The following is a 225,447-nucleotide window of genomic DNA, read 5'->3' as shown; positions in this document are numbered from 1 at the left end:
TTGCGGCTGGCGTCGTGCCCGGCCTTGTGCTTGCCGGCGGCCTGATGATCACCACCTACTTCATTGCCAAGAAGCGTGGCTACAAGCCGCTGCGCAAGGAGCGGGCGAGCCGTGCCGAAGCGATGAAGGCGCTGGTCGACGGTCTCTGGGCGCTGTCGATCCCGATCGTCATCTTCGCCGGAACTCGCTATGGGCTGTTCACCACCACGGAGGCTGGTGCAGTCGTCGTCGTCTACGTGCTGTTCGTGGCGGTCTTCGGTTACCGTGAGTTCACCATCCGCCAGATCCCGGAAGTGCTTGCCGAGTCGGTGCGCGATTCGGCCGTGGTCATGATCATGATCTGCGCGGCCGCGGCCTTCGGTTTCTATCTCGCCTGGGAACAGGTGCCGCAGGCGATGTCCGGCTGGCTGGGTGCAGCAACCGACAACCCGCTGTTGATGCTGTTGCTGATCAACGTGCTTCTGATCGTCATCGGTACGGCGATCGAGGGGTCGGCAGCGCTGATCATCCTCACGCCGATGCTGATCCCGATCATCGACGGCGTCGGTATCGATCGCGTGCATTTCGGCGTCGTCTTCATCACCAACCTGACCATTGCCGGCATTACGCCGCCGGTCGGTGGGCTGATGTACATCTCGTCGATGGTGCTGAAGGTTCCGATGATGGCCTATGCACGCGAAGTGCTGCCCTATCTCGCGATGATGATGGTGTTGTTGCTGATGCTCAGCATGTTCCCGCAGCTTTCGCTCTGGCTGCCGAACCTCGTTTACGGGACCACGGCTGTTCAATAGTCGATTGCCGGCCGCAATGAAGAACTGCGGCCGGCAACTGCTAGCATTTCACCCCGCCTGCGGCACCAGGTTTGCCGGTGCGCGCTGACCGATGGTCAGGACCAACAGTGCGGCGACGATGCACAGCAAGCCGGCGGCAATAAGCGCTGGCGTATAGGTCTCGAGCGACGTCCTGCTCGCGCCGGCGAGGAATGCAGCGCTCGCCGCGCCGAGCTGGTGTCCGGTAAACACCCAGCCGAAGACCAGCGCCGCCCGCTCTGCACCAAAGCGTTCCGCCGAAAGCTTCACGGTCGGCGGGACGGTCGCGACCCAGTCGAGGCCATAGAAGATGGCGAAGATCGACAGCGTGTAGATGTTGAAGCCGCTGAAGGGAAGGAACAGCAGCGACAGGCCGCGAAGGCCGTAGAACCAGAAGAGCAGCCAACGATTGTCATAGCGGTCGGAGAGCCAGCCGGAAAAGACCGTACCGACGAGGTCGAATACGCCGATCAGCGCCAGGAAACCGGCCGCACCGACGGCAGCGATGCCGACATCGCCGCAGATCGACACCCAATGCATCTGGATCAGGCCATTGGTACTGAAGCCACAGACGAAGAAGGTCGCAAACAGCACCCAGAACGTGTTTGAACGGGACGCTTCCTGCAGCGCCTTCAATGGCGAAAGCAACAGGGTGCGCAGATTATGCTTCTGTGCTGGAGCCGGCACGATCGCCCGGCCGCCATAGGGCGCCAAGCCGACGTCAGCAGGCCGATCCTGCATGAACAGGAGCACGAGGAGGAAGGCAAAGGACAGGACCGCGATGACGACGGTGAGGGCGGTGCGCCAGCCGATCGCCTCGGTGAGAGAGGCGAGGAGGGGCAGGAACACCAACTGCCCGGTGGCATTGCTGGCCGTCATCAGGCCGACAACGAGGCCGCGCCTTTTGTCGAACCAGCGCGTGGCGACGGTGGCGCCGAGCACTAGCGCGGTCATGCCCGTGCCGACGCCGAGAACGACACCCCAAAGCGCTACCATCTGCCACAACTGCGTCATGAAGAACGACGCAATGATGCCGGTAACGATGAGAACCAGCGCCGCGGAAACGACCTTCCTGACGCCGAAGTGGTTCATGAAGGCTGCCGCGAACGGCCCAAGCAGACCGAAGAGCACGAGGCGAATGGCGAGCGCAAACGATATCTCGGCAGTCGACCATCCGAACTCTGTTTCGAGTGGCTTGATCAGAACGCCCGCGGACCCCATTGCACCGGCGGTCGCCAGCATGACGAGGAATGTAACGGCCGCGACAGCCCAGCCATAATGGATGTCGCGTTTGGCGAGATACCGCGCAAGCACCGGTCCGAACATCGGCCATTTCCTTCCATCGATCGATTGTGTTGATTTGACTAGAGAGCCTGCAGCAAAGCTGTCAGTTGTGCAGATGCCTTGTCGCCGAGCTTGGCTTCGATTGCCGTCTGAACGCCGTCCCAGAGAGGAGCCCCGTCACGCAGGACCTGCCGCCCCTTGGCGGACAATTCGACAGCAGATTCCCTTTGATCCTGCCCGCTCACCATTACGACCAGCTCCATTTTTTCAAGGACCTTGACGTTCCGGCTGACCGTCGAACGGTCGAGTTCCGTGCGCTGGCCGAGATCCGTCAAAGAGATGGGCTCGGCCCGCTGGATATTTCGCAGCAGACTGAACTGCGCGAGATTGACGCCAATAGGCGCAAGCGCGTCGTCATAGAGCGACGTCACTCGTCTCGAGGCTTTGCGCAGGAGGATGCAATAACAATAGGACATATTGCGTGTATATACACGCAATATTCTGACGTCAAGCCCTGCGTGCGATGGCACGCCCAAGGGTGCGGCAACGGCCGGTCAATCAGACAATCACCCGATGAATCGTGACCGCCCTTTCAAGGATTGCGCAGCCCGACCGGCTGCGGCTAAGACCTCGTCTTGAAAAGAGCCCTTCGAGCGGGCAGGGCGAAGCCAACCCTTCACCAGAGACAATCAGCAAACACATTGGAGCCGGATCATGAGAACCGCCTTGCAACGGAAGATACTGGAAGTTTGCGATCGGAAGATCGCTGAAAAGGGACCCGGGGTGGGCCTCTCGTTCTATGCCTTCTTTGCCAACAGAAACGATGACCCGGAGCTTTTGATGGAGGCGGCCGAATGGTGGATCAGAACCCATCGGCTCGACCATTTCGAGAAAGCCGTCAAGATCCGCGCGATGGTCGCCGCTTTGGGCGAGCAGACGCCGATCCGATAAACGCAAACCGCGGGCGTTCTTTCGAGCACCCGCGGCTTAGCTGATTGTCACTGAAATGGATTGGCTGCCCTCTTGGGCAGCCTCCGGGCGTATCGCCTCGTCTTGATTGAGGTCGCTTTGCCGAGACTTACTCGGCCGGTATCGGTTCCCCGCGCGTCTTGACCAAGCTCCAGATCACGCCGCTTGCGATGATGGCAAAGGTGATGCCAAGCGACAGCGCCGCCGGGAATTTCTCCAGGCCCAGCAGATCGGCAACGAAGATCTTCGAGCCGATGAAGATCAGGACAACGGCCAGAGCCGGCTTCAGATAGCGGAAACGGTGGATCATCGCAGCCAGTGCGAAGTAGAGCGCCCGCAGGCCGAGAATGGCGAAGATGTTGGACGTATAAACCAGGAACGGGTCGGTGGTGATGGCGAAGATCGCCGGTACCGAATCGACGGCGAAGATAACGTCAGCCACCTCGATAAGCACGAGGGCCATGAACAGCGGCGTGATGAACCAGATCAGCTTGCCGCTCTTCGGATCAGCCTGCTTGACGAAGAAATGTTCGCCGTGATGGGTCTCCGTTACATTGAAACGGTTCCGCATGAAGCGCACCAACGCGTTGTTGGAGATGTCGGGCTCGGCTTCTTTCATGAACAGCATCTTCAAGCCGGTAACGACGAGGAAGGCAGCGAAGATGTAGAGTAGCCATGAGAATTCAGCGACAAGCGTCGCACCGACGCCGATCATGATGGCGCGCAGGACGATGACGCCGAGGATGCCCCAAAAAAGCACCCGATGCTGGTAGAGACGCGGGACGGCAAAGAATGAGAAAATGAGGGCGATGACGAACACGTTGTCGAGCGCGAGCGTCTTTTCGACGACGAAGCCGGTCATGTAGGCAAGGCCGGCGTCGGCGCCCAGATACCACCAGACCCAGCCGCCGAAAGCGAGGCCAAGCGAGATGTAGAGCGCCGAGAGCTTGATGCTCTCGCCAACCTCGATTTCCTTGTTTTCCTTGTGCAGCACGCCAAGGTCGAAGGACAGGATAGCGATGACCAGCGTGATGAAGCTGAGCCACATCCAGATTGGCTTACCCAGCCAAACGATAAACAAAAGGGAAGTATCCACGGAATAGAGCTCCGCCGGCGCAGATGTCGGATAAGGTCCGACATCGCAAGAGCGCCGGAAGCTCTCGCCAGAGGGGCCCGGACCAGCGGGTTGTCCGGTAGATGGGAGGGCGCTGGCCGGCCTTCAAGTGTCTGACACCGCTTTTTTGGTACACGCGTCGACGGCATCCTCCGACATCGCCAGTCACTCTGCCATCATCAACCACATCCAATTTTTGAGGCGTTTGACGCAGGTGCCATGGAGCGCATTCGCAAACGGCTCCCCTCACATTGGTTGCGGTATCCGGCGGCGATCCGAAGGCGCATTTTTCGACGGTGTCAAACCGATCAGCGGTTTAGAGGGGTGTTTTGCCGCAAGCCGTCCCGACGCGAACGGGCGCCACAGCAATCCTTGAATTTTATGCCGGAGCCGCAAGGGCAGGGATCATTGCTGCGGCGTTGCAATCGGCCGATCAATGGCAACATGACTGCGGATGGCAGCCATGCTGCGGCAAACGCCGCAAGTTTGGCGGAGGTTCCCGGCACGACGAGACGCCGCCCCGACTTGAACCCGCGCCAAGCGCGCTCGGCGACATAGTCGGCATCAAGCTTCGGCAGGACCTTGAAAAGCGGCACGCGATCGGCGCCGGATCGCTGCAGGAATTCGGTCGATACCGGACCGGGAGCAACGCATGTCACCGTGACGCCGGTACGGCGTAATTCCTGGTGAAGGGCCTCGGAAAAGGAGCGCACGTAGCTCTTGCTTGCGTAGTAAAGCGCCATGTTAGGGCCGGGCATGAAGCCGGCAATGGAGCCGAGGTTGAGGACGCCGCCGCGACCGCGCGCCACCATCCCCGGCAGGAAGTGAAGAGACAAGTCGGTAAGCGCGCGGATGTTGAGGTCGATGATCCCCAGCTGATCCTGGACGGGGAGTGTCGTTGCCGCCCCCCGCAAACCGTAGCCTGCACTGTTGACCAGGACGTCGCAGCAAAGGTTGTTTGCCGTGAGGAAATCCCCCAGGCGCGCCGCCGCATCGGCCGAGAACAGGTCGAGGTCCAGCACGAATGCTTCGCCGCCGGCCTCCCCAATCTCGCTCGCCACAGCGACCAGATCGTCGTGGGATCTCGCGACAAGTACGACGGGTGCTTTTTCTCGCGCGGCAACTTTGGCGATCGCCCGACCAATACCGCGCGAGGCTCCAATGACCACGACCGCCGGTCGCAATTCGGCCTGTACCATCATGTGGTCTTCCGCGACAGCAAGGGCGTGTGAACGGCTTCGTCTTGAGAAAGACCCAACACTTCCTGGGCAACATCACCGTTCAGGATCGCTTCGAAGCGCTCCAGCGCGCGCGCGACATTGGCACCATCCATGACCCTGTGATCGTAGTGGATGCGTACGGTGACCGTGCCGTCCGCGGCGATGGGGCCGTAATTGAAGAGGGTGGTGAGGGGGGTCAGGGGATTGAGCGATTCCGCCCCGAGGCCCGAATAGACCGACAGTTGGAAGGTGCCGAAGTAGTGGGCGCGCCGCGCGCCGAGATTGAGTCCCAGCCACATGAGCAGCCAACGGATTGGGCCCGGCATGCGGGCAATCTTCAGCGCGCGCCGAAACTCCTTTATCTCCGCCACCGGGCGCGACCGCGCCGCATCGATCAGGGCGGCCAGTTCAGGGATCGGGAGGCGCTCCGGAGACTTGATCTTGCTGAGCAGGACCACCCGCTCGCCGTCATGCTCGCGTTCATGCGCAATGGACGCTACGCTTTCCGGGTATTCATAAAGCTGAGGTCGGGGGAGCTTGACGTATGCACGCCGGAACTCCGGCGTCTCCCGACAAAGAAGCGCGTATCCCTTCAAGAACAGCGCGGTCCAAGACGGCCTGCTGGTCTGGGCGATTCTCGCCCTTTGCAGCGGGTCGAGGTTCATTTGCCGCTGAACGGTAACGCGCGGCACCCCGATCGAAAACCGCATCAGGTCGCAGACAAGGCGCCGTGGCACCGAAAGCTTGATGGCTCGGCCTCGCATCATGTCACCTTTAGTAGAGATACGGCACGATTCGCTTGGTCCGCTGCATGTAGTCACGGTACTGCGGCCCGAAAATCTCCAGCATCATACGCTCTTCCTTGTCCACCCTTAGAAAAAAAAGCACCGCGAACCCGAGCAAGCCCGCCAGCCCTGCCACCCAATTGGAAAGCAGAAAGGCCTGACCGAGACCCATCAGCATGAAGGACGTATACATCGGGTGGCGAACAAAGGCGTAAGGTCCGCCGGAGATCAGCTCGTGCTTGTCACGAATCTCCAACGTGATCGACCAGTTCCGACCGAGCTCCTTATGTGTCCGGCGAAAAACCCACAGGGCAAAGAAAAAAATGACTGCGCCTAGCACGATGGCCCACGGACGGGCCGAATAGTCGGCGGCCCCCGGCATTCCGGTGGCAACGTAGAAAGCTGGGATGATCGCCAGGCCAAGGAGGCCGGACGCAAGCCCGAACATGTCAACCGGCGAGCGGCGGGTGCTGACGACCTGCACGCGCTTGGCCCGGCGTTCGAACGGCACACGAATAAAGTACCAGGTAATGATGCCGACTACCCACACGATTTTGCCCAGAGCGGCGATCGATATGATCACTTCAAGTCACCGAAGCCTTTCTGCGATATACGATCGATTGGGCGCGAAACGCCGGACCGATCGCCTTTAGCCCGCGTTCATCTGCCGGAGTTTTGTAACGAACTGCTGCGGCCTTAGCCAGATGCTGGGCGTCTGATATCCCATGGAACGCGCGATGTCCGAGACGAATGCATTGCAGTTGTAAACCGACGCCTGCCAGAGGCGCGATTTGGCTTTAAGCTGCCTGATGTAGGCAACGGTCTTGTTGTATTCCGCTTCGGTCAGCATGACGCGCCAGCTTGCTGACCTGTATGCCTCCTCAAGATCACCGTCGCTGGCACCGGTTTCGGCCGGTACGGGCAAAAAGTGACCGAGGACATAGGGGGTTGCGCTGGTACTGGCCGGTGCAAGACCCGCGACTTCGGGATCAATCATCGCACCCGCCTGATCCGTGCGCCCGAAAATCACATAGGTATGGCCGTAGCTTAGGGCGTAACGGGATCTAAATTCGATAAAGTAACCGGCTTCCCGCACTACGCCTGCGCTCACGGCAGGTGCGCCACTGGTACTCGAGACAAAACGCGGTTCGGGTTTTTTATCAGTTGATTCGCAGGCAGCCGTCGCAAACGCGAGCATTGCCACGAGTGTTAGTCGGCCAATCATATGCGGCATCACTGTGGAATATCTCCTGAACTCCGATGAGCACAGCCCGGCAGACATTGCAGCCTTACGGCCGGCCCGACCGGTTGGGATGACGTGGGGAGGGCACTTGCCCTCCCCACCCATCAGAAGTTCAAGTTATTTATAGACCGGTGCCGGTTCGGCCGACTCGACCGGCGGCGGGGCTTTACCCTTGCCTTTGCCGATAGTATCGCAGCCACTCAGGCTTACGACGGAAAGCAAGGTAACGATCATGATTAGATTTCTGCTCATCAAGAAGTCCTCTCCTCTATGCGGAATGGGAATCAAAGGCAACGCTTATATTAATAGGGCGTTCTTCGCTCTCGCCTAGTGCAAAAAGAACACAATTTGCGTCGGCGAGCATAAAAGCTTGATCAGATGACCAGAACCTTGGCCCCAACGGGAGTTCGGTTGTACAGATCGACGATATCCTCATTGGTCAAGCGGACGCATCCGCTCGATACTGCCTGGCCTATCGTCCAGGGCTCGTTTGTTCCATGCAGCCGGAACATGGTATCCTGCCCACCGCGATAGAGATAAAGCGCGGCTGCACCAAGTGGATTATGGTTCCCACCGCTGACGCCTCCGGCATATTGCCGTAAATGCGGCTTGCGCTCCATCATGCTTTCGGTCGGGGTCCAGGACGGCCATTCGGCCTTGCGCCCGATTGACGCCGGGCCCTTGAGCGTGCGTCCATCTTCGCCGACAGCGACGCCGTAGCGGATGGCCCGGCCACCGCCTTCAACCAGGTATAGGTAGCGTTCCGTGGTGTCGACGACGATCGTCCCAGGGGGCTCACCTCCGTCATAAGCCACATCTCGACGCCGATAGCGGGAAGACGGGCCACCTCCGAAGGCAGAAAAGATGGGCTCGCCCAATCGTTGTGCCGTTGATGTGCATCCAGATGCCGTTAAAGCCAAACTGCCGAGCAGGATCGCCCGCCGGGTAACGCGGTTACTGTTCATATCCACCTACGAGTAATCGGTGAGCACTGTTTCGTCTTTAACACTCAAGCGTTCGTTGGCCAAGTCGCTATTCTTCGCTTTTCCGAGGAGAAAACTAGTAGTGTAGGAAGAGTAAAGACCATTGCACTTCGCGTTTCGCAGGTGCAGGCTGACAAAGCACGCCACAATTGATGAAACTGCTTGCAGCTTGCGTCCGTCCCTGGTCGATTGGGCTCTTGAATAAGGATACACAGAATGGAGCTTGGCTTCGCCGGCAAAGTCGCGCTTGTAACCGGCGCAGGGTCTGGGATAGGTGCCGCGGTTGCCCGCCAGCTTGGAGCAGAAAGGGCGAAAGTCGTCGTAGCGGATATCAATCCCGATGCGGCGCAGGCGGTCGCCAACGAGATCTGTTCCTCTGGCGGGACGGCCTTCCCCGTGGAGGTCGATGTCGCCAAAGCCGGCGACGTGGCGAAGCTGGTCGAAACCGTTGTCCAGACACACGGGGGGCTGCATCTGGCGGTCAACAATGCCGGAGTCGACGGCATTCGAAGGGCGACGGCTGATTACCCGGTAGACGAGTGGGAAAGGTTGATCAGCGTCAATCTCAACGGCGTGTTCTATTGCATGAAGTACGAGATCGCCGCCATGGCGGCGCAGGGTGGTGGATCCATCGTCAACATGTCGTCGATTCTGGGCTCCGTCGGCCTGCCGACCGCATCGGCATACACCGCAGCCAAGCACGGGGTTGTCGGCCTGACGAAGGTCGCCGCGATCGAGTATGCAAAAAGGGGCGTACGAATCAATGCGGTCGGGCCTGGCATGATCGAAACGCCACTGCTATCCGAGCAGTCCGAGTTGACAAGCAACCGACGCTTGGAGGCGCTTCAGCCCATGGGCCGACGCGGCACGCCGGACGAAGTTGCAGCTCTTGTGTGTTTTCTCCTGTCCGAACGAGCGAGCTTCATCTCCGGTAGCTACCATCTGGTGGATGGCGCCTACACCGCGCATTAGAACAGGCGCCTCGGCAACCCATCCCGCCTATACGCTGATCGGCGTTCCAACTGGTCGAACGACGATGGCCGCTAAAGCGCGTCGCGATTTCTCGGATTCGCTTGCTGCGCTCTAAGCTCTTGTTTTTGCGCATGTGGTCATCGCAAAACCGCTGTACGCTTTTGCGCGACATGCTCTAGCGCGGTGCAAGAGCCGCGCAAAGCGCTGCCGCAAGCATCAGACCGCCGGCGGCAACAGGGAGAGCAAAGAAGCTCGCCGCAGAATAGAGGTTGCCAAAGGCAAGTGTGCCGGCAAACAGGGCAAGATAGGTGACGCCACTGTTCAGTCCCATGATGGCGCCGCGCCGGGTGGGGCTGAGCGCCGTCAGCCGCATGATGAGCACATTGAGTCCGAGGTGGTTGGCAAGTCCCCAGAAGAAGACGACCGCCAGCATGGCTTTGTAGGAACCGCTGGCTGCTGCCATCGCAACGTAGACTGCGGCGACAACGAGAAAAATGAGCGGCAGTAATTTTCCGGCACCGAGGCGATCGATCAGACGGTCGAGGAAGGCGGCACTTCCAAAACCGACTCCATAGAAGGCCGCGATGAAGCCGTTGGCGCTGAGGGGCAGTTCCAAGGCGGCATGGAGATGATCGCCGATATAGGCATAGACGCCATAGAAGGCGGCCATGAAAGCGGCGCAGGCGGAAAGAAGTGGCACGGCCCCACGAACGCCGAGCGCCGTCAACGGCGACGAAGCCGCCGCTTGAGGCGCGTCCCCCCGGACGACAGCCATCCGCACCGCAGCACATACGATAAGGGCGGCCGCGGCGACGACAAGGAAGGTCACGCGCCAGCCGGCGAAATCGGCAATAGCCGCCGACAACGGTACACCTGCGACCATGCTCAGCGTCCAGCCCGTCAACACCAGGCCGATGGTCTCGCTCTCGCGTCCCGCCGGCGCGACAATGGCTGCCAGCGTGTAGATGGCCGGCAGCGCGATGCCGGCGGCAATCCCGACCAGCAATTGTGCTGTCACAAGGAAGGGGAGCGCCGGTGCGGCCGCGCTGGCGCCAAGCCCGATCGCAAGCAGAAGCAATGCGATCACAAGCATTCGGCTCGGGCCGTAGCGATCAATGAAACGTCCAAGGAAGATGGCGCTCGCCGCCGTACCGAGACCAAAAACCGCCGATGCCGTCATGACGGCCGGAGCGCCCACGTCAAGACTGCGTGCAACTTCTGGCGCAATCGGCCCCAGCGCCAGCGAGTTCGACCCGATGACGCCGATGCAGGTCGTTAACACGAAGGCAAACGGAGGGATGCGGGAGCGCTCGACAGATTTAGTGGAAATATGTTGATCTGCATTCGTCATGGAGCGATGATTGCAGAATGTCATTCTGCCACAAGAGGAAACATCAGAATGGACCAAAATACAGAAGAGGTTCGGCGCAAGCCTCGTCCCGAACGTGATCTGGATGCGATGGACCGAAAGCTATTAGGCGCCTTGGTCGAGGACGCGACCATGAGCTACGCCGAACTCGGGGACCGTGTCGGACTATCACCACCGGCCGCGCACGAGCGCGTAAAGCGCCTGAGGCGCTCTGGCGCAATTCGTCGCGTGGCGGCGCTCATCGATCCCGAGGCCGTTGGCAAGACCCTGCTTGCCTTTGTTCATGTCGACACCACCGGCTGGGGCAAGACCCCAGCATTGCTTGCTATTGAAGAACATCCCGAAGTAGAGGAGGTGCATTCGGTGGCGGGGGACACCTGCATGCTCCTCAAGGTGCGCACGGAGAGCACGCATGCGCTGGAAGGACTGCTGGCGCGCCTGTATGACACGCCTGGCGTCAAGGCGACCCGGAGCTATGTCGTTCTTTCGACCTATCTGGAGCGGCCGGTGCAGCCGGGCGTGACGAGCGAATGGCCGGCACTTGCCAAGAACGTCGAGTTTGGTACCGCTGCGTTCAACGACCATCGCGGACGCGGCAGATGACGCTATTCGACCTTGGCGTCCGCAAACGGTGCGCTTTGGACATTCGATATCCGTAGCGTACCGGCTCGCCAACAAAGGCGGCGGCCGACGATCGCATTGCAGTTAAGAGCCAGTCGCGCAGCAAGGTTTCCGCAGGGCGACAGGGCCGCGGTGGCGTTTTCGGCGCTCGGTGAAAGCCACAAAGCTGCCGTTCAATGGTCAGCAAATTGCCCTGTCGCTGCCCCACCTGGCCCTTTCGAGGGTTTCATTGTCCAGACCACGCCCCGCATTCATCCGGTTTGGGGGCGAATGAGCAAGGCGCTGTATTGCTGCCTGGCACGTTATAGAGGAATGGACATGATCAATCGTTACGCACTCATTGCATCGCTGACCGCCACACTCGTCAGTTTCACGGCCTTCAGTCCGGCGTCCGCCTTGGAAATGGCCCAGGCACAAGAGACGCAGCCGACCCAGGGTCAGGCCGGCAAGGGCACGGATGCCGCCATCAGCGATCAGAAGATCCAGGCATTTGCAGTCGCTTACCTTCAGGTCGACAAGGTCCGGCAGGCGTATTCCGCGAAGATAGAAGCAACAACGGACGCAGCGGCAAAGGAGAAGCTGCAGACTGAAGCCAGCAAGCAGATGGTGGAGGCTGTGGAATCCTCGTCCGCTATTTCGGTGGAGGAATACTCTTCTATCCTGACAGCCGCCCAAAACGACCCGGCTCTGGCCAAGAAGGTTCAGGAAAAAATTCAAACCACGCCCCCAGCCCAACAGTAAGCTGAGCGCGCCGGGCGTAAGATCGCGTGAGATTGCCGCTGCTGCGAACCGTCGAAATTCGGTCTTGCTGCCTATGGGCAAAAGATGTCAGTGCCCGCCGGTCGGCGGGGACTGCCGTCCGTCCATCCGGCAAGCGGCGATTGGCAAGGAACAGGTCGCCATGGCCCCAAGGCCACGGCAGCTCGATGTGATTGACCGCACGGAGAGCCCGGTCTCAATCCTGTTGTCTCAATCCAGTTCCTGCACGCCACCACCCGAGACGGTGACAATCTGACCATTGATCCAGCTTGCGGCTGGGAAACACAAGAACAAGGCGGCGTTTGCCATGTCCTGGGGTTCGCCCGGTCGGCGGATGGGCGTGTGCGCCGGCATCCTTTCCTCGATGTCATCATTCAGCATGGATCCAAGTGCATCCGTCCGCGTGGCGCCCGGTGCGATGCCGTTGACGCGGATGTTTTTGAAGCCGAGGTCGAAGGCGATATTGCGGATCAGGTGATTTGCGGCTGCCTTCGACGATCCGCAGGACGCCATGCGCTTGTTCTTGTCGTTACCCGCCATCGATGCGGAATGCATCGGGAAGTGGCCGCCCGCTGCGAAGGTGTCTTGTGCTGTCACCAGCTTTTTCCGCAATGCTAAGCTGGACCGTCTACAGCCTCACGTCCTTGTATAGGACCTGCCCAACCGGATTGTGTCTTACGAAGACTTAAGTCTTCCGCCCTGTGGTTGCAGGTCAGCCTTGCCCATGAAACTGGGAGATGTTCGCAGACGTTCCAGCAGACGAAGCGTGGCGGGGCTGAGATAACCGCCACGACGCGTGACCGTGTAAATTGGGTTTGCGACGATCAGGTCTGCAACCCCGACCGTGGCGAGTGAACCTGCGCGCCTTTCCTCATCGATCGCGCTTTCCGGCAGTAACGCAATGCCGAGGCCGGCCTCGACCAGGCGTTTCATCGCATTGAGGCTGTCTATGGCCGACCAGCGGATTTCGGCGACGCCGCGCGCCTGAAACTGGGCAAAGATGTTGTCGGCGAACGTTTCGCGCTGATCGTAAGAATTGCGGAAAGCGAACCAGGTCTCATGGCGCAGCTCAGTCAGAGATTTGATTTCCTTGCCCGCCAGGGGATGGTCGGCGTGACAGATGACGGCCATGGGTTCCGAGGCGACATGCTCGCAGATGAGATCCGGTGCGATGTCGAGGAGATAGCGCAGACCAATCGCCGCTTCACCCCGCCGAACCAGCTCGCTGACTTCGGCGCTGGTTGCGGTGCTGATCGCAAGTTCGATCCCGGGATGCTCGGCCGTGAAGTGTTTGAGAACCACGGTCAGGTTTGTGCCGGCGAGTGTGCCAACAGCGACGATCGCGACACGCCCCACGACGTTCGTTTGCATGGCTTTGATTGCACTCGAGGCATCGCCGAGCGCAGCAAGTACGCGCTCTGCATGTGGGAGCAGGGTGCGGCCCGCTTCGCTCAACACAATGCCACCGGCGGCACGCTCGAAAACCGGCACGCCTAGTTCTTCTTCGAGCAAAGCGATGCGCCGGCTTATGGCAGGCTGGGAGCGGCCGAGAATGTCAGCGGCGCGCGAGAACCCGTTGGCCTGGTGGATGGTCACGAATGTGAGCAGTGCTTCGCTGTCCATGGCCATGCATAAAGCTGATCGGTATCAGAAATACTATAACTTGGACAAATGCAAAGGCAAGGGACATTAAGGGACAAGGCGGCTCATTGGCCCGAACGCAGGAGTATTGCCATGAACACAATCATACTGTCCCCCGACGAACCCGCGCATGTTCGTGCTGCGCCATCTCATCGCGACCCTTCCGCCTATTATAGCCGTCTGGCACAAGAGCAGCATTTCTTTCATGACGAGGCAAATGGCTGGTGGGTGGCTGCGAGCGCGGCTGCAGTCAAGGAGGTTCTGACCAGTAGGATCTGCCTCACGCGCCCCTTGAGCGAACCGATCCCCGAGGCCTTGCTGGGTGGCGCGGCCGGCCAGATATTCGGGCGCTTGGTGCGTCTGCGCGATGACGACGCCGGTGACAAGTTGAGGCGGGCGGTCGCAAGCGCCTTGCGTGGCGTCGATCTCGGGCAGGTCGCTGTCGTTGCGCATCGGCGTGCCATGGAACTCGACAGTGACGCACAAGAGATGTTCAGCGTGGATAGAACGATGACGTTCATGTTTGCGTTGCCGGTGCAGGTCGTCGCGCAACTGCTTGGCATCCCCAAGGCCAGCTTCGGCGATGTGATGGCGTGGCTCGGCGATTATGGCGCCGCCGCTGCGGCCGCGGCAACCGGGATCCCCGCATTGACTGCAGAACTGCTCGCACGGGGCCACCACGGCGCCCAGGCGCTGTTCGAGCTCGTCATGAAGATCAGGCGTGACAGTCAACAGTGCGGTCCGTTGCTTCACGCCCTGGCAAACGAGGCAAGGCGCGTCGGGTGCGATGATGAAACTGATGTCGTCGTCAACGCCATCGGCTACCTGGTTCAGGGCTATGTGGCGATGGCGTCTCTGATCGGATCGACGCTCCTGGCGCTGGCGCGCCAACCGGCGCTGCGCACGCAGGTCGTCGCGGATCCGACATTGGTGCGACCGCTTATTCAGGAGGTTTTGCGGTGTGATCCCGTCACCAACAGCACTTTTCGCTTCATGGCGCGTGACGGGAAGATCGCAGGCCATATGGTGCGGCAGGGCGAGATGATCATCGTATTGCTGGCGGCGGCAAACCGGGACCCGGCGTTAAACCCGGATCCGGATCGTTTCGATATCACGCGGGCGGACAGAAAGTTTCTTGAGTTCGGTGCCGGCGTGCATGCCTGTCCCGCAGAGAAATTCGCACCGCTGCTCGTCGAGGTCGCTGTCGCTCATCTGCTCCGCCGCGGCTTGCCGTTCGAGCAACTCGAATCCTCGCTCACATACGCCGCTTCGGGGCACGTTCGCACACCCTTGTTCAAACGCTGAGTACGGAGTGGCGGTACCAACGAGGGCCGCTACTCCTGGGATGCTGTGGATGTCAGCTTAAGCCGTGAGATCGCGGCGCGGCCCGACCGTCGAACTGATGCCGGCCGGGGCGAAGCGCAATTCGATATCGGGGAGGCGTGACGTGTTTGCCGGCAGTTCGGGGCGTGTCTCGCCTGGTGCTGCCGGGTCCAGCAGATCATTCCTCACAAGGCACATTTCGATAACCAATGGATCGCCCTGATCGTCCGTGCCGCCAAAATTGTTCGGGTGTAGGAAAACGATCGAGAAATTCGACATTCCCTCCACAAACCTGCGGATTCGATCTTCGTGTATGTCGATATCGTGGAGTTCGATGACGACGCTGGTAAAGCGGTCCGAATATTTCACGATATCGTCCAGTATCCGGTACTCGGATCCCTCAATATCGATCTTGAGGAAAATATTGTCTTCGGAGAACTCCTTGAGCAGCCCCTTGACGCTAACTTCCCCCGGTTGATCATAGCCGATCCTGATGGGCTGGTGCTCGACGCCTGGCCGGCTGAAGAACCATCGATAATCCAGATATCGCGCCAGTCTGCCCCAGCGAAGCCGCAGAACCTGCTCGACATAATACCGCAGCCAGAACTTCCAAGTGACGGAATGGTCGAAGCAGACGATGCCAACGCCTGCGAACTGCCGAAATTCCTTCTCGAACTGCCAATCGTCGTTCAGTCCCATGCTGATCAAGCGCTTTGAGGCAAGCACGGCGCGCTTCGGAACGACATAACCGCCGTCGCGTGCGGATCCCAGCCGGATCAGGCCACCGGATTCAATCGGCTTCCATGGTGCAGGCAGCATGACAGCTCTCCCTTTTCAACCCAGGAGTGCTAACATCACCGGCTTTCGATCGCGTTAATTCCAGGCCCTTGACGGCCATGTATGGCCGCACCCTTGCTGCGGAATGAACCCGCCGGGTGTCGTGATCAGCGCTAATCGTCGGGCGCAAAGATGCCGTGACCGATCCCGACGGTCACGTTTTCAGAGGTAACGGTCAATGTGCCACGCAAAGCCGGTTTCTGACGGGTGAACCGGTAACTTCAGCAGCTATCTTCTGGGCCGCATCGCGCATCCTGACGGATGACACCACCCCATCCAGGTAGATGACACCGTGTTCGTGCGTTACCGAAATGTCGACGTCCGTCAACACGTCAGAGTAGGCGATGGCAGTCCTGACCGCCACGACCCCAGCAATGTCAATGGGTTGCAAAGAGAATTGTGGAGCGAACGTTAGGCCGAACATGGGCGCCCGTTCCGAACTTTGATCAAATATCTGTTCATCTCCCGTTCATGTTCGCGACTAACCGACCACATGTCGACCCCTCAAGTGAACACAATCCGGTCACGATATTTTTATCGAGGTCGCACGTCTCAGTCAGCGAGGCACAAGCAGTGAATTGCGCGGGACTTGCGCCCGGTCGGCGGCAATGGGCATTTTTCGGGTGCTTTTCGTTAATACTTTGACAACGATTGCGACCGCGAATGGCGCATCTTGTGTGCGGTCGAAACGCACTGCCTGATCCCTCCATGCCAAAGGAAACAAGATGAAATCCAGAGTTATTGCTGCTTGCGCTATCGTCCTTACCACCTGCGCTTCAGCGCAGGCGCAACCCGTAAAGCTCAACTCCTTCGGCGCCTGGGGCGTGTATTCCTACAAAAATGACGGGCGCGACACCTGCTACATTCTCTCGATCCCAACGACGATGAAACCTGATCACGTCGACCACGGCGACAACTTCTTCCTTGTCGCGCCGTCGCCGCGGCCGGCCACCGGATATGTGCCACAAGCCATCATGGGCTATGATCTCGAAGCCGGTTCCACCCTGACTGCCACGGTGGGCGACAAGGCTTTCACGCTGGCACCGCAGGGCAGGGCCGCATGGACGCGACGCGAGGCCCGTGATGCCGAGCTCGTAGCCGCCATGAAGGCGGGCGCCACAATGACGCTGAATGCGCGCTCACGCCGCGGCACGGAAACGACCTATTCGTTTTCACTGAAAGGCATGACGGCAGCCCTCAAAGGTGCTGCCCGCTGCACACGATGAGTCGAGCGTCAGATGGCCTCGCTGATCGCCCAGATGTGCTTTGCTGTCCTGGTTGGCGCCCGCGATCTGCGAAGTGGACCGAAAGAGCCTGGCGACGCCCGTCGCCAGGCTCGGGAACGTCGGGCGCGTCACCGGCCTGGCAATCCCGCGCTTCGTGTCGCTGAAGAGCAACGCGGCAAGGCTTCGGATAGGACCTTCCACGGACTATCCGATCATCTGGCATTATGTCACGCTTGGTTTGCCGCTCGAGGTTGTGGAAGAGTCCGGCAACTGGCGAATGGTTCGCGACGCGGACGGCGCTATTGGCTGGATGTCGGCAGCGCTGCTGTCCGGTCAACGGATGGCCACCGTCGGAACTGGCTGGATTCGAACGCAGCACTGAGAAGCGCGCCTGCAGCGACAGCCACGGAGCGCGCCAGCTTGCAAGGCGGCGTGCTCCTCAGGCTTGATCGTTGTGATGGGACCTGGTGCGAAGTGACGGTCAGGCGACACGGTCTCATTGGATATGTCAGGCAGGTGGATCTATGGGGCGTCTACCGCAATGAGGTCGTCGGCTAGCCGTCAGCGGTCCCTTGTCGATGTCGCACATCGCTCCGGAAAACCCTTTCAACCGGCGTCAAACCGAGCACGCGCATGCGCGCTCTTGCAGGGTGTTCGGGCGTCCACAGCACGTTGTTGAGTTGCTCAGGCGGACCATGATCGGAAAAAAATAGAATTTTCAATGGACATCCGGAACTCTGTGTCGTAATAAAGGCAATCCTTTGCGCCTCGGCCATCATTTGCCATTGTAGAAACGACAGTTTCTCCGCGCTCATCAACGCAGCATGTATTATTATAATAATGCTCATCTGACGATTGCCGAGGATTAACTTCGCCATATTCCGCGCGATGGAATTGGTGCCTAAAGAAATCGTTTCCTTGAGCTGTATTTGCTTGAGGAATGCTGAAGATCACAAACAAGGAGAGTGCGTCAGCTATTGAGCAGGCGGCAAGTTTCTATGGCTTTTACGACGGAACACGAGAACGGCACGTCCGAGAGTTCGACCAAGATAAGATTGAAGGACGTCTACAAGATTTTCGGGGAATACCCGGAAGACGCCCTGGAGCTCATTCGCTCCGGCAAGAGCAAGGCAGACATTCACCGAGCAACCGGTTGCTCCATTGGCGTCAACGACGCCAGCTTCGATATCAAGGCGGGTGAGATCTTCGTGATCATGGGCCTGTCCGGTTCCGGCAAATCCACGCTTCTGCGCCTGCTCAACCGGCTCATCGAGCCGACATCCGGTTCCATCGAGATCGACGGCCAAGACATCACGAAGATGTCGCGCAAGGCGCTGATCGAGCTCCGTCGCCGAGACATCAGTATGGTGTTCCAGTCCTTCGCGCTTCTCCCAAACCGCAATGTTCTAAACAACGCCGCCTTCGGGCTGGAAGTGGCAGGCGTCGGCGAAGCCGAGCGCAAGGCGAATGCCATGGTGGCGCTGAAAGCCGTCGGGCTTGACGGTTATAGCGAAAGCCGCACGGACGAACTCTCCGGCGGAATGAAGCAGCGCGTCGGCCTTGCCCGGGCATTGGCAAGCGAACCGTCGATCCTGCTCATGGACGAAGCCTTCTCGGCGCTTGATCCGCTCATCCGCACAGAAATGCAGGACGAACTGGTTCGGCTGCAGTCCGAACACAGCCGAACGATCGTCTTCGTCAGCCATGATCTCGACGAGGCGATGCGCATCGGTGACCGTATCTGCATCATGCAGAACGGAAACGTCGTCCAGGTCGGCACACCTGACGAAATCGTCGGCAATCCCGCCAACGACTATGTCCGGTCGTTCTTCCGCAACGTTGATGTCTCGCAAGTCTTCAAGGCCGGCGACGTCGCGCGAAAGACCCAGATCACCATCATAGAGCGTCAGGGTGTTTCCGCCGCTGCCGCGCTGGAGCAGATGAAGAGCCGCGACAGGGAGTTCGCGATCATCGTCGGCCGCGACATGAAATACCATGGCATGGTCAGCCAGGCGTCATTGATGGAGAAGATCCGCACCAGGGCGGAAGATCCATATCGCAAGGCTTTCCTTGCCGACGCAGCGCCGATCCTTGCCAGCGAACAGCTCTCGAGTGTCCTTGGGCAAGTGGCTGCAAGCGCATGGCCGGTTCCTGTTGTCGACGACCAAGACCGTTACATCGGCGCCATCAGCAAGTCGGCGCTGCTTGAGACGCTCGACCGCGCCAACTGAACCTCACCAGCCAATCGGATAAAATTATGAGCTTCGACATCGGAGACGGCATCGATTCGGCCGTCAATTACATTCTCGACAATTTTTCGCCCGCTCTCGACTTAATCGCCGCGTCGATCGGGTTCGTGACGAACGGATTGCAGAACGGTCTGCTCAACATTCCCATGCCGGTCGGTATAGCGATCTTCGCTCTTCTCGCCCTGTGGCGCGTCTCGTTCGGCTTTGCGGTCTTTGCCGGATTGTCGCTTTCGCTGGTCGGGCAAATGGGACTGTGGGCAGCGATGATGGAGACGTTGTCTCTTGTCATTGCTTCGACTGTCATCGCGATGATCATCGGCTTGCCGCTCGGCGTCGCCATGGCACGACGGGATTCCGTCGCCGCGGTCATCCGCCCGGGGCTCGATCTGATGCAGACGATGCCGGCCTTCGTCTACCTCATTCCGGCGGCCATGTTCTTTGGGCTCGGCGCGGTTCCCGGCACCATCGCGACCGTCATCTTTTCCATGCCGCCGGTCGTGCGCCTTACCAATCTCGGCATCCGGCAGGTGCATGTGGAGTTCGTCGAGGCAGGCAATGCCTTTGGCTGCACGCCGACCCAGCTTCTCCTCAAGGTCCAGCTACCCAACGCAATGCCGTCGATCATGGCGGGCATCAACCAGACGATCATGCTGTCGCTGTCGATGGTGGTCATCGCCTCGATGATCGGCGCGGGCGGCCTCGGCAACACGGTGCTGACGGGCATCCAGCGGCTCGATGTCGGCACCGGCTTCGAAGGCGGCCTGGCCGTGGTCATCCTCGCCGTCATTCTCGATCGCCTGACCCAAAGCCTTGGAAAGAAAGGCGCTTCCTGGCGCCTGCCGTTTGTGAAGTTCGCACAGCGCGAACCTGAGGCCAAGACTGCCTGAGCGCAGCGTCTTCATCGGCGGGCGTTCCGCCCGCTGTCATTCGAAATGCATAGGAAGGATTGGATATGTTCAAGACAATCGCCACCATCGGCCTTGCTGCCATGTTTATCGGCGGCCCTGCAGGCGTGAGCTTCGCGCAGGAAACAAAGCCGGTGAAAATCGGCTGGGCGGCGTGGTCGGACGCGGAATTCGTCACCAAGCTGGCGGCGAAGATCATCAAGGATGAACTCGGTCACGAGGTCGAGCTTGTCCAGACAGACGTCGCTCCGCTCTATCAAGGGGTCAGCCGTGGCGATCTCGATGCGATGATGATGGCATGGCTGCCGCAAACCCATGCCGATTACTACGGCAAGGTGAAGGACAAGGTCGAGACCCTCGGCACTGTCTATGAGGGCGCTAGGCTCGGCTGGGTCGTCCCGGCCTATATTCCCGAAAGCGAACTCAACTCGATCGAGGATCTGCAGAAGCCCGAGATCAAGGAAAAGCTTGCCTCGACGGTTCAGGGCATCGATCCGGGCGCCGGCTTGACGCGTCTTTCGGAAAAGGCGCTCAAGGATTACGGCCTCGACGGCTACAAGCTTCAGATCTCCAGCGAAGCCGGGATGCTGACGGCGGTGGACCGCGCGATCAGGACCGAAAAGTGGTTCGTCGCTACGTCCTGGAGCCCCCATTGGATGTTCGGCAAATACGAGCTTCGCTACATCGCCGATCCGAAGGGCTCGCTCGGTGAGGCCGAACATGTCGATGTGCTGGCGCGCCAGGGCTTCAAGCAGGACAATCCTGATGTCGCCGCCTTCCTCTCCCGCATGAAACTGCCGATCGGCGATCTGGAGGCTGCGATGTTCCAGGCGCAGGAGACCTCCTACGAAGCCGCAGTCGAGAAATACATCGCTGATCACCCCGATCAGGTGAAGGCCTGGATCGGAGAGTAAGCCAGTCCACCCACGGGAGAAAAAGCCCGGCGCCGGTAAAACGCTGCCGGGCGACCGCTCTACATCAGAATGGAAAGGGATACCGATGAACTTCAACAATCATGAAAACACGTTCTGCACCCAGGATGACACGATCGGCGGACGTATGTCGCTTGCGCGCGATGCGCTTGACGTTTCGGCACAAAAGGCCGCCAGGATCCTCGGCGTCGAGACGAGCACGTGGTTCAACTGGGAAAACGATCGAGATGCCCCACGTGCCAATCGCCTGGCGATGATCGCCGGCGTCTTGAGCGTAAGCCTCTCGTGGCTGTTGACGGGACGGGGGCAGGGGCCGCGCTGAAAGCAAATTTAGCGCGCTCACTGGCACTGCACGGAGGAAATGCGGATCGTCGACATTCACCGCCGCTGCCAAGTTGCTGAAATCAGCAACAGATTATAGCTTCGCGACACAGTGAGCCGACATGGAGAGTGACGATGGAGCGGATTGGAATTACGGGAGACGTGGAGCTCTCGCGGATTGTTTACGGCATGTGGCGGCTGGCGGACGATCAGGACAGGTCGACAGCGCACATCCGCTCAAAGATCGACGCGTGTCTCGATCAGGGCGTGACCACACTGGATCATGCCGACATCTATGGCGGCTACATGGTCGAAGAACTCTTCGGCAATGCGTTGCGTGGCCGCGGACTCCGTCAGCGCATCGAGATCGTCACGAAATGCGGCATCGTCTACCCTGCCGGCAGGCACGGCGCCGCGAAGGTCAAGCATTACGACACAAGCGCCCGCCATATCACTGCCTCGGTCGACGAATCGCTCCGACTGATGGCCACGGACTACATCGATCTTCTTCTCATTCACCGGCCTGACCCGTTCATGGATCACGTCGAAACGGGTGCTGCGCTCGACGCGCTGGTCAAGGATGGAAAGGTACGATCGGTCGGCGTCTCGAATTTTCGCCCATGGGATCAAAGCCTTTTACAGTCGGCGATGAGTACAAGGCTCGCGACCAACCAGATTGAACTCAGTCTGTTGGCAACGGCGCCCTTCACCAACGGGGATATTGCTCACCTCCAGCAAATGTCGACCCCGGCGATGGCCTGGTCCCCGCTTGCAGGGGGCCGGTTGATAACGGAGAGTAACGGTGTGCTCGCCGAGAAGCTCGACCGTCTCGGTGCCGAGGCTGGCGTCGACCGGGCCGCCGTCGCGATTGCTTGGCTGCTTGCCCACCCAGCCCGAATTCTGCCTGTGCTTGGCACAAACAGCATCGATCGGATCCTCCGTTTTTCAGAGGCGCTTGCGGTTCGCATCGACAGGCAAACCTGGTTCGACCTCTACGCTGCGGCGACCGGAAATGACGTCCCATAGTCGCTCTGCACGCGACCGCACTGTTGAAGGATCGCAGTGATCACGGATCAATATCGAGCGCGGGATATCTGCGGAAAATGCCGCTTTCGTTGAACGCCAATCGACGCGGCGACGCCAGATAGGAAGCAATAGCGGGACCGTCCTTCACCCGGTCGTGAAGCCGTGCGAGACCCGGATATCGGATGTCGTGGTGCTTCATTGCCTTGGGGAAGGCATAGACCAGCCCTTCGATCATCTGGAACATCGACAGGTCAACATAGGTAAGGCTGTCGCCGACAAGATGGCCGCCTTGTACCGGGTTTTGCTTCAACACGCGCTCGAAATAACCAAGGAATTTCGGCAGGCGGTTCATGACGAACTCCGCCGCTCGCGCCTTTGCTTCTTCTTTCTGGTCTTCATAGTACTTGGAAGTCGCGATCGGGTGGTGCGTGTCGTGCACTTCGGCGACGAAATCAGTGATCGTCAATTGAAGTCCGTTGGCGAACCAGCGCGCGTCTTCGTCTCGCGGCGCAAGATCAAGCCGAGGGCCAAGATAGAGCAGGATGTTGGCAACATGGGAGACGAGCTGCCCGCCGTCTTTGAGAAAAGGAGGCGCGAAGGGAATATGCGCCTCCGACGAACTATCGATGAACTGCATCATCTCATCCGTCCCGCGGTCAGGCTCCCGCGTGACATCGACATAGTCGGCCCCGGCGTGCTCGAGTGTCAGCCGCACGAATTCTCCACGGCCCTGAATGCCATCCCAGTAGTAGAGTTCAAATGCCATGACATCCTCGCGGCGATTTGGGCCGACAACGTGCAGATCCGCTGTCAGGCCGACGTTGCGGCTGCCGCATCGGCCAACCCAAAACAATGGGCTCGCTGATGCGGCTGTGCGGGAACATTGAGCAGAAGTCTTCGCTTGTCCACCATCTTGTCGTCTGGGCAAACCTACCGTCTGGCAGTGTGGATGATCTCGCGGGCGATCGTTTCGGCCACGGCGTCGGTGGTCCGGCCCTCGTCCTCGGCGCGTTCGAAGATGCGGGTCAAGATCAAAGGGATCCGGTCGACGCGAACCATCACATCGTCGACGCTGTAGCGACCGCTGCCGATTTCGGCCGCGACATTGATAACACCGCCGGCGTTGATGACATAGTCGGGCGCATAGAGGATGCCTCTTTCCCTGAGGCGCTCACCGTCCGCAGCGGTCGCGAGCTGATTGTTTGCCGCTCCCGCAACGATCTTGGCTCGGAGCAACGGGATCGTCACGGCGGACAGAACGCCGCCCAACGCACAGGGCGCGAATATATCGACATCCGCTGCAATGATCGCCTGGCCCTCGACGACTGTCGCGCCAAGCTCTTGAGCAGCGCGTTCGGTGCGGGCTTGGTCGAGATCGGAAACCGTCAGCATGGCGCCTTCGGCGTGGAGCCTCTGGCAGAGCGCCCAACCGACAGACCCCAATCCCTGTACGGCAACGCGAATGCCTTTCAGGTTATCGCTACCGGTGCGATGGCGCAGTGCGGCCTTGAGGCCGAGGAACGTGCCCAAGGCGGTAAAGGGCGATGGGTTGCCACTGCCGCCCTTGGTGGTGCCGCTGACATTCGGCGTGCGCTCGGCAAGGAAATCCGCGTCAGCAAGCGTCATGCCGACATCTTCGGCCGTGATGTATTGGCCAACCAGCGCATTCAGCATCTCGGCATAGGCCGCGAGCATCGCCGGCGTTTTCTCTGTCTTCGGGTCGGCCATGATCACCGCCTTGCCGCCGCCCAGCGCCAGGCCGGCAATAGCGGACTTGAAGCTCATGCCGCGCGAGAGGCGCAGTGCATCGGTGACGCCGGCCTCGAAGCTGACATGCGGCCAGATGCGGGTTCCGCCCAAAGCCGGACCAAGGACCGTCGTGTGAACAGCCACGATTGCCTCAAGGCCGCGCTCGGAGTCGCGGCCCAGCCAAACCTGCTCGTGGGCGTCGAAGCCAGGCAAACCTGATGCCTCGCTGGTGATGTCGGTAATATCAAGCGTGGTTGCGGAAGCGATTTCCTGCCGCGGATTCAGCCCATTTCGCATTGCCATTCCTCCCTGTGACCTGGCACAGTGAAGGTTAAACATTCTCAGCGATCTTTGGTTTCGAAGTCACCACGCCACACGATGGCGCGTTGCGTGCGAGGAAATTTCCGCGCAACAAACGCAAAGCGCGTTCGTTGGCAGAAGGGGATGTGCACGCCTGTCAGCCGTACCGCCTCAATGCCAGTTGAACCGCCGCGCCGTGGATAAACGCGACGTGGCGGGACCACGTGCCCCCGGAGCTGGACGGCCGTATTTCGGCTGGTGGTTCTCCGCCGGGCGAGCACGCTCTCCCGGCGGGGAACCAGATAACGGCATGGCGAGGTTTCAGGCGCTCTTGCGCGTCACGAAGCGCGTTTCCAGATAGGCATCTATCGCTTCGGATCCGCCTTCGGTGCCATAGCCGGAATCCTTGATCCCCCCGAACGGGACTTCGGGCAGGGCAAGTCCGAGATGGTTGATCGAGATCATGCCGCTTTCGATTTCGGCAGCGATGCGATCCGACTGCTTCTGCGAGCCGGTGAAAGCGTAGGCGGCCAGCCCAAACGGCAGGCGGTTGGCTTCATCGATAGCTTCGTCCAGATCCGAGTATCGGTTGATGATCGCAACAGGGCCGAAGGGTTCGTCGTTCATGATGGCGGCCGAGCGCGGCACGTCTGCAAGCACCGTCGGTTCGAAGAAATAACCGCGATTGCCGATGCGGTGGCCGCCGGTCGTCAGGCGCCCACCCTGTTCGACGGCATCGACGATCAGCCTCTCGATTGCGGGAATGCGGCGCTCGTTGGCAAGCGGCCCCATGTCCGTTGCCGCATCGAGGCCATTGCCGACCTTGATTGCCTGCGAGGCGGCGGTGAAGCCGTCGATGAACCGATCGGCCACCCGTTCCTGCACGAGGAAACGCGTCGGCGACACGCAGACCTGACCGGCATTGCGGTATTTGCTGCCAGCCATTACGGCGACCGCCTCGTCGACGTCGGCATCCTCGGTGACGATCACCGGGGCATGCCCGCCAAGCTCCATCGTTGCCCGCTTCATGTGCAGGCCGGCAAGCGAAGCCAGCGACTTGCCAACCGGAGTCGAGCCTGTGAAGGACATCTTGCGGATCACCGGATGTGAAATCAGATACTGCGAGATCTGTGCGGGCACGCCGTAGATGAGGTTGACGACACCATCCGGCACCCCTGCATCCACAAAACACCGGATCAGCTCGGCCGGCGAAGCCGGTGTTTCCTCTGGCGCCTTGACGATGATCGAGCATCCGGTCGTAAGAGCCGCCGAAAGTTTGCGTACCACCTGGTTGATCGGGAAGTTCCAGGGTGTAAAAGCCGCCACCGGGCCGACCGGGACCTTCACCGTCATCTGGGTCACATTGGGCGCACGCGGCGGAATGATCTGCCCATAGGCCCGCCGGCCCTCCTCAGCGAACCAGTCGATGATGTCGGCAGCACTCAGGATCTCGCCCTTCGACTGGCCAAGCGGCTTGCCCTGTTCGCGGGTCATCAGCCAGGCGATGTCGTCGGCGCGCTGCCTCAACAGCGCTGCGGCGGCGCGCATGATTTTTCCCCGGTCGAAGGAGGACGTCCGGCGCCAGATCTCAAAGCCTTTCTGGGCCGCTACAAGTGCCTCGTCGAGATCGGCAACCTCGGCCCAGGCGACAGTTCCGATCGCCTCTTCGGTTGCAGGGTCGACAACCGGAATGCTCTTGCCTGATCGCGCCGGCCGCCATTTGCCGTCGATGTGAAGAAGGATATCCGGGTAGCTGGGCATGAAAGAACCTTTTCTGAGGGGGCTGGCTGGCGCGACTGTCTGTGGCGCGCGAAGAAGTCTAGGAAACGCGGGGAGACTGCCTGCAAGTGATGCTGAAGATCAAGGGGGCAGGGGCCTGATCATGGCCACATAGAACACGGCATCGCTCGCGCAATAGCCATGCGTTGCCTTTGACCTTCAGACAACTGATGCGGAAACCGGCAGGCGAAGTGTGGACCGGGGCCGACTTCGGTCATCAGCTTTCAGGTCGATACCAGCACGGGAGCCGCTTTGGTGCCCGGCTTCAGCATGCCGGTCAGCAGCAAGCTCACAGCCAGGAAGGGAACAAGCATCCCCAAACCGAAACGCATGTCGCTGTGCTCGGCAACAAGTCCGATCATTGGCGGTCCAATCAGAAAGCCGAGGAGTGCCACGAAAGACAGTATCGCCACGCTTGCGGGTGCCGGCCGGTCTTTTTGGTCGGCTGCCGCTGTGACAGCAAGCGGAAAACCGACCGATACACCGAAGCCCATGGCGGCAAAGCCGATCAGCGCCAACCAGGCAGCCGGGCTTATCGCCACCAAGAGCAGCCCCGCAACACTGGCGAGCCCGCATGTGCGAGCCACAGCGACAGGCCCGTAGGTGGCCTTGAGCCGGTCACCGCCGAACCGTCCCGCAGCGACCATGAAGGCGAAGATCGAATAGCCAAAACCGGCGCTGGCGCTGGCGAGCCCGAACACGTCTCGCAGGTAGACTGCCGACCAGTCCGCAACCGCGCCCTCGGTCATGGTGATGCCGAAGACAAAGAAGCAAATACCGAGCAAAGCTCGACTTGGTGGGCGGCGCCTGGTTTTGACGGTGTCCGCCTGCGTTGGCTCTGCAGCATGTAGGTCCGGCAACGCCTTGGCTGCCAGAAGGCTGATTGGCAACATAACCGCCGCCGCAATCAGCACGGCCCATTCAGGCGGCACGCCCGCTGCAGCAAAGCCAATGCCGACCAGACTGCCCGCCATGATCCCGAGGCTCCAGAAGCCGTGACATGTGCTCATGATCAACTTGCCAGAGCGCTTCTCGATGGCATCCGCCTCGACGTTGAGGCCCAGCTCCAATGTCGCCAACGCAACGCCCACGACTGCGAGTGTTACGAAAAGCAACTCGATGTTTGGCGCCCATGTCGGTAGCCACACCAGCCCGAGAAACACCACGAAGCCGTAGAGGATGGTGGCGCGGCCGCCGATCCGGGCGACGAAGCGGCCAGCGAAGGGCAGGGTTAGCAGGATGCCTGCCGGCATGCCGAGCAGGGCCAATGCCAATTCGGCCGGTCCGAGACCGAGCTTTTGTTGAATGTCGGGAATGCGTGGCAACCACGCGCCAAAGGCGATCGGCTGGAGGAAAAAGATCAGCATGATGAGCCGCTGACTGGTCATGCGCATTGCTCCTCGGCGTATTGTGCTGTCAACTTGTCCGCAGGCCACTTTCGTCAGAGATGGCTTCGCGTATTCCGGCCTGGCACTGAAAATCATTTTCACAATTTGTGTGACAAGGTCGCGAGACTGTCAACCGACCGACGCCAGGATTGACCGAAATTCCGCGTAACTGACGCGCTTTTTTTGATCGAAATATTAGTAAATACGCAGCTATGGGGCGAATCTTCTCGAAAATATCAAAGAAACGCCCAATTCTGAAGAAGCTCGTCTGACTGCAGCATACGTTGCGATGCTCCACCGCCTAAGATACGCCAGTGAAAAAAATGAACACAGAGTGCGGAGTTCCGGGCGCCTTCCCAATTGTAGGATCATCCGATCCTCCTCTCGGGCGCGCACAATGCGCAATTGTGCTTATGAAGGAAAGCCCGCAGTCGGTGCGGATCGGCCCAGGATTCGCATAAGCCATCGCTGGCGCGAGGTTATCAGCGTCCGAAGCTCTGGTACTTCTCCCTCGCAGCGCCCGCCGATTGCTCGGCCGTGATCGCTTCTTCGAAATAAGCCCGGCCGGACCATCCTGATCATAGGCCTGCAGGAGCCCTGTGGACCTGACTTCGACTGAGGTCGAGCAGTTCGGCAGCCTGGACAACGCTCAGGCGCTCGTCACGGATCTTCTGAATGACTTCGAGGCGGTGCAACTCTTTCTGCGACATGGTGATCAAACAGGACATGACGACTCCGACCGCTCATGGTCTCGACCAGGCTGAAGGTCGTCATCCTTGCTCCCAACGTTGGCTTTGACCAGTGCGTCGAGAGGCGAGACTGTCGCATCTCTAACTGGCCCAACTGTCGCATTACTAAATAGCCGTGGAGAATCTAATCCAAGTGCAACAATGACGTGTGAAGCGTAGAGGGTTAGCCACTTTCGCGCAAATGGGCCATGAAGACTTCGGCGGGCGTGCGGTAACCAAGGCACTTCCTCGGCAGTGAATTGAGATGGTGGGCGAGGGCGACCAGTTGCGGCTGGTTGACGGCAGACAGGTCCGTATCGCTCGGCACAAAGCGACGGATGCGCTTGTTGGTGTTCTCGACCGCGCCTTTCTGCCACGGTGAATTCGGATCGCAAAACCAGCTCCTGGCGCCGAGTCCATCTTCCAAAGCCTTGAAACCGCGAAACTCGGTACCACGGTCGAAGGTGAAGCTCTGCCGGGCAAAGGCGGGTAGCGGTGAGAAGGCATCGATGATCTTGTCGATGAGCGGACGAGAGTGACGGCTGCCATTCTTGATCATCACCGTGTAGCGGCTCTTGCGCTCGACCAGCGAGGTGACATTGGCTTCACCGAGGTCGCGCCGGAAGATCAGCAGATCACCCTCCCAGTGGCCGAACTGAGACCGATCGGCAATGAAATCAGGGCGTTGGCTGATCCTGCAGTCCAACGGGATCGAGCCGTCGCGGGGTTTGCGGGAGCGGCGCGGGCGGCGCTTGCGACGGCCTTCCGGCAGATGCTGATAGAGCTCCAGCGCCTGATCTTCCTTGCCATAGATGAAGCGATAGATCGTCTCGGTGCAGACGCGGACGGCGCTCACGCCATCGGCGAACAGGCGACCGGCGATCTGTTCCGGTGACCACAGCGCCTCCAGCTGCTCGATGACCAGTGCGCGCAATTGCGGGTGCCGCATCAGCTTCCTCAAACGCCGCCGCCGCTCTTTGCGGATGTCGTCGGCAACCGTTGGGAAGTAGCCGCTGTATTCGGGCAGTTCGCGATCGTGGAATGTATTGCGCCTGATCTCGCGATAGATGGTGGAACGGTGACGACCGAGTTGGCGCGCCATTTCATTGATCGGCACCTTGCGTTCGACAAAGTGATAGAGGCGGCGGCGATCCGCCAGATTCAGCTGCGAATAGCTTCGTGACATCCCAAAATCTCCAAGGGGAAACCATTGAAATCATTGGCATGTCGCACTTGAAAATAGAATGTACCCGGCTACATCAACTGTGGCAGCAAGGTTGAACTGTCCACGTTGGCGCAAAGTAGAAATGTCACTTTGGGCGGCGCGTCGTCAGCCATTTAGACATGCGACACTCGACATCTCCACTGGCGCTGAGGCAAGCCCCCGACCGGACCGGCTGGACCGGGTTGCAAGGGAAGGGAGGGGGCGGATGAGACGCTCCCCTTCGGCTTTAGCTTGGACAGTTGAAGCAGCCGGTCATTCCGCCGCATCGAGGTCAGAGAGCGCCTGTCGCCGCCGGGCAATGACCGCAGGATCGTTCATGAAATCCTTCCGACGTCCCGGGCCGCGCGCGCGTCGAACGTAGCCGTTCTTCTCGCTGTTCGTCTTCACGGCGGGCTTCGTCTGCTGCTCCTGACGTTCCTTGATGTAGGTCAGGAGTTCACCGAGCCGCTTGTTCTCGGTGATCGCCGCATGCGTCACCCGCTGGTCCTTGTCGAACACCCGGTAGGGTAGGGAATGCCCCTTCCAACGCACATCCAGCCTGCCGTCGGCAAGCGCGTAGGTCTCGACATAGCGACCGACCAGCCCGCGCGTCACCTCGTTCTCTTCCAGCATGATCCGCTGGCGCTCGAACGAAAACGTCAACTGGGCACCGACATAACGCTGCTCGCGTTTGCATAGCACGTCGCGCAGCCGATCCGGGGCAAGGTTCAGCGGCCGATGCAGATCATCAGATCTGGCAGGGGTAATGGCAAACTGGCGGTTATAGCGCTCCATGAACCGAGGCAGGAAAGCGTTGCCGTCGTCCATGCCGCAGACGCCCTCCAGGCGCAGATCCTTAATCAACCGGTCCTGTAGCGTCCGGTTCATCCGCTCGACGCGGCCCTTGGCCTGGCTCGAGTTTGCGCAAAGAATCTCGATGTTTAACTCGCAAAGTGCACGCCCGAACTGGGTCATGCCCTGGCCGCCCTTGGCATCCTTCTTCGCAACCCGGAACACCGAATGCTTGTCGGAATAGAAGGCGACTGGAGCACCATGCGCCTTCAGATAGAGTTCCAGCGCCTCGAAGTAGCTGAACGCACTTTCCGATCGTACAAACCGCAACTGCATCAGCTTGCCGGTCGCATCATCGATGAACACCAGTAATGAACATGGATCACCGCGATCTTCGAACATGGAGTAATCGCGGCGCGACCGTCTCTGGCTTTTTGGCTGGCGAGGGTGGTTGCCCCCGATAGGATGAAAAAACGGGCTCTCGATTGGAACCGGGCCCAAACATCGGATGGAGGCAACCATGAACCAATATATTGGGCTTGATGTTTCATTGAAAGACACCGCAATCTCGATCCGGGAAGACGGGAAGCGGATCTGGCGGGGGAAATGTCCTTCGGATCCCAATCTTCTCGCACAGATGATCCGCAAAAAAGCTCCGCGCGCCCAGCGCGTGGTATTCGAAACGGGACCGCTGTCGACGTGGTTCTATCACGCGCTGACGAGCGAGGGGTTGCCGGCGATCTGCATTGAAGCGCGACACGCGCAAAAGGTACTGAACGAGACGCTCAACAAAACTGATGCCAACGATGCGGATGGTTTAGCGCAACTCGCTGAAGCGGGCTTTTACAAAGCGGTTCGCGTCAAGTCGTTTGACGCTATGATGACCCGCACATTGGTGGCTGCCCGAGAACAACTCCTGAACATCTCGACACAACTTGGCAATCAAATCCGCGGCCTGATGAAGACCTTCGGTCTGATCATCCCGAAAACGAAGGGGCGAGTGTTTGATGGCGATGTGCGGAAGCTTTTGGATGGGAACAACGAGCTTGCGAAGATTATCTTGCCTCTTTTGGAGGCGTGGCACGATATCCGCAAGCGCGCAGCCGATCTTGGTCGCCAGTTGCTGATAGTGGCACGTGAGAGCGAAGCCACGAAGCTGTTGATGACAATCCCGGGCATCGGCGCAGTCACGGCGGTATCCTACGTTACGGCAATTGAAGACCCAGGAAACTTTCGAACGTCGCGGTCGGTTGGCGCCTGGCTTGGGTTGACAACCCGGCGCTACCAATCAGGCGAAGTCGATTGTGACGGCCATATCTCGCGAAGGGGTGACAATCGTTTACGTGGGCTGCTTTATGAAGCGGCGACAGCGCTGCTGACGAGAACCAGTGCCAGGACCGAGAGCAGTCTCAAGAGTTGGGGACTTAAGCTGCGGGAGCGACTTGGCTTCAAGCGGGCCGCTGTGGCCGTCGCCCGGGAACTCGCGGTCATCATGCACAGCATGCTCAAGACGGGAGAAGTGTTCAACGCATCGGCTGGCGCGACCATATAGGAGACGCTCAGCCTTCGTCCCTCAGCGCGCCATGTAACTTTGCGTGCTGAGCGTCCCTGCTGCGGACGTGGGCAGGATCATTCCGCTATCGCTGGCTGCAGCTCGTTGAGACTGCGTTTCGAACATTAGGAAGATCCCACCTGCGAAGACCATTGTGCGGCGACATTTGTCGACCGCGGAGACAACCCTGCTCCCAGCACTGGATAGCTCTGAAGGACATGGCCGGTGAGGGCAGTCCATTCAATCCGTTCCAGCCGTGTTGCCTCTCTCGCAAGCCGGCAAGGGAATTGCGTGCTCAAACCAGCTTGACGGATGGAGTGCGATTAGACAACCAGCGATGCTCGGAACCGTCGATCTGAACCAGCTCGCCGTAGGCCTCGCGCCGCAGCCGCGGCTGATGGAACGTCCGTCGCTGCTTGCGCGACAGCCACAGGCCGGCCTCCGACATCCATTGGCGCAAGGTCTCGCGCGACACCGTCAGACCATCACGCTCCGCAAGCTTCTCGGCCGCCAGCGTCGGACCAAAGTCCGCATAGCGCTCGCGCACGATCGCCATGGCGTAATCGCGTACGCCGTCGCAGATCCGGTTGTTCGATGGCCGGCCGATCGCCTGGTGCCGGATCGACGCCGCACCGCCAGCGCCGATCCGGTCCAACAGACGACGCACCTGGCGGGTACTCAAGCCAAGCACATGGGCCGCCGACACCAGCGTCATCCGCCCGGCAATCACTTTCGACAAGACCTCAATCCGCTGCAGGTCACGCTCGCTCATCGCAATCAATCCCATCCGCAATCTCCCAGGTCATCAAAACCCGGGGAGAGTGACATTCTTACTTTGCAGGATCAGGACACTTCAACTTTGCGGTGGAGAATCTAATCCAAGTGCAACAATGACGTGTGAAGCGTAGAGGGTTAGCCACTTTCGCGCAAATGGGCCATGAAGACTTCGGCGGGCGTGCGGTAACCAAGGCACTTCCTCGGCAGTGAATTGAGATGGTGGGCGAGGGCGACCAGTTGCGGCTGGTTGACGGCAGACAGGTCCGTATCGCTCGGCACAAAGCGACGGATGCGCTTGTTGGTGTTCTCGACCGCGCCTTTCTGCCACGGTGAATTCGGATCGCAAAACCAGCTCCTGGCGCCGAGTCCATCTTCCAAAGCCTTGAAACCGCGAAACTCGGTACCACGGTCGAAGGTGAAGCTCTGCCGGGCAAAGGCGGGTAGCGGTGAGAAGGCATCGATGATCTTGTCGATGAGCGGACGAGAGTGACGGCTGCCATTCTTGATCATCACCGTGTAGCGGCTCTTGCGCTCGACCAGCGAGGTGACATTGGCTTCACCGAGGTCGCGCCGGAAGATCAGCAGATCACCCTCCCAGTGGCCGAACTGAGACCGATCGGCAATGAAATCAGGGCGTTGGCTGATCCTGCAGTCCAACGGGATCGAGCCGTCGCGGGGTTTGCGGGAGCGGCGCGGGCGGCGCTTGCGACGGCCTTCCGGCAGATGCTGATAGAGCTCCAGCGCCTGATCTTCCTTGCCATAGATGAAGCGATAGATCGTCTCGGTGCAGACGCGGACGGCGCTCACGCCATCGGCGAACAGGCGACCGGCGATCTGTTCCGGTGACCACAGCGCCTCCAGCTGCTCGATGACCAGTGCGCGCAATTGCGGGTGCCGCATCAGCTTCCTCAAACGCCGCCGCCGCTCTTTGCGGATGTCGTCGGCAACCGTTGGGAAGTAGCCGCTGTATTCGGGCAGTTCGCGATCGTGGAATGTATTGCGCCTGATCTCGCGATAGATGGTGGAACGGTGACGACCGAGTTGGCGCGCCATTTCATTGATCGGCACCTTGCGTTCGACAAAGTGATAGAGGCGGCGGCGATCCGCCAGATTCAGCTGCGAATAGCTTCGTGACATCCCAAAATCTCCAAGGGGAAACCATTGAAATCATTGGCATGTCGCACTTGAAAATAGAATGTACCCGGCTACATCAACTGTCAAAGCTGAATAGGGCTGCGACATGCTCAGCCATTTAGAAATGCGACACTGGCTCCGCCGGTCAGCCCCCGATCCGACCGGCTGGGCCGGGTTGCAAGGAAGGAGCGGGGGCGGGTGATGACGCTCCCCTTCGGCTTTAGCTTTCTTAGTAGCAATTGTTTTGTCGCCGGTTGATACTCGCTCGCACCTGAATAGGGCGAGGTAGGGATCACAGCCGCACGATGCTTCCGGAAATCAAGCTGCATGGTGACGTCGATGTCGCCGCACTGTCCCCACTTCTTCGCGGTATGCTTCTTTCGGTTGCCTATGCTGACGGCGAGGGCGGCATAGGATTGACGGCGACCGGCGCCATGAACCGCAAGTTCGTGCATTGGGCCTGTGTGCACTTCCTCTGGCCAGGATTCACAGCCGAAGACCTCTACAGCATGAACAAAGTGCTCAATGAAAGCGACATGCCGCCGCTTTGGGTCGTGCGCGACATGACCCGTCATCTGAAGCTTCTTCGCCGGAAAAAAGATGTGCTGCTGCCAACCAGACGCGGCCGGGAGTTCCTGGTGAACCCGCAAGCCTTCTTCGATCTGGTCGCCACGGATTATCTCTATTCGTATGTCCATACCACCGAGCGGGAAGAGGAGGTCCGAGCGCGGTTACGCTGGTGGCGCATGTTCCTCAATCTTCTCAATATCAAGGCCAGGGAAGGGTGCACGCCAATAGACGTTGTGAAGATCCTCTATCCAGACTTGGCGCCCCTGTCGGACACCGAAATGACTATAGAAGCCTGGAAGTTGAAATCCGACCTCCAATATGGCGTCTTTCGACGCTTGTGCTGGCTCGGTGTGCTCTATGAGGCACGAGAGGGACTCACGCTCCTCCAGAATGGAGCCTTCCACAAGACGCCACTTTGGCCAGCTTGCCTGCAGTTGGAATCGGATACGCAGAGCGACATCGGCGTGCATTGACGCTCTTTATTCCGCCGCTGGCTGCCTCATCAACGCTTTCTCTCGTCGCGCAATCACCGCCGGATCGTTCATGAAATCCGTTCTCGGGCCGGGCTTGCGGCCGCGCTTCTGGTAGCCGTTGGCTGTGCTACCGTCTCGAATGCCAAACATATGATCCGTTTGGCCCGTTCGGCTCGGACCACTCTTGCTGCGCTGCTGTTGGCGTCCGGCCTGCATCTCGGCGACAATTGACAGCATGTCGTCCAGCCGCTTGTTGTCGACGACCTCGGCGCGATGCACCGAGCGCAACGTATCGAAGGTCCTGTAGGGCAGGGCAAAGCTCTCGTGCATGATCTCAAGCCGACCGTCCGGATAATCGCAGACAATCACCTTCTGGCCCGCCAATGGCCTGGAAATCTCGGTCGGATCGAGAATGAACAGCACCTTGTCGTAACGCAGCGTCAGGGATTGCGACAGCGTGCGCACTTCCTTGCGGCACATGGCACCCTCGAGGTTCTCATGGTCGGCCAGCGGCCGGTGCATGTCCTTTGGATTGCGTGGTTGCTTGCCGAAACGAAAGTTGAAATCCGCAATGAACTCAGGTGCATAGACATTGGCAGCTTCGATCGTATCGATGCCGCGAAGTCGCATCTCCTTGACCAGCCGATCCTGCAATGTCTGGTTGGCACGCTCCACCCGACCCTTGGCCTGCGGGGTGTTGGCACAGATGATGTCGATATTGAGTTCATAGAGCGCCCGTCCGAACTGCGTCAGGCCGCTTGTCCGGTCTTTCTTCGACCCATGGAGCGAGCGGAAAACGCCGTGCTTGTCGCTGTAGAAGGCCAGCGGCTTGCCCCATTGCTGCAGATAGGCCTTCGTCGCGTGCAGATAGTCGAATGTATTCTCCGATCCAGCAAAGCGAAGATGCAGAAGCTTGCCGGTGGCGTCATCAATATAGACGAGCAGGGCGCATTTGGGGCCGCGGTTCTCAAACCACCAGTGATGCGACCCATCGATCTGCACCAGTTCGCCAAAGCAGTCGCGCCGGCCGCGTGGCTGGAAAACCCGTTTCTTACGTTCCCGACGCGAGATCCAGATGCCGGCCTCTGTCATCCATTGCCGCAGCGTCTCCTTGGCAACAGAAATCCGGTGCAGCTCGATCAGCTTCTCGCGCGCCAGCGTCGGACCGAAATCCAGATAGCGTTCGCGGATCAGATCCAGCGCTGCATTGCGGAAATCCTCGCTGTGGCGCCGATTGCTCGGCCGTGATCGCTTCTTCGAAATAAGCCCGGCCGGACCATCCTGATCATAGGCCTGCAGGAGCCTGTGGACCTGACTTCGACTGAGGTCGAGCAGTTCGGCAGCCTGGACAACGCTCAGGCGCTCGTCACGGATCTTCTGAATGACTTCGAGGCGGTGCAACTCTTTCTGCGACATGGTGATCAAACAGGACATGACGACTCCGACCGCTCATGGTCTCGACCAGGCTGAAGGTCGTCATCCTTGCTCCCAACGTTGGCTTTGACCAGTGCGTGGAGAGGCGAGACTGTCGCATCTCTAACTGGCCCAACTGTCGCATTACTAAATAGCCGCTGGAGAATCTAATCCAAGTGCAACAATGACGTGTGAAGCGTAGAGGGTTAGCCACTTTCGCGCAAATGGGCCATGAAGACTTCGGCGGGCGTGCGGTAACCAAGGCACTTCCTCGGCAGTGAATTGAGATGGTGGGCGAGGGCGACCAGTTGCGGCTGGTTGACGGCAGACAGGTCCGTATCGCTCGGCACAAAGCGACGGATGCGCTTGTTGGTGTTCTCGACCGCGCCTTTCTGCCACGGTGAATTCGGATCGCAAAACCAGCTCCTGGCGCCGAGTCCATCTTCCAAAGCCTTGAAACCGCGAAACTCGGTACCACGGTCGAAGGTGAAGCTCTGCCGGGCAAAGGCGGGTAGCGGTGAGAAGGCATCGATGATCTTGTCGATGAGCGGACGAGAGTGACGGCTGCCATTCTTGATCATCACCGTGTAGCGGCTCTTGCGCTCGACCAGCGAGGTGACATTGGCTTCACCGAGGTCGCGCCGGAAGATCAGCAGATCACCCTCCCAGTGGCCGAACTGAGACCGATCGGCAATGAAATCAGGGCGTTGGCTGATCCTGCAGTCCAACGGGATCGAGCCGTCGCGGGGTTTGCGGGAGCGGCGCGGGCGGCGCTTGCGACGGCCTTCCGGCAGATGCTGATAGAGCTCCAGCGCCTGATCTTCCTTGCCATAGATGAAGCGATAGATCGTCTCGGTGCAGACGCGGACGGCGCTCACGCCATCGGCGAACAGGCGACCGGCGATCTGTTCCGGTGACCACAGCGCCTCCAGCTGCTCGATGACCAGTGCGCGCAATTGCGGGTGCCGCATCAGCTTCCTCAAACGCCGCCGCCGCTCTTTGCGGATGTCGTCGGCAACCGTTGGGAAGTAGCCGCTGTATTCGGGCAGTTCGCGATCGTGGAATGTATTGCGCCTGATCTCGCGATAGATGGTGGAACGGTGACGACCGAGTTGGCGCGCCATTTCATTGATCGGCACCTTGCGTTCGACAAAGTGATAGAGGCGGCGGCGATCCGCCAGATTCAGCTGCGAATAGCTTCGTGACATCCCAAAATCTCCAAGGGGAAACCATTGAAATCATTGGCATGTCGCACTTGAAAATAGAATGTACCCGCTACAATCAACGGATCGCATAAGGTATCTTATGGAACTTCGACGCGCCTTACTGCGGGTCGTTCAGAGTGACCCACTGAGCCAGCTTACGCGCCCCTCCATCTCAAGTATGGATTGGGACGCGCAATCTGTTCATAGCATTCTGTTGCCGTGGGAAAACGACTACTGTTGAAGCCCAGGGTAAGCCCAGACACCCGATACACGCATCAGATCCCGGTAGATTACCAACCGTTCGTCAGCGCCCACCTTTGCTGCCTCTTCCTGAGACGGTGCGTCCAGCGCATTCAGTGGCACGACAGTTGTCGGCAAATCACGTTGCGTCAGGGCATCTTCCATGACCGTACGAGCACGGCGCATATGGCTTGAGCTTGTCACCAAAATTACGGTATCGGCCTGGTGCCGCACCAGGAGATTGGCAGCGTTGACAACATTGCCGATCGTATCTTTTGATTTGTCCTCAATGATGATGCGATCACGGCTGATGCCCTTGTCGACCAGCCACTTAGACATGATGTCACCCTCGGTGACGCCGTTCTTCGGCACTCCGCCACTCACCATCACGAGCGCTGTGGGATTAGCTTCAGCAGCTTTCAATGTCACTTCGAGGCGGTCAAGCAGAGTTTGCTGGGCTGTGCCGTCGTCCGCCAACGCATATCCGAGCGCGACCACCATCACCTTGCCAGGCAGCGTCGGTACATCGAAGTTTGGCTTTTCTGCCATGATCTGCTCTGCGCGGATAAAACGCTTGCGATACACCTCTGCTTGTTCGCGATCGAGCCCTGCGAGAGCTTGATGAGCGAGCGCCACGTTGGTCTCATCGCCACGAATCCGAGCAATGGCCTCCAACCAGCTTTGGGCGTCAAAGGCCGTCGGATCTTTTTCGAGGATCCCCTGGAATGTCGTCTGCGCCTCGTCCAGTTTTTTCTGAATGATCTGGGTCGATGCGACGGCGTACTGAAAATCCAGTCGCTCAGGAGCTAACGTCGACGCCTCCTTGAAAGCCGCTTCCACGACATCGTATTTGCCGTGCAGGGTGATCCCCTTGAAGACCTCGGCTTCGGCTTTTTTGACGTCGCCGCCCGACCAGTAATATTGTATGCCCGTGTCGACCAACTGCTTGATGCGGTCGGTATTGGCCTGATCAAAGGCACTGACTGGAACGGCCGATATAAAGCAGGCCGTTGCTGCCAGGACGCCCAGAATGTAGCGTCTCGCCCCACCCTGCGCGCGTGTGGCAGCTGGTGCGACCTTGATCGGTCCCGTCATGACGGCAAAAATGGATCTCAGCTTCATTTAACTCTCCCAGTTTTCCGCTGACCGGCCGAGCCTACTGACGACCGGATCGAAATGTATTTTCCGTGATCACGACCGAACCGTTACATTCATAAGAGGTTCGGTCCATGTAGTAAGACCAAAAACTGACCACTTGTCCAGTCAACGGCCATGATTCCCAAATCACTGGCAGAAGAATCCAGCAATAGGAATTATAATACAATATGATAGGATATGTCTGGATAGACGAATTGGCGGTGTTGGATTGACGGCAATCGTTGATTGGTACTGTATTGGTATCTTCACCCAACAGCCGACCTTTCACCCTAGTCTCGCCGATCACGTAATCAACTCCGTGGCGGACTTGGCCGTGCACCCACAACCCTGGCCGCTTTTCAACTACGAGGCTTTCCAGATCCGAAGCGTAGCAGGCAGACAGTGGATCGCCGCTGAACTCCGGCGCGTTGGATGGAGGAGACGGGACGTGTAATGGATATCGTCGATGGCTCAATGCCGACCACAGACATGAAGAACGTTGGTTACGACCACATTCTGGAGAAGCCAGCCAATCTCAAGTTCTGTGATCAGGTTCGCTCCTAACCCAATCAGTTAGCCGCCCGGTCGATCGCGCAAATAATGTGGTCGGCCGGCAAGGTCTTTGCCGGCACTTTTGACGGCGTGCTGTGGCGGATTTTGCCCTCATGGGTCTCGGGCTATTCACGATTCTATGCGGCCTGTTCCAGTTCGCGCCGCCGCGTCGACCAGCTTACGTCGACCAAGGTATCGGAAGTGCCTCAATGAGGTATAGATTGGCGTTGCCGCGCTTTCTAATATTCCTGGGCGTGGCTTCCCCGCCAACGCGACATCGTACGCCTTCGCGACGAGGGCGGCGCCCGCTTGCCGCCAAGCGATCGGCGCCGCCCACTCTTCAAGGCAGATCTGCAATGTGACTGCAGCCAGAGTTCGCTACGATGGCTGTGAACCTGGCGCTGGGCGTGATCAGCGATGCTGCCGATAACTTAACGTCATCCTCCGGGGAAAGCGGGGTGGCGATGAACGCGGCCATTGGTGCATGCGAGCATATTGAGGCGCATGGATATACCGGGGTCTCCAGAGACGCTACAATCGCGTTTGGGTGCGGGGCGTCGAAAGAGCACAGAGAAGGCTATGCATAAGTTCACCGTCACTATCAACGAAGAGTTCGCGGCTGATACCGCCGAGGAGGCTGCCTTGCTTATGTATCAGGAGCTGACCAATCGGCCGCCGCCTCTGTCCTATTCGGTCACAGATGAGGCAAAGATCACCACTGGCCTCACGCTGGATCGGAAAAAGGCCGACGAGTTTGCCAGTGTCGATCACACCGCCGACCCCGGCAACTGGTGACGGACAGCTCGCCCAAAGGAGAGCAATCGGCGTCCTCATTGAACATTGAATGCGTATCGATCAATCGACGGTTCACGCAACGCTTGCGAATGCGATGAGTTGGAGCGCTTGACGACGCTATACCCTTGGATCGCTCATACCCTCTGAGTGTGGACGCCTTTCGAAGGCAATCGAAAGATGTGGAAACCGCTGTCGATCGCGTTGTCCTGTCAGGGTCAGGGTGAAATGTTTCGCATGGAGCGCTGAGGCATCTGAGTCGCATCGTCAAGCAAAGGTCCGAGACAGATTTATTGTCAGGCCACAAATCGACCCGGCCGCCTCCTCAACCCGCCGCCGCAAGCATCAGTAAAATATAGGAGGACTGCATATTGGCCGCAGCCACGTTTCACCCGAATGTCATGAGGCCCAACGGCATTTCCTCGCAGATTGCGGCAATTTCTATCTGCAGCCTATCTGCCTTGACCGCGATTTATTATGTCGCACCGGCGCCCAGTTTGCCTTGGAGCGACGCTTCCGTGGAACTCGCGCCTGATACCGACCCTTCAAAAGGCACGGTTGCCCCGAGCCCTCCAAAGTTCGAGATTGTGTTCAGCGACGGCGATCGCGGGCTGATGGTCTATGGCGGATATGTCTATGTCGTCCGACTCGGTGACAAGCTGCCTGATGGTCGCCGGGCGATAGGGTTCGAAAAGCGGGAAGGAAGTTGGTCCGCAATGACACTCTAGGACACGTTTCCGACGTCGCCTTTGTGGATGTTAATGGATTGTTAACGCTCACGGAAGGCGCACGGGCCCTGCCCTCCCCGGTGCCATTGCCTGTCATGGCGAACTGGCGCAACCCTTTCGTTAAGGACTTGTAAACCAGTGTTTTTGGGTGGTGCATGATGATGAACGAAACTTTTTACAATGGCGTGCCGGAGATCGAAACCGGCCCTGTTCCGTTAGAAAGCGCCCCGATTGGCGAACATGCCGTACAGGGCATCCCGCTTGTCATCGAGGTAGTCCTTGGCCGCAGCAGGCTGACTGTGGCCCAGCTTTCCAAGCTGCATCGGGATGATCACATAGATCTCGATACAAATTTTGGAGACCCGGTCGACCTCAAGGTCAATGGCACGGTCATTGGCCGAGGTGAGATCGTTTTCAACGAATCCAAGACCGCCATCGGCGTGAAGATCGTAGAGATTTCTCACGGCAGGCGCCGGTAATTGAAATCGCCCGGTTTCAGCCGTGAAACCAGCCATGCCACAAATGCAATATTCGGTTGTATTTCGAACAAGTATGGCAGGACTGGAACGAACGCCGAATGGGCAAGGGGTAGCAGTGTCAGCCTGTTGCCGTGGCCAGGGGCACGGCCTTGCCGAGGTCGTCGTCCATCAAACAGGACTCGAGACGTAACAAGAGCGCCGCGAGCTTTTCCCACGGCGTCTCGGTTGGCCACGTGTGGACGCCTGGTACCCGATCCTATCGAAGCGGCAAGGCCACCGGGCGGATTGGCGCCGCATCCGCGCCGCGGAATTTCAAGGACGCGCCGACAAATGCGAACTCATCTCGATGACCACGTGCTCGACGTCGTCTCCGAGGGCTTCGGCGTTTCCATCCGCGTGCGTGCGACGCTTACGGATTCATCTTTGATTGCCAGGCGGCTTGGTGAAGTCGAGCAATTCATCTGTGCAGCGCCTGCCTATATCTCGGCAAATGGCACCCCGACCGAGGTCAGCGATCTCAAGCATCATCATTGCCTCGCCTACCGGCTTGCCGACCAACCGGGGAACTGGGTGCTGGAAGGTCCCTATGGGACGACAAGCATCGAATTGCCCGCGCGTTTCATCGCGGACAATAGTCTGATGTTATGTCAGATGATCCAATCCGGCATCGGCATCGGTGCCTTGCCGTCCTTCATCGCCAAGCCGCCGCTTGATGGCGGCAAGCTCGTGCGGATTTTGCCGCAGCAAAAACTTGCCCGGCGCAGCATCTACGTGGTCTACCCGATCAACCGCCTTCTGCAGTCGAAAGTGAAGGTTTTTACCGAATTTCTAGCCGGCGAGCTACGGAAAGCCGGTTTCTAGGCCAGGCTTTTAGCTGACGGGCAAAGTGATCAGCATCGGCCCCTCACGACCTCCTACCATCGTCATCTCTAAAACCGGAGGCGATGGCGCGCGGTGCAGCCAGTGCCTCACACTGGCGATCACGCAATTTTGCAATGCCGGGCCTCGCCTCCGCCGCGCTTCGACCGATAATGAGCGGAAACGAACCGGAAATCCGCCGATGCGCAATGCGATACTCAGGGCCGCACAAACCCCGATCCTGCTGGCGTTCATATCCGTGAGCGCCTTTGCGACCGACGTGCCTCGGTCGGGCGATCCGGTCTTCGACCGCGTCATCACGTTGGTGAATTCGGAGTTTCACGACGAAAATGCGCTCGATCGCTTCAACGCAGCTGCAAAAAAAGAAATCGAAAGCGCGGTACCCGCGCTGTCCACGACGGGTTCCACAGCCCGCGTGGATGCGGCTATCGAAACGGCGCTGGCCAGCCTGCAAGCCTCCCACAATGGCCGTTTCAAATCGGACACGATTGCGTACTTCGAGTTGAGCGACATCTTCCGCTTCGCTATCCGTGATGACCTGCGACGGTTGTTTCCGCCCGATGGAGAAGTGAACTACGCCGGCATCGGCATGGTCACGCAGTTAATAGGCGATGCCCGGTTCGTGACTGATGTCTATGATGGTTCTCCGGCAGCAAAGGCGGGGATCGTCATGGGCGACGAGATCCTTGCCGTCGATGGTAAGCCCTATCGCGAGATCGCCTCCTTTCAAGGCAAGGTCGGGCAATCGGTTGACGTCCGTCTGCGCCGTAAGGCTGATGCGGCGCTGACAAGCATCAAGGTTGCGGTCGAACGGCTGCGCCCGCTCCCAACATTCGAAAAGGCGATCAAGGACAGCGTCGCAGTGAGCGAACGGGACGGGAGAAAGATCGGCTATGTGAGATTCTGGACGCTTTCGACGCGCGATGGGCTGGATATCGCGGCGCGCGAGCTTTCGACCGGTCGCCTGAGCAATGTCGACGGGTTGGTCGTCGACCTCCGCGGGCGTTGGGGCGGTGGCGCTGCGGACGCCGCCGAACTGTTCGTCGGCGACACGCCGTCGTTCCGATTGATCCCGCGGCGCGGAAAGGACACGCTGGCAAATGTTCGCTGGCGCGGGCCGGTGGTGGCGCTGGTCGATGAGGGCACGCGCAGCGGGCTCGAGCTTTTCGCCTACGCGCTGAAGATCAATGGCATTCCGCTTGTGGGCGAGCGAACCGCCGGCGCGCTGTTGGCTGGCCGCGCCTATACATTGCCCGACAACAGCCTCCTTGAAATTGCCGTTTCCGATGCGGTCATCGACGACAATGTTCGGCTGGAAGGAAACGGGGTCGCCCCGGACATTCGCGTCGCCCTGCCCGTCGCCTATGCCGCCGGCCGAGATCCGCAACGGGAAGCCGCAGTCACGGAGATGATTCGGCTTCTGGCCGACGGCACCTCGGACCGCATCGTCACGCCACGTCAACCGTCGCTGACGCGGTGACAACGAACGTCACGCCCTGGGGTTTGCGGGCCATTCAGGCAGCTGCGCTCGCCCGGACGATTTCCCGGCCAAGCCGGACGACCTCGTCGACGAGCAACTTCAAGTCCTGGCGTCTGGTGCGGTTATTGTTGATCGCGACCCTCAGACAGTGTTCTCCATGCACGGTCGTGTCTGAAAGCCCCGCCGTGTCCTCGTCTGCCCTTATCTTCGTGTTCCCGTGACAATCGTCGCAGTAGAACGTAACTCGACCTTGTTGCCGCGCATGGACCGACGCGCCAAATCAAGAACCTCATTTTTGATCGCCTCATGCGTCGCGGCGTCCGCCTGAGCCAGCCCCGCGACCACGGGCGCCGCTATTTCGGTCATGAAGGTCCAATACCGTTCGGGAGACTCGTGCACCATCACCGTTGAGATCTCCCGCTCATCGACATCTTGCAAACCTGCGTCGGCGAATGCCGCCGACATCATGCCCGCGGCTGCGCAACGAAACAGGCCGGGCGCGCCGGGCATCGGCGCGGGCAAAGTCACGTGCCGCGCGATCGTTGCCATTATTGTCGTCGCCCAGGGATTTTTTTCAGGCCCGCTCCAAACAGCAGCACAAACACGCGCGCCAGGTTTCGCGACACGACTGAATTGTCGCGCCGCCGCGCCGACATCCGGGAAAAACATGAACCCGAACCGGCATAGTACCGCGTCGAAGGATTTATCGGCAAAAGGCAGACTGCCGGCGTCGCATATCTCGGTCGTGAAATTGCTGAGACCGCGATGTCGGGCATTCTCGGCGGCCACCTGGAGCATGCGCTCGGACAGGTCTGTTACCGTCACTCGACCCTTCGGGACCAAAGCGGCGGCCGTTAACCCCGGTTCGCCGGTGCCAGCCGCGACATCGAGAACATGGTCACCATCCCTAAGCTTGGCCTGGTGGATCATTGCATCGCCGAACGGAGCGAGCCAGCCCAGAACCAGTTCGTCCCATTTCTGCCAGCCGGTTGAAAACCGGTCCCAGATATCCTTCTGCTGCTCACGGATGTGGTCGAGATTGTTGGACATGCACGTTCCTCCCGTGGATGCGCTCTCGTGTCTCATCGATCGGAACTATGAACCCTCTTTATATGGATACAATCAGTTTCATGCCTTTTGGGGCGCGTGCCGCACTGTCGTCCAGCCCCTTGTTGAATTGAGTTTTGCAGCCCGAATGCTGTTGCTTGGGCAACAGGGGCCACCCAAATTGCCTTCTGCTGATTTGGATAACGACAATCGGCGCTAGGGAGACCGGGCTCGGCAGGCTATATTTCCCCTGTGGAGATCGTGACGGAGAGATTCGCATCGATGCCGAACCCAACAAACGGCAAGAACAATGGTCGGGTAGAGGCCAACGACGAACAACCCCTTAGCGCCCAGTTACGGATGATGCATGCAGCCTTCATGGCTTCGCCGCTCCGAAACCGGATCATCTGGCTCGCCCTTGGTATCCTGACCGTCATCGTCACCACTGCCTTCGGTCAGATCATCCTCAATCGATGGTACAAGCCGTTCTACGACACGCTGGAAAGACGTGACCTCCCGGCCTTCCTGCACCAGCTCGTTGTCTTCGCCCAGATCGCCGGAGCTTTGCTCGTTTTCAATGTTCTGCAGACATGGCTCGGCCAGCTTGTTCGGCTGAAGCTCCGCGAAGGCCTGACACTCGATCTCATCCACGAATGGATGAAGCCGGCGCGCGCGTTCCGGCTGGCCAATGCCGGCGCCATCGGCATCAATCCAGACCAGCGCATACACGAGGATGCACGTCATCTGTCAGATCTCTCCGCTGGGCTGACGATTGGGCTGATCCAATCCGGCATCCTGCTGGCCGGCTTCATCGGCGTGCTCTGGTCGCTGTCGGACGGGTTCGTCTTTCACATCTCGGGCATGGCCATCAACATTCCTGGCTACATGGTCTGGGCTGCTATTCTCTACGCAGGCACTGCGTCATGGCTGAGCTGGCTCGTCGGGCGGCCATTGGTCAAGCTCAACGGCGAACACTACGCACGCGAGGCGTCGCTGCGCTTCTCGCTTATGCGCATCAACGAACACATCGAGGCGGTCTCGCTGTCATCGGGTGAGACGAACGAGAAACGCCGGTTGCAGGCGGATCTGGCGTCCGTTCTGGAGATCAGCCAGAGCCTCCTGCTCGCCGTCACGCGGCTGACCTGGGTGACGGCCGGTTATGGCTGGATCACCGTCGTCGCACCGATCGTCATCGCCTCGCCGGTCTATTTCGCCGGCGATCTCAGCTTCGGCGGCCTGATGATGGCCGTGGGCGCCTTCAACCAGGTGCACGCATCGCTGCGCTGGTTCGTCGACAACATCGGTGCCATTGCCGACTGGCGCGCGACATTGATGCGCGTCGCCGCGTTCCGCTCAGCCCTGCTCGTCGTCGACGACCGGCATGAAGGCGACAAGCGCATCGAGTTCGTTACGGCGGATGGACCGCAGATGATGTTCGATCATATCGAGATCGTCTCGGCTGCCGGCTGCATCAAGCTTTCGGAGCCCAATGTCACCATCAATCCTGGTGAACGCGTGCTTGTCACCGGTGCGGCGGAGGTGGAAAAAGCGCCCTTCTTCCGCGCCATTGCCGGTCTCTGGCCCTGGGGGCATGGCCGCATCTCGCTGCCGATCGATGATGGCCTCGCCTTCGTTCCCCGCTCGCCGTATTTTGCGCCGGGCACGCTGGAAGAGGTGCTTGCCTATCCGAAGACGCCAGACAGCTTCAAGAACGGCGAACTTAGCGGCGTGCTTTCCAAGGTCGGCCTTGGCCGCCTCGCCGATCGTCTCGACCAGGACATGCGCAAGAAGCTCAATCTGAGCGAAGTCGAGATGCGTCTTCTGGCGATCGCCCGCCTTGGCCTGCACAAACCGCGGTGGCTGATCATCGACGAGGCGCTGGATACACTGGAAGACGATGCCTATCGCAAGGTGATGACGTTCCTCGACCAGGAAATGGGCAAGGCGGCAATCGTCAACATCGGGCGCAGGGAACGCGCCAACGGCTTCTTCACCCGCGTGCTGGAACTCGAAAAGGACGCCGCCGGCGGTTCGTTGCGTCTGATCCGTCCGAAGAGCCTACGCCCCACCAATCCGCAGTTGGTGGATTGACAGCGCTCGCGTTGAAGGCGGGAGCGATTCCGGTAGGGGGCGAAATGACACCCTAAGCGCCATGGCAACGCTCACACGACGGGGGATATGGCCGGTTTCGCCACACAACAGTCGTTGGATAAGCATCTTGCAGACGGCAGAGTGCGACCCTTTGCTACCCCTCAGTCATACCGTCCTGAACGTCGGGATTTGCGACGAGCGGTCGATCACTCCAGCCAATGGGACACAGATGGGTCCGCGTATGTAGTCGGGCTGGCTGAGGCGACGGCTATTCTCGCCAATCGCGCCCACGGCCTTTTCTCATGGGGTCGGGATCTCCGTTGAAGCCCCCAAAAAAAACGTCGCAAAATCGCCAACCTGGTTGCGCGTCCACCTTAGATGCCTCCTGCAGTTTAGATGCTCCTTGAGATCAGTGCTTTTTTCCTCACAGGCTGGGCACTGGCACATCGGACGTTCGTCCTATATCTTTCATTCACCGGTTGCAGGCCACCGCGCCGGCGCCAATTGGAGCCATCCGAGCCGCGTTCGATTCCATAACCCGCAGGGACGATAAGTATGCCGACACGTGCCACACTGAAAGAACCGCGCGCTGAAGGGAGACGTAAAGACTCCCGGCTCGAAACATTGCTGTTCCGTCTGGAGGCTCAGCACATCTGCCTCGAATGGGCCTTCCGAGAAATAGCCGACCGTCCGGGCATTGTGTTCGAGATGGGGCTGGGTCACGGTCGTACCTACGACCACTTGCGCATCCATCTCCCGGAGCGCGAGATCTATGTTCTGGATCGCGAGATCGACTGTTTCGCCGACTGCACGCCGCCAGAGAACTATTTGCTGCTTGGCGACATCGAGGATACGCTTGGTGCCGCTGCCACCCGCTTTGACAGACAGGTCATCCTGGCGCATGCGGATATGGGTTCATATGTCAACGCGAACAATATTGCGACAAGCGCCAAACTGAGCCGATGCCTCCCGGCAGTCCTTGCGCCGCATGCCATCGTCCTGTCCGATTTGCCGCTCGAACTGGCGGGGACGCGTTCGCTACCGCTTCCGCCGGGCGCGCGCAAAGACAAGTATTTTCTCTACGTTAATGGGCCGTGGTGATCCGCTGGCGTGCCGCGCCGGCCGCAACGAGGACGAGAGTCAGGAGCGAGATCGCGCTTTTGTCCTCCTGACCGCCGAATATCCTTGGCCCGTGGGGCAAAAGCGTGGCCCTCACCGACCCAAGGCGGCACATTAAATTGCTAACGCATCCCATTGATTAAAAAGAAACAGCGCCTTCTCGGAAGGCGCTGTTTCGGTAGGACAATGTTGCCGCGGATCTTAGCGCGCGCGCAATTTCATGTGACGGTTGACGTCCTTGTAGAGCAGATAGCGGAACTTGCCGGGGCCGCCGGCGTAGCAGGCCTGCGGGCAGAATGCGCGAAGCCACATATAGTCGCCGGCTTCGACCTCGACCCAATCCTGGTTAAGCCGGTAGACGGCCTTGCCCTCAAGCACGTAGAGGCCATGCTCCATCACGTGGGTTTCGGCAAAGGGAATGATCGCGCCCGGCTCGAAGGTCACGATGGTCATGTGCATGTCGTGCCGCAGATCGGTCGGGTCGACGAAACGCGTCGTTGCCCACTTGCCTTCAGTGCCGGGCATGGCGGACGGTGTGATGTCAGCCTCGTTGGTGAAGAAGGCTTCGGGAGCAGGAAGGCCGTCGACGTATTCATAGGCCTTGCGGACCCAATGGAAGCGAACGGGAGATTCGCTTCTGTTATGCGCCGCCCAGTTGCTGGCCGGCGGAATGAAAGCAAAGCCGCCGGGCTGCATGCGGTGCTCATTGCCATCAAGCGTGACGGTCAGTTCACCCTCGACGACGAACAGCGCGCCCTCAGCGCCCTCATCGAGTTCCGGCCGGTCGCTGCCGCCGCCTGGAGCGATTTCCATGATGTACTGCGAAAATGTTTCAGCAAAACCGGACAAAGGTCGCGACAATATCCACAGGCGGGTTTTGTCCCAGAACGGTAGATAGCTGGTGACGATGTCCATCATCACGCCCTTCGGAATCACCGCATAGGCTTCGGTGAAGACCGCACGGTCGGTCAGGAGCTGCGTTTGTTCCGGAGCGCCGCCATGGGGCGCATAGTAATTACGACCAGTCATTTCCGTCCTTCAGTTCTCAAAACAGGCACTGCCTCCTCACAAGAGCGGTGCGGTTGGGTTATTGCCAATGGAATGTCAAAGCAGTGCTGCGCGCAGGTCGCGCGGCTGATCCTTCTCTTCGTCGAGATCCAGTTCCGCCTCGACGTGATGCAGATGTTCGGCCATCTCACGGATTGCCGTGTCCACATCCCTCGCCGCGATGCGGTCGACGACCGCCATATGCTCGTCCGGCCCGCAATTGTGCAGGTGTTTCGAACGGTACATGGCGGTGATCAGCGATGTGCGCGAAACCAGGTCGCGCAGGATGCCGAAAAGGAAGGCAGAGCCGGAGAGCTCCGCCAAAAGCAGGTGGAATCCGCCGGAAAGACGAACGATTGCAGAGAGATCGCCTGCCCTACCCGCAACCCGTTCCTCGTCGATATGGGAGCGCATACGCTCGATGTCTTCCACCGTCGCCCGCTCGCACAAGCGCTCGACCACCCGCTGCTCGATCGCCCTTCTCGTCACGAAGACGTCGCGCGCCTCATCCACCGACGGCTCGGATACGAAGGCGCCCCGGTTCGGCATGATCGTAACCAGCCCATCCCGTTCGAGCGCGGTCAGCGCCTGGCGGATACGGGCGCGACTGACGGAGAAAATCTCGGCAAGCTGCTCTTCCTTGAGGCGGGTGCCTGGGCGCAGGCGCCGCTCCGCAATGGCAAGCCAGATCTTCTCACAAATGATAGCCGTCGGCGCTCCGGCGGTCTCGTCCGCATTGTACATGAAATCTCCCATAGCCGTTCGCATACTCTCGTCGGCCAGCGTTCAAAGTCAATTCCACTCACTGCAGTTTGATATTGACTACAAAATTGTAGACAATATTGTGTACCGTAACTTGATATGCTGTGGCAACCACTTAAACGACGGCCATCGACCGGTGTGACAACCGACCGCGCTGACCTGAGAGCTCATTGATGGACTTTGACTTCACCGAACAGCCAAACAACTACATCACCTCCGATCGTCAGTTCGAGATGCGGACACCCGACATCGCGTCCTTTGCCGCCCTCAAAACGAAAATGAACTGATCCATGCGCATCCTTCTCGTCAACCCGAACTCCACTGCCTCGATGACCGAACAGGCGCACCGCAGCGCCGAGCGGGTTGCAGCCGCCCCGACGCTGGTCGAGTCCGTCAACCCGACCACAAGTCCCGCCAGCATCGAGGGCCATGCGGACGAAGCCATGGCGGTGCCGGCGATGCTTGCCGAAATCCGCGCCGGAGAGGCGCGCGGGTTCGATGCCTATGTCATTGCCTGCTTCGACGACCCCGGCCTTGGCGCTGCACGTGAGATCGCCCGCGGACCGGTCATCGGCATTTGCCAGGCCGCCATCCAAGTGGCGATGAATATCGCCTCGCGCTTCTCCATCATCACGACATTGCCGCGCTCTGTGCCGATCATCGAGGACCTGGTCGACGCCTATGGTGCGGGCCACCGCTGTCGCAAGGTGCGCTCTGTCGATATGCCGGTGCTGGCGCTGGAGGAAGACCTCGCCCACACGGAGGAAATGCTCGTACAGGAAATCCTGCGCGCCAAGCATGAGGATGGCGCTGAGGCGATCATTCTCGGCTGTGCCGGAATGTCGGAACTGTGCGACCGGCTTAAGCTTAGAACGGGCATGCCGGTGATCGACGGCGTGACCGCTGCAATCAAGCTCGCCGAAGCACTGGTTGGCGCGGGCTATACCACCTCCAAGGTGGGCGCCTATGACTATCCGCGGGTTAAGTCTGCGGCCGTCACCCGCCTTGTGGATACGGTAGCTTAACAAACAGCTGCAACTGACTGAAAACAAAAAGCTCCGGAGGCAACTACCTCCGGAGCTTTTTCATTCTGTGATGACGCTTGGGCTAGGCTGCCTGCGTCGGCTTTGCCATTGACGCGACAGCTTCCTCGACGCGGTGGCATGCCGCGCGGGAACCATCGGCAAAGCTTCTCATTGCCGGACGTTCGCTCTTGCAGCGGGCATCAGCCAGCGGACAACGCGGGTGAAAAGTGCAGCCCGACGGCGGATTGAGCGGGCTCGGCACTTCACTGGCCGTGATGCTGCGCTGGCGCTTCGGTTCGGCGATATCGGGGATCGTTTCCAGCAGCAGCCGCGTATAGGGATGGCGCGGATTGGCGAAAAGCGTTTCCGTGTCCGCCTCCTCGACGATGCGGCCGAGATACATCACTGCAATCCGGTCCGACATATGGCGGACGACGCTCATGTCGTGGCTGATGAAGAGATAGGTGAGCCCCATCTCATCCTGCAGTTTGCGCATCAGATTGAGGATCTGCGCCTGTACCGATACGTCGAGTGCCGAGGTTGGTTCGTCGCAGACAAGGAATTCCGGCTCACCGGCAAGCGCACGCGCAATCGAAATGCGCTGTCGCTGGCCGCCGGAAAACTCGTGCGGAAACTTCGAACCATCAGAAGGCGCAAGTCCGACGATGCGCAGCAATTCGCCGACGCGCTCCATCACCTCTGCTTCCGAATTGCGCAGCTTCAGCTCGCGCAGCGGCTCGGCGATGATGTTTTTCACCCGCCAGCGCGGATTGAGGCTGGCGAAAGGATCCTGAAAGATCATCTGGGCGGAAAGGGGCTCGCCGGAGCGACCCGGCGCAAAACGAACCTCACCCTCCGTGGCGCGATAGAGGCCGGTGACAAGCCGGGCGACGGTCGACTTGCCGCAGCCGGATTCTCCCACGAGACTAAGGCAGCCGCCCATCGGCACGGAAAAGCTGATGTCGTCCACCGCGCGCACGAACTGGCGCGGCTTGCGCTCCAGGACCCGGTTCAGCCAGGGGGCCGACACATCGAAATTGCACGTCAGATCATTGACGGTCAGGGCGTCACTCATAGAACTCCTCCTGCATTGAGCCAGCAAGCACTGACGCCCAGGCCGACCGGGGTCGGCTCCGGGCGATCTTCACGGCAACGCGGTCCTGCCTCGGGACAACGCGGATTGAAGGCGCATCCACGCGGGATGGCGTTCAGGCGTGGCATCGAGCCGTCGATCTGGTTCAGCCGCTCGACACGGCGCCCAAGTGCCGGGATCGAACCCATCAGCCCGCGCGTATAGGGATGGCGCGCATTGCGCAGCACTTCTTCCACGGGCCCGATCTCGACCAGACGACCGGCATACATCACAGCGACCCGATCGGCTGTCTCGGCAATCACGCCCATATCGTGCGTCACCAGCATCACGGATGTCCCGTGGTCGTCGCAGAGACGACGCAGCAGAGAGGTGATCTGCGCCTGGATCGAAACATCCAGCGCCGTCGTCGGTTCGTCGGCGATGATCAGCTTCGGCTCCGCCGCAAGCGCAAGCGCAATGACCACACGCTGCCGCATGCCGCCCGAGAACTGGTGCGGATAGTGATCGAAACGTGCCTCAGGTGCTGGAATACCCACTTCCTTCAGGAGGTGGATAGCCCGTTCCTTGGCACCCTGCTTCGACAGCTTCAGGTGAAGGCGGATCGTCTCGACCAGTTGCGCGCCGACGGTAAAGAGCGGGTTGAGCGATGTCAGCGGATCCTGGAAGATCGCGCCGATCTGTCGGCCGCGCACGCCCTGCATTTCCCTGTCGGAAAGCTGGTCGATGCGGCGACCCGAAAGCCAGACCTCACCGCCGGATATCCGTCCCGGCGGTTCGAGCAGACCCTGGACGGCAAGGCCGGTCATCGACTTGCCGGCGCCGGATTCGCCGACCACACCCAGGATCTCGCCCGGCCGTATGCTGAGCGAGACGTCGGACAATGCCGCCACGGTGCCGTGCCGTCCGGGAAACTCGACGCAAAGTCCGCGCACGTCGAGAACCGGCGAAGTTACGAGCTCACTCATGCCGCAGGTCCTCCAAGGGATAGCTGGGTGGGAAGATTTCGCTGACGGGTGGATGGGCCCAGCTGCGTTCGGGGTATTTGGCGATCAGCCCGTCAAACTGCTTTTGTGCCTGCCGGCGTGCCGCATCCATGTCGATGCCGGCGACCTTGCCTTCGTGCATGGAGAGACGGCCATCGACGAAGACTGTCTTGGTGACACGCCCCGAGCCACCGACAACCAGCGTCGTGATCGGGTCGATCGCCGGCGCCATGTGGTGATCCATCAGGTCGAAGACCGCGATGTCAGCCCGGGCGCCTGCTTCGAGCCGCCCGAGATCGCTGCGTCCCAGAGCTTTCGCACCGCCCAGCGTGGCGGCGTCGAAGAGATCGGCGCAGCTGACGGCTGCGGTGTCGCCCTCGACTACGCGGCAGGTGATGAGGCCGACCAGAAGGTTCATCAGCATGTCGGGCGGCGTCGTGTCCGTACCCATGGCGATGTTGATGCCGCGCTCCTTGACCGAGCGGAAGGAGTTGAGCGTGCTGCCGCCGCGTGCCGAGACCATTGGGCAATGGACGATGCTGACGCCGTTGTCGGCATAGAGCTTGAGATCGTTGGCCGTTGCCTGCGTGGCATGCGGGGCGATCAACCGCGAACTCAGGAAGCCGAGGCTCGCCATCCACTCCGGCGCCGTCTTGCCGTGAAGACGACGGACCGTATCGACCTCCATCGTGCCCTGTGCGGCGTGCAGCCGGATCGAGCAATCGAGATCGCGCGCGGCATCCGCCGTTCTCCTCAGCAGCGCCTCGGTGCAGGTCTCGACGCGATCAGGGGCCAGAAGTCCATGAACCAGACCGCCATGACGGCCATCATGCTCACGGATGAAACCGATGGCATCGTTGAGACCCTGAAGGCCCCTCGCCTCGTCGAAGACTGCATCGAGCTGTCCTGGCGCCTCCAGCACCATGCCGCCGGAGCGGTAGGCAGGGCTCAGATAGACGCGCAGGCCGAGATCGCCGGCGGCATCCGAGGCGGCTGCAAACTCCTCGACCGTTTCGCCCCACTCCCGATAGAACAGCGACGCGATCGGTGCCGCGGTGGTGATCCCGTTGAGCAGAAGCTGAGCGAAGGAGAAGCGTTTCTGGAACGCCAGTTCCTCCTGCGTATACATTTCATAAGGCCCGCGCTCGACGTAGGAGCGCGGCCAGACCCGGCCCTTGGCCCAGCCTGGCTGATGGTCGATGGAAAGGATCGTCGTGTCGAGATCCGAGAGGGCATCGAGATCGATCAGGCCGGGGCTGATCATCGCCGCGCCGAAATCCACCCTGCGTGCGACCTCGCCCTCGAAGTGCGGCCCGACATAAAGCAGGCTGCCGCCTTCGATAACCACTTCGCCGTTTGGGATGAGACGGTGACTGCCGTCGCGGTGGCCGAGAACCCATTGCGCCGTCAACAGTGTGCGGCCTTCGGCACGCGTGCCGAGTTTCAAATCCTTGAGGTCGATCATGGGATGGCTACCTCCGCGATACCGTTACGGGCAACGACACGGCCGCGCTTGACGACCAGCGGACGTGGTGCGACTTCGACGACTGCATGGGCAAGCGTTTCGCCGACGAGCAGGGTAAAATCGGCATTGCAGCCGACTTCCAGGCCGTAGCCGGCAATGTCCATGACGTCAGCGCCACCGGTGGAGCAGACATGAAGCGCATGCCCCAGGTCGACGTCGCGGCGCAGGCCGTTCTTCATGCCGAGGATGCGAACGCGGTCCATCATATCCGGCTGGCCCCACGGGCCCCAGGTGTCGCGAATGCCATCGCAACCGGCCGCAACCTTCACACCAGCCTCCTTGAGGCGCAGGATTGACGGTACCGTCGAGGACGGCGAGCCCGTCGTGACGATGCGCACGTCGAGGTCGGCGATCTGCTCGATCAGGCCGGCGACCCGCAGGTAATCCGGAGCGCCGAGCGCAAAGGCGTGGCTGATCGCAACCTTTCCCTGCATGCCGAGCGCACGAATGCGCTCGAACATCATCTCCATGCTGAAGGCGCCGAGTTCGCCGGCTTCATGCAGATGGATGTCGATCGGCTTGCCATGTTTTTCCGCAAGGCCGAAGACGACATCGAGATGTCCCTTCGGGTCACGGTCGATGCCACAAGGATCAATTCCACCAAGGACTTCCGCGCCATTGCTTAGAGCCTGGTCGAGAAGCTCGACCGTGCCCGGGCGCGTCACCAGGCCCGACTGCGGAAAGGCGACAATCTCGATGTCGATGATGCCGTCGAGCGCCTCGCGCGTTTCGATGATGCCTTCCATCAGGCGCAGGCCATGGGTTGTGTCGATATCGACATGGCTGCGGATATGGCTGGCGCCGTTCGCCGCCAGCAGGATCGCCTGGCGCATGGACTGGCGATGCGGATCGATGCCGATCTCAAGCCGCTTCTCGCGTTCGAAATCGATGCGTCCGCGTAACGTTGCGACCTTGGCGTTTTCATGCCAGGGCATGCCCCAGACCGACTTGTCGAGATGGGTATGGGCTTCGACCAGGCCGGGAATGGCGATGTGGCCACGGCCATCCTCGATCGCCAAGCCATCGGCCTGAAGGTTCTGGCCGATCGCTTCGATCTTGCCGTTGCGGATCAGGATATCCTTCGGCGCCCCGCCGTGGGGACGGACGTTACGGATCAAAAGGTTGGACATCATTCACCTCAGTTTCGGATTGAGTGCGTCGCGCAGCCAGTCACCAAGAAGGTTGACCGAGACGACAAGTAGGCAAAGCTGCAGCACCGGGAAGAGGACGACCCACCAGACACCGGAGAACAGGAACTGGTTGCCAAGTCGGATGAGCGTTCCGAGGCTGGGCTGGCTCGGCGGCATGCCGATGCCGAGGAAAGAGAGCGTCGCTTCCGTGAGGATCGCCATGCCGAAGTTCAGCGTGGCTGCAACCATGATCGGCGTCAGCGTGTTGGGCAGGATATGGTTGAGCATGATCCGCCGCGCCGGCGTCTTCAGGAGGCGGGCTGCCTGGACATATTCCTTTCCGCGCTCGACGATCGTCTGAGCGCGGACGGTTCGGGCATATTGAACCCAGGCGCTGAGCGTGATTGCCAGCACGAGAACAGCTGCCGATCCGACGTCGCGCAGCTCCGGCGGCAGCATCTGGCGGGCAACGGCACTAACGAGAATGGCGATCAGGATCGTCGGGATCGAGAGCAGAACATCGCCGATGCGCATCAGGATGTTGTCGACAACGCCGCCAAAATAGCCGGCGATGAGACCGAGGCTGAGGCCGACCGTCAGCGACAGGATCACCGAGCAGACCCCGATCAGGATCGAAATGCGAGAGCCGTAGAGAATAGCCGAAAGCATGTCGCGGCCCTGGGTGTCAGTGCCGAGAATGAAGGGCCATTGGCCATCAGCCTGCCAGATCGGCGGCAGCTCCGAGTTCCAGAGATCGAGCTGCGCCGGATCGAACGGGTTCTGCGGCGCGATCAACGGCGCGGCAAAAGCCGCGGCGATGAGCACGAGCAGGATCAGCGCGCCGGCGATTGCCGACGGACTGCGGGTGAAGGACCACCAGAGATCGCTCTGACGCCAGCGCGCGAGCCGGCCGATCTTGGCTGTCGAGGTTGTTTCCTGAGCCTGGTCAGTCATGGGGCGGCCTCAGCGTGTGGCATCGCGAAGACGGGGATCGATGACCGCATAGGCGATATCGACAAGCGTGTTCAGCGTGACGAAGATGAAGGAGACGATGCACAGGTAGCCTGCCATCACCGGGATATCGAGGAAGGTCACCGCCTGAATGAACAGCATGCCCATTCCCGGCCACTGGAACACGGTTTCGGTGATCAGTGCGAAGGCGATCAGCGAGCCGACGTTCATCGCCGTCATGGTGACAACAGGCATCAGACAGTTGCGAAGCGCATGGCGGAAATTGATGCGCCACCGCGGCACGCCGCGGGCACGGGCAAACTTCACGAAATCAGAACGCAGCACTTCCATCATCTCGGCGCGCACGAGCCGCATGACGAGCGTGATCTGGTAGAGGGCAAGCGCAAAGGACGGCAGAAGCAGGGACGCACGCCCGGATGCGGTCAAGAGGCCCGTGCTCCACCAGCCGATCTGGACGACGTCGCCGCGGCCGAAGGCCGGCACTACGCCGAGCGAAACGGCAAAGACAAGGATCAGCAGGATGCCAACGACAAAGCTCGGCAGGGAAACGCCGATAATGCTGACGAATTGCAAGCCTTCCGAATACCAGCGGCCTCGATGGATCGCCGTCAGCACGCCGAGCGGAATGCCGACCAGCAGCGACAGGACGGTGGCGACCAGAGCCAGTTCGATGGTCGCCGGGAAGCGTTCGGCGATCAGCGTCATCACGTCCTGACCGTTTCGGTAGCTGATGCCGAAATCGCCCTGGGCCGCGTTGACGACGAAGCGCACATACTGGGTCAGGAACGGATCGTTCAGCCCGAGCTTTTCGCGCAGTTCGAGCCGATCGGCTTGCGACATCTGTTCGTTGGCCATCAGTTCGACCGGGTCGCCGGCGAAACGAAAGATCATGAAGGCCATCAGCGCGACGGCGAGCATGACCATCACGGCATTAGCCAGCCGCTTGATCAGAAAGACAATCATTGGGTTTCCCGCTCAATGAGAAACCCCGACAGAGCAGGCTCTGCCGGGGCAATGTGGGGTCAATCGCCGATACGGGTCAGCCAGTGGCGCGGCTTGTTGTCGGCGCGGATGGTGACGTCGGTCACTTCCTTCGACATCGCCCATGCCATCGGCTGCTGATGCAAGGGGATCATGATGACCTGATCCTTGGCAAACTTCAGCGCTTCGGTCTCGATCGCCAATCGCTTGTCGCGATCCATTTCGACGGCGGCCTTCTTCACCATGGCGTCGAGTTCGGGATAGGACCAGCCGCCATAGTTGGCGACGCCGGCAGCACCTTCGCGGGTCGAAAGCACCTGGATCAGGATCGAGTAGGCATCGAGCGTCGGCTCGTTGGCCCAGCCGATCATAAAGGCATCGGACTTGCCGCCGGCGCGCTTCGGCGCCTGCACGGCGCGCGGACCAATGTCGAGCGTCGGCTTGAGCCCGACACGCGACAGCATCGACACGAGCGCACTGCAGACGTCTTCTTCGTTGACGCTTTCGTCGTTCATGCAGACAAGCGTGAACTCGGTGCCGACGGCGCCTGCTTCTTCCAGGAGCTTCTTAGACAGTTCCGGATCATAGGTGGTCGGCACATCCAGTTCGGCGCTGTAGCCCGGGATCTCAGGCGCAACCATGGTACCGGCCACATGCGACTTGCCGCGCATGACGCGCTTGAAGATCAGCTGACGGTCGATCGCATGATCGATCGCCTGGCGGACCTTGATGTCATTGAAGAAGTTTTCGCGGCCGTCGTTGAGCTTGTCCTTGCGGTTGAAGACCAGGTGGATCGTGCGCAGGTCGGAGCGCTCGACGACCTTGATGTTCGGATCGCTCTTCAGCCGGTCGAGATCCTGCACGGGCGCACCGTCGGTCAGGTCGATCTCGCCCGACAGGAGGGCCGCGACGCGAGTAGCAGCCGACGTGATCGGGGTGAATTCGATGCGGTCGAGATTGTGCTTCGGGGTATCCCACCAGCCGTTATTCTTGACGAGCACGGTCTTGCTGTCAGGCACGCGCGACTCAACGATGAACGGCCCGGTGCCGTTGGTGTGATAGGTGGTGTAACCCTCGACCTTGCCGCCGACATCGGTCGGCAATTCGGACTTGTTCTCGATCAGCCAGTCCTTGTCGAACATGAAGATGTTGGTCATGTCGTTCAGGAACAGCGGGCTTGGCGAATTTACCTCGATATCGACCGTGTAGTCGTCCACCTTCGTGGTGGAGACATAGGCCGGAATGTTGCCACGCAGCGGCGACGTCGGGTGGCTGACGCGAGCCATCGAGGCCATCACGTCGTCGGCGTTGAAATCCGCGCCGTTCTGGAACTTCACGCCCTTGCGCAGGTGGAAACGCCAAACCTTTTCGGAGACCAGCTCCCACTTGGTGGCGAGTGCCGGCTCAACGACGAAATCTGGCGTGTAGCGCGTCAGTCCCTCATAGACGTGATTGAGGAAGGCGAGGTTCGACGTGCTGCCGTAGGAATACGGGTCGAGCGAGAAGATATCCCGCGGGCTGCCCCAGCGCAGCGTTTCGGCCTGTGCCGTCGAGGCGAGAAAGGCGAATGCCAACCCCGCAAGGAGATGCTTTCTCAGTTTCATGTGGTTCCCTCTGTTTTTTCCCATTCGTCGCCGTGCCGTCTACCCGGTCGGTCCGCGATCCCTCGATCACTGGATGGCTGACAGCGCTAGATTTGAAGTTGTTGGCTCTAATGTCAACTATTTTGTCGACAATTATGTTGGCAAGAATTAGCGATCTCGGTTTTACGGGAGAAAACCGTGCGAAATCAGCGATTTCGAAGCGGCGGCTACTTGCAATCGTGACGCGATAAACCGGGCAACAGCCCGCTTTTCAAGGTGGATTGCTGTTGAGGGAGACACAATGAGCCGGCGGCAGCATGATCTTAGCAGGCCGCATGCAGGCAGAAATCTGCGGGTTCTTGCTGCTTCATTGCGTCCAGAACACCAAAACAGCCCGCCCCGTCGCAGTCGGATGACCGGATGGAACGGACTGCTTTTCGTTAGCAACGGCCGGCGGACCGCGAATCGACGGTTGGCTCAGCTCTCGCGGAAGGCTCGGCTGACCTGATCCATCAGCGGCTTGATGAAGTATGAAGCAACGCTTCGTTCCCCGGTGGTAATGAACGTCTCCACCGGCATGCCTGGCATCAGCGAGACATTGCCAAGCCGTTGGATCTCTGCCGGCGTGATCGCGATGCGCGCGACGTAGAAGCTCGCACCCGTCCGCTGGTCGACCGACACATCGGCGGACACCCGCTCGACGGCCCCGACAATTTCCGGCGTCGTCTTCTGGCTGAAGGCGGAGAAACGCAGGATCGCCTTCTGTCCGGAATAGATCTGGTCGATGTCCTGCGGCGCGACCTTGGCCTCCACGACGAGTTTGTCGATATCCGGCACGATCATCATGATCGGCTCGCCCGGAGCGACCACACCACCGACCGTATGGACGGCGAGCTGGTGCACGATGCCGTTCTGCGGCGCGACGATATCGACCCGCTTCAGCTGGTCTTCGGCCGCCACCTTGCGCTCGACATATTCGCCGATGCGGGCATCCATTTCGCGCAGGTCGGTTCCGACCTCCTCGGCCCATTGCTCGTCGACCTGAATGATCTGCAGCGATGTCTCGGCGATCTTCTCGTGCACGCCGGCGACGCCTGCCAGCAGCCTGCCCATCTCGCCATCGATGTCGGTTGCCTGGCGCTCGAGTGCGCTGAGGCGGCTCTTTTCCATCAGCCCCTTGTCATGCAGGAAGGTGTAGCGGCCAAGCTCCTCCTTGATCAAGATCCGCTCGCGGCTACTGGCGGTGCGCTCGGCATCCATGCCGCGGATCTCGTCGTTCAGCTGCTGCACACGCCGCTCCAGTTGCCGCTTCTTGCTCTCGCGCACATCCCTGCGGCTTTCGTAAAGGCGTTGCTCGGCATGCATCATTGCAGCCACATCAGGATCCTCGGCGCGCGACAGCAATGTCTCCGGGAAAACGACACGTTCCGTACGATCGCGTTCGCTCTCCAACCGCGCCTTGCGGGCGGCGAACTGGTCCAGGCTCTTGAGAATGATCGCCAGATTGGCCTTCGTCATCGTCGCGTCGATGCGCATGACGACATCCCCCGCCTTCACGTGATCGCCGTCGCGCACCATGAGTTCGCTGACGACGCCGCCAACGGGATGCTGCACCTTCTTCAGGCTGCTTTCGACAACCACGGATCCTTGAGCGATCACCGCCCCGACGATTTCCGTACCGATCGCCCAACCGCCGAAGAGCCCGACCAGCGTGGCAAATCCGAGCACACCGACGATCAGGTGGGTGCGGATCGAACGTCTGAGTGTCTGCCAATCATCCATGTTCATGCCTTTGCTGCTTCTGCTGATTGCACCACCTTGAGCGCACCCGGATTGGCGGTTGTCTGCCTTAGAACCTTCGAGAGAACTTCGTCCTTCGGGCCGAAAGCCTGCTGGCGGCCGGCGGCAAGCATCAGCACCTTGTCGACGGCAAGCAGCGCGCTCGGGCGGTGGGCAATGACGATGACGATGCCGCCGCGTTCACGGATCCCGAGGATCGCCGAGGTCAGAGCTTCCTCTCCTTCGGAATCGAGGTTTGAATTCGGCTCGTCGAGGATGACGACGAAGGGATCCCGGTAAAGGGCCCTTGCAAGCGCGATCCGTTGCTTCTGGCCGGCGGAAAGCGGGCGGCCATTTTCCCCGACTTCGGTGGAATAGCCCTCCGGCAGGCTGACGATCAGATCGTGAACCCTTGCTGCGCGGGCAGCGGCGATGATGTCGTCGGCCCCAGCAGCGGGATCGAAGGAGGCGATGTTCTCGGCGATGGTGCCGTCGAGCAGCTCGATCGATTGCGGCATGTAGCCGATATGGCGGGCAAGGGCTGCGGCCGGCCATTGGTCCGGCGTGGCACCATCAAGCCGGATCGCGCCGCGCGCCGGATGCCAGATGCCCACGAGCAGACGCGCAAGCGAGCTCTTGCCGGAGCCGCTCGCACCGATGACGCCGAGCCCTGTGCCAGCCTCCAGTGTGAAGGTGACATCCTGCAACACGGCCTCTGTCGTTTCAGGCGGAAGAGCGCTGACGCGTTCGACAGACAGTGCGCGGCTCGGTGCGGGCAGATCCATGCGATCAGGCGCATCGGGCAAAAGCGCCAGCGTTTTTTGCAGGCGTCGGCGGCTTTGGCGAGCACCGATGAAGCCCTTCCAGTTGGCGATCGCCAGATCGACCGGCGCCAGTGCCCGGGCGGACAGGATCGAGCCAGCGATGATAATGCCGGGCGTTGCCTGCTCGTTAATAACGAGCCAGGCGCCGACCGCAAGGATGCCGGACTGCAGCATCATGCGCAGCACCTTGCTCAACACGCCGAATCCCGAGGAAACATCGCTGGCGCGGCGCTGCTCACGCGTAAACGCGCGGTTCTCATCCTGCCAGCGGCGTCTCAGATGCGGGCCCATGCCCATCACCGAGATCACATCGGCATTGCGGCGGCCGCTCTCGGCCATGCGATTGCGCTTGGAAGAATGGCGCGCAGCCTCTTCGACCGGCCGCTGCGAAATGAGCTCCGTCAACAGGGTAATCGCCGCCAGAATGACAGCGCCTGCGAGTGCCGTGACACCCAGCCAGAAATGGAAGGCAAAGCAGATGGCGATATAGAACGGAAGCCAGGGGAGATCGAAGAGCGCGGTCGGCCCGCTGCCCGAGAGAAAGGCCCTGATGGTATCGAGATCGCGCAACGGCTGGGCGTAGCGACCGCTGATCGGCACCTGCAACTGCAGACCGACGATCGCATCGTAGATCCTTGGTGAAAGCGCCTGGTCGAGCCGATCGGCTATGCGCACCAATAATCGGCCACGCAGCGCGTCGAACAGGCCCTGAAACGCGTATAGCACGACAACGATGGCGAGAAGCGCAACAAGCGTCGGCAGGCTTCTGCTCGGAAGCACCCGGTCGTAGACCTCCATCATGAAGAGCGATCCGGTGAGGTAGAGCACGTTGACGACGGCACTCATCAGGCCAATGCCGACGAAGGCACTCGCACAGCCCGCAAACACACCCTTGAACTGGCTGGAATTTCTGTTGGAAGAACTGTCGCGCATGGTCCCTGATCCGTTGAGATCGCGGCGGTAGCAGGCAGGCATCACAAGGAAATGACATGCATGAAGTGGCTGAAGCCTACGCCGCGCGAAAAAGGGGCGCACCGAATAGTGCGCCCCTCGCTTTGGTTAGGCGAAGCGGAAGTCGTCGATGACGAAGTTTTCCGTTTTCACACCGTTGAAGGTGATGGACGACCCATCGTCGAACGCGATCTGTGCACCGGCGTCACCGTCGGTGAAGGCACCGGAGGACATGAGCGCCTGGTAGTCGGCGAACATGTCCTTCGAAAGCACGACCACGTCGTCGCCCTGTGCACCTGCCTGGAAGTCCAGGACCCCGTCGCGACCGTCGCCGGAGGCGAAGACGAAGGTGTCGGCACCCGCACCGCCGGTCAGCACGTCATTGCCCGTGCCGCCGTTCAGCGTGTCATTGCCGGTACCACCGTTGAGCTGGTCATTGCCGGCACTGCCGCTCAGCGCGTCATTGCCAGCGCCGCCCATAAGCACGTCGTTGCCAGCACCACCCTCGACCACATCGTTGCCGTCTCCGGCGACAACGCGGTCATTGCCTGCCCCGGCATCGACCATGTCGTTGCCATCGCCCGCCAGCACCGTGTCGTTGCCGTTGCCGGCCTCGATCATGTCCTTGCGGTCAGTGGCAACCAGCGTGTCGTTGCCGTCGGTGCCTTCGACGACGTTGTACTCGGTGTAGCCGTCGATCTTGATCGAGGCGGTGCCGGTCGATTCCCCACCCTGGGCGTCACGCACGGTGTAGGTGACGGTGACCATGGCGTTCTGCTCGTCTTCCAGAGCCATAAAGGCAGAAGACGGATCGGCGACGAGCTTGCCATCGACGATCGAGAAGGCTGTAGCAGCCTGAGCATTCGTCAGTGTCAGACCGGTCACCGCCGTGACCGCAAAACCGACGAGCGTCAGCCGGTCGCCTTCGATATCGGTATCGTTGGCAACGAGGTCGAAGGTGGCGGTCTCGTTCTCGGCAACGCCGCCGGTATCGGCAACAGCCACCGGTGCATCATTGACCGGCTTGATCGTCACACTGACGGTGCTCTCGCTGCTGCCACCCTTGCCGTCGGACACAACGACGATGAAGCTGTCCGATCCGTTGACATTGGCATTCAGATCGTAGGTCCAGGCGCCGGTTCTGCCATCGAGTGCGACGCTGCCATTGGCGGGCCCAGCGCCCGTCTTGACGGCATAGCTCAGCGTATCGCCATCGATATCGGTTGCCGTGATCGTGCCGCTGATCGACGTATCCTCGTTCGTCTCAATGGTCAGCGACGATGCAACAGGCGCGTCGTTGACCGGCTTGACGACGAAGGTGGCGCCGGCTTCGCTCGAGCCGCCGCGACCGTCGGAGATCTGATAGTGGAAGGAGGCTTCGCCATTGAAGTTGGCGGCGGGCGTGAAGCGAATGCCACCCTCCTCGACGGTGGCGGTACCACCGACGACCGAAGTGACGCCAGTTACCTTCAACTGATCGAGATCGGCATCGCTGTCGTTGGCGAGCAGGCTCGCAAACGGGATGACGAAGGATGGCGCATCCTCATCGATCGGGGCAAGCGTGTCGCTGGCGGCAACCGGACCACGGTTGACGAGGCTGTTGGCGATCGCCGCGCGGTTCATGACCGTGCCATCGGCGAAGGTAACGAGTTCGACACCGCCGCCTGCCAGTTGGCCGTTGAGGGTCAGTTTTTCGCCATTGGCGAATTCGACCTCGACGGCTTCACCGTATTTATGCAGGACGGCTTCGCCGCGGGCGATGTCGTGCAGGACGAGAACGTCGCTATCAGCAGATGCAGCGGCCGTTTCGACGATTTCGTCGGAGCCTTCGCCACGTCCGTAGACGTAAGTATCAGAACCGTCACCGCCGATCAGCGCGTCGTTGCCGGCACCACCTTCGATCAGGTCGTCGCCGAGACCGCCGGCAATAATGTCGGCACCCTCGCCGCCCATCAGCACATCGTTGCCCTTGCCGCCGACAAGCCCGTCACGTCCGGCACCACCCATCAGCGTATCGTCGCCGTCGCCGCCATCGACGCGATCGTCGCCGCCGTTGCCGATGAGGGTGTCGTTGCCACCAAGACCGTAAATCGTCTCGCCGGCTTCACCACCGACCAGCATGTTACGGGTATTGGTGCCGTTGATCACCTGGCCGCCTTCGAGGCCCGATTTCAGATCGACAACCGTCAGATCGTCGAAGGACAATCCGGCATTGCCCCAGGAATAGAGGCCGAAGGTACCAGCATCGAGACCACGGTCGCCGACCGGATAGGCAAAGAGTGCCTCGTCATTGAGGAAGGCGGTGGTCTTGTCGCCGACGACTTCGACGCGCAGCTTCATCGCCTGGCCCGGCTCATATTTGCCCGGAACCTGGGCAAGAATCTCCTCGACCCCGTTCTTCATGCGCACCAAGTTGAAGATGCTGCCAGCACCATTGCCAGGGCTGCGGTCGAGGATGCCATCGGCATCGAGCTCGAGCTTGTAGTAGTTCTTGTTGTCCTTGTAGCGGAACAGGAAGCCGAGGCCGTCCTTGTCAGGCGTCTGGATCGTCGCCTCGACCGCATAGTCGGTCCAGGCAAGTGCTGCCGGATCCTTGAACAAAGCATAAGTGCCGAGACGAAGGACGTTGACGCCGTCGCCAAGCGGGCTCCAGCCACGCTTCCACAGATCCGCGGCAGTTGCCCCGCTCCAAGTCAGTTCGCGGCTCGCAAGCCCCGTCGTCTGTGCCAGCTTTCCGTCGGCAAGCAGCCATTCGGAGGCCTTTCCATCAGGTCCGATGCCGCCAAGCTCGCCCTCATCGACGATGTTGAAGCGCGACAGGGACTGCGGCGACGAGAAGTCTTCGGCAACAAGGATCTTGGTGCGGTCGACAACGGTGATATCGACACGATCGGTCGAGACCGAACCGTCCACAGCCGTCACCTTGAGCAACAGTTTGTTGACGCCGGTGTCGAGATTGACGTTGGCGGTCTTGCCATTGGCAATGACGTTGCCGGCGAGGTCCGTCCAGACGTAGTCGAGCAACTGCTTCGGACCGAACGAGCCGGAGGCGTCAAGCTTGACGGAAGCCTTGCCGTCGCCGTCGATGTCGTAGGTTCGCTGGTCGATGCCGGCTTTTGCCGTCGTATCTGCCCTGGTGACAACGATGTCATCGAAGACCGACGCGCGCTGGCCACTGGAGTAGAGGCCGACGGTGCCGCCACTAAGCGGTGCATTGGCGTCCGTGACCGGTCCAGCAAAGACATTCTTGTCGCCGAGGAAGATGTTGATCGCGCCGCCGGTGACAGCCACGGTCAACGGGATTTCCATATTGTAGGGCGAACCTTCGTTCACCGATGCCAGGATGGTCTCGACGCCGTTGGCCACCTTGACCAGTTGGCGGCGATTGGTTTCGCCATCGAGCGTGAAGCGGTAGTGGTTGTTGGCGTCCTTGTAGTAGAAGAGAACGCCGATCGCGTCGTTGTCGAGCTGGGTCAACGACGCTTCGAAGACGTAGTCCGTCCAGGTAGACGAGCCCTCACCGACGAAGACCAGCTTGTTGCGGGCGGCATCGCTTTGGTCGAAGAGCGCGGCCTCAGGTGCTGCAAGGCCGGCTGCTCCGGTCGGACGCGAGAAGACCGTTCCCTTCAACAGGAAGTTTCCGGTATTGCCGTTGGCCGCACCGATATCGGTTGCCCAGCCGTTGGCATTGCCGTCGTTGAAGGTTTCGACCAACAGAGTGCGATCGCCACGGACAATTACGTCAACGGTGTCGCTGGTCTTGATGCCGTTGAAATCGGTGGTGGTCAGCGTCAGCTTGTGCTTGCCCAGCTCGAGCTCGGCCTTAGCGTCCTTGCCTTCAGCCACCACGTCGCCGTTCTCGTTGGTCCAGACCCAGCTCTTGACGCTTGCCGGCAGCAGCGACTTGGCACCGGAAAGCGCGACATTGGCGGACGAGGCACCCGCAGAAGCGTCAGCGATGATGTCGTCACCGGCTTCAGCCATGGCGCGTGCATTGCCGCCGCTGACGTCAATGTTCTCGAACACTTCCTGGTGGCCACGATAGTAGCCGGTCAGGCCGTCGCGATCGAGTTCCGGCTTGGTGCGGAAGCCGTCTAGGTAGTCGTCGAACCCGGTGAAGTAGGTCTCGGTGGAAATGCGGTTGTTGTCGGGATCGATGGTGATCAGGCGGATGGCGCCGTTGCCACCATTGTTGCCTTTCGCTTCGTTGCCGTTGCCGGTGATCTCGCGCGACACACCATTCTGGTAGTTGACCAGGAACTGGAAGACCGGCTCGCCGTACTGATTGTAGGTGATGTCGGTTTCAGCGCCATCGCCGAAGATGTGACCGGAGAAGGTCATGACGATGTTCGGATAGCGGGCGAGCAGTTCGCGCGAAACATATTCGCCGTCGTTGGCGCCGCGCTGGTCGGTGCGCATGCCGTAGTCGTAGCCTGCACCTTCGTCGTAGAGCGGCAGGGCCAGATTGTCCTGGCGGCCGGCATAGCTCGTCAGCGAGTGGGTGGCGAGCATGACGCGATAATCGGGATGGGCCTCGATGACGTCGCCTGCCCAACGGATCACGTCGTCGCGCGGACCGAACTCGAGCGAGATCGACAGCCACTTGGTGCCATCGGGGGCCGTGAACGTGCTGTAGGTGTTGCGGGCGCTCATCAGCTCCTGATCGTAGGCGCCGCCAAAGGTGCCCGGGCTGGTTTCTGCCTGCTTGTCCGGCGAGAAACGCTGGTCGAGATAGATCGACGAGTGGTCGGCAGCACTGCCGCCATTGGCCTGGTCATGGTTGCCCGGAAGCAGGGCGTAGGGGATCTTGCCGTCGAGCTTGCGAAGGGCAGCTTCGGCGATGTCCCACTGGCCGGACAGGTTGTTCTGGGTGATGTCGCCGACATGGGTCATGAAGACGATGTTGTGGCTCTGGCGATTGTCCAGCAGCCACTGCGTCATGTCGCCGAAGAAGTGCTTGATGCCATCGTTGGACGTGTAGTCCTGCGTATCCGGGAAGACGGCGATCGTATAGGCATTCGCACCGGCGACGCGGACGCGGAAATCATCGCTGACCGCATGGCCGGCGGCGTCGGTTGCCGTCACGCGGACGTCGGAGTGACCGAGCGCTGCGAAGTCCAGCACCAGCTTGTTGCCATTGGTGAGGACGGCATTCAGCACCTCGCCCTTGCTGTTCTGGACGGTGAAGGTCAGGTTTTCACCGGAGAAATGCTGCGACAGGTCGAGCGTCACATTGGCCGCGTCCGGCGTAACCATCATGTCCTTGATGGTAGTGGTCTTGACGACGGAGCCCGGGTTCGGCGTCGTGTCCTGGCCGACGGCCGGAATGCCGGCCGTTGCCGGCGTCGTTGTCGAAACGGTCGTGCCCTCGCCGCTCAAGGAACCCTGGCCGAAGGCCGGCGTGGTCGAGCCTTCACCGAAACGGAACTCGGTGCCGTTGGAAGACAGCGCATCCGTCTTCAGCGCATCAGGAACGATGCCCTCCGGCTTGGCATTGCCGAGCGCCGACAGTTCGGTACCGGTGAGAACCTTTTCGATGAAGAGGAAGTTGCTGAGATAGCCGGAAGACGTTTCGCCGTCTTCGTCGGCGAAGATCAGGAAGCCTTTGGCCTTGTCGATGGTGAAGCGGGCGGCAAGCGTGCCGGTCATCTTCTGTTCGGCGACGAACTCGCCGTTGATGTATTTCTTCATCGAGACGGCGCCGCTGGCGTCCTTGTCGATCGTCAGGCCAATTCGGTTCCAGGCATCGAGCTTGGCGGTGCCGCGATAGTCGCTGTTGATGCCGAGGCCGAAGCTCTCGCCGCCAACCTTGCCGAAGATATCGCCATCAGACGTGTTGGTGACATCCGTCTGCAGGAACGGGATCCAGCCGCTGGAGCCAGCCGACGGGAAGTAGGCGTCGTAGACCAGGCTGTAGGACGAAACATTGCCCGTGCCGCCGGGCGACACGAGAATGCCCTGTTGGGCCTGCACACGCGGGATATTCAGGAGCCAATCGGACGAAGATTGGATCGGAGTCGCTAGCGAATTGGGGGAGGAAGTCATGTCGGCTTTCTCTCTAAAGGTGAACGGGATCGGCTCTTGGCCGTGCGTCACCGTTAGCCGCCACCCTTACCGCGCAGATGACAGTTGCTTAACAAAACGTAAAACGGCCATAGCGTTTTCCGATGGCTGCCATCGGTTTCGCCCACCTCTTAGTGGACCGATCGGTGTGGTCACCGCCGGTGTCATGTGCCTGTCAGCTTTTGCGACAATGATACGCGCGCGGATCCAACAGGCCATGCCCGCAGGCAACAGAACCGGAAGCAATGTCGATCACTCAATTGAAAGCGTTTCACATCGTCGCCCAGTCCGGCGGCTTCTCCCAGGCTGCCCGCGACATGGCGATCAGCCAGTCCACATTGTCCCAGCATGTGCGGGACCTGGAGGCTTTATGCGGGCAGAACCTGCTAGATCGAAAGGCGCGCGGCGTCAGCCTCAGCGCCCATGGCGAGCGCCTGTTCGAAATCACCTCGCGCCTGTTCCAAGCAGAGAAGGAAGCCAACGCCTTCCTGCGTGGCGAGGCCGGCACAACTGGCGGTCATCTGCGTGTTGCCGCCGACGGCCCCATCCTGGCGCTACCGATCCTCTCGCGGTTGAAGATCGATCGACCAAAACTGACATTCTCCCTAGCCGTCGATAATTCCGCCCGTGTGATCGACCAGATCATCGACTATCGCGCCGATGTCGCAATCACCGCGCAGATCCCCGACGACCCGCGCCTCCATGGCGTCCGTTTTCTGAGCATGCGCCTCGGCCTCTGCGTGCCGGCATCCCATCCGTTGGCATCGCGCGACGGCGTCACCATGAAGGAACTCGAAGGTCTCTCCTTCGTCATGCGCGAGCGCGGCTCGCGCACCCGCGAGATCTTCGAGAAGAATCTCGCCGACCACTCCATCTCGATCCATCAGATCGTCGAGATTTCCTCGCGCGAGGGCGTGCGCGAGGCAATCGCCAATGGCGTCGGCTGTGGCGTCGTTGCCGATCTCGAATTCGGCCATGACATCAGGCTCTCGTTCGTGCCGATCGACGACGCGAGAGAGATCATCTACGAGTACGCGATCTGCCTGGCCGAGCGCCGTCATCTGCCGCTGATCCGCGGCTTCCTCGATGAGGCGAGCCGCCTGTTGCCCGAAGTGGGCGACACGTTCAAAACGCCATTGCCTCTGCAGAAAGCGACAACAAAAACAATAGTTTCTGCGTACTTCCTGACACAATAGATTATAGCTTTCGTTCGTTGACGTAACGGCAGCCTCAGAGCTTGGCCGTCGCGCCGAAGCCCGTGAGGAAAGACGTCAGATTGTCGGACAGCGCATCGCAGAGATAGCCGCCCTCCTGAACGATGGCCGTCGGCAAGCCCAAACCGGCGATCGCCGCGCCCATCCTTGCGAAGCCTGATGTCGAGACCGACAGGCCACCGAAGGGATCGCCCTCGAACGCATCGAGCCCGAGTGCCACCACAAGCGCGTCCGGCGCGTAGGCGCGGATCCGGCGGAAGGCGACGTCGAGGGCTGCGAGGAAATCGGCGTCGCCGGACTTGCGCTCGAGCGGCAGATTGAGGTTGTAGCCAAGGCCCGGCCCCTCGCCGCGTTCGTCCGCATGTCCCCAGAAGAAGGGGTAGAAGCGCACGGGATCCGCGTGGATCGAGACCGTCAGCACATCGGAGCGCTGATAGAAGATGCCCTGCGTGCCGTTGCCGTGATGCAGATCGATATCGAGGATCACCACGCGCGACGCGTTCGACAGAAAACGCTGCGCCGCAACGGCGGAGTTGTTGAGGAAGCAGAAGCCGCCAGCAACGTCTGCAAAGGCATGATGACCGGGTGGGCGGCAGAGCGCATAGGCGGCGCGATCCCCAGCCAGCACCGCATCTGCCGCATCGACCGCGCTCCAGGCGCTCCAGCGCACGCTCTCCCAGGTTTCGCCGGAGATCGGGCATGCGGTGTCTGCCATGTGATATCCGGCCTGCCCTACTGCGGAAGCCGGGTATCGGCCATCGCGGGCCAGCGGGTGAATGTTCGGTATCACCTCGTCCGAGGCTTCGGCGATGCGCTGCCAGCGCGCGTAGATATGCTCGAGAAAGTCGAGATATTCGGGCGTGTGCACGGCGGCAATCGGGGCGAGCCCGTGGTCGCGCGGCCGAACGACGGAGCATCCGGCATCACGGGCGCCGATCAGGAGCCTTTCAACCCGTTCGGGCTGCTCCGGGTTCGGCTGCGGCGCCCCGCTCGAAAGGAAAGCCTTCGGGTCGTGTCGCTTCTGTTCCTGTGCGTAGAAGGCTTTCATGCTCTCTCCCGTTCCTGCATCGTCAAGCTTTCAGTCCCTCGGTGAGTGCCACAAAGGCCTCGCCATAGGCGGCATGAGCGCGGTCTTTCGTCTGCCAGGTAATGCCGAGCCGCTGGTAAAGGCGCTGCGCCGGCTCGTTCTCCACATCGACTTCCAGCCGCAGGTAGTCCCCGCCCCGCGCCCTCGACCACGAGGCCACTTCGCGCAGCAGGCGCTCGCCGATACCGAGGCCGCGGAAGCGATCGCCGACATACAGATCCTGCACGAAGACGCCGGGCCGGCCGCGCCAGGTCGAGAAGATCGGAAAGAACAGGCAAAGGCCGGCAAATTCGCTATCCACCTCGGCAATCAGACTACCGAAGGCAGCAGCGGGACCGAAACCGAAGCGGCTGAAGTCCTCGACCGTGCAGGTGACCTTGCCGACCATATCGAGCCCGCGGCCCATCGCCTGGATCGCGCCGTGCATCGCCTCGGCGTCCTCAACCTCACCGGGGCGAATGCGGATATCTGCGGTCTTCCCGTGCGTCGTCGTCACTTCCGTCCCCTTTTCTGCCGATGAGCCTATTGGCATCGATGACGCGCCTGTTGCCGCGGCGTCAGAATGCCACCTGATCTCCGCCTTTGAGGCCGAGAAGATCACGTGCTTCCTTAGGGGTGGCAACCTCCAGCGACAAGGCGTCGAGAACGGCGCGGATGCGTAGAACCTGTTCGGCATTGCTGGTCGCAAGTTGCCCGCGGCCATTGTAAAGGCTGTCCTCCAGCCCCACCCGCACATTGCCGCCCATCGCAGCCGCCATAGTGATCATCGGCATCTGGTGCCGGCCGGCGGCCAGCACCGAGAACGAATAGTCGTCATCGAAAAGCTTGTCGGCGATGCGCTTCATATGCGTCAGGTTCTCCGGATCGGCGCCGATGCCGCCGAGAATGCCAAAGACGAACTGAATGAACAGATGACCGGAGACCAGACCGCGGTCGCGGAAATGCGCCAGCGAATAGAGATGGCCGACATCGTAGCATTCGAATTCGAACCGTGTGCCGCATCCCTGACCGAGCCGGGTGAGGATGAACTCCATGTCGGCAAAGGTGTTCTTGAAGATCGAGCTGCGCGTCGCCTCCAGCAGCTCCGGCTCCCAATCGTGTTTCCACGCCACTGGCTTGTCGAGCGCCGGAAACAGGGCGAAGTTCATGGACCCCATGTTCAGCGAGCACATTTCCGGTTCGGCCCGCAAGGACGCCGCCAAGCGGTCCTCCAGCGCCATCAGCGACGAGCCGCCGGTCGATATGTTGACGATGGCGTCGGTCGACTGCTTGATCCGCGGCAGAAACTGCATGAACAGCGAAGGGTCGGCCGAAGGCCGGCCGTCCACGGGATTTCGCGCATGCAGGTGCAGGATCGAGGCGCCGGCCTCCGCCGCTGCGATTGCTTCCGAAGCGATCTGGTCCGGCGTGATCGGCAAATGGGGCGACATGGTCGGCGTGTGCACCGAGCCCGTCACCGCACAGGTGATGATGACCTTCCTGCGCGACGTCTTGGTTTTCGTCATAATGTCGATCTCAACGGTTGTCGGGAAGATTGAGTTCGGCGGCAAGTTGCTCGAGCACATCGCCGAGAATAGCGACGATCTCGCCGATCTGCTCTCTGGTGATGATCATCGGCGGGCAGACCAGAAAATGATCGCCTTCGACTCCGCCGCGTGTCCGCCGCGAATAGATGATCAGTCCACGCTCATAGGCGAGATCAACGACCCGCTGATGTGCGTTCAATTCCTTCGGCAAGGGCTTCATCGTCTCACGATCAGAAACGAACTCGGCGGCAAGCAACAGACCCTTGCCGCGCACATCGCCAATAAACGGGAACCGCTCGGAAAGCGCGACCAGCTCGGCCTTGAGCGCGTCGCCCATGACGGCTGCATTGTCGATCAGGCCGAGCCGATCGATCTCGTCCAGCACCGCAAGGCCGGCAGCGCAGGCGAGCGGATTGCCGGCATAAGTGAAACCATGCTGGAAACCGCCGGCGTCGAGCACCGGCTGCACCAGCCTCGATGGTGCTGCCATGGCGCCCAGCGGGCAATAGCCTGAGGCAAAGCCTTTCGACAGCGCGATCAGGTCCGGCTTGCAATCCCAATGGTCGCCGCCAAGGAATTTTCCGGTACGACCGGCTCCGCTCATGACCTCGTCATGGATCAAGAGGATACCGTACTTGTCGCAGATTTCGCGGATGCGCTTGTAATAGCTGTCGGGTGCGACCAGGGCGCCAGTCGAGGCGCCGCCGATCGGTTCCATGATGAACGCCAGCACGCTATCAGGGCCTTCGGACTGGATCCTATCCTCCAGCATATCGGCATATTTGATGCCGCGTTGCTCCATCGAGAGATTGTCGCGGTCGAGATAGGCGGTTGGAGCTGGCACTTTCGGCATTTCGCGCATCATCGGCGAGAACGGATCGGAGAGCGCCGCATAGCCGGTGACCGCCAGAGCGCCGAGCGTGCCGCCGTGGTAGGACGGAAACCGCGAAATCACCTTCCAACGGTCCTTCTGGCCGGTCGCAACCGCCCATTGGCGGGCGAGCTTCAGGCAGGATTCGACCGCTTCCGACCCGCCGGAGACGAAGAAGATCTTGTCCATGCCTTCGGGCAGCTTTTCGGCGGCGCGGCGGGCCAATTCTTCCGCCGGTTCGTTTTCGAAGTGAAGACGATAGGCAAAGGTCACGCGATCCATCTGTCGCTTCATTGCCTCGAGCACGTTGCGATTGCCGTGGCCGATATTGACCACCATCGCACCGCTGGAGCCGTCGATCACTCGGCGGCCATCCTGATCCCAGAGATAGATGCCCTCGGCCCGGTCGACCAGCGGCCGGCGGAGACGCGACTGGTAGAACAGGTGTGAAGCGGGCCGTTCATTGGAAGCTGTCGTCTTGAGCATGTCAGGTCTCTGTCAGCGTTTGAGGTAACGGTTAAGAACATTGGCGGTGACGCGCTCGACCATCGCGTCGCCGCGCATCAGGGCGGCAACCCATTCGCAGCTGCCGGCGTGGAACACCTCGCCCTTGCCGCGTGGGAAATTGACGATCATGCCACAGCCGCGCTTGACGCGATCGACTGCCGCCTCTCCGGTGTCGCCGATCAGTGTTTCCGCCACGAACTTAGCGTCCGCGTCGGAGAGGAACTGATCGTCGGCGGGTATATCGGCGCTCTCTTCCTTCAGCGATGACATGCCGAGCGCCAGGATTTCCAGACCATCCGGGGCGCCGCTGTCTTGCGTCGGCTCCGGCAGACCGCCGCGGATGATGTAGTCGAGGCCGTCGACCTCATAACCGAAGGCATGACCTTCGGCGCCGAGGATGTCGCCATAGTAGATACCGGTTCCGGCAAATGCCCAATGCTCCGGACGATAGACCGGAAACCCGCGGGCGCCGCGCGGCGCACAACCGCCCCAGCCGACATAGAGCCCGCGCGTGGCATTGAGCCCGAAGGTCGAAGCGCCGGGGCGGCCGATCTCTGCCGCCTCCCAGGAGCCGGACGTGCGCGTCTGATCGGCGGAACGGTGGGCCGGGTCCTCGGCACGCGAGCGATATTTGTAGCATACCTGCCGCTTGCCGCCGTCCTCCAGCCGCGTCTGCCACATGAAATTGCCGGCAAAGCGGGCGGCGTGGCCGCCCCGCTCGACATAGGTGTCGACCGCGTCGCGCATCTCCCAGGTCCAATATTCGTCGTGACCAACGAAGACGACGCAATCGTAGCCGTCGAGAATTTCCGGATTGAAATGCAATTCATGCTGGGTGGCGAGATCGACAGCATAACCTTCGCGCTCGGCCCAGCGGAAGAAATGACTGTCATAGCTTGCCCAGCCGGACGAGGCATATTTCTTGGAATAGCCGTTGGCATAGGCCCATTCCATGTGCGGGTAGCGTGGCGCCACTGCCATCGGAGAATAGATCTCCAGCGGCACCCGAGGCGCATCGATTGGGAGCTGGACGAAGCCGCGGCAGAACGGCCGCTCGATGCTGACAGTCGTTGCATATTGGTCGCGATTTGGACCGGTGATCCCCTGATAATGGTTCGATCCACCCCAGGTGTTGTAAGACGTCCAGGATCCTGTCGCCGCCACCTGCAGTACGCGGCCCGGCTTGCGGCCGGCCTCGGGGCGCACGATAAACAGATGGTGACAGCGAATGGGCGAACGGTCGCGGCCCTCAGCCGTCAAGGTGACGCGATAGGCACCGGACGACCAGTCCGCGCCCACCTGGAATTCAAGCGTCGTCTCCCAGCCGCAGCCGACCACCGAGCATTGGTCCGGCGTATCCTGCCAGCGGGCGGCAATGCCGCTTCGCTTCATGACCGGTGTTTCGACGGCGCCGTCGCGTACGATCTCCAGTTCGAAGAGGGCTGCGGTCGAACTCACCTGAAGCCGTACCGTTGCACCGGGCGGGTAGGCATAGGCGTCGGTGTAGCACCAGATTTCGCCGCGCTCGCCATCCATCCCGGGGTATTCGAAGTAGTGGCCGAGCACCGCTTCGCGGCGCTGCTCAGGTGTCAGGCCGAAATCGGGGAATTGGTTGCTGGTCATCTTCATCGCATCCATCACGCCGCCAGATATTTCTTGAGGAAAGCCCGCGTGCGGTCCTGTTTCGGTTCGCGGAAAATCTCGGCTGGCGCACCCTGCTCGACGACGACACCGCCATCCATGAACAGCACGCGGTCGGCGACCTCGCCGGCAAAGCGCATCTCATGCGTGACGATCAGCATCGTCATGTGCTCGGCGGCGAGTTGCTTCATCACCGCATTGACCTCGTCGACGAGTTCGGGGTCGAGCGCCGAGGTCGCCTCGTCAAAAAGCATGACCTTCGGCTGCATCGCGAGTGCCCGGGCGATGGCGACACGTTGCTTCTGGCCGCCTGACAGCCGCGAGGGATAGGCGTCGACCTTCTCCGCCAGCCCGACCTTCGACAGAAGCTCGACCGCCAGCTCACGTGCAGCCGCCTTAGCCATGCCCTTCAGGATAATCGGTCCCATCGTGACGTTTTCGATCACCGTCAGGTGCGGGAAGAGATTGAAGTGCTGGAACACCATGCCCATCTGCTGGCGCACCGCGTTGATGTGGCGCTCGAAGGCCTGGCCGCGCAGGCTCTGGTTGACCTGGACGCCGTCGAGCCACACCTCGCCGCCGTTCAGCGTTTCGAGATGATTGATCGAACGCAGCAGCGTGCTCTTGCCGGAGCCGCTCGGGCCGATGATCGCAACGATCTGCCCCCGGGCAACCGACAAGTCTATGCCCTTCAGGACTTGAAGCTCGCCATAGGCCTTGCGAGCACTCTTGACTTCGACCATGGGTCGCTGGGCGGTCATCGTGATACCTCCACGTTCTGTTCGACCCGGCGCAGACCCGCTTCGAGCACGAGGTTTAGGATGTAATAGAGTGCGGCGACCGTGATGTAGAATTCGAACGGCCGGAAGGTTTCGCTGATCGCCAGCTGCGCAGCATGAACCAGCTCGGCAATGCCGATGATCGACACCAGCGAGGACTCCTTCAACAGCACGATCAGGTTGTTGCCCATGGCCGGAATGGTGTTGCGCACGGCCTGCGGCACGACGAAGTAGCGCAGCGTCTGAAAACGGCCGAAACCGAGGCTGCGCGCGCCTTCTGTCTGCCCGACATCCACTGCCACGATCCCGGCGCGCAGAATGTCGGCGTTATAGACGGCAAAGTGCAGGCCGAGACCGATGATGCCGGCGACAAGTGCCGGGATCTTGAACCCCAGTTGCCCCAGCCCGTAGTAGATCAGGAACAGTTGTAACAGCAGCGGTGTGCCCATGAAGAGCCACATGAAGGCGCGCACCGGCAAGGCCACCGCCTTCGGCGCATAGAGAACAACCAGGGCAAAAACGACGCCGAAGATGAAGCTGATGGCCGCTGCGGAGACAGTAAGGACGACAGTCCACCAGACCCCCATCCAGAGGATATCGGCATAGGGCGGGACGACGCTGAAATCGAGACCTTGCATGCGCGCCTCCCCCTCAGGCTATGGCGTAGCGTCGGTCAAGCAGATCGACGATCCGCGCGACGACATAGACGATGAGCATGTAGAGCACGGCGGCAACGCCGAAGATCTCGAACGGCTTGTAGGTCGAGCCGATGTAGCGTTGGGCCGTGTAGGTGAGTTCGACAACGGATATCGTCGATACCAGCGCCGATCCCTTCACCAGAGCCACGGCGTTGACGCCGAGCGGGCGGATCATCAACCGTGCGGCCTGCGGCAGCACCACCTTGCGCATCGTCTGGAACCGGCTGAAGCCGATCGAGCGGGCAGCTTCGGTCTGGCCGCGGTCGACCGACTGGATCGCGCCGCGGATGGCTTCGGCCATATAGGCGCCGATATTGAGCCCAAGCCCGATCACGCCGGCGGCGAACGGCTCGAGATTGATGCCGATCTGCGGCCCGCCGAAATAGAGGACGAAAAGCTGGATCAGGCAGGGCGTGCCGCGAAACAGGCTGACATAGGCAGAACCAAAGACGCGCAAAGGCCAAGAGCGCGACATCTTCGCCGCCGCCACGAGAAAGGCGACGACAAGCCCAAGCGCCAGCGAAAGCGCCGATATCTCGATCGTTATCCACGCCGCTTCCACGAAGAACGGGAAGACGCGCTGCACCAGCGAAAAGTCCATTGGAAAACTCCGGGGGGAGAACGCGACGATCTCCGGCCGCTGCCGTCAATGGGCGGCCGGAGACGGTAGAAGCCAGCGATCAGCGGATGTCGCTGCCGACCCATTCCATCGAAATCTTCTCGTAGGAGCCGTCCGCCAGCATATCCTCGAGCGCCTTCTGCATAGCAGCCTTCAGCTCCGGATTGTTCTTGCGGATGGCAATACCGATGGCGACGCTGCCGCCTTCGATGTCAGGCGTTTCCAGACGGCGAACCTTCTCACCGGTTTCCTTGACGGCCACCATGACCGGAATGTTGTCGACGACGATCGCATCGACCCGGCCGCTCTTCAGTTCCATCATCAGCTCGGGCAGGCCCTTGTAGGTGCGCACGTCCCAGCCACCTTGCTCACGGGCCCATTTCTCATGGGTTTCCCCGAGCGTGACGCCGAGCGTCTTGCCCTTGAGTTCGTCGAGCTTCTGAACGGCGGAGGCTTCGGCGACGAACACCGCGCGGCCGGCGTGATAATACGGGCCGACGAAATCGACGACCTTCTCACGCTCGGGCGTGATCGTCATGGATCCGACGACGGTATCGTATTTGTTGGCGAGCAGGCCTGCGATGATGCCGTCCCAAGCCGTCGTCACCAGAGTGCCCTTGACGCCGACGCGCTCTGCAATCGCCTGGCCGATCGAGGCATCGAAGCCGACAACCTGGTTCTGTTCATTGACGAAGTTGAAGGGCGGATACTGCCCGCTCATCGCGATCTTCAGTTCACCCGCAGACTTCACCGCTTCGAGGTCGTCAGCGCGCACCGAAACGGCGGAGAAGGTTGCGGCAATGGTGAGCGTAGCGGCCAAAAGGCCGGAGAAAATGGTCTTCATGAAATGTTCCTTGCTCCTCTGGATGAATGCGCCTTCTCGTGCGCTTGGGACGGGCATCGAGGCGCCTTCCGAATTTCATGATTGCCTTTGCATCAGCATTGCGCAAATAGATAATGGGAATAGAAGGCATAGATTTCAGGAATGGTCACACCTCGATCCGAACGGCTCGTCTGGGAGCTCGATTGGAACCTTCTGCGCACCTTCGTGGTGATCGCCGAGGTCAAAAGCATCACGCGCGCCGCGGAACGGCTGAACCTGAAACAGCCGAGCGTCAGCAACGCGTTGAAGCGGCTGGAGGACCGTGTCGGGCGTCGGCTCGTCGAACGGGATGCGACGCGTTTCGACCTGACGGAAGTCGGCCAACTTCTCTACGAGCAGGCGGTCGAAGTCTTCGGGACCATATCCCAGCTGCCGCAATTGGTGCGCGGGGTCAGCGACGACGTGACCGGGCATGTGACGATCGCCGTCGCCAGCCATGTGGTGTCACCGATCTTCGACCGGGCGCTGATGGAATTTCATCGCAACTATCCGCGCGCGACACTGAACATCTCGGTGGCCGCAAGCGGCGAAGTCACCCGTCAGGTGCGGGAGAAACGGGCATCGTTCGGCCTCTGCCTTGTCAGCGTCCGCGACCCGGCGCTCGACTACCTCTTGGTCTTTCGCGAGTTCTTCGGCTTCTTCTGCGGTCCGCACCATCGGCTGTTCGGCAGGGAAGGATTGAAACTTGCTGACCTCAAGGGGGAGACCTCGGTGTCGTTCCACACCGACCATATCGCTGATGCATTGCGGCCCGTTGCGCTTCTGCGTAGCGAGGCCAAGCTCAATGCCAACGTCGTTGGCGTTTCTTCAAGCCTTGAAGAAGTTCGCCGGATGATTGTCGCCGGCCTCGGCGTCGGTCCCTTGCCGCTGCATGTGGCACGCCGCGACGTGGCCGATGGTGTGTTGTGGCGGCTGCCACCCTATGAAGCACCGCCGGCGATCGACATCTTCCTGCTGACGAACCCCGACAAGGCCTTGAACCGTGCAGAAAAGGCATTGCTTGCCGGGCTGCAGATGTTGATCGCCGAAACCCCTGTCGAAGAGCGGATCTATACGGACTGACGACGGACCGCGGGCGGCAGATCACGCTTGAAGCAATGCCTCCGCGCGTGCGCGTGCCGCCGGCTCCAGCGCCATTGCCGTGCGCGCCGAAAGATCGAAGCGAACGGTCACCGTTCGGTTGACGGCGTGAACAACATCATCAAGCGTGCCTGACATGATCTGCTCGAAGGTCACGGAGGAACGGCCCAGCTTGACCACCCGCGAGCGAATGGTGAGTAGGGTGCCTGCCTTCGTCTCGTGTTTGTATTCCACTTCCGACCGCACGTCGGCCCAGCCCCTGCCCGGCTCGCCTTCAACCTCGATCCCGGCAATATGACCAAGCAGCTGGAAGCTGGCATCATCGAACATCGCCGCATAGTGGCGAACGTTCATATGCCCCATCGTGTCGCACATCCACGGATGTGCGACGCCGACATAGGTGGTCAAAGGCTGACTTGGCATCGATGGACCCCGCTGATGGATATGCCTGGACAGAACGGCTGAGAGATAGCGGATGACGAAGCCGCCTGTCCATGCCGTGCCATCATCGACCGCTCCTGCAATCAGCGCGGACAAGTACCGAAATATCGGTGGGTAAGCGCCGGCCGTGCAACCACGCCTACTAGGCGCCCGCCCGCGACCTCCCTAGGCTGACCTCCTTTGACGGACTGGGAAATCTGCAAGGAGCATGATCGTGAAAGTATATCTGGCCGGGCCTGAAGTGTTCCTGAGCAATGCCGTGGAGATCCAGGCACAGAAGGCCGAACTTGCCCGTGCGGCCGGCTTCACGCCACTCGTGCCGGGCGACCTGGAAATTCCGCCGGCCGAAACCAAGCATGCACGCGGCGTTGCGATCTATGGCGTGGATGAAGGCATGATGCTGGCCAGCGACATGATCATCGCCAATCTGACGCCGTTTCGCGGCATCAGCGCCGATGTCGGCACGGTTTTCGAGCTCGGCTTCATGTGCGGCCGTGGCCGCCATGTCTATGCCTACACCAACACGTCGCGCAGCTATTACGACCGCATCCTCCACGGCCATTACGGCGGCAAGGCCGGCACGCGCCCGGACGGCCGCATGGCTGGACAGGACGGGTTGAGCATCGAGGATTTCGATATGGCCGACAATCTGATGCTCGATGGCGGCATCCTGGCGCGCGGCGGAACCTTCATAAAGCGCGAGGTGGCCGAAGCCGACCGGCTGACCGATCTTGAGGCATTCAAGCAATGCCTGGCGATTGCCGCCAAGCAACATCTCCGTTGAGATCGATCCCGTTCAGTCGACCGGGCACGGCCAATTGGCTGGAGTAGATAGCCCGGCCGGCAGTTTGGTGGCGCTGTCGCCGCATGTCAGGTTAACCTGCTCCTGCTCGAGCCCGGTTGCGGCCGACAAGTCCACCCCTTCGATGCGCGTCAGGAACATGAACGCATCGGTGAAGTCGATCGGGCCCTCGAAGCTAGAGCCGCTGAAAGTGGCGCGCGACAGATTGGCCATCGGGAAACGCGTGCCCGTGATCACCGCTTTTTCGAAGTTGGCGCGCCCGAGCTCGGCCTTCTCGAAGTCGGCGCCCGTCAATTTGGCTCCTGTGAAATTCGTTCGCTGCAGTTCGGAACTGTTGAATGAAGCGCCTTCCGCCGAGATGCCGGCAAAACTGGTTCGGTAGGCTTCAACCTTGGCGAAATTCGCCTTATCGGCCCTGGCGCCGGCCAATGACGAACGCACCAGCGTCGCCTTCTCCAGGTTTGCGGCCGTGAGATTCGCGCCCCTCAGATCCGTCAGGGTGAAATCAGTGTTGACCAGTTTCCCACCCTCGAGATCGATCCCGCCAAGCATCAGCAGCTTCTTGTTGCAATCGCTCCAGTCAGCGCCCGGCGCCGATGGATCCTTGCAGTTCGCCGCATAGGCAAGGTTCGAGAGCGCCAGCGTCACAAGAAATGCAGAGAGGCCGATAGCCGACCGTTTGCCACAGGCGCGAATGGCGCGTTTGATCCCGATTGTGTCGCTAAACCCACCCTCCCCGGTTGCGACAAACGAACGAATGGGCTTCGGCTTTGGGATATGCATGGCGCTGCTCCACGGCCCCTTGGGATGGACCGGTTCTGTTGCATTTCTCGTTTGCAGGCTTCGTCGGCGAAAACGACCATACAAAGCGCGCGTCACGGCTTAAGCGTATGACATTGTTGCCCTTCGCGCAAATGACAGCCACGCGATATGACAAACAAGATTTGCCTTGAGCGGGAAAAAGACTGAAACCTATCAGCCTCGGCAGCAACCCAGGCGACGATGGGCTACCGTCGCACGGCGAGCAATCAAGACGAATGCAACCAAATGCCTGCATCGAACGCTCAACTGTCGAGCGCCGGGTAGGTTGAATGTCGAAAAGCTTCCTAGGGTTTCCGCAGTAACGGAAATGGAGCAACCGTTTGTGCCGCTCGACGCACCGATTCGGTGGCCCCGAGCACGCTAGCCCGTCCCCGAAATACGGCGGCTTGCGCCAGCATGGTAAAACATGCAATATCCATACAATGTGATCTTGAGGTAGTGCCATGACGACGGATGCATCGGAGACGACCTGGCTGCCTGCCATCCGGAAAGCGAACGGACCGCTTTACATCGCTATTGCCGACGCCATCGCAGCTGATATCGCCGAAGGTCGCCTGTCCGAAGGCGCGCGGCTGCCGCCCCAGCGCGCGCTCGCCAGCGCATTGGGCATCGACTTCACCACGGTGAGTCGCGCCTACAACGAGGCGCGACACCGCGGATTGGTGGAAGGGCGCGTCGGCCAGGGCACCTATGTCAAGGCGAAAAGAATGAAGGGATTGCAGCCGGCAGCCGATGGCCTTGTCGACATGAGCATGAACCTGCCGCCACTTTTCGACGACGCGGCCCTGACAATGCGCCTGTGGAGCGACATCGCCAGCCTGCAGGGCGAACATGGGCTCGATCTGTTGATGCGGTATCAGGCGCCCGGCGGCACGCTTCACAATCGCGCTGTCGGGGCCAACTGGCTACAGCCGCGCCTGGGAGAAATCCCAGCCGAGCGCGTACTGATCTGCGCAGGAGCACAAAGCGCCCTGCTGGCCGCGATCAGCAGCCTTGCAAAGCCCGGCGATGTGATCGCCGCGGAAACCATTGCCTATCCCGGCCTACGGGCGCTCGCCGCCCATCTCGGCATCGATATCGTCGGCGTTCCTATTGACAAAAATGGCATTGTACCAGAACAGCTTGAAGCGATTTGCAAAAGCACGAAATTAAGAGCGCTCTACTGTAACCCCACGCTCCACAACCCGACCACAGCAACACTGCCGCTTGAGCGCCGCAAGGCGATCGTTGCCATTGCCCGAACCCACGGCGTAGCAATCATCGAGGACGACGCCTATGGAGCGCTGCCAATCGCCGCGCCGCCGCCATTGGCAGCACTTGCGCCTGACCTCGTCTATCACATTGCCGGTCTCGCCAAGTGCCTGTCGCCAGCGCTGCGGATTGCCTATCTCGTCGTTCCGGATCGCCAAAGCTGCGTGCGCATCGAGGGCGCGATACGCGCGACGAGTGGCATGGCTCCCCCCTTCAACGCCGCGATCGCAACACGCTGGATTGAGGACGGGACGGCAAGGGAGGTCCTCGGCGCCATCCGCCAGGAAGTGACGATCAGACAGACCATGGTCAGCCGCTTGTTGCCAAGGGACGTTGTCCAGACGGACCAGGAAGGCTTCCACGTATGGCTACACCTGCCACTACCCTGGACGCGAGGCGATTTTTCCGGTCGGCTGCGGGCATCAGGCATCAGCGTCGTGGCCAGCGATGCCTTCGCGCTTGACCTAGCACCTGAAGCCGTGCGCCTCGGCCTTGGCGCGGCACGGACGCACGAGGAGTTGCAGCGCAGCCTGATGACGATTGCAGATCTGCTTCAGCAATCTCCGGCTGCATCGAGTCTCGTCGTTTGAGGTCTTTCGTTTGCGGCCGGCGAAATTGTCGCAGCAATGTATGCATACAATAAATTGACAATGCGTGCTTTTAGGCGTCTTAATCCCTGCAGGCCTGAGGCGGCACGGAGCATTCGTCGACCGCACCCAGGCATATCAGCTGGCGCGCCGGAAAGGCTGCGCCGCAGACGCCTGAAAGGAACGCATATGTCTTCGGATCGCGACTGGCCTCCCCTATCTCCCATGCAAACCGGCTTGCGCGGTCGTTGTCCGCGTTGCGGCCAAGGACATCTGTTCGAAGGCTTCCTCAAAATGCGCAAGAAGTGCGAGGTCTGCGATCTCGACTACTCCTTCGCCGATCCCGCTGACGGCCCCGCCTTCTTCGTCATCTGCTTCGGCTGCGTGCCGAGCGTGCTGCTCGGCGTATGGCTGGAGGTGCAATACAGCGCGCCGCTGTGGATGCACCTTCTGGTCACCGGCCCGTTCATGTTGCTGACGTGCATTCCACCACTTCGGCCACTCAAGGGATGGCTGGTCTCAAGCCAGTTCTTCTACAAGGCTGAGGAAGGAAAGCTCGTGCGCAGACAGGTCGAGCCACCGCTCGCCCCGACCCAATAGGCTTTCATTGCCAGACTAGCGTTGAACGTCAGATGGCCATCCGTCATGGTTCGGTACCGATAACGAATATCAACAAGGCGCGAGCAATGCTCGCGACTTGTTCGGTTGGCCTTCGAGGACGCTGATCCATACGGCATGGTCGCTCCGTGCGAGCCACCGGCGCGGTTGATAGCGCAGAGCATTTTGCCCGGGAACGTCCGCGGTGGTGCGGGCATCTGCCGGAACCCTGCACCATGCCTGGCCCCGCCCCTCAATCTCAAATCATTGTACCGCCGGTGTCGGTTCGCCGAGCGAGAGCATCAGGCGGTTCGCCCAGTTGAAGAAGGCGGCGCCGTGGATCACGTCGGCAATTTCGAGTTCGTCGAGGCCGGCGGCAGACAGGCGTTCGATATGATCGTCGCCGAATGTGGGTGGCGTCGCCGTCAGCGCCACCGAAGCTGCAACGATTGCATTCCAGCGTTCGCCGAGATCTGCATCCACACCTTCATCGAGAAGCTTCTGAACGTCGTCGCCCCGCTTGGAATGGTGAGATGCGAAACGCGAATGCACGGAGGCGCAGAAGATACATCCATTTGACCGCGATGCCGCAGTCGCTGCAAGCTCGCGCTCGGCACGCGGCAGGCCCGTGCGGGTGTTGTAGAAGATGTCCTTGTCCGTCTTCGTCCGGGCCTCCAGAACCTGGGGATCGCGAACGAGCAAGCGGAAGTAGGGCGACTTTGCGCGCGATGCCTCGACGAGACCGGTAAGGTGCGCCTCCGTCAGATCGTCCTCCGCAAGCGGCTCAAGCCACGGCGTCCAGCCGATCTCGGCCTGCGTGAACGCGACTGGGCGATTTTCAATCTTGGGCGTGATGATGTGGTCAGTCATGACAAACTCCTTCTAAGGCTCAGGCGGCAGCGCGCCTGGCGGAAGCCGCAAGCAGGCCAAGGCCGGCGATCACCCGGATCTGGAACGCAACGAATGCGACAAGCTGCGACAGCGTCACGATACCGTTCGTCGTCCAGCCGGCAGCGATGAGCGCCTGAAGCGCCCTGGGGCTTGCGTCACGGAGATGGAAGACAAGCAGATGCGCATGTTCCAAGGCTGCCGCAAGCTTTGCTCCGAGCGCTTCACGCCCGGCATCAGAGACCTGGTAGATCGGCCCGGGTGCGTCCTCGACGCTCAAAGCGCCGGCCGGATATCGCCCATAGGGGCCGACGGCCTGCGCCGCGCCGATCTCGGCCTTCAACACCTCGACCACCCAGCGGTTCGCTTCGCCTTCCTCCAGTGGGCTGACGTAGAACTCAAAAATATCCGGATGCCGATGCAATCCCGCGACGAAGCTGGCAATTGCCTGCCGTTCGGCATGAGAGACGTCGCCGAAATTTTCGGGCTCAAAGAGTGCGCGATAGCTCTTCTGCGCCTGCTCGCGTGTTTCCGGCCGCTGGGTGCGGATGCGATCAAGCGATGAGCCCGGCTTGATGCCGGCCAGCAGGTCGATGATATCGGGTGTCGATGTGGTCACGGTAAGTCTCCTTCCTTCAGTTTAGCGGCGCCCCGGGTGCCACTGTGGTGATCGGCGTTGTCAGCCGACGGCTCCGAGGCGGCGGGGGGCGAATTTTTCCTCCGGCGCCCATCCGAGCGCCGGTGCGACCTTAGTTGCGATTAGCTCGATCGAGCGCAGGATCAGAGGGTGGGGCGGATCGATGGAGTGAACCTGGAAGACGAGGTCGGTAACCCGATCGAGCGTCGTATCCGCACGGAGGCTTTCGATCACGTGGTCGGGCGTCCCGACATGGACGTCGAAAGCGGCGATCAGTTCGGCGAGCGAGTTGCCCGTCGGCTTGTGGCCGGCCGCAACCAGCCGTTCGGCGCCGCGACGCAAGCCGATTTCGGCCAGGCGCAATGCCTCAGCGCGGCTGTCTGCCACGAACAGGCTACGTGAACCCAAAATTCGGGGCGCGCGGCCTGCCGGCAATCCCGCGAGATAGGCGTCGATAATTGGGTTCTGCAGTTCGGCGAGCGACGCATCCGGGCGTTCGGCGGTCCGGGGCTGAGTGCGCGACAGCATGAGGCCGTCGCCGGCGCGCCCTGCCCGCTCTCCACCAGCGACGGAGAATGTCGCCTGCCAGATGCGATTCAGCAATTGCGGCGCGGTCGGGTAGAGCTGGTCGCCGCCGGAAAGGCTCCGCCCCGCCCATGCGTCGAGAACGACGCGCAGATGCCGGGCGAAGATGTCTCCGCGCTCGGCACTCTCGAGGCCGAAAGCCGTAAACGATGACGGTGTGCCGCCGGTGCCGAAGCCGATTTCGACACGGCCGCATGACAGGAGGTCAAGCACAGCCGCATCTTCGGCAACCCGGATCGGATTTTCAAGCGGCAGGGTGATGACGCCGGTGCCGAGCCGGATCCGCGACGTCTGCGCGGCAACATGTGCCAGGAAGACGAGTGGCGCCGGCAGGCCGCCCTCGTCGGCATGGAAGTGATGCTGGGCGACCCAGGCGGTATCGAAGCCGAAACGTTCGGCGGTCGCGATCTGCTCGGCCGCATAATGATAGCGCGTGCCGGCGGGCACGTCGTCGAGGAGACGCGTAAAGAACCCCAGTCGCTTGCGTGGCGTCGTATTTGTCATTTTCTGTCCTGTCATTCATTCCTGCGTCGTCAGACGAGGACTGCTCGTTTTTGTCCGGGGATGGCGTTGATGAGTTCGCGGGTGTAGTCGCTGCCCGGCCGTTCGAAGACGTCCTCGACGGATCCTCCGTCGACCAAACGACCGTCCTTCAGCACGGACACCGTGTCTGAGATCTGCCGAACGACTGCGAGGTCATGAGACACGAACAGGTAGGTCAGACCGAGATCGCGCTGGAGTTCGTCGAGAAGATCGAGGATGCGGGCCTGCACCGTCACGTCCAGAGCCGAGACCGCCTCGTCGAGAACGACGACGTCGGGGTCGAGAACGAGTGCGCGGGCGATTGCCACCCGTTGTCGCTGACCGCCCGAAAGCGCGTGAGGGCGGCGGCCAAGCGCCGCTTCCGGCAAGCCGACGCGACTGAGGATTGCCCGGACCTTCTCTTCGCGTGCCGGCCGGGCGAGCTTGCCGAAATTTAAGAGCGGCTCGGCAACGATGTCGAACACCGTCTGGCGCGGATCAAGCGAGCCATAAGGGTTCTGGTAGACCAGCTGGATCTTGCGCCTGAACTGGCGCAGCGTTTCGCCGCGAAGCGACGAAAGATCAGTACCATCGATCTCGATACGGCCCGCAGTCGGTTTCTGAAAGCCGACAATCGCGCGGATGGTGGTGGTCTTGCCGGAGCCGGATTCGCCGACGATGGCATGGGTCGTGCCGCGACGGACCCGAAAATTGAGACCGTCGACGGCGCGAAAGGATTTGCCATCGCCATCGGGGCGAACGAAGTCCTGCACAAGACCTTCGACGATAACGACATCATCGTCTAATGATGCGGGCTTTTCGCGCGCGGTCGCTGGGGCCCTGCGCGCAACGGCCGAGAACGACGGCGCGTCGGCAATCAGTTGCCGTGTGTAGGCGCTTCGCGGTGCGGCAAGCACGCCTTTGGTCGCGCCGACTTCCTGGACCCGGCCGCCCTGCAGTACGACAAGCCGGTCGGCTCGGTCGGCGGCGACCCCGAGGTCATGGGTCACAAGTAGAACCGATGTGCCGTATTCGGTGCGCAATTCGTCGATCAGGTCGAGAATGCGTTTCTGCACCGTCACGTCGAGTGCGCTTGTCGGTTCATCGGCGATGATGAGTTGCGGCTTCAGCGCGACCGCAATCGCGATCAGCACACGCTGGCGCATGCCGCCCGAAAGCTCGTGCGGATATTGCCGCGCCCTAAGCGCAGGCTCGCTCAGCCCGACACGCTCTAGAAGAGAAATCACCTGCGCGTCCACGTCGCGACCGCTGGCGGCGCCGTGAATGCGAAGAATTTCGCCAACCTGCGCGCCGATCGTTTTCACCGGATTGAGCGAACTTGCTGGATCCTGCGGCACCAGGCTGATCTTGGCGCCACGCACCGCATCGAGCTGTCGATCCGACCAGCGGGAAATGTCCGTGCCGTTGAGCTTGATGCTGCCGCCCTCGATGCGGCCATTGGCATGGAGCAGGCCGATGATCGATTGCGCCGTCGTCGTCTTGCCGGAGCCGGACTCCCCGACCAGCGCGACCACCTCGCCGGGCTCGATCCGGAACGAAACATCGTGCACGACACGGCGATGGGCGACGCCGTCATGGTAGGAGATCGACAGGTTCTCGACCTCTAGCACCGGTGGGTATGCAGCGATTGAGGTGTTCATGCGGCTACCTTGCCGAAGGATTGGCTGACACGATTGGCGGCCAGAACGACCAGAACGACGACGATGCCGGGCGCGGTCGTCAGCCACCAGGCGGTCGAGATGTAGTTTCGGCCCTCAGCAATCAGCAAGCCCCATTCAGGCGTCGGCGGCGGTGCGCCGTAGCCCAGGAACCCGAGCGTCGAGATCTGCAGCACCGCCGATCCAAAATGCAGTGCGGCGATCGCGAGAACCGACGTCAACGAATTCGGCAACACATGCCGCCAGAGGACGGAGGCGAAGGTGCCCCCACTGCCGAAAGCCGCCTCGACATAATCGCTGCGCCGGACACGAACAACTTCCGAACGCGCCAAGCGGGCAAAACCGGCAACAGAGGTGACGCCAACGGCGATCGCCGCGTTCACCGTGCCGAAGCCGAGCAGGATGATGATGCTGAGAGACAACAGCAGTGGCGGGATAGACAGCAAAACGTCGACAAGCCGCATGATCACATCGTCAAGCCGCCGATCGACCGAGCCGGCGACCACGCCAAGGCCCGTACCGATGACAAGACCAAGTGCCACAGCGACAAAGGCACCGGTCAGCGAATGAACCGCACCGTAGACGATACGGCCGTAGAGATCGCGCCCAAGCGCGTCGGTACCGAGCAGATGGCTGGCGTCCGGCCGCCGAAGCTGTTCCCCACCAACCCCTTCGAGCGGATTGTAGATGGTGAAAAGCCACGGAGCGACTGCCCAGAGGAAGGCGATGGCGAGAACCAGCCAGGACAAAGCCAGGCCCACTGGCAACCGGCGGATGAAATGGGGGAGCGAGAAGCGCCCGCCCACCCGGTGTCCGTGCCCTGACGCGATGGCGTCATCGTGGATTGTATCGAACGTGGTCATGCGGTGGCTCCTGCTTTTGTCCGAAGACGCGGATCGAGCACAGGAAAGAGCAGATCCACGATGAGATTGATGACGACGAAGGCCAAGGCCGAGAGCACAACGATCGCCTGGAGCACGGCCGCGTCCTGGCTGCCGACCGCCCTTTCCGTCAGCCCTCCGATGCCGTTAAGGCCGAAGACAGTCTCGGTGACGACGGCGCCGGCGATGAGTTCACCGAAGAGCACGCCGGCAATGGTGAGCGTCGGCAGCAGCGCGTTCTTGGCAACGTGGCGCCACAGGACCCAGTGGCGGGTTGCCCCCTTGGCGCGAGCAACCGCGACGAAGGGGCGTGTGAGCACATCGTCGATGTTGCGCACCAAGACCTGGGCGAGCGGCGCGGAAATCGGCACTGCCAACGTGACGACGGGCAGGATGAGTTCCTGCCAAGGGCCGGGGTTGATGACCGGTACGAGTTTCAAACGAAACGAGAAGATCTGAATCAGCATGATGCCGAGCCAGAAGGTCGGGATCGAGATGAAGAGCGACGGCACGGACTGGAGTGCACCGCGGAGCCAGGCGAAGGGCGTGAGGCTCGAAACGAAGGCGATTGCGACGGCAAAGACAGCGGCAAGGACGAAACCAAGAGAGGCGAGTTTCAGCGTCGCCGGCAGGTGGGTCGCAAGCATCGTGCTGACCGGAACGCCCGCTTGAACGGAATAGCCGAAGTTGCCGGTGAGAAACCTGCCGATCGTCTGTAGATACTGCACCCAGATGGCGCTGTCGGCGGCGTAGGACGCCCGGATATCGGCGATCTGTTGCGGGTTGAGCCCGAGTTCCGGGTTCTGAAACTTGATCAGGATGGCGTCACCGGGCATCGCCTGAAGCAATACGAAAGAGATGGTAAAAGCCGCCCATAGGACGAACAACGCCTGCCCCAGGCGGTTGAGCAAATATCCGGACATTCGCCGTTCCTCTGCTTGATCTCATTGCGAGGGTCGGCCACGGCAATGGACGTGGCCGATCGGTCGATGTCAGTGTTCGGCAAGCCATGTGCTGTAGAAGCTTGGGCGGCCAACCGCCTCGAAGGCGACGCCCTGGACGTAAGGCGCACCGGCAAAGGCTTGCGGCTCCTCGAAAATCGGGATCGCATAGGCCTGGTCGACGACATAGTCCTGAACCTCGCCGGCAATCGCCAACCGCTTCTCGCGGTCCGGCTCCGAAGCAAGCGCCTCGAGCAGGCCGTTCAGCTTGTCATCGGCGAAGCTCTGGACCTTGTCGCTCTGGCCGCCCTTTTGGCGAAGGACGTCACGGTTTTTCGGGTAGTACTGGCTCTTGATCACGTCAGGATCGGCGCGCCCGACCATGGCCGGTGAAACCGGTGTCTTGAGCGGATCGAGATCGTCGACGATCCTGCTGCCGCTGTCGCCGGCAAGCACGGTCAGCTTGACGCCGAGCTTGCCCCATTGCTGGGCGACAAGCTGCAAGGTTTCCTTGTTCTGCGGCTGCGGCAGGGATTCATAGGCGGTCAGCACCAGTTCCTTGCCGTCCTTCTGGCGCAGGCCATTGGCGCCGACCGTCCACCCGGCCTCATCGAGCAGGGCTTTTGCCTTTCCCGGATCGAAGGAAAGCTTTGCCGAAATGTCGCGATAGCCGAGCGCCGTGGAGGCGATGATTGACGTCGCCTGTGGGTAGTTGGCGGAAAACAGCGTGGTGACGACTTCCTTGGCGTCGGTCGCGTGCAGCAGCGCCTTGCGGACCCTCACGTCAGCGACGAGCGGATTGTCGGGTCGGAAGACGACGCTGTTGTTCACACCGCGCGTCGAAGGCGCGTAGATCTGGTAATCCTGCGCTTCAACCTGTTTTTCGTCATAGGCCTGGACCTGCCGGATGAAATCGGCCTGGCCCGCAAGCAGAGCGCCAATGCGCACGCTGTCCTCGCCGGTGATGATGTATGTGATACCATCGAGATAGGGCCGCCCCTGATGCTCCAGCTTTGCCGGACCCCAGGCGTATTCTTCGCGCGCCTTCAGGTTCAGCTCCTTGCCGATCGTTTCGCTGTCGACGACAAACGGACCGGAGCCGATGATCTTGGTGGCATCGCCCAGTTGTTCAAACGGAAGCGCCAGCGTGCTTGCGGCAACGAGCCCGGAGCCGATCACCGACGTGCCCTGCAGGAAGCCCGGCGACGGCTTCTTGAAGTAGAATTTGACGGTTAGCGGATCGATGACCTCGCTGCGCGCGTAGTTGTTGATGACCTCCGAGACCGGCTGCTTCAGTTCCTTGTTGCCGAGCCCGAAGACGTCGTAGTTCTTTGCCACGGCAGCGGCATCCAGCGGCGTGCCGTCGGAGAAGGTGACGCCAGGACGGATCTTGAAGGTGTATTCGGTCGCATCAGCGTTGACCGTCCACGATTCCGCGATCCAAGGCTCGATCTCGAGCGTCTTCGGGTTCTGGTAGGTCAGCTTGTCGGTGATCTGGTTGAGGATGCCGCCATTTGGGTAAAAGCCGCCGGCCGGCGGGTAGAGATTGGTATGGGCCTGCTGCTCGAGATAGATCAGCGTCCCGCCCTTGATCGGATCGCCTGCACCTTGTGCGAAAGCGCCGGGCAGGAAAAAGCCGGAGGCGGAGAGTGTCGCCAGCGTCAGCGCGAGCCGTTTCAGTTTCGTCGTCATGGGAGCCTTCCTTTGGATGTCTGTAGGCTATCGTACGACTAGGCGTCGGCTTATCAACTAAATCTAGTAAATTAATATGCTATAAGTTTCGCGCGAAGCGAAAGAAGCATCTCCGCCTCAGAGCCGATGGAGATATTTCACCCGCGGCCGCCTCCCTGCCTTCTTTTGCTGGGATCAAGCGGCATGTGGATCATGGTGCGGAAAGAGAGCAGACGATCGCGCGAAACGCGCCACGAGCCATTGACAATTCGGCCATTGTTCATTGAAAACTTTGCCAATTCCTTCCAAGCCCGAGATTGAGATATTCATGACAAATAACAAGGTTCTTGTCGTCGGCGGCGCCGGCTATATCGGCTCGCACACCTGCCTTCAGCTTGCGTCCAAGGGGTTCGAACCCGTGGTCTACGACAATCTGTCGAACGGCCACGAGGAGTTCGTCAAATGGGGTATTCTGGAAAAGGGCGATATCCGCGACCGCCAGCGTCTCGATGAGGTGCTTGCGCGCCACAAACCGCGGGCGATCCTGCATTTTGCCGCAATGATTGAGGTCGGGGAATCCGTCAAGGATCCGGTCTCATTCTACGACAACAACGTCATCGGGACCTTGACCCTTCTGTCGGCAGCACTGTCCGCCGGCATCGAAGCCTTCGTGTTCTCGTCGACCTGCGCCACCTACGGCCTGCCGGAGAGCGTGCCGATCGACGAACAGCACCGCCAGGCCCCGATCAACCCCTATGGCCGCACGAAGTGGGTCTGCGAGCAGGCATTGAAGGACTATGGCCAGTACAAGGGCCTGCGCTCGGTCATCCTGCGCTATTTCAACGCTGCCGGTGCCGACCCGGAGGGTCGGATCGGCGAGTGGCATGAACCCGAGACCCATGCGATCCCGCTGGCAATCGATGCCGCGCTCGGCCGGCGCGACGGCTTCAAGGTCTTCGGCACGGACTACGACACCCGCGACGGCACCTGCGTACGCGACTATATCCACGTCCTCGACCTCGCCGACGCCCATGTCCGCGCCGTCGAATACCTGCTTGAAGGCGGCGACAGCGTCGAACTCAATCTCGGTACGGGCACTGGCACGACGGTGAAGGAACTGCTGAACGCCATTACCGATGTCTCGGGCCGCAGCTTCGGCATCGACTATGTCGATCGCCGCGAGGGAGATTCGACCACGCTTGTCGCAAACAACGACAAGGCTCGCGAAGTCCTCGGCTGGGAGCCGCAATACGACCTGGCGGCGATCACGCGCACGGCCTGGAACTGGCATTCCCGCCGTAACCAGGGCGCATGACATCGGGCACCTCGGCTGATCGCACCCCAGGCTTAGATGCCTAGGATGCCTCGCGTACCCGGTTCAGAGGCAATCTGGAGCGGGTGCGTCGAATGAGCGGACGCTCGATCAGGAGATAAGCCGCAACACCGGCCAGCGTGCCGGCGGCCAGAGCGCAGAGTAGCGTCAGCACTGAATTCAGACCGATCATCGCAGCAGCCTTGACGACGACCGATATGGCGAAGGTGTGCCAGAGGTAGATCGAATAGGAGGCATCGCCGAGCAACGTCGGTAATGTCCATTTTTGAAACCAGCCGCCGGCTTCAAGCGCAAGAGTGCCGACGACAAGCATGACTGCCAGCGGCCCCAATACCCTTTCGTCAAACGGCAGGCGCAGGACGGCAAGGGCTGCAAATCCGGTGAATGCGCCAAGGACAAGCACAATGCCGAGGCCTGGCCCGGCGGTCCTGCCCCGCAGCCAGAACTCGGCGACAATCATGCCGGCGACAAATTCCAGGATGACCGGGCGCGTATAGGTCAAAATCAGCGCGTTTTGCGTAGTGATCGTGAGGCCGAGCAGCACCAGCGACACAAACAGCGCTGCCATCACCGGTAGCCGGCGGTCCCTTGGCAGCATCAAAGATGCCGCAAAGACGACGTAGAAGAACATTTCGAAGTTGAGTGTCCAACCTTGCACGAGCACCGGCCAGATCTCGCCGCTGCTTGGCGAGCGTGCGGGGATGAACACCAGGGACGCCAGGATGTGTCCGAGCGTCAGCACGAGGTTCGGGAAGAGGCCGGCAACGCCGCCGCCGATCATCACCAGGGTCGCGAGCCAATAGATCGGCGCAATCCGGCGTAGGCGCTCTCTAAGGAATGCCAGCGGCGCGGTCGGGCGCCGGTCGCTGATCACCCACATGATAAAGCCGCTGATGACGAAGAAGACGTCGACCCCGGCCGCGCCGATCGCGAAGTGATGGCCTGTTCGTTCGGCTGCGTGAAAGAGCACGACCCCCAGCGCCGCAAGCGCACGTAGATACTGGATGCCGTGGATGGTTTTCATCGGCGTTGGTGCCATCAGAACCTCAGCTGCGGATGATGGCTCGCCAACACCCTGGCCTCTGCAAGGCGCCGCTCGCTGACGATGCGCCGGCCTTGCCTTATCGTCAGCTTGCCGGCTGCGAAGTAGAGCAGGAAGGAACCGACGTGATAGGGATTCATGATGTCGATTTCGACAAATGCCCGCACGAAAAGCAGCATGGCGACGCCGAAGAGCACCGAGGATTCGATGTGATGGTCATAGGCCAGCAACCGTTTGATATGGCCGAAGACAGTGACCAGAAGCACGGTGCAGAGGAGCCCGAGCCCGATTGCTCCGGTCTCCACCATCGCCTCGATGAAGGTGTTGTGGAAGTGGAAGCCCGAGCGGGTGGCGATGAAGAACTCTTCCCAGAGACGTTCGGGTTCGGAGAAGCCCTGAACCCAATAGGCCTGGTAGCCCACCCCGACGACAGGCGAGGATAAAGCGGCTTGTATCCCTTGCTGCCAAAGGTAGGTTCGCCCCGTAAGCGTGGAATCCTTGCCGAAGAGGCCGAGAACGAGGTCGACGCCGCCGCCATAGGTCGCAGCGACGGCGGTGATCCCGCCGACGACAACAGCACCTAAGAACAGTCCCTTGCGATGACCGGGCGACAGCATGCCCACGGCGCGCATGCCGAGCCAGCAGCCAACGATGGCGACGGCCGTCAGAACCGACGTCGCCGATTGCGAGGCAAGCAGCGAATAGGCTGATATCAGCCCAACGGCCCCGGCGGCGGCGAGCCAAAGCCCGCGTTCCCTGAGCGCGACTGGGGCGATGAAGGCGAAGTAGATCCCGAGTGAGGCGTAAAAGCCAAGCTGGTTCTTCGAGGAAAAGGCGCCGACAAAGCTGAACGTACCGTCGAGCGGATCGAGGTGGTAGACGCCGAACAGCAGCGAATAGGTGAGCACGATACCGACGCCCGCCAGTGCGCCGCGCACGAGCGTGCGGATGTCGATCGTGCGCATGGCAATCAGCGCGCAAACGACATGCGAGAGATACTGAACTCCCGTCCTTGCCGTCATCCCGGGCGCTGCCGACCAGAAGACGGAAAGGCAGGCAAAGACGGCAAAAGCAAGGATCCAGATATATCTGCCGTAATTGCCGAGCACGCTTCGATAGTCGACGAGCACCAACGGCAGCCACAGCGCATAGTAGACAAGGATCGACGCCTGCCCGAACCGCGAGGAATAGGCAAAGACGAAGAACGATATCGCCAGCGCAAACGTACCGTAGGCCTGGTTTGCACCAGGAGAAACGAGGCTTGCCTTGGAAATCCTCATCACGATTCCTTAGAGCGTAGCCGGGTTAAACAGAGTCACAGAAACGCTCCATCTCTTTATTTCCAGGCATTTCCTGACGGAAAACCGCTTCGCACTTTTCCTTGGAAAGGCTCTAGCGCATCGCCAGATTGGCTTCGACCTTGATCACGTCGCCCGGCAGCACCGGCGTGTTCTCGTCAGCGGCAATCTGTTGCGCCTTGCCATCCTTTTCACGGACGATCGAATAGCTGATGACAGCGTCCGACATGTCGTCCTTGGACTGTGCCGCCTCGGCCGATTGCAGCAGCGCCTCGGTCATGAGGTCGCGACTGGTGCCAAGTTTGATGGACAGCGTATCGAGCTCAGCTTCGGTGTTCTGCAGGTCCTGGGCAAGCTGGGCATCCCAATCGTTGCGCAGGTTGGTATCGTCCTGGGTGGCCTTGCTGACATCCTGCTTTGCCTTCAGAGACGCCGTGTCGATATCCAGAACAGCTGACTGCAGCTCCGCCACGCGCTGTTCCAGCGCGAGCTTGCGCGCGCTCAGCGCCAGCCCCTTTTCGGCAAGCCCCTCGATCTTGTCCCGGTCCTCGATCACGAGATCCAATTGACGGTTCTGCGTTTCTGACTTTTTCGCCAGTGCCTGGATTTCGCTTTCGAGCAGAGACTTGAGATCGGCCAGCGACGCCAGCTGGCGTTTCTGCCTTTTGTCGCGCGAAACCATCAATGCAGTCTCGCTTTCAAGCAAGCCGGCGACGTCAGGCGCGTCCTTCAAGTCCTTCGGCAATTCGATCTTTTCCTTGCCGGCGATCTCCGCCTGCAGGCGCGCGCGCCGGATAAGCAACCGGTTGCGTTCGGAGACCTGCACGCTCGAATCTCCGCGTGCGTTGATGTAGTCGCGTGCGAAGCGCTGTCCGCTTTCCGAACGTCTCAACCCGCCGCCAAGGCTGACGGCCTTGAGGACCGTCAGGTTCGGCACGTAAGGGTACTCACCGGGCTTCTGGATTTCTCCGGAAAGATAGACCGGACGATACTGCGCGAGCTCGACCGACGCCGAAGGCCGATCACGCAGGCCGAACAGCGTCTGCATCTTGAGGCCGATCGCCTCGCTCATCTCGTTGGTCGTTTTGCCCGCCGCCGGCAGATCGCCGATGAAGGGGATGGAGACCATGCCGGAGGCACCAACGGTGTATTCGCCGCTGACCACCGACCAGTCGCGCACAGCACCTTCTGCGGTCTGCCATTCGGCCACGCGGATCTTCAACTTGTCCATGACTCCGAGATGGTACTCGTCGGCATGGACAGGCAAGGTGCCGAACACAGTTATGGCCGCCAGCATGGCGACCTTCAGAGAATACGGCTTTCGGAGGGAGATACGCGATCTCCCCTTGGCAATTTGATGTTTCATTACGGTTTCCCGGTTGCTGGTCGCGCGCGCCGGCGTCCGACGACGAGGTCGTCAGGCTCCGTGGCGCAGCGTTTGTCAGTAGCTGCCGCGAGAAAAGCAGACTGCGGGGATCGTCTTGACGACGATGAAGAAGTCGCGGATCAGCGACCAGTTCTGTACATAGTGCGTGTCGAAGGCGACGCGGGCGGCATAGGAAACGTCATTCCTGCCGCTGATCTGCCACAGGCCGGTAAGACCCGGGCGAGACTGCAGATAGAACACGGCTGCGGCGTCGTAGAGTTCGAGTTCGTCTTCCACGACAGGGCGCGGGCCGACGATGCTCATCTCACCACGGATGATGTTGATCAGCTGCGGCAACTCGTCGAGGCTGAGTTTGCGCAGAACGCTGCCGACAATGGTCACGCGCGGGTCGTCCTGAAGCTTGCGCGTCGCACGCCATTCCTCGTAGGCGCCCGGATTGTTGCGGAGATAGTCCTGCAAGAGCCGATCTCCGTCTGCCCGCATCGTGCGGAATTTCAGGCAGCGGAATGCACGGCCGTTATGGCCGATACGGCGGTGACCGTAAAAAACGGATCCACCATCGGAAAACTTGACGAGCATCATCAAGAGCAGGAAGAGCGGACTGAGAAAGACGAGAGCCAGTGAAGCGGTGAAAATATCAAAGCCACGCTTCGATATTCCTCCTACCGGACGAAATGCTCCCGACTCTGCGGTACTGAAAAACGGCGAATTGGCCGATCGAGTCGCAGACTTCATAGAGAAGACTCCATTTACGTTGGCGATTGGTCGGTCCCCTGTGGGGGCGCACTCGTATCCAAGAATGAGTGTATGGTTAGAATTTGGTTTTTAAAGGCGAAATGATGGCCGGTGCCGTGCCCGCGGTTCGCGGACGTATATCATCGATCGCGAATATGTAATATTTCTTCGGGACCGAAGATCATCTATTCATGGCGAGCCAAGTGGCTTCCAGTCGATTTCGATGTAGTTCGCGGGCAAACCGAATTTACTCATGAAAAAATTGGCCTTACCTTGAACTAGTGATGTTTGCTTTCGTCTTGCATCAGAAGATTTTCCCGCTCTGTAAATTGAAATCCGTCAAATTCACGGGCGCTTTTTGCGGCGCAGCATTCTTTTGCACTGCACGCACAAAACCTTCACAAACGCGAATCTTGTAACAAAAGTTGATAACAAAGTGAGAGCGAGGCCAACTTCGAGACGAGCGAAACAGGGCGAAACCCACGGAGGGTGGAATATCGAGCGACACATTTCGCCCCGTTAAACCCCCAACCAACCTCGATATGGCCGGCCGCAAACTGATTCCTTGCATCCGCCCCACGCCGTGCAATCAACGGAATTTGATTGGAGGCGGCCTGTTCTAAAGGCGACATAAACATTTTAGGGGCTATAGCGGCTTATATTGCATCTGCGGTTATTGTCGGTTGAACCGAGGGATAACCGCCAATATATTGAACCTCTGTGGTGGGAAGGGCCTTAGCTCATATGGAGACACCAACAACAGCCCCGAAGGCAAGGTAGCGCGATGTTCGCACCACGCGTCTTTGCGAGCATGATTGGCGCTTTGGCGGTCTTTGCCATCGTCACCTATCTGCTGAACGGTTCGCTTACCTCGACCCTTTTTCAAACCTTGATTTGCGCCGTCTTGATGCAGGTCGGGTATTTTCTGGCTGTCGTTTTTCTCGTCTGGCAGAAGGCCCGCGAGCGCGACAGGCAGGCGGCCGAGAACGCACGCGCAACGACCGATGAAAAACAGGCGGGTAAGGTTTCGCCGGGGCGTTTGAACAGGCCGGGTCACTTCAACCCGTAGGGCACGGTGGGGAGCTCCCCTCGCCGCCCGCGATGCCTACAACAAAAATGTCAACGTTTTGACGCGGTTGCGACATGATCCCGTTGCATCGTGCGGCGGGCCGGCGAGTAAAACCAATGCCGGCCATGCCCGACGTAACGCTGGAGGCCACAATGACCGCAGCTGCAACGATGGACGTTTGTGTCATCATCGCCGCAAAAAATGCCGCCGAAACGATCGCAAGGGCCGTCGCTTCGGCTCTGGCCGAGCCGGAAACGGCCGAGGTCATCGTCATCGACGACGGCTCCACCGACACGACCGCATCAGCCGCCCTGTCCGCTGCCGATGACACCGGGCGATTGAACATCGTGCGCTTTGAAAAAAACAGGGGGCCGGCTGCAGCACGAAACCACGCGATCTCGATCAGCCGCTCGCCTATCCTCGCCATCCTCGATGCCGACGACTTCTTTCTGCCCGGCAGGCTGGCCCAGCTTCTTGGGGTTTCGGATTGGGATTTTGTCGCCGACAACATCGCCTTCATGGACGAGACGGCTGCCGCCAGCGCAGCGGCCGACGTGGGCCGGTTCCAACCGGAGCCGCGCCTTCTCGATCTCACCGGCTTCGTCGAAGGCAATATCTCGCGCCGCGGTGTCAGGCGTGGCGAGATCGGTTTTCTCAAACCCCTCATGCGGCGTGCGTTTCTGTCCAGCCATCAACTCGCTTACAACGAGACCCTCCGCCTCGGGGAAGACTACGACCTCTATCTGCGGGCGCTTGCCAAGGGTGCACGCTACAAGATCATCCACAGCTGCGGCTATGCGGCGATCGTGCGTGGCAATTCGCTCAGCGGTAGTCACCGCACCGAAGACCTGAAGCGCCTTTATGAGGCCGACCGTGCCATCCTCGCCGACAATCAATTGAGTGCAGAAGCGACGGCCGTGATCCGCCGGCATGAACGCCATATCCGGGGACGTTACGAACATCGGCGCTTTCTCGACCTGAAGAGCGAGGGCGGCCCAATGGCTGCCGTCACCTACCTGCTCGGCAAGCCGGGGGCCGTTCCGGCAGTCGCCGGTGGGATCTTTGCCGATAAGACCGAACGTATGCGACCGGGCAAGCCGGATGCCCCGGTGGGACTCGGCGGCTCGGGGCGGCTGCGCTACCTGCTCCCAGCTTCCGCTGAGTTGAGCCAATGATAGGCTAAACGGCGCCCGCTCGGGGCGCCGCTTGATCTCAGCCCTTAGAGATAATCGCGACGAACTGTATCGAGTACGTCGCGGAAGCGTGCCTTGCGTTCGGCCAGGACGCGGTCTTCGCTCAATTGCGGCTGCGCTCTGCTTGCCTGCCACAATGCCAACGTCGACGGCGCCGCCAGAAGCTGCTTGGCCGCTCCACGCAAGAAAGTTTGCCTTGGCTGGGTCGCTCCGACGACCAGGTCTCCGTCGATCTGCCGCCGGTTCGGGTCTTCACCATAGGTCTCGGCGATATCAAAACCCATGCCCCAGAACCGGGTCCCCTTGATCATCGCTTCCGCCCGGCTTGAAACCGGGACATGGCGAGGGCGATAGGTGACCCCGACCGTCCGGGCCCAATCGTTCCATTTGAAGCTGTTGATGCTGTTCGAAGTCGAGACCGCGACCCACGGAACGCGAAAGGCGTCCGCGAGAATCGCTCCGTGCATCGATTCGGCCACGATCAGCTCGGACTGCGCGATCTCCCGGATCACGGCTCCGGCCTCTCCACGCGGGTCGATGTAGTGCAGGCCGACCGTGCCGCAGGTCATCGGCCACATGCCGGCAATCGCACTCTCCCAATGGGGCACGAAGCTACGCTTGTGGATCTTGGGCAAGTTCTGGAACTCCGGCATCTCGGCGACCATCACCGCCGGGTCAACAATGCCGCGTTCGTGTTCGATACCGACCTTTTCGGCCGTCAGCGGGCCGCGCACACAACGAATGTCCCATTCCGCCGCATCGCGCATATCCGGAAGCGTGCCATAGCCAAAGCCGCTGCCAAGCACCAATTTTCGCATGCCGTCGGGTAATAACGCTCGATTGAGCACCGTACCGACGCCGACGAGCAGAATGTCGTCATGGCTGTCGCGGAAACCAGGCAAGAGGAAATCCCAGAGCCAAAGATTGAGGTCGTCTCCAAAATTTCCGTGATGTGATTCCCAGTAATAGGGCTTCATAAGCGGTCCCTTCTCTCAAATAAAAATGTGTCCGGCGCCGCAAGCGGCGGGTCTTTCTCCCTCCTGAGGGATGCTGTCTTCGTGATCAGCGTTGCGGTGACAGTTTGCCGACGGCCAGTTCAAGGGCGCTTTGCAATAATTTCGGATCGCGCCATACCCAGCGGGCAAGCAGCCTGAACTGTGGCACCTTCCTGCGACGCAGGCGCCGAGCCTGACTCCACAATGCCTGACGGCGGGCCGTATGCTGAAAGGAGCGGATCGAGGCGATTTCCTGCGGCCGGCGCGAAAAGCGGCCCTCAAGCGTTTCAAGCGCCACGAAAGTGTTGAACTGCTGCTGCAGAAATTCCGGCGAATCGTTGTCGATCGAATGGAAGATGTTGATGCCCTCGCCGCGTTCCGCACCCGCGGCATCGCAAAGGACCACACGTCGCGCCGACAGCACGCAATCGCAGAAGAACAGCACGTCCTCGGCTGCCAGCCGGAGTGCGGCATCGAAGCGGATCGTTTCGAACAGCGAGCGCCCGATCACCATGCAGGAAAGGTGCAGAAAGCTCCAATTCCGCAGCATGACGTTGGATAGATCGGGGATTTCCACGACCAGCGGGCTCTCCTGCAGCCGGATGCAGGTATCGCTCTTCAGGAGATCGGCGACGCCAAAATGGTAGTAGAATGCATCGCCTCCCGTTATCGACGCCCAATAACAATCGGCATCGAATCGCGTCAGGCTTTGATAGGCATTTCTGAGGTGATCCGGCGTCCAGACGTCGTCGGAATCAAGGAATGCCACGAACTCCGAATCCTCAGGAACATGGTCGAGCCCGGTGTTGCGTGCGCCGCCCGGTCCCTGGTTGGGTTGGCGCACGATGGTGATGCGCTCGCGCATGTTTTCGCTGAGCGGCGCCAGCTCCTCATCAACAGGATAAGGAGATTGATCGTCGACGACCAAAACATGGAAGTCCTGAAATGTCTGGGCGAAGACGGACGAAAGCGCCCGCCGAAGGATGCCCGGCTCCTTCTGGTAGTAAGGTATAATAATCGTCAGCTTTGCCATCTTTTCGCCCCTGAGGCTTCTCTACAAAGAGTCTTGCGTGGTCTCCTCCCACTGGGTCGCGGCCGTATGTCTTTCGCTTGTCCTTTGTCACTCATTCTTTCAAAGGGCTCACGGGATGTTCGCCATGCCCTCAACCGTCAATGCCAAATCCGTCACCCGTAACGTCGGCTGGAGCGTGCTCTCAAAGACAGGCACATTCGGGCTGAAATTTGTCACCGTGCCTATTCTTGCGCGCATCCTGACGCCTGAAGAGTTCGGAACAGTCGCTGTCGCACTCACCGTCGTGCAGTTTCTGGCAATGATCGGCGGCGCCGGTCTGGCCTCCGCGCTGATCATTCAGCGCGACGAGGAAATGGACCTTGTCCATTCCGCATTCTGGGCGAATCTGGCGATTTCAATGGCAATGGCGCTTGGGCTTTTTGTCTTTGCCGCACCGCTCGCAACGCTGCTGGGGGCGCCGGAAGCTGCCTACCTATTGAAGATCATGAGCCTGCTCATTCCGCTTCAGCTCGGCGGCGATGTCGCTTATGCGCTCCTGGCCCGGCGCATGAATTTCAGCAAGGATGCCGCTTGGAGCATGATTTCGGAAACGCTCGGCGCTCTCGTCGCCGTCGCCATGGCGCTCGCCGGTTTCGGCGTGTGGTCGCTCCTCGGGCAGCTCTTCGTATCGGCGTTGATCCGCCTTTTCGGGCTTTATGCCGTCTCCGGCTACGTACCGAGGCTGGTCTTCTCGTTTCGGCGCGTATGGATATTAAGCCGCTTCAGTCTCGGCATGATGGGCTCCGAAATCGCCAATTTCATTACCTTCCAGTCGCCAATGGTGGTGATCTCCCGCTATCTCGGTCTTTCCGATGCCGGCGCCTATTCCGCCGCCAACCGGTTCTCCAGCATTCCAAACCAGATCGTGCTTTCGGCTGTCATGGGTGTGCTTTTCCCCGCCTTCAGCCATATGGGCGAGGATCGCGAGCGCCGGTCGCAGGCGTTGATGCTAAGCACGCAGGTCACCACGGTGTTGCTTGCTCCGATGATGTTCGGGCTGTGGGCGCTCGCCGAACCAGCGATGCTCGTCCTCTTCGGCAGCCAATGGGCGGCGGCCTGGCCCGTTCTCGGCCTTCTGGCTTTGTCCAAGGGCATCCTGACCCCCTGCAGCACCTACGTGCCCTATCTCAAAGGCATCGGCCAGGGCGCCGTCCTGTTCTGGTGGGCTGTGATCCGAGCTGTCATCACCACCGGCGCGGTCGCCTATGGGGCCATCAACGGCTCACTGATCGACGCGATGATCGCGCTTTGCATCGTCAACGTTCTGACGCTGGTCGGATATTCATGGGTGGTCTTCCGGGCCGACCATATGCCGTTCGTGAGAGGCTTCTTCGTCTCAACGCGGCCGATGTTTGCGGCCTTTGCCATGGCGCTTGCCGTGCGTTTTCTGCTCGAGCGATTCGGCCCCCTGGTTCCCAACGCCATCTTGCAGGTGCTGATCGGGGCTGCCATCGGCGGTCTCATCTATCTCATTCTGATGGTTCTGACCGAGCGGCAGTTGCTGGTGAAACTACATCGGATGATCCGCCAGCGCGGCGCGGTGGGTGTTTCGCCAGAACCTGCGGAATGATCGTAAATGGCGAGCTCGGCCCTGCCTTACACTCGCCGCAATTCGCGCCGCCGGCAGCAAAAAAACTCCGATTTGACAATGATCAACGAAAAAAATCTGCAATTTTTGATCGCAATTAATCGGCGTTCGTTCAATCACAGACTTTAGTTCATGAGAATATGAGCATATTCCGCAACATGCGACAATACGTGCGCTTTTAAGGATTGAAGGGGTCGATTCCCTGTTGTTTTGCCGCTAACTCGAAATGTGGCGAATGCTGCATTGCAACAAATCATGGCTGATTCTTTTGTTGCAGCGCCATATTTTTATCCACGCCCCTGCCCTAGTTTATTCGATGCGGGCTCTAGTCTGCTCTGTTGAAACGGCGCCGAAAATGACGCTGGCAGATAGGAGTGACGGATATCGTGGCTATGGACGCGAACATTTCCTCGCGGATCAATTTGATGCGCATCGTGCTGATCTCGGGCATCGTCTTCGTACATGTGCCGCATGATCCGCAAACCAGCCCGTTCCTGGGAACCTATGGGTTTCTGGACTGGCTGCGCGTGTTTTTGGGCGACAGCCTGTTTCGCGTCGGCGTTCCCTGCCTCAGCGCGATCTCGGGCTATCTCATGTTCCGACGCGGTCTGGATACGTTCGATTATAAGAAGACGCTTCGGACCAAGGCGCGCACGGTGCTGCTTCCCTTCCTTCTGTGGAACCTCGCGTTTCTCGCACTCGTCTATGTGGCGCAGCTCAAGAATATTGGCTTCGGCTACCTTCCCGATGTGGTCAATGCCACGCCACGCGAATGGCTGAGCCTTGCTTTCGCGCTTGAGGCGCTGCCGATCAACGTTCCACTCTACTTTCTGCGCGATCTGCTGCTATGCATCCTGCTCTCGCCATTGTTGGCCTGGCTGATCAAGCGCTATCCGCTGCAAACGCTTGGCATTCTGCTCGCCTTCGCCGTGCTTCCACTGCCGAATGGCATCTTCCTGAAGAAATCTATCCTTTTCGGCTTCTGCACCGGTATCTATCTGAGCCTGCATCGCATCGATACCAAGCTGCTCGACCCCTATGCCCGATCGATCACCGCCGTTTTCCTCGCCGCCGCTGTCGCGCTCTCGATCGTTCTTTACCAGACGGGTCCGGAGTTCCCGGTCTGGGTCGATATGCTGCGCAGCCTGACAGCACTTTCCGGAATCGTCGGATCCTGGGCCGTTTCAGCGCTTCTCGTGCGCACCCGGCTCGGCGAACGCCTGGCGCGTACCGGTGGCCTCAGCTTCTGGATCTTCTGTGCCCATTACCCCCTGCTCATCGTTTCCTGGATGGTCTGGAATCGCACCGAGATCGCCGACTATCGCCTGTTCTATTTCACGATCCCGTTCATCACGATCGCCATTCTCGTTGCCGCGCATGGGCTTGCCAAGCGCCTGGCACCGGGCCTCACCGCCGTCCTGACCGGCAGCCGCACCGGCTCCTCCCAAGCCAACGCGCGCCCGGATACCGGCCGTCGCTCCGACTACTCGCCACAGCAAAGGACCTGACCATGAGATCGATCAGACCTCACCGCCTCGCCCTTCTCACATGTCTCGCCACCGGCCTTGCCGGCTCCGCAATGGCACAGGAAGGTGCCACCGGCACGTCGTTCCTCGACAACTTCGACACGCTCGACACCGGCCACTGGTATGTTTCGGATGGCTGGAACAACGGGCCGCACCAGAACTGCACCTGGTCGAAGAAGCAGGCGGTGGTCGTTGACGGCATCCTTGAACTGAAGTTCGAGGAGGGCAAGACAGGCGAACGCAACTATGCCTGCGGCGAGGTCCAGACCCGCAAGCGGTTCGGCTATGGGACCTACGAAGCCCGCATCAAGTCCGCCGACGGATCGGGGCTGAACTCAGCCTTCTTTACCTATATCGGTCCTGCCGACAAAAAGGCGCATGACGAGATCGACTTCGAAGTGCTCGGCAAGAACCCGGCAAAGGTGCAGCTCAATCAGTACGTCTCCGCCAAGGGCGGCAACGAGAAGCTCGCCGACGTACCGGGCGGCGCCAACCAAGGCTTCAACGACTACGCCTTCGTCTGGGAGAAGGAGCGTATCCGTTACTACGTCAATGGTGAACTGGTTCACGAAGTGACCGATCCCGCCAAGATCCCGTCCAACGCCCAGAAGATCTTCTTCAGCCTGTGGGGCACCGACACCCTCAGCGATTGGATGGGCACCTTTAACTACAAGGGGCCGACAGCGCTGCAGGTTGACCGGATCGCCTTCACCGCACCCAACGACAAGTGCCAGTTCGCCGAGTCCGTCGCCTGCAAATTGAACTGAGGACGGCACAACGCCGCCGCATCCGTGCATCGCAACGCCACCGTTGCGATGCACGATTTCTTGAATCAAGCTTGGCTCGGGCTAAGCACGAAAACGGATGTTTTCATGCTGCAGATACTTTATTTCGCGCAGGATCTGGCTGACCCCGCGGTTCGCCGTCGAATCCTGATGTTGAAGGCAGGCGGTGCGCGCGTGACGCTGGCCGGCTTTCGCCGGGGCGCGAACGCACTGGCCGCGATCGAGGGCATCGATCCGATCGAGCTCGGCACGACGCGCGACGGTCGCTTTGCCCAGCGGGTCTCAGCGATCACCAAGGCCTGCCTGTCGCTACCCGCCAAGCTGCGCGCGGTCGGCCGGCCCGACCTGATCATCGCCCGCAACCTCGACATGCTCGCCGTCGCCAACAAGGCGGTTTCCATGTTCGGCGGTGATGTCCCTATTGTCTATGAATGCCTCGACATTCACCGCCTGCTTCTGCGCAAGGACGTGGCTGGACGCGCCATGCGCGCCAGCGAAGCCTATCTCGGACGCAATGCGCGGCTTTTGATCACCAGTTCTCCCGCCTTCGTCGAGCATTATTTCCGCCCACTCTCCGGGTTGGAGACGCCAGTCATGCTGCTGGAGAACAAGGTGCTGGAGCTCGGCGATCGAGATTGCCTGCAGGTTTCCGCGGCCCCCACAGCGCGACCAGACGGCCCCTGGCGGATCGGCTGGTTCGGTGCGCTACGCTGCCGCAAGTCGCTCGAACTGCTTTCGACGTTCTCGCGCCGCATGGAGGGCCGTTTCGAGATCGTACTACGCGGCCGGCCCGCCTATTCCGAGTTCGACGATTTCGACGGTTTCATTCGCAATGAGCCGCACATGACCTTCCACGGCGCTTACCGCAGCCCGGAAGACCTCGGCGCGATCTACGACGAGATCGATTTCACCTGGGCGATCGATTTTTTCGAGGAGGGCCAGAATTCCAAATGGCTGCTTCCGAACCGGCTCTATGAGGGCTGCCGACACGGACGGGTTCCGATCGCCATGCGCGGCACGGAGACGGCCCGTTTTCTGGCGGTCCGCGGTCTTGGTTTTCTGCTTGATGAACCCGAGCCGGACAACCTCGTTTCGCTCCTTGGAGCGGTCGATGCCAACAGCCACGCCGATGCTTGTGGGCGGGTTGCCGCCTGCAACACCGACACCTGGGTCTTTCGCCACACCGATTGCGAGAACCTCGTGAGGCGCCTTTCGGCGATTGCATCGACGGCCCCCGAACCCGCGACGCCCCTTTCTCAAGCCCGTCAAAACGAAGGTGGTTTGTCATGAACACAACAGATCTGACGTCGACGCGCAGCCTGATCGTCATCCCCTGCCTCAATGAGGCTGAACATATCGAAGCTCTGGTGGACAAGCTTCGTCCGTCACTGGCGCCACTTAATGCTGTCATCCTGATTGCCGACGGCGGCAGCACCGATGGCACCCGCGAAATCGTAGCGCGACTGGCCCAAGACGATCCGTCCGTCCTGGCGCTCGATAATCCTAAGCGTATCCAGAGTGCCGCAATCAATCTTGCGGTGGCCGAGTATGGCTCATCCTTCGACTTTCTGATCCGCATCGATGCGCATGGCACCTATCCTGATGATTATTGCCAGAAGCTTGTCGACGAAGTGATCGCAACCGGCGCCGACTCCGTCGTCGTTGCCATGGAGACAGTCGGCTTCACGCCGTTTCAGAAGGCGACGGCCTATGCCCAGAATTCCAAGCTCGGAAATGGCGGCGCCAAACACCGGCTCGGGGCCACAAGCCATTGGGCAGACCACGGCCATCATGCGCTGATGCGCATTGCAGCCTTCAAGGCGATCGGCGGTTACGACGAGAGCTTCAGTCACAACGAAGATGCCGAGTTCGACTATCGGTTCCGCAAGGCCGGCTATCGCATCTGGATGACCGACAGAACGAGCATGGTCTATTACCCCCGGGCAAAGATCGGGCCGCTGTTTCGGCAATATTTCAGCTACGGCCGCGGGCGAGCCCGCAACGTGCTGAAGCATCGCGTCGCGCCAAGCCTGCGTCAATTGTTGCCGCTCGCCGTGGCACCGATCGCAATCGGCGCTCTGCTCGCCGTCATCAACTGGGTTGCCGTCGTGCCGGTCGTGCTTTGGGCTGCAGCTTGCATCGGCTACGGAGCCTGGATGGCGCTCGGCCAGAAAAACCCCTACGGCCCGCTGGCTGCGGTTTCGGCCATGGTGATGCATTTCGCCTGGTCCGCCGGTTTCTGGCGTGAGTTGCTCGACCTTCGCAACAGGCGGGTCGCACCATGATTGAGGCAACGAAGAAAATGGCCGCCGGCCTTCGGGTCGACATCGCGGTCTGCACGTTTCGCCGGCCGGAGCTTGCCGAAACCCTGCGCTCGCTGGCTGCCATTATCGTGCCGGACGGGACGGCAATCCGGATTATCGTCGCCGACAACGATCTACAGCCAAGTGCCGAAGGTCTTGTCGACGCATTGAGGTCGGAAATTCCCTTCGGGATCGACTATGTGCATTGCCCGGCGAGCAACATCTCGATCGCCCGTAACGCCTGCCTTGATAACGCATCGGGCGACTACCTCGCCTTCGTCGATGACGACGAAACGGTTGCTCGCGACTGGCTGGTGCGTCTGCTGGAGACGGCCTCAGCCACCGGGGCCGAGGCGGTTCTCGGCCCGGTTCGAGCCGAATATGACCTTTCGGCGCCGTCCTGGATGCGCCGCGGTGACTTCCACTCGACGCGACCCGTCTGGGTCGGCGGCGAGGTCATAACGGGCTACACCTGCAACGTCTTGCTCGATCGAAAAACGCCGGCACTTGCCGGCCGGCGTTTCAACCTCGCGCTCGGCCGAACCGGCGGCGAGGATACGGAGTTCTTCACCCATATGTACAAGGCCGGCGGCCGTCTGGCCTATGCGTCGGATGCTCTGGTCTACGAAATCGTGCCGGAAAAGCGCGCCAGCTTCCAATGGTTGGCAAAACGACGCTTTCGCTCGGGCCAGACTCATGGACGCCTGCTCGCACAGGCCTCTGCAGGCAGCGGAAAGGCCGTCGAGATCGTTCGGGCCACCGCCAAGTCCGGGTTTTGCGCTGTCGCAATCCTCATCCTGCTCGCCTCGCCGGTTGCGCGTTCGCGCTATGCCCTGCGTGCCGTCATGCATGCCGGCGTCGTCAGCGGCCTTTTCGGCGTTCGCGAGCTCGAGCAATACGGCACATCGGAAGTGGCGGCGCCATGACGACAACCAATCCAGATGTCAGCTTCGTCATCGCGGCGTTCAAGGCGGCTGATACGATCACGCGCGCGATCGACAGTGCGCTCGCCCAGGAAGATGTCTCGGTCGAAGTCATCGTCGTCGACGATGCTTCACCTGACTATACCGCAGCGGTGGTCGAGGCTATCGCCGATCCGCGTATCCGGTTGATCCGACTTCCGGCCAATCGGGGACCTGGCGGCGCGCGCAACGCCGGTCTCGACGCAGCCCGCGGCGAATGGATCGCCATCCTCGATGCCGACGACACGGTTCGCCCCGGAAGACTTGCGCGAATGATCGCACGGGCGCGCCGCGAAAGCGCTAATATCGCCGTCGACAATCTGGAAGTCCTGAACCTTGATGGCCGGCGCGACCGGATGTTTGACGACACGACGCTTGAGAATACACCGGTTCTCACCCTTGCCGCCTTCATCGAGTCCAACGTGCTTTTCAGGTCGACCTATAATTTCGGCTACATGAAGCCGATCTTCGAGCGCCGGTTTCTCGAAGAGATCCGCCTGCGCTTCAAGGAAGAGATCCGCATCGGCGAAGACTATATCCTGCTGGCCTCGGCCCTTGCCCAAGGCGGGCGCTGTATCATCGATCCCTCCGCTGGCTATCGTTATCACATCCGCGAAGGCTCCATCTCGCGCGTGCTGGAACTGCGCCACATCGATGCGATGATCGCCGCCGACACAGACTTCCTCAGCACCCACGCCATCGACGCAAGCGCGATGGCCATGCAGCGCAAGCGCAGCCGCAGCCTTTACGAGGCGCACGCCTTCTTGGCGCTCGTTGAACACATCAAATCCAGATCGCTGGGCGGCGCCATCAGAACCGCGCTCTCCAGCCCCCGCGCGCTCCGGCATCTCAGGATGCCGATCGCCGTGCGACTGCGCCGCCTGGTTGCGCCGTTGTCGCGCTTGAAGCCCGCCACAACGACGGTGGCGGCTGAACGATCCACTTCGGGCAAAAGCCCTCACACGAGAAAAGGATAATGCCATGGACCGTATCAGAACTGTCAGAAAAGCAGTTATTCCGGTAGCCGGCAACGGCACGCGTTTCCTTCCCGCGACCAAGGCTGTGCCGAAAGAGATGCTGACGATCGTCGATCGTCCGGTCGTGCAATATGCCGTCGATGAAGCCCGCGAGGCCGGCATCGAGCATATCGTCTTCGTCACCAGCCGTAACAAGCAGGCGATCGAAGACCACTTCGACGATACGCCCGAGCTGATTTCGTCGCTGACGCGCTCGGGCAAGAACGCCCAGATTTCCGAGCTCGAGGCCATGTTGCCCAAGGCTGGCTCCGTCAGCTTCACCCGGCAACAGGCGCCGCTCGGCCTCGGACATGCCGTGTGGTGCGCGCGCGACCTGATCGGCGACGAGCCTTTTGCACTGCTTCTGCCCGATATGCTCTCCTATGGCGCGCGCGGCTGCATGGCTGGCCTGATGGATCTCTATCGTCAAACCGGAGGCAATGTCGTCGGCGTGGAGCAATGCGCGCCGGAGGATGCCTCCAAATACGGCATCGTCGGTAAGGGAACGGCCGTTTCGCATGGTTTCGCGGTCACCGAAATGGTCGAAAAGCCGAAAGCGGGAGAGGCGCCCTCGAACTTCTACCTCAACGGTCGCTACGTTCTCCAGCCTGAGATTTTCGGCATTCTCGCTCGACAGCAGCGCGGCGCCGGCAACGAAATTCAGCTGACAGACGGCATGCTGAAACTGTCCAAGGATCAGGCGTTCCACGCCCACCCCTATGATGGCAGAACCTTCGATTGCGGCTCCAAGCATGGGTTCATCGAGGCGAACGTCGCCTTTGCTCTTGCTCGTTCGGATATCGGCGATCTGGTCTACGAATCCGTCAGGGACATGGTTTTGTCTCACGAAGGCCGCATCCGCGCGGCATAAACCCGGTTTCCGGCGCCCCGAGATGTGGGGGCGCCGGCCGATAGCTATATGGAAACGGACAGAGCGACCCAATGAAACAAAGAAGTCTACCGTTCAGTAGCGTACTGCCCCGCGAAGCCGAGGAAACCGATGGCTTCATCGACCTTGACCGGCTTTTTTCGGTGGTGGTTCGTCGCGGCAAGACAGTCGGGCTGTTCGTTGCCCTGTTCGTCGTTCTCGGCGGTGTCTACCTGCTTTTCGCCACGCCGAACTATACCTCGATGACGCAGATCCTGCTCGACGAGAACCTCTCGAAATTCGCGGAAGAAGAGGCTTCGCCACAAAACAGCCAGCTGCTCGACACCCAACTTGCCAGCGCCGTCGAGATCCTCAAATCAGGCGAATTGGCTCTGCGCGTCGTCGACAAGATCAACCTTGCCGACAACGACACGATCGTCAATCCGCCACGCTCGGCTTTCGCTGTGGTCAAGGATTGGATGAAGTCGATCACCGGTGTGTTTACGGGCGGTTCTGCGGTTTCGGAAGAGGCCGCACGCAGCGGCCGGCGACAGAAGGCAGCCGCGCTTATCCAGCAGGGCCTCGCCGTCGAACGCGTCTCGCGAAGCTCGGTCGTTGCCCTTGCCTACCGTTCGAGCGATCCGCAGCTGGCAGCGCAGGTGGTACGCGCCTATGCCGATTCCTACCTGACCGACCAGTTGAACGCCAATTTCGAGGCGACCGAACGGGCATCCGTGTGGTTGCAGGAGCGCCTTGCCGACCTGAGGCAGCGATCCCAGGTCGCTTCGCTTGAGGTCGAGCAATACCGCACCGACAACGGGCTGACCTCGGCGCGGGGAGAACTGATGTCCGAGCAACAGCTCGCCGATCTCAACAGCCAGCTGATCATCGCCCAGGCCGACACGGCCTCCGCTTCGGCCCGCTACAAGCAGTTTCAGGCGATCGTCGAACAGGGCCCTGAAAAGGCCGTCGACAATGCGACGATCTCGTCGAAGGACGGCGACAATTCGGTGATCCGCGACCTCAGGACCCGCTATCTGACCGTCAGCAAACGCGAGCAGGAGGTGACCCAAAGCTTTAGCGCCGATCATCCCCAGGCGGTATCGCTGCGGGCGGAGAAGAACGATATCGGCCGCCAGATCTATCAGGAACTGCAGCAGCTGACCTCGAGCTATCGCAATGAATACGAGGTCGCGCGGTCGCGCGAAGCCTCGTTGCGCGAAAACATCGAGGGAACCACCGGCCGGAACTCCGACGCAAACCGATCACTCGTCCATCTGCGCGAACTCGAGCAGAAGGCCGCAGCTCTGAAGACGCTTTATGAATCCTATCTCGGCCGCTATGAGCAGGCAGCGCAGCAGCGCTCCTTCCCGATTGCCAAGGCTCGGGTGATTTCCGAAGCCGGCGTGCCTGTTTCGCCCTCAAGCCCGAAGAAGACGATGATCCTCGCCCTCTCCGCTGTGCTCGGCATGATGGCAGGCGGGGCGTTTGCGGCGTTTCAGGAATTCCGGGAGCGCACGTTCCGTCTCGAAGGCGACGTCCGTTCGATCCTCGGGCATCGGTCGCTCGGTTATGTCCCGCTGATCGGCCCGCGCCCGACGAGAGCCACAGACCATATGCGTGCCCGGTTTGTGAAGGACAAGGGACCGCCCCAACCAGCACCGGAGCCGGTGCCCTTCGAACGCGTCAGCCGCATCGTACTCGACGCGCCGCGCTCCTCCTTTACCGAGACGTTCCGCAACGCCAAGCTCGCCTGTGACCAGATGCTGCATGGAAATGCCTGCCGTGTGGTCGGTATCGTGTCGGCGGTTCCCGATGAAGGGAAATCAATCGTCGCTGCCAATTTTGCCGCCCTTCTCGCCGCCAGCGGCAAGCGGACGCTGCTGATCGATGCGGATATACGCAGGCCCGGCCTCAGCAAGATGATTACGCCGGCGCCCAAGACCGGACTTGTCGAGGCGCTAACCGGCGAGACATCCTGGCCGGCCGGAATCAAGATCGACCACAAGACGAAGCTTGCGATATTCCCGGTCGGTGGCGAAGCCACCAACCACTACCCGCATGACAGCCACGAGCTGCTCGCCTCGCCGGCCATGGAGGAATTGATCGCGAACGCGCGCAAGTCCTTCGACTATGTGATCGTCGACCTCGCAGCCCTCGCCCCTGTCGTTGATGGCAAGGCGTTTTCGCCGCTTGCCGACGGTTTCCTCTTCGTGGCCGAATGGGGCCGCACACCGTCGCGGCTTGTGCGCGACCTGCTCCACGCCGAACCGCAGATCAACTCGAAGATCCTCGGCGTCATCCTCAACAAGACGGATATGCGGGAATTGGCGAAATACAGCGACTTCGGCGCCGCCGAACACTATCGCCACCGCTTCGAAAAATACTACGTCGACAACTCAGCGACCCGGCGCGAAGCGGAGCCGGTCTGAACCGTATAGGAGCCCAACTCGCTTGGGCTCCTGGAGCATTTCCAGGGCAAGTGCGTAGCGGTTTCCTGTCAAAAAAACAAAGAGATACAGCCGTTTGTGAAATTCCGGTTAAACCGGAAACGCTCGTGCCTTAATCCTTCCAGAACAGCGGCGTCAGGATGACCAGAACGGTCAGGATTTCCAGACGCCCGAGCAGCATCATGACCGACAGCAGATAAAGCGCCGGATCGGACAAGGTAGAGAAGTTTCCAGCCGGCCCGATGATCGGGCCGAGCCCGGCACCGACATTTGAAAGCGCCGTGGCAATCGCCGACGCCGACGTCAAAAGGTCATAGCCAAAGGCGCCCATGGCCATGCTGCCGAAGGCCCAGATCATCATATAGGCCGTGAAGAACAAAAAGACGGTCCGCTGCACGTCGATATCGACCAGTGCCTTGCCGTAGCGCACCGTGTGGATCGCGTTCGGGTAGATGAGCCTAAAGAGCCCTGCCCGAATGGAATTGAAGATGATGATGAAGCGATAGGCTTTCATGCCGCCAGCGGTCGAGCCCGAACACCCGCCCATGAAGGTCGCCGCAAAGGCGAGTGCGACGATGAAGTCGCCCCATAGCATGTAGTCATCGCTGGCAAAGCCTGTCGTTGACAGGATCGACGACACCGTGAAGAACGAATGCGCCAGCGCCTCGTGAAAATCGACGCCGTTTTCCAACCGCTGAAACAAGCTGGCTGCGATCGCGAGCACGGTGAGGTAAGACAGGAACACGATGATCTGCGGATCCTTCAGCGTGTCCAGCCGGCCGCGCACGATAAAGATGATCAGCACGGAAAACGGTAGGCTGCTGACCGTCATGAAGAAGGTAGCCACCCACAGGATCGGCAGGCTGTTAAAATAGCCGAGCGACGCGTCATGGGTCGAAAAGCCCCCGGTCGCAATCGTCGACATCGCGTTATTGATCGCATCGAAGCGATTCATTCCGAGATAGCCGTAGATGATCGCGCAGGTGACCGTCAGGACGATATAGATCAGGATAAAGGCACGCGTGAAGGTGACGATGCGCGCAAACGGCTTCTCGGTGGTATCGGACGATTCCATCTTGAAGAACGACAGTCCGCCGACGCGCAGATACGGCATGACGAACAGCCCGAGCGCGACGATGCCGATGCCGCCGAGCCAATGGAGCAGCGAACGCCAAACAAGAATACCGGGTGGCGCATTGTCCAGACCGGCAATGACAGTTGAGCCGGTGGTGGTGATGCCTGAGACAGACTCAAACAGCGCTTCGGCAAAATCGAGATTGACCGAGGATAGCCAGAATGGAATGGCACCGACAAACGAGACAACCAGCCACAACAGGTTGACGAGCAGAAAGCCCATTTTCCGGTTGAATGCTGGTGGTCCGCCCTGCGTAGCCGCCACTGTGACCAGCGAAAGGCTACCCATCAGACACGCCGAAACAGCGAAAACCTTCCAGTCCCGATGGCCGAAATAGAGATCGACTAGCGCGGGAATGAACATCGCGAGCGAAAGATAGACGCCGACCTTTGCGGCAATGTTGATGGCAGACTGGTAAATGGTCGCGTTCAACGGTCAATGCCCCGGTCTTGGCTGTCCTGGTCCACTCGCCCTCGCGAGTCGCTTTTACCTGCCATCAACATCGGGATTAGCGGCCAGCGTCGACGAACGCAAGTTGGACATCCCTCTTAACGATCACAGCAATTTCTTCTAGTGTCGACGATTGCTGTGGACCAGAACGCGATCACATCATCGTGCCGCGACAACTCATCACCTTGACTTATTTCTGCGTGTATAGCCTCATCGAACCGACGCACTCGCAAACTTGAGCACTGAAATGACCCCCGCGCGATTTACCCAATGCCTACTTGCCCTTCGCTGGACGCCGATCAATCTCGCGAGCGCGCTCCATTGCAATCTAGCGTGGATCGAGGCGATGGAGACGGGCGATGAGAAGGTGCCCACTGAACTGGCAACTTGGCTCGAAACGCTGGCAACGACCCACGAGACACTGGGCATCCCCGTCGCCTATCGCGGCAAGGGGCTGGAGCCGGCGAGCAGCCGCGCGGCGCGGCGCTAGCGATCATCAGCACCGAGTTGGCTGCAGCGCAGAATTTTTCCGCGAGGGGATTGTGCGCGTTCGGCTTTAAAGAGCTTCGCGGCAACACGCCCGACCTTGTTCAGAGCTCGGATGGCTGGAACGTTGTGCATCGTCGTCGGGCACGGTGCCAGCTTGGGAAGAGAGCTTCTGTCAATGCCGCAAGATCCTGCGTGATTTGATACACTAGAAGTGGCCCCGGCGTTGATACGCCGGATCATAGTCATGTGCCGTTCTCCGGCTCCCGTCGGCCCGATCTGGCAAGGGCGCACGCCTGCGGGCAACCTACGAAGACCGTCGCTTAATCGGAAGATGCGCTTCTATCCTATAGATCCGAATTCGGCATCAATCTACTAGCGGGGGGCGTCGTGCCTGATTGATCGCGCGGCGCTGGCTCCCGACCCTTGCCTCCTCAGCTTCGTAGGCGCCGGTGGCGCGCAGAAGCCCGCGCATACGATGGCGCATCGCCTCAAATGCCGCCCATTGCGACTTCGGCACCATTTTAATCGCATGTCTGTCGCCGCGGGCGAGTGCTCCCGGTCCGAAACGTGCATCGAGCGCCTCGCAGACAGTCGTGAACTCCGCACGGATCTCCGGATTAAGCGCCCGAACCTTCCCCGCGAGATGCTTCGCATTCTTCGCCGTCTGGTCCGTCAAACGACGGAGCGCACTCTCAGCTTCTTTGGTCAACCCTGGTATAGCGACACTCATGCGGTTTCGTTCAGTCCTGACCGCCAAAAACTCCGCCTCGTAGGCGGCGGCGTAGGAGCGCCCCATGGCGCGAATGGAGGCGGCAGCGATATTGACATACTGCATCGCTTCCCGACGCTCTCGTCCTGCTGCCAGGAGCCTGTCCAACACCCTGTCCGAGCCACGCAAGGCGCCATAGGCGGCGGGATCAGCGACAATGGCATGCACAATGCGTTCGGGGTCGATCTTCATTGTTACAAGGCTTTCGATCGTCGCAACCGCGGTGGCCGGATCGCGCCAGATCCGAACTGCATCTCGCCCGAGTGCCGCTCTCTCCTGCCTGTAATGCTGGGCCTCCACCGCCCTGAGCCGCGCCTCATCCTCCACACGGATCTTGAATTCGGTTACAGCTGGCAACATTGGTAAGCACGCGACCGCATACTGCGGAGCAAATGCTGCCGGCGCGATGAGTTGAGCGGGCTCATGTTTTTCTATCATGCGCTGCTCCGCCGCAAAACGTCTAACGACCGAAAACAGCACAGTCAGTTCGGCCTGCCTTTCCTCCACCATGCTTTCCGGAAAACGCATCGCCGTATCGCGCTTAGCGAAGCCATTTGCCTTGTCAGAAAACGCAAGCCATCCAAACCGACGGGTCAGGGCATCGTCGATGGCCTTGACCTCCTGGACTACCGAGCGATCCTCCGTGGCGATCCGGAAAGCGGATCGATAAGCCTCATCTCCCCCTTTCTCCCAAGCCGCTTCGATCTCCAAAAGCCGCGCTCTTGCATTTTTGGAAAGTGCCGGAACAACGAAGCTCATATGCAATCTGCGCATTCGCTCACGGTCTTGGAAGCGCCCTTCTTGTCGACGAAACTCCGTCGCCAGAGCTCGCGCCAAAAGCGCGAGCTCTGGCACAGCTGCCAAGGCAGCCGCCCTCTCCTTCCTGGCCGCTTGAGCATCGACAAGGTTGGCGCCGCCACGCAGGTTCCCGAGTGCTTGAGGCGACCGAATAAGCCGGTCTGCGATTAGTTGGGGATCCTTGGCGGTATTAGAGGAATGCTCGTTCAATCGCGCAAGCACGGCCGCCGGATCTCGGTAAATCCGCCTGAGCAAAGGCATGACGATCGCTTCCCGCTCCGCCCAGTCAGCTGATGAGAGATGGGCAAGACGTGCATCCTCCTCGAGTGTCCGCGAGAACGAAATCGTTGCCGGGAGTAATTCCGGATCGCCATCCGCACTGATCTTAGGAGCCTGCCGCTTGGCTGTACTGCTGTTTGCCTCAATGCGTTCGGAATGCTCAACCACAACATCAAGCGCCGCGTTGGCACGTTGCCATAGCCGGGCCACCCGACCACGCTGTTCGGAAACCCAGCTCAGCGTACGATCCGCCTTCTCAACAAGACTCCAACCAGATACTACCTCAATTCCGCGACGCCGCGCGAAGTCGTCTGCCAGAGATCGGTATGCATCCTCCGTCACGTAATCGAGCGTCGTCGTTTTTCCGCCCGAACGCGAGAGCCGTTTAACAAGCTGCGGAAACAGGTCCGGCAAGCGGTTTTCCTTGGCAATCCGGTGTTGTCGGTCCGCTGCCTTTTCGATCAAACCCGCTCTCCAGATGTTGCGCTCGACAACACGCTCTTCGAAGCGTCTTTTGCCAGTGTCTTCATCGTTTACTGGAACCTTGACCGTGACCTTCTCTGTCCCATCCTTTCGAAGCATTACGGTGTCACCGACCTGCACCCCGCCATCCTCTAGCGCCTTCGGCAGACTGACGCCCCACAGACGATGCGTCATTCCATCTTCAATGCGAAGATCGGCATAGGGACTTGGATCTACATCATCGTGCGGTCGAAACTTCGCAAAGCCTGTTTCGACAAGCTCGCCGCCAACCCCATCGGTGTAGTCTGCACGCGGCGCTCTGTCGCGTTCACGTCTCCGCTGGAAATCCTCCGCAGCGACATAAAGATCAGCGCGATCGCGGTGTCGGGTCATCGCGACATACGTCAGATGCTGGTCCATCATGCCGGTCGCCAGTACAAAGGCGCGATTAAAGGTCGAACCCTGACTTTTGTGGATGGTCGCGGCGTAGCCATGATCGACATTGCGATAGGTATCCTCGGCAAAAACGATATCGCGTCCATTGTCGAGCCGGACAGTGAGCAGCGCCGTCCCGCTTCCGGCTGCCGTCGAGCAAACCGTCCCGAGCATGCCGTTCTTCACGTGCTGAACAGTAAGGTTCTTGGCATGCGGCGCGACGAACCGGGCGTTTTCGAGAAAGATGATCCGGTCACCAACCGCGAACTCCCGCATACCGCGCTCGGTTAAGAACGGCCTGCCATCCGACAACAATCCATCCGTCGAAAGCACATCGCGAATAGACCGGTTCAACACCTTCACGTCGTCATTGGTATGCGCAAGTACAGTCAGTTCGTCGCCACGAAGTTTGCGACCTTCCGCCTTGGCTTTCGCTACCAATTCGCGATGTGCAGCTGTCCAGTCTGCGACGATGCGCTCGATGGCAGCCTGACGGGTCTCGGCGCTAACGATATGCCCGCGTTCGCCATAAGCGGCGAGCGCCGCTTTCACATCGCCGCGGGCAAATTGCTTGGAGGCAGTACGCGCCCATTCCTCTTTCTGCCGCCGGACACCGGCAAGCTCCGCAGAGTTGATGCGCTCGACAATCGCTCGGAAAGCCGCACCGGCCTGAATCGGCTGAAGCTGCATCGGATCACCAATGAGCACAGCCTTTGCGCCCGCGACCTCGATACGCTTCAACAAACGCCCCATTTGTTGTGACGACACCATTCCGGCCTCGTCTACGACCAGCACATCCCCCTTTCCGAGAAGATCGTTACCTCGCTCCCAGGCACGTTCCCAGGAGGCGATGGTGCGTGCGAGAATACCGGAACTTTCCTCCAATCCCTCAGCAGCCTTTCCGGCCAGTGCCGCACCGACGACACGCCGCCCCTCATTTTCCCAAACAGTACGGGCGGCACTCAACAATGTCGATTTACCGGCGCCGGCCACACCGACGACCGCGGCAATTGCGCCACCGGCGGTAACATGCCGGACGGCATCGATTTGCTCTGTTGCGAGCCGAACACCACCGGCAGACATTTCAGATTCAATTGATGTAACCGCAGCGTCGACGCGGGACTTAGAGACACCGAAGCCTTTCATCTTCGACAACTTAATTGCCAAGCGTGCCATTTCATATTCGGTTCGGACCAGAGCGCGCGTCGTGAACACCGCCGGACACTCGACTTTGCAGGTTTCACTGTTTAGCCGTTGCGGCTGCAGCATCACCAGATCGTCCGATGCCATCAGTCTGGCGCGTATATTGGCAAAGACGATCGGATCGTCGATATAACGATGCAGCGCGCGGGCGATATCCCTCTCGTTAAAGGTCGATCGCTCGATGGCGAGTTGCTTGAGCAACAAGGTCGGATCATCCGTGAGCCGGTCGGCAATCTCATAGCGCTTGGCCAATGCAGTCGGTGAAGAATAGGATTCGATGCCTTTACGAACAAGCGCAGCACGATCCGGACCGAAATGCCGTTGCTCCAGTCCGCGAAGTCCTTGTTCATCGTAGGAACGACCATCAAGGCGGAAGTCATGACCGGCAAGCGCCAGATGGCGGCTTGCCGTTTCCGCCCAGGCAACCTTCCACTCCTTCATCGCTTCCTTGTCGCCTGCCCACAGCCGATAAACGATTTTCCCCTCAGGTCGGTCGGGCGTTTTGACGCGTACCGGTTGGCCGTCTTCACCGACGATCGCGACTTTCTTCGGCCCGAACCCCTCCTCGGCCAAAGGGCGCAGCGTTGCCATAATATGAGCATGCGGATTGCCGTCCTTGTCGTGATAAACCCAATCGGCGACCATTCCCCGCGACGTGAGGTTTTCCCGCACGAAGTCGCGCACAAGTTCGATGTTCTCCTTGCGGTTTAATTCCACCGGAAGCGCGAGAATGATCTCGCGGGCAAGCTGCGCATCGCAGCGCGTCTCGAAACGATCGACCGCGTTCCAAAGCACTTTACTGGCATCAGCGACCGTCCGCCCATCTATGGCCGCCTTCAGCCATGCGGGTGTTTCGGAGGGCAAAGCAAGTTCTTCATGCGCCAGTTCCGCAGCATCGCCATAGTGGCGGAATTCCTTGCCGATCTGTTCGTCCATCATCTTGGTGCGATGACGATAGGCAGCTGCAGAGATGATACTGCGACCGGCACTCCGGCTAATCACGTGAGCCCTCACAAACATGATAGCCAATTCAGGTCAAGCTCCCCTCCCAAGCGCGTCGCAACTGCGACATATATTGCGCCATCCGCCTACTTAGTAGCACTTAATGATTCATCTTTGGCTCGGAGTTTCCTTTTCCAATACCTCATTTCCGACGATTTGACTATCATATTTAAGGTAGTATAATCGAATCTCGCTGGAGACAGAGGAAGGACGAAAAGTGCGCTCAAAAACAACCATTTCGGAAATCGATGCTCAAATCGAAGCACTGCGGGCGAAACGCAAGAACCTGCTGTTTAAAGCCAACGAGCGTTTCGCCCGGATGGCGCAGAAAGCCGGTCTCGCCGAACTCGATATTCCCGACAGCGAGCTCGACGCCATTTTCGCAGAGATCGTCACACGATTTCGCGAAAGGGTCCGGGGCGCCGCTGGTCCATCCGCTTAGGCGGCTTGACCAGCGGATTGTATTTCTCGAACGGAAGCGGCAACACAGAATGACGCAAGAGCGCAAGCGCGATACCCACGAGAAAGTCATCCTCGGCGGATTGGTCATCAAGGCAGGCTTAAGGAACGCCGATCGGGCGTTTCTGCTCGGAGCGCTGATCGAGGCGAGCCGGGTTCCAGTCGGGGCGGCGGAGCATGATCGGCTATGCGCCCTCGGTGCGAAGGCCTTTCGGGCGGAGGCCCGCGCACTGATCAAACTATAAACAGAGAGTGCGGGATGGCGGCGAAACGACGACTCAGCCCGATGGTCCTGCTGGCACTCGTGCCAATAGCAGTGAGCCTCGCGACTTTGCTTATCACAGCTTACAAGTGGCCGACGATGGCGACTATGGTTGCGCCCGAATATGCCTATTGGTTCATGCGTGCGTCCCCGATTCCCAATCTTTTCTTTGGACCGATTTCGGGGCTCATTACTGTGGCAATCTTGCCTCTGCACCGGCGCAGACCGATCGCGCTTGTCAGTGTCATCACGTTTCTCTGCATTGGCGGATTTTACGCTGTGCGGGAACACGCCCGACTGTCCCCCTTCGTTCAGACTGGAGTGGTCAGCTGGGCAGCGGCGTTTTCCTATCTCGATCTCTACGCAGCCGCAGGCGCAATCGGCGGCTTTGTCATCGTGGCGATCTCTGCCCGTATATCCATAATCATCGGCGGACCGGTCAAACGAGCCCGGCGGGGCACCTTCGGCGACGCCGATTGGCTGTCTATGTCAGCCGCCGCCACTCAGTTTCCGGCGGATGGCGAAATCGTCATTGGCGAGCGCTACCGGGTCGATCTCGAGACGATCCACCGTGTCCCCTTTCGGCCTGACGACCGGTCAACCTGGGGGAAAGGCGGCAAGGCACCGCTGCTCACCTATAGGCAAGATTTCGATTCGACTCATATGCTGTTTTTCGCTGGTTCAGGCGGATACAAGACCACGAGCAATGTTATTCCGACAGCGTTGCGCTATACCGGACCACTGATCTGCCTCGATCCCTCGACCGAAGTAGCGCCGATGGTTGTTGCCCATCGCGAACGAGGCTCAAACGAAACTGCATCGTACTTGGCCCATCCAATCCCGCTTGGGGCTTCAACGTCCTCGACTGGATCGAAACCTCGAAATCCAAGGAAGAGGACATCGTCGCGGTTGCTCACATGCTTTTGTCGGAAAGCTCTCGGATCGAAACATCGACGGGGTCATACTTTCAGAACCAGGCGCACAATCTTCTGACAGGTTTGCTGGCGCACGTCATGCTCTCTGCGGACTATGCCGGTCGTCGCGATCTTCGCAGTCTGCGCCAGATTGTTTCCGAGCCCGAACCGTCAGTCCTGGCGATGTTGCGCGACATTCAGGAAACATCGCAATCGGCTTTTGTCCGCGAGACGCTGGGCGTCTTCACCAATATGACGGAACAGACTTTCAGTGGCGTCTATTCTACCGCGTCGAAGGATACACAATGGCTATCGCTCGACGACTATGCCGCGCTCGTCTGCGGGACGGCATTCAAATCGGGTGATATCGTCAAGGGCGCGATCGACGTTTTCCTGAACATCCCCGCCTCGATCCTGCGCAGCTATCCGGGCATTGCCCGCGTCATCATCGGTTCACTGATCAATGCCATGATCCAGGCCGACGGGGCCTTCGACCGCCGCGCACTCTTCATGCTCGATGAGATCGATCTGCTCGGCTTCATGCGCGTGCTCGAGGATGCCCGCGACTACGGCCGGAAATACGGCATCACGCTGATGTTGATGTATCAATCGGTCGGCCAGCTCGAAAAGCACTTCGGCCGTGATGGCGCGACCTCATGGATCGATGGATGCGCCTTTGCATCCTATGCGGCAATCAAGGCGCTCGACACGGCCCGGAACGTTTCCGCTCAATGTGGCGAAATGACCGTTGAGGTCGAGGGCCGGTCCCGCAATATCGGCGGGAGCAGCTCTGACAAAGCTTCAAGGCGGTCAGAGAGTGTCAGCCTTCAGCGCAGGCCGCTGATTATGCCGCACGAAATCATCCAGTCGATGCGCAAGGACGAGCAGATCATCATTGTCCAGGGTCACAGTCCGTTGCGTTGCGGACGTGCGATTTATTTCCGGAGAAAAGACATGAATGCGGCAGTCGAACCCAACCGGTTCGTCAAGACAGCGGCGACCTAAGCGATCACATCCTGTCACCGCTCGGCAATACGTCCTGAAGATTGCTGTAGAAGCAAGATGGCGCGCGGCCACTATTTTGGAGGTGGGTCATCGGTGTTGCGACGGCCGAGTTCCTGCCGTGCCGCTTCCAGTTCGGCTTCGATCTGGTGGCGCTCCTCGGCGTCCGGGCAATATTGCAATTCGGCGCGCAGTTCCTCGATGTGCTGTTCGATGGTCATCGTCATCTCCTTGAATTTGTGAAAGATGACGCCGTCGGTCATGAGGGGTCGGAAGGGGTCAAGGCTCGCGTCACGCGACCGGCGGCGCCGGCGCGCGGAGGAGCCGATTTTGGCGCTTGCGGCAAAATTGGAGGGGGCCGCGCGGCCTTGAAGCATTCAGACCCCTCATGGCATCCTGACGTTTCTGAGCAGACAGGGTGGGTTGGGTATGCCACCCAGAATATACGGGCAGCTGGCTGCCTCGCTTCTAACAAGATCCGGTTAGAGCGCCACGAGCAGAATTTCGCCATGATGACAAACAAATCGAGACCGTAGCCTGCCGACTACGGTCCCTCCTGGCTATATACTCAGCTAGGCGACGAACCGGCTGGCTACAGTAGCGACTTTGGCATAGGCCGAAATCGACCGGTCTGCTTTAAAGGTGAGATCCCTTTCGACGCGCAGGCCAAGCCGGCCGCGAACGGATTGGATCTCCGAGAAAAGAACGGAACCGAGTTCAGGAAACCCGACGCCGAGGTCGCAGAGCCCGAAGAGCAAATCGGGGTCCTCCGGGTCGGCAGCGGCGATCAACCACGTGGCGGCCGCGTCGGGCGTAAACAGTTTGAGGAGCGGAAGCGGATCGAAGTCTGGATCGCGTTGGAAGCGTCGACCGTTGGTGATGAGGGCCGCGCGGATTTCCTCGGTGATGAGGCGCATTGGTATTCTCCAAGATGAAGGGGTTGGACGGAGCGGCCCCGCGATCACCGCGGGGCCGGCGTGTGCGACGCTCAGGCTGGATCATTCCACAGGATGACCTTGCGGTTCGCTTCGCCGCCGGGTGCCGGTGCGACATTGCCGAAAATCACGCCGATCTCGGGCGCCTCAAGCTTGACCGAGAGGTATTCCTCGCCGGTGCGCTGCGAGTTCCGGTACCAACCGGCGCCGATCTCGAAGCCGGTGCGGCGATGGATGATGCGATAGTCGGGGGCGCCTTCGCTTGCCTTTTGGCCATTCGGGATGAGGGCGATCGGGGCGTTGACCTTGATGGTGGCGAAGAGACCTTCGAGGGTGCCGTCGGTCTTTTCGGTAAGGGTTGCGATCGTGGTGGCCATGGTGCTTTCTCCTTCGGTTGCTCGGGAACCATTCCCGATGGCGCCCGAAGAAGGGGCCGAGCCGCAAGTGTCACCGCAGCGAAGCGGAGGGAAACCCCTTGCGGGTTGACGCTGGACGTGGCCGGTCCCTTAGAAAGGCGACATCTTGAACGGGAATGGTTTCCGACGCGACCGATCGGAAAGACACGTGGCCGGTGCGCGCCATCGCACACGGGCGTTCAAAAGCCGGCAGCGCGGGTTCATGGGGCCGGAACCTCATGAGCAACGCTATCGCCCGCAAATCGTGCATGGTTGGGAGGCCGCTGCGCGTTCGTCATTAACCGAGACAGCCGACGGACTGGCTCGCAGGATCCGCGAAGGTCCGCGAGCTGCCGAAGATCATGCGGATCTCGGATGCTGTCCGGTTTGACCGAGAGGTATAGTTCGCCGGTATGCCGTAACGGTAGCCGCGGCCTCCACGAATACCCGATCGACAAGCGGAGACAGCTTGCACGTCGGCACAGAGAAATGGCTTAGCGTGTCAATCGTCGATCCGAAATCCGACCTTCACAACCACCTGATAGCACGCCACCGCCCCATCCTTGATCTGTCCCCGGATTTGATCCACCTCGAACCATTCGAGATTTCTCATGGTTTTAGAGGCCCGCATAATCGCCGTCTCGATTGCCTCGGTCACAGAGACTTTCGAACTACCGATAAGTTCCACCTTCTTGTAGACATGGTCGCTCACGTTATCCTCCCGTATAGGTTCAGGCTACGCTTGGCTTCAAAAGGGGCTCGAGTGCACCGCTCGACGGGTTCCTGCTCAATAGAGCGGGCATAGTCACATCGACAACGCTGCGCCAAGGGTCTGCTTGAATGCACAGCGAACCCAAAGATCCGGCAATACCGGGTTGCTGTCAAACAGTCTGCTGCCCGGGGAGGCTGCCACCGCAGCCGGGAGACCAATCGACCGGATTGAGCCGGTCAGCACTGCATCGCGCACCGTTGGAGAACGATGCGCCGATCATCAACAAGAAGCGCCTGGAGAGGCCGCCGAGAACACCTGTCTGGACTCCCGATAAAACGACCGCTCGGGACGACCTGATGGCCAAGCGGCGTGAACGCGGAGGCGCCACCTGCGCTGCCGAGAGCACAGATGGCTAGCTTTTTTACCGGCCCGCCGCTGCGGCAGACGGCAATCTCTCAGTCGTAGAGATAATACGGAAGCCAGAGTGCCATGCCCGGCCAGACATACATGATGACCATGCAGAGTATGACGATCAGCATGTAGGGTATCATGCCTGCGAATATCTGGCTGAGGGTGACCTGTGGCGGCGATACACCTTTGAGATAATAGGCCGACATCGCGACTGGCGGCGACAGGAACGCTGCCTGAAGATTGACGAAAACGAGGACACCCCAGAGAATGGGGTCGATGTCGAAGTGGCTTAGCAGCGGCAAGAAGATCGGCACGAAGATGATGATGATCTCGGTCCATTCGAGCGGCCAGCCGAGAACGAATATGATCGCCTGCGACAGGATCATGAACTGCACCGGCGTCAAGTCGAGCGCCAGCACCCATTCTTCAACCAGCGCCTGGCCGCCAAGGATAGCAAAGACCGCGGAGAAGAGCGCTGAGCCGACAAAGAGCCAGCAGACCATCGCGGTCGTCTTCGCCGTCAGGAACACCGCTTCCTTGGTGCGCTTCCAGTTGAGCGTCCGGGCCTGGAACGCAAGCAGGAAGGCCCCTGCAGCGCCGACGGCAGCTGACTCGGTCGCCGTCGTGATCCCGAACAGGATAACGGCAAGGACGAGCGCAGTGAGAATGCCGAGCGGCATCACGGAGGAGACCAGAAGCTTCACGACCTGCAAGCGATCCGTGGTCATGTTGCGGTAGTAGCGCACGAGTACGACCGCGGCGATGGCGGCGATGATGCCGAACGTTACGTAGAAACTCCCTGTCGGCCCGTCGACCGCCGCCGGACCCGCATCGAGCGCCGGCGCGCCGAGCTCCTCAAGCCCTTCGGGCGCTTCGGCCTCGGCCGAGGCTTGCGGATGAATGACGACATACCACCACACGAGCGCAAGCGTGAATGCGGTCAGCAAGAAAGGAACCAGCGCAGCGCAGGTATTCTTGATCAGCTTCCAATAGGTGAGCCGCCCCTCCGGGGTCTCGATCGCCATCGCCCGCGACGGCGAAAACAGCGCGGAAAAGAGCCCGGCTAACATGTTGCGTGAATAGAGGGCCTCAAAGCTCCTCATCCAATCGGGCACCGGAACTCTTGTCTGTTCCTCGGGTAAGGCGGGTGCGATCTTCGGATTGATCATCGCCCAGCCGAGAATGTAGACAAGATAGAGGAGCGCAAGGAAAAAGCCGGGCAACATCGCCGCGGCATAAAGCTTGACGACCGACTGCCCGGCAACCGCCGCGTAGACGATAATCATCACCGATGGCGGGATCAAAATGCCCAGCGTGCCGCCGGCAGTGATGACGCCCGCGGCAAGCTTCACGTCGTAGCCGGCGCGCAGCATTGGGTTCATCGCGATGACGCCCATCAGCACCACCACGGCGCCGACGAGGCCGCTGGCAATGCCCCAGAAAGTGCAAACGATGAGCGTCGCAACGGCAAGCGACGCCGGCACCCGTCTGAAACAGAGCTGGATGCTGTAGAACATCTTGTCGACCAGCGCACCGCGCTCCATTACGTAGCCCATCAGGACGAAGAGGGGGATGGAGATCAGGACGTCGTTGGTCATCGCGCCGTAGGTGCGCTGAACCATTAGGTCGAAGACGCGATTGTCGATCCAGTGCTCGGCCGGATTGTAGAAGGCATAGAATCCAAAGAGCATGCCGAGCCCCATCAGCGTAAAGGCTGTCGGGAACCCCATCATGATTACGATCACGATGAAGATCAGCATCGTCAGTCCGAGGAACGGATCGCTCACGTCTCGATGTCTCCCCCCAGGCCTCGTTTTCTCGCTGCCCTGTCGATGTCCTGGGCGCGCTCGATCGCGGCCTCGCGCGTTTCGGCGTCTATGTGCTCGCTATGCGCAAGCTGCTCGGCGACGACGTCGATCTCCTCGACATCCGCAATGCGGCTCGGCCATTCTCCAGACCTCAGACAGACGATGCAGCGCATGATCTCGGCCAGTCCTTGAAGCATCACGAGTGCACCGGCTATCGGTATGACGGTCTTGAAGTAGTAGATCGGCGGCCCCTCTGCCGTCACGGTCGAATGCTCGCCGATCCGCCACGAAAGTGCCGCGTAATCGTAACCCGCGTAAACGAGGGCGGCGACGCCGGGCAGGAAGAAGAGGATGTAGAGGACGAGATCGAGCCCGGCCTGTATCCGCGGTCTGAGTGAGCTATAGAGAAAGTCACCACGTACATGAGCGTTCTGCGCCAAACCGTAGGCTCCGGCGAGCATGAACAGCGTGCCGTAAAACATGTTGCTAGCGTCGAAGATCCAGGCGGTCGGCATGTTCATGATGTAGCGTTTGAAGACCTCGACGCAGACAAGTGTCATCAGCCCAATGATGAGCCACGCCGCGGCCTTTCCGACCCACACGCTGATTGCATCGATCCTGAGCAGAAAATCCTGAACGGTCACGCGTGCCCCCAGATGGTGCATTCTTTTGGCCAGAAGTTCTCCGCCCGAAATGCCCAAGCCACGCGTCAGAGTTCTTTGGCGACACCGTCCCGACCGAAATAGTGATCGAATACCAATCTCCGGCCGACGACGGTGTCCTGTTCCCACCGCGTTGCCCGCTCTGCAAAGGCGAGCTGGGACTGAAGAATCTCCTTGAAGAGCGGGTTTTCGGCCGCTTTCTTCTTCACGACCTCGTCGTAAACCTCCAATTGCCTCTTGAGGATCGTTTCAGGTGTCTTGTAGAATTTGACCTTGTCGGTCGTCTGCATCTCCAAATAGTCTTTCGAATAGCGATCAATCGCCTTCCAGTGCATGTCCTGTGAAGCCGCCTCAACGGCATTGGCGATAATGGCCTTCATTTGCTCGGACAGCGCGTCGTATTTCGCCTTGTTGAACATGATTTCGAACTGCTCGGCATTCTGGTGATAGCTCTGCAGCATGCAGATCTTCGAGACGTCGGGGAAACCAAGGACGCGGTCGGACGAAGCGTTGTTGAATTCGGCCGCGTCGAGCAACCCACGGTCCAGTGCCGCGACGATTTCGCCGCCCGGCAACGCATTGACTGCTGCCCCGAGACCGGTGAAGACGTCGATCGAGATTCCGACCGTGCGGAATTTCAGTCCTTGGAGATCCTCAACCTTGGCCACAGGCTTCTTGAACCAGCCGAGCGGTTGTGTCGGCATCGGCCCATAAGGGAACGAAACGACATTGGCGCCGATGGATTCATAAAGCTTGGCGAGAAGCTCCTTGCCGCCGCCATATTTGTGCCACGCCAGCAGCATGTTGGCGTCCATTGCGAAGCCCGGCCCGGAGCCCCAGAGGGCCAGCGCCGTCTGTTTCCCATAGTGGTAGACAAGAACGCCGTGGCCGCCGTCGAGGGTTCCTTGCGACACTGCGTCGAGCAGGCCGAAGGCTGGCACGACGGCGCCCGCCGGCAGCACCTCGATCTTCAGGTCGCCGCCGGTCATGTCGTTGACCTTTTTGGCGAAATCGAGCGCGAACTCGTGAAAGATATCCTTGGAGGGCCATGTGCTCTGCCAGCGCATGTTGACCGGTCCTTGCGCCTTGACGACACTCGGTGCAGCGATCACCGCCGCGCCGGCCATAGCCGCACCGCTAAGGAACTTGCGACGCGACGTCCTCCCTTCAACATGGGGTCTTCGTTTCACCTCTTCCTCCCGAACACATGAACTCCTCACCCGCAGTCGAAGGGCGATGAAGGGTGCCGCGGTCTCCGCCCCCCTCGTGGTCAAGGGTCTTGAAGGTAAACAATACTCCTCAATCAAGCCCCAAGCAAAGGTTGCAGAGAGCAGCGCTCGAAAATCTGTCCAGGAAACGTTCCCTCGACTAACCACTACGCGGGCCGATCAAACCATATCTCCGTTACGCGGAACTTCCCCTCGACCCGTTTGCACTGAACGACGATATCGACCAACATCTTCAACAGGTCGCGAATATCGTCGCGTGCGAGATCCTGCCCGCCGTCGGATTCCTTAACGAGAAGGGTCAGTTGCTCAAACGCGAGGGCTGCCGAGTCAGCGTGCACTGTGGTGATGGACCCTGGATGCCCGGAGTTGATATTTCGGATGTAGTAGAAAGCCGTGCCGTCACGCAGTTCCTGCAGCAGGACACGATCGGGACGCATCCGCAGGCTTGACTCCAGCAGCTCCTTGGGACCGATTTTCGCAAGGCCCTGTTCCCCCTTCGAATAGAACAGTCGAACGTGGTTTGGTTGCGGTATGACCAGCTCGGCTGTGTCCTCGATTGTGATAATGCGCTCGAACGACGGAATGTGTTGGATCAGCGCCTTCGACAGTGTGGTTTTACCCGAGCCGGTCGCCCCGGAAATAATGATGTTCTTCCGGGCGACAACCGATTGCTCCAGGAACGCCGCATAGTTTCCGGCTTTGTAAAGCTTAGACAGCCTTGTGTCCGGACTGTCGGCTCGATCGCCCGCCGCGGCGGTCACGGTAAATAGTCCTGCTGCGTCTAGGCCGCCTAACGACAGGGACACGGATGAGGGTTTGCGAATGGTGATGCTAACCGTGCCCTTTGTTGTTGCCGGCGGGATAACGATCTGAATACGCTCGTCATCCGGAAGATTTGCCGAAAGGATCGGCCTCGCCTCGTCGATCGCCTGATGCGAATGACTGGCAACGGCGCGGGCAAGACGCATCAATCTGTCAAAGGTCAGTTCCGCAACGTCAAGGCGCGACCAGCCAGCGGACCCTTCGGTCAGGACTTCGCCGGGCCGGTTGATGACCACCTCATAGAGTGTGGGGTTTTGCAGCAACCCGGCGATCGGCTGGAGAAGCTGGCGCACGACAGGCGCGTCGCACGTTCCCGTCATGCGCTGATCCTCATTTCGTTACCACGCGCGCACGTTTGCTGAAGTCGCCGAGGACAGAACGTTCGAGAACAGTGCTACGTGGTTCGGACACCCGCAATTCATAGATCCCGGAAAAATCGAGATCACGAGCCACGAAAATCGACACGAGCTCGCCCTGATGCTTGTTTAGCGTCGGGACGACATTGATCGATTGCTCGACGGCGATCGCTGCCGCTTGCCTGCCGGCGCTCGTCGTACCCTCCACGTCGACCTCCTGATCCTGTAATTTCCTTCCGCCAAAGCTCGCCACATCACCAACGATCGACAGGAGCAAAGCACTGCCGAAGCGCTCCCACCAATGACTGTCGACATGACCGTCAAAGCCGGCGCGACCGAGCGCATCGGTTGCGGGTGAAGCAAGCGCAATGATGACACCGGTTGGCGTTTTCGCACGGTTCCAGAGGACGAAGAGCCGCTTCTGGCCGCGCCGCAGACCGCCGCGGTATTCGCCGACAACTTGTGTGCCCTTCTCCATCAGCACCACGCGGCCGTTATCCGAAAACACGTCGCGATTGATGACACAGCTGGCGAAGCCAGGCTGGTCAGAAGACAGCGCCGTTTCGAGCACGCACGGGATCGAAGTCCCCATCGCGACGATATAGTTCCGGTTGCCGAGATGTCCGGCGCGCGAACCTTCCAGCCGTGTCGGCTTCAGCATCCGGTCGAAACGCTGATCTTCGTTTTCGCCTACCTCGCCGCCAAGCGCGCCATTAATGGGCAGATAGGTCGAAGCTTGATCTGGCGGTGTTTGCGTGGATTCGGAACGGCGATCGATCCCTTGGCCTGCGTTGAAGGCCATGACGGGCGCTCGCCGGGCAGATTCCAGAAGCTCGTCCTTTTCGGGTTCGGTGGGCGCTTCGGCGACAACCGGCGTTGGCAATTTGACTTCGGGCAATGGCTCCACCGTCTTTGGCTCCTCTTTTGCCGGCTCGAAGTCCGTCGCTTGCCGGATGACCACCCGCTCCTCACGATTGGCATTCGGGTCAAGGGTCTGAGAACGCATCGACCACAGCCCGAAGCCGATGAAGGCGAGGATAGCTGCGACAACGGCGCCGCGTCTGAGAGCCGGGTTGTTGTCGAACCCTTGGGGAAGCTGGGCATGTCCGCGTTCGCCGGGTATCGTCGTTGGAACATCGTCTGTCATTGTGCGTCTCTTTGGGCTGTGTCCTCATCTGCTGCCTTGACGACCCTCTCCACCGATGGAGAGGTCGTATGTGTCCCGGGGTTGTCAGCGCCAAGAGGGTGGCCCTCGTTGAAGACGCAGATCACATCCGCTCCACGACGCAGGATGAACTTGCGGCTGATGGCATGAACGAGCACGAGACCACCGGAGATGGATTTTGAGACGAGACTTTCGGTTCCGTCGGAGCTCTCAAGGTAGATTGCCGGGATCTCCCGATTGTCGCCGAAGACAAAAGTTGTAAGCTTGCCGTTGTCGTAAACGGCCTGCGGTTCGATCGCGGCAGATCCTTGCACCGAATATTGCCAGTTGCGCGGGCCATATTGCTCATGGAGCGCCAAAACGTCATTTGCAGCATCGGCTTTCTCCGCTTGGCCACGGGCCTGCGCTTCCAGGCGCCGGCGCTGCGCCTCGTCAGTGGGATATCGGTACTTCACATAGAAGTAGGTATCTTGTCCGGCAGCAACGGAGCCGTCGCGCACTGTCAGCTCCATCTGGTAACTGCGCTTTGAGCCATCTCGTCTTGTCGTGACTATGGAGATGTTGGTGATCGGCTGGTTTTCGCGCGGTTTTAGGAACAGAATATTTCCGGCTGGCGCCACCTCCCAGGCTACCGAATTGCCAAGCGCCACATGCGCGATCTCCTCATTGGGTGCAAACTCCACCTCAACCGACGAGCGCAGCGTGCCGACGATGCGGGTGATGTTATACGGCTGGTAGTTGACGAAACGAACACGGTTGTCCTGCCCGGCGCCGCTCGGAATATCGAGGGCCAAGGCTGGATGAAACACCGTTGTGACGGCGACAAGGGCGGCAAAGACTGGCAATGAAATTGTCTTCAATTGATCGCCTCCGGATCTGCCCGATAATCACTGACGACGAAGCCAAGCGGATTGACCAGCCGGTCGGTCGAGGAGACCGGGGCGTTGACATAGGAATAAGTGATCGTCGCCACCCAATGCGTTGTGCGCACATCGTCTGCCCGGGTGATGGTGCTGAGAAAGCGCACCGACACGACGTTTGCGTTGATCAGGGAGATCGACTTGATCGTGACTTTCACCGTCGAACCGCGCCCGTAAACATTTTGTGGGGAGTGGGGATTGCTGCCGCGGTAAAGGGTGGCAAAGCGCATCTGCTCGGGTTGCGCCGACAGGAGTGAGACGGTCTCGAAATTCTCCTTGGCCTCCGACCAAACATAGCCTTCGCGCGCCCTGACATAGCGCGCAGCAAAATACTTCGTCACCGCTTCGTCGTAGCTTCCAGCCCCCGAGGTCAGGGCCGATACCACGTCGACAATACCGGTCGAGTTGTCGACACGCACGACGAATGGCACGGCCGTCTTCAATGGCGCGAGCGCAGCGACGGCAAAGACGGCGGCGCAGGCAACGAAGCTTGCAACAATTGCAATAGTCCAGGCAATTCGTGCCGAGCGTTCGACGCTTATCAAGCGATCCTGATCGAAACGGCGCGCCCTGTCGAAATACGCCTTCAAACCATCCGGGGTAATCATTGGCGCCCCAGCGCCTCGGCGCATTTGCGATAGGACGCGCGTTCGTCAAACTCCTCGAAGGCCGCGGCAGGCTGTTCACGCAGGTAACCGAGGGGTTTTGCAGAACGCTGTTTGCCGCCCTCCCATTGCCACATTGAACGGTTGAGCGGACGTTTGGCGTATCCGTCGCATTTCGGGAGATGAGACGTCATCGTGTGGCATCCGCTGACCAGGGCCAACAATAGGAGGCAGAAGACAGTTCGCGGCATATCGACCGGTATCCTTTGTTCATCCGTAAAGGGGTCGCAGCGCCGTTGAGGCACCTTGCTGGAAGAGCATCGGCAGGTCACGACGTGTCGTGTGCCGACCAGCGGCGAACGGCGGCGCCCATACCGCGTCGCGCGATGCGCTGGACAGCGACTGCTCCGGAGGTGAGCGTACTCTCATGCGCATCGCGTGCCGCAGAGTAGCCATAGGTCAGCGACGCACCACCGGCAGCAAGGGATGCTGCGATACCGGGGAGCTGATAAAAGACATAGAGGCTTGCGATCCCAATGGCTCCGATCGCTATCGGCCGCATCAAGACGTCCTCGTAGGCTTCGACGGTGGTGAACGACGTGTCGAGCGTTGTGATCAGCAGCGAGCCGACCGCAACGACCAGGATCTGTAAGATAACGAAATTAACCAGTTGGCCGATCCAGGCTTCGGTGAAGCGCCGCGTGCTCTGAAACATCGCCAGTGCAATGAAAATGGGACCGAGTGCCAGAATGATGGCGAGTGCGACGCGGGCATAGAGGGAGACAATATAGCCGATTGCAGCGACGACGAATGTGATGACGACCATCAAGAGGCCACCGAATGCGGTCGCGATGTCGAGCGGCCAAGAGCTTCTGTTCCAGATTTGGTTGGCCGACGCCTGCCCCTTGTCGAGCAGTGCATCAAATGTCGACGCACTCGGTACGGTGCCGGTGTTGAGCGCCGTGGAGATTTCCTGCGGCAGACTAGTGAAGAATAGATCAGTTACAAACGCCCGATAGTCGGCAGCATCGCGCACGAGCATCACCAAAATGCCGAGCTTGATCGCGCGGTAGGCAAACTCCAGCACAGGCGTTTCGATGGACCCTCTGAGAACCAGATAGCCATAGAGGACGACATAGAGCACGAGGGCCGCCGTCAACGGCCCCGCCACCCACGTGCTGATGTTGGATGTTCCGGAAGAAATGAAACTCTCAAGTGGAGCCTTGAATTGATTGTCGAGGAAAGCAAAGACCTGGTACATCCGCCTTAGCCCCCAAACGCCTTGTTCGTTCGCTCGAGCCGAGCCTTGCCACGGACCGCCTCGGCCAAGCGGTTCAAGTCGGTGAGAACCTCACCGTGCGAGCAGGCGGCGGGCAACAGCAGACGGGTCGGCATCGACGTTGTCATTTGAGTGCGGCTCCCATTGCGTCCATCCGTTTGCGCCAGTCTTCGGCCTGGCGTTGCAGATCAACCTGAACCTGCGCTTGCTGGATCATCTGCAGTGCCTGCATGCGCAGGGTGTCCGTCTCGAGAAAGGCGGTTTCGGCAAGCAGCCGGGCCTGAAGGTCTGCTATGTCCTTGGCGTCTCCGGCCGCGGCAATCCGTTTGCGCAACTCGTCGATGCCATCGATGCGCTTGGTTGCCGCGTCATAGATCTGCTGCCCGAGGCTCATCTGACCGGCGTTGCGGTTCTGCATACGAGCAAGTTCTGAGGCGTAGAAATCGTTGGCGCTGGTTTTATAGATGCTGTTGTCATCGAGGAACCTCGTGGCGGAATCGCCAAAGGCGCCGGCGCCTGAGCCCTTCAGCAGCCCTTGGACGGCTGAGAAATCGTCGGGTAGTGCGTTGCGGATCGCCGGATCGTTCAAGATGGTTGCGATATCAGCCATATCGGTCAGCTTGTTCAGGGAGCCGTAAAGCTGCTGCGCCTGATCAAGCTGCGCCTTCATCGTATCCAGTTGCTTGGTCAACTGGGCAATGCTCTCTATGTGTTTGGCGATTGCAGCGTTATCGACAACCGGGATCCCCTGCGCTGAGGTCCCTGTTGCATAAAGCACTGCGGCCGCAGCGATCATCGCTGTCATCTTCCTGATCATCAGCTTTTACTCCTCATTTGCTGGAACAGCGGCAACCAGGCGGACGGATCGTCTCCTACGTCCGCACGGATACGATCCCCCAGTTCGACATTGGCGGTGCGCCCAGACAACACGGCGAGTTCATCGTCGAAGCCTGCGAGATTGAGTTCGGCGACAACACTGTTGTGGCCCTGCTTGACGATAAACCGCCTCGCATCGTTGGAGAGTGCACACGATATCAGTTCGAACTCACGCTCCGTCAGCTTGAAACCATCGACATAATCGCCATGACTTCCACGCGCATTCGGCATGAATAGCTGTGTCGGGCATTGTTCGATGATCGTATGTGCAATCGGTGAACCGATAGCGTCGCGTGGGCTTTGCGTGGCAAACAGCATCAATCCGTTCTGCTTGCGGATCGTCTTCAGCTTGTTTTGGGCAAGATCGCGGAAGGCCTCGTCGGCAAGCGCCTTCCAGAATTCGTCGACGACGATGATGATCCGGCGACCGTCGATCAACTGCTCGACCCGATAAAACAGATAGGCCATCAGTGGCGTGCGGATTTCCTCATTGTCGAGAAAATGCGTCATGTCATAGCCGAGGAACTTCGCGCCGATGCCTATGTCGTCGGCCTCATTGTCGAACACCCAGCCAAGCGGCCCACCTTTTTCCCAGCGACGCAGGCGCGCCGCTATGCCCTCGGGATCGGTGTTGTCAAGGAAAGCACGCAGCGCCCCTATGGTGCGCTCATCGCGCGAAAGGTCAGCAATTCCCTCGATGGCGCCGGCAATATCGCGGACTTCGGTAACGGAAAGCTCACACGCCTTCGAGCCGACAAGCTTCGCGATCCATTGGGACAGAAAGACCTTGTTCTGCGGCGTGAGCTCAAGACCCTTAAGAGGTGCGCATCCGGTTGGCACACCATTTCGCAGCGGCAGATAAATCCCGCCTGCGGCGCGCACGAACAGATCGGCGCCGCGGTCCTTATCGAAGAAGACAATATGCGGATCATGCTTCTGCAACTGGGAGAGCATGAAATTGACGACGACGGTTTTGCCCGATCCTGTCGGGCCGCAGACGAAAGTATTGCCGAGATCACCATGGTGGAAGTTGAAATAGAACGGCGATCCGGACGCGGTTTTCAGGAGAGCGACGGCGGGGCCCCATTCGTTACCGTGCTCCTGACCGCGGGGATAGGAATGGAACGGCGAAAGAGCGGCGAAATTTTTGGACGTGATTGCGCCAGAGCGGGCCCGATAGCGAAAATTGCCCGGAAGCTGCGCCCACCAGGCTGCTTCGAGCCCGAGATCCTCACGGGCAACGACTGCACCCCCATTTGTGAGGTGCGCGCGCGACTTTGCCAGATTGTCATTGAGCTCCGTCACCGATGGCGCAAAGACTGCGAGCGTCAGATGATGTTCGCCCAGGGCGAACCGGTTTGATTCCAGATCGTCGAGGGCGTCTGCAAGCTCGTGCAGTTGTGAACTTGCCCTGTCGCCAGCGCTGACCATCTGGTTCTGCTTGCGCCCCATTATCACCTTGGCGTCGGCCTTGCTGACAAAGGCGAATGACTGAGTGAGGATGAGCTCGAACGGTGCCGTCAGCAGGTCATCAAGCATGCCAGTGCGGGTGCGCGCCGGGTACTCCTTGAACCCGAACATGCCGGCGAAACGGCTCGCGGCTTCATGTCGTATCTCGGCGGTTTCCCGGCCAATGATGACCCGGTCGGAGTAAATCGCTGAAGAAATGCGCCCTTGCGTAAGCGGGATCGGTTCTCGCCTGCCGCCGACCAGTTGATGGAGCACCTCACTCGGCTCAGAAAAGACAATGCCGTTGTGCTCATAGATCGATAAAATGCGCGGCGCGAAGCGCGCCAAGCCGGCTGAGACGTCGGTCGTCACGTCGACCAGATGTTTGAGGGCCTGGCGATCAAGTTCGAAGCCAGTGGCCCGTGCGGTCTTTAGCCTGGTCAGCAACGATGCGATCTTGCGGGCAGGATGGCGGGCCGGATGCCACACCAGCGTCAGATAGAGATCGTTGCGAAAGAGATCCTCGCCAACCATCCTGTCGCGGTATTTTTGATTGAGGCTGGCGGAGAAGGCATTGGCATAAATGCCGTGCGGATAGTCATTGTCGCGCCGACGGATGACATGTGCCCATAGCGCCAACCGCTCATCGGCGATGTTGCGATAAAGCGTGTTGAGATCGCGGTGAAACGCATTGATATCGAGGGGATCAGCTGTTTCAAAAGCGATGCCTTCAAGGGCGATGACCGACATCAAAGCGCGAGAGTCGAGGCCAATGACGGTCTCATCGATATGACGGACGTAGGGAATAAAGGTTTCCGGTTCCAGTTCGCGGGCTTTGAACTTAGCAAGACTAGTCAAGGTCTAGATCCTCCCGGCCAAAACATGATCAAGGCGCAAGGGAGTGACAGTCGAGCCTCCCCACAGAACCGCGTTGCGCGCCCTGCCTCGCGTTTCAATGCAGGCAACGAGGACGCGAAACATATTATGGTCGTGCTTGACGAGTGCTTTGAAAGCGAGATGGAGAACCACGCCAACCAGGGCATAGACAATCGAGCCGGCGACGATGAACGTCAGCATCACGTTGATCGCCATCGCCTCCATCGTCACCCCGGCAACCATGATGGGACGCGTGCAAGCAAGTAATAGCGTGTCTTCCTCAACAGCAGCAGCGCGCGACATGAGCATCATCCGACGATCGTGTTGACCAGTTCAGTGGCGCCGAAGATGCCGCCGATACCGATGATCCAAAATCCTGCCTTGCGCAGATCCATGTAACCGAACATCCAGGAGATGCAGATGACTATGATGGCGATGACCGCGAGCAGGCGCGCGATATTGCCGGTCAGCATATCGACAATGTTCTGAAGCACGTTTTCAATGCCAGCGGCCTGGGCGAAGGCTGGTTCCATCATCGCCAAGGTCGTCGCTGCGGTGATCAATATCGACGCCGCAACAGGCTTTAGATGCGATCGTAAGGCCATTCGAAACTCCTTTATTGTTTGGAAAAAACGACAACCGAAGAGCCCGCTTTCGAAGCGAATACATCCCAGTCATCCTGACCGCCGCGGGACAACGGCTGAACCTCTTGTGCCTTTACGGCTCCGCCCGGCGGGACGCCTTCATTCGGCATTGGGTCAATGTCGCCGCCACCCATTGCTCGGTGCGGCGACCGTGCCTGCTGCGTGACATCTTCCAGTACGAGCTCGGCCAGGCGTGGCTTCAACCGCTCCTCTTCTATTTGAACACGGCGGTCGTATCCGACGATCTCACCGATCTTTGCATCGCCCCGACCGAAGTAGGCGCGCAGCGTGACGGCTTCGAGCTCTGTGCCTTCGAACCCCGCGCGGTCCGCAGCGACCCGGTATTGCGTCAGAAGGTGCGCCGTGGCCTTGAGGTTCTCGCACGGGTCAAAGCCATCGACGATGCTCATTCCCATGCTCGCAAGGTCAGACGGGCTTAGGCCCCCGAGCCCGAGATCCACGCTATGGCCCTCGGCAATGAGCCTGGTCGCAATATCGGCGGCTTCGACGATATCGCGCGGCGGAGCGCCGAGCGGATAATCACTGTTGATACGGATCGCCAACGGCGCAATGCCGCTTTCAATGCTGACGACAGCCGCGAGGATCTCGCTTGAGATCGTCGGTGCGCAGGTCTCAGCCAATTCGACGAATAGGACGGGCATCGGATCAAAACCACACACGTTGGGGCGCCACCCCATCAATCGTTAGGTCGACGAAGCGGGGGTGTTGGCGCACATGCGGCGGTTTCAGCCGGTACGCTACGCATACGCGTCGTCCTTGTGCCCATTCCCATTGACCCGCCTGTCGCCCGTCCAGCCACCGCCTCGTACAACTGTCGTTGCCTGTTGGGACCGGCCGCAACGAAATGCATGTCGCTTCGCGGCCGCGGTCTCCACTACGCTGGCTCAGCCGATACCCAGCTTCGCAGTAATAGGGCTCATACCCCGGACGAGACGCTCGAAAACCGATACCGCTACAGACGGGGAAGGACCGCCCCTCCGCCAAATGTTTCCAAAGCTTGTGGATTGACGGCCGGCATTCCGCGAACTCGGTTGGGCCGCCAGGGTTCGACAGGCAAAGAAGGACTTCACATGCCCAATTATCCGCATAGGATTTAGTCTCGTACACGGCATATATTGCAATCGACAAAGAGCCGGATAGGACGATCTTAGAGATGCTGAAAACCATGCGAAAACCTCGCGGAGCAACTAGAGAGACCATGGGGGAGCGATTTGTCAGATCGCCTGCGTGTCACAAAAATGACAGTTAAATCCATGCCAACGTCATTTGACGCCCGCTGGCAGAGCATTACGTTTTCGTCGCTCGCAATGAGCGAGATCATGGACAATCCGGTAGAGGGAGAGACCCCGCAGGCTCGCCTCAAGCAGCTGGGAATGCTGAGCCTGCTTTATACCTTGCACCTGGCCAACATCCCGCTGACTCTGACAAACATCACGGAAAAGACAGGATTGACGCGGGGCGGAGCGGCAGAGCCGATCGACCAGCTGGTTGCCCGCGGCCTTTTGAGGGAAGGCTGGGCGAAGAACGCGCTCGGACGGGGCAAGGCCCGCGAATTCGAGATATCGGATACGCTCTTTGCAAGACTGAAACAGGCCAGCTCGCCTTGAGCGCCAATAGACTTTTAGGGATCATAGCCGGTTCACTCCATTGGGTTGAGGCGGAAGCGGCGGCCTCACTGGCGTGAGAAAGCCCATGTTTCGCGCATGTCGCTACACTGGAATTGAAGGTCGCCCTTGTTCACGATGGTGCGGAAATTGCAGGCGATCGAACGTGGCGGCATGCCACAGCAGCAAGGTCGGAAGCGTCGGGTGGATGGAACTAAGCTCCACGGCCAGAACGTCTTCGATCGCGATACGCGTGAGGAGGTCACTTGCCTCCACAAACAGAAACAATCGTTTGCCGCGCGCCCACATTGTGATCTTCCCGCCAGCGACAAATTTAATGAGGTCGCCGTCGTCCGTCTGGAGCAGTTGGCCAAGTGCGGGACGTTCTGCCAGGCGTCTGACGACATATGCGGCGCCTGGAACCTCAATGCACAGCTCACTGGCGGTCGTGGGTAAGCCGAATTTAGCGTTGGAAGTCAGCATTTGAGCCCACCCCCGCTTGCTCGAACTCTTCGAGGACGGCAACGATCGCTTCGCCGATTGCCTTGATATCGCCCTCGCTGTGTCCCGCTGTCGGACATATGCGCAATCCGGCGCGGCCTTTTTGAACGGTCGGAAAGAAAATTGCCGATGTGTAGAATCCTCTATTCAGCAAAGTTCTCGCCGCCGCGATTGCTCTTAATTCGTCACCGATCTCGACTGTTCGTATCGGCAGAGAGGAACCGCGCTGCTGGGTTGGAACGAGGCAGTCAAACAGAGCAATGCGTGACTGCAGCTCAAGCTGCAGATTTTGGAGTTCCGGCGTGCGGTGCAAGGCTTGGGATGCGAGTGCAGCGCCGATCGCCGCTACATTCAAAGATGCAGAAAATGCATGAGCAACCCCGAACCGTCGAAAGAGCTGCTCCTGGTGGTCGTTGCCGAGCATCAGCAACCCGCCTGAGGCGCCAAAACCCTTGCCCAGAGATGCTGCAATAATCGTGCGGTCACCGAGCGACCCGTCAATCTGTGACCGGGCAAAGCCTTCGCCGTTGCCTCCGAAGATGGAGATGCCGTGGGCGTCGTCGAAATAGAGGAACAAGCCGTAACGGTCTTGCAACTGGCGCAGTTGTTCGAGCTTGACACAACCTCCCATGGAATAGACGCCGTCGCAAATGTAGGCAACTGCAGGATTTTTTTTACAAAGTGCCTCGAGCGCTTCGATGTCATTGTGCTCAATCGTTTCGACCTTGGTTTCACCAGCGAGCGTTCCCTTGTGATAGGCAAGCGTCGCATGGGCGAGGCGGTCAAAAACCATCACGGGCTTGGCGCCACCTGTCAGGTGACCGGAAGCGATCAACGGAAGTGCACTCATGTTTGCGGCCAGCACAGTGCTGAACGCAATCACGTGCGCATCGAACAACTCTGACAGGGCCAACTCGAGTTCGCCGATGATCGCGAAATTGAGGCGGGTTCGCGCGCAAGACCAATGCAAGGCTCCATAATTGATCAGCGCTTCGATTGCGCCATCGATAATCTTCGGATGATTATCGAGCCCTAGATAGGAGCAGCGCACGAAATCAACGACACGGCGCTCGCCTTCATGCGGTAGAACGACAGCTCGACCGACTGAAGGGCGCGCATAGAGGGCCATGAGCCCATGGAAATGCGCAGCATCGAAGTGGCTTCGCGAATGGCGGATGAGACTATCGGTATTCCGGCGAAGGCTCCTACTTGCGCCGTTCGGACCGGTTTTAGTGTTTATCGACATTTCGTGCCTCCAGAACATGAATTGAGTGGAGACTGGCTGTTGTAACGATCCTATTCAACGAAGCATTGTGCAAATATTTTTGAATCTTCTGCAAAATACAAAAACAGGAGCTTAAACAATAACTCACATTTTACTGAATTATAAGATACTAAATTCAAGACATTCAGTATTACTGAATCAACCTTCTCCTATAGACGGCTTAAGTTCCACGACGTAGCCTGACGCCCTGACTGTGCGGATGAGATTGCCGCCGGTCAGGCGTCGCAGCGAACGACGCAGGTGGCCGATGTGCACATCGACGGTGCGCGACTGAACATAGAGGTTTGGCGGCCAGGCGACCTCGATCAATTGTTGGCGGGAGAAGACGTTGCCGGGAGCCTCGAGAAGCCGGCTCAACAACTTGAACTCGATTGGTCCGAGTTGCACCTCGCGCCCTTCATATATCACCAGCCGCCGCCCCACCCGAATTTTCAATCCTCCAAACGCCAATGTATCCGCCAGCGTGTTCGTCAACGGCGGTTCTGTTGCCGCCGGCCGTGCAGCGAGTTTTGAAAGAGAATGAAGATAATTCAATAGCCTAATGGGCAACACGGGCCGAACGAAGTTTTCATCTACGCCGGCCTTCAATAGATCCAGATAATGCCGCTCCTCGCCGGCTGCAACGAGGGCGATCGTTGGGATTGCGGCAGTGATCTCGTTGGATCTGATCGCCGCGGCTGTCCTTAAAGTCGATGCCGCGTCTGTGCCTGTATCCAGGATAATCACCTCCGGCTTCATCGCCGCTGCTTTCTCGACGACCTCTTCTTCACTGGCCAGCACGGTTCGGAAGCCATCGACGTTCAGGATGTGCGTGAGCAGGAGGTAGATGTCCACGTTGCGCGGGCAGATAAGGATCAGAGGTTTCATTGCGCAGCCTCCGCGGCTGTTCTTCGCTGGCGTTTCATCGTTACCTCATGATTTTGATGTCACAAACTAACTTACTATCAGAACCCACCAACTCGCTGCACCCCTCAAATTGTACTGTGCATTTCGCTATATGTTTGGATTTTGCAATAATGTTCGCAATCATTGATGCAACAAAAGATTGCCAAAGCCTGAGCTTTGCCGCTATCTTAGGGCTATCGATAGTCGACGAGGACAAGCGTTCGTTGTCGAATAATGTTGCCAGGGACGACACGATAAGAACCGCCAAGCGGCTTCTGTGGCTCACGGATACGGAGTTCCAACGTCCGGCAACATCAACATCACCTGCCGGACAGCAGGGAGATTGAGCTTGTCCAAAATTCTCGTTAAATCGTCCGGCATCAGCGATACGGCCGGTAAGGACGGCATCTGGAAAAATTTCAGAGCCGAGGAGGCGGTCACCGCCGCAATCGATCTTTATGGACCGCAGGCCGCGACAGCCGCCGCTTATTGCGCACTGGACGCCTGGACTGAGGCGCGTAGTGATGACTACAAATTCTGGTTTGGAGTATTTTCAACGCTGAAAGATCGCAAGACGACTTAGTGTGAGTGGAAAGTGTTTGCTGGAAGGTGAAGGGAGGCAGAGCCTTTGCCTTCACCGCTATTAGACCAATGCCGCCCAAGCTTGTCGTGCATTGGCTTCCCACATTGAAAACCCCAAGCTGCGCTCCATGTACCTAAGTGAAAGCCACACTTAGGAGGGGTCTGCATGAACCGGAATACCGTAATTGGCCTAGTCGTCGCTGTTGTGATCATCATCTTGGCGGTGATGTTCCTAATGCCAGGGACGAACGACACCGCGACAGAAACGGCAACTCCGCCGGCAACCACTACGGAACCGTCAACAGCGCCGTCTACAACTACTCCGTCCACCACGACTCCATCCACTACGGAGCCGACTACGACCGCACCATCAACAACTCCGTCCACTACCGAGCCATCGACAACGACGCCGTCGACGGAGCCATCGACTACCCAACCGTCAACCACCCAGCCGTCGACGACAACACCGGCGCAATAACAAAGGCGGCCGCTCGATCCTGTAAACAGGAGAGCGGCCGCTCAATCGCCGTTTTGCGAGAGGAGGCGCGCCGCCACAACTGGGATAGCCCAAAGTGGCTATGTCTTAGTTTATACATTAGACTTTAGTAGGATGGCCGAAGGCAAATCGCCGGGAGGTCGACATGGAGCGTATAGAAACCGAGAAACTTGCTGCTGAGGCAGCAACGAAAGTCTGGTCAGTGACCGATTTCTGCAAAAAACACCGCCTCTGCTACGAGGAGGAGAAGAGGCTTAGGTACTTATTCGGTCACTTTGCTACTGCCCGCGAGTTGCTACACAACGCAAAGCGCGCGCCGAAATGGCGGACCTGAGCAGATGTCGAAGCAGGAAGCAGTATTTATCGAGGTTTAGTCTGCCCTGATGAACAGAGCTCCTACGAGGCCGATCACAACAACGCACTGCAAAACATACATCGGCCATTCTTCTGACATCGCGCATCCTCCTGCAAGGAGGATCTATGCCGATTGCAACAGACTTAAAGGGTTGGTTCGACGGTGACGATGAGAAGAGGATCGGGCGTCTGTCGACCGGTTCTAGGATTCTCACTTCGTCGGCTTTTTTCTCGAGCAAGGCGAGCGATATGTGTGCCGCACAACGACGCGCGGGGTCGGTGCATTGACGTGCCGCAGTACTGTGCGCGCTAGCCCGCTAGAAATTAAAGTAGATTGTGACGCCCGATCGACGCTGGTAGCGATAATGGTCGCGGTAGCCGTCGTAGTACCCGTAATGGCGCGGGTAGCACCTGCCGTAGTAACCGCAGGAAAGCCAAGCGTGCCGTCTATCCCAGCGGCGATCCCACCGACGATCCGCGCGCCATTGACGATGACGCCACTGGCTGACCTGTTCGACAGTGCTGGTCTGTACTTGTTCGGGTTTTGGCACGAAAATCGGAGCGGCGCTTAGCGGTAAGGCGAAAGACGCAGCTAAGCCAATCGCTGCGAGGGCGGATAAGAGCTTTTTCATCGCAAACTCCTCCTAACTGGCTATCACACTGAACTAGTTGGCCTGAACCGCGATGAACGGCTGCGCGTGCTACGATCAATGGGGAGAAGCTGCATAATTGTGGCGTCAAAATCGCCCTGTGCCCGCAAGGAGCGAGGGACTTGGCGCCAGAGGAGGATGTCGCCGCCGCAGTTGTTCTCTATGGCCGCAGACCGCGACAACCGCCGCTCATTGCGCCCTGGATGCCTGAACTGAGGTGCGTGGCGATAACTCCAAGTTCTGGTTTGGCGTATTCTCAACGCTGAGACATCTCAAGGTGTGCACGCCACGCAAGGTGCGCATCGTGGACGCTCGACAGAGTCGAATTCTGTGTTCAGTCCCTCTCCGCAGTAAAATCTCGACCAAAACAACAGACCCTTTTGATGGGTTGGAAAAAGCCGAAAGCTCTATTAATATATCCCTTAAAGGGGATTATTAAATGCGTTTGACTGTCGAAGCATTCTGGAGAAGCGACTGGCGCGAATGCGGCACAATTGAGATCCTCGACGCCCAGCTTGGTTATCGGGGGCCGTCGATCGTTGAGTATGACATCGACTATTTCGCCAATTTCGCCGCCGCAGATTATAGTGCCAACGGTGAGGTAGGCGACGCCAGAGCCATGTCTGTCAGGTTCCCTGTAGACCTTGAGAGTCGATATCTGGCGACTTGGCCTCCTTTCCTACTAGACCTCATGCCACAGGGGCACGCGCGACGTAAGCTCGCGGAGCACCTTGGGCTGCGTGTGGATGACCGTGAATCCGACCTCCCACTCCTTCTGAGAGCAGCGGGCAGCCCGGTGGGCAACGTCCGCATCAAGCAGGCAGCGGAGGCTGAACGGGAACGACTTAAGAACGTGACGCGCACTGGGGTCACTGAAGACGACATCTTCAATCGCAGCGAAAAATTCATCGAAGTCGTCGACCGGTTCGGCATGATCGCCTCAGGATCGAGCGGCCTGCAAGGCGAATGGCCGAAGGTCGCTCTAACACAAGCGGTCGATGGTCTCTATTATCCAGACGCGTTTGTGAAGGACGACGAAGCCATCCGACACGTAATCGTAAAACTACTCAGGAGCAGCAACGAACGCGATCGGCTGATCCTGGAGGCGGAATCCGGCTATTCGCGCGTTGCCAAAGAGCTCGGCCTGCGGGTTCATGAAGTCTCGGCCTATGAGCAAGGGGTGTTGATGATCCCGCGCTTTGATCGGGAGATCCAAGGAGGGCTGCTATGCCGCTTCGGCCGGGAAAGCATGGTTTCTAGCATTGGCGTCGCGCAGTTCGGACACAACGCCGACCACGAAGACTATGTGAATGTCTTGAAGCGCCATTCGGACCAACCATTTATCGATATCGTGGAATACGCGAAACGCGATCTCACCAATAGAGCGATGGGCAATCCTGACAACCATGGACGGAACACCGCTCTGCGCAAGACCCCTGGTGGAGGCATCACTCTTGCGCCGCTGTTCGATTTCGCGCCGATGCGTCTTGCGATCGAAGGCATCGCCAGATCGACGAGATGGGGAGTGATGCGCGACACACACCGCGACAGCGATCCTGATTGGTGGCAGGTCTGCCGTGCAGTTTTCATGGAGGACGAGAGAGCAGCGGCCGCGCTTCTTGAGGAGATGGCGACGTTTGCAGAGCGACTTGCCAACGCACCGAAAATATCGCTGGCAATGGGAGTGCCCGCGGAAGTCGTGGATTTCGCAATGTCAGGGTGCGCCGAGCTTGTTGGAAAGGTGCTGGACGCAGCCGCTTCAGCGCCGGGGGTGTGAGAATATGCCTCGATGGAAGAAACCCACCAAGGAAGAAACGAGGGAATTGAGACGGCGCCTGGCTGAAAGAGCGGCGGCTGGGGATCTGCGACTTCCCCAGGCTGTTTCTGAGATCCGAAGGGCACTTGGTTTGAACCAAAAACAATTTTCGGAACTGACTGGCATCACGCGCAGACAAGTCGCTGAGATTGAAACCGGGAAAGCAAATCCGACTGTCGACACGGTTGCCAAGATCGGGCGGCTCTTTGGATTCACGTTGGGGTTCGTCCCGAAATCACGCCTGGATTCGCCGGCCGAAGATCACAAATAGGAAGAGTTCTGCAAAGCCATTAAATCCGCTCAGTCAATGCGATGGCAGGTAAAGCGCGTACCCGACAGAGCGAACGGTTCGAATGACATCAGCCCCCGCCCGCTTCATTGCTCGTCTTATATGTCCAATGTGAATATCAACGGTTCGCGGTTCGACCTCTGCATCGGGTGGCCAAGCAGCGGCAATTAGGTCATCGCGGGTATGGACAACGTCGGGAGCCCGCATCAGGCACAGCAACAGACGAAACTGGAGTGCCGACAGAAGGACCGGGTGGCCGTCTCGCTCGACGCGAAGCCGACCGAGGTTCATTTCGATGTCGGCGTAACGCAGTATCGTTGGTGTTTGCGTGCTGGATTGCGCCGCCACATCGGCGCGCAAACCGCGCAGAAATGCAAGCAACCGCTCCGGATTGAACGGACGGTGTATGATGCAGTCCACGGTTGACGCGGCCAGGTGATGACCGTCGCCGCCGTTCGCCGTATTCACGAGAGACACAACCTTTGCCTCAGGCTTTGTGTTGGCCCTGATGCGGGCGCAGACGGCAGATGCATTCATGTCGGGATCAGAGCAGTCGACAATGACCGCTAGCGGTGGGGCAAGATGAACACGGCTCAGCAGCTCGGTCAAACGGTTGGTGTTTTGGGCCGAGAAACCTTCAAGCGTGAGGATGTGTTTAAGAAGCAGGTAAAGCTCCGCGTCTTCGGTATGGATAACTATTCGCCCGTTCATCTATCCTCCTTTGCGGAAAACGCTCAACTTCAGCCTCACGCTGGCGCGTACTCGCCGCCATTGACATCCAAGATTGCCCCGTTGACGAAGGCGGCTTCATCGCCGGCGAGAAAGCCTATGGCAGCGGCAACTTCGTTCGGGACGCCCATTCGGCCAGCGGGAATGCGCGCAATAGCCGCCTGATTGGTTGGGGCGCTGATAGCACCGGCCATGGCGGTCGCAATTCTGCCCGGAGCAACGACGTTGGCTGTGACGCCGTGGGCGCCATAAGGCCAGACAAGCGAACGCGCGAGACCAGCCATTGCTGCCTTAGAGGTTACGTAAGCGCTACCGGCGATGCGGGGAAGCGTTCGCCCGGCGATCGAACCAACGAACACGATGCGTCCGAATCCATGCCGGACCATGCCTGGCAACACCGCCTGGCAGCACAACATTGCACCGGTTAGATTGACCGAAAGAACTGAGTTCCACTCTTTAAGGTCGACCTCATCGAAGGGGGACGGACCGTCGACACCCTTCGGCGAGACCCCGGCATTGCAAACGAGAACACCAGCACTTCCCCAGCTTTGCTCGAGCTCACGAAAGAATGCGGTGATCTGAGGTGGTTGCACGAGATCAACGGTGCGCGCGAACAGGCGCTCAGCACCAAATTCACGGGTAAGATCGTCCTTGGCGTTTCGCACATGCCCTTCGTTTTGACCGAAGATCGCAACCCGGTGGCCGCGTGCGAGAAGGTATTGGGCTGTTGCCAGCCCAATACCTGTCGTGCCGCCGGTCACCACGGCGATCCTTTCCGTTTGGCGATTTGTCATGCTGCCGCATCCATATTGGCAAAGAGAGAAAGAGGAGGATGTGCTTCCGGGTCTGTCATGACCTCAATCAACATTGGTCCCTCAGCATTGATGCTGCTTTTGAGCAGATCGGCCAGATCACAAGGATCTTCAACGCGGACCGCGGGGCAGCCGCAAGCCTTGGCGATCTGCACATGGTCGACGTCGGCGAAATGGCATGCCGTCGTGTATCTGCCGAATTTCACGGTCTCCGCATCCCTTTGGAAACCAAGGATGCCGTTGTTCAAAACGATGATGAGAACGGGAAGTTGCATGCGCACCATGGTTTCGAGCTCCGCCCAACTATGGGCGAAGCCGCCATCGCCAACGAGAGCAACGACAGGGCTTTGTGGACGGGCAGCCTTAGCCCCGATCGCGAGCGGCACACCCCAACCAAGTCCTGCGAGACCGCGAGGCGTGATAAACCGCATGACGCCTGGTGCACGCAACTGCCCGACAACCCACATCGAGGAATAGGAGGCATCGGCGACGACCATCATGTCAGCGGTCAGTAGGGACTGAAGCTCGGCCATCACTCTTTCCGGACGGATGGGCCCGGAAGTCGCGGTTGCAACGTCTAAACGATCACTTTCGAACGCGGTCCAGAAGCCTTTGATGCGCTCCTCCAATCGCGCACGATCATTATTGCGACGCGTAAGGTCGACGCGACCAAGTGCTTCCCGAAGGGCCGAAAGCGTTTCCGCGGCGTCGCCAACGAGGCGGATTGCCTCATAATTCCGTCCGATCTCTGCCGGATCGACATCGATATGTACGATTGTCGCAGAGGTTGGAATTTGGCGCCAGTTGTCCGTTCCATTTTGATTGGTTCGCGTACCGACCAGAAGGACAAGATCAGCTTCTTCAATCAAAGGCAGCGAGTGACGTCCGAGCGAGCGTGGGCCGGTCAATGATCCAAGGACACCGGCAGACAATGGATGAAACTCATCGACCACCCCCTTGCCCATATTGGTGGTTATCACCGGCAGGCTTGCTTCATGCTGCAAAGCTGTCAGCTCTTCTGCGGCGCCTGAGCCATGCACGCCGCCACCTGCAACGATGATAGGCGCCTTCGCCGATGCAATTCGCCGTGCCACCTCATCGAGGGCTTCTTCAGAGGGACGCGTGCGATCAAGTGGCCATCGGCCGAGGCATTTTGATCTCGGAAGGGTGGCCGGCTGAGCCGGCGCGCGCAACAGATCGGCAGGTAGGAGCAAGACTGCTGGCCCCGGGCGGCCGGATGCAGCTGCGGTAAAGGCGGCGTCGATATAGTCGTCAATCCGGTCTGGGACTTGAACGCGCCGGACCCATTTGGCGCAGGATTGAAAGAGCGCGATCTGGTCGAAATCCTGGAATGCGTTTCTGTCTGTTTGGTCGCGTTCGACATCCTGAACGAGCGCAACGATCGGAACACTCGCCTTTAAGGCTTCCGCAAGAGGCGGGACAAGAAGTGTCGCGGCAGGACCGTTCTGGGCGGCAACCACAGCGACTTTGCCTGATATGCGGGCATATCCGTCGGCCATCGCCCCGCCCATGTTTTCTTGCCTATAGGCGATCTGTTTGATGCCAGCCGCCTCCGCTGCGAGAATAACTGCCGAGGGAAGGCTCTGGGCGAAGATGACTTCCACCTGGTGGCGGCAAAGGATGTGGGCAATGCGCTCGGCGACAGTTTCAGTTGCGGCATTGGTCATGATTGCGCCCTCTCGTTGGCGGCGTGAACACTCAGGAAATCATCGAAGGCAGCGAGGATGAGGTCGATGTCGCTGTTGGTCATTGGTGTCGAAAGGCTGGCTGCGGCGCCATGGGGAAGGAGGATGCCGCATTGAAGGAAATGCCGTGCAAGTCCCCTCATCACGAGGCCTTCCGCATCGCTCAGCAAAGCTTCTCGAAACTCGGTTGGTGCATTGGTTTTGGGGTGTATTCGAAACAGCGAAGCTGCGCCGGTGACAGAGAATGGCGCGTCAACGCGGCTGATGCTGCTTCGAAGGCCGTCACGCAGCCGTTCTCCAAGCGCCTCCAGGTGATTGAAGCTATCATGTGTCATTGCTTCCATGGCGACGCGACCGGCGACCATGGAGACGGGATTGGCGGAAAATGTGCCGCCCTGCAGCAGCAGAGGCTTGTTCACCTGTGTACCGAAAACCCGCATGATCTCTTCACGTCCACCGATCGCGCCGATCGGGAACCCACCACCGATGATTTTGCCGGCCGTGACGAGATCGGGGGTGAGCCCGTAGCGCGGCGAGGCTCCTGCGTAGCCCTGCCTGAGATTGAGAACCTCATCGGCGATGATGAGAATGCCATGCTTGCGTGCAGCCGAACTCAGTGCCTCGATGAAGGTGGCATTGGGATGAAGAAGACCGGCGCGGCTGGGCATCGGATCGATCAACAGGCAGGCGACACGGTCACGCAAGGCGTGTAGGCGTTGCTCAAGTCCGTCCACGTCGTTGAAGCGAATGAGATGGACGTCATCGGCGACACTTGCAGGAGTGCCATGGTAGGCAGGTATTGCCCGTGAGATTGCTGCCCGATCGTCTGGGTTTGAGGCCACCGCCTGCCCGGCCTCGGCCCAATCATAAGCGCCGTGATAGGCACCTTCGACCCTGACAATTCCAGGTCGGCCCGTGAATGCGCGGGCGGCTTTGATTGCGAACATCACCGCTTCGGTGCCGCTGTTGACGAAGCGCACTTGTTCGATGGCCGGGATACGATCAACAAGCAACTCGGCAAGCCCGATCTCGTGTTGCGTCGGGTTGGCAAAGCACGTTCCCGTCCGCATAAGATCGCTTGCAGCCTGACGGACCGGCTCGAAGCCGTGTCCATGAATAAGGGTCGTAAAGTTATTGTTGAGGTCGAGGAGACGATTGCCATCGACGTCAACCAGATAGGCGCCCTCCCCGTACGCGACGTAAAACGGGATAGGATCTTTCTCCACCGTGGCGCGGGTCACACCACCGGGGAAAACCGGCACTGCGCGACGGAATAGACGTGTCGATTTAGTCCGTGCAGGCGAGGCCTGCGCGGCATGAATTCCTTGAACTGACATGGCTTGGGCTTTCTGAGCAACAAATTCGGCTCGTCGTTTGTACGAGCTTTACACTTTTGTTGCAACAAAAAACCCAACAGTCAAGTCCATGCAACAAATTCTCTATTGCGCGGAGCCAATCGCCCTTTCGCGACAGGCTCGCCTCAGACGCCGATAGCCGTCGCGAATATCATTCTCCATTGCAGCCCGGACGGCTGCACCATCGCGCTCCTCGAGCGCCTCCATAGCAACCTCATGGTTGTGAACACCAAACCGCTCCTTTGCAAATTCCGGGTAGAGATCGTGCAGGGAGGGGCCGATCCGTAACCAAAGGGTTTCGATCATCGAAACAAGGTGCGGCAATTTTGCCAGCCGGAAGATCGCGAAATGGAACTCCTTGTTGTGCCACAGGGCATCTGCGTACCGCTCAGCGTCAAGTGCTGAATTAATTTGTTTTTGCAGAGACCTAAGGGCCTGCACGTCCTGCGGGACAACATGTTCGGCGGCCTGCTGCGCAGCCAACCCCTCGAGCGCCAACCGAATAAGCGTGATCTCCTGCAGGGCTTTTGCATCAAGGACAGGCACGACGACCGTCTTTGGGCCGGCATAGACGAGCGCCGCTTCGCTTGCGAGCCGATTGATGGCGTCACGCGCAGGAGTAGTACTGACATCCAAGTCCTGGGCAACCGCCCTCACCGTCAACTTATGCCCCGGACGGTAGACGCCACGGATAATCCGCTCCTTCATCTGGCGATACGCCGCATCGCCAAGGTTCTCCGCCGCACGATCAATATTGGCCAACTCGCTCACAGGGACCGCCATTCAAACCTCTCACTCAGTTGACAATGCAAATTTTTGATGCAACAAAAATGAAATATGAAAGTTCTGCAAAGCTTTTGTCGCATCAACGAGTCCTAGCAGCTTTCTTGATTATCGTCACGGGTGCCGCCTGCCAGGTTGGCGCGGATTTTTACATCGCCGTTGATTTGCCCTGGCTGCGCCTGCGGGTCGCCCGATGGGATTGTTGGTACGGGGCCGCCGTCAAACGGGCCCTTGAGAGGTTAGACGCCACAGAGCGTCACCGGAACAGTTGAAAGGAAAGTCAGAATTGATTGGTCAATATTTATCGCTTGTTGGGCTCGAAAAGCATTTTGGCAGTGTTAGGGCCGTCACGAGCCTGTCGCTTGAAATCAGTGCCGGTGAGTTTGTTTCGCTTGTCGGTCCTTCCGGTTCCGGCAAGACAACCGCGCTGAACATGATCGCGGGATTTGAGGGACCGAGCGCCGGCAAGATCGTCATTGGAGGACGAGATGTAACGCATGTTGCTCCCAACCGGCGTGGCATCGGCATGGTGTTTCAAAAGTACGCTCTTTTTCCGCATCTGACGGTGCATCAAAACATCGCATTTCCGTTGCGGATGCGGGGCCGATCGAACAAGACGAGGATTGCCACACGGGTCGAGGAGATGCTCGAACTCGTGCAGCTCTCAAGTTATGGGGAGCGCTACCCCCAACAATTGTCCGGCGGCCAACAGCAGCGCGTTGCATTAGCCCGAGCGCTGGCATTCGAGCCGCCTGTTCTGTTGATGGATGAACCATTGGGTGCGCTGGACAAGAAGCTGCGAGAGGCGATGCAGTTCGAAATCAAGCGCCTGCAAGAGCGGCTGGGCGCTACGGTTGTCTATGTGACGCATGATCAGGACGAGGCCCTGACCATGTCAGACCGCGTTGCGGTTATGGCCGGCGGCGAGTTGATGCAATTCGGTCCTCCCACAGAACTCTATCGGCATCCGAATTCCGCATTTGTTGCCGATTTTATCGGTCGCATGAACTTCATCGAAGGCAGTTGCCTCGAGAACGCAGGTGGCACGGCCGTGGTGCGTCTTTCCGACGACACTGTTCTTTCCATTCGTTCACAAGGTCCGCGAAATGTCGGCCCATCGGCCGGGCAAACAGTAAAGCTTGCGATACGCCCGGAGCGGGTTCGGGTTGCCAGGTGTGGTGAAGGTGGTGCGGGCTGCCTTGCGGCTGTTGTGGAGACCTGTGTCTTTGTGGGCTCTGTCCATATTGTCATGGTACGGCTGGAAAGCCGCCCGGACGTTGTGTTGCAGATACAGCTGCCGGCCGATGGAGGATTGCCATTTCACGAGCGAGATCAGGTTGACCTTCTGCTCGATGATGGAGCCATTCACTTGTTTCCAGAAACGGAAAGGCATGCGGCATGAGCGGCCTTTCCGAAGTTTCGCAGGCCATGGCCGCACGCCAGCCACGATCGACTGAGGCATCCGCACGGTTTTATTCGCGTAGCGTTTCGGTCTGCTTGGTGACGCCACTTGTCGCCGCACTGGTCCTCGGGTTCGTCTATCCCGTCACCCGGCTGGTTGCGCTGAGTTTTGAGGGCGGAAGCCTTGATCACTATCGGCGGCTTGTTGCCGAGCCGCTCTATCTCGGCGTGTTGGCGAGCACGGTGAAGGTTGCATTCGTTGTGACGATTGCAAGCCTGCTTCTCGGCTTTCCCGTCGCCTATCTGATGGCGCGGTTGCGACATGGCGTTGCCATGGTGGTTGCGGCCTGCGTCTTCATACCCTTGTGGACATCGGTTCTGGTCAGGTCCTACGCGTGGGTGGTTCTTCTCCAGCGCAATGGCATCGTGAATACACTTTTGGCGGATGTCGGTATCACCGACGGACCGCTGAAGCTGATCTACACGCAGGGCGCGGTCATTGTGGCAATGACGCATGTGTTGATGCCGTTCATGATCCTGCCAATCTATTCGACATTGCGGACCTTGCCGCCCGACTATGTCAGGGCAGCGCGCAATCTTGGTGCTGGAGCGTTTCGCGCATTCATCAGTGTCACCTTGCCGCTTAGCCTGCCGGGTGTCTTTGCGGGCAGCGTCCTGTGCTTTGTCCTTGCCCTGGGCTTTTACATCACGCCGGCGTTGGTCGGCGGCCCGGGATCTATGCTGATGGCAACGTTGATCGGACAGCAGACGACTGTTCTGCTCGACTGGCCGTTCGCCGCAGCGCTTTCGTCGGTGCTTTTAACCGTGACGCTCATCTTCGTCTTCCTGTTTCGAAAGACGCTCTCGCTCAGCAAGGGATTGCACAGTGTCCATTGATCTCGCACGTTCGCCAAATCGTCTGTCCCTGGTTCGCGACCATTACGCCGCGTCAGCCTTCCACGTCTTTGCCAAGGCCGTCGGCATGATCACTCTGGCTGTCGTGATCGGTTGCGTCCTTTTCTTCTTGCTGCTGCCAACGCTCATCGTCATCCCCATGTCACTCAGCGAAAAGGACTATATTGAGTTTCCTCCGAGCGGGTTGAGCCTCAAATGGTACCGTGCCTATTTCAGTGACCCGGACTGGATGGCGGCAACCTGGTTCAGCCTCAAGATCGCGCTTGCTACGACTGCGACGGCCACGATTACTGGCACGATGGCCGCGCTGGCGATCGTGAGAGGGCGCCTCCCCTTCAGATCGGCGCTTCAGGCTCTTGCGCTTGGGCCGATGATCGTGCCGCACATTGTCCTTGGGGTCGCACTATATCTGGTGTTCTCGCCGCTGCAGCTTACGGGCAACTTCTTCGGCTTTCTCATCGCCCATACCGTGCTTGCCACACCTTACGTGATGATCACGGTGACGGCGGCGCTGCAACGTTTCGACCCCGCGCTGGAACTGGCAGCATTGAACTGCGGGGCCAACAGGCTTCAGGCCTTCGTCCTTGTGGTCTTGCCCAATATTGCACCGGGTGTGGCGGCAGGGGCTGTGTTCGCTTTTCTGGCTTCGTTCGATGAAGCGACGGTCGCGTTCTTCATCTCGGATATTGGCGGCAAGTCGATCGGACGAAAGATGTTCGAAGATATCGACTTCAACCTCACGCCGGTCATCGCCGCGGTCTCGACAGTGCTGGTGGCCATTTCCCTCATGTTGATGGGCGCCATTCATTTGGCCAATGCCCAAAAGCGAAACTGATCACAGCGACGCTTTCCATTTCCCTGCTAATCCTTCAAAGGAAAACAGCCATGATTTCGATTCCGCTGCGTTGGACTAGAATACACCGGATTGCCTGCGTCTTGCCTCTGCTAACCTGGTCCTCCGTATCGCTTGCAGCAGAGCAGGTGGTCATCGCTTCGACGGGCGGTGCCTACGACCGCGCGCTGAAGGAGGCCTGGTTCGATCCCTTCACGAAGTCGACCGGGATAAGGGTCGTAACTGTCGTTGCGACAAACGCGGAAATGCGCGCCAAGGTCGCGGCAATGGTGAAAACTGGAAATGTCACCTGGGATCTCTATCTCGATGGTGAAATCCAGGCGGCATCCAAGGCACACAAGGCGGTCACCGAAGACCTGACGGATTTCTGCAAACAGTTCGCCGGACGAAGGGATCTCGGTGCCAACGCCTGTGCGGCCGGCGGTGCGCTTTTGCAATCGACAGCCACATTGCTCGCCTATCGAACTGGCGAAGGAAATCCGACGCCGCAGACCTGGGCCGATATGTGGGACAGCAAGACGTTTCCGGGTGAGCGTGCTTTTCCGAACTTCGATGATCCATGGCGTGTGATGGCAGCGGCATTGCTTGCCGATGGTGTCAGCCGTGAGGAGCTGTTTCCGCTTGACGTCGAGCGCGCGTTAAGAAAACTCGACGAGATCCGGCCCGCAGTTTCGGTGTGGTGGAAGACCGGCGACCAGAGTGTGCAAGGGTTTCGCAATGGCGACTATTCAGTTGGACAGATATGGCTGACGCGCGCAAAGGCGATGCAGAACGAAGGGTTGCCGATCGCCTGGTCCTACAAGGCATCGTTTTTGGTTGGAGACCGAATTGCGCTTGTCAGGGGTGCTGGCAACCGTGAGAACGCGCTGAAGCTGATGGCTTTTTGGCTGAATTCGCCGGAGGCGCAGGCAAAGGCGTGCCAATTGCTGTCGTGTACGCCGCCAAGCACCGAGGCGATCGCCTTGATGTCGGAAGACGTGCGCAAGACGATGCCGCATGCAGACGAGGTCCGGGATTATATGGTTGTCCCCGATTCAGAGTGGATCAACGCCAATGCGGCGCAACTGCTGCAACGCTGGAACGAGTGGCTTCGCTAGCAGCGCAAAGCCGCAGACATGAAACAGACAGCTCGGGTCTCTCAAGCAGATCTGAGCCGTCCGTTCGGCGTGTCGTTGATCTCTCAACGCTTGGTGACACCTCAGGGCTAAGGCCGTGCTTTTCGCCATCCAGCGGCCCGCGCTTCGGCCTCACTGCAGAACCACCGTTCTCCGTAATGCGAATTGATCACGGTCTCTGAATAAAGCGCCTGACCTGGCACGTGGTAGATCCGCTCGCCGGTATTGATGCTGACATTGCCTTTGATAGTGCAACCGGGATCGAGCATCGAAAGGAGCTTCGAGGGGTCTGAAATCCACTCCTCGATCGACGTCACGCCTGCGATGCCTGCGGCGCCTACAAGGACAAGCAGGGCCGGCGCATCTCGTAGCAGTGATCTCCGTCGCTGTGGAACTCTGCCATGCTGATGGCGCATGTCTCCCCGTGCCATCAAATTCCTAAAGTTAGAGTTGTATAATATATTAGCGATCGATCAAAAAGCAACCGCCCCAAGTAGGAACATTGACTCTTGCGATCGCGAGAACATATTAGGAACATCACAGCGGGAAAGCAGGCAGCATGAGTGACGAAATCGGCGCCACAAAGAGAGTAGAAAGCGGCCTGGTCGAGCACCTTTGCGAGCATTCCGGCTGCACGAAGTGGCGCGCATTCGGCTATGTCCACGGCAGTGTAGCGCCCAATCGGTATTACTTCGAACACCGGATTGAATAGCCACCGGCCAAGAAGTTCTAATTTCACCGGCGATGCGGCCGCCAACCTAAAACCTACAAGACGAACGCTCCGGGAAGGCCCCCCGGACAAGGAGAAACCATGTCCGCCGCTCAGCAAACCACCCAGACCGACGATGTCGATCAGACGCCTGACGAACTCGCCGCGGCCCTCGCATGGCACAATGGCGATGCCGAGGCCACCATCCGGACCCTATTGGCCGACTGCAGGCATTTGCGCGAACAGCTCGCACTGGCCGAAATTTCGATGAGCTTGGGCTTTACGCGCGGGTGGCGCCCGAGCCGCGATCCGGCCGCCGCAGTTATAGAAAGCGCAAGCGCTTCAGGCTGACGACCATGCCGGAACAGAATGGCTTAACCCGTCGGCAGCGCATGCATACCCTGACAAAGGCCGAGGAGACCGGCCAGATCGTCAGGATCGACTGCATGTATTGCCGCATCACGCATCGCTACCGCTGTCGCGATCTCCTGCAGCTTTGCGGTGATGTGCCGATTGACGAGATCGCTCCGCACTTTCGCTGCGAGAAATGCAATCACAAGGATTATTTACGGGCAGTTTTCGAGTTGCCACGGGGAGCCGACACTGGGAAGCTCCGCATCCGGAAGCTGGTCAGGATCAAGACGGTTCGCAAGCCAGTATGGAAAGACGACTTTTTCTGAGGGGCAATGACGATGTGCAATCTCTACAATTTGACCACGAACCAGCAGGCGATCCGCGATTTCGTATCGGTCACGCATGACCTGGTCGGCAACCTCGAGCCGTCCGTTGACATCTACCCCGATCGCTTCGCGCCGATCATTCGCAACAACCAGGATCGCCGCGAACTGGCGATGGTGCGCTGGGGTATGCCGTCCTCAAGCCAGGCGCTTTTCGAGGGCGCGAAGAAGCGCGCCGACAAGCTCCGCGCCAAAGGGAAAGAGGTCGACTTCGAGGAACTGGTGAAGATGGAGCCCGATGGCGGGACCACCAATGTTCGCAACACATCCAGTAAGCACTGGAAGCGTTGGCTGGGAGTGGAAAACCGCTGCGTCGTCCCCGTAACCCGCTTTGCCGAACCGGATCCAGCAAGCAAGGTCGAGGGCGGCCGCACACCAAACGCGTGGTTCGCAAGCACTGCCGACGACCCATTGATGTTCTTCGCCGGCATCTGGGTAAAGGATTGGACCAGCGTTCGCAAGATCAAGGAAGGGCTCGTCACGCTGGACCTGTACGCATTCCTGACGACGGAACCGAATGGTGTCGTTGCGCCAATCCATCAAAAGGCGATGCCGGTGCTTCTGACGACGAAGAACGAGGTCGCGACATGGCTTGCGGCTCCGTGGGAAGAAGCGCGCGCACTGCAGCGCGCCCTACCCGACGACAAGCTGAAGATCGTACAGGTGGCAGACATGCAAGCGCTTGCCAATGCAGGTTGACACCTTTCCTTGTCCACTATGAAGGTCTGGAAACCATAAACCCACCGCAGCCGACAGGAGGGACGGAGGCCAACAAGGAGCTGCCGCGACCAGCCAACTCGCATCGGGCGATGTAGGATCCTGCATGCAGCGGCGGACAGCACAACCTAGGACTTAAGTCCGATCCATGCAGACAAAGGTCCTAGTTGCATTGCCGAATCTAAATGGTCCTGCCATTGCTGGTTGAGCGCCAACCGCACCATTGGCGCTAATGATCCCAGAGCGACGCCCCAGCCCCAAGCAACGCAGCGCTCTGGGATCACCTGGCCCGGGGCACCCTACCCCGAAATCTCGCAGAAGATCCGCCGTGAGACCGTGATCGCCCTCCGCAAGTGCATTTCGCGCTCGATGAATGCCAACACCAAGATGTTCGAGCTTAGCGTCGGTTCGCTCCTCTAACTTGGGCAGATCGGCGCGCAGGATCTCTTCGGACTTTGCCTCGGTGATCACCATGTTCGGCGTCATCGCAGGCGCGCCGGGCGCGCTTGTATGGCCGTAGCCAGTGGTCCAGATCCCGCCTACGTCTCGAAGGCTTTCGTCTTCAGGCCTTCCCACTGCTTGACGAGCGCAAGGCCCGCCGCGTTGATGCGTCGTGTCATGGTGCTAACCTCTTTTATTTTCAGGGAAACATGCGATAGTTGATAGGCGGCAAGGCCAGGTCAGGAGAGACCGTTATGGACCTTGAAAGGATCGGCAGATCCCGATTGAAAATGCGGCTCCCAGTGCTGCGAGCGATGATCGAAGCGCAACGGAGCCCGGCCTTTCGTGCGTTATGTGAAGAATACGCACTCGCCGCCATGGCCCGAGATGACTTGATCGTTGCGCTCCGTCATGACCACGTCGATCTCGACGGTTTGAACGCCGTCCTCGCTGAAATCGAAAGAGATGTCGATCGACTGCTGCGAACATCTAACGTAAGGCAGATCTGGAAATAGCATATGGACCTTGAGAAAATCGGCCGCTCTCGATTGAAGATCAAATTACCAGAGCGCCGGCAGCAATTGTCGGAGGTCCGAAGCCCTGCTTTGCGAGAACTGTGCCGAGCATATGCGAAAGCGGCGATGTTCCGTGATCGACTACGCCGACATCCGGCGCCGATAGCACGCTCCTGAACGAATATGAGGCAATCTGCGACGAGATCGAAAAGGATGTGGATCGGTTACTTCGCATTGTCACAACAAGAATGGCCGCACGTCAGCACAGCCGCGCCGGCGGACACGTTCTTGTCCATGGTGCTTTTCCTCTTTGTTAAATGGCATGGCCGATCATCACCGCAGCGGCATGAAACCGTTGGAGCGGGCAGATGGGCTATGATTGGGATAGCGCGCGCGCCGAATGAAGGTTTGCGCGATACGGTGCTGCTGTCGTTCGCAGCGTGCAATGCCGACCTTCTTTGTCCTCGGCGGCCACGTCGCCGCAGACACCTTCGATAGAGACGTAGAAATTGCGGGCGGTGGATCCGCGACAACGATCAGGAAGTGGCCGACGACTTTCGAACGGCTGTTAAAGTTGAAACACGATGAAGTCACCGCATACGCCTGTGTGCGGGGCGTCGTCTACGAAGACGGCACCAAAGAAGAGTTTAAGTAGGCGACTCGACTCTTCGACAAGTTGTGACATGATCCCCTAAGGAACTGGGGGAAAAATCTTGCATATCCACATTACGAAGCGGCTCGCTGCGGCCGCTGCGATGGCGCTCGCGTTGGCGAGTTGTACGACCACACAAGCAGACTTTCGCAAGGATCCAGCGCGCGTGAGCAAAGCGGCTCTCTGTCGAACCTTCATCACCAACACCGACCTGAATTTTTCACAAGATCTCACCTATGAACTAGTGCGACGTGGCATTAGCCCCATCGAGTGCAACCAAATGGTTCAGCAACAAAATCAGGCGGCCGCAGCACTCGTCGCGGTGGCGATTGTTGGGACCGCTGTGGCGGTCTGTGCGAACAACGACTGTGGTGGAGGCGGATACACGCCCTACTATAGGGGCAACTGCCAGTATAGCTGGCAATACGATGCCGCGGGGAACAAGTGCGGTAGGCGAAGCGCCTATTCTCGCCCAGGCGGATATTAGAAACTCGACATTAGTCAACGCGCATGTTTCACTTTGATGGAAGGTGACGCACACGAATGGAGGCTGGCATTTTCTGGTTGGTCTTATTGGTCGCAGCAGGTGCTGCTGTTTATCTATTTCAGAAGTCGAGACCTTCTATAGCTCACAAAAAACCGCAGCCTATTCTGCAGGAGTGGGGCGCCTCCGAGAAGGGAAACCCGACGCAGATTTACCACGGCAAAGACGTGACCGTGTTCGAGTCCGATGGTGGATGGAAATTCACCATCGGTGACCCGAACGATCGACGCGAACCGTATTTTTCCGAACCGTATGAGACTGTCGACATAGCGAAGACTGAAGCTCTACGGCACATTAACCGTCTACCCTCGCTACACCAATCGTTACCTGAGCAGCGGCGTGAAAAGCGCCGCCAAAAAGAAGAGGAGCAGCGCGAGGAGTTTGTTTCCAATGAACCGGAAATCATCGCCGCATTGGCGGCTTCCGCTGACGCGGCGGCCAACGTCACCGAACTCCGGAAAATTGAACGCAAAGCCGAAACCCAGCTTCGACACGTTGACCGTGTTGTGGGTTCTATCGCCATCTATGGCTCCGACGAGGCAATTGAGAAGGCGTTGATTGTCCAGAAGGAAGCGCGTGAGTTGTTGGAAAATATCCGCATGCGCGTCGCCGAACTGAAAGAGAAACCCAGGAATAACAAGGCGGGGCCGTCCGCCAGTTAGTTTGCAGTCTCTCTTGCTCTGATGGCCTCAGTCTCCCTCTCGATCTCAGCGCAGAGCTTTGCGTCCATCGCCTTGAGGATCGCCAGCTCCTCGCGAGAGACCATATTTCCCGTGGTTTGGCACCAAGCCATGAACTCAAGGTTCGAAACCGGTACTGGCCCAGAGAGCCCCGGCGGCTGCGACTGCCGGAGTTTCCAGAACCATTCCCAAATGAAGGCACCGTAGTCCGGCACGGCGGCTTCGGGGTTCTCTGTCTCGTGGGCCTCGTTCCGTCCGCGTCTGGTCTCCCATCCTTGTCGCGAACGCTGTCATCCCGAGCGACGACATTGAGCGACCGCCTCGGCTAGTGGGTTCTCCATATTTAGTTCTTCCTTTTTGAGAGCTTGGGCATATTTATGCCTTCATTGCAGAGAGGCTCTTTTCTCAAGGATCTGGGCTCATGACCGCCGCTATCAGCATCCTCTTCACAGTCCTTTTCGTCGCCGTAGTGCTCTATCTCGTCCAGAAGCTTCCGATTGATTCGACGATGAAGCAGATGGCTCAGATCGTCATTCTGATCATCGGCGTGGTTTCGCTGCTCAACTCTCTGGGCGTCATCTGATCGGCATCCAGGCAAGGACTCGAGCTACACAACCAACGCGCCCGGCCAAACCGGTACGAGGAACGGCCAGAGCAGCCCCTCGATCGTGCGCAACAGGTCTTGCGAGTGCGAGCACCCTCCTCGATGTCTGTCGACGACGACGTGGCGTATTCGACAGATCGCATCGGCAACTGCTTGGCGCTGAAATGCGTTAGCTCGTCGAAGCAGGTCAGTGGTATCTGCGAGCCCTGCCAGTTCAGAACCGTCTTGTCGTGCTCAAGGTGAGCGAGCGATACCGAGGCGCCAGCCGGGAAGTTCCACTGCTGAAGTCGGGCACACCACCGAACCAAGCCAACACGCGGCGATGCCGAGGCCCTGAAGCGAGTTCCTGGTGACGCTGGCGCCGTACCGGACGACGGCGAGTGCGAAGGATGCGACAATCGCCGCGACCGCCGCGAAGATGTCGGCGATCACCAACAAGCGGTGGAATCCCTAATAGTGTGCGAAGTGCAGGCGCATGCTGGTTCCTTTCCGCTGGGGGATTACTCGGCGGGCGTGAAGTTGAGGTAATAAGACTTGCCCGGCTCGTACTGGTTTGCAGCGTCTGGATTGTCGACGTTCATCCGATGCTCACCCCAAGGGGTCGCCTTCGTAAAGCGCCCGTCCTCGGACTGGATGTCTTCGGAATAGACGGAGTGAAGGAACACAGTTGTGCCTTCCTTGCCGCTACACATGAATTTTGCGCGTACTCGTGCCGTCGTCGGCCTTCTCCTTCGTTATACTGGATACCGCCGGGCACGGATCTGGTTGCGGCGACAGGGTTCGAACCTGCGACACACTCCAGCTTATGAGGCTGGCGAGCTACCGGGCTGCTCTACGCCGACGTATGGAAATCGCTGGTTGAACGGTTAGAGTGCAAATCTGCACAACAGTTCGGGGTTTCCAATGACTGATTCAAAACCGATGATTTTAGACCAGGTCTTGGCCGATTTGATCGGTGACGAAATTGCTAACCGTCATGCAAACGAACTTCGCGCCGTGCTCTCAACTGGTAACGAGATCACTATGCACGGGAAGTTCACCATCGGTCGGGACTTCATCATTTACAGAACTGCGAAGGATGCTAACGGCAGATGGGCGATGACGCCCTTTTCGCACATCGTGCAGTTGATTATTTGACGCGCCCGCAAGCAAGAACGTGGTACACTTCCCACGTTGCCATGCGGCGACAGGACACTTCAAACCCGCCCGTACCGCACGGACCGCGACGCCTCGATTAAGGCGCTTGCGCGTCTCCTTGCCAGAAATACTCGACCTGACACGGCGACGAATGCTGAACCTGCATTCACAGCGCTCCAACTATGGAGGAAAGCGCCATGTCAAATCGTCTTGTTTTCTCTCTGTTCGTCGTCTCGATGAGCATCCTGCTGGTCTGGGCATTTAGACCTGCTACGCCAATGTTCACAGGGTCGTCGCAGACAATTCAGTCTGATACCCAAACTCAGTGACGCAAATGAAGGCGATCACCCAACCGAAGAGACTGCGGTCAGTGGGTGGTCGCGTTCTGCCACGAATTTCTCACATTCTGAGCCTGAAATGAGTGATGAACAAATCCGGCCTCATCTTCATCGTGCTGCTGTGCATCCTCGTTGGGATCGTACTTAGCCTCATGGCGTTCAAAGAGGATTTCGGATCAGAGACAGCCCCGACACCACCAATCACCCGCTGAACTGGAAACAGTCGAGCCGCCATATTCCATAGGCGGCAATCATCGGGTGTCCGCTCCTTAGCGCTTGTCGTAACTGTTGAGGCTATGCCTCGAAAATCTGATAGTTCGCGCAGACACTTCGAGATATTTCATCCTCGGTCGCCCATTCGGCATCGGAATCGTTGAGTAGCGTTAGAAACCCGCTTTTGCCCTCGATTTCTTCTGGCGATCGATAACCCTGCTCGCACTCCTCGCAGTGTCCGTAGACATCTCCGGTTTCGCTCTCGCGAAAGAGAAAGAGCCGGCCGTTATGACAGCTCGGGCATTTGCCTGCGTGAAATTGCATCATGACGCCTCGTGCTCACTCACGTCGCCGGCGCGGAAAAAGGCGACCGAAGCCGCTAATTTCATTGGTGCCCCACCAGCTTGTTTACCGTCTGGCGGGGGCCGGAGCTATAGTCGCTCCGACTCTTGCTCTATTGCCGACTAAGCGGCTATCTGATTGCAGACCCGGGAATTGATCCCGGTTCTTCGCACGCGGCTTACCATTTGCCCTGCCTGCGGAAATTGTTACCGGATTCATCCACCTCTCCGGCGGGAGGAAAAGGTCTCGCCACTACCAATGGCGCTGAATATGAAATGGAAAAAGGGCGGTCAGTGCCGCCCTTGTTTTGCTATGCAGCCTTGGAACGCGCCGAGGTCTTGTTAATCGATGTGACCGCCAAGTTGGTGAGCTTGTTGTTCGTCGCTTTCTCCTGGTCGAGGATCTCGCTAAGAAGCTTGTGCGCCTCATCATGGCCGAGGTCCTTGGCCCATTCACGAAGCGAGCCATAGCGGGCGATCTCGTAGTGCTCGACAGCTTGGCAAGCGGCCAGAAGTCCCGCGTCCAGCGCGGTCCCTTCCGCCTCTTTCATCAAACCGTCGGCCTCCTTGATGAGACCCTCGATGGCGTCGCATTTTTCGCCGGATGCCGTCTTGCCGATTGACTTGAAGACCTGCTCCAACTTCTTGATCTGCTCTTTCGTTTCCGAAAGATGCTCCTCGGCCGCCTTCTTGAGATCCGCGTTATTCGCGGCCTTTGCGACCTTTGGAAGCGCCCTAGCAGGCTGTTGAAAAAGGCCCTGGCGCATAGGCTCTGGTCGTGATTCACTCGCTTTATTGCGATTTGGAGCTGATGGATGCGCGGCGGCGATGTGAGGACAGGCGAACTCTTCAGCTATGTTGATCTGGAGGATCGTGTTCGAAAAGATCATCCTCTACGGGCTATCCGGCAGATCGTGAACGAAGCGCTCGTTTCACTGGAACGAGATTTGGCAGCACTTTATTCACCGATCGGGCGGCCGTCGATCGCGCCTGAGAAGCTTCTGCGCGCCATGCTTTTGCAAGCCTTCTATTCGATCCGCTCTGAGCGGCTTTTGATGGAGCGGCTGGAATACGACCTTCTGTTCCGCTGGTTCGTTGGCCTTGGCATTGACGATCCAGCTTGGGACCATTCGGTGTTTTCGAAGAACCGCGACCGGTTGCTGGAAGGCGACATCGCCGCGAAGTTCCTGGTCGCAATCCTTTCGCAGCCCAAAGTAAAGCGGTTGCTGTCAACGGACCACTTCTCTGTCGATGGCACGCTGATCGAAGCTTGGGCGTCGATCAAGAGCTTCAAGCCGAAGGACGGCCCCAGGGGCGATCATGGCGAACCACTGTCGGATGCGGGCGGTCGGAATAAGGAAGCAGACTTCCATGGCGAGAGACGCTCCAACGAGACGCATGCTTCAACGACCGACCCGGATGCGAAGCTTTATAGGAAGGGAAAAGGCAAGGAGGCCAAGCTGTGCTTCATGGGGCATGGGCTGATGGAAAATCGCCATGGCCTGCTGGTCGATGCCTATCTGACAGAGGCCAGCGGGTATGCCGAACGGGTCGCGGCGTTGCACATGATCGGGCCCTTCACTGAGCAGACACAAGCGATCACGCTGGGTGCCGACAAGGCCTATGACACAAAGGACTTCGTAAAAGATCTGCGGTCGATGAAGGTCACGCCCCATGTGGCGCAAAACATCAATGGTCGCCGCTCGGCCATTGATGGACGCACGACGCGCCATTCCGGCTATCGGGTCAGCTTGCGCATCCGCAAGCGCATCGAGGAGGCGTTCGGCTGGATCAAAACCGTCGCCGGGCAGGGTAAGACGAAGTTCCGTGGACGCGACCGCGTCGGATGGGCCTTCACCTTCGCGGCCGCCGCCTATGATCTGGTGCGGCTGCCGAAGCTCATGACGGAGACAGGCTGATGGCGAGAGTTTCTCCCTTCGCCAAGGCCTTCGCCGGTCGTTGGCGCATCGTCGAGATGGACAACTGGGACAACGACGTCCTCGATCTCGTCGAAGAGGCGCATCTGACATTCCAGGGCACGGCCGACGGCGAAATCGCGTTCGTCGCGCTCAAGGGCTTTCTCGATGTCCGCTACGGCGCACGCGACGGATCAGCCTGTGCGGAGTTCTCATGGGAGGGACAAGACGAGAGCGACCCGGTCTGTGGTCGCGGATGGGCAGCTCTCCGCTCCGCCGGACGACTTGTCGGGCACTTCTACGTCCACAACGGAGACGATTCAGGCTTCGTCTGCGAACGCGACTGACTTCTTCAACGGCCTGCTAGTGATGGCGTTCTCAGCGAAATAAACATCCTGCAGCGTATGTTCGAAAATATCAGCCAGCGATTTCATCAATTCTCTCCTTGGCAAATGAATGCAGGGGAGAAAGCTTCCTGCGGCGGAATCGTTCCAGTTCGTGTGTCTAAAATACCGAACACGCGGACGACGGGCCGCAAGGGGTCCGCACGAATATCAAGGAAACGGAAGAGCTCGTCTTTATGCAAGAAAAAAGGCCGGGGCGAAACCGCACCGACCTTCCTCATCATCGCTTACCAACCAGTGCCAGTACATCCGTGGTCAAAAGTCTAAAGCGACGAGGCATTTGCGAGCGGCGAAACTTTCAGCGCTCATAACCAATGCCGATGGCGGGTATATAGGGGGCCAATGTGTTCCAAACAAGTTCGTAACCATTTCGGGGTGTCAGGTACCGTTGAACCGTGGAAATACGACACCTGCCGTATGTCACTGGTTCGTCCATAGTCCTAGGCCAAGACTCCCGCATCCTTGGCGGGTGGTTCGAACCTAGAAGACTACCAATGAAGTTCATTATCGCCGGGGTGGCATCGCTCGCGGCGAGAAAGCAACCTACCAGATCGAACTGGCAGCTGGCCTCCAACGAAGCCGCGGCGTTACCTCCGAGGATAACTCAAGTGGACAGAATAGAAGCGGAAGACCACGTACAGCAAGTGAATGGGAAAGGGCGTCGGCCGCCCTGAGGATCTGTCTTCGAATTATTGCGCAGAATCTGACGCGCAAGCCGTGAGACCTGCGGTCAAACTCGACCTCAGCGTCGGCCTCGGCCGCCCTTACCTTGAGGATATCCATGATATCGATCGCAAGAGGGCGACCATCGACGGCTTTGATGCCAGCGACACCAGGCATCGCCTCGAGTAAAGCGACCAGCGCCCTTGCAACGGGGCAGCGCATACCCGGCGAAAAGGCGGGCGTCACGGCTCCCCTCGCCGTAGGGCGGTTGGTGATGACGGCGTCCGAAATCGCCCAAGACCCATAAGGCTTCAGGAAGTCGAAAATCTCGTCATGCTGGCGACCGTAGGGCTATGTCAGACGTGTTCACCACGCGGCTTGCTCTGCCAGAACATCGGCCATGGGGTGGTTTCCTGCCGCCGGAAAACGTCGAGACCATCCACCAGGGAAGCGCTCGAGAAGCTCGGTGCCCCATGGTTCCGTCTGGTAGAGATCGTTCTCGACCCGGTTGTAGTTGGATGCAACTACCGTCACGCTTCGTCTCCCTCGCGGAACAAAAACGGCGCGGGATTAGTTGGCCTCCGAAAGGAGTCCACCATGAGCACGATACCTACGGAACCGATCCCAAAGCCCCCTCCAGAGCTGCCGCCAGGCCTGCCGCCGGACCTGCCTCAGCCACCGATTGAGGAACCCGAGCCTGACGTCCTTCCCGACGAGATTCCCAACCCGAATCCGGATGAAAATGACAAGCCGCCAAAGCACCTGAAATAGCATCGTCATGCAGCCGCCCTCGCCTTGAAGATGCTGCTGACGGCGTCGAGCATGGCGATGTCCCGCATCTTGTTTTCTATCTCAGCGTCGGGGCGCGGGAACTTGGAGCGCGAGCCTGGTCATCCAACCAGTGAACTTCTGGCGCTTTTGTGCTTCGGCCTATTCAATGAGTTCGGCGTAGGTGATTTTCATGCGGCGCCCTTCTGCACTGCCAGGTACAGCGCAATGCGCGGGGACGAGCGCGCACGCGACCGGGGGCGACACGGAGTTGCCGACGCAGGACACCTGCACGGATTTGGAAAACAAGCGCCAGACCGACCCCAAGCCTGATAGTCATGAGCACCGGCGAGGACGCAATCCGGTGGGAAGGCCCCTCCCGCGGCGTCAGCATCCGCATGGCGATATCGACGATGACGAAGGTAGCGCCCGAGACCTCGACCGTGACGAACTCGCGATCGTCCCGAAAGCCCGTGTGCCCGCATGAAATTGGCGACCTCGCGAGCCCGCTCAGCCTACCGTAGCGTGAACGGCGGCGCAGTGACGGTCGCCTCGACATGACCATCACGGTCCTTCGTGATGGTTCGCGTCGGTTCCGTTTCCGACTGGCAGTCACCCGTGCCGTAGTGGGCCTGCATGTACGGCGTCACCGTCTGGGCGTCGACGAGCTTCGTGAGGTTTACCTGCTGGCCGTCTTCCTGCTTGCTCAAGCAAATTGGGTCAACAGGACCGATGACGACATGTGGCGCGACGTGCTCGACGAGGCCTATCGGCGCGGCTGGACTGACAGGCGCGTTAAGATCGAAGGCGAGTCGTTAAATTAGCGAAGCCTTGCAGAAAGAAATGACCGCCCTAACATCTTCTGCAGGAGGAAACGCCATGCCGAAAATCGCCGGGCCTAGACATCCGAAATCTCACCCCGATCGTGACCTGCAATGTCAGGAGGCGATCACTGATGAATTCCAGTTTTTGATCGAAAGGATCGAGGCAGCAGGATGGTCGCCCGAAGAGGCCTCATCAGCGTTGATCGAACTGGCCGAAAACCACTATCTCTCGATCAATGCTGAGGCAGAAATGTTTGAGCTTGGCGCCGGCGTCGTGCTGATAGCCCCAAAGCCGCATTGATTGGGTGGAGGCTATCAAAATGCCCGGCACCACATGGCGAAAAGGCGACATGCCGGAGGATGGATCCGTAATCTTTGTCCGCGTCGTGCGCCCCTATCGGTTCAAAATCTACAAATCGAATAGCGAGGAATTTCGACACGGCAAGAAGGGTCGATGGCAGCAAATGAATGAGTTTGGTGGTTGGGATAATTGCGAGCCACCTACCGGCTTCGAATGGTCTATTGAGCTCCGCGATTCAGCGCTCCCCTTTTTGAGTTATGCGGAGAGCCTCCCCAAATCTGGTCGTTGACTCTCTGCCCTAATGAGAACATTTGTAGAACAGCTTACTCAGAAGGCATTGAGCATGAGCGACGAGGTTGGCGCTACCAAGAGAGCGGAAAGCAGCCTGGCCGAGCATCTGTGCGAACCTCCCTGCTGCATGAAGTGGGGCGGCTTCGGCTATGCCCACGGACGGTCGGCGCCAAACTGGTATTGCTTCGAACACAAGATCGAATGGCCACCGGCCAAGCGATCCTGACCCCCGGCGCTAGGTGGGCGCCAATCTCAGACATGCGGCACAACTCGCCCCGATCGACGATCGGGCACTGAAGAATGCTATCTGGAGTTCAGCAAGTGACGGACCACGCCAAGCTATCCTCATTCGTCGCCATCCATCTGGCGGTGATAGACCAATCGACCAAACGCCGCTTCGCAGGAACAGGCGTTTCGCGCCGCCGCGAACAAGACAGCGCCCGCTCAATTGCTGAGGAACTCGTCAGGCATATCCGCATCAACCACCGTATCGAGCGCGCCGGGACTGCGGTCGACGATGCCGAAGTTGTCGCGCTCGTCGAGGCCGAGCTTTGGAAGCTGCCCGAGGCAGTGGCGAAAGACCTCGTCGCCATTGACGCCAACAGGAAAGAGTTCGCCCGTACAGCCATCGTCAATGCGCTGGTCGAAGCATTGACCCGGAGCTACGAATTCACGTTCCTTCAACCCGAGTATCGGGGCATGGGGCCGTCGATCTACAAGGCGCCCAATGTTGGCCCACGTCGATAGCGCCTGCAAGGCTTGTCTGGGGGAGGAACAATCCTCTGAGAGACGCGTTTTTTGCGGACATGCCACGTGCTGTCGAACTCTCGAGCCCCTCCCGCAGGGGCCCATTTTTTTCTCGAAGATCGGCCAGCTCGCGCCGCGCTTTGAACGACGGATGACGGAGCTTCCCGTCGCTGCTCCATGACGGGTCCCCCTTTAACCGTTTGCAGAACGACACCTTTCTAGCAGCATGGTGGCAACACGTTCCCGACGAGGTGTGCCAGCGTGGTTTTGTCGAGAGCCGAGTAAAGGAGAAATTAGGGCTGCCCTGCTCGATGCGGCAAATATGATCCGGACGTTGCGGATTATCCTGGATGGGAAGGAATGAAGCTTCCCATGTTTGAACAAGAGTCCCCTCCGCCTGAGCTAGTTCGAAAAGGCTAAGGGCAAATCGCTCCGTTTTGAAGTAACTTTAGCAGCTTCTAAAATTGGAGAGGATCCCGCAATGCCGAACTATATCGCATGCGCCCTAGTTATCCTCACATACTTTTCGTGCACCGCCTCCTATGCTCAGACGACCTTCCAGGTCCCAGGACACCCATTTCGCTCGACTGTGAATTGTGTTCGCGAGGCGCCAATTGGCAAGTTCGACCGAAAGTGCGACATTCCACTAACCGGCTGGCGCTGCGCCGAAGGTCTGTGGCTGCCGATTGTCCAGAGCGGCCTCTAGGTCGCTAGAGGTCCCAGGGCGCACGCCCCTGCCCCAAGCAAAGCAGCGCTCCGGGATCACCTCGATCGGCACGGCCTGGCGCGACGGTTCGGCACAACTCTGTCGATCGTGGCACCTGGTCGACGCATGCGTTGTAAGCAGTGCAGCAACAACAACGGTAACGTGATCCGGGTGCAAAACACCGACGGTGATTGTCGACCGCAGCGATGGAACATTGTTGTCGCACCCGAGTTATAAGAGCGCCCCAACGTATCAGCTCCAAGGCCCCTCTTCCCCGGTCTATTTTTTGAGCTCGAAGACATCCACGTTCTCGGCCAGCTCGCGCAGGCCTTCGAACGATGGATGCCGTAACTTCCCTTCGCTGGTGATCTCGGTATAGGTGATCTCGGCGACAAATGCCGGCTCACAGAAAACCGCGTTCTTGCGCTTGAGCGCGACCGGCGGCATGTCCGACAATTGCTTGCGAAGGTCGCGGGCCATTTTGTCCGTAAAGCCTGTTCCGACCCCGCATACATAGACCAGCTCGTTGCCTCGCCTCGCCGTAAGCAGCAACCGCGAAATCGCGCCGGCCACCTTCGTCGATGGCTCACATCCGACGACTACAAAGCCGTCGCTCTGGATGCACTTCAGCTTTACCCAATCGCCGCAGGCACCTTGGTCGAGAACCGTGGGCGGGTACTTTAGCCAGAGCCATAAGGCACGCACGCCGAACAGATTCACGATACATTAGCAATCGGAACAATGCCCTACCGCACGCGTTTTTAAATGCATAAGCGTTGGTGTATTGTGGAGGCAACCCAATGTGGGCTCCGGACGGTCTGGCTACTCTCCAACCCAAAGACCGTCTGGATCTCCCTCCACGATTCCAGTGTAATCCCCCCAGCAACGGCGCATACTCTATGCGGGGCAAACGTCGGCCCTGTTCTCCCCTGGGCTGGCTGGGATTAGGGCTATGGGTAAAGCGGTTCGATCTCGCACAGGGATTGTAACGCCTGACGACTTCAAGCAGATCGAATGTGTCTTCCGGGAAATGGTTCAGGAAAGGCACCTCGCCTTTGATAGCGATGAAGCCGTTACGCTCGCGGCGCACCTGATCAGCCTTTTTCAAAGCGGCATCCACGACCACGATGCGCTCAAACAAATAGCTGGTTAATTGGGAGGGTGGCTGCCTGACCCGGCGGGACAACTGGAAAAGAGCGGCCTTCTTTTAGGGCTCTGCGGGAAGACCGCTAGCAATCTCAGCAACGACTAAATATCGAACTAAATCTGATGATTGGCGAGAACAATTCGCATTTAAGGAAAGGAGCGGCTAAGGAGTCGTCTCGTTTCCGCTGTCGTCCCCGCGGCGCCTTTTATAAGCGCCGCTTCTCTGTGGGCTCTGAGCCGGATTCCCCGCTACCAGCAGCAGTTCGACGCACGCAAATCTCAACTTTTGCTCACTTGGAGCCAATTAAAGATTTCGCTATCTTTCTCTCTTCGGTGAAGGCGGTAGCTCAAGAAGGGAGGTCTAAATGGCTATTCACTTTGACCAGTCAGGTTTTGAACTCGCACCCGAACAGCTCGATACACTTCAAAGGATATTCGATCGCATTTGCTTCGAAACGAGGATCCCGCGCCAAGACATCCGCGCTGGCCGCCTCGCAAAATTCCTGATGGATGAATTTAGGTTCGGCAATACGGATGAGTTGGCGTTAACAGAGTGCGGTCGCTGGTTCTGTAGGCGGGCGAGCCCAACACGTCGAATTCAGAGCGAACAGCAACCGACCAGTATGCTGCACTAGGCGATGTGTTGCTCAACACCGCAGAGTGACGCGCTGCCCCACTCTCGGCCCTCGACTGGGATCACACTACGCCAAGCATACTCCGGTCGGCGTGGCCGCGCAACGGCCACGCCGTCATCGAGATGCCCCAGAGACAGCTGAAAATATTCCGGATCCGAGGCCCGATCTGATATGCATGTGCTCGTTAATTCAGCGCCGGCGTCGGTCCCCAGACCTCGCGATCGAATCGGCACGTTCATGTCCCAGCTGCGAGCAGCAGGCGGCGTGACTTATCGAGACCAAACATGTCGCCATAGCGATCGAGCGCGACCATGACGGAGGTGAAGTTGCTTGCATTGACCGCCCTTTCGCGGCCGAGCGAATTTTCTGCACAGATATGGCGCCATTCGGATTTCCTTTTTACTGGGTGCTGGCCATTTTCCGACCGGGCTTGCACCGTGAACCACTCAAAACGGGGGACTCTCATGGATGCAGGACGGCGCCCTACCGAGGAGAAATGGTCGAACTGCATGAGCACGTTGATCGCCGTGGCTCTCATCGCCTCGGGCGCGCCCGCGCAGGCGGACACGACGGTGTGCTTGGGAAATGTGTGTACTGTCACTTCCAGGGACGGCACCAACCATGAAAGGTCTCTGAGCGACATCAATGAAGAAGCGAGAAAGGAATCGCTTGAGAACATTCGAGACATTGATTGTAGTGTGGCAGACGATGCCTCCACTTGCCTGAGAGCAAAACTCACGCTGCAGCGCCTTTTCTACTAAACGCATGCTCCTTGATGCCTTCCCGCCGCTAAACGAGTGCGAGGCCCGCCGCATTGATGCGCCGGCTCATGTTGCTCCTCTCAGCGCGATACGCGTTGAGATGTGCTCTAAGGCATGCGGATGACTTTCTAGCCCCGTTGGGAATGAACTAACAACGCTTGACAAAGCACGGCATTGGCCGTTCAACTCGGTTCATTCACCAGGGGAGTCCCGACAAGGGGCTGAGATATTGCTGGGCGGATCGGCTCCTTCGACCGCAGCGCAATGACCCGTTGAACCTGATCCAGTTCATGCTGGCGTAGGGACGGTGGGAACGACGGCAGTTGCGACAGCTCCTTTGCGATCGCGTGGACGTGTCTCTATCTTTCCAGCGCCAAGATCTGGGTCTCCAAACGTCAAGGTTGGAGCCGACCAATGGTTTTTTCAGATGTCGTACACGAGCCAAACCGCGGACATAGACGGCAACATCGACGCCCGTTAGCGGTGCGGCGCATGGATGAATGGCCCTACAGCTCCGGCCAGGTAACAGCTCGAACGGCTGCCAAATGAGGCGGGTGCTGATCAACGGAGCAGGTGTCGTCGGCCTTGTCACCGCATACGAACTGGCGCGACGCGGCATTGAGGTCTACGTCTTCGAACGTTCAAAACGGATTGGCGCCGGCGCATCCTGGTTTGCCGGCGGCATGCTGGCGCCCTGGTGTGAGCGCGAAAGTGCCGACGAGAAAGTCGAACGCGTCGGCGCGACAGCCATCGAGTGGTGGAAGACGGCGCTGCCCGATGAGGTCGTGCAAGAGGGGACACTTGTCGTCGCCGCCGCGCGCGATACACGCGAGCTCGATCGCTTCGCGGCGCGAACCAAAGGGCACAGACGGCTTGATGCAGACCAGATAGCCGAACTGGAACCAGATCTCGCCGGCCGTTTCTCTCGTGCACTCTACTTCCCGAGGGAAGCGCATCTCGATCCGAGAGAGGCGCTGTCTTCACTCCATGACACATTAATCGCCATGGGGGTGCGTTTTCATTTCGGCCAGGCGACCGATGCCACCGTCGATCGCCGTGTCGATTCGCATATTGACTGCACAGGCCCTGCCAGGCTCCCGGATGACGCGGCACTGCGGGGCGTGCGTGGCGAGATGCTCTATCTGCGCACCGGCGACATTCAACTGTCGCGTCCAGTGCGCTTCCTGCATCCTCGACACCCCGTCTATGTCGTTCCACGCCGCCAGGGCGTCTTCATGGTCGGGGCAACAATGATAGAGAGCGAATTGTCCGGTCCTATCACTGCACGGTCGCTGATGGAGCTCTTAAACGCAGCCTACGCCCTGCACCCGGCCTTCGGCGAAGCGCAGATCACCGAAACCGGAACTGGCATTCGCCCCGCCTACCCCGACAATCTGCCAAGGATCACGAAAAGCGGTTCGATCTATTCCGTGAACGGTATGTATCGGCATGGTTTCCTGCTCTCGCCGGCTCTTGCGCACGACGTTGCCGAACTTCTGCTCAACCCGGACCACAGATCGGAGTTCTATGATGAACCTTAACGTCAATGGCGAAGAGCACGAGGTCGCCTGCTCGACGCTCGCCGAACTGATGGCTGCACTCGACTACGAAGGAAGCTGGCTGGCGACCGCTGTCAACGGCGAACTCGTTCACGCGGCCGACCGCGATCGATGGCGCTTACGCGATCATGATCGCATCGAAATTCTCTCGCCGATGAAAGGTGGCTGACCATGCTGCAAGTCTACGACACGGAAATCACCTCCCGACTGCTCCTGGGCACAGCGGGCTATCCATCTCCAGCCGTGCTTTCGGACGCAGTGCGGGCTTCAGGGACACAAATCATCACGGTCTCGTTGAGGAGAGAGACGGCCGGCGGCAAAGCCGGAGGTGCGTTTTTCGAACTGATCCGCGAGCTCGGGACGAAAATACTGCCGAACACCGCCGGCTGCCACACCACCAAGGAGGCGGTGCTCACTGCTAAGATGGCGCGCGAGGTTTTCGAGACGAACTGGATCAAGCTCGAAGTGATCGGCAATCACGACACATTGCAGCCGGATGTGTTCGCGCTGGTCGAAGCCGCACAGATCCTTTCAAACGAAGGCTTCGAGATCTTTCCCTATACGACCGACGATCTGGTCGTTGCCGAGCGCCTGCTGGAGGCTGGCTGCCGCGTGTTGATGCCCTGGTGTGCTCCGATCGGCAGTGCCATGGGGCCACAAAACCTGTCCGCCTTGAGGTCGATGCGCGCACACTTCCCGGACGTGCCTCTGATTGTCGATGCGGGCATCGGCCGCCCTTCGCATGCAACGACGGTGATGGAGCTCGGTTTCGATGCCGTGCTCCTGAATACGGCGGTGGCCGGTGCCGGAAATCCGGCCTTGATGGCATCGGGTTTTGCCAAGGCGATCGAGGCCGGTCGGCTGGCTTTTGAAGCCGGCATGCTCGAACCGAGAGACATGGCAGTCCCCTCCACCCCGGTCATCGGAAAGGCGGTCTTCTCATGAAGCTCGATCCCTTCTACCTCATTGTCGACAGCGCGAATTGGGTCGAACGCCTCGTTCCAATTGGAGTGAGGCTGGTCCAGCTTCGCATCAAGGAAAGACCCGATAGCGAAGTCCGTAGCGATATCCGCATCGCCAGAACCATATGCGAGAGACACGGTTGCCAACTTGTTGTCAACGACCATTGGCGCATGGCGATCGACGAAGGCTGCGATTTCGTTCATCTCGGCCAGGAAGATCTGGCGCAAGCTGACGTGGCCGCGATCCGTGGGGCCGGCCTTAAGCTCGGCGTCAGCACACATGACGAGGCCGAACTCGATATGGCGCTGTCAGTCGCGCCCGACTATGTCGCGTTGGGTCCGGTCTATCCGACCGTTCTCAAAAAGATGAAGTGGGAGCCGCAGGGACTTGCTCGCCTCGCCACATGGAAGAAGAAAATCGGACCGACCCCACTGGTTGCGATCGGTGGACTGAACCTTGAACGCATTGATGGCGTCCTCACCCATGGCGCGGATTGTGCCGCGGTCGTGACCGACATTACACGTAGCCAGGATCCCGAGGACAGAACTAGGCGATGGATCGCTGCAACCTCACGATGGCGCATTGCGCCAGCGTGAACGAGATCTTCGTTTCCCAGCCGGCGACCACGGCCGAGCACCGTCCCCAGATGAGCCTCACCCTCAGAAAAGCCGCCACAACGGAAAATCGACCGAATATAGATGCCTAGAAGAGTGCCGCGAGGCTAACGTGTGACGGCGTAGTCACCGACGATCCTTGTTTCGCAAGCATCGTCAAGGTATATAGAAACCTGAAGGTGCTGTGGTCGAGGAAGATGTCTATTGTTGCAGTAAAGGTTTTGTCGACTGTCAATGCCCCTTATGGGACGAAGCTTTCGGCTGAGCAATTGGCATCCAAGATTTCCGATCCTGCCAGCGCAGTCAATTTCGATGCGTCGGCGTTCTCCTTTTTTTCCGAGGTAGACGAGAACCTTCAGATCTCGTTTCTTGGCGAAATGCACGTTGATCCGGCGATCGCTTCCGACTTAGCACGTAAGTTCTCGGCACTCGCCGGTTACCCGCTTCCTTTGGCGCGGGCGGCATAGTTGGTCGAACACCCAGCCAGCAGATGGGGGGACCTGTTTGACCACGCTGGCCGCATTATCGATCAGGCAAGCTCCCAACTCACATTGATCGACAATTGCACTTTTGGAGGCGGTACCGCCCTGATGCTCCAGATCGATCATCGCGAGAGCTTTGATGTCGACATCTTCATCGATGATCCGCAGCTTCTGAACCCGAAGACACAGGGCTACGCGCTCGACATCAACCCTGACGGCTATCAGTCCGATGGATCAAGAACATTGAAGATCGTCTTCGAGAATGTTGGCGAAATCGACTTTATCTGCGCGCCCAGCCTCACTGACCACCCGACGGTGAAAGCGGAGGTGCGCGGTCGCGACGTCCTGCTTGAGACCCCTGGCGAAATCATCGCAAAGAAAATATTTTACCGCAGGGCCACGATGCAGCCCCGCGACATGTTCGACATCGCCTGCGTCGTGAGGGATCACGGTGTCGAGTATCTCAATGAGCCCTTACGCCCTTCGGAGACAAATGCGAGAAGGCTCTAAAAGTCGCTCGCCAGATGAACCCGCAGTTCGCGGAGACCATCATGACAAGACTTTTGTACCGTGAAGGCTTTTCGAGATTCCACGCCTGGCACAGGCAATGACGATCAAACTCCTGGAAGCCATCTGCGCCCATTCGACCGGCGCAAAAGTCTAGCATGAGCCCATCCAAGTCATAGACCGCCACTTTGGGCGCTACTAAGGCTCCCGGACTGAAGCGCCATTTGCTCGCAACAACGCCATCAACACTGGCCCGAGCGAAAACTCCCCTGGCCGCGCCTTTGCCGTCAGATAGCACAGACAACCGCCGGCCGAGTTGATGTGGCCGGCCTTCTCGAGAATGAGGCCATCGTTGCGGCGACGCTTTCCGGTCCGATCGCCTCACAAGCATCCTGTTAGAAAAGACAAGTCCAAAATCGCTTACGATGCAGGCTTAACAGTCCTGAGCCTGATGCCTTGCCGGCTGGGCATCTCTGCGAAACTGGCTCCGTGCGCGCGATGTGCCCACGCTGGTCATGCTGCACGCCCAAAAAAGGATGAGCGTACCAGGCGGCGGCCGCTATCGCGGCCAAAGCCCGTTCGCGCGCGGCTTGACCGGTTAAAAGGGTCGCCGCGGAGGTTCAGCGCAAGCGCCGGCCGCAGGCCGGGAACCGGGACCGACTACCCCCGGCAAGCCGCTCCGCACTCCCGAGGCATTTCACGCTTCGCGACCATGCGCCCACGCCCCCGGGCAGCCAAAACCGAGGCGCAACAATCTCGCCCAATCGCGCAGATTTGGCTGGGATTTCCACCGGCCTCGGTGACACGGCACGCCATGGTTAAGTGGAATACGTGTTCTATTGTCACATTTTCGTTGCGTATTCATTTCATTTCGCTTTTACTAATTTTTGGTTTCGCAACGAAGGTTGTGCAAGCTTCGATCGAGGAGGATCGATTTTGCCGGGCGTGCCAAATGCCCTGGCTTTTGAGAAATGGGAGGAATCATGTTCAGACATTTGAACTGGACCGTCGTGGTCGCGTCCGCATTTTCAGTCGGCCTTGCTTCAAACGCATTGGCCGCTACCGAGCTTTCCTGGTGGCACGCCATGACCGGCGCCAACAACGAAGTTGTCGACAAGCTGGCAAAGGAATTCAACGACAGCCAGACCGCCTACAAAGTCGTGCCCGTCTTCAAAGGAACCTACCCGGAAACGTTGAACGCCGGCATTGCCGCGTTCCGCTCCAAGCAGGCGCCCGCCATCCTGCAGGTCTTCGATGCAGGCAGCGGTGTGATGCTGGGTGCGGAAGGCGCGATCCTGCCGGTGGCAGAGGTGCTCCAGAAGGGCGGTTACGAATTCAACAAGGATCAATACCTGCCGGGCATCGTCGCTTATTATTCGAAGGCGGACGGTACGATGCTGTCCTTCCCTTATAATTCGTCGTCGCCGATCCTGTATTACAACAAGGACGCGTTTACGAAGGCCGGCCTCGATGCGGAGAACCCGCCGAAGACCTGGCCGGAGGTGTTCGACGCGGCCAAGAAGATCAAGGCGAGCGGCGCTTCGGCCTGCGGCTTCACCTCCACCTGGCTCACCTGGATCCAGACCGAAAACTTCGCAGCCTGGAACAACGTGCCTTACGGAACGAACGAGAACGGCCTTGCCGGCCCCGACGTCGAACTGAAGGTCGACGCACCGCTGTTCGTCAAGCATTTCCAGGCGATAGCCGATCTCGCAAAGGACGGTACGTTCCGTTATGGCGGCCGCACCTCGGAAGCAAAGCAGCTCTTCACATCAGGTGAATGCGCCATCTTGACGGAATCATCCGGTGGCCTCGGCGACATCATCAAGTCGGGTATCAAATACGGTATTGGCCAGTTGCCCTATTACGAGGGCAGCGGTCCGCAGAATACGATCCCGGGCGGCGCAAGCCTCTGGGTGTTCGGCGGAAAATCCGACGATGAATACAAGGGCATCGCCGAGTTCTTTAATTTCCTGTCGAAGACAGAAATCCAGGCACGCCTGCATCAGGTCTCGGGCTATCTGCCTGTTACCCTCGCCGCCTATGAGGAAACCAAGAAGTCGGGATTCTATGAAAAGAACCCCGGCCGTGAAACGCCGATTCTGCAGATGATGGGCAAGGCGCCAACGGAAAACTCCAAGGGTGTGCGGCTCGTCAATCTTCCGCAGGTGAGAGACATCCTCAACGAAGAGTTCGAGGCGATGCTCGCCGGGCAGAAGGATGCGCAAGCGGCCCTGACCGAAGGCACCAAGAAGGCGAACGCCGCAATCGCGGCAGCCATCGGAAACTAACGATGCAATAGCAGGACTGCCCCGGGCGTGAACCGGGGCAGTCCATCTCCTCGCGCAAAGAAGGGGGTCGCTTTGCAGCCTGTCGTCTTTCCCAATAAAATACTGCCTTATCTCCTACTCGCGCCGCAGATCGTGCTCACGGTCATCTTCTTCTTTTGGCCTGCGAGCCAGGCGCTCTATCAATCCGTGCTTCGCGAGGATCCGTTCGGGCTCAAGTCCGGCTTCGTCGGCCTTGCCAACTTTCGCGCCGTTCTGGCAAACCCGGACTACCTGCATTCGCTGAAGGTCACAGTGGTCTTCAGCCTGGCGACGGCGTTGCTCTCGATGGCTGTCGCTCTGTTGTTGGCAACGGCGGCAGACCGGGTCGTTCGCGGCCGAAACATCTACCGCACACTTTTGATCTGGCCCTATGCCGTTGCACCTGCAGTGGCCGGTATGCTGTGGCTCTTCATGTTCAATCCGGCGATGGGGACATTTGCCTATATCTTGCGGCGCAACGGCTTTGCCTGGGATCCGCTTCTGAACGGCGACCAGGCCATGGCGTTGGTGATCGTCGCGGCTGCCTGGAAGCAGATCAGCTACAATTTCCTCTTCTTCGTCGCCGGTCTGCAGGCGATCCCGAAATCGCTGATCGAGGCTGCATCGATTGACGGCGCGCGCGGAGCGCGGCGTTTCTGGACGATCGTCTTCCCGCTTTTGGCACCGACAACCTTCTTTCTGCTCGTGGTCAACACGGTCTACGCCTTCTTCGACACGTTCGGCATCATCCATGCGGTCACCGGCGGCGGACCGGCGAAGGCGACGGAAACGCTCGTCTACAAGGTCTACAATGATGGCTTCGTCAATCTCGACCTCGGCAGTTCCGCCGCGCAATCGGTCATTCTCATGGTCATCGTCGTCGCACTGACGGCGTTCCAATTCCGCTTCGTCGAGAAGCGGGTTCACTACTCATGAGGCGCGCCGATGATTGAAAAACGTCCCATCGCCAATTTCATCGGCCATCTCGTGCTGATCATCGGCGTCATTATCGTCGCCTTTCCGATCTACTACACCTTCGTCGCCTCCAGCCGGACGTCGGTCGAGATCATCCGTCCGCCGATGTCCTTGACCCTCGGCGATCAACTGAGCGAGAACTATACGGAGGCGATGTCTGGCGGCGTCGAGCGCGTGGTCGGCGTCAGCCTTGAGCGGCTCTTGTTCAATTCGACGGTCGTTGCGATTGCCATCGCCGTCGGCAAAATCGTCATCTCGTTCCTCTCGGCCTTCGCGATCGTTTTCTTTCGCTTTCCGCTGAAGATGGTCTTCTTCTGGATGATCTTCATTACGCTGATGCTGCCGGTCGAGGTGCGCATCCTGCCCACTTACAAGGTGATCGTCGACCTCGGGTTGATCGATACCTATGCTGGCCTGACGCTGCCTTTGATGGCTTCGGCAACGGCGACCTTTCTTTTCCGGCAGTTCTTTCTGACGATCCCGGGCGAACTGGTGGAAGCGGCGCGCATCGACAATGCCGGCCCCTTTCGCTTCATGCGTGACATCCTGCTTCCGCTTTCAAAAACCAACATCGCCGCGCTGTTCGTCATTCTCTTCATCTATGGCTGGACCCAGTATCTCTGGCCGTTGCTGGTAACGAACGACGCGAAGATGAACACCATCATCATCGGCCTGCGTCGCATGGTCGATTTCACCGACGCCTCGACGCCCTGGAACTATGTGATGGTAACCGCGATCCTCGCGATCATCCCGCCGATCCTCGTCGTCGTGCTGATGCAGCGCTGGTTCGTCAAAGGTCTTGTGGAGACTGAGAAGTAATGGCTCAAATTACCCTGAACAACGTCCGCAAGGTCTATGGCGGCAATATCGAGGCGATCAAGGGAGTCTCGCTGCAGATCGATGATGGCGAACTCGTCGTTCTCGTCGGCCCATCTGGATGTGGAAAGTCCACGCTTCTGCGCATGATTGCGGGTCTCGAAAGCATCAGCTCCGGCGAGATCGTCATCGGCAACAGAACAGTCAATGATCTGGAACCCGCTGAGCGGGACATTGCGATGGTGTTTCAGAACTACGCGCTCTACCCGCATATGACCGTGCATCAGAACCTTGCCTACGGGCTGAAGAACCGCAACACGCCGAAGGACGAGATCGAGCGTCGTATCGCGATTGCCGCCAAGACCCTGGAGATCGAGCAGTATCTCCACCGCAAACCACGCCAGTTGTCCGGTGGCCAGCGCCAGCGCGTGGCCATGGGGCGGGCGATCGTGCGTGAACCGGCCGCGTTCTTGTTCGACGAGCCACTGTCCAATCTCGACGCCAAGTTGAGAGGGCAGATGCGGATCGAAATCAAGCGCTTGCAGCGGTCTCTTGGCACGACCAGCGTTTACGTCACGCATGACCAGATGGAGGCGATGACGCTTGCCGACAAGCTGGTCGTGGTCAATGGCGGACAGATCGAGCAGGTCGGATCACCGATCGAACTCTACGAAAAACCGGCAACGACTTTTGTCGCAACGTTCATCGGTTCACCGTCGATGAACCTGCTCAAACATGCTGAAACTCTTGAGGGCTGGTCGATCTCGCCCAATGTGCCCAAACCAGCAGGCGCATTTACGATCGGCATCCGACCGGAAGACCTCGTTGTCAGTGAACCCACCGCTCCGGACTTTGATTTCACCGCCAAGGTCCGCATCGACAGCATCGAACTCGTTGGAGCGGAGAGTTATGTGCATGGCAAATTCTCCAATGGCCAGGATCTTGTGTTCCGAGTCCCAGGGCGATCGGTGAGGCAGATCGACGATCATGTGACCGTCGGCGCGCTGGCCAAGGACCTGCATGTGTTTGACGATAGGGGCAAGCGCGTGTCCTAAAAACACGTGCTTTGCGGCTTCCCAACCTCGCCAAAATCAATGAGCCTTGCCTCGGCGGCGGAATGGAGCGATCGTTCCGCGTGTCTTGTATCGCAGGCGATGATTTTCTAGATCAACAGGTTCGGATAATCAGCTGATATTACTAGTTATTCCACAGTGCCAAATGAGCTGTCGGTCTGTACCTTAGGTTTTCGAGGTCGGTGCTGCGGACGCTTTCCACGAGACCAATGAGTGCATCGATGCGGCCAACCAGCCACATCAAGTCTCTGGGGCGATAGTTGCCAGGAATATCTCGCCTTTACATAGACTTCTTTGAATATATTAAACCAAGCAGCGAACGCTGCTGGTTGCACGGCAGGAACTCCGGGAGCTCGCGATGCTGCTCTTCGGCAACGCAGGAATTTCAGATTGTGGGATGCCGGACTGTAGCGGCATCACGATGCGCGATGGGCCTCTCGATCGTCGCCTCCGACGGCCAGCGACCGAAAACAAAAAGTAACTCCGGTGTCCAAGGACCATGTCGAACGGTCGAGAGTGGCCCAGTCTTTGCGCCTGCGCAATGAGAAGCGTCGGCGCAGGCGGCATGATGGGGAAGAATGGAGATCGTCATATCCGAACAGGTAGTCGAGCATGAGACTTCAACGTGCTGGATGGCACCCAGGGAGTTCGAACGCTTGCGGCCGAGGCGACGACCGCTACCAGGATGGTGGCATTCTTAAGGTGATGGGAGGTGGAGTTGAACGCAACGTCGCGCCCGCTTGGCGCTGCAGATATCATGCGCCTGGAAACGCTCCACCGTGAACTGCTCACGATTTGCCTTCGGCTCGAGGAGGTTGCCGCGGACATCGAGATGAGCGCGAGCGAACCAGTTCGTGAGCTTGCGCAGTCGATCCCAGCAATTCTGAAGGAAGTTCATGACCTCGAAGAGCATACTCTCTTTCCCGATTTCGATCGCAACGCGGGTTCGCTCTTCGCCGCCAAGGCCATCGAAAGGCTGAAGGCTGATCATCGCTGCGACCGGCTGGCGGCAGAGGAACTCTCACTCCTCTTTTGCGCGCTGGCCGATGGCCGGTCTGATCTCGGGCCAGACACCATTGCCCGTCTACTGCACGGCTTCCAGGAAGCGCTCCGCCGGCATATTCACGCCGAGAGCCTTCTCATGGAGGCGCTGTTAGCGGCTAAGTCCGAAGCTCGCGAGATTTTTCAGTAACGCGCGCTTGTCGCGACATGGCCAAGAACGGATCAATCAATCGCGGTACTGGCGCACCACTATGCGGGTCGGGCAATCTCCGGTGGCCCGACTTCTTGTCGGCACCCCGGCTCGCGGCGCTTCAAGTCGACGTCACTCGACTACTTGGCCTACCCTCTGCAACCCCGGCCAGCGCCGGGCAGGCCAAGCGCTGATTTACACCAGCGCACGCCCTAGGATGAGATCGTTTCCGCCGTGCTCGACAGCAGCGAGCCATGGCACTCGCCTCGGTGATACTCCGGGACTTCCTCCCCCCCAACGAACTGCCGCCCGTCCCATCTGGTCGGACATGTTCTGACCGTGATGTTGGCGGTGCAGGTGGGGTTACGGGACGGCTGTCGAGCGGTGCCGGGGGCAAACGGGGACGTCTGGGAAAGAGTAAACTTGATAGGTGTCACGCCATCAAAGGCGATATGCGCCCGCGGCGGAGACTGAGCGCATTTCCTTGCCCTTAGCCTCGCTCCAGTTCCGAATTCAGATGATCGGCCAACCGGATTGCAAGAGCAAGGATCGTCAACGTCGGATTGGCGTGACCGCTGGTTGGAAACACCGAGCCGCCGGCAATGTACAAGTTGTTGATGCCATGAACTCTGCAATGAAGGTCGACGACACCAGTTTTTGGGCTCGTCGACATGCGCGTCGTTCCAAGCGTGTGCGCCATATCGATGATGACGAGATCCTGTGTGCGCCGTTCTGTGACCCAAGGTTCTAGTTTCGGGGTGGGGAGCTCAGCACGGGCGAGAGCTTCATGCGATAATTCGGCAATCCTGAGCAACGTTTTGTATTCGAGATCGCTAATGCGCCAATCGATCTTGGCGAGCGGTACGCCGAACTTGTCCTTCCGCTCGCTGAGGCTGACCCTGCTCGCCGGATTTGGAGCCTGTTCGCAGATCGCTTCTATGCGCAACCCAGACAACTTGTGAGGCAGACCCCGGGACTGGAACTCGTCGGCGACGAGATTTGGCGAAATCATAATCGCCGTGTTGACGATAAGATCCTTGAAGACCTTGGGTGTGCGGTGGTCCGAAAGGATCTTCATACCAATCCCCCTGGCGATGAATCCCGAACCGGCGGCAACGGAAAGAACATCACGTCCGACATTGTCGCTGCGCGAACGCAACAGCCTCTTCAAGGCGACCCATGGATCGTCTGGTGCACGTTCTGTCGAGAAAAAGACAGCGGCATTCGATATCTGTTCGCGTTCCTGGGCAGCAGCGGTTAGAGCAAGACCATGGGCGAACATGTGCGCGCGATTTTCGTGGTGAACTCCATAGAAGCCGAAGAGCTTTGTGAGCGCTGCCATTCGATCGGTCGGGATCCGCCCCACGCGTGCCGCAACGTGGTCCATGAGAAATCGCCCGACGACATCGTAGTGATTGCCGATTCCTTGCGAAAAGACATCAGTGGACGCTAGCAACAACCGGGCATTCTCAATCCCGCCAGCAGCCAGCACGCAAATCGTGGCCTCAATGCGCGCGCGCTTGCCCCCAACACTGACGACATCGATGCGCGAAAACTGGGATCCATCGCCGTTCACACCCACGCGGCTCACTGTCGCGTCGAGAAGAACATCCGTATTGGTCGGCCGGCGGGCCAGGAACTCTCGTCCGAAGCGCATTATGTCAAGGCGATCGACGCGAGAGCGAGCAAACTGCCAGTAGAATGAACGTAGCCCTTCGTTGTCAAAACGTTCCGGCAGTGCCTTTGGACATAGGTTGAGGACCTTCATTGCACGAAGGAGATAGGGCACGATGTGTTCGTGATCGACTGGCCAGCCGGAATAGGGCACCCAGCTTCGAGCCTGAAAGTCTAGCGCATCAAATGGGGCCGACTTTCCCGCCCATGCGTGTGTGGATCCGCCAAGGCCACGGCATCGCACGCCATAGGGCTGTACGTCAGGTGACCAGAACTTGGCTTGCGAACCATGAAATTCTATCCTCTTGCGGATCTGTGCTTCTGTTCGAAGCTCACCGACGTTCTCAACTTCATTGAGCGCAGAATGCTCGGGACTTTCGAGTTCAAGCCCGCTTTCGACGACGACGACCTTCCTTCCCGCCCTGGAACACTCCTCGGCTATTGTCAGGCCCACAGGGCCAGCCCCCACGATTACGATATCCGCCATGATGATGGAGTTGTCGTCAAACTCCGAAAGCCGCCTTATCCTCATCTAAGGGGAGTTCTCTTCGAGGAAACGGAAGTCCAACCTGTGCACAATGATCGATAAGCGAAGCGCTGCACCCTATCGGCAAAGCGCATCCCTTTTGGCTTGCGAGTAAATACGCAGTTGCGGCTAACCCCATCCTGGACGCTCTTTCGCATCGGTTCCTCCGTCCTCTTTGCCTCACAGTTTACAGCCCTGGATGGAGAGAACGTTGCGTTGGATCAAAGCCGTTCGCGTCAACTTGCTGAAGGTAAGGGGTGCTGGTTGTTGCACCGCTTCGACAAGGGCTTGCCACTGCGGAAGCGGCTGCCCAACTCTGGATCACCGCCAGGACGCTTTAGAGCCTCACCCCTTTCCAAGGACCGGCCTTTGAGAGGTTAAGCCGTAGACGCAACGATCGGCAGCGATGGCGGGTGGCCACCTTCAGGCGGAGCCGTCGAGCGACCTTCTTGTTTTGACCGACAGAAGCCATGCGACCGACAATAACAGCAGGCTCGCCACAATCGCTTGCGCCTGGCATGCTGTGTTAGGCCTCGTTAATTGGCCGACCCACCGCGCACCGGTTTGCCGTGTTCTGCAAGTAAGGTCGAACGTCACTTTCCCGCTTGCCGTAAGCCTGATTGCGGCTGGCCGCACTAAAGACCGGTCTGGGCACAGGACGGCTCATCGCCTGAACAAAGACCATCATGAAGAGAGCCCACGCGGCCATCCAGCAGACCGCCGCGGCAACAACGGGTTCGAAATTCGCGGCACTCATGCCGTCGCCAAAAACACGCAGCAAAGCGGAGACAGATAGAAGCCTGAACGCGCAAGTCGTGGGCCTGCTGAGGATCAGCCTCTCACCGTTACGAACCGAGGCCGACCGCATCATGAAGGCGGCGATCATCGTTCCCATAGCTCCCATCGTCATTGCATGCAGGGCGGCGAGCGGTGGGAACTGGGCGGGAAAGATAATAGCAACGCCGTTCAGGATGAGCGCCGCCGGCATCCAGGCGAAGGCGATATGCAGGATAAACAGTGCCGGATACCGCGCGGCCTTGAGGCTTTGCCAACTCGCCATTTGCAGCAACAACACAGCGCCTGAAAGCATCAACAGGTAGCCGGATATGTTTTGGATCGCGCCTCGAATACAAATGGCGGCCAGAATACCCAGGATCGCCAGATACGAAAATGCCGGCCGATCACGAAAGGGGGTCTGTGTCCCGGTCCGGACGAGCCAATGCCGCGTGAAGGCAGGCACGGCGCGTCCACCAATCGCGGTGATCAACAGGCTATAAATCCCCCACGGCGAACCTATCGAGTTCAAGCCGTAAACGTTGGAGAGCGCGGCGCTAATTCCAAGTGCGGCCGCTCCGAGTGGTGCCCACAGGCGGTGCCACGCCGCGGCCTTTAACAACGCAACCGCCAGGACAGCCGCCAAGAACACGAAATATGCAGATGCCCCGATGACAGATGCGAGATGCGGGAAATGCATAGAGAATGCTGCCGTGAGCCGGGCAGTGCACCAAAGGGAAGAAGCAATTATTGTGACCGCAGGTGGGACGGGACCTCTCTTCGTCCACGCGGGCAAGACCGTAAGGAGATAGCCCCCTACCGCAGCACCGGCCATGCCGAACAAAAGCTCGCTACTATGCCAACTGACTCTTTCCAGCGCGATTTCTTCCGGGAGGATCCAGACAAGGGGTACGACGAGCGCCCAAAGTCCGGCGAGAAAAAACAGCGGTCGGTAGGGTGCCTGCCAAATAGACTTCGAATTGACCACCCCTGATATCAAATGCCCCTCTTGGATTGAGCCCCAAAGCGCGCAAGCCGTCCTGCGTTCTCAAAATGTGCATGCATCACCCGATCGTCAGTTGAGTTGCACCGTCCGGTATCGAACGCAGTGCAGACGCCGTCGCGGTGAGAGGATTCCAGCGCCCGCCAATTTTGCCGAGATCGGAGCTGCCGTCTTGCCGAGCCATTGTTCCGGTCTTGGTCTGTTCCCAAACCTGCACTACCGACCACGATGGTGTTCGCTCGTGCGGAGGGCAGACTGCAGCCCAACGGAAGCATCAATTGATTTGCAGGTTAAATGATGCGTACCCGCCTGCAGGGTAGACCGCACGGATAGCCTCGGTACCGAGAGGAAGGACAAAGTTCCCGATGCCGCTAAGCAGTTCGTCCAAGACGACCCTCAGTTGCATCCTTGCCAATGCTGCGCCGGGGCAGATATGGATCCCCGCGCCATAGAGCAGATTTTGCGACTGATCCCGATCGGGACGGAACTGGTCCGCATCCTCGAACACTGCACCGTCACGGTTTGCTGATGCCCAATCACTGTCATCCTTTCCCCTGCCTTGATCGTCCGCTTACCGATTGCCACAGATCGAGAAGCAACGCGCCGATTGGAAATCAATGGTCCATGGAGACGAAGTATTTCGTCCACGGCTTGCGGAAGGAAAGCCCTGTCACGGCGTAGCTGTGATTGGACTTCGGGATGTTCCGCAAGGAAATGGACAATGATCCCGACGCAGGCAGAGATGGTACCCAGTTCGCCCACGGTCCAGTTGCGCAAGATACTAACGATCTCCGCAGGCCGGAGCAGCCGTCCATCAACGGCCTGCCGCACCAAGCTGGTGGTGATATCGTCCGGTGCTGCAGCGCCGGCCTGCTGGCGTATTTCCAGCTGTGATCGGATATAGCCATCGAATTCGAGCGCTATGGACGCAAGGGCATTCGCATCGCGGACCAGCGTCGCCTCGCGGTTCTTCCGGACCCATTGCCGTAATGGTTCGTGCAATGATCGGGGCCAACCCAAGAAGCCACACTGGATTCGTATGGCATATGGTTCAGCAAATCCCATCATGAATTCGCTGGACGGATCTTTCTTGAGTGAGGCGACCAGATCGCGAGCAATCCAGCGGCATGCCGGCTCGAAGGCCTCAATCCGCTCCACCGCGAAGTAGGGCTCGATCATCTGCCGGTAGTGTGTATGTTCAGGCGGATCCATTCCGTTGGGAACTGACGGGTGGCGTGAAACAACGTTGCTGTAGGTTTCGTGATCGTTCAGTACCTGCAAGACATCCGTATGGCGGAAAAGCGACCATCCGAGGTAGTCGCTATAGGCCACCGGGCAAGCCTCGCGCATCTGGTCGTAGGCCTGGATCTGATTGGCTAGAACCTCGCGACTGCGGGGATCCCAATCGGAGACTGTCTCCATAGAAGACTTGTGCTGGTTGGAAGCCTCTCCCGCTGCCGATTCCATTCATGCGCCCTTTCCGCCAATATATGCCCATATGTGCATCAGCGGCAGGCGCGTTCTTTGTCGTCACTCAAATAGTTTGCGCACGCTCCAGTATTTTGAAGCCCAATTTTCGCTCGATATGGTGAGTTCCCCCATTACGGCTCCGACCACCCGGGCTGGAGAAGACCCGGGCGTAGCAAGCTTCGTTGGCGTGAATTGGATCTTGAAGTCTCCGCCAGCCCGATGCGAGAACCCCTTTCGCTCCATGATATTCTTTCGAATTGAGATCCGGCCGCGCCAACTATTCGAGACTGTCGTCTGGGCAGCGAAAATTCAAACGCGAAGCACAACCTGGCGAAGCTTCCCCGCTGCCGTGACAAGTCCCGATCGTCAGCCAATTGTTTGGCAGCATAGTCGACCATGCACCAGATATCGCTCGGGATTCAGGGGCGAACCGCCCGTCCTTGACTTGGCATCTGATACCAGATCGCCCTTCCCGGCATGTGTGGCACGGCGTGAGTGTGGACCTCTTTCACCCGTCCATGGCCCCTACTCAGGAGCCATATGTCGCGAGTAGCGCCTTTGTGCCTGCGGCGACCGCGAAGAATGCGGACCACCCGACGAGTGCCATCGATAATCGAGGGCGTAGATCACGCAGCCCCATAAAGTAGACCACCACCCAGCGCGATTTGATGACGGTTAGGATCAGAATGACGCCGAAAGCTGTGAACGGAACAGCTTCGTGCTTCCATTGAGCCGAGATAAGAGCGGCGATGATTGCAAGCAACAGTAGTTTTGCGGCACGACCAAGCTGCGTATTCCGATGAAGCCGGCCATTGATTCCGATTTGAAGCCGGCCAGTCATTCCGATTTCATTCCGGCCGGCGTTCCGATTTGAAGGCGGCCATTTCTCGGACTGATCCTGGGTCTGTTTGATGTTTGGATCGGGTTTTGTTTCAGGTCAAGTTTGAGGTGTTTCAGCGGCGACCAGCGGACGCTGTTTTCGCATGCTGTCGCCGGTCAGATCGATGCGGTATGCGTTGTGAACGAGGCGATCCAGAATGGCATCGGCGAGCGTTGGGTTTGCAATGATCTCGTACCAGTGATCCAGAGGCACCTGACTGGTGACGATTGTCGAGCGACGCTCGTAGCGGTCTTCGATGATCTCGAGGAGGTCACGCCGCTGATCATCGTTGAGTTTTTCCGGTCCCCAATCATCAAGAATAAGCAGGTCGGTCTTGGCGAGGGATTTGAGGATCCTGCCGTATCGCCCGTCGCCCCTTGCAAGGGCAAGAGTTGCAAACAGCCGCGGGACGCGGTGATAGGCGACGGAGAAATCCTCGCGGCATGCTTTGTGGCCGAGTGCGCAGGCCAGCCAACTTTTGCCAACACCGGCTGGCCCGGTGATGAGAAGACTGTGGTGCTTGCGGATCCAGTCGCAGCCGGCAAGCGCCATGAACAGATTGCGATCGAGGCCGCGTGCAGCACGAAAGTCGGCATTCTCGATCTGCGCGTCGTGGCGAAGCTTGGCAGCCCTGGCGCGGGCTTCGAAGCGCTTCTGTCGACGCATGGTGGCCTCGCGTTCGAGCAACATGGCAAGCCATTCTGCATGCTCGAGGCCACGTGCTTCTGATTGTGCATCGAGCTCCTGGAAAGCGGCTGCCATGCCGTAAAGGCCGAGTTCGCGCAGCATGTCGATGGTGGGGTTGATCAGCAATGGTGTGTCTCCTCAATGAAAATAATCAGGGCCACGCAGGTTGGCGTGATCGATAATGGCGGTCGGTTCGGTGGAATGGCGCGCGGCCTTGTGGTTGGCGATGAGCGAGGCAATGCTCTTGCAGTTCAGTCCACCGATCTCGACGGCGCGGGCTGAAACGGCCTCAGCCCGATTGCGTTCGATGTCGCGAAACAGCCGCAGGACACCCAGGCATGTTCGAAAGCCCTGTTCGGGATGAGGACGGCTGGAAAGAATTGCGATGACCAACCCTTCGGTCTGAGGGCCGATGGATGCGGCCCAGCGCCGAAAGCGATCCGGTGTCCACTCGGCATAGCGCCGGTGGGAACTGGGCATATGATCCGGATCAGTTCCATGGCGAGGACCACCATAGCGGCGCTGATGCACGGCAATGCGCTTGCCGCGGTGGAAGATCTCGATGGTGCGTGCCGTTGCCCTCAGATCGACCTGCTGGCGAATGAGGCTGTGCGGCACGGAATAAAAGAAAGTCTTGAACTCGACGTGGTAATCCGTCGAGACGCGGACCAAACGCCATTCGGCGAATTCGTAGTCTTCGCTCGGAAGACTTGCGAGTGCGGCACGCTCAACGCTCTCAAACAGTTGCCGGCGACTGACGCCCAACCGGCGCATGACGTGGCCGTTGATGCGATCGAGTGCCTGGCCAATGGCAACATTGGCCTCAGCAAGCGAGAAAAAGGTCTGATTGCGCAATCGCCCCAGAATGCAGGACTGGGCAAACCGGACGCCATTCTCGACTTTCGATTTGTCCTTCGGCCGTCGCGGCCGTGCCGGAAGAACACCGACGGCGTAGTGCGATGCCATCATGCCGTAGCTGCGGTTGATCTCGGGATCGTAAAAGCTGGCACGACTGACGCCTGACTTCAGATTGTCGGGAACGATCAGCCGGGGAACGCCTCCAAAGAAACGAAACATCCGGACATGCGAGCCGATCCAGTCGGGGAGCGTTTGCGTCCAGGTCGCGTCCGCATAGGTGAAGCTGGATGCGCCGAGCACCGCCACGAAGATCTCTGCCTCGCGGATCTCGCCGGTCTTGCGATCGACAATCGGGATCTTCTTGCCGGAATAGTCGACGAACACCTTGTCGCCGGCCGCATGCTCCTGGCGCATCGTCGGCGAAAGCCGCTGCTCGAAACCGCGAAAGAGTTCGCAGAAGCGACTGTAGCCATATCCTTCGGGATGCGAGCCACGATACTCCTCCCACAGGATGAGCAAGGTGACACCAGGCTTCTTGAGCTCGACAGCAAGATCGGCCCAGTTCGGCTCGACGCGTCTCCTCGCGCCCTGTTTGACGCCGTTGCGAGTGAAGAGCTTGTTCGCAAGCGCATCGTCGGTCAGTTCGCCCGGCAAGGGCCAGGTCAATCCAACCGCTGCTGCGCGCCGCAGATTATCCTGCACCGTACTGCGCGCTATTCCCAACACGACGGCAATCTCGCGGGAGCTCGTCCCGCTTCCGGCAAGCCGCAGCATTTGTCGTAACTGTCTCATGGTCAGCCTTCTCTTTGCCGGCATCAAAATCTCCACGTTTGTCGTGGTGTAATTGATGCCAAAGTTGCTGACCCAGGAGGTAATGTTCAGTGCCGAAAACCGGCCGGTCTTTGATTGGAACGGTGGCCGGCTTCAGATCGGAATGGTGGCCGGTCTTTGATCGGAATGGCGGCCGGCTTCACGTCGGAATCCGCAACCAAGCAGCCATATGGAATTGTTCATTTGCATCGTCTACCCCAGATAGATGACTGGAAAAATTACCAGCCAGACGATGTCAATCACGTGCCAGACAGTAGTAACCAACACCACATTGGATCGCTCCATCCGTCGTGCGATCAGCAACATGAGCAGGCTCAGGAATACGACATGCGCGAGATGGAAACCTGTGATCATGAAGTAGAGTTCGAAGAAGGCATTGAATGTCGCGTCACCGATGAACCGTAACTCGCCTTGGTATTCAACGACCTTGGTCGCTGCGAACAAAAATCCAAGCATCGCTGATGCGACCAAGGCGAACCTTCGCTTTTGGTATGTCGCCGCACGCACCGCCTCCGCCGCCAACCATCCACTTGCGATCAATACGAGCGTGTTGAGACTGGCGAGCCGCCCATTCAAATGAATTTTGGCAAGCGAAAAGCTGTCCGGGTGAAGGTACGACATCACCATGAACCCGCCAAGCAAGACGCCGAACGCAAACAATTCGCTCCAAACGAGAATCCAGAGCACCAGATCATCACTCGGTTCGTCGCTTTGCGCCAGTTCAACTGCCATGAACTCGAAATCTCCACTTTATCCACTGGTGCTACAAAACACCGCGGCGTTCTTTGTGCTTGCACAAAGAACGTTCCGAGTGCGCGTTTCGCGATGCTGATCGTAAATGGTTGGAGAGGCTCAACCGCCGGAAAGCAATTTGACTCGGCTTTGCAAGCTAACCAGATCAAAATCCGAGATGAGCAGATCGAGGCGGACGTTCCATTCGCAATCGCAGGGTACCGGGACGTGCTGCACGCTCCAGAAACCCGGCGACACTCGACGGATAGGCACCTTGAATTTTGAAACCGAGCCGTCAACCGACGACATCTCAAGTGTGACTTCACGAGGATCCAAGCCGGCAAATTCGGCTGTCGACAGAGATATCTCTGCATTGAAGATCAGATCGGGCGTCGTTTCGAACGCCAGCATTGCCATTGTTTCGGCATCCTGGAGGTGAACGGTTGTGGCGATTGGCTGCCTTAGCGAGAGCGCACGGGGCGGCGGTGTGAACCGCCACAATGAAGTGGCGGCCAATACCAGCACGACCAGGAAAACTTCGACCGAGACTAGGTTTTTCATGCTTTTGGCCGCACGAAGGCAGCCCGACGCGACACGTGGCGTTAGAACGAGGCGATTCCATGCGCCGAGTACAAGTGCGCCGCTCACCAATGTCACTTTCGCGAGCAGAACCTTGCCGTAATCAAAACCCAAGATCGCGGGGGGCCAGCCAACCTGGACATAGGCGAGATACCCTCCGGCGACCAGCATGACAGCGATCGAGTAGGGAATTGCGGCCGAGAACCTCAGTAAACTGTCACGTTGCCCTTGATGGCGGGGCCCTAGAACATGCCACAAACCAGGCAACGAGCCCGCCCAGAAGCAGACCGCCGTCACATGAAGTGATACCGCGGCAAAGGAGAGCCATTTAATGCCAGCGCCGGACGCATGTCCCGTCAAGGCAAAAGCGGGGCCAATCAAAGCCAGCGATGCAAACGTCAGCGCCTTGCCGGCTATCGCTCGCGGCCTTGCACAAACTGCCAGTAGGAGCGTTAGTTCCACCAAGAATATCGAACGCGCCAGGCTGCTATCGAGTGCGTCGGCCCAAGCCTTCGCTCCAAGCAACGCCGCCCATGACGCGTTGTTTTCAACTGCAAGGAGCCCGATCAGAAACACAGCACATACCGCCGCGGTATATAGAAGAGTGATTGTGGTTCTTGTCGGCGCTCTATGCGCGATCCAGAACGAGAAGAAACTTCCGCCGATGCCGAACAGGCAAGCCAGGTAGAATAGAAACTTCGTTCCGAGTGTTAACAGCGCAACCCGCTCCGCGCCTCCCGTGTCATCCTTCAACTCGCTCATGTCGTAGCTAGCGCCAACAGCAAAGACGACGGAGGCCGCGACGGGGTGGCCATCTTCGGAAAGGATCCGCCAATTTAGAGCGTAAGCGCCCTCCCCTAGCGGCTCGGCGAGCTCGACCACGACGTCGTTGCCGGAAATCGTCGCTGGCAGATTGGCTGGTTTCGCATTGCAGTCGACGAGCGTGAGGTCGACGCGGGTCACAGCTTCCGAAAACCGGAGGGACAGTTGAAGCGGCCGGGAGGTCAGACGCTCTCCTTGTGCCGGAGTGGAGGAGACCAAGACTGCGTGTGCAAAGGCATGCTGCCAAGGCATAACCAGGCAGAGCGCAAGGGTGACCAGAAATACCAACACAGAAGCGTTGCGGGGGCGGGCAAGTTCGAAAGTACGGATCATGCCCATGCCCCCGCCAGCGTCGTCACTTTTCGATAATGGTCAAAGTCGGCGCGGGATGTTCGTAATCCTCAGCGCTCTTCCCGTTAGTCGGGACCTCGATCCACCTTGTGGTAGCCCCACCCACGCAATCCTGGACGACGGGAAACGCGACAGTTGCACCCGGCTTGAAGGCGTCGGTGATGTAAGCCCGGAACACAAACTCGTCGTATTCGTCGTCCGCCAGGTTGCCACCTGACCAGATCAGTTCGCGGACGCCACTTGTTTGTTGCTGACCGTGCAGTTCGTACGCTTTCGCATACTCGCCAAGCGTCTTCTCGATTTTCCAACCGGGTTTGGGCATGGGCTTCACTGAAATAATGCCTTCAGGAAGCCGCACCCTAAGAGCAACCGTGGCCTTGCCGTCACAACCGTGCCCGACCCGCAGAATGGCTTTGTAGGTTGATCCGGCCTTTGCGCTGCCGTTGTCGAGGGTTATGTGCGCCATGGCAGGAAAGACCGTTCCGGTCGCCAGTAAGATGGCGGCCAACGAAGTCTTGAGCATGGACATCTCGTAGTTCCTTCACTCTGTGACCGCTGTCATTCAAGGAGAAGCGGTCCGATTGTTTCGACGTCACGCCAGCCGCGACGCTAAAAAAGCAAATAGACTTGAGTGCTCCAGACAACTTTGATTTGCGTCAAGGAAGAGAGCTTTAGAGGCGAGCCAGCCTTCGTCTAAAATGTCGCCCAATCGGCAAAGCGGACCGACGAAGCGCGCAACACCGCCAAGCAAGCCAGCTTAAACACCGACAGGAGTGGCACGATCGTCGGCGAAGCGATTGTAGCGATGATCAAGATTGAACAGTCATCAAAACAGATTGCCGGCATAATTGCCGTGATTGACGAAATCTCGTTTCAGACCATTCTTCTTGCATTGAACGCCGGGGTGGAGGCGGCCCGGGCAGGCGAGGCTGGCAAGGGCTTTGCTGTCGTCGCGCAAGAAGTGCGTGAACTCGCGCAAAGGTCTGCAGGAGCTGCTCGAGAAATCAAAGACCTCATCCACAGCTCTCGTATCGATGTCGAGACCGGCGTCCAACTCGTTAAGGACACCGGGGAAGCCCTCAAAAGTATCGAAGGCCAGGTTAATGCCATTAACCTGAACATGGATGCCATCGCCACCTCGACCAATGAGCAATCCGCTGGGCTCCTGCAAGTCAACGCGGCCGTCAACCAAATGGATGAGGTAACCCAACAGAACGCCGCAATGGTCGAGGAGACCAATAGCGCAAGCGCGACCTTGGCTGCAGAAGCAACCCGTCTCCACGGGCTTGTGGAACGGTTCTGGCTCGCAAGTACAGAAGCCACTCTGTCCGACGCGCGGTCTCTAGGGGCGTCTTCGCGCGAGGGAAACCCCCTGTCGAGGATAGGAGAGCGACTACGGCAACGCGTTGCGTGAGCGATTTTCGCGAACGTCGAGTTATTTGCGTTTAGTCAAAGTTCACGGCGTCTTCTCCGGTACATCAGCGTCAACGAAGCCAAGCGGCTTCAAGAACAGGAGAAGAGCTATGAAACGACTGGCAAACCTCACGATTGGAACTGCAATGGCTTTGGCGGTAATGGCTACCGTATCGCAGGCAGCCGACTATGAAGTACACATGCTGAACAAGGGCAAAGACGGTGTGATGGTGTTCGAGCCGGGACTTACTCGAGTGGCCCCAGGAGACACCGTAACATTTATACCAACCGATAAGTCTCACAATGCCGAATCGATCGCCAACCTCATCCCGGAAGGTGCGCAGGCTTTCAAAGGGAAGATGAACGAAACGGTGAAAATCACTTTCGATGTTAAGGGCGCGTACGCCATCAAATGCGCTCCCCACATGAGCATGGGTATGGTCGCTCTTGTCGTCGTCGGCGACGCTCCGGACAACCTCGAAATCGTGAAGACTGCCAAGCTCCCGAAGAAGGCGCGGGATCGTCTCGACGCTGACATTGCAGCGGGAGCGATGTAACAACGCCACGACGATCTGAACGCCCACGTTCCCAAAACGTGGGCGTTTTCATATGGTCCTATCGACTGCCGGCACGCGAGGAACTTCGATACAGGATGCGGGCCGAACATCTTCCGGAAGAGATCAGGGCCATCGGTTCGAAGGCACGGGCAAGGCTGTGCCAGCGATACCGGTGGCTCTCTGCGGACTGCAAACCGCAACCGAAGGTCATCACCGCGATTGTCCGAGAGCTGGCAGGTTTTGTGTGGAATGTGAGCCGGCATATCCAACCGGTTCGATGAGGAAATAGACCCACGGGAGTTCTGATAACACATAGCAACCTGATCGGCGTGGCGCGAAATCCAGGCAAGATGGGAAATCCTCGAGACACCTTGGGCGAGCTTCCAGCTTATGCCCGTGCTTAGAGCGAGCAAGACCCGTGCCGGTCATGATGAGAGAGGGTCATTTCGCACTTAACCGGAACCGACCGGTTTTGGTCATTCGCCAAACAGCGCCTTGGTGTATTTCTTGGAGACGGCCCCGCTGCGCTGTCCGTTCGCGCCATAGTACCGATCTTCACGGCACAGCCGCTCCTTCGTGTCGCAGAAAATCCCGTTGGCAAAGGTGAACTCGGTCAGGTCAACATCACTCGTCGTGAACAGCTTGTTCGCGCCGGCCTTTTTACCGAGATATTTTTTCGTCAGCTCGCGGGAGATTCCCTTCTCATTGGCGCACACGTAGCGGTCGCAGAGCACGCCCGACGCTGGCGATTGGATCGTGGCCCGCTGCTTTGCGTGAGCGGGCATCACGCCCAGGGCCAACAACAAGGCCAGAGAGATCGAAAAGTACGGTTTGTTCATAGTTGGACCTCGCTTAGTGGGTGATTCTTCTTCAAAGAATAAACGATAAACGGACGAAAACATGTTTGCGTGCCGATTGGGTGGAAATGGGAAGGGCGGGTCCGGAGGCCGCATGCGGGAACGGAGCGCAGCGAGTGCCGAACGGGTGAGGATGCTGGCGAAGCCGCGGCCGTGACCACGTGCCATAGCAGTATCCTCGCCAGATCATCACGTGATGGCCGACACCTTGCTTGGGCAACCTCCCTTACCCATTGTGCCATAGACGATGTTGCCGTCTCCCAGCCGGAGCTGAACGGGAATTCGCAACCTAGGCGGCATGGGATCGCCGCGCCGCGATCGGTATGACGAATGGAACGTCCTGTCCCTCAGCGACAACCTCCACATCAACTCCGTAGACCGAGCCTAGTCTCGACGCGGTTAGGACAGCCGCTGGCTCTCCGGAAGCGGCAACCCTGCCCTTCTGAAGCAGAAGCAGCCGGTCGGTGGTCCGAGCCGCGAGATTGAGATCATGAACCGCCATGAGGATGAGTGCGCCCGATCGGCAAACATAGTCCCGCAACAGAGCAAGGACCGTCAATTGATGGCGCAGATCCAGTGCGCAGGTCGCTTCGTCGAGGATAAGCAGCCGCGGCTGGCGCATGAGCCGCTGCCCGAGCAGGACCAACTGCTGTTGACCGCCCGACAGCGTGTTAATCCGGCGATTGGCAAGATGCTCCAGTCCCAGCTCGCAAAGCATCGTCAAGGCTCTCGTGATCTCAGGTTCGCCTATTCGCCATCCCAACTGCTCATGGCGGGCGAGCAGAAGGGTTTGCAGCACAGAGAGATCTGCGTTTACAGAACAATGTTGCGGCATGAAGCCGACAGTTCTGCAGTCGATTGGGCCGCTCTCCCATAGGATCGTGCCCGAATGCGCAACACTCCCGGCAATGGCGCCGAGCAAGGTGGATTTGCCAGCACCGTTCGGGCCAACCACGGCGACGATCTGGCCAGGCGCGAGCGTCAGCGAGCAGCAGTCAATCGTGCGGGTTCGCCCGTGGTCTACGCAAACGTTCGTCAAAGTCAGACCCTCGGTCACTGTTGCTCTCCTTTGCCACGCCGCGCAATGACGACAAACAACATGGGAACGCCAGCAACAGCCGTGATTATGCCAACGGGGATGACGGCGGCCGGCGACAGCAGCTTTCCGAAAACCGATGCACCGATCAGAATGATCCCGCCGACCGTTGCACTCATTGGCAGCGCAAAGCGGTGATCCTCGCCAACGGCCGCGCGCGCCACGTGTGGCGCGATCAGGCCGACGAAACCGATCGTCCCCACGAAACAGACGGCCGCGGCCGTCAAAAGCGAGACGAGTACGAAGCTGCGTCTGCGCAGCGCATCAACCGACAAGCCCATGCTGGCGGCATTAACGTCACCCAATCTCAGTAGCGTCAGCTTCCAGCTGTCGCGTATGACGACGGGAAGACATGCGGTCAGGATCGCCGCGGTGACGGCAACAGTGGTCCAGCTTGCTTTTAACAGGCTGCCGAACAGCCAGAAGACGATCTGTTGGAGAACTTCGGGTGCGGCCATGAATTGCAGCAGGGATTGCATGGACTGAAAAAGAAACAGGACCGCGATGCCGGCCAGCACGAGAATTTCGGGGGTCGTTCCCCGCAGGGCCGCAACGCAGTAGACGAGGCCGCATGCAAGGAGCGTCATGACGAAGGCTGATGCCGGAACCAGAATGAAACCCGGCACAGGCAGGAACCCACCAAACATGATTGCCAGCGCTGCACCGAACCCTGCGGCAGCGGAAAATCCGAGCGTGAACGGGCTTGCCAAAGGATTGGAAAGTATCGTCTGCATCTGCAATCCGGCAACCCCGAGGCAGACGCCGACGAGCACGCCCATAGCCGTCTGGGGCATGCGCAACTGCCACAAGATAGTCGCCGCCATTCGATCTGCGCCATGAGGGCCAGCCCAAAGCGTCGCCCAGACTTCGGCCAGTGCCATGCCCGATGGCCCCTTTGCCAGGTCAACCAGCACCAGAAATGCAAGCGCCAGCATCGCGGCTGCAAGTGCCGCAAGACGAAGGGAAACGTCGCGGCGATAGTGCGAGCGAAAGATATCGAGTTTAAGGGCCGCGTCGCTCATTGGCCGTCGGCCCGATAGGGGAGCACAAAAACGCCATCTGCTTTTATTGGCATCCAGGTGTCGTAGTAGCGTTTAATCTCGACTGCCGGGTCTACGTCGCTGAAAGCATCCGGGTAGAGCTGCTTGGCTATATATTGCGCGTAGACATAGTCAGACAAAGTTCGCGCACCGCCGTGGTAGATCGCATGCAAGGCGGAGTTTCTAACCGCCGGCAACCCGTCCCAACCCGGTCGGGCGATATAGGCCTTCATGCGGTCGCGTGCGATTTCCTCTGAGGCGCCGAACCCGACCGTGACCGCTTGTGGCTTGTCCAACCATTCAGAGCCGGCGAGAAAGATGATATCGGGTTCCTGTGCAAGAACGTATTCCGGGCTGAGCGGGCCCCAGTTTTCGAACTGCCCCTTGGCGATATTGGTCCCGCCAAGTCTGTCGATGAGCGATCCCCACATACCATTGCCGTAGCTGTTTCCGACTTCGGACGGGCCTTTTTGAGCCAGCTCGACATAGACCTTCTTGTTCGTCGGTTTCGCGTTGGCGATGCGCCTGTCGATATCCTGCATTGCGGCCTCATATTGGGAAGCAAGTCTTTGCGCACGGTCACGCGATCCCATGACCGCCCCCAGAACAAGCGTCGACTGGACATGTTTTTCGACCGTCTGGGCGTTATAGTCGAGCACGACCACAGGAATGCCGGCCGTCTCCATCTGTTTGACGGCCTCGCCAAGCGCGTCGAAAGACCAGGCGGATAAAATGACGAGGTCCGGTTTCACCGACAGCACCTTCTCAATCGAAAACGTGCCGTTTTCCGTATCGCCAACATCCGGCAGTGCTGCAAGGGAGGGAATTGCGTCGAGATAGGCCGCAAACTGGTTCGGCCGCCAGTCCTTCCAGGTGGAGAGCGACAACGCGACCACCTTGTCCATGGCGCCTGGACCAACGACTGCGATGAAATCCTCATAATAGAAGTTCAGGACGACCCGTTGCGCGGGAGCAGCCAACGTGACGTGACGGCCCTTGACATCGGTGACATTGATTTCCGCGCGGCCCTGTCCGGCAAAGACCAGGACAAAAGTGGTGACGATAAGTGCAAGTGTCTTTTTCATGGGAATGATCCATTTCCAGTATCTTGTGTGAAGTCCGGTTCAGGCTCGACGTTTGCGGACCTCGCCGCGTCCCCCTGCGGCCATCGCCTGCAGCCTGTCCGTGTCCAGCACCCTCACGATTTCCGGGTGTGAGAAATCGATGACCTTGTCCCGCTTGAGCTGGTTGAGGCATCGGCTGACTGTTTCAATCGTCAAGCCGAGCCAGTCGCCGAGATCGGCGCGGGTCAAATGCAGATTGAACGTCGGTGCATCACGTTGAGGGTTGCGCGATGCGCGCTTGAACTGTTGGGCAAGATCAAACACGGCCGAGCTCACGCGCTCCATCGCTGTCTTGCGTCCAAGCAGGGTTGCAAGGCTGTGAGCCCGGTTCAGCATCTGCACCAGAGCCTGGTCGAGAATGCCTTGGTCGACCGTTCGACCAAGGCTTTCGACTTGACTGAACGTCAGGGCCTGAGCGCCGCAATGGTTGTCTTCGTGAAAGACGAGACCGAACAAGCGACCGGGACCAATGATGTCGAGGATCTGTCGGCGACCGTCTCTGAGTGAATGTGTGAGCGCGACACAACCATCCACCAGTCGGTAGATGGGGACAGCGGTCTCATCCTGGTCGTAAATCGTCGTTCGGGGTGAAAACAGCCGGCGACGGCCGACAAATAATGGAGAAAACGGCAAGCCTGCGAAATTCGGCGGCAGCGCAAGCGCTGCCTCCACAGGCATCGAGATGTTAAGCATGGATTTTTTCCGGCGTTCGGCCGCGGGCTTGCTCGTGCAAGTGCGATGCAGCCGCCAAGATTGCTATCCGCCGGCGCAAGGCGCGGCGGTACGATCAACCCATGACGCTGGCGGGAGGCGCTCGCGGCGACGCGTTGGCGGTTCGCACAGGTCGCCGGTCTGTGTTCGGGCGTGCGGAAAAACTATGCTCTCGAATTGAGCCTACCGGCACCCCGACCGTGTCTGTCGGCGACGGAAGCAGCAGCAAGGCACTGAGGCGGCACGCTTCGCAGGCTCCCGATGCGCCATACCCCTCTTCACCGTCATGGACGCCGGCAAGGCATAAGTCCGGCGCCGTGCCATCTGGAAGAGCAAACGCGGAAACGTCAAAGCCGACAGCTACGAACGCGGTAGCTGGAGCCTCCCTATGGGCAAATGATATGGACAACAGGGCAATCGCGCACAGCAAGCGCAGATAGGTCGCCCATTTTCCATAAGCCCGTGACAAATGAAATCTCCCGATTTGACACTCTATTGATACCCGTTGCTAGGCGAGCCACCTTGCGCCAGATCAAGGTTCAGCGACATTCCCGCACGCCTTGCCTCGGCAATGGTCGTAGTTCGTCGAAACCGCCCCCGAAAAACAATCCTTGATTGCATACTCTAAAATCCGGAGGCGCCGCGGGGAGCGACAAACGTCGAAGTGGCAACGATCGGTGCGGCCAGGCGGCCAGAGCATCAGCCTGCCTTGCCATGAAATCGTGGCGGCAGTCGACAACCTGTCATTGTTTTGCTTTAATCTGACTTCCTCAGCCGGAGGATTGCAACACGATGAATGGTTGGAACAAGGACGGGCGCGGCAGCGTCAGAGTATCACCGGTCGTCGGCTGGAAGGCCGCAACGCTGATCAACAACGAAGCCGACATCTTCCTTAGGCTCGAGTTCAGCGTCAATCCCGATAACACCGACGTATCAGCACTCCAATTTGCACTGACTGAGCATCAGGCTCGCGAAATCAGTACCAAACTGAGAGCCCTTGCAGACACGATATCGTCTTACGCCCTCCAGCCCACTTGATGGCCGATCGTGTTCGCTAGCTCGATCTGAGCGAACGACGAATGCCCGATGAAATGGCTGACCTGCACCGTTACTTGTTGCTGGCGATCGTCGATCAGCAAAGCGGATTGGCGCGTAAGTCGAGGAAATCTCGCCTATTACATCACGAACGAACTTTCTTTCTGGCTTCTGGTCAATACGTTCACGAACACCTTCTATCCCCCATGAGCTTCCGAACATGAACGGAGTCAATTCGGGGTGGAAAGCTCCAGTGGAACTGCGGGACAAGACCGCCAATCCTGGATGAGCGAAATCAATCGATTAGAAGCCTCGCCAACAGCGCAGCAGTTTCGCTTACACGAACATCATAACGACCATGTAGCCCACGATAACGAGCAATAAGCCAACGACCAGCATTGGCACGAGTGTACTTTCCGACTGACGATCGTTCATGTTGCTATTCCGCCTATTTGTTGGTTTCGTGTCTTGGCTAACTGACTTTGGTGGGGCCCTGCCGAGCGCTTTCTGCGGGACGACGAGGATGGTCGACGAACGCAGCTAGCCTCCCAAGGTCGAAGGTCGCCTGAGATCAAGGGACTCCTCGCTGACAATGCAGTTGTCGGCGTCGACAATGCCCCGCCAGACCGAGTTGCCGTTGCGCACAGTCAGGCGCTTGCGGCCTGCGTCGCTGTCGACGCCGCGCTCCACTATGCTGGTCACAAGACCAAGACGCATTCGGCGCCGAAGTTCGCTCGCCTCAATCGAAAGCCGCACCGCCAGGAATGCCGGGTCCAGAACATAATCTCCGGTCTGGTCAAGCTCGAGCCTCATCTGGCCCCCCTCATCGAATGTACGCCGCTATGCAGCTTAAAGATATATTGACGATATATGTTTTGATCCGCATAGTGAAGCGTATTCTCATCACACACCCATCGTCGTTGGACGACAAAGGGCCGCATCGCCCTGACTGAGGGCTGAATCCAGGCATGAGCAAAGGCGCAATGGACAAATCAACCATCGTTATCGACGGCCGGGTGCTACCCGAGCAGTTAGACGAGCAGATGATCCACGACGTGGTTCACGGCTTCTACGACGAGATCCGCAAGGATGCCCTGCTCGGGCCGGTGTTCAACAGCGCCATCGCGCGGCATGACTGGCCACAGCATCTGACGAAAATGTGCGACTTCTGGTCGTCTTTGATGCTTCGCAGCGGCCGCTATGACGGCCGCCCACTGCCGCCGCATCTGGCGCTTCCTGGTCTTGGCGAACAGCATTTCCGCCAATGGCTGGGTTTGTTTCGCGCTACAGTCCAAAAACTCTGCCCGCCGGAGATTGCGGCGCTGTTCATGGAACGGGCATTGCGCATCGCGCATTCCTTCCGCCTTGCACTGGCCTACAATCGCGGTGAAAACACGTTGTCCGCCGAGCCGATCACGGCCGACAGCCTATGACCTTCCGGGGCAGTCGGCAGGATCGGCATGCGCAAAGGTTGGAGCGAAATGAGGCTGACGAACTTTTCCGACTACACGCTGCGCATGCTGATGTTCGCGGCGTCCGCTGGGGACCGGCTATTTACGATCGAGGAAACAGCACGCGCCTTCGGCGTGTCGAAGGCGCATCTCAACAAGGTGGCCAACACGCTGACCCGCGCCGGGTACCTGACGGCGGTTCGCGGCAGATCGGGCGGGCTGACGCTCGGACGTCGTCCGGAAGACATCCGCATAGGTGACGTGATCCGGCTGACCGAGCCGGATTTCGCCCTGGTCGAATGCTTTGCCACCGGCAACCAGTGCACGATCACGCGTTGCTGCAAGCTTTCCGGCATGCTGCGCGACGCGCTGTCGTCGTTCCAGAACACCCTCGACCGTTACACGCTTGCCGACATCGCACTGACGCGCCAGGATTTCCTGGTTGATACGCCCCGCACCTAGCGACTGCCCCGGCGCGGGAACGACCGCGCTTGGCTCCGATTAGGCATATCGCAAAGATTGCACGCAACTTCAGGTCAAATTCACTTGCCTGGGAGCCGGAATGGCGGACAATCCCGGAGGAGTTGCCTGTTGGGTAGGTAAGCCCAGCGTCGCAGTGGACGATACCGGCAGCTGCCCTTCGACGGAGGAGAAGATGGCCGCTAACCATTCAGACCCGACCGGACCCGACCTTGCCCTCGGCATTGCGCTTACTGACCTTCCCGATGGCGGCAACCTGGGCGGCGATTTCGGCAGCATGTGCCGCCAACTGCGCCTTCAACTCTGCAACATCAGGTTCGCCGGTTCGATTCATCGTAGTTTTGAATCTGAACCGCCCCGCCGCGTCAACCGCTCAACTCGCGGCCGTCAGCCAGCCACCGTGTATTGCCGCACCGGATGACGGACCATCGCATCGATATCAATGCCGTCAAGAACCCAGTGGAACTGCTCGGTCGTCAGCGTGACGACCGGCACCTCACGGCACGGCCATCGGAACTTGTCCTCGGTCACAAAGCCCGATCGGTCGAAGAAAAGGAGCTTCATCCGGTCGCGCCGGCGGTTGCAGAACGCAAAAACTGCAGGAGCAAATGGATCGAGTTCCATCGTCTCCTGAACCAGGACCGCAAGGCTGTTGATGCCAGCCAGAAAGTCAATCGGTTCACGATGCAGGTAGACCTTGAGGTCAGCGCCTAGCTTGAACATGACCCAACGCTCCGATTATTGCCGCTAACGCGTCCACATCATTGCATTCCACCGATACTGATGCGCGAGGTTCAAGGCAGGCCGCGATAAGTCGGTCTTTCGATGCCGGATCGAACCGGCCTCGTCCATTCCGACCTACGAGCCGCACGACAAGTTTTTGACCTTCTTCCATCATTTGGTGTCCACCTCTTTTAGGTGGACACCTCATGCCGAAGCTCACTCAATCACAGAAGGTGCGGGGAAATTCGCGCTTACCTTCAAAGCGAAAAGGGCGCTAGATTTGAGCTGCTCTGTGTAAGCGGCGTGGGGAGAGGTCCCTCAATTGTTGCGATGAGCAACGAGTGCGCTTGCGAATTGCTCGAATTGATCGAGATGCACGTCTTGAGCAGCACTCAACGTTTCAGCGGCCCGAGACAACCAAAAGTCCATCTGCTCAAGCTCGAGCAGAAACGCCAATGCCGCGCCCCTTATCCTACGCTTCACGCGTAGCGCAGAGTTCAAATTGGCCACTTTGTCATCGCGTTGAAGCATAGAATACGCGGATTCCGGAGTGCGATACATCTCGAAGTAGGGCAACGCTAGATCATGGTCGAGCAGCTATGCCATTCGGCTTCACCCTCACAGATCCGGGCGGGCGGATTTCCCGCACCCGGCTCTTCCCGAGGGTAACCCGCGTCATCTCCTGGCCTGCGCCCAAGTTCGAGTAATACGCGGGACTGGCAGCGCGAAGCGTGAGGTGAGGATTTCAAATTCCAACCAACTCATTCGCCGGCTTTTCTGACTTCGCCGCCTCAGGCAGCGGAACCATATGCGGCGTGTTTGCTGATAGAAACCGTTGAGCGCGGGATAGTTATGCGGCCTGCCGTAGTAGCCGTAGTGTCCACGCAGCACAGCGGCAAGCCACTTGTGCTGGGTAGCCAACGCCATGTGCATGTGCCGCCATGTTCCCTCGCGCAACGCCTTCAGCTTTCGCGTCAGGCGTTTCCCTTCCGTCTTGTGCTTTACGATAAACCTGCCATCACGGGTCACTCCACAATAGTGAATGAAGCCCAGGAAGGCGAAGGTCTCGGGCTTTCGCTCGCCACGCCGTTGCCGAGCCAAAGCCGCGAACCGGCCAATCTCGAGATCGTCATCCATCTCTCCTCGCTTCAGAACGAGGGGGTCAATTCTTCGTTTCGCCAAAGGGCTTCAAGCGCTGTCCAGAAGTCGGTCCGTCCCAGCAGCTCGTCGCCGATCGAACCGTCCCTGCGCAACAACAGGCCCCGCTAAGATCCCCATAGCGAGCCCCGCACACGCAGATGTCGTGAATGCTCGACGCGAAATATTCATGTTTCCCTCCGAACCGTGATGGCGTGTATTAGCGACCAGATGCTAACTCGCTGCGGGAACAAAATCGAATTCAAAACTTATCGTAGAAAACGACCTGGACCCGGCCGCGGGATGCAAACAACTGCGCGTCGTTTTCCCACCAAATTCCCGAGCTTCACCGTTGGCCACTTCCAAAACGTGATAGCAGCAGCGCGATCATGAGGGAGGTGAGGTTGCTTGCATTGACCGGCCCTTTCGCTTTGCTGCACAGATACAGATATGGCGCTCATTCGGATTTTCCTTTTTACTAGTGATGTTGGCCAATTACCGACCGGGCGTTGCACCGAGAACCACTCGAGACGGGGGACTCTGATGGATGCGGTACGGCGATCTACCGAAGAGAAATGGTCGAACTGCATGCGCACGTTTATTACCGTGGCTCTCATCGCCTCGGGCGCGCCCGCTCAGGCGGACACGACGGTGTGTTTGGGAAATGCGTGTACTGTCACTTCCAGGGACGGCACCAACCATGAAAGGTCTTTGAGCGACATCAATGAAGAAGCGAGAAAAGAATCGCTTGAGAACATTCGCGACATTGATTGCAGTGTTGCAGATGATGCCTCCACATGCCTGAGAGCAAAGCTCACGCTGCAGCGCCTGTTCTACTAGACGCCATGCTCCTTGATGCCTTCCCACCGTTAGACGAGCGCGAGGCCCGCCGCATTGATGCGTCGGTTCGTGTTCATGTTGCTACTTTCTGTTTTGTCGGAGAAAATCCCTCCGAGCCGGCAGGCTGGGAGCGCAATGGACTTTGAAAAGATCGGGCGAGCCCGCATGATGATGCGGCTGCCAAGGCACCGGAGACAGATCTCCGATGCCAACTTCCTCGCGATGACACATTGCTTGAGGCTTAGGGCGAGGCAGCAATGAAGCGCAAGAATGAAATCATCGCCACCGGTGAACCGGACTTCAGCCATGCCTGGCGTTTCCAAGTCGTTTTCCGCGTAGGCCGCCAAATTGACCTTTCCTGCGAATGAACCGTCGCGATGATCGTTGCAGGCGAAATGAATCGTGGCGTGCTTCTTCACGCTTCACCTCCCTGCTCGCGAAGCGTCCCCGTTGGGAATAAGCTAGCAACACTTGACAAAGCACGGCATTGGCCAACTCGGCTCATTCACCAGGGGGGTCCCGACAAGGGGCTGAGATATTGCTGGGCGGATCGGCTCTTTCGACCGCAGCGCAGTGACCCGTTGAACCTGATCCAGTTCATGCTGGCGTAGGGACGGTGGGAACGACGGCATTTGCGACAGCTCCTTTGCGATCGCCTGGACGTGTCTCTATCTTTCCAGCTCCAAGATCTGGGTCTCCAAACGTCAAAGTTGGAGGAGGCGGCCGCCATCGCGGCCAGAGCCCGTTCGCGCGCGGCTTGACCGGTTAAAAGGGTCGCCGCAGGAGGTTCAGCGCAAGCGCCGGCCGCAGGCCGGGAACCGGGACCGACTACCCCCGGCAAGCCGCTCCGCTTTCTCGAGCGCCAGACCGGTTGAATGGCGCCAGCAGAACCATTCCGAGCCGCAGCCAGGGAGACACCGCGCTCACATTGGCCGATACCAACGCTGTACCGGCCGGCGAGACCACCATTCTCTGGCAGTGCAAAACTAAAAACAACTGGGCTCCGATCACAATGAACACCGAGTGCATACTCGGGCCGGTCCGCCCGCGTGGTACGGCCGTCAACGGCCCACAGCAAACCTCCCACGCAGTCCACGGTGAAAGGGAGCGGAGGCTATGGACCTATGTTGTCGGCTTGTGATCGTGGCGTAAGTGCGAGTGAACCTGCGCAACAAGCTCATCGACCGTTGAGTGTCTGCCAGTCGAGCGCAGGTACGCGATAATCGCAAGCTTCAGGTGGTCACGTGGCCCGTACTGCCGCTGAATTCGGTCGAGTTCCGGGGCGATCCGCTCGAAGTTTTCCACCGGCAGATCGGAATCGCCAAAAATGTACATGTCATCACCAACTGCCCAGATGTTGCAACCGATTGCGATGACGTCCGCGACGAACGCAGGAATATGATGTTCATGCATGTTGGCCCCCTTGGAAAGGGCCAACGATAGCGGCACGCACACATTATTCTACCCCGCAAATGTGCGGGTCAGAAGCATCTCAAGGGTCGTCTAGGCGACCAAAAAAAATGGCTGTCGGATATCGCCTCGCGGTCGCCATCAACCTGACTGTCAGGTCCATCGGATTATGAAGAACGCTCATGACACCAAGATCGCGTTGTCCAGTGGTGGAGGCAGCCACGGGAAGTCTGGCATCGATAGCCCGCGCCACCTGATGCTGATTCATGTCTATGTCATTTCCTTTTTGGACGGATTTGGCACGCAACCCTCACGAAAGCTCGAGGGCCTACGCTTGGTTGAATTCAACTGAGGCGCATTATGGTTCCAGACGACATAGCACAGGCAGCGTGGAGCGTTTCGGCTCGCCACCTCTCGCGTGGTCAGCGTGACCCTTTAAAGATGGTCGCAGAGGCTATGATGCTAGAGAGGCAACGTTGCCTGGCAATCGTGATCGAAAGCTGCGGCAAACAATGCGAAGCAGTTCGATTGATAAGCGACCCGACAACATGAGAGTTGCCAAGCTGGCCTACTCCAGACGCGCCCGCGTTGATCGGCGTTTCCTCGTTGTTGGGGCATGGCCGATCATCACACTAACGGCATGAGCCCGGCGGAGCAGGCAGATGGGCTATGATTGAGATGGCGCGGCAGAGCGTGCGGCGATTTCATTAAAAATGAACCGGTTGGCGCCCATCAGAAAATAACGATTCTGCCCGAACTGGGCGCAAGAAGACCGCCATTGGTATTTCGACCCGTTTTCGTGGCAGTTTCTCTTTGTGATCGGGATCGTGATTGGCATCAGAATGAAGCGGTCGGAACCTGTGCTACGCTACAATCGTTCAGTGTTCTTTGCAGCCCGTTTTTTTTGCGCTGGCGGCCATCCCAACAAACCTGGCCGTATATCTTGGTCATGTAGATCCGCCGCTCGGTGAACTGTACCATCAGTTGGTCTCCAAAACGAACAGTGGCCCGCTGCGCATCTTAAATGTGCTGGCGATCCTGTATCTCGCATGGAACCTCCGCATCGTTCCCTTCCAAATGGTCTGTGCAGCCGGCAGGCATAGCCTTCCTGTTTTTTCCATCGGCACCCTTCCGGTCTGCATTGCCAAGGCACTAATGCAAGCCAAGACAAACATTGCGCTGCCGATTCAAGGAATAACATTCGTCGTTGGCTGCCTGGTACGGTTGGCGGTAGCATCGTGGCTTGAAAGACGCCGCCAGCAGCCCCTTCGGACGCCGAGGCTCCAGAAAATGCGTACGATGGCCGGACTTTGAAGCCGCTCTGACGGTTCGCTTGTCTAGCGTCGCAACGCATGTGGAAACGAAAAGGCCCCCTCTCCTGCAAGCAAGAGAAAGGGGCCCCGTCTGAGCGTTCGAATTCACAGACGCTACGATGTTGCTCAATTCAAACCTGATCGCAATAGCGCAACGACACAACTCACCAACTTTTCTGCTACTCAGCGCACGCCGCGGCCGCTAAGGTGCGCTGAGAGGACGGGATCATTGTCGAGCAGTTCCCGCCAATCGGTTTCCGGGATCAAGCCCAATTGATATTGTTTCAGCATGAACTTTCGCTCTTCATCGAGAGCTTGCAGTTCGGAGGACTCTGTCGATCCGAACATCGCGACATCGATTATCTTACGCAGTAGGTCCGCCATCCCTTTAGTATGCGCGCCGTAGTTGCCCGAAATCAAGCGATAGTCGCATAGGCTTGAGTTATGCCGCGCTCCTGTCCGGGCTATCGAGAGCGGCGGGCGCTGCCACGCCGTGGTGGGATCATTGGGTGTTTGTCCTTGGTTAGCACTCATGAACCAGTACAAATTGACATAATCCTGAGTTGAAAATTCTCCCTCAATGTGTTCAAAGCTGGCCTAATGCAAGGAGAGGTAGATGAAAAAGGACGCCAACGAACGGCGCGAGCAGAAGAGGTCGGATCAGCAGGCTGACGCCCCGCTGTTTGGCGAAGGCAGCGATGTCTGCTTCTTCAACCCTTGGGATCAGCGGTTCAAGGAAGACCTGGGGCTCAAGCGAGACAGTTTCGATCTCAACTGATTATAATTTCCGCCCGGAGCCTAATATGCACAGTCAAGAAATGAAAGAATTGAAAGCAGCGCTATCTGCGCACCGAGAAGTTCTTTCCAACATTTTCTCCGAATATCGCATGAGCTATGCCCCCCTCGGACCTCTCCAGGGTTGATGCCGAGCTGTTGAGGATAAGCAAGAAATTCAACGCTCCAGATGATTGCTTTAGTTGCGCGCGCAACAGGCGTTCTTCGAAATTCAGCGAAAGCGTGTCCAGATGCCTGGTGTGGTGCGTAACCAGCCGGTCGTGGAACAGTCCGCGCATGCTCCCAGTTGAGCGTCGCCATGGCACTTGCTTGCGGCGTGTTGTCGTCCAAGGGCCGGGATTGCCCCGAATCCGTTCAGCCCAGGCAACGATCTCGCTGATTCCACCGTCAGCCTTTCGACTTCTAGCCGGAAAGCGCGAATGTGATTATCCTGCAGGTTGAAGAAACGTCCGAGGCTCTCGACCGGCAGCAAGGCCTTGTGGGCATCGCAGCCAACCTCATTTCAACACCGCCCCAAAAGCTAGCCGCCTCGGTCTCAAGACTTCCCGACGGCCCGTCCAGTGTGAGCGGAGGCACCAGTCGGCTTGACGGCTTATCGAGGTTCGTTGCTGCAGATGACGCCGGGGTACTATCGATCTTGATAAGCAAGCGTCGCTTTGGTCACAGTTTCAACCATGTTTGACGCAATTGGGATTGGGGATGCAGAGGAATCAAGAACCGGAGAAACGTAAGCGTGAGCGACACCGATAGGTCACATACATCGACGGTAGTACTGTTTGCGAGGAACTATTTGGCTCAAAGGGACAGCATCGCTAAGCAGATCCAGGACGCAATTGCCAATGGCCGCACCAGAGATGCCGACAAGCTAATGGTTAAGCTAACCGCACATGAAAAATACATCGCCGACAACCGCTTGGAACGGTTCAGGAAGTTTTAGGCAACTGACAACCGCATGATCCTCATTTTCTCTTGCTCGGGAAGGGAGTAGAGGGCTCGATCATGCTCCACCCTCACACGGAGGTTTGAGCGCCCTGAAACGACGGCCCAGATGTCCCGGCCTGCAAGGTCCGAGCGAATCGCGTCGGCATCGTAGCCTTCTCCGCAATCAAGCCCTTGGCGCGCTCGGGCAGGTCGATCAAAGATCAAAGCATCATAAGGCTTGCAATCGGCAGCCCCGCCGCCACGTCCACGCGGTCCACCACCGAAAAAACCCAATTCTCCATGGCGCCCACGTCGGCATATTTGGGGAATTTTACTTCCGCAATTTTGGGGAAATTTCAGCCGGTATCGGGGGCCAAGGGCTCGTTGATGAGTCCTCCCTTTCCGCGCGCCGAGACGTGGGCGCGAACCGTGGTGCTGTCGATGCTGTAGTGATTACAGTCCACCAAGATCTCGGCCAGCGTCACCGCCACGGTCTCCCATACCCCGGCTTCGCTATATGGCCGGAACCGGCGATGGATTGTGTTCCAGTTGTCACACGTCGGTGGCACATCGCGCCAAGGAGCCCCGCAGCGAAGCCGTTAGAGTATCCCGTTGACAATTGAAAGGTTCTTCTCGGGCCGCCGACCTCGCCCTCCCATCGCCGCCTCAATTGGCAGCAAGCTTTTCAAAGACGCCGTTCCGCTTCGCTCAGATCCCCTCGGCTCAAAGCTACTTTCAAAGGGCAGGCGTGAATCAACTCTTTCGTGCGACGTCAATCATGCTGTTTTCAGTGGCACCGCTTTGCTCCACGACCCGCCGCTTCCATGATATGTTTCAGCTACCAATTCGAAGTTCTGTCCGCATTCTGAGCATCGAAACCTGTAGAGCAGGAGATCTTCGAGCGGGCCGGCCTCAGAAATTTCGTTGAATGCCAAAGTGATTTTCATCGGCCCGGGATCAATCTCTTCTACATCACCATCCGATACAGCCTTCCGTATCACGCCAATGGTTCGGAACAACTCGCGTGGTGTCCTGATGCGCACATGCTCGTCCATTTCTTCGCAACGTGAGCAGGTCATGTGGAACACGATTAACAGGTTCGCTGGTCGCGGCCAATGTGCACTGACAGACTAAGTCGTCCACGCCGCCTAAATGCCAGCGCGACAAATCCTTGTGTTGTTTTATGCCGTAGAAGAATGCAATGGTCATCAGTAACCATCTTCCTCTTCAGCTTCTTTCAGGCTACAGGTTGAGGGGAAACAATCAGCCCGCAGACTGAGTGATGTCTGCCACCAGAGCATCTTGGTGGACGTAAGATTGGTGATTGTTCAATCATGTTTTTTGTACTAGGGGCTGCAGCAACATCCCACGCGCAGTGAACGAAGCGATATATGCCCAAGTACGATAGAGAATTGCTGCTGATTGTCTTCACGACGGTCGGTGCTTTAGCGGTTGTCGCTGGCGCTCTGTTGCTAATTTCTCTCTCAACGCCAGGCGTTTGAATCCTCTGAATTTGCAACAACAGCTGGCGGCGGTCTCCACTAGAATTTTGCCTTTCAATGTGCTTTGACGCGGCATGGAATTTAGTTGGCAGTACATCCACAACAACTACGACTGGCTGGGACATATCGTCGAAGCCGTTTGCATCGCCACGGTGGTTACAGTGCTGGGGTCTGCGTTTTCAAACGAAGAGATGCTGCGATCATCGGCTTGGCGTTTGCTGCAGGGCACTTTCACGGTCGTGAGAAACGCGACTTTGAAATGAGTGTCCACATGCCACCGCCACATTTGGACGCCTATAAGTTTTGGCTTTGGAGTTGGGACCAAAGCACCGATTTCTGGCCGGTCGCGGCTGTCGTATTCGCGCTGCTTCTGCTGATTATCAAGAGCAAAAGCGGCCAACAAAAGTAGAACTAAAGCTCTCGGGTATGCGGTATAAGAATGCCTCCCCTCCAACCTGCACCTTGGGCTATCGAAGGAAGAAGACGCCGATCTGCGAGTTGCCGATGTGGAAGGTTCATCGGGACGGTTGCCGTCGCCCGCTTCGGTCTTGCGTAGCAAGTGCCACCGATGAGGCTGATGGACCGAAGCGGCCGTGCCACCGCTATCGATTTGCTGCAGCTTGCAATACCCTGAGAAGGGTTTGGACTTAGTTCACACACACGGTGTTTGCCACAAAAGATAAAAAGTCGTCAGCCTCCGGCTCGAATGTGGGACCAGCCATGTCGAGACAATAGACCCCCTCGCCGAGAGAGGGGCAAAGGCAGTACCTCCAAGAGGCACCGCTGTCCGCAATAGCGACCGCATCGGCGGGGATAGGATGCCCTTCGGGACGTGGGCCTGACAGTGCACGGTAGGAGGCAGACTGGTAAAGCTGAAAGGAGGGATGCTGTTCGACGGAGGACGCGGGCTCGGGCTCGTAGATATAGAAATCTCGCGTAGTTGAGCCCACCCCAACCGCACGAATGAACTCAAAGTATTGTTTGGAAATGCTGGGGTGGCGCGTTGCGATCCTCACAGCGACGATTTCAGACACCGGCTGCAGCGACGACAATTCATTTGCGCGATCTAAGTCGAGCAACTGCGTGATTTCACTCATCATAGGGTTTTCAACCAGCCGCACTTTGCAGCCTCGGCGCCAGACAATCACGTGATGGCCGACACCTTGCTTGGACAAGATCCCTTACCCATTGTGCCATAGACAATGTTGCCGTCGTCGTGATGCGTGACCAAGCCCTCGGAAAACTTTTGAAGACCAACGCAAAGAGCCCTTCCATGATCGGCTGGCACCGCAGGACCCTGAAGACGGCAGATGCGCCTCCTCCCTCCATCCCATTCCACTTCTGCCTCTTACACGTGTCATAACGGTCTTTCAGGCCATAGGCTGATTTCACACGGATTGTATCAGTCTATGGGCTGTTAGCGGCACTTTGCAGTTCAGGCTATAGGATGTGCTGACGCTCGGGCGTCGTCCGGAAGACATCCGCATTGGTGACGTGATCCAGCTGACCGAGCCGGACTTCGCCCGGGTCGAATGCTTTGCCACCGGCAACCAGTGCACGATCACGCGTTGCTGCAAGCTTTCCGACATGCTGAGCGACGCGCTGTCGTCGTTCCAGAACACGCTCGATCGTTACACGCTTGCCGACATTGCACTGACGCGCCAGGATTTCCTGGGTGATACGTCCCGGGCTTAGCGACTGCCCCCGGCGCGGGAACGATTACGCTTTTCTCCGATTAGGCATTATCGCAAAAATTGCACGCAACTGCAGGTCAAATTCACTTGCCTGGGAGCCGGAATGGCGGACAATCCCGGAGGGGTTGCCTGTTGGGTAGGTAAGCCCAGCGTCGCAGTGGACGATACCGGCAGCTGCCCTTCGACGGAGGAGAAGATGGCCGCTAACCATTCAGACCGTGAGCGCTACGAACAGCCCACCTTTCCTTTTGTGATCGAGGCCGCGAGATAAGCTCCTTCACCGATAGGAGCGGAACAGGATGGTTGGAGATCGCGCTGATGCCATGCTTGAAGTCATGGATGAAGACATGCATGAAGCCAGGCATGAGGGAAAATACCGTCGGATCGAGGTGATCACCGGTCGTCGCCAGCGGCGGAATTGGACTGACGAGGAGAAGGCGCGCATCCTTGCGGAAAGCGCGGAACCTGATGTGAACATCTCGGCCGTTGCTCGGCGCTGGGGCGTCAATCGCGGCTTGTTGAATGTTTGGCGTCGGGAGGCTGGGCTGACCACTCGTCCCTCGGCCAAGGTCTGCGCGCAGCAGGCGATGTTCGTGCCGGTAACGGTGGTCGGCGATCAAGCGGCCCACCAGGGCTCTCAATCGGATGCCGCCCACTTCGCCGCAGGTCGGATTGAGATCGAGATTGCTGGCGCGCGCATGACCGTGATCGGTACGGTGGCGCCCGAGTTGGCGCAAGCGATCGTGGCGGCGTTGCGGGGTCGCCGGTGATCGGACTTTCCCCTGGTGGAGTGAAGATCATGGTTGCGACGCAGCCTGTCGACTTCCGGCGCGGCATGAATGGCCTGGTGGCATTGGTGGCATCGGCGCTTGCGGCTGATCCGTATTGCGGCGACGTGTTCGTGTTCCGCGCCAAGCGTCTCGATCGACTTCGCTGCATTTATTGGGATGGATCCGGCATGATCCTGGCGACGAAGTGGCTTGAGGCGGGCAAGTTTGTTTGGCCGCCGATCCGCGGTGGCGCCATGCAGATGACGCGCGAAGAGTTCTCGCTTCTGCTGGCCGGCATTGACTGGACAAGGGTGAAGCAGAACCCGGTAAAACGCCCCTTGAAAGCAGGTTGATCCTATTGGTTTTGCTTGATGATTCCGGCCTTCGTGGTAGGATCCGTCATGCCGCTTCGACACAATCCCTTGCCCCAGGACGCTGCGCGATTGACCCGGATCATTCTCTCGCTCAACGAAGAGAATGCCGACCTTAAGGCGCGCGTGGCCTTCCTTGAGGGCCAGCTTTTTGGGACGAAATCGGAGAAGATGACGACCATCGATCCGACGCAGGCGATCCTTGACCTTGGCGATCTGAGCGACATTCCCGTTGCTGCCAATGACGATGTCGCGCCGGTCGGTGAATACAAAACGCAAGCACGGCGATCGCCAGCTCGCAACATCGGCCACTTGCCCAAGCACCTTCCGCGTTATGACGAGGTCATCGAGCCGGAGAGCAAGGTCTGCCCGTGCTGCTCGTTCGAGCTTCATTGCATCGGCACGGATGTCAGCGAGGCGCTCGACATCGTGCCTGCCGTTGTCCGGGTGAAACGGACGACCCGGCCACGCTATGCCTGCCGGGCATGCGAGAATGCCATTGTCCAAGCGCCCGCACCAGCACGCGTGATGGATGGCGGCATGGTGACCACGGCATTCGCAGCTCATATCGCGGTTTCGAAGTTCGCCTGGCATCTCCCGCTCCATCGCCAGGCGCAGATGATGGCCTCCTGCGGCGTGACCATTGATCGAGGCACGCTCGGCGCCTGGGTCACGCGGGTCGCCTGGTGGCTCGAGCTTCTCTACGATGCGCTCACCGCCTTCATCCGCTCGCAGCCGAGGGTGTTCTGTGATGAGACGCCGCTTCCGCGGCTCGATCCGGGGCGCAAACGAACCAAGGTCTGCCAGTTATGGGCGCAAGCGTCGACGATCGCCCATGGAATGGTCCGGCGCGCCGGCGGTGGCCTACACTTTTGCCGAAAGCCGTAGCGCTCGCGAGGTCGAGGGGCAACTGTCGTCGTTTGCCGGCGTGCTTCAGGTAGACGGGTACCAAGCCTATAAAACCATGGTCAAGCGTCGTGGAAAGAGCAATGTCGCCCATGCGACTGGCCTTCTGTCTGCCCATGCACGACGCAAGTTCGTCGATGTCGTCAAACTGACCGGCTCTTCGGAGGCTTTGTCGATCCTCGCCAGGATCGCCGAAATCTATCGCATCGAAGCGGACTTGCGCGGGGAAAATGCCGATACCCGGCTTATCGTCAGGCGTCGCGATACGCTCCCGTCATGAAAGTGCTGAAGGCCAAGCTCACGGAATTGAGCAACGAGGTGTCGGCGAAGTCGGCGCTTGGCAAGGCGGTCTCCTACACACTCAACCACTGGGGCGGGCTGACTGCCTTCCTCGATGATGGCCGCGTCGAGGTAGACTCCAATGTAGTCGAGCGTTCGATGAAGTCGGTGGCTCTGACGAGAAAGAACTCGCTGTTCGTAGGCAGTCCCGGCGGCGGCAAGACCTTCGCGGTCATCGCATCCCTCGTCAACAGCTGTAAATTGAATGGCGTGGATCCCGAGGTCTGGCTTGCCGATGTGCTGGAGCGGATCATCTCCTGCAAAGTGACAGCCAACGAGATGGAAAGTCTCCTGCCTTGGACCTGGAAGGCTGAGCGTGAAGCGATGACACACCAGGAGCGACGGGCGGCATGACACAGAACAGTCAGCAGACGACCGAACGACCAAAGCTCGGCGACGAGGCGTTCGAAGCTTTTATCAGGGGACGTCGTCCGGCATCGCCAGTTTGGTCCATGAGCGGTCTCGATGGCTACCTTGCGGCGCTCATCATCGGTCCCAAGTTCATCGACCCACGCCAATGGATCCCGGAGTTGACCGGTCCGGATGCCCTGAACCTGCCGATGGAAACAACCGAACATCAAGCCGTGCAGACGATCGTTGCAGAGTATAACCGCATCTCGGCAAGCCTTTCCGAAACACCGAAAGACCACCGGCCCAGGTTCACCAGGATCGATGATCAGACCTTTGATATCTTCGATTGGGACCTCTGCTTTCTGCTGGGAAGAGGATACGCGCCTAAGCTTTGGAGGCCCGTCCTTCGAGGTCATGCCGTCACCGGGGATATCATCGCACCCATCCGCAAGCTGGGCGAGGCAAAACGGAAAGCGACAAGCCAAGATGCTGCTGACGTCGCCGGGGCACTCGTCAGTATCCGAACCTACTTTATGCCGAAGCGGGCAAAGCAGAAGTTCTGACCGAGCGCCAGAAACCTATTCCGTCAATCACAAAAGCCGTGGGCCATTCGTTGCGCTCACTTCAGACCCGACCAGACCCGACCTCGCCCTCGGCATTGCGCTCACCGATCTTCCCGATGGCGGCAAGCTGGTCGGTCATCGCGATGGTGAGCCGGTCCTTCTTTTGCGCCGCGGATCCGAGATATTCGCGATAGCCGCCAACTGCTCGCATTACGGTGGGCCGCTGGCCGATGGCCTCGTCGCCGACGACACCGTCCGCTGCCCCTGGCATCACGCTTGCTTTGACCTGCGCACCGGAGAGGCCCTGCGTGCTCCGGCGTTATCGCCGCTCGCATGCTGGTCGGTTGAACAGCGCGGCGACAAAGTAATCGTTGGCGAGAAGCGCAAGAAGCAGACGCCTGTCCCACGCGAAGGCGATGCCGGGGCGGCTCCCGAAAAGGTCGTCATCGTCGGTGGCGGCGCCGCCGGCTTTGCCGCCGCCGAGAGGCTGCGGCGCGAACAATTTCAGGGCGCCATCGTCATGATCAGCGATGACGAGGCGCTGCCCGTCGACCGCCCTAACCTTTCGAAGGACTATCTCGCCGGTAAGGCTCCGGAGGACTGGATCCCGCTGCGCAAGGAGGGCTTCTATGCCAAGAACGGCATCGACTTGCGCCTCGGCACCAGGGTTGCCGGCATCGATGTACGCGCCAGCGAAATCTTGCTCGCCGATGGGGCTCGGGTCGCCTTCGACAGACTGTTGCTGGCAACGGGCGCCGAACCGGTTCGCCTTGCCATCCCCGGAGCCGATCAGCCTCATGTCCACACGCTGCGCTCGCTTGCCGATAGTCGGAAGATCATCGCGCAAACCGGCATTGCAGGCAGCGCCGTCGTCCTGGGCGCCAGCTTCATCGGCCTCGAAGTTGCCGCCACCCTTCGGACCCGCGGCCTCCAGGTGCATGTGGTGGCGCCCGACGAACGGCCGATGGAACGGATATTATGGCCGCAGATCGGCGATTTCATCCGCGCCCTACATGAGGAAAATGGCGTCATGTTCCACCTTGGGGATACCGTGACGAGCATCGGTGCAACGGAGATCCAGCTGAGCAGCGGCGGCATCCTGGCCGCAGACATGGTCGTCGCCGGCATTGGCGTGCGGCCGCGGGTCGCTCTCGCCGAATCGGCCGGGATCGCCACCGATCGGGGCGTTTTGGTCGATGCATATCTTGAGACCAGCGTGCCGGGCATATATGCGGCCGGCGATATCGCCCGGTGGCCCGATCCCCACAGTGGCGAGAACATCAGGGTGGAGCACTGGGTGGTGGCGCAGCGGCAAGGTGCGGCCGCCGCAATCAACATGCTCGGACGCCGGAAGAAGTTCACCGATGTGCCGTTCTTTTGGAGCCAACATTACGACGTTCCGATCAACTATGTCGGCCATGCCGAGGGATGGGACGAGATCGAGGTCGAGGGCGACATTCCCGCCAGGGACTGTCGCCTGCGCTTCAGGCGCGGAGGCCGTGTGCTGGCGGTCGCCACGATCTTCCGCGACACCGAGAGCCTCGAGGCAGAGCTGGCGATGGAGCAGGGCGAGGCCTAGTCGGGACGAATTATGATCTAAGATCCGGCCCTCTCTTCCTGGACGAGACCAGCTCAGCGCGGCGTCAAGCTCCTCTTTTCCGATGCGCAGAAAGGGCTCAAGGCGGCCGTCACCAAGGTTCTGTGCGCGCCATGGTAAAGGGCCGGATGCATTTCATGCGCAATGTGCTGACACATGCCGGCAAGCCCGGCCGCCGTGTCATCTCTAGCTTCATCGCTACCACCTTCGCCCAGGAGACGCCGCATGCCGCGAGCACACAATGGTGCAACCCGGATCCGTTGGCGCCCATCACAGAAACTGATGCATGATCAAGATACCGCCAGACACCTGGTATCGTGCTTTATTCGCTTGGTTCTTTGGGGCTTCCAGTTTCTGATTTGAGAGATTCAAGGTGGATGCGGCAGGCATTTTCGACGAGATCGATGAGTGCCTCGGTCCGGCTCAGTAGCCATAACAGTGCTTCCTCTTTGATCTCAAAGTGCCGGGAATAACGCGCTTTTACATAGGCTTCGTTGACAATGTTAAACCACGCAGCGAAGCGCTGCTGATCGCGCGGCCAGATCACCGCCAGCTCGCGATGCTGCTCTTCGGCGCGACCACGTAGGAAATTCAGGTTATGGGATGCTGGGCTGTAGTTTGTCAGTACCAGAAGAAGCGTGGCGTAGGCTTGTTCGATCGATTGGTGCAGTTCAAATGCAGCTAAGCTTAGATTGCCGGCACTCGCGTAGAATCGTGCGCCCTTGGAAAAATCACGCGCATAAGGGAAGCGGCTGTCGAAGTGTTCTTTCCCCACACGATAAGCCTGGGTCAGCGTCAGGGGCTTTGGCTCCGCGAGTGGCTCATCGTCTATTTCATACAGTACGACGCCATCGCGCCGAATATCGACAAAGAAATAGCGACCATCATAAAGCGCGGTATTCACTTCACGGCGCGAGTGGACAATCAAACTAGTGGGTGTTTCAATTCCGGAGTGACGCAGCAAGCGGTCCTGTGCCTTCGACCAATAGCGCGCGAAGTCAGTCAGCTTGCTGTTGTTCACAACGACCAGGATATCGTAGTCCGAGCGATAGCCTTTCGTGGTATGCGGCTCATCCACCCAGTTTCCGCGTGCGTAGGAGCCGAACAGAATTACCTTCAGTATTCGACCACGTTTTTTGAAGTCGGCAGTACCGTCCTTTAGCGCATCTTCGAACTCCTCGTGCAACACTTCGACAACGCGCGCGAGCTCACGCTGCTTACGCTCAGGGAGATGAGCAATACTCGACTTCATCGGCGCGTGACCATGTTGTGGGCCCTGCATTCGTCAACTTGTGGCATATGATTCGCGGCAATGTAGACCGAAGCTAGGGCAATGAGAACCCTAGCGATATTATGAAACTGACTAGAAGATTTCGGCTTTAGCGCTTTGCCAGCAGATGCCGCCCTAACCCATTACCCGCACAGCCTCGATCGCCTCCATGCCGCCGACCTTGTCGGCGTATGCAGCCCAAACCTTTCGTGCGCCCGCGACCCATTCTTCGCGATCTTCGGCGGCTAGGAAGCGCGCACCCGCCGTTTTCGCTACCTCGCCCGAGGCCGCCTCATCGGCGACGATCAATGTGTTGAAATGCCGTGCGCCTTCTATGGCTGCATCCCGGAAGACGTCCTGCTCTTCGGCCGTCAGGCCGTTCCAGAAGGGTTTGGCAAAAATGATCGCGCCCGATGCCCAGATGTGACCGGTCTCGATCACATCTGGCACGACCTCGTAGAGCCTGAAGCCGGCATAGGCCGACTTCGTCAGGTCCATCGCGTCAACGACACCGGTTGCGAGCGCGTTGTAGGTCTCGGTGATCGGCAGGCCGACGGGGACGGCGCCGAAACTCTCCCACAGCGTCGCATGCAGCGGGCTCTGAATGACGCGCAATCTCTTTCCCGCCACGTCGCCGGGACGCGTCAGCGGTTCCTTGGCAAGCAGATGCCGTGCACCGTAGTTGACATAATCTCCAACAATGAAACCCTCCCCTTCGAGCTTCGCCTTTAGCGCGTCTCCGGGCTTGGAAGCGACCGTCGCGCGGACATGGTCGGCATCGCGGAAGAGAAACGGCATATCGAAGAGCTGGCTCTCCGGCGCCCAGGCAGACAGGGCCGAAACGGTGGAGAGGCTCCCCTGAATGGCACCCAGCCGCAGACCTTCGTTGACATCTTTCTCGCCGCCGAGTGCTGCATTCGGCACGATGTTGAAGGCAAATCGTCCCGGAAGCTTGGCTTCGACGAAATCGCGTATCTTGAGCCAAACCTTGGTCTCCGGCTTGTTTTGACCCAGCAGCGACGCGATGAGCACGGGGCGGGCGGCCAATGCCCGGCCGGTCAAAGCCGGAGCGGCGAGCACTGCAGCGCCGGTGGCAAGCAGGCCCAGGTTGAACTCACGGCGATTGAGGCGAAGCATATCCATCCCTCCCTTGGGGTTCAAAAACAGGCGACCAGCGCCGCAGAAAAACTGAGGAGTGCCAGCGCCGACAGCAGCGCGAGCAGATAGGGCCGCGATGCGGCAAACAGTTCCACAACGGGGACACCGGAAGCGTTGCCGACGGTCTGCACGACGATGCCCACGGGTGGCGTCAAACCGCCGATCATCAGATTGACGACGAGGATGACGCCGAAATGAATGGGGTCGATACCGGCCGAGACGGCGACCGGCAGGGTGAGCGGTGCAAGCAACAGAATCGCCGCACCGATATCGAGGAACAGTTCAACGCCCAGCAGTAAAACATTGAGCGCGGCAATCACCATAAACGGGTTGGATTCGATCCAAGCCGCTGCCGACGACAACTGAGCGGCCACGCCATCAACGGCAATTAGGAACGCGAAGGGCGCGGCCGAACCGATCAACAACAAGATTGCTGCGGTTCGCGCGCCGATTGCCGGAAGGCAGCTCCAATCTCTTGAATCGTCGTTCGCTTCAAGATGGCCGCGACCAAGGAATAGGAGGCCGCAAGTGCAGCAGCCTCGGTTGGCGCCACCACACCAGCGCGAATGCCGGCAACGACAATGACACCAAGACCGAAGGCGGGCAGAGCTCGAACGCCAAATCGTCGGCACTCACCGGCGTATACCCTGTCGGCGCTCGCAGTCGTCGCGCCGTTGAAATGGATGGCAACGGCAAGCGTTGCCGCCGTGACCAGGCCTGCGACAAAGCCCCCCGGCCAGCAGCTTGCCGGTCGATAGATCCACGGCAGCGGCAAGGATCAGAAAGGCGATCGATGGCGGGATGATGTTGTCGAGCACCGAGACGGCAGCGATCAGCGCCCCTGCGCGCTCAGGCGGCGTGCCACGCGCCGTCAGCTGCGGCATGAAAGCGGCGGTGCCGAACGCCGCTTTGGCGATCGACGATCCGGAGGCACCGGAAAAAAGCACGCCGCTCAGCAGCACCGTTTGTCCGAGCCCGGCGCGACGATGGCCGACAAGGGCGGCGGCGAACCGAACCAGTCGCTCGCAATCCCGGACGCGGTCCAAAGCGCGCCTGCGGGCAGAAAGAATGGAATAGAGGTCAGCAGATAACGCGACATGCCGGACAAAGTGGCCGCCGCCATCGCCTCCTCCGGCATCGGCGCGCCGAAAGCGACAGCGACATAGGCCGCAGCGATAAAGGCATGAGGGAGCGGCGTTCCCGCGAAAATTGCCGCAAGTGCAAGACAGCAAAGGATGACGCTGGGCGATGCCAGGCTCAAGATCGGCGCGGCGCCGACCGCCCAATGCGCTCCGGCGGCAACCACCAGCATCGAAACGAATGCGAGAAAGCGGCGCTCTGCGAGGTGGTGGAGCAGAACCGCAACAATCGCCAGCACGCCCCCGGCGCTCAGCACCGCCGGACGCAGCCCTTCGGAAAGGCCGAGCGACGGCGAAACGCCGCCAAGATTGAGCGCCGCTCTACGGCTGCCCGACATCAGGATGATACAAGCAAGCAGAATGATGGTGCCGGAGAACAATGCACGCAGATCCCGAAGTGCGATGTGCCTTGGCCAGAGCCACGATTCGGCGTTGCCACTCCCAACGAACTGCGACGAGCGGCGTAAAACTTGCGCATTGTCGTGGCCATGACCAGACGCCAGTCCTCCGTCAAACAGATCGATCGTAATCCCCTAGCGGTCGAGGCAATCGGCAACCCGATCGAGACAAGTGCCACCAGCAACCAGCTCGCCGCTTCCTCTGCCCCGGTAAATCCACTTGCCGCCGCATATCGGAGAACAACTGTGAGCGTGATGGTGACGAGCAGGAGCGCAAGCAGAAACGCTCCGGCAAGCTCTGGCGTTCGCTCCAGTTGCAGCGAAAACGCCTGCGCCGCGCTAGCGAACATCGGGCTGCCACCAGCGATGAAAGTGGTGGACTGGTCCCCGTCCCTGCCCGACTTTGAGATCGCCGGCGGCAACGATGGCACCGTGTAGATAATCCTTGGCGGCAATGACGGCGTCTGCGAGTGACATTCCGCCTGCAAGCCCGGCAGCGATCGCCGCCGACAGCGTGCATCCCGTGCCGTGATCATTCGTCGTTTCGATGCGCGACGCCGTCAATCGGACGGGGTCTCCTCCGTCGAAAAAGATATCCGTCGCCTCGGGGCCGTGCCCGTGTCCGCCCTTGATTAGCACCGAACGCGCGCCGGCCTTCAGAATAAACTCGGCCTGGCGGCCCATCTCGGCCTCGTCCGTCGCGATCGCGCGCCCGGTCAGCAATGCCGCCTCCGGCAGGTTGGGCGTGGCGATCAGCGCCAGAGGCAGCAGTTGGTCGCTCAACGCAGCAATTGCATCTGCGCGTAGCAGCGCGTCGCCAGATGTGGCGACCATCACAGGATCGAGCACGGCCATCTTGCCGTATCGGCGGAGTCCGTCGGCTATGATCGCGATCGTCTCGCCGCAGGACACCATGCCGATCTTTACCGCGCCAATGGCGAGATCCGAAAACACCGCATCGATCTGTGCTTCGACAATTGCCGGCGAGATATCCTCGACCACCGTGACACCCCTGGTGTTCTGCGCCGTGATCGCGGTGATAACGCTCGCGCCATAGGCGCCGAGAGCCGAAAAGGTCTTGAGGTCTGCCTGGATGCCCGCCCCGCCACCGGAATCCGAGCCCGCAATGGTGACAGCAATGGCGGTCATCGCGAAGACTCCGCCAGAGCCTTCTCGACACAAGCGCGCAACTCGCGCGTGGCCGCCGCTGGATCCACAGCGGCGAAGATTGTGGAGATGACTGCAACACCATCGGCTCCGGCGGCAATGACCTCCGCGGCGCGCTGCGCACTGATGCCGGCAATGGCGCCGACCGGCAG

General features: G+C 59.3%; 229 protein-coding genes, 1 tRNA gene, 16 pseudogenes and 2 riboswitches (2 of these 248 cut by a window edge). Of the genes and pseudogenes, 104 read left to right on the top strand and 142 right to left on the bottom strand.

Annotated elements, in window-relative coordinates:
- Positions 1–791: the 3' portion of a TRAP transporter large permease gene (locus J3R84_RS25045; RefSeq protein WP_025428750.1), read on the top strand. It extends 523 nt beyond the left edge of the window; the window shows 791 of its 1,314 coding nt (coding positions 524–1,314); its start codon lies off the left edge, out of view; it ends in the stop codon at positions 789–791.
- 48 nt (positions 792–839) lie between these two features.
- Here J3R84_RS25045 and J3R84_RS25040 read toward each other — a convergent pair whose 3' ends face one another.
- Both J3R84_RS25040 and J3R84_RS25035 read right to left on the bottom strand, forming a co-directional pair.
- The gene (locus tag J3R84_RS25040; RefSeq protein ID WP_025428751.1) at positions 840–2,135 is read right to left on the bottom strand and encodes an MFS transporter; all 1,296 of its coding nucleotides are present in this window, start codon (positions 2,133–2,135) and stop codon (positions 840–842) included.
- 38 nt (positions 2,136–2,173) lie between these two features.
- Positions 2,174–2,569: a MarR family winged helix-turn-helix transcriptional regulator gene (locus tag J3R84_RS25035; RefSeq protein WP_203529768.1), complete on the bottom strand. Its 396-nt coding sequence runs from the start codon at positions 2,567–2,569 to the stop codon at positions 2,174–2,176.
- 238 nt (positions 2,570–2,807) lie between these two features.
- Between J3R84_RS25035 and J3R84_RS25030 the strand changes: the two genes are divergently transcribed.
- The gene (locus J3R84_RS25030) at positions 2,808–3,044 is read left to right on the top strand and encodes a DUF6500 family protein (RefSeq protein ID WP_025428753.1); all 237 of its coding nucleotides are present in this window, start codon (positions 2,808–2,810) and stop codon (positions 3,042–3,044) included.
- 127 nt (positions 3,045–3,171) lie between these two features.
- Here the strand turns inward: J3R84_RS25030 and J3R84_RS25025 are convergent, their stop codons facing one another.
- The 7 genes from J3R84_RS25025 to J3R84_RS24995 form a co-directional block, all read right to left on the bottom strand.
- Positions 3,172–4,158: a TerC family protein gene (locus J3R84_RS25025; protein WP_203529761.1), complete on the bottom strand. Its 987-nt coding sequence runs from the start codon at positions 4,156–4,158 to the stop codon at positions 3,172–3,174.
- Positions 4,159–4,484: 326 nt separating this feature from the next.
- Positions 4,485–5,378 (bottom strand): SDR family NAD(P)-dependent oxidoreductase, encoded by an 894-nt coding sequence (locus J3R84_RS25020; RefSeq protein WP_203529760.1) that lies wholly within the window; start codon positions 5,376–5,378, stop codon positions 4,485–4,487.
- On the bottom strand, positions 5,375–6,160 hold the full coding sequence (locus J3R84_RS25015) for a hypothetical protein (RefSeq protein ID WP_203529759.1): 786 nt from the start codon (positions 6,158–6,160) through the stop codon (positions 5,375–5,377). The genes J3R84_RS25020 and J3R84_RS25015 overlap by 4 nt, the downstream gene beginning before the upstream one ends.
- Before the next feature lie 10 nt (positions 6,161–6,170).
- On the bottom strand, positions 6,171–6,758 hold the full coding sequence (locus J3R84_RS25010) for a protein-S-isoprenylcysteine O-methyltransferase (RefSeq protein ID WP_203529767.1): 588 nt from the start codon (positions 6,756–6,758) through the stop codon (positions 6,171–6,173).
- 72 nt (positions 6,759–6,830) lie between these two features.
- Complete coding sequence (locus tag J3R84_RS25005; protein WP_025428758.1) at positions 6,831–7,415, bottom strand: hypothetical protein; 585 nt, start codon at positions 7,413–7,415, stop codon at positions 6,831–6,833.
- A gap of 126 nt (positions 7,416–7,541) precedes the next feature.
- Positions 7,542–7,676 carry an ABC transporter gene (locus tag J3R84_RS25000; RefSeq protein WP_203529758.1) on the bottom strand — a complete coding sequence of 45 codons (135 nt, stop codon included), beginning with the start codon at positions 7,674–7,676 and terminating at the stop codon, positions 7,542–7,544.
- 122 nt (positions 7,677–7,798) lie between these two features.
- Positions 7,799–8,389 (bottom strand): L,D-transpeptidase, encoded by a 591-nt coding sequence (locus J3R84_RS24995; RefSeq protein ID WP_025428760.1) that lies wholly within the window; start codon positions 8,387–8,389, stop codon positions 7,799–7,801.
- Positions 8,390–8,623: 234 nt separating this feature from the next.
- On the opposite strand from J3R84_RS24995, the gene J3R84_RS24990 reads away from it, so the two are divergent.
- Entirely contained in the window at positions 8,624–9,379 is a 756-nt protein-coding gene (locus J3R84_RS24990) for an SDR family NAD(P)-dependent oxidoreductase (protein WP_203529757.1), read from the top strand.
- A gap of 175 nt (positions 9,380–9,554) precedes the next feature.
- Here the strand turns inward: J3R84_RS24990 and J3R84_RS24985 are convergent, their stop codons facing one another.
- Positions 9,555–10,730 carry an MFS transporter gene (locus J3R84_RS24985; protein ID WP_203529756.1) on the bottom strand — a complete coding sequence of 392 codons (1,176 nt, stop codon included), beginning with the start codon at positions 10,728–10,730 and terminating at the stop codon, positions 9,555–9,557.
- Between the two features lie 48 nt (positions 10,731–10,778).
- Between J3R84_RS24985 and J3R84_RS24980 the strand changes: the two genes are divergently transcribed.
- Positions 10,779–11,351, top strand: a complete 573-nt coding sequence (locus J3R84_RS24980; RefSeq protein WP_025428763.1) for an Lrp/AsnC family transcriptional regulator — start codon at positions 10,779–10,781, stop codon at positions 11,349–11,351.
- 336 nt (positions 11,352–11,687) lie between these two features.
- Complete coding sequence (locus tag J3R84_RS24975) at positions 11,688–12,110, top strand: DUF4168 domain-containing protein (protein ID WP_025428764.1); 423 nt, start codon at positions 11,688–11,690, stop codon at positions 12,108–12,110.
- Positions 12,111–12,338: 228 nt separating this feature from the next.
- On the opposite strand, the pseudogene J3R84_RS24970 reads toward J3R84_RS24975, so the two are convergent.
- Positions 12,339–12,674: pseudogene (locus J3R84_RS24970) on the bottom strand (SDR family oxidoreductase); the annotation flags it as partial.
- 129 nt (positions 12,675–12,803) lie between these two features.
- Positions 12,804–13,757 carry a LysR family transcriptional regulator gene (locus J3R84_RS24965; protein WP_203529755.1) on the bottom strand — a complete coding sequence of 318 codons (954 nt, stop codon included), beginning with the start codon at positions 13,755–13,757 and terminating at the stop codon, positions 12,804–12,806.
- 105 nt (positions 13,758–13,862) lie between these two features.
- Here J3R84_RS24965 and J3R84_RS24960 point away from each other — a divergent pair, with 105 nt between their 5' ends.
- Complete coding sequence (locus J3R84_RS24960; RefSeq protein ID WP_203529754.1) at positions 13,863–15,074, top strand: cytochrome P450; 1,212 nt, start codon at positions 13,863–13,865, stop codon at positions 15,072–15,074.
- A gap of 57 nt (positions 15,075–15,131) precedes the next feature.
- Here the strand turns inward: J3R84_RS24960 and J3R84_RS24955 are convergent, their stop codons facing one another.
- Together J3R84_RS24955 and J3R84_RS38830 are read right to left on the bottom strand one after the other, a co-directional pair.
- Positions 15,132–15,911, bottom strand: a complete 780-nt coding sequence (locus J3R84_RS24955; protein WP_203529753.1) for an FkbM family methyltransferase — start codon at positions 15,909–15,911, stop codon at positions 15,132–15,134.
- 193 nt (positions 15,912–16,104) lie between these two features.
- Positions 16,105–16,353 carry a BON domain-containing protein gene (locus J3R84_RS38830; protein WP_203529752.1) on the bottom strand — a complete coding sequence of 83 codons (249 nt, stop codon included), beginning with the start codon at positions 16,351–16,353 and terminating at the stop codon, positions 16,105–16,107.
- 301 nt (positions 16,354–16,654) lie between these two features.
- Between J3R84_RS38830 and J3R84_RS24950 the strand changes: the two genes are divergently transcribed.
- Genes J3R84_RS24950 through J3R84_RS38825 form a run of 3 tightly spaced genes read left to right on the top strand, consistent with a single transcriptional unit; the run spans position 16,655 to position 17,713 of the window.
- Positions 16,655–17,155, top strand: coding sequence for an invasion associated locus B family protein (locus J3R84_RS24950; protein WP_203529751.1), 501 nt, complete (start codon positions 16,655–16,657; stop codon positions 17,153–17,155).
- A 52-nt stretch (positions 17,156–17,207) separates the two neighbouring features.
- Complete coding sequence (locus J3R84_RS24945) at positions 17,208–17,537, top strand: SH3 domain-containing protein (RefSeq protein WP_225906522.1); 330 nt, start codon at positions 17,208–17,210, stop codon at positions 17,535–17,537.
- Between the two features lie 38 nt (positions 17,538–17,575).
- On the top strand, positions 17,576–17,713 hold the full coding sequence (locus J3R84_RS38825; RefSeq protein ID WP_354006116.1) for an SH3 domain-containing protein: 138 nt from the start codon (positions 17,576–17,578) through the stop codon (positions 17,711–17,713).
- Here J3R84_RS38825 and J3R84_RS24940 read toward each other — a convergent pair.
- On the bottom strand, positions 17,710–18,033 hold the full coding sequence (locus J3R84_RS24940) for a hypothetical protein (protein WP_203529750.1): 324 nt from the start codon (positions 18,031–18,033) through the stop codon (positions 17,710–17,712). The genes J3R84_RS38825 and J3R84_RS24940 overlap by 4 nt on opposite strands.
- 120 nt (positions 18,034–18,153) lie before the next feature.
- Between J3R84_RS24940 and proV the strand changes: the two genes are divergently transcribed.
- From proV to J3R84_RS24915, 5 genes are all read left to right on the top strand, one after another.
- Positions 18,154–19,386, top strand: coding sequence for a glycine betaine/L-proline ABC transporter ATP-binding protein ProV (proV, locus tag J3R84_RS24935; protein ID WP_203529749.1), 1,233 nt, complete (start codon positions 18,154–18,156; stop codon positions 19,384–19,386).
- A 26-nt stretch (positions 19,387–19,412) separates the two neighbouring features.
- On the top strand, positions 19,413–20,291 hold the full coding sequence (locus J3R84_RS24930; protein WP_203529748.1) for an ABC transporter permease: 879 nt from the start codon (positions 19,413–19,415) through the stop codon (positions 20,289–20,291).
- Between the two features lie 65 nt (positions 20,292–20,356).
- The gene (locus J3R84_RS24925) at positions 20,357–21,223 is read left to right on the top strand and encodes a glycine betaine ABC transporter substrate-binding protein (RefSeq protein WP_203529747.1); all 867 of its coding nucleotides are present in this window, start codon (positions 20,357–20,359) and stop codon (positions 21,221–21,223) included.
- Positions 21,224–21,308: 85 nt separating this feature from the next.
- Complete coding sequence (locus J3R84_RS24920; RefSeq protein WP_025428775.1) at positions 21,309–21,563, top strand: helix-turn-helix domain-containing protein; 255 nt, start codon at positions 21,309–21,311, stop codon at positions 21,561–21,563.
- Positions 21,564–21,697: 134 nt separating this feature from the next.
- Positions 21,698–22,588 carry an aldo/keto reductase gene (locus J3R84_RS24915; RefSeq protein ID WP_203529746.1) on the top strand — a complete coding sequence of 297 codons (891 nt, stop codon included), beginning with the start codon at positions 21,698–21,700 and terminating at the stop codon, positions 22,586–22,588.
- A gap of 40 nt (positions 22,589–22,628) precedes the next feature.
- On the opposite strand, the gene J3R84_RS24910 is transcribed toward J3R84_RS24915, so the two are convergent.
- The 8 genes and pseudogenes from J3R84_RS24910 to J3R84_RS24875 all read right to left on the bottom strand — a co-directional run.
- Positions 22,629–23,354, bottom strand: coding sequence for a glutathione S-transferase (locus J3R84_RS24910; protein WP_203529745.1), 726 nt, complete (start codon positions 23,352–23,354; stop codon positions 22,629–22,631).
- A gap of 164 nt (positions 23,355–23,518) precedes the next feature.
- Positions 23,519–24,634: a Glu/Leu/Phe/Val family dehydrogenase gene (locus J3R84_RS24905; protein WP_203529744.1), complete on the bottom strand. Its 1,116-nt coding sequence runs from the start codon at positions 24,632–24,634 to the stop codon at positions 23,519–23,521.
- Between the two features lie 324 nt (positions 24,635–24,958).
- The gene (locus J3R84_RS24900; RefSeq protein ID WP_203529743.1) at positions 24,959–26,398 is read right to left on the bottom strand and encodes an NAD-dependent succinate-semialdehyde dehydrogenase; all 1,440 of its coding nucleotides are present in this window, start codon (positions 26,396–26,398) and stop codon (positions 24,959–24,961) included.
- A gap of 140 nt (positions 26,399–26,538) precedes the next feature.
- Positions 26,539–26,640, bottom strand: a pseudogene (locus J3R84_RS24895) (ABC transporter ATP-binding protein); the annotation flags it as partial.
- Positions 26,641–27,804, bottom strand: coding sequence for an MFS transporter (locus J3R84_RS24890; protein WP_203529742.1), 1,164 nt, complete (start codon positions 27,802–27,804; stop codon positions 26,641–26,643). It lies immediately after the preceding pseudogene.
- Between the two features lie 520 nt (positions 27,805–28,324).
- A pseudogene (locus J3R84_RS24885) lies at positions 28,325–28,532 on the bottom strand (helix-turn-helix domain-containing protein); the annotation flags it as partial.
- A gap of 184 nt (positions 28,533–28,716) precedes the next feature.
- The gene (locus J3R84_RS24880) at positions 28,717–29,718 is read right to left on the bottom strand and encodes an IS30 family transposase (protein ID WP_025428792.1); all 1,002 of its coding nucleotides are present in this window, start codon (positions 29,716–29,718) and stop codon (positions 28,717–28,719) included.
- 291 nt (positions 29,719–30,009) lie between these two features.
- Positions 30,010–30,939: pseudogene (locus tag J3R84_RS24875) on the bottom strand (ISNCY family transposase); the annotation flags it as partial.
- A gap of 109 nt (positions 30,940–31,048) precedes the next feature.
- Here J3R84_RS24875 and J3R84_RS24870 point away from each other — a divergent pair.
- Entirely contained in the window at positions 31,049–32,080 is a 1,032-nt protein-coding gene (locus tag J3R84_RS24870) for an IS110 family RNA-guided transposase (RefSeq protein WP_207932858.1), read from the top strand.
- Between the two features lie 298 nt (positions 32,081–32,378).
- Here J3R84_RS24870 and J3R84_RS24865 read toward each other — a convergent pair.
- Positions 32,379–32,867: pseudogene (locus J3R84_RS24865) on the bottom strand (helix-turn-helix domain-containing protein); the annotation flags it as partial.
- Between the two features lie 125 nt (positions 32,868–32,992).
- Entirely contained in the window at positions 32,993–33,994 is a 1,002-nt protein-coding gene (locus J3R84_RS24860; RefSeq protein WP_025428792.1) for an IS30 family transposase, read from the bottom strand.
- A gap of 302 nt (positions 33,995–34,296) precedes the next feature.
- Between J3R84_RS24860 and J3R84_RS24855 the strand changes: the two genes are divergently transcribed.
- A complete protein-coding gene (locus tag J3R84_RS24855) occupies positions 34,297–35,034 on the top strand; it encodes a hypothetical protein (protein WP_057207742.1) in 738 nt (245 codons plus the stop codon).
- A gap of 6 nt (positions 35,035–35,040) precedes the next feature.
- Here the strand turns inward: J3R84_RS24855 and J3R84_RS24850 are convergent, their stop codons facing one another.
- From J3R84_RS24850 to J3R84_RS24840, 3 genes are all read right to left on the bottom strand, one after another.
- Complete coding sequence (locus J3R84_RS24850) at positions 35,041–36,468, bottom strand: ISNCY family transposase (protein WP_207932857.1); 1,428 nt, start codon at positions 36,466–36,468, stop codon at positions 35,041–35,043.
- A gap of 185 nt (positions 36,469–36,653) precedes the next feature.
- Complete coding sequence (locus J3R84_RS24845) at positions 36,654–37,655, bottom strand: IS30 family transposase (RefSeq protein WP_025428792.1); 1,002 nt, start codon at positions 37,653–37,655, stop codon at positions 36,654–36,656.
- 228 nt (positions 37,656–37,883) lie between these two features.
- Positions 37,884–39,014, bottom strand: coding sequence for a YdcF family protein (locus J3R84_RS24840; protein ID WP_225906392.1), 1,131 nt, complete (start codon positions 39,012–39,014; stop codon positions 37,884–37,886).
- A gap of 1,146 nt (positions 39,015–40,160) precedes the next feature.
- On the opposite strand from J3R84_RS24840, the gene J3R84_RS24835 reads away from it, so the two are divergent.
- The 5 genes from J3R84_RS24835 (at position 40,161) to J3R84_RS24815 (ending at position 43,939) form a co-directional block, all read left to right on the top strand.
- Positions 40,161–40,376, top strand: a complete 216-nt coding sequence (locus J3R84_RS24835) for a hypothetical protein (RefSeq protein ID WP_057206426.1) — start codon at positions 40,161–40,163, stop codon at positions 40,374–40,376.
- 515 nt (positions 40,377–40,891) lie between these two features.
- Complete coding sequence (locus J3R84_RS24830; protein WP_162250507.1) at positions 40,892–41,101, top strand: hypothetical protein; 210 nt, start codon at positions 40,892–40,894, stop codon at positions 41,099–41,101.
- Between the two features lie 155 nt (positions 41,102–41,256).
- Positions 41,257–41,580 carry a FliM/FliN family flagellar motor switch protein gene (locus tag J3R84_RS38820; protein WP_025428803.1) on the top strand — a complete coding sequence of 108 codons (324 nt, stop codon included), beginning with the start codon at positions 41,257–41,259 and terminating at the stop codon, positions 41,578–41,580.
- 354 nt (positions 41,581–41,934) lie between these two features.
- A complete protein-coding gene (locus tag J3R84_RS24820; protein WP_203528739.1) occupies positions 41,935–42,441 on the top strand; it encodes a substrate binding domain-containing protein in 507 nt (168 codons plus the stop codon).
- Positions 42,442–42,640: 199 nt separating this feature from the next.
- Entirely contained in the window at positions 42,641–43,939 is a 1,299-nt protein-coding gene (locus J3R84_RS24815; protein WP_107027975.1) for a S41 family peptidase, read from the top strand.
- Between the two features lie 34 nt (positions 43,940–43,973).
- Here the strand turns inward: J3R84_RS24815 and J3R84_RS39100 are convergent.
- Together J3R84_RS39100 and J3R84_RS24810 are read right to left on the bottom strand one after the other, a co-directional pair.
- Positions 43,974–44,135, bottom strand: a pseudogene (locus J3R84_RS39100) (pyridoxal phosphate-dependent decarboxylase family protein); the annotation flags it as partial.
- A gap of 5 nt (positions 44,136–44,140) precedes the next feature.
- Complete coding sequence (locus tag J3R84_RS24810) at positions 44,141–44,989, bottom strand: class I SAM-dependent methyltransferase (RefSeq protein ID WP_107027974.1); 849 nt, start codon at positions 44,987–44,989, stop codon at positions 44,141–44,143.
- Positions 44,990–45,268: 279 nt separating this feature from the next.
- On the opposite strand from J3R84_RS24810, the gene J3R84_RS24805 reads away from it, so the two are divergent.
- Both J3R84_RS24805 and J3R84_RS24800 read left to right on the top strand, forming a co-directional pair.
- Entirely contained in the window at positions 45,269–47,077 is a 1,809-nt protein-coding gene (locus tag J3R84_RS24805; protein ID WP_107027982.1) for an ABC transporter ATP-binding protein/permease, read from the top strand.
- Positions 47,078–47,632: 555 nt separating this feature from the next.
- Positions 47,633–48,178, top strand: a complete 546-nt coding sequence (locus J3R84_RS24800) for a class I SAM-dependent methyltransferase (protein ID WP_063963247.1) — start codon at positions 47,633–47,635, stop codon at positions 48,176–48,178.
- A 219-nt stretch (positions 48,179–48,397) separates the two neighbouring features.
- On the opposite strand, the gene J3R84_RS24795 is transcribed toward J3R84_RS24800, so the two are convergent.
- Together J3R84_RS24795 and J3R84_RS24790 are read right to left on the bottom strand one after the other, a co-directional pair.
- Complete coding sequence (locus J3R84_RS24795; protein ID WP_171520638.1) at positions 48,398–49,225, bottom strand: bifunctional allantoicase/(S)-ureidoglycine aminohydrolase; 828 nt, start codon at positions 49,223–49,225, stop codon at positions 48,398–48,400.
- Between the two features lie 75 nt (positions 49,226–49,300).
- Positions 49,301–49,987, bottom strand: coding sequence for a GntR family transcriptional regulator (locus J3R84_RS24790; protein WP_025428819.1), 687 nt, complete (start codon positions 49,985–49,987; stop codon positions 49,301–49,303).
- Between the two features lie 308 nt (positions 49,988–50,295).
- Between J3R84_RS24790 and J3R84_RS24785 the strand changes: the two genes are divergently transcribed.
- Positions 50,296–51,030, top strand: coding sequence for an aspartate/glutamate racemase family protein (locus J3R84_RS24785; protein ID WP_203528740.1), 735 nt, complete (start codon positions 50,296–50,298; stop codon positions 51,028–51,030).
- Between the two features lie 82 nt (positions 51,031–51,112).
- Here J3R84_RS24785 and J3R84_RS24780 read toward each other — a convergent pair whose 3' ends face one another.
- From J3R84_RS24780 to J3R84_RS38620, 10 genes are all read right to left on the bottom strand, one after another.
- Entirely contained in the window at positions 51,113–52,105 is a 993-nt protein-coding gene (locus tag J3R84_RS24780) for an ABC transporter ATP-binding protein (RefSeq protein WP_057206406.1), read from the bottom strand.
- Positions 52,102–53,088: an ABC transporter ATP-binding protein gene (locus J3R84_RS24775; protein WP_025428822.1), complete on the bottom strand. Its 987-nt coding sequence runs from the start codon at positions 53,086–53,088 to the stop codon at positions 52,102–52,104. The genes J3R84_RS24780 and J3R84_RS24775 overlap by 4 nt, the downstream gene beginning before the upstream one ends.
- Positions 53,081–54,571, bottom strand: a complete 1,491-nt coding sequence (locus J3R84_RS24770; RefSeq protein WP_203528741.1) for an amidohydrolase family protein — start codon at positions 54,569–54,571, stop codon at positions 53,081–53,083. The genes J3R84_RS24775 and J3R84_RS24770 overlap by 8 nt, the downstream gene beginning before the upstream one ends.
- Positions 54,568–55,761 carry an amidohydrolase family protein gene (locus J3R84_RS24765; RefSeq protein WP_113569080.1) on the bottom strand — a complete coding sequence of 398 codons (1,194 nt, stop codon included), beginning with the start codon at positions 55,759–55,761 and terminating at the stop codon, positions 54,568–54,570. The genes J3R84_RS24770 and J3R84_RS24765 overlap by 4 nt, the downstream gene beginning before the upstream one ends.
- 3 nt (positions 55,762–55,764) lie before the next feature.
- Entirely contained in the window at positions 55,765–56,715 is a 951-nt protein-coding gene (locus J3R84_RS24760; RefSeq protein WP_025428825.1) for an ABC transporter permease, read from the bottom strand.
- A gap of 9 nt (positions 56,716–56,724) precedes the next feature.
- Complete coding sequence (locus J3R84_RS24755) at positions 56,725–57,696, bottom strand: ABC transporter permease (protein ID WP_025428826.1); 972 nt, start codon at positions 57,694–57,696, stop codon at positions 56,725–56,727.
- Between the two features lie 59 nt (positions 57,697–57,755).
- Positions 57,756–59,318 carry an ABC transporter substrate-binding protein gene (locus tag J3R84_RS24750; protein WP_025428827.1) on the bottom strand — a complete coding sequence of 521 codons (1,563 nt, stop codon included), beginning with the start codon at positions 59,316–59,318 and terminating at the stop codon, positions 57,756–57,758.
- Positions 59,319–59,774: 456 nt separating this feature from the next.
- The gene (locus tag J3R84_RS24745; RefSeq protein ID WP_038578260.1) at positions 59,775–61,079 is read right to left on the bottom strand and encodes an HlyD family type I secretion periplasmic adaptor subunit; all 1,305 of its coding nucleotides are present in this window, start codon (positions 61,077–61,079) and stop codon (positions 59,775–59,777) included.
- 2 nt (positions 61,080–61,081) lie between these two features.
- Positions 61,082–62,833 carry a type I secretion system permease/ATPase gene (locus J3R84_RS24740; RefSeq protein WP_113569058.1) on the bottom strand — a complete coding sequence of 584 codons (1,752 nt, stop codon included), beginning with the start codon at positions 62,831–62,833 and terminating at the stop codon, positions 61,082–61,084.
- Between the two features lie 126 nt (positions 62,834–62,959).
- Positions 62,960–68,824 carry an Ig-like domain-containing protein gene (locus J3R84_RS38620; RefSeq protein WP_272502210.1) on the bottom strand — a complete coding sequence of 1,955 codons (5,865 nt, stop codon included), beginning with the start codon at positions 68,822–68,824 and terminating at the stop codon, positions 62,960–62,962.
- A gap of 335 nt (positions 68,825–69,159) precedes the next feature.
- On the opposite strand from J3R84_RS38620, the gene J3R84_RS24720 reads away from it, so the two are divergent.
- Positions 69,160–70,110, top strand: a complete 951-nt coding sequence (locus J3R84_RS24720; protein ID WP_203528744.1) for a LysR substrate-binding domain-containing protein — start codon at positions 69,160–69,162, stop codon at positions 70,108–70,110.
- Between the two features lie 34 nt (positions 70,111–70,144).
- Here the strand turns inward: J3R84_RS24720 and J3R84_RS24715 are convergent, their stop codons facing one another.
- The 9 genes from J3R84_RS24715 to J3R84_RS24675 form a co-directional block, all read right to left on the bottom strand.
- Entirely contained in the window at positions 70,145–71,176 is a 1,032-nt protein-coding gene (locus J3R84_RS24715; RefSeq protein ID WP_107027967.1) for a histone deacetylase family protein, read from the bottom strand.
- 22 nt (positions 71,177–71,198) lie between these two features.
- Positions 71,199–71,642 carry a GNAT family N-acetyltransferase gene (locus tag J3R84_RS24710; protein WP_113569078.1) on the bottom strand — a complete coding sequence of 148 codons (444 nt, stop codon included), beginning with the start codon at positions 71,640–71,642 and terminating at the stop codon, positions 71,199–71,201.
- A 130-nt stretch (positions 71,643–71,772) separates the two neighbouring features.
- Positions 71,773–72,720 carry a 3,5-dioxohexanoate:acetyl-CoA acetone transferase gene (kce, locus tag J3R84_RS24705; RefSeq protein ID WP_113569055.1) on the bottom strand — a complete coding sequence of 316 codons (948 nt, stop codon included), beginning with the start codon at positions 72,718–72,720 and terminating at the stop codon, positions 71,773–71,775.
- Between the two features lie 10 nt (positions 72,721–72,730).
- Complete coding sequence (locus tag J3R84_RS24700) at positions 72,731–74,098, bottom strand: aminotransferase family protein (RefSeq protein WP_057224301.1); 1,368 nt, start codon at positions 74,096–74,098, stop codon at positions 72,731–72,733.
- Between the two features lie 12 nt (positions 74,099–74,110).
- Positions 74,111–75,748, bottom strand: coding sequence for a N,N-dimethylformamidase beta subunit family domain-containing protein (locus J3R84_RS24695; RefSeq protein WP_113569077.1), 1,638 nt, complete (start codon positions 75,746–75,748; stop codon positions 74,111–74,113).
- An 8-nt stretch (positions 75,749–75,756) separates the two neighbouring features.
- The gene (locus J3R84_RS24690; RefSeq protein ID WP_057224299.1) at positions 75,757–76,521 is read right to left on the bottom strand and encodes an amino acid ABC transporter ATP-binding protein; all 765 of its coding nucleotides are present in this window, start codon (positions 76,519–76,521) and stop codon (positions 75,757–75,759) included.
- Positions 76,518–77,177 carry an amino acid ABC transporter permease gene (locus J3R84_RS24685; RefSeq protein ID WP_057224297.1) on the bottom strand — a complete coding sequence of 220 codons (660 nt, stop codon included), beginning with the start codon at positions 77,175–77,177 and terminating at the stop codon, positions 76,518–76,520. Before J3R84_RS24685 ends, J3R84_RS24690 begins: the two co-directional genes overlap by 4 nt.
- Positions 77,178–77,190: 13 nt before the next feature.
- Entirely contained in the window at positions 77,191–77,838 is a 648-nt protein-coding gene (locus J3R84_RS24680; protein WP_057206385.1) for an amino acid ABC transporter permease, read from the bottom strand.
- A gap of 79 nt (positions 77,839–77,917) precedes the next feature.
- Positions 77,918–78,700, bottom strand: a complete 783-nt coding sequence (locus J3R84_RS24675) for an ABC transporter substrate-binding protein (protein ID WP_025428840.1) — start codon at positions 78,698–78,700, stop codon at positions 77,918–77,920.
- Between the two features lie 141 nt (positions 78,701–78,841).
- Here J3R84_RS24675 and J3R84_RS24670 point away from each other — a divergent pair, with 141 nt between their 5' ends.
- On the top strand, positions 78,842–79,801 hold the full coding sequence (locus tag J3R84_RS24670) for a LysR family transcriptional regulator (protein ID WP_057214440.1): 960 nt from the start codon (positions 78,842–78,844) through the stop codon (positions 79,799–79,801).
- A gap of 21 nt (positions 79,802–79,822) precedes the next feature.
- Here the strand turns inward: J3R84_RS24670 and J3R84_RS24665 are convergent, their stop codons facing one another.
- Positions 79,823–80,356, bottom strand: a complete 534-nt coding sequence (locus tag J3R84_RS24665; protein ID WP_225968510.1) for an acyl-CoA thioesterase — start codon at positions 80,354–80,356, stop codon at positions 79,823–79,825.
- Positions 80,357–80,468: 112 nt separating this feature from the next.
- Here J3R84_RS24665 and J3R84_RS24660 point away from each other — a divergent pair, with 112 nt between their 5' ends.
- Positions 80,469–81,044, top strand: coding sequence for a nucleoside 2-deoxyribosyltransferase (locus tag J3R84_RS24660; protein WP_057206378.1), 576 nt, complete (start codon positions 80,469–80,471; stop codon positions 81,042–81,044).
- Positions 81,045–81,056: 12 nt separating this feature from the next.
- Here J3R84_RS24660 and J3R84_RS24655 read toward each other — a convergent pair whose 3' ends face one another.
- Entirely contained in the window at positions 81,057–81,731 is a 675-nt protein-coding gene (locus tag J3R84_RS24655; RefSeq protein ID WP_373688547.1) for a pentapeptide repeat-containing protein, read from the bottom strand.
- A 596-nt stretch (positions 81,732–82,327) separates the two neighbouring features.
- Between J3R84_RS24655 and J3R84_RS24650 the strand changes: the two genes are divergently transcribed.
- On the top strand, positions 82,328–83,725 hold the full coding sequence (locus J3R84_RS24650; protein WP_113569053.1) for an aminotransferase-like domain-containing protein: 1,398 nt from the start codon (positions 82,328–82,330) through the stop codon (positions 83,723–83,725).
- Between the two features lie 186 nt (positions 83,726–83,911).
- Positions 83,912–84,322 (top strand): DUF983 domain-containing protein, encoded by a 411-nt coding sequence (locus tag J3R84_RS24645; protein ID WP_113569052.1) that lies wholly within the window; start codon positions 83,912–83,914, stop codon positions 84,320–84,322.
- 261 nt (positions 84,323–84,583) lie between these two features.
- On the opposite strand, the gene J3R84_RS24640 is transcribed toward J3R84_RS24645, so the two are convergent.
- The 7 genes from J3R84_RS24640 to J3R84_RS24610 all read right to left on the bottom strand — a co-directional run bounded on the left by J3R84_RS24640 (position 84,584) and on the right by J3R84_RS24610 (position 92,144).
- Positions 84,584–85,189, bottom strand: coding sequence for an alkylhydroperoxidase domain protein (locus tag J3R84_RS24640; protein ID WP_113569051.1), 606 nt, complete (start codon positions 85,187–85,189; stop codon positions 84,584–84,586).
- A 19-nt stretch (positions 85,190–85,208) separates the two neighbouring features.
- Positions 85,209–85,826, bottom strand: a complete 618-nt coding sequence (locus J3R84_RS24635) for a CMD domain protein (protein WP_113569050.1) — start codon at positions 85,824–85,826, stop codon at positions 85,209–85,211.
- 60 nt (positions 85,827–85,886) lie between these two features.
- The gene (locus J3R84_RS24630; protein ID WP_113569049.1) at positions 85,887–86,933 is read right to left on the bottom strand and encodes a putative FMN-dependent luciferase-like monooxygenase; all 1,047 of its coding nucleotides are present in this window, start codon (positions 86,931–86,933) and stop codon (positions 85,887–85,889) included.
- Between the two features lie 29 nt (positions 86,934–86,962).
- The gene (locus J3R84_RS24625) at positions 86,963–88,612 is read right to left on the bottom strand and encodes a dipeptide ABC transporter ATP-binding protein (protein WP_113569047.1); all 1,650 of its coding nucleotides are present in this window, start codon (positions 88,610–88,612) and stop codon (positions 86,963–86,965) included.
- Complete coding sequence (locus J3R84_RS24620) at positions 88,609–89,493, bottom strand: ABC transporter permease (RefSeq protein WP_025428851.1); 885 nt, start codon at positions 89,491–89,493, stop codon at positions 88,609–88,611. Before J3R84_RS24620 ends, J3R84_RS24625 begins: the two co-directional genes overlap by 4 nt.
- A complete protein-coding gene (locus J3R84_RS24615; RefSeq protein WP_084814707.1) occupies positions 89,490–90,434 on the bottom strand; it encodes an ABC transporter permease in 945 nt (314 codons plus the stop codon). Before J3R84_RS24615 ends, J3R84_RS24620 begins: the two co-directional genes overlap by 4 nt.
- A 69-nt stretch (positions 90,435–90,503) precedes the next feature.
- Positions 90,504–92,144 (bottom strand): TIGR04028 family ABC transporter substrate-binding protein, encoded by a 1,641-nt coding sequence (locus J3R84_RS24610; protein ID WP_057224278.1) that lies wholly within the window; start codon positions 92,142–92,144, stop codon positions 90,504–90,506.
- A gap of 307 nt (positions 92,145–92,451) precedes the next feature.
- On the opposite strand from J3R84_RS24610, the gene galE reads away from it, so the two are divergent.
- A complete protein-coding gene (gene galE / locus J3R84_RS24605) occupies positions 92,452–93,438 on the top strand; it encodes a UDP-glucose 4-epimerase GalE (protein WP_057224276.1) in 987 nt (328 codons plus the stop codon).
- 40 nt (positions 93,439–93,478) lie between these two features.
- On the opposite strand, the gene J3R84_RS24600 is transcribed toward galE, so the two are convergent.
- The 4 genes from J3R84_RS24600 to J3R84_RS24585 all read right to left on the bottom strand — a co-directional run bounded on the left by J3R84_RS24600 (position 93,479) and on the right by J3R84_RS24585 (position 97,918).
- Positions 93,479–94,480 carry an acyltransferase family protein gene (locus tag J3R84_RS24600; RefSeq protein WP_057224339.1) on the bottom strand — a complete coding sequence of 334 codons (1,002 nt, stop codon included), beginning with the start codon at positions 94,478–94,480 and terminating at the stop codon, positions 93,479–93,481.
- A 14-nt stretch (positions 94,481–94,494) separates the two neighbouring features.
- Complete coding sequence (locus J3R84_RS24595) at positions 94,495–95,778, bottom strand: O-antigen ligase family protein (RefSeq protein WP_113569041.1); 1,284 nt, start codon at positions 95,776–95,778, stop codon at positions 94,495–94,497.
- Positions 95,779–95,890: 112 nt separating this feature from the next.
- Positions 95,891–97,093 carry a polysaccharide biosynthesis/export family protein gene (locus tag J3R84_RS24590; protein ID WP_272502213.1) on the bottom strand — a complete coding sequence of 401 codons (1,203 nt, stop codon included), beginning with the start codon at positions 97,091–97,093 and terminating at the stop codon, positions 95,891–95,893.
- A gap of 144 nt (positions 97,094–97,237) precedes the next feature.
- Positions 97,238–97,918 (bottom strand): sugar transferase, encoded by a 681-nt coding sequence (locus tag J3R84_RS24585; protein ID WP_057214412.1) that lies wholly within the window; start codon positions 97,916–97,918, stop codon positions 97,238–97,240.
- Between the two features lie 784 nt (positions 97,919–98,702).
- Here J3R84_RS24585 and J3R84_RS24580 point away from each other — a divergent pair.
- Both J3R84_RS24580 and J3R84_RS24575 read left to right on the top strand, forming a co-directional pair.
- A complete protein-coding gene (locus J3R84_RS24580) occupies positions 98,703–98,987 on the top strand; it encodes an exopolysaccharide production repressor protein (RefSeq protein ID WP_057214409.1) in 285 nt (94 codons plus the stop codon).
- A 152-nt stretch (positions 98,988–99,139) separates the two neighbouring features.
- Positions 99,140–100,162, top strand: a complete 1,023-nt coding sequence (locus J3R84_RS24575) for a glycosyltransferase family 2 protein (protein ID WP_057224337.1) — start codon at positions 99,140–99,142, stop codon at positions 100,160–100,162.
- A 44-nt stretch (positions 100,163–100,206) separates the two neighbouring features.
- On the opposite strand, the gene J3R84_RS24570 is transcribed toward J3R84_RS24575, so the two are convergent.
- Positions 100,207–101,157: a polysaccharide pyruvyl transferase family protein gene (locus J3R84_RS24570; protein ID WP_057224272.1), complete on the bottom strand. Its 951-nt coding sequence runs from the start codon at positions 101,155–101,157 to the stop codon at positions 100,207–100,209.
- Between the two features lie 85 nt (positions 101,158–101,242).
- Positions 101,243–102,208: a glycosyltransferase family 2 protein gene (locus J3R84_RS24565; protein WP_113569039.1), complete on the bottom strand. Its 966-nt coding sequence runs from the start codon at positions 102,206–102,208 to the stop codon at positions 101,243–101,245.
- A 124-nt stretch (positions 102,209–102,332) separates the two neighbouring features.
- Here J3R84_RS24565 and J3R84_RS24560 point away from each other — a divergent pair, with 124 nt between their 5' ends.
- The 9 genes from J3R84_RS24560 (at position 102,333) to J3R84_RS24520 (ending at position 113,727) form a co-directional block, all read left to right on the top strand.
- Positions 102,333–103,817, top strand: coding sequence for a lipopolysaccharide biosynthesis protein (locus J3R84_RS24560; protein WP_057224334.1), 1,485 nt, complete (start codon positions 102,333–102,335; stop codon positions 103,815–103,817).
- 410 nt (positions 103,818–104,227) lie between these two features.
- A complete protein-coding gene (locus tag J3R84_RS24555; protein ID WP_113569037.1) occupies positions 104,228–105,343 on the top strand; it encodes an acyltransferase family protein in 1,116 nt (371 codons plus the stop codon).
- 2 nt (positions 105,344–105,345) lie between these two features.
- Positions 105,346–106,128, top strand: coding sequence for an endo-1,3-1,4-beta-glycanase ExoK (gene exoK / locus J3R84_RS24550; protein ID WP_082571792.1), 783 nt, complete (start codon positions 105,346–105,348; stop codon positions 106,126–106,128).
- Positions 106,129–106,233: 105 nt separating this feature from the next.
- Entirely contained in the window at positions 106,234–107,436 is a 1,203-nt protein-coding gene (locus J3R84_RS24545) for a glycosyltransferase family protein (protein ID WP_057224331.1), read from the top strand.
- On the top strand, positions 107,433–108,431 hold the full coding sequence (locus tag J3R84_RS24540) for a glycosyltransferase family 2 protein (protein ID WP_057224267.1): 999 nt from the start codon (positions 107,433–107,435) through the stop codon (positions 108,429–108,431). Before J3R84_RS24545 ends, J3R84_RS24540 begins: the two co-directional genes overlap by 4 nt.
- 17 nt (positions 108,432–108,448) lie before the next feature.
- Complete coding sequence (locus tag J3R84_RS24535; RefSeq protein ID WP_113569075.1) at positions 108,449–109,375, top strand: glycosyltransferase family 2 protein; 927 nt, start codon at positions 108,449–108,451, stop codon at positions 109,373–109,375.
- On the top strand, positions 109,372–110,388 hold the full coding sequence (locus tag J3R84_RS24530; protein WP_057224264.1) for a glycosyltransferase family 2 protein: 1,017 nt from the start codon (positions 109,372–109,374) through the stop codon (positions 110,386–110,388). Before J3R84_RS24535 ends, J3R84_RS24530 begins: the two co-directional genes overlap by 4 nt.
- A gap of 4 nt (positions 110,389–110,392) precedes the next feature.
- Entirely contained in the window at positions 110,393–111,298 is a 906-nt protein-coding gene (locus J3R84_RS24525; RefSeq protein WP_057224262.1) for a UTP--glucose-1-phosphate uridylyltransferase, read from the top strand.
- Between the two features lie 71 nt (positions 111,299–111,369).
- Positions 111,370–113,727, top strand: a complete 2,358-nt coding sequence (locus J3R84_RS24520; protein ID WP_057224260.1) for a Wzz/FepE/Etk N-terminal domain-containing protein — start codon at positions 111,370–111,372, stop codon at positions 113,725–113,727.
- A gap of 130 nt (positions 113,728–113,857) precedes the next feature.
- Here the strand turns inward: J3R84_RS24520 and J3R84_RS24515 are convergent, their stop codons facing one another.
- Positions 113,858–115,243: a TrkH family potassium uptake protein gene (locus tag J3R84_RS24515; protein ID WP_373688548.1), complete on the bottom strand. Its 1,386-nt coding sequence runs from the start codon at positions 115,241–115,243 to the stop codon at positions 113,858–113,860.
- 334 nt (positions 115,244–115,577) lie between these two features.
- On the opposite strand from J3R84_RS24515, the gene J3R84_RS24510 reads away from it, so the two are divergent.
- Positions 115,578–115,820 carry a hypothetical protein gene (locus J3R84_RS24510; RefSeq protein WP_057206350.1) on the top strand — a complete coding sequence of 81 codons (243 nt, stop codon included), beginning with the start codon at positions 115,578–115,580 and terminating at the stop codon, positions 115,818–115,820.
- Positions 115,821–116,183: 363 nt separating this feature from the next.
- On the opposite strand, the gene traA is transcribed toward J3R84_RS24510, so the two are convergent.
- Positions 116,184–120,794, bottom strand: a complete 4,611-nt coding sequence (gene traA, locus J3R84_RS24505; RefSeq protein ID WP_113569033.1) for a Ti-type conjugative transfer relaxase TraA — start codon at positions 120,792–120,794, stop codon at positions 116,184–116,186.
- Positions 120,795–120,984: 190 nt separating this feature from the next.
- Here traA and J3R84_RS24500 point away from each other — a divergent pair, with 190 nt between their 5' ends.
- From J3R84_RS24500 to traG, 3 genes and pseudogenes are all read left to right on the top strand, one after another.
- A complete protein-coding gene (locus tag J3R84_RS24500; RefSeq protein ID WP_057206344.1) occupies positions 120,985–121,209 on the top strand; it encodes a TraC family protein in 225 nt (74 codons plus the stop codon).
- A 49-nt stretch (positions 121,210–121,258) separates the two neighbouring features.
- Positions 121,259–121,471: a conjugal transfer protein TraD gene (locus tag J3R84_RS24495; RefSeq protein WP_057224253.1), complete on the top strand. Its 213-nt coding sequence runs from the start codon at positions 121,259–121,261 to the stop codon at positions 121,469–121,471.
- A gap of 14 nt (positions 121,472–121,485) precedes the next feature.
- A pseudogene (traG, locus tag J3R84_RS24490) lies at positions 121,486–123,407 on the top strand (Ti-type conjugative transfer system protein TraG).
- Between the two features lie 71 nt (positions 123,408–123,478).
- Here the strand turns inward: traG and J3R84_RS24485 are convergent.
- The 19 genes from J3R84_RS24485 to J3R84_RS39095 all read right to left on the bottom strand — a co-directional run bounded on the left by J3R84_RS24485 (position 123,479) and on the right by J3R84_RS39095 (position 139,724).
- Positions 123,479–123,625 (bottom strand): hypothetical protein, encoded by a 147-nt coding sequence (locus J3R84_RS24485; RefSeq protein WP_203528745.1) that lies wholly within the window; start codon positions 123,623–123,625, stop codon positions 123,479–123,481.
- 351 nt (positions 123,626–123,976) lie between these two features.
- The gene (locus J3R84_RS24480) at positions 123,977–124,321 is read right to left on the bottom strand and encodes a DUF2958 domain-containing protein (protein ID WP_207207655.1); all 345 of its coding nucleotides are present in this window, start codon (positions 124,319–124,321) and stop codon (positions 123,977–123,979) included.
- 71 nt (positions 124,322–124,392) lie between these two features.
- Positions 124,393–124,716: a DUF736 domain-containing protein gene (locus tag J3R84_RS24475; RefSeq protein WP_113569027.1), complete on the bottom strand. Its 324-nt coding sequence runs from the start codon at positions 124,714–124,716 to the stop codon at positions 124,393–124,395.
- A gap of 520 nt (positions 124,717–125,236) precedes the next feature.
- On the bottom strand, positions 125,237–125,446 hold the full coding sequence (locus J3R84_RS24470) for a dodecin (protein ID WP_057206335.1): 210 nt from the start codon (positions 125,444–125,446) through the stop codon (positions 125,237–125,239).
- Positions 125,447–125,901: 455 nt separating this feature from the next.
- Positions 125,902–127,644 (bottom strand): TRAP transporter large permease, encoded by a 1,743-nt coding sequence (locus J3R84_RS24465; protein ID WP_113569025.1) that lies wholly within the window; start codon positions 127,642–127,644, stop codon positions 125,902–125,904.
- Positions 127,641–128,330, bottom strand: a complete 690-nt coding sequence (locus tag J3R84_RS24460; RefSeq protein WP_162771210.1) for a TRAP transporter small permease subunit — start codon at positions 128,328–128,330, stop codon at positions 127,641–127,643. The genes J3R84_RS24465 and J3R84_RS24460 overlap by 4 nt, the downstream gene beginning before the upstream one ends.
- 44 nt (positions 128,331–128,374) lie before the next feature.
- On the bottom strand, positions 128,375–129,454 hold the full coding sequence (locus J3R84_RS24455) for a TRAP transporter substrate-binding protein (RefSeq protein WP_255569885.1): 1,080 nt from the start codon (positions 129,452–129,454) through the stop codon (positions 128,375–128,377).
- 248 nt (positions 129,455–129,702) lie between these two features.
- The gene (gene virB11, locus J3R84_RS24450; protein WP_113569021.1) at positions 129,703–130,698 is read right to left on the bottom strand and encodes a P-type DNA transfer ATPase VirB11; all 996 of its coding nucleotides are present in this window, start codon (positions 130,696–130,698) and stop codon (positions 129,703–129,705) included.
- A gap of 10 nt (positions 130,699–130,708) precedes the next feature.
- Positions 130,709–131,881, bottom strand: coding sequence for a type IV secretion system protein VirB10 (virB10, locus tag J3R84_RS24445; RefSeq protein WP_203528747.1), 1,173 nt, complete (start codon positions 131,879–131,881; stop codon positions 130,709–130,711).
- Positions 131,878–132,750, bottom strand: coding sequence for a P-type conjugative transfer protein VirB9 (gene virB9 / locus J3R84_RS24440; RefSeq protein WP_203528764.1), 873 nt, complete (start codon positions 132,748–132,750; stop codon positions 131,878–131,880). The genes virB10 and virB9 overlap by 4 nt, the downstream gene beginning before the upstream one ends.
- Before the next feature lie 5 nt (positions 132,751–132,755).
- Positions 132,756–133,427 carry a VirB8 family type IV secretion system protein gene (locus tag J3R84_RS24435; RefSeq protein ID WP_113569017.1) on the bottom strand — a complete coding sequence of 224 codons (672 nt, stop codon included), beginning with the start codon at positions 133,425–133,427 and terminating at the stop codon, positions 132,756–132,758.
- On the bottom strand, positions 133,424–133,675 hold the full coding sequence (locus tag J3R84_RS24430; RefSeq protein WP_113569015.1) for a hypothetical protein: 252 nt from the start codon (positions 133,673–133,675) through the stop codon (positions 133,424–133,426). The genes J3R84_RS24435 and J3R84_RS24430 overlap by 4 nt, the downstream gene beginning before the upstream one ends.
- Positions 133,676–133,752: 77 nt before the next feature.
- Positions 133,753–134,685: a TrbL/VirB6 family protein gene (locus tag J3R84_RS24425; protein WP_113569013.1), complete on the bottom strand. Its 933-nt coding sequence runs from the start codon at positions 134,683–134,685 to the stop codon at positions 133,753–133,755.
- A 142-nt stretch (positions 134,686–134,827) separates the two neighbouring features.
- Positions 134,828–135,520 (bottom strand): P-type DNA transfer protein VirB5, encoded by a 693-nt coding sequence (virB5, locus tag J3R84_RS24420; protein WP_113569011.1) that lies wholly within the window; start codon positions 135,518–135,520, stop codon positions 134,828–134,830.
- On the bottom strand, positions 135,520–137,886 hold the full coding sequence (locus tag J3R84_RS24415) for a VirB4 family type IV secretion/conjugal transfer ATPase (RefSeq protein ID WP_203528748.1): 2,367 nt from the start codon (positions 137,884–137,886) through the stop codon (positions 135,520–135,522). The genes virB5 and J3R84_RS24415 overlap by 1 nt, the downstream gene beginning before the upstream one ends.
- Before the next feature lie 3 nt (positions 137,887–137,889).
- Positions 137,890–138,207 (bottom strand): VirB3 family type IV secretion system protein, encoded by a 318-nt coding sequence (locus tag J3R84_RS24410; protein ID WP_203528749.1) that lies wholly within the window; start codon positions 138,205–138,207, stop codon positions 137,890–137,892.
- Between the two features lie 5 nt (positions 138,208–138,212).
- A complete protein-coding gene (locus J3R84_RS24405) occupies positions 138,213–138,509 on the bottom strand; it encodes a TrbC/VirB2 family protein (protein ID WP_057206323.1) in 297 nt (98 codons plus the stop codon).
- Between the two features lie 11 nt (positions 138,510–138,520).
- Positions 138,521–139,249: a lysozyme family protein gene (locus J3R84_RS24400; protein ID WP_203528750.1), complete on the bottom strand. Its 729-nt coding sequence runs from the start codon at positions 139,247–139,249 to the stop codon at positions 138,521–138,523.
- Complete coding sequence (locus J3R84_RS39095) at positions 139,215–139,724, bottom strand: hypothetical protein (RefSeq protein WP_373688549.1); 510 nt, start codon at positions 139,722–139,724, stop codon at positions 139,215–139,217. Before J3R84_RS39095 ends, J3R84_RS24400 begins: the two co-directional genes overlap by 35 nt.
- Positions 139,725–139,822: 98 nt before the next feature.
- Between J3R84_RS39095 and J3R84_RS24395 the strand changes: the two genes are divergently transcribed.
- Positions 139,823–140,176, top strand: coding sequence for a MarR family transcriptional regulator (locus J3R84_RS24395; protein WP_057206320.1), 354 nt, complete (start codon positions 139,823–139,825; stop codon positions 140,174–140,176).
- 102 nt (positions 140,177–140,278) lie between these two features.
- Here J3R84_RS24395 and J3R84_RS24390 read toward each other — a convergent pair whose 3' ends face one another.
- The 3 genes from J3R84_RS24390 to J3R84_RS24380 form a co-directional block, all read right to left on the bottom strand.
- The gene (locus J3R84_RS24390) at positions 140,279–140,656 is read right to left on the bottom strand and encodes a hypothetical protein (RefSeq protein ID WP_203528751.1); all 378 of its coding nucleotides are present in this window, start codon (positions 140,654–140,656) and stop codon (positions 140,279–140,281) included.
- Positions 140,637–141,920: an 8-amino-7-oxononanoate synthase family protein gene (locus tag J3R84_RS24385; RefSeq protein ID WP_203528752.1), complete on the bottom strand. Its 1,284-nt coding sequence runs from the start codon at positions 141,918–141,920 to the stop codon at positions 140,637–140,639. The genes J3R84_RS24390 and J3R84_RS24385 overlap by 20 nt, the downstream gene beginning before the upstream one ends.
- 177 nt (positions 141,921–142,097) lie before the next feature.
- Positions 142,098–142,826, bottom strand: coding sequence for a response regulator transcription factor (locus J3R84_RS24380; RefSeq protein WP_203528753.1), 729 nt, complete (start codon positions 142,824–142,826; stop codon positions 142,098–142,100).
- A gap of 149 nt (positions 142,827–142,975) precedes the next feature.
- Here J3R84_RS24380 and J3R84_RS24375 point away from each other — a divergent pair, with 149 nt between their 5' ends.
- From J3R84_RS24375 to J3R84_RS24365, 3 genes are all read left to right on the top strand, one after another.
- A complete protein-coding gene (locus tag J3R84_RS24375) occupies positions 142,976–143,191 on the top strand; it encodes a hypothetical protein (protein WP_156408000.1) in 216 nt (71 codons plus the stop codon).
- Between the two features lie 2 nt (positions 143,192–143,193).
- Entirely contained in the window at positions 143,194–143,427 is a 234-nt protein-coding gene (locus tag J3R84_RS24370) for a Y4oE-related protein (protein ID WP_057206315.1), read from the top strand.
- A gap of 640 nt (positions 143,428–144,067) precedes the next feature.
- Complete coding sequence (locus J3R84_RS24365) at positions 144,068–144,256, top strand: hypothetical protein (RefSeq protein WP_225906393.1); 189 nt, start codon at positions 144,068–144,070, stop codon at positions 144,254–144,256.
- 337 nt (positions 144,257–144,593) lie between these two features.
- On the opposite strand, the gene J3R84_RS24360 is transcribed toward J3R84_RS24365, so the two are convergent.
- On the bottom strand, positions 144,594–144,908 hold the full coding sequence (locus J3R84_RS24360; RefSeq protein ID WP_203528755.1) for a hypothetical protein: 315 nt from the start codon (positions 144,906–144,908) through the stop codon (positions 144,594–144,596).
- 457 nt (positions 144,909–145,365) lie between these two features.
- Between J3R84_RS24360 and J3R84_RS24355 the strand changes: the two genes are divergently transcribed.
- Both J3R84_RS24355 and J3R84_RS24350 read left to right on the top strand, forming a co-directional pair.
- Positions 145,366–146,703, top strand: coding sequence for a type II toxin-antitoxin system HipA family toxin (locus tag J3R84_RS24355; protein WP_203528757.1), 1,338 nt, complete (start codon positions 145,366–145,368; stop codon positions 146,701–146,703).
- Positions 146,704–146,707: 4 nt separating this feature from the next.
- Positions 146,708–147,013: a helix-turn-helix domain-containing protein gene (locus J3R84_RS24350; protein ID WP_025428883.1), complete on the top strand. Its 306-nt coding sequence runs from the start codon at positions 146,708–146,710 to the stop codon at positions 147,011–147,013.
- Between the two features lie 33 nt (positions 147,014–147,046).
- On the opposite strand, the gene J3R84_RS24345 is transcribed toward J3R84_RS24350, so the two are convergent.
- The 5 genes from J3R84_RS24345 to J3R84_RS24325 form a co-directional block, all read right to left on the bottom strand.
- Complete coding sequence (locus J3R84_RS24345; protein WP_203528759.1) at positions 147,047–147,742, bottom strand: winged helix-turn-helix transcriptional regulator; 696 nt, start codon at positions 147,740–147,742, stop codon at positions 147,047–147,049.
- Positions 147,743–147,777: 35 nt separating this feature from the next.
- The gene (gene fabG, locus J3R84_RS24340) at positions 147,778–148,554 is read right to left on the bottom strand and encodes a 3-oxoacyl-ACP reductase FabG (RefSeq protein WP_057206305.1); all 777 of its coding nucleotides are present in this window, start codon (positions 148,552–148,554) and stop codon (positions 147,778–147,780) included.
- A complete protein-coding gene (locus tag J3R84_RS24335; RefSeq protein WP_057206303.1) occupies positions 148,551–150,260 on the bottom strand; it encodes an acetolactate synthase catalytic subunit in 1,710 nt (569 codons plus the stop codon). The genes fabG and J3R84_RS24335 overlap by 4 nt, the downstream gene beginning before the upstream one ends.
- Positions 150,257–151,615, bottom strand: a complete 1,359-nt coding sequence (locus J3R84_RS24330) for an aspartate aminotransferase family protein (RefSeq protein WP_113568991.1) — start codon at positions 151,613–151,615, stop codon at positions 150,257–150,259. Before J3R84_RS24330 ends, J3R84_RS24335 begins: the two co-directional genes overlap by 4 nt.
- Positions 151,616–151,717: 102 nt before the next feature.
- Entirely contained in the window at positions 151,718–152,416 is a 699-nt protein-coding gene (locus J3R84_RS24325; RefSeq protein WP_057206299.1) for a GntR family transcriptional regulator, read from the bottom strand.
- Positions 152,417–152,702: 286 nt separating this feature from the next.
- Between J3R84_RS24325 and J3R84_RS24320 the strand changes: the two genes are divergently transcribed.
- The 4 genes from J3R84_RS24320 to J3R84_RS24305 all read left to right on the top strand — a co-directional run bounded on the left by J3R84_RS24320 (position 152,703) and on the right by J3R84_RS24305 (position 156,682).
- Positions 152,703–153,818 (top strand): ABC transporter ATP-binding protein, encoded by a 1,116-nt coding sequence (locus tag J3R84_RS24320; RefSeq protein WP_057206296.1) that lies wholly within the window; start codon positions 152,703–152,705, stop codon positions 153,816–153,818.
- 26 nt (positions 153,819–153,844) lie between these two features.
- Positions 153,845–154,714, top strand: coding sequence for an ABC transporter permease (locus J3R84_RS24315; RefSeq protein ID WP_225906398.1), 870 nt, complete (start codon positions 153,845–153,847; stop codon positions 154,712–154,714).
- Between the two features lie 85 nt (positions 154,715–154,799).
- Positions 154,800–155,567 (top strand): ABC transporter permease, encoded by a 768-nt coding sequence (locus tag J3R84_RS24310; protein WP_057206433.1) that lies wholly within the window; start codon positions 154,800–154,802, stop codon positions 155,565–155,567.
- Between the two features lie 50 nt (positions 155,568–155,617).
- Positions 155,618–156,682: an ABC transporter substrate-binding protein gene (locus tag J3R84_RS24305; protein WP_057206292.1), complete on the top strand. Its 1,065-nt coding sequence runs from the start codon at positions 155,618–155,620 to the stop codon at positions 156,680–156,682.
- A 107-nt stretch (positions 156,683–156,789) separates the two neighbouring features.
- Here the strand turns inward: J3R84_RS24305 and J3R84_RS24300 are convergent, their stop codons facing one another.
- Complete coding sequence (locus tag J3R84_RS24300; protein WP_373688545.1) at positions 156,790–157,017, bottom strand: sunset domain-containing protein; 228 nt, start codon at positions 157,015–157,017, stop codon at positions 156,790–156,792.
- Between the two features lie 242 nt (positions 157,018–157,259).
- Here J3R84_RS24300 and J3R84_RS24295 point away from each other — a divergent pair, with 242 nt between their 5' ends.
- The 4 genes from J3R84_RS24295 (at position 157,260) to J3R84_RS24280 (ending at position 158,845) form a co-directional block, all read left to right on the top strand.
- Positions 157,260–157,412, top strand: a complete 153-nt coding sequence (locus tag J3R84_RS24295) for a hypothetical protein (RefSeq protein ID WP_164474987.1) — start codon at positions 157,260–157,262, stop codon at positions 157,410–157,412.
- Positions 157,413–157,511: 99 nt separating this feature from the next.
- Complete coding sequence (locus J3R84_RS24290; RefSeq protein ID WP_057206290.1) at positions 157,512–157,760, top strand: hypothetical protein; 249 nt, start codon at positions 157,512–157,514, stop codon at positions 157,758–157,760.
- A 5-nt stretch (positions 157,761–157,765) separates the two neighbouring features.
- Positions 157,766–158,089 carry a hypothetical protein gene (locus tag J3R84_RS24285; protein WP_063963246.1) on the top strand — a complete coding sequence of 108 codons (324 nt, stop codon included), beginning with the start codon at positions 157,766–157,768 and terminating at the stop codon, positions 158,087–158,089.
- Between the two features lie 12 nt (positions 158,090–158,101).
- A complete protein-coding gene (locus J3R84_RS24280; RefSeq protein ID WP_057206431.1) occupies positions 158,102–158,845 on the top strand; it encodes an SOS response-associated peptidase in 744 nt (247 codons plus the stop codon).
- A 153-nt stretch (positions 158,846–158,998) separates the two neighbouring features.
- On the opposite strand, the gene J3R84_RS39090 is transcribed toward J3R84_RS24280, so the two are convergent.
- The gene (locus tag J3R84_RS39090; protein WP_373688546.1) at positions 158,999–159,439 is read right to left on the bottom strand and encodes a glycoside hydrolase family protein; all 441 of its coding nucleotides are present in this window, start codon (positions 159,437–159,439) and stop codon (positions 158,999–159,001) included.
- A gap of 119 nt (positions 159,440–159,558) precedes the next feature.
- On the opposite strand from J3R84_RS39090, the gene J3R84_RS24275 reads away from it, so the two are divergent.
- The 3 genes from J3R84_RS24275 (at position 159,559) to J3R84_RS24265 (ending at position 161,677) form a co-directional block, all read left to right on the top strand.
- Positions 159,559–159,819: a hypothetical protein gene (locus J3R84_RS24275; RefSeq protein ID WP_146160916.1), complete on the top strand. Its 261-nt coding sequence runs from the start codon at positions 159,559–159,561 to the stop codon at positions 159,817–159,819.
- Between the two features lie 445 nt (positions 159,820–160,264).
- Positions 160,265–160,474: a hypothetical protein gene (locus J3R84_RS24270; RefSeq protein ID WP_203528763.1), complete on the top strand. Its 210-nt coding sequence runs from the start codon at positions 160,265–160,267 to the stop codon at positions 160,472–160,474.
- Between the two features lie 540 nt (positions 160,475–161,014).
- Positions 161,015–161,677 carry a hypothetical protein gene (locus J3R84_RS24265; protein WP_113568984.1) on the top strand — a complete coding sequence of 221 codons (663 nt, stop codon included), beginning with the start codon at positions 161,015–161,017 and terminating at the stop codon, positions 161,675–161,677.
- On the opposite strand, the gene J3R84_RS39085 is transcribed toward J3R84_RS24265, so the two are convergent.
- A complete protein-coding gene (locus tag J3R84_RS39085) occupies positions 161,674–161,910 on the bottom strand; it encodes a phage tail assembly chaperone (protein WP_057206283.1) in 237 nt (78 codons plus the stop codon). The genes J3R84_RS24265 and J3R84_RS39085 overlap by 4 nt on opposite strands.
- Before the next feature lie 206 nt (positions 161,911–162,116).
- On the opposite strand from J3R84_RS39085, the gene J3R84_RS24260 reads away from it, so the two are divergent.
- Positions 162,117–162,278, top strand: coding sequence for a Thivi_2564 family membrane protein (locus J3R84_RS24260; protein ID WP_107027934.1), 162 nt, complete (start codon positions 162,117–162,119; stop codon positions 162,276–162,278).
- Positions 162,279–162,448: 170 nt separating this feature from the next.
- On the opposite strand, the pseudogene J3R84_RS39080 reads toward J3R84_RS24260, so the two are convergent.
- From J3R84_RS39080 to J3R84_RS24240, 4 genes and pseudogenes are all read right to left on the bottom strand, one after another.
- A pseudogene (locus J3R84_RS39080) lies at positions 162,449–162,580 on the bottom strand (terminase large subunit domain-containing protein); the annotation flags it as partial.
- Complete coding sequence (locus tag J3R84_RS24250; RefSeq protein ID WP_057206281.1) at positions 162,534–162,737, bottom strand: hypothetical protein; 204 nt, start codon at positions 162,735–162,737, stop codon at positions 162,534–162,536. The gene J3R84_RS24250 and the pseudogene J3R84_RS39080, both read right to left, overlap by 47 nt.
- A 62-nt stretch (positions 162,738–162,799) precedes the next feature.
- On the bottom strand, positions 162,800–162,964 hold the full coding sequence (locus J3R84_RS24245) for a hypothetical protein (protein ID WP_225906394.1): 165 nt from the start codon (positions 162,962–162,964) through the stop codon (positions 162,800–162,802).
- Positions 162,965–163,061: 97 nt separating this feature from the next.
- Positions 163,062–163,142: transfer RNA gene (locus J3R84_RS24240), tRNA-Met, on the bottom strand.
- A 60-nt stretch (positions 163,143–163,202) separates the two neighbouring features.
- On the opposite strand from J3R84_RS24240, the gene J3R84_RS24235 reads away from it, so the two are divergent.
- Positions 163,203–163,436, top strand: coding sequence for a hypothetical protein (locus tag J3R84_RS24235; RefSeq protein WP_057225604.1), 234 nt, complete (start codon positions 163,203–163,205; stop codon positions 163,434–163,436).
- Between the two features lie 1,203 nt (positions 163,437–164,639).
- Here J3R84_RS24235 and J3R84_RS24230 read toward each other — a convergent pair.
- On the bottom strand, positions 164,640–165,095 hold the full coding sequence (locus J3R84_RS24230; protein ID WP_225906399.1) for a ferritin-like domain-containing protein: 456 nt from the start codon (positions 165,093–165,095) through the stop codon (positions 164,640–164,642).
- Positions 165,096–165,143: 48 nt separating this feature from the next.
- Between J3R84_RS24230 and J3R84_RS24225 the strand changes: the two genes are divergently transcribed.
- The 3 genes from J3R84_RS24225 to J3R84_RS38535 all read left to right on the top strand — a co-directional run bounded on the left by J3R84_RS24225 (position 165,144) and on the right by J3R84_RS38535 (position 167,500).
- On the top strand, positions 165,144–166,247 hold the full coding sequence (locus J3R84_RS24225; RefSeq protein WP_203530187.1) for an IS5 family transposase: 1,104 nt from the start codon (positions 165,144–165,146) through the stop codon (positions 166,245–166,247).
- On the top strand, positions 166,247–166,591 hold the full coding sequence (locus tag J3R84_RS24220) for a hypothetical protein (protein ID WP_203530188.1): 345 nt from the start codon (positions 166,247–166,249) through the stop codon (positions 166,589–166,591). Before J3R84_RS24225 ends, J3R84_RS24220 begins: the two co-directional genes overlap by 1 nt.
- A 774-nt stretch (positions 166,592–167,365) precedes the next feature.
- Positions 167,366–167,500 carry a hypothetical protein gene (locus tag J3R84_RS38535; protein WP_255569934.1) on the top strand — a complete coding sequence of 45 codons (135 nt, stop codon included), beginning with the start codon at positions 167,366–167,368 and terminating at the stop codon, positions 167,498–167,500.
- Positions 167,501–167,677: 177 nt separating this feature from the next.
- Here the strand turns inward: J3R84_RS38535 and J3R84_RS24215 are convergent, their stop codons facing one another.
- A complete protein-coding gene (locus tag J3R84_RS24215) occupies positions 167,678–167,845 on the bottom strand; it encodes a hypothetical protein (protein ID WP_156585520.1) in 168 nt (55 codons plus the stop codon).
- A gap of 63 nt (positions 167,846–167,908) precedes the next feature.
- Between J3R84_RS24215 and J3R84_RS24210 the strand changes: the two genes are divergently transcribed.
- On the top strand, positions 167,909–168,082 hold the full coding sequence (locus J3R84_RS24210; protein WP_164474905.1) for a hypothetical protein: 174 nt from the start codon (positions 167,909–167,911) through the stop codon (positions 168,080–168,082).
- A gap of 188 nt (positions 168,083–168,270) precedes the next feature.
- Here the strand turns inward: J3R84_RS24210 and J3R84_RS39075 are convergent.
- A pseudogene (locus J3R84_RS39075) lies at positions 168,271–168,738 on the bottom strand (DNA cytosine methyltransferase); the annotation flags it as partial.
- On the opposite strand from J3R84_RS39075, the gene J3R84_RS24205 reads away from it, so the two are divergent.
- From J3R84_RS24205 to J3R84_RS24185, 5 genes are all read left to right on the top strand, one after another.
- A complete protein-coding gene (locus tag J3R84_RS24205; protein ID WP_057206260.1) occupies positions 168,637–168,903 on the top strand; it encodes a hypothetical protein in 267 nt (88 codons plus the stop codon). The pseudogene J3R84_RS39075 and the gene J3R84_RS24205 overlap by 102 nt on opposite strands.
- A gap of 55 nt (positions 168,904–168,958) precedes the next feature.
- Positions 168,959–169,204 (top strand): hypothetical protein, encoded by a 246-nt coding sequence (locus J3R84_RS24200; protein WP_038577891.1) that lies wholly within the window; start codon positions 168,959–168,961, stop codon positions 169,202–169,204.
- Between the two features lie 19 nt (positions 169,205–169,223).
- Complete coding sequence (locus tag J3R84_RS24195) at positions 169,224–169,493, top strand: hypothetical protein (RefSeq protein WP_057215178.1); 270 nt, start codon at positions 169,224–169,226, stop codon at positions 169,491–169,493.
- A gap of 54 nt (positions 169,494–169,547) precedes the next feature.
- Entirely contained in the window at positions 169,548–169,721 is a 174-nt protein-coding gene (locus J3R84_RS24190) for a hypothetical protein (protein ID WP_164474929.1), read from the top strand.
- Between the two features lie 95 nt (positions 169,722–169,816).
- Positions 169,817–170,242 carry a hypothetical protein gene (locus J3R84_RS24185; protein ID WP_203529999.1) on the top strand — a complete coding sequence of 142 codons (426 nt, stop codon included), beginning with the start codon at positions 169,817–169,819 and terminating at the stop codon, positions 170,240–170,242.
- Positions 170,243–171,227: 985 nt separating this feature from the next.
- Here J3R84_RS24185 and J3R84_RS24180 read toward each other — a convergent pair.
- Complete coding sequence (locus J3R84_RS24180; protein ID WP_057210643.1) at positions 171,228–171,668, bottom strand: ATP dependent DNA ligase; 441 nt, start codon at positions 171,666–171,668, stop codon at positions 171,228–171,230.
- A 232-nt stretch (positions 171,669–171,900) separates the two neighbouring features.
- Here J3R84_RS24180 and J3R84_RS24175 point away from each other — a divergent pair, with 232 nt between their 5' ends.
- Together J3R84_RS24175 and J3R84_RS24170 are read left to right on the top strand one after the other, a co-directional pair.
- Complete coding sequence (locus tag J3R84_RS24175; RefSeq protein WP_203530000.1) at positions 171,901–172,101, top strand: hypothetical protein; 201 nt, start codon at positions 171,901–171,903, stop codon at positions 172,099–172,101.
- A gap of 358 nt (positions 172,102–172,459) precedes the next feature.
- On the top strand, positions 172,460–172,729 hold the full coding sequence (locus tag J3R84_RS24170) for a hypothetical protein (protein WP_025428903.1): 270 nt from the start codon (positions 172,460–172,462) through the stop codon (positions 172,727–172,729).
- Between the two features lie 235 nt (positions 172,730–172,964).
- Here J3R84_RS24170 and J3R84_RS24165 read toward each other — a convergent pair whose 3' ends face one another.
- A complete protein-coding gene (locus J3R84_RS24165; RefSeq protein WP_203530001.1) occupies positions 172,965–173,468 on the bottom strand; it encodes a hypothetical protein in 504 nt (167 codons plus the stop codon).
- Between the two features lie 213 nt (positions 173,469–173,681).
- A riboswitch (TPP riboswitch) is annotated at positions 173,682–173,813 on the top strand.
- Between the two features lie 222 nt (positions 173,814–174,035).
- Here J3R84_RS24165 and thiO point away from each other — a divergent pair.
- The 6 genes from thiO (at position 174,036) to J3R84_RS24135 (ending at position 177,618) form a co-directional block, all read left to right on the top strand.
- Complete coding sequence (gene thiO, locus J3R84_RS24160) at positions 174,036–175,031, top strand: glycine oxidase ThiO (RefSeq protein ID WP_203530002.1); 996 nt, start codon at positions 174,036–174,038, stop codon at positions 175,029–175,031.
- Positions 175,021–175,218, top strand: coding sequence for a sulfur carrier protein ThiS (gene thiS / locus J3R84_RS24155; protein ID WP_057210634.1), 198 nt, complete (start codon positions 175,021–175,023; stop codon positions 175,216–175,218). Before thiO ends, thiS begins: the two co-directional genes overlap by 11 nt.
- Positions 175,219–175,220: 2 nt before the next feature.
- The gene (locus J3R84_RS24150) at positions 175,221–175,994 is read left to right on the top strand and encodes a thiazole synthase (RefSeq protein ID WP_057210632.1); all 774 of its coding nucleotides are present in this window, start codon (positions 175,221–175,223) and stop codon (positions 175,992–175,994) included.
- Positions 175,991–176,608 carry a thiamine phosphate synthase gene (locus tag J3R84_RS24145; RefSeq protein ID WP_057210631.1) on the top strand — a complete coding sequence of 206 codons (618 nt, stop codon included), beginning with the start codon at positions 175,991–175,993 and terminating at the stop codon, positions 176,606–176,608. The genes J3R84_RS24150 and J3R84_RS24145 overlap by 4 nt, the downstream gene beginning before the upstream one ends.
- A 215-nt stretch (positions 176,609–176,823) precedes the next feature.
- Positions 176,824–177,093, top strand: a complete 270-nt coding sequence (locus J3R84_RS24140) for a hypothetical protein (protein WP_025428909.1) — start codon at positions 176,824–176,826, stop codon at positions 177,091–177,093.
- Between the two features lie 123 nt (positions 177,094–177,216).
- Positions 177,217–177,618: a hypothetical protein gene (locus tag J3R84_RS24135; RefSeq protein ID WP_239637584.1), complete on the top strand. Its 402-nt coding sequence runs from the start codon at positions 177,217–177,219 to the stop codon at positions 177,616–177,618.
- 195 nt (positions 177,619–177,813) lie between these two features.
- Here J3R84_RS24135 and repC read toward each other — a convergent pair.
- Positions 177,814–178,010: pseudogene (repC, locus tag J3R84_RS24130) on the bottom strand (replication initiation protein RepC); the annotation flags it as partial.
- A gap of 588 nt (positions 178,011–178,598) precedes the next feature.
- Here repC and ugpB point away from each other — a divergent pair.
- From ugpB to J3R84_RS24105, 5 genes are all read left to right on the top strand, one after another.
- Complete coding sequence (gene ugpB, locus J3R84_RS24125; protein WP_057210627.1) at positions 178,599–179,906, top strand: sn-glycerol-3-phosphate ABC transporter substrate-binding protein UgpB; 1,308 nt, start codon at positions 178,599–178,601, stop codon at positions 179,904–179,906.
- A 72-nt stretch (positions 179,907–179,978) separates the two neighbouring features.
- A complete protein-coding gene (gene ugpA, locus J3R84_RS24120; RefSeq protein ID WP_057220613.1) occupies positions 179,979–180,860 on the top strand; it encodes a sn-glycerol-3-phosphate ABC transporter permease UgpA in 882 nt (293 codons plus the stop codon).
- A gap of 9 nt (positions 180,861–180,869) precedes the next feature.
- Positions 180,870–181,718, top strand: a complete 849-nt coding sequence (gene ugpE, locus J3R84_RS24115; protein ID WP_025428914.1) for a sn-glycerol-3-phosphate ABC transporter permease UgpE — start codon at positions 180,870–180,872, stop codon at positions 181,716–181,718.
- Complete coding sequence (locus J3R84_RS24110) at positions 181,718–182,770, top strand: sn-glycerol-3-phosphate import ATP-binding protein UgpC (protein WP_113569344.1); 1,053 nt, start codon at positions 181,718–181,720, stop codon at positions 182,768–182,770. The genes ugpE and J3R84_RS24110 overlap by 1 nt, the downstream gene beginning before the upstream one ends.
- A gap of 775 nt (positions 182,771–183,545) precedes the next feature.
- Positions 183,546–183,980 (top strand): hemerythrin domain-containing protein, encoded by a 435-nt coding sequence (locus J3R84_RS24105; RefSeq protein ID WP_203530003.1) that lies wholly within the window; start codon positions 183,546–183,548, stop codon positions 183,978–183,980.
- Positions 183,981–184,470: 490 nt separating this feature from the next.
- Here J3R84_RS24105 and J3R84_RS24100 read toward each other — a convergent pair whose 3' ends face one another.
- The 9 genes and pseudogenes from J3R84_RS24100 to J3R84_RS24060 all read right to left on the bottom strand — a co-directional run bounded on the left by J3R84_RS24100 (position 184,471) and on the right by J3R84_RS24060 (position 195,696).
- On the bottom strand, positions 184,471–186,141 hold the full coding sequence (locus J3R84_RS24100) for a GMC oxidoreductase (RefSeq protein WP_225906556.1): 1,671 nt from the start codon (positions 186,139–186,141) through the stop codon (positions 184,471–184,473).
- Positions 186,142–186,706: 565 nt separating this feature from the next.
- The gene (locus J3R84_RS24095) at positions 186,707–187,942 is read right to left on the bottom strand and encodes an NnrS family protein (protein ID WP_203530004.1); all 1,236 of its coding nucleotides are present in this window, start codon (positions 187,940–187,942) and stop codon (positions 186,707–186,709) included.
- A gap of 289 nt (positions 187,943–188,231) precedes the next feature.
- Positions 188,232–189,379: pseudogene (locus J3R84_RS24090) on the bottom strand (cytochrome P450).
- 577 nt (positions 189,380–189,956) lie between these two features.
- Positions 189,957–190,268, bottom strand: a complete 312-nt coding sequence (locus J3R84_RS24085) for a cytochrome C oxidase subunit IV family protein (RefSeq protein ID WP_207932856.1) — start codon at positions 190,266–190,268, stop codon at positions 189,957–189,959.
- Between the two features lie 96 nt (positions 190,269–190,364).
- Complete coding sequence (istB, locus tag J3R84_RS24080) at positions 190,365–191,120, bottom strand: IS21-like element helper ATPase IstB (protein WP_203530155.1); 756 nt, start codon at positions 191,118–191,120, stop codon at positions 190,365–190,367.
- A gap of 12 nt (positions 191,121–191,132) precedes the next feature.
- The gene (istA, locus tag J3R84_RS24075) at positions 191,133–192,644 is read right to left on the bottom strand and encodes an IS21 family transposase (protein ID WP_373688562.1); all 1,512 of its coding nucleotides are present in this window, start codon (positions 192,642–192,644) and stop codon (positions 191,133–191,135) included.
- Positions 192,645–192,875: 231 nt separating this feature from the next.
- Positions 192,876–193,415, bottom strand: coding sequence for a cytochrome c oxidase subunit 3 (locus tag J3R84_RS24070; protein ID WP_057214994.1), 540 nt, complete (start codon positions 193,413–193,415; stop codon positions 192,876–192,878).
- 120 nt (positions 193,416–193,535) lie between these two features.
- A complete protein-coding gene (locus tag J3R84_RS24065; RefSeq protein ID WP_203530030.1) occupies positions 193,536–195,149 on the bottom strand; it encodes a copper resistance CopC/CopD family protein in 1,614 nt (537 codons plus the stop codon).
- A gap of 22 nt (positions 195,150–195,171) precedes the next feature.
- Complete coding sequence (locus tag J3R84_RS24060) at positions 195,172–195,696, bottom strand: YcnI family copper-binding membrane protein (protein ID WP_203530029.1); 525 nt, start codon at positions 195,694–195,696, stop codon at positions 195,172–195,174.
- Between the two features lie 168 nt (positions 195,697–195,864).
- Between J3R84_RS24060 and J3R84_RS24055 the strand changes: the two are divergent.
- Positions 195,865–196,581 (top strand): annotated as a pseudogene (locus J3R84_RS24055) (methyl-accepting chemotaxis protein); the annotation flags it as partial.
- A gap of 145 nt (positions 196,582–196,726) precedes the next feature.
- On the top strand, positions 196,727–197,137 hold the full coding sequence (locus J3R84_RS24050; RefSeq protein ID WP_225906570.1) for a pseudoazurin: 411 nt from the start codon (positions 196,727–196,729) through the stop codon (positions 197,135–197,137).
- Between the two features lie 476 nt (positions 197,138–197,613).
- On the opposite strand, the gene J3R84_RS24045 is transcribed toward J3R84_RS24050, so the two are convergent.
- From J3R84_RS24045 to J3R84_RS24025, 5 genes are all read right to left on the bottom strand, one after another.
- Entirely contained in the window at positions 197,614–197,976 is a 363-nt protein-coding gene (locus J3R84_RS24045) for a YcgJ family protein (protein WP_203530028.1), read from the bottom strand.
- Between the two features lie 307 nt (positions 197,977–198,283).
- Positions 198,284–199,051 (bottom strand): ABC transporter ATP-binding protein, encoded by a 768-nt coding sequence (locus tag J3R84_RS24040; RefSeq protein ID WP_203530027.1) that lies wholly within the window; start codon positions 199,049–199,051, stop codon positions 198,284–198,286.
- Positions 199,048–200,112 (bottom strand): FecCD family ABC transporter permease, encoded by a 1,065-nt coding sequence (locus tag J3R84_RS24035; RefSeq protein ID WP_203530026.1) that lies wholly within the window; start codon positions 200,110–200,112, stop codon positions 199,048–199,050. The genes J3R84_RS24040 and J3R84_RS24035 overlap by 4 nt, the downstream gene beginning before the upstream one ends.
- A complete protein-coding gene (locus J3R84_RS24030; RefSeq protein ID WP_203530025.1) occupies positions 200,109–201,215 on the bottom strand; it encodes an ABC transporter substrate-binding protein in 1,107 nt (368 codons plus the stop codon). Before J3R84_RS24030 ends, J3R84_RS24035 begins: the two co-directional genes overlap by 4 nt.
- A gap of 39 nt (positions 201,216–201,254) precedes the next feature.
- Positions 201,255–201,947 (bottom strand): Crp/Fnr family transcriptional regulator, encoded by a 693-nt coding sequence (locus J3R84_RS24025; RefSeq protein WP_203530024.1) that lies wholly within the window; start codon positions 201,945–201,947, stop codon positions 201,255–201,257.
- An 810-nt stretch (positions 201,948–202,757) separates the two neighbouring features.
- On the opposite strand from J3R84_RS24025, the gene J3R84_RS24020 reads away from it, so the two are divergent.
- On the top strand, positions 202,758–203,003 hold the full coding sequence (locus J3R84_RS24020; protein WP_203530023.1) for a hypothetical protein: 246 nt from the start codon (positions 202,758–202,760) through the stop codon (positions 203,001–203,003).
- Positions 203,004–203,540: 537 nt separating this feature from the next.
- Here the strand turns inward: J3R84_RS24020 and J3R84_RS24015 are convergent.
- Entirely contained in the window at positions 203,541–203,813 is a 273-nt protein-coding gene (locus J3R84_RS24015) for a DUF6522 family protein (protein ID WP_084814838.1), read from the bottom strand.
- A 170-nt stretch (positions 203,814–203,983) separates the two neighbouring features.
- Here J3R84_RS24015 and J3R84_RS24010 point away from each other — a divergent pair, with 170 nt between their 5' ends.
- The gene (locus J3R84_RS24010) at positions 203,984–204,433 is read left to right on the top strand and encodes a group III truncated hemoglobin (protein WP_225906567.1); all 450 of its coding nucleotides are present in this window, start codon (positions 203,984–203,986) and stop codon (positions 204,431–204,433) included.
- A gap of 48 nt (positions 204,434–204,481) precedes the next feature.
- Complete coding sequence (locus tag J3R84_RS24005) at positions 204,482–204,913, top strand: RrF2 family transcriptional regulator (protein WP_057215310.1); 432 nt, start codon at positions 204,482–204,484, stop codon at positions 204,911–204,913.
- Between the two features lie 208 nt (positions 204,914–205,121).
- Here the strand turns inward: J3R84_RS24005 and J3R84_RS24000 are convergent, their stop codons facing one another.
- The 5 genes and pseudogenes from J3R84_RS24000 to J3R84_RS23985 form a co-directional block, all read right to left on the bottom strand.
- Positions 205,122–205,265, bottom strand: a complete 144-nt coding sequence (locus J3R84_RS24000; protein WP_156408384.1) for a hypothetical protein — start codon at positions 205,263–205,265, stop codon at positions 205,122–205,124.
- Positions 205,266–205,318: 53 nt separating this feature from the next.
- Entirely contained in the window at positions 205,319–205,654 is a 336-nt protein-coding gene (gene tnpB, locus J3R84_RS23995; RefSeq protein ID WP_203530021.1) for an IS66 family insertion sequence element accessory protein TnpB, read from the bottom strand.
- Between the two features lie 52 nt (positions 205,655–205,706).
- A pseudogene (locus J3R84_RS39070) lies at positions 205,707–205,829 on the bottom strand (IS66-like element accessory protein TnpA); the annotation flags it as partial.
- Between the two features lie 143 nt (positions 205,830–205,972).
- A complete protein-coding gene (locus J3R84_RS23990) occupies positions 205,973–206,185 on the bottom strand; it encodes a hypothetical protein (RefSeq protein WP_203530020.1) in 213 nt (70 codons plus the stop codon).
- A 144-nt stretch (positions 206,186–206,329) separates the two neighbouring features.
- On the bottom strand, positions 206,330–206,791 hold the full coding sequence (locus J3R84_RS23985) for an RNA-dependent RNA polymerase family protein (protein WP_225906566.1): 462 nt from the start codon (positions 206,789–206,791) through the stop codon (positions 206,330–206,332).
- 543 nt (positions 206,792–207,334) lie between these two features.
- Here J3R84_RS23985 and J3R84_RS23980 point away from each other — a divergent pair.
- Positions 207,335–207,631, top strand: coding sequence for a hypothetical protein (locus tag J3R84_RS23980; protein ID WP_057258462.1), 297 nt, complete (start codon positions 207,335–207,337; stop codon positions 207,629–207,631).
- Positions 207,632–207,660: 29 nt separating this feature from the next.
- On the opposite strand, the gene J3R84_RS23975 is transcribed toward J3R84_RS23980, so the two are convergent.
- Positions 207,661–208,050, bottom strand: a complete 390-nt coding sequence (locus J3R84_RS23975) for a hypothetical protein (protein WP_057220571.1) — start codon at positions 208,048–208,050, stop codon at positions 207,661–207,663.
- 81 nt (positions 208,051–208,131) lie between these two features.
- Positions 208,132–208,263, top strand: a riboswitch (TPP riboswitch).
- Positions 208,264–208,753: 490 nt separating this feature from the next.
- Entirely contained in the window at positions 208,754–209,044 is a 291-nt protein-coding gene (locus J3R84_RS23970; RefSeq protein WP_057220642.1) for a Y4lK-related protein, read from the bottom strand.
- A gap of 885 nt (positions 209,045–209,929) precedes the next feature.
- On the opposite strand from J3R84_RS23970, the gene opgC reads away from it, so the two are divergent.
- On the top strand, positions 209,930–210,355 hold the full coding sequence (gene opgC, locus J3R84_RS23965; RefSeq protein ID WP_057220569.1) for an OpgC domain-containing protein: 426 nt from the start codon (positions 209,930–209,932) through the stop codon (positions 210,353–210,355).
- A gap of 182 nt (positions 210,356–210,537) precedes the next feature.
- On the opposite strand, the gene J3R84_RS23960 is transcribed toward opgC, so the two are convergent.
- Complete coding sequence (locus J3R84_RS23960; protein WP_156408382.1) at positions 210,538–210,900, bottom strand: hypothetical protein; 363 nt, start codon at positions 210,898–210,900, stop codon at positions 210,538–210,540.
- Positions 210,901–210,970: 70 nt separating this feature from the next.
- Here J3R84_RS23960 and J3R84_RS23955 point away from each other — a divergent pair, with 70 nt between their 5' ends.
- Together J3R84_RS23955 and J3R84_RS23950 are read left to right on the top strand one after the other, a co-directional pair.
- Positions 210,971–211,132, top strand: coding sequence for a hypothetical protein (locus J3R84_RS23955; protein WP_156408381.1), 162 nt, complete (start codon positions 210,971–210,973; stop codon positions 211,130–211,132).
- Between the two features lie 750 nt (positions 211,133–211,882).
- Entirely contained in the window at positions 211,883–212,086 is a 204-nt protein-coding gene (locus J3R84_RS23950; protein ID WP_057220565.1) for a hypothetical protein, read from the top strand.
- 340 nt (positions 212,087–212,426) lie between these two features.
- Here J3R84_RS23950 and J3R84_RS23945 read toward each other — a convergent pair whose 3' ends face one another.
- The 3 genes from J3R84_RS23945 to J3R84_RS23935 all read right to left on the bottom strand — a co-directional run bounded on the left by J3R84_RS23945 (position 212,427) and on the right by J3R84_RS23935 (position 214,747).
- The gene (locus J3R84_RS23945; RefSeq protein WP_225968541.1) at positions 212,427–212,639 is read right to left on the bottom strand and encodes a hypothetical protein; all 213 of its coding nucleotides are present in this window, start codon (positions 212,637–212,639) and stop codon (positions 212,427–212,429) included.
- A 207-nt stretch (positions 212,640–212,846) separates the two neighbouring features.
- Positions 212,847–213,125, bottom strand: coding sequence for a hypothetical protein (locus tag J3R84_RS23940; RefSeq protein WP_203530019.1), 279 nt, complete (start codon positions 213,123–213,125; stop codon positions 212,847–212,849).
- Positions 213,126–214,219: 1,094 nt separating this feature from the next.
- Complete coding sequence (locus tag J3R84_RS23935; RefSeq protein ID WP_203530017.1) at positions 214,220–214,747, bottom strand: SMI1/KNR4 family protein; 528 nt, start codon at positions 214,745–214,747, stop codon at positions 214,220–214,222.
- A gap of 274 nt (positions 214,748–215,021) precedes the next feature.
- Here J3R84_RS23935 and J3R84_RS23930 point away from each other — a divergent pair, with 274 nt between their 5' ends.
- From J3R84_RS23930 to J3R84_RS23895, 9 genes and pseudogenes are all read left to right on the top strand, one after another.
- Positions 215,022–215,267, top strand: coding sequence for an RrF2 family transcriptional regulator (locus J3R84_RS23930; RefSeq protein ID WP_203530016.1), 246 nt, complete (start codon positions 215,022–215,024; stop codon positions 215,265–215,267).
- A 298-nt stretch (positions 215,268–215,565) separates the two neighbouring features.
- Positions 215,566–216,036 carry an IS66-like element accessory protein TnpA gene (gene tnpA / locus J3R84_RS23925; RefSeq protein WP_203530015.1) on the top strand — a complete coding sequence of 157 codons (471 nt, stop codon included), beginning with the start codon at positions 215,566–215,568 and terminating at the stop codon, positions 216,034–216,036.
- The gene (tnpB, locus tag J3R84_RS23920; RefSeq protein WP_113563563.1) at positions 216,033–216,389 is read left to right on the top strand and encodes an IS66 family insertion sequence element accessory protein TnpB; all 357 of its coding nucleotides are present in this window, start codon (positions 216,033–216,035) and stop codon (positions 216,387–216,389) included. Before tnpA ends, tnpB (J3R84_RS23920) begins: the two co-directional genes overlap by 4 nt.
- A gap of 48 nt (positions 216,390–216,437) precedes the next feature.
- Complete coding sequence (gene tnpC, locus J3R84_RS39065; protein ID WP_435526093.1) at positions 216,438–217,295, top strand: IS66 family transposase; 858 nt, start codon at positions 216,438–216,440, stop codon at positions 217,293–217,295.
- Positions 217,243–217,754, top strand: a pseudogene (locus J3R84_RS39060) (IS66 family transposase); the annotation flags it as partial. The gene tnpC and the pseudogene J3R84_RS39060, both read left to right, overlap by 53 nt.
- Complete coding sequence (locus tag J3R84_RS39055) at positions 217,752–218,006, top strand: transposase domain-containing protein (protein WP_435526094.1); 255 nt, start codon at positions 217,752–217,754, stop codon at positions 218,004–218,006. The pseudogene J3R84_RS39060 and the gene J3R84_RS39055, both read left to right, overlap by 3 nt.
- The gene (locus J3R84_RS23905) at positions 218,003–218,566 is read left to right on the top strand and encodes a UPF0149 family protein (RefSeq protein WP_207932853.1); all 564 of its coding nucleotides are present in this window, start codon (positions 218,003–218,005) and stop codon (positions 218,564–218,566) included. The genes J3R84_RS39055 and J3R84_RS23905 overlap by 4 nt, the downstream gene beginning before the upstream one ends.
- 94 nt (positions 218,567–218,660) lie before the next feature.
- Positions 218,661–220,145: an FAD-dependent oxidoreductase gene (locus tag J3R84_RS23900; protein WP_225968547.1), complete on the top strand. Its 1,485-nt coding sequence runs from the start codon at positions 218,661–218,663 to the stop codon at positions 220,143–220,145.
- 42 nt (positions 220,146–220,187) lie between these two features.
- Positions 220,188–220,408, top strand: a pseudogene (locus tag J3R84_RS23895) (transposase); the annotation flags it as partial.
- Between the two features lie 77 nt (positions 220,409–220,485).
- Here the strand turns inward: J3R84_RS23895 and J3R84_RS23890 are convergent.
- From J3R84_RS23890 to thiE, 7 genes and pseudogenes are all read right to left on the bottom strand, one after another.
- Positions 220,486–221,415: a nucleotidyltransferase and HEPN domain-containing protein gene (locus J3R84_RS23890; protein ID WP_203529826.1), complete on the bottom strand. Its 930-nt coding sequence runs from the start codon at positions 221,413–221,415 to the stop codon at positions 220,486–220,488.
- Positions 221,416–221,568: 153 nt separating this feature from the next.
- Positions 221,569–222,570 carry a TRAP transporter substrate-binding protein gene (locus J3R84_RS23885; RefSeq protein ID WP_203529825.1) on the bottom strand — a complete coding sequence of 334 codons (1,002 nt, stop codon included), beginning with the start codon at positions 222,568–222,570 and terminating at the stop codon, positions 221,569–221,571.
- Positions 222,571–222,590: 20 nt separating this feature from the next.
- Positions 222,591–223,276: pseudogene (locus J3R84_RS23880) on the bottom strand (TRAP transporter large permease subunit).
- Entirely contained in the window at positions 223,224–223,637 is a 414-nt protein-coding gene (locus J3R84_RS38525; protein ID WP_203529823.1) for a TRAP transporter large permease subunit, read from the bottom strand. The pseudogene J3R84_RS23880 and the gene J3R84_RS38525 overlap by 53 nt, the downstream one beginning before the upstream one ends.
- Positions 223,544–224,110 carry a hypothetical protein gene (locus J3R84_RS23875; protein ID WP_203529822.1) on the bottom strand — a complete coding sequence of 189 codons (567 nt, stop codon included), beginning with the start codon at positions 224,108–224,110 and terminating at the stop codon, positions 223,544–223,546. Before J3R84_RS23875 ends, J3R84_RS38525 begins: the two co-directional genes overlap by 94 nt.
- A gap of 357 nt (positions 224,111–224,467) precedes the next feature.
- Positions 224,468–225,277 carry a bifunctional hydroxymethylpyrimidine kinase/phosphomethylpyrimidine kinase gene (gene thiD, locus J3R84_RS23870; RefSeq protein ID WP_203529821.1) on the bottom strand — a complete coding sequence of 270 codons (810 nt, stop codon included), beginning with the start codon at positions 225,275–225,277 and terminating at the stop codon, positions 224,468–224,470.
- Positions 225,274–225,447 carry the end of a thiamine phosphate synthase gene (gene thiE, locus J3R84_RS23865; protein ID WP_203529820.1) on the bottom strand. The gene runs 489 nt beyond the window's last position, so 174 of the gene's 663 nt are visible here — the last part of the coding sequence; its start codon lies beyond the right edge, outside the window; the stop codon is at positions 225,274–225,276. Before thiE ends, thiD begins: the two co-directional genes overlap by 4 nt.

The sequence above is a fragment of the Ensifer canadensis genome (genome assembly GCF_017488845.2).
In the GTDB taxonomy this organism is placed as follows: domain Bacteria; phylum Pseudomonadota; class Alphaproteobacteria; order Rhizobiales; family Rhizobiaceae; genus Ensifer; species Ensifer canadensis.
Note: the sequence above shows the minus strand (reverse complement) of the source record. Positions and strands in the feature narration are given on the sequence as shown.

Coding starts and splice junctions, on each gene's coding strand:
- J3R84_RS25040 (WP_025428751.1), bottom strand. CDS start 2,135: ATGTTCGGACCGGTGCTTGCGCGGTATCTCGCCAAACGCGACATCCAT.
- J3R84_RS25035 (WP_203529768.1), bottom strand. CDS start 2,569: ATGTCCTATTGTTATTGCATCCTCCTGCGCAAAGCCTCGAGACGAGTG.
- J3R84_RS25030 (WP_025428753.1), top strand. CDS start 2,808: ATGAGAACCGCCTTGCAACGGAAGATACTGGAAGTTTGCGATCGGAAG.
- J3R84_RS25020 (WP_203529760.1), bottom strand. CDS start 5,378: ATGATGGTACAGGCCGAATTGCGACCGGCGGTCGTGGTCATTGGAGCC.
- J3R84_RS25015 (WP_203529759.1), bottom strand. CDS start 6,160: ATGCGAGGCCGAGCCATCAAGCTTTCGGTGCCACGGCGCCTTGTCTGC.
- J3R84_RS25005 (WP_025428758.1), bottom strand. CDS start 7,415: ATGCCGCATATGATTGGCCGACTAACACTCGTGGCAATGCTCGCGTTT.
- J3R84_RS25000 (WP_203529758.1), bottom strand. CDS start 7,676: ATGAGCAGAAATCTAATCATGATCGTTACCTTGCTTTCCGTCGTAAGC.
- J3R84_RS24995 (WP_025428760.1), bottom strand. CDS start 8,389: ATGAACAGTAACCGCGTTACCCGGCGGGCGATCCTGCTCGGCAGTTTG.
- J3R84_RS24990 (WP_203529757.1), top strand. CDS start 8,624: ATGGAGCTTGGCTTCGCCGGCAAAGTCGCGCTTGTAACCGGCGCAGGG.
- J3R84_RS24985 (WP_203529756.1), bottom strand. CDS start 10,730: ATGACGAATGCAGATCAACATATTTCCACTAAATCTGTCGAGCGCTCC.
- J3R84_RS24980 (WP_025428763.1), top strand. CDS start 10,779: ATGGACCAAAATACAGAAGAGGTTCGGCGCAAGCCTCGTCCCGAACGT.
- J3R84_RS24975 (WP_025428764.1), top strand. CDS start 11,688: ATGATCAATCGTTACGCACTCATTGCATCGCTGACCGCCACACTCGTC.
- J3R84_RS24965 (WP_203529755.1), bottom strand. CDS start 13,757: ATGGCCATGGACAGCGAAGCACTGCTCACATTCGTGACCATCCACCAG.
- J3R84_RS24960 (WP_203529754.1), top strand. CDS start 13,863: ATGAACACAATCATACTGTCCCCCGACGAACCCGCGCATGTTCGTGCT.
- J3R84_RS24955 (WP_203529753.1), bottom strand. CDS start 15,911: ATGCTGCCTGCACCATGGAAGCCGATTGAATCCGGTGGCCTGATCCGG.
- J3R84_RS38830 (WP_203529752.1), bottom strand. CDS start 16,353: ATGTTCGGCCTAACGTTCGCTCCACAATTCTCTTTGCAACCCATTGAC.
- J3R84_RS24950 (WP_203529751.1), top strand. CDS start 16,655: ATGAAATCCAGAGTTATTGCTGCTTGCGCTATCGTCCTTACCACCTGC.
- J3R84_RS24940 (WP_203529750.1), bottom strand. CDS start 18,033: ATGGCGAAGTTAATCCTCGGCAATCGTCAGATGAGCATTATTATAATA.
- proV (WP_203529749.1), top strand. CDS start 18,154: ATGGCTTTTACGACGGAACACGAGAACGGCACGTCCGAGAGTTCGACC.
- J3R84_RS24930 (WP_203529748.1), top strand. CDS start 19,413: ATGAGCTTCGACATCGGAGACGGCATCGATTCGGCCGTCAATTACATT.
- J3R84_RS24925 (WP_203529747.1), top strand. CDS start 20,357: ATGTTCAAGACAATCGCCACCATCGGCCTTGCTGCCATGTTTATCGGC.
- J3R84_RS24920 (WP_025428775.1), top strand. CDS start 21,309: ATGAACTTCAACAATCATGAAAACACGTTCTGCACCCAGGATGACACG.
- J3R84_RS24915 (WP_203529746.1), top strand. CDS start 21,698: ATGGAGCGGATTGGAATTACGGGAGACGTGGAGCTCTCGCGGATTGTT.
- J3R84_RS24910 (WP_203529745.1), bottom strand. CDS start 23,354: ATGGCATTTGAACTCTACTACTGGGATGGCATTCAGGGCCGTGGAGAA.
- J3R84_RS24905 (WP_203529744.1), bottom strand. CDS start 24,634: ATGCGAAATGGGCTGAATCCGCGGCAGGAAATCGCTTCCGCAACCACG.
- J3R84_RS24900 (WP_203529743.1), bottom strand. CDS start 26,398: ATGCCCAGCTACCCGGATATCCTTCTTCACATCGACGGCAAATGGCGG.
- J3R84_RS24890 (WP_203529742.1), bottom strand. CDS start 27,804: ATGACCAGTCAGCGGCTCATCATGCTGATCTTTTTCCTCCAGCCGATC.
- J3R84_RS24880 (WP_025428792.1), bottom strand. CDS start 29,718: ATGTCACGAAGCTATTCGCAGCTGAATCTGGCGGATCGCCGCCGCCTC.
- J3R84_RS24870 (WP_207932858.1), top strand. CDS start 31,049: ATGAACCAATATATTGGGCTTGATGTTTCATTGAAAGACACCGCAATC.
- J3R84_RS24860 (WP_025428792.1), bottom strand. CDS start 33,994: ATGTCACGAAGCTATTCGCAGCTGAATCTGGCGGATCGCCGCCGCCTC.
- J3R84_RS24855 (WP_057207742.1), top strand. CDS start 34,297: ATGCTTCCGGAAATCAAGCTGCATGGTGACGTCGATGTCGCCGCACTG.
- J3R84_RS24850 (WP_207932857.1), bottom strand. CDS start 36,468: ATGTCCTGTTTGATCACCATGTCGCAGAAAGAGTTGCACCGCCTCGAA.
- J3R84_RS24845 (WP_025428792.1), bottom strand. CDS start 37,655: ATGTCACGAAGCTATTCGCAGCTGAATCTGGCGGATCGCCGCCGCCTC.
- J3R84_RS24840 (WP_225906392.1), bottom strand. CDS start 39,014: ATGAAGCTGAGATCCATTTTTGCCGTCATGACGGGACCGATCAAGGTC.
- J3R84_RS24835 (WP_057206426.1), top strand. CDS start 40,161: ATGCATAAGTTCACCGTCACTATCAACGAAGAGTTCGCGGCTGATACC.
- J3R84_RS38820 (WP_025428803.1), top strand. CDS start 41,257: ATGATGATGAACGAAACTTTTTACAATGGCGTGCCGGAGATCGAAACC.
- J3R84_RS24815 (WP_107027975.1), top strand. CDS start 42,641: ATGCGCAATGCGATACTCAGGGCCGCACAAACCCCGATCCTGCTGGCG.
- J3R84_RS24810 (WP_107027974.1), bottom strand. CDS start 44,989: ATGTCCAACAATCTCGACCACATCCGTGAGCAGCAGAAGGATATCTGG.
- J3R84_RS24805 (WP_107027982.1), top strand. CDS start 45,269: ATGCCGAACCCAACAAACGGCAAGAACAATGGTCGGGTAGAGGCCAAC.
- J3R84_RS24800 (WP_063963247.1), top strand. CDS start 47,633: ATGCCGACACGTGCCACACTGAAAGAACCGCGCGCTGAAGGGAGACGT.
- J3R84_RS24795 (WP_171520638.1), bottom strand. CDS start 49,225: ATGACTGGTCGTAATTACTATGCGCCCCATGGCGGCGCTCCGGAACAA.
- J3R84_RS24790 (WP_025428819.1), bottom strand. CDS start 49,987: ATGTACAATGCGGACGAGACCGCCGGAGCGCCGACGGCTATCATTTGT.
- J3R84_RS24785 (WP_203528740.1), top strand. CDS start 50,296: ATGCGCATCCTTCTCGTCAACCCGAACTCCACTGCCTCGATGACCGAA.
- J3R84_RS24780 (WP_057206406.1), bottom strand. CDS start 52,105: ATGAGTGACGCCCTGACCGTCAATGATCTGACGTGCAATTTCGATGTG.
- J3R84_RS24775 (WP_025428822.1), bottom strand. CDS start 53,088: ATGAGTGAGCTCGTAACTTCGCCGGTTCTCGACGTGCGCGGACTTTGC.
- J3R84_RS24770 (WP_203528741.1), bottom strand. CDS start 54,571: ATGATCGACCTCAAGGATTTGAAACTCGGCACGCGTGCCGAAGGCCGC.
- J3R84_RS24765 (WP_113569080.1), bottom strand. CDS start 55,761: ATGTCCAACCTTTTGATCCGTAACGTCCGTCCCCACGGCGGGGCGCCG.
- J3R84_RS24760 (WP_025428825.1), bottom strand. CDS start 56,715: ATGACTGACCAGGCTCAGGAAACAACCTCGACAGCCAAGATCGGCCGG.
- J3R84_RS24755 (WP_025428826.1), bottom strand. CDS start 57,696: ATGATTGTCTTTCTGATCAAGCGGCTGGCTAATGCCGTGATGGTCATG.
- J3R84_RS24750 (WP_025428827.1), bottom strand. CDS start 59,318: ATGAAACTGAGAAAGCATCTCCTTGCGGGGTTGGCATTCGCCTTTCTC.
- J3R84_RS24745 (WP_038578260.1), bottom strand. CDS start 61,079: ATGGATGATTGGCAGACACTCAGACGTTCGATCCGCACCCACCTGATC.
- J3R84_RS24740 (WP_113569058.1), bottom strand. CDS start 62,833: ATGCGCGACAGTTCTTCCAACAGAAATTCCAGCCAGTTCAAGGGTGTG.
- J3R84_RS24720 (WP_203528744.1), top strand. CDS start 69,160: ATGTCGATCACTCAATTGAAAGCGTTTCACATCGTCGCCCAGTCCGGC.
- J3R84_RS24715 (WP_107027967.1), bottom strand. CDS start 71,176: ATGAAAGCCTTCTACGCACAGGAACAGAAGCGACACGACCCGAAGGCT.
- J3R84_RS24710 (WP_113569078.1), bottom strand. CDS start 71,642: ATGCACGGCGCGATCCAGGCGATGGGCCGCGGGCTCGATATGGTCGGC.
- kce (WP_113569055.1), bottom strand. CDS start 72,720: ATGACGAAAACCAAGACGTCGCGCAGGAAGGTCATCATCACCTGTGCG.
- J3R84_RS24700 (WP_057224301.1), bottom strand. CDS start 74,098: ATGCTCAAGACGACAGCTTCCAATGAACGGCCCGCTTCACACCTGTTC.
- J3R84_RS24695 (WP_113569077.1), bottom strand. CDS start 75,748: ATGAAGATGACCAGCAACCAATTCCCCGATTTCGGCCTGACACCTGAG.
- J3R84_RS24690 (WP_057224299.1), bottom strand. CDS start 76,521: ATGACCGCCCAGCGACCCATGGTCGAAGTCAAGAGTGCTCGCAAGGCC.
- J3R84_RS24685 (WP_057224297.1), bottom strand. CDS start 77,177: ATGCAAGGTCTCGATTTCAGCGTCGTCCCGCCCTATGCCGATATCCTC.
- J3R84_RS24680 (WP_057206385.1), bottom strand. CDS start 77,838: ATGGACTTTTCGCTGGTGCAGCGCGTCTTCCCGTTCTTCGTGGAAGCG.
- J3R84_RS24675 (WP_025428840.1), bottom strand. CDS start 78,700: ATGAAGACCATTTTCTCCGGCCTTTTGGCCGCTACGCTCACCATTGCC.
- J3R84_RS24670 (WP_057214440.1), top strand. CDS start 78,842: ATGGTCACACCTCGATCCGAACGGCTCGTCTGGGAGCTCGATTGGAAC.
- J3R84_RS24660 (WP_057206378.1), top strand. CDS start 80,469: ATGATCGTGAAAGTATATCTGGCCGGGCCTGAAGTGTTCCTGAGCAAT.
- J3R84_RS24650 (WP_113569053.1), top strand. CDS start 82,328: ATGACGACGGATGCATCGGAGACGACCTGGCTGCCTGCCATCCGGAAA.
- J3R84_RS24645 (WP_113569052.1), top strand. CDS start 83,912: ATGTCTTCGGATCGCGACTGGCCTCCCCTATCTCCCATGCAAACCGGC.
- J3R84_RS24640 (WP_113569051.1), bottom strand. CDS start 85,189: ATGACTGACCACATCATCACGCCCAAGATTGAAAATCGCCCAGTCGCG.
- J3R84_RS24630 (WP_113569049.1), bottom strand. CDS start 86,933: ATGACAAATACGACGCCACGCAAGCGACTGGGGTTCTTTACGCGTCTC.
- J3R84_RS24625 (WP_113569047.1), bottom strand. CDS start 88,612: ATGAACACCTCAATCGCTGCATACCCACCGGTGCTAGAGGTCGAGAAC.
- J3R84_RS24620 (WP_025428851.1), bottom strand. CDS start 89,493: ATGACCACGTTCGATACAATCCACGATGACGCCATCGCGTCAGGGCAC.
- J3R84_RS24615 (WP_084814707.1), bottom strand. CDS start 90,434: ATGTCCGGATATTTGCTCAACCGCCTGGGGCAGGCGTTGTTCGTCCTA.
- J3R84_RS24610 (WP_057224278.1), bottom strand. CDS start 92,144: ATGACGACGAAACTGAAACGGCTCGCGCTGACGCTGGCGACACTCTCC.
- galE (WP_057224276.1), top strand. CDS start 92,452: ATGACAAATAACAAGGTTCTTGTCGTCGGCGGCGCCGGCTATATCGGC.
- J3R84_RS24600 (WP_057224339.1), bottom strand. CDS start 94,480: ATGAAAACCATCCACGGCATCCAGTATCTACGTGCGCTTGCGGCGCTG.
- J3R84_RS24595 (WP_113569041.1), bottom strand. CDS start 95,778: ATGAGGATTTCCAAGGCAAGCCTCGTTTCTCCTGGTGCAAACCAGGCC.
- J3R84_RS24590 (WP_272502213.1), bottom strand. CDS start 97,093: ATGCTGGCGGCCATAACTGTGTTCGGCACCTTGCCTGTCCATGCCGAC.
- J3R84_RS24585 (WP_057214412.1), bottom strand. CDS start 97,918: ATGAAGTCTGCGACTCGATCGGCCAATTCGCCGTTTTTCAGTACCGCA.
- J3R84_RS24580 (WP_057214409.1), top strand. CDS start 98,703: ATGTTCGCACCACGCGTCTTTGCGAGCATGATTGGCGCTTTGGCGGTC.
- J3R84_RS24575 (WP_057224337.1), top strand. CDS start 99,140: ATGACCGCAGCTGCAACGATGGACGTTTGTGTCATCATCGCCGCAAAA.
- J3R84_RS24570 (WP_057224272.1), bottom strand. CDS start 101,157: ATGAAGCCCTATTACTGGGAATCACATCACGGAAATTTTGGAGACGAC.
- J3R84_RS24565 (WP_113569039.1), bottom strand. CDS start 102,208: ATGGCAAAGCTGACGATTATTATACCTTACTACCAGAAGGAGCCGGGC.
- J3R84_RS24560 (WP_057224334.1), top strand. CDS start 102,333: ATGCCCTCAACCGTCAATGCCAAATCCGTCACCCGTAACGTCGGCTGG.
- J3R84_RS24555 (WP_113569037.1), top strand. CDS start 104,228: ATGGACGCGAACATTTCCTCGCGGATCAATTTGATGCGCATCGTGCTG.
- exoK (WP_082571792.1), top strand. CDS start 105,346: ATGAGATCGATCAGACCTCACCGCCTCGCCCTTCTCACATGTCTCGCC.
- J3R84_RS24545 (WP_057224331.1), top strand. CDS start 106,234: ATGCTGCAGATACTTTATTTCGCGCAGGATCTGGCTGACCCCGCGGTT.
- J3R84_RS24540 (WP_057224267.1), top strand. CDS start 107,433: ATGAACACAACAGATCTGACGTCGACGCGCAGCCTGATCGTCATCCCC.
- J3R84_RS24535 (WP_113569075.1), top strand. CDS start 108,449: ATGGCCGCCGGCCTTCGGGTCGACATCGCGGTCTGCACGTTTCGCCGG.
- J3R84_RS24530 (WP_057224264.1), top strand. CDS start 109,372: ATGACGACAACCAATCCAGATGTCAGCTTCGTCATCGCGGCGTTCAAG.
- J3R84_RS24525 (WP_057224262.1), top strand. CDS start 110,393: ATGGACCGTATCAGAACTGTCAGAAAAGCAGTTATTCCGGTAGCCGGC.
- J3R84_RS24520 (WP_057224260.1), top strand. CDS start 111,370: ATGAAACAAAGAAGTCTACCGTTCAGTAGCGTACTGCCCCGCGAAGCC.
- J3R84_RS24515 (WP_373688548.1), bottom strand. CDS start 115,243: ATGTTCATTCCCGCGCTAGTCGATCTCTATTTCGGCCATCGGGACTGG.
- J3R84_RS24510 (WP_057206350.1), top strand. CDS start 115,578: ATGACCCCCGCGCGATTTACCCAATGCCTACTTGCCCTTCGCTGGACG.
- J3R84_RS24495 (WP_057224253.1), top strand. CDS start 121,259: ATGACGCAAGAGCGCAAGCGCGATACCCACGAGAAAGTCATCCTCGGC.
- J3R84_RS24485 (WP_203528745.1), bottom strand. CDS start 123,625: ATGACCATCGAACAGCACATCGAGGAACTGCGCGCCGAATTGCAATAT.
- J3R84_RS24480 (WP_207207655.1), bottom strand. CDS start 124,321: ATGCGCCTCATCACCGAGGAAATCCGCGCGGCCCTCATCACCAACGGT.
- J3R84_RS24475 (WP_113569027.1), bottom strand. CDS start 124,716: ATGGCCACCACGATCGCAACCCTTACCGAAAAGACCGACGGCACCCTC.
- J3R84_RS24460 (WP_162771210.1), bottom strand. CDS start 128,330: ATGCACCATCTGGGGGCACGCGTGACCGTTCAGGATTTTCTGCTCAGG.
- J3R84_RS24455 (WP_255569885.1), bottom strand. CDS start 129,454: ATGGCCGGCGCGGCGGTGATCGCTGCACCGAGTGTCGTCAAGGCGCAA.
- virB11 (WP_113569021.1), bottom strand. CDS start 130,698: ATGACGGGAACGTGCGACGCGCCTGTCGTGCGCCAGCTTCTCCAGCCG.
- virB10 (WP_203528747.1), bottom strand. CDS start 131,881: ATGACAGACGATGTTCCAACGACGATACCCGGCGAACGCGGACATGCC.
- J3R84_RS24435 (WP_113569017.1), bottom strand. CDS start 133,427: ATGATTACCCCGGATGGTTTGAAGGCGTATTTCGACAGGGCGCGCCGT.
- J3R84_RS24430 (WP_113569015.1), bottom strand. CDS start 133,675: ATGCCGCGAACTGTCTTCTGCCTCCTATTGTTGGCCCTGGTCAGCGGA.
- J3R84_RS24425 (WP_113569013.1), bottom strand. CDS start 134,685: ATGTACCAGGTCTTTGCTTTCCTCGACAATCAATTCAAGGCTCCACTT.
- virB5 (WP_113569011.1), bottom strand. CDS start 135,520: ATGATCAGGAAGATGACAGCGATGATCGCTGCGGCCGCAGTGCTTTAT.
- J3R84_RS24410 (WP_203528749.1), bottom strand. CDS start 138,207: ATGTCGCGCGCTGCTGCTGTTGAGGAAGACACGCTATTACTTGCTTGC.
- J3R84_RS24405 (WP_057206323.1), bottom strand. CDS start 138,509: ATGGCCTTACGATCGCATCTAAAGCCTGTTGCGGCGTCGATATTGATC.
- J3R84_RS24395 (WP_057206320.1), top strand. CDS start 139,823: ATGCCAACGTCATTTGACGCCCGCTGGCAGAGCATTACGTTTTCGTCG.
- J3R84_RS24390 (WP_203528751.1), bottom strand. CDS start 140,656: ATGCTGACTTCCAACGCTAAATTCGGCTTACCCACGACCGCCAGTGAG.
- J3R84_RS24385 (WP_203528752.1), bottom strand. CDS start 141,920: ATGTCGATAAACACTAAAACCGGTCCGAACGGCGCAAGTAGGAGCCTT.
- J3R84_RS24380 (WP_203528753.1), bottom strand. CDS start 142,826: ATGAAACCTCTGATCCTTATCTGCCCGCGCAACGTGGACATCTACCTC.
- J3R84_RS24375 (WP_156408000.1), top strand. CDS start 142,976: ATGTTCGCAATCATTGATGCAACAAAAGATTGCCAAAGCCTGAGCTTT.
- J3R84_RS24365 (WP_225906393.1), top strand. CDS start 144,068: ATGGAGCGTATAGAAACCGAGAAACTTGCTGCTGAGGCAGCAACGAAA.
- J3R84_RS24360 (WP_203528755.1), bottom strand. CDS start 144,908: ATGAAAAAGCTCTTATCCGCCCTCGCAGCGATTGGCTTAGCTGCGTCT.
- J3R84_RS24355 (WP_203528757.1), top strand. CDS start 145,366: ATGCGTTTGACTGTCGAAGCATTCTGGAGAAGCGACTGGCGCGAATGC.
- J3R84_RS24350 (WP_025428883.1), top strand. CDS start 146,708: ATGCCTCGATGGAAGAAACCCACCAAGGAAGAAACGAGGGAATTGAGA.
- J3R84_RS24345 (WP_203528759.1), bottom strand. CDS start 147,742: ATGAACGGGCGAATAGTTATCCATACCGAAGACGCGGAGCTTTACCTG.
- fabG (WP_057206305.1), bottom strand. CDS start 148,554: ATGACAAATCGCCAAACGGAAAGGATCGCCGTGGTGACCGGCGGCACG.
- J3R84_RS24335 (WP_057206303.1), bottom strand. CDS start 150,260: ATGACCAATGCCGCAACTGAAACTGTCGCCGAGCGCATTGCCCACATC.
- J3R84_RS24330 (WP_113568991.1), bottom strand. CDS start 151,615: ATGTCAGTTCAAGGAATTCATGCCGCGCAGGCCTCGCCTGCACGGACT.
- J3R84_RS24325 (WP_057206299.1), bottom strand. CDS start 152,416: ATGGCGGTCCCTGTGAGCGAGTTGGCCAATATTGATCGTGCGGCGGAG.
- J3R84_RS24315 (WP_225906398.1), top strand. CDS start 153,845: ATGGCCGCACGCCAGCCACGATCGACTGAGGCATCCGCACGGTTTTAT.
- J3R84_RS24310 (WP_057206433.1), top strand. CDS start 154,800: ATGATCACTCTGGCTGTCGTGATCGGTTGCGTCCTTTTCTTCTTGCTG.
- J3R84_RS24305 (WP_057206292.1), top strand. CDS start 155,618: ATGATTTCGATTCCGCTGCGTTGGACTAGAATACACCGGATTGCCTGC.
- J3R84_RS24295 (WP_164474987.1), top strand. CDS start 157,260: ATGAGTGACGAAATCGGCGCCACAAAGAGAGTAGAAAGCGGCCTGGTC.
- J3R84_RS24290 (WP_057206290.1), top strand. CDS start 157,512: ATGTCCGCCGCTCAGCAAACCACCCAGACCGACGATGTCGATCAGACG.
- J3R84_RS24285 (WP_063963246.1), top strand. CDS start 157,766: ATGCCGGAACAGAATGGCTTAACCCGTCGGCAGCGCATGCATACCCTG.
- J3R84_RS24280 (WP_057206431.1), top strand. CDS start 158,102: ATGTGCAATCTCTACAATTTGACCACGAACCAGCAGGCGATCCGCGAT.
- J3R84_RS24275 (WP_146160916.1), top strand. CDS start 159,559: ATGGACCTTGAAAGGATCGGCAGATCCCGATTGAAAATGCGGCTCCCA.
- J3R84_RS24270 (WP_203528763.1), top strand. CDS start 160,265: ATGCCGACCTTCTTTGTCCTCGGCGGCCACGTCGCCGCAGACACCTTC.
- J3R84_RS24265 (WP_113568984.1), top strand. CDS start 161,015: ATGGAGGCTGGCATTTTCTGGTTGGTCTTATTGGTCGCAGCAGGTGCT.
- J3R84_RS24260 (WP_107027934.1), top strand. CDS start 162,117: ATGACCGCCGCTATCAGCATCCTCTTCACAGTCCTTTTCGTCGCCGTA.
- J3R84_RS24235 (WP_057225604.1), top strand. CDS start 163,203: ATGACTGATTCAAAACCGATGATTTTAGACCAGGTCTTGGCCGATTTG.
- J3R84_RS24230 (WP_225906399.1), bottom strand. CDS start 165,095: ATGCGCCAGGGCCTTTTTCAACAGCCTGCTAGGGCGCTTCCAAAGGTC.
- J3R84_RS24225 (WP_203530187.1), top strand. CDS start 165,144: ATGCGCGGCGGCGATGTGAGGACAGGCGAACTCTTCAGCTATGTTGAT.
- J3R84_RS24220 (WP_203530188.1), top strand. CDS start 166,247: ATGGCGAGAGTTTCTCCCTTCGCCAAGGCCTTCGCCGGTCGTTGGCGC.
- J3R84_RS24210 (WP_164474905.1), top strand. CDS start 167,909: ATGAGCACGATACCTACGGAACCGATCCCAAAGCCCCCTCCAGAGCTG.
- J3R84_RS24205 (WP_057206260.1), top strand. CDS start 168,637: ATGACCATCACGGTCCTTCGTGATGGTTCGCGTCGGTTCCGTTTCCGA.
- J3R84_RS24200 (WP_038577891.1), top strand. CDS start 168,959: ATGCCGAAAATCGCCGGGCCTAGACATCCGAAATCTCACCCCGATCGT.
- J3R84_RS24195 (WP_057215178.1), top strand. CDS start 169,224: ATGCCCGGCACCACATGGCGAAAAGGCGACATGCCGGAGGATGGATCC.
- J3R84_RS24190 (WP_164474929.1), top strand. CDS start 169,548: ATGAGCGACGAGGTTGGCGCTACCAAGAGAGCGGAAAGCAGCCTGGCC.
- J3R84_RS24175 (WP_203530000.1), top strand. CDS start 171,901: ATGGGTAAAGCGGTTCGATCTCGCACAGGGATTGTAACGCCTGACGAC.
- J3R84_RS24170 (WP_025428903.1), top strand. CDS start 172,460: ATGGCTATTCACTTTGACCAGTCAGGTTTTGAACTCGCACCCGAACAG.
- thiO (WP_203530002.1), top strand. CDS start 174,036: ATGAGGCGGGTGCTGATCAACGGAGCAGGTGTCGTCGGCCTTGTCACC.
- thiS (WP_057210634.1), top strand. CDS start 175,021: ATGAACCTTAACGTCAATGGCGAAGAGCACGAGGTCGCCTGCTCGACG.
- J3R84_RS24150 (WP_057210632.1), top strand. CDS start 175,221: ATGCTGCAAGTCTACGACACGGAAATCACCTCCCGACTGCTCCTGGGC.
- J3R84_RS24145 (WP_057210631.1), top strand. CDS start 175,991: ATGAAGCTCGATCCCTTCTACCTCATTGTCGACAGCGCGAATTGGGTC.
- J3R84_RS24140 (WP_025428909.1), top strand. CDS start 176,824: ATGTCTATTGTTGCAGTAAAGGTTTTGTCGACTGTCAATGCCCCTTAT.
- J3R84_RS24135 (WP_239637584.1), top strand. CDS start 177,217: ATGCTCCAGATCGATCATCGCGAGAGCTTTGATGTCGACATCTTCATC.
- ugpB (WP_057210627.1), top strand. CDS start 178,599: ATGTTCAGACATTTGAACTGGACCGTCGTGGTCGCGTCCGCATTTTCA.
- ugpE (WP_025428914.1), top strand. CDS start 180,870: ATGATTGAAAAACGTCCCATCGCCAATTTCATCGGCCATCTCGTGCTG.
- J3R84_RS24110 (WP_113569344.1), top strand. CDS start 181,718: ATGGCTCAAATTACCCTGAACAACGTCCGCAAGGTCTATGGCGGCAAT.
- J3R84_RS24105 (WP_203530003.1), top strand. CDS start 183,546: ATGCGCCTGGAAACGCTCCACCGTGAACTGCTCACGATTTGCCTTCGG.
- J3R84_RS24100 (WP_225906556.1), bottom strand. CDS start 186,141: ATGGCGGATATCGTAATCGTGGGGGCTGGCCCTGTGGGCCTGACAATA.
- J3R84_RS24085 (WP_207932856.1), bottom strand. CDS start 190,268: ATGACTGGCCGGCTTCAAATCGGAATCAATGGCCGGCTTCATCGGAAT.
- istA (WP_373688562.1), bottom strand. CDS start 192,644: ATGAGACAGTTACGACAAATGCTGCGGCTTGCCGGAAGCGGGACGAGC.
- J3R84_RS24070 (WP_057214994.1), bottom strand. CDS start 193,415: ATGGCAGTTGAACTGGCGCAAAGCGACGAACCGAGTGATGATCTGGTG.
- J3R84_RS24065 (WP_203530030.1), bottom strand. CDS start 195,149: ATGATCCGTACTTTCGAACTTGCCCGCCCCCGCAACGCTTCTGTGTTG.
- J3R84_RS24060 (WP_203530029.1), bottom strand. CDS start 195,696: ATGTCCATGCTCAAGACTTCGTTGGCCGCCATCTTACTGGCGACCGGA.
- J3R84_RS24050 (WP_225906570.1), top strand. CDS start 196,727: ATGGCTTTGGCGGTAATGGCTACCGTATCGCAGGCAGCCGACTATGAA.
- J3R84_RS24045 (WP_203530028.1), bottom strand. CDS start 197,976: ATGAACAAACCGTACTTTTCGATCTCTCTGGCCTTGTTGTTGGCCCTG.
- J3R84_RS24035 (WP_203530026.1), bottom strand. CDS start 200,112: ATGAGCGACGCGGCCCTTAAACTCGATATCTTTCGCTCGCACTATCGC.
- J3R84_RS24030 (WP_203530025.1), bottom strand. CDS start 201,215: ATGAAAAAGACACTTGCACTTATCGTCACCACTTTTGTCCTGGTCTTT.
- J3R84_RS24025 (WP_203530024.1), bottom strand. CDS start 201,947: ATGCTTAACATCTCGATGCCTGTGGAGGCAGCGCTTGCGCTGCCGCCG.
- J3R84_RS24020 (WP_203530023.1), top strand. CDS start 202,758: ATGAATGGTTGGAACAAGGACGGGCGCGGCAGCGTCAGAGTATCACCG.
- J3R84_RS24015 (WP_084814838.1), bottom strand. CDS start 203,813: ATGAGGCTCGAGCTTGACCAGACCGGAGATTATGTTCTGGACCCGGCA.
- J3R84_RS24010 (WP_225906567.1), top strand. CDS start 203,984: ATGGACAAATCAACCATCGTTATCGACGGCCGGGTGCTACCCGAGCAG.
- J3R84_RS24005 (WP_057215310.1), top strand. CDS start 204,482: ATGAGGCTGACGAACTTTTCCGACTACACGCTGCGCATGCTGATGTTC.
- J3R84_RS24000 (WP_156408384.1), bottom strand. CDS start 205,265: ATGAATCGAACCGGCGAACCTGATGTTGCAGAGTTGAAGGCGCAGTTG.
- tnpB (WP_203530021.1), bottom strand. CDS start 205,654: ATGTTCAAGCTAGGCGCTGACCTCAAGGTCTACCTGCATCGTGAACCG.
- J3R84_RS23990 (WP_203530020.1), bottom strand. CDS start 206,185: ATGCTTCAACGCGATGACAAAGTGGCCAATTTGAACTCTGCGCTACGC.
- J3R84_RS23985 (WP_225906566.1), bottom strand. CDS start 206,791: ATGGATGACGATCTCGAGATTGGCCGGTTCGCGGCTTTGGCTCGGCAA.
- J3R84_RS23980 (WP_057258462.1), top strand. CDS start 207,335: ATGGATGCGGTACGGCGATCTACCGAAGAGAAATGGTCGAACTGCATG.
- J3R84_RS23970 (WP_057220642.1), bottom strand. CDS start 209,044: ATGCATGAACATCATATTCCTGCGTTCGTCGCGGACGTCATCGCAATC.
- J3R84_RS23955 (WP_156408381.1), top strand. CDS start 210,971: ATGAAAAAGGACGCCAACGAACGGCGCGAGCAGAAGAGGTCGGATCAG.
- J3R84_RS23940 (WP_203530019.1), bottom strand. CDS start 213,125: ATGGACGAGCATGTGCGCATCAGGACACCACGCGAGTTGTTCCGAACC.
- tnpA (WP_203530015.1), top strand. CDS start 215,566: ATGGTTGGAGATCGCGCTGATGCCATGCTTGAAGTCATGGATGAAGAC.
- tnpC (WP_435526093.1), top strand. CDS start 216,438: ATGCCGCTTCGACACAATCCCTTGCCCCAGGACGCTGCGCGATTGACC.
- J3R84_RS39055 (WP_435526094.1), top strand. CDS start 217,752: ATGAAGTCGGTGGCTCTGACGAGAAAGAACTCGCTGTTCGTAGGCAGT.
- J3R84_RS23905 (WP_207932853.1), top strand. CDS start 218,003: ATGACACAGAACAGTCAGCAGACGACCGAACGACCAAAGCTCGGCGAC.
- J3R84_RS23890 (WP_203529826.1), bottom strand. CDS start 221,415: ATGAAGTCGAGTATTGCTCATCTCCCTGAGCGTAAGCAGCGTGAGCTC.
- J3R84_RS23885 (WP_203529825.1), bottom strand. CDS start 222,570: ATGCTTCGCCTCAATCGCCGTGAGTTCAACCTGGGCCTGCTTGCCACC.
- thiD (WP_203529821.1), bottom strand. CDS start 225,277: ATGACCGCCATTGCTGTCACCATTGCGGGCTCGGATTCCGGTGGCGGG.